Below are 227,881 nucleotides of genomic sequence, written 5' to 3'. Positions count from 1 at the left end.
GGTGCACCCCGGGTACGGCTTCCTCGCGGAGAACGCGACGTTCGCGCGTGCGTGCGCCGAGGCGGGGCTCGTGTTCATCGGGCCGCCTGCGGACGCGATCGCGCTCATGGGCGACAAGATCCGGGCCAAGGAGACGGTGCGGGCGGCCGGAGTGCCGGTCGTACCGGGGTCGAACGGCAGCGGGCTGACGGACGCGGAGCTGGCCGAGGCCGCCCGCGAGATCGGCATGCCGGTGCTGCTCAAGCCCAGCGCGGGCGGTGGCGGCAAGGGCATGCGGCTGGTGCGGGAGGCGTCGGCGCTGGCCGACGAGATCGCCGCCGCCCGCCGCGAGGCCCGCGCGGCCTTCGGCGACGACACGCTCCTGGTCGAACGGTGGATCGACCGCCCCCGCCATATCGAGATCCAGGTCCTGGCGGACGGCCACGGGAACGTGGTGCACCTGGGCGAGCGCGAGTGCTCCCTCCAGCGTCGCCATCAGAAGATCATCGAGGAGGCGCCGAGCGTGCTCATCGACGAGGCCACGCGCGCGGCGATGGGCGAGGCGGCGGTCCAGGCGGCCCGCTCCTGCGGCTACGAGGGCGCGGGCACGGTGGAGTTCATCGTGCCGGGCGGCGACCCGTCCTCGTACTTCTTCATGGAGATGAACACCCGCCTCCAGGTGGAGCACCCGGTGACCGAGCTGATCACCGGCCTGGACCTGGTCGAGTGCCAGCTACGGGTGGCGGCGGGCGAGCCTCTGTCCTTCAAGCAGGACGACATCACCCTCACGGGGCATGCGATCGAGGCCCGTATCTGCGCGGAGGACCCCGCCCGGGGCTTCCTCCCGTCGGGCGGCACGGTGCTGAGGCTGCACGAGCCGCAGGGCGACGGAATCCGCACCGACTCCGGCCTGTCCGAGGGCACGGAGGTCGGCAGCCTGTACGACCCGATGCTGTCGAAGGTCGTCGCCTACGGCCCGGACCGCGCGACCGCGCTGCGCAAGCTCCGCACGGCCCTCGCGCAGACGGTCACGCTGGGAGTGCAGACCAACGCCGGTTTCCTGCGCCGCCTGCTGGCCCATCCGGCGGTCGCGGCGGGTGAGCTGGACACGGGGCTGGTGGAGCGCGAGGTCGACTCCCTGATCCCGACAGAGGTGCCGGAGGAGGTCTACGAGGCCGCCGCCGCCGTACGTCTGGACGCGCTGACGCCGCGCGGGGAGGGCTGGATCGACCCGTTCTCCGTGCCGAGCGGCTGGCGGCTCGGGGGCGAACCGAAACCGGTCGCCTTCCCGCTGCGGGTGCACGAGCCGGTGCAGTACACGCCCCGGGGCACCCACACGGTCACCGAGGACCACGTGTCCGTCGTCCTGGACGGCGTACGCCACACCTTCCACCGCGCCCGCGACTGGCTGGGCCGCGACGGCGACGCCTGGCACGTGCGCGACCACGACCCGGTCGCCGCGTCCCTCACCGGCGCCGCCCGCTCCGGCACCGACTCGCTGACCGCGCCCATGCCCGGCACGGTGACGGTGGTCAAGGTGGCCGTCGGCGACGAGGTGACGGCCGGGCAGAGCCTGCTGGTGGTGGAGGCGATGAAGATGGAGCACGTCATCTCCGCCCCGCACGCCGGCACCGTCACCGAGCTGGACGTCTCCCCCGGCACCACGGTCGCCATGGACCAGGTGCTGGCCGTGATCGCGGCGCACGAGGAAGGCCCCGAGGACGACACGGAGGCGGAGCGATGACCGTTCGTGAACTGCCCATGGTCGTGCCGGTGCAGGACCTCCCCGCCCGGGTGAGGATCCACGAGGTCGGCCCGCGCGACGGCCTGCAGAACGAGAAGCGCACGGTACCGACGGAGGTGAAGGCGGACTTCATCCGCCGTCTCGCGGACGCGGGCCTGACGACGATCGAGGCGACGAGCTTCGTGCACCCGAAGTGGGTGCCCCAGCTCGCCGACGCGGAGGAACTGTTCCCGCTGGTCGGCGAACTGCCCGTCGAGCTCCCGGTCCTCGTCCCGAACGAACGCGGCCTGGAGCGCGCACTCGCGCTGGGCGCCCGCCGGATCGCCGTCTTCGCCAGCGCCACCGAGTCCTTCGCGAAGGCCAACCTCAACCGCACGGTGGACGAGGCGCTGGCGATGTTCGAACCGGTGGTCGCGCGCGCGAAAGCGCAGAAGGTGCACGTCCGCGGCTATCTGTCGATGTGCTTCGGGGACCCCTGGGAGGGTCCGGTCCCCATCCACCAGGTGGTCCGCGTCTGCAAGGCCCTCATGGACATGGGCTGCGACGAGCTCAGCCTGGGCGACACGATCGGGGTGGCGACCCCGGGCCATGTCCAGGCCCTCCTCTCCCAGCTGAACGAGGAGGGCGTGCCGACCAGCGCGATCGGCGTGCACTTCCACGACACCTACGGCCAGGCGCTCGCCAACACCCTGGCAGCGCTCCAGCACGGGGTGACGACCGTCGACGCCTCCGCGGGCGGCCTCGGCGGCTGCCCCTACGCCAAGTCCGCGACCGGCAACCTCGCCACCGAAGACCTCGTCTGGATGCTTCAGGGCCTCGGCGTCGACACCGGGGTCGACCTCGGCCGGCTCACCGCCACAAGCGTGTGGATGGCCGCACACCTGGACCGGCCGAGCCCCTCCCGCACCGTCCGAGCCCTCTCCCACAAGGAGTGACCCATGGACCACCACCTCTCCCCCGAGCTGGAGGAACTCCGGCGCACCGTCGAGGAGTTCGCGCACGACGTCGTGGCGCCCAAGATCGGCGACTTCTACGAGCGGCACGAGTTCCCGTACGAGATCGTCCGCGAGATGGGCCGGATGGGCCTGTTCGGGCTGCCGTTCCCGGAGGAGTACGGCGGCATGGGCGGCGACTACCTGGCGCTGGGCATCGCGCTGGAGGAACTGGCCCGAGTGGACTCCTCGGTCGCCATCACGCTGGAAGCCGGGGTCTCCCTCGGCGCGATGCCGATCTACCGCTTCGGCACGGAAGCCCAGAAGCAGAAGTGGCTCCCACGCCTGTGTTCGGGCGAGATCCTGGGCGCGTTCGGCCTGACGGAGCCGGACGCCGGCTCGGACGCGGGCGGGACCCGTACGACGGCCCGCCTGGACCCGGCGACGAACGAGTGGGTGATCAACGGCACCAAGTGCTTCATCACCAACTCGGGTACGGACATCACGGGCCTGGTCACCGTCACGGCGGTCACCGCCCGCACGGAGGACGGCCGCCCGAAGATCTCCTCGATCATCGTCCCGTCCGGCACGCCCGGGTTCACGGTCGCGGCCCCCTACTCGAAGGTCGGTTGGAACGCCTCCGACACCCGGGAGCTGTCCTTCGCGGACGTCCGTGTCCCCGCGGAGAACCTCCTGGGCGAGGAAGGCCGGGGCTACGCCCAGTTCCTGCGCATCCTGGACGAGGGCCGTGTCGCGATCGCGGCCCTGGCGACGGGCCTGGCGCAGGGCTGTGTGGACGAGTCGGTGAAGTACGCGAAGGAACGTCACGCCTTCGGCCGCCCGATCGGCGCCAACCAGGCGATCCAGTTCAAGATCGCCGACATGGAGATGAAGGCCCACACGGCCCGCCTGGCCTGGCGCGACGCCGCGTCCCGCCTGGTCTCCGGCGAACCCTTCAAGAAGGAGGCGGCCCTGGCGAAGCTCCACTCCTCCACGGTCGCGGTGGACAACGCCCGCGACGCCACCCAGATCCACGGCGGCTACGGCTTCATGAACGAGTACCCGGTGGCCCGTATGTGGCGCGACTCGAAGATCCTGGAGATCGGGGAGGGCACGAGCGAGGTGCAGCGGATGCTGATCGCCCGGGAGCTGGGACTGGCGGGCTGAGCTGCCCGGAGGGGGAGCATCAGTACGCTTGGAGCATGGAGTACGCGAAGATGCGCGCGATCGCCGAGGAGCTGACGGCGTACGCGGAGCACCTGGAGGGGGCCTGGAACGTCGAGATCGGCCCGTCCGGCCCCTTCCTGGCCATGATGAGCCCCTCGAAGCGGCACGAGGGGACGATCCGCCGCATCTGCAAGCAGCTGGACGAGCAGCTCCTCACCACCCACCCCGGCTACATCTGCGCGAACGGCCCCGAGATCGAGCACCCGGCGATCGGCCGTATGCGACGACCGGACGCCGTCGTCATCCCGGAGCACGTCCTCGACGAGGAAGGCCTCGCCGTGGACGCGACACAGGTACTGGCCGTCGTCGAGATCGTCTCGCCGTCCAACCCGGACAACGACTACGGCGAGAAACTCACCGAGTACCCGGCGATGGGCATCGCCCATTACATGATCGTCGATCCCCGGACGGGCACCATCGAGGTCCATTCGGAACCATGCAAGGACCGCTACACCCGCAAGGAGCCCTACATCTACGGAGACCCGGTACCGTTCGGCCCCTGGACCGTGGACACTTCAGCCTTCCGCCGATACGGCAAGGCCGGAAACGGCGAGAGCACCGCTGACGACGGGTCATCGACTGTTTGACGACCCTCCGAGGAGCACAACCCCGACGGACACCGTGATCAGCGGGCCGTCGGGGTCTTTTTGTCCCCGTACGCACGCGGCACCGTCTCCATGACGGTTGCCCGGGACCCGCCCGGCCCTCTGGACAGGACATGAGGTTAGGCTAACCTAACCATGATCCGGTCAGTCGCCCCGTACGCACGAAAGCAGACCACACCCATGTCCAAAGCCCCCGCCACCCGTCTCACCCGCCGCGGCATCCTCACCGCCGGCGGCGCCCTCGGTCTCGGAGCCGTGCTCGCGGCCTGCGGGGACGAGAAGGCGAAAAGCGGCGGCCCGGGCAGCGGCGCCGCGGCCGGCAAGTCCGGTCCCTGGTCGTTCAAGGACGACCGCGGGCAGACCGCCAAGGCCGACAAGGTGCCGTCGAGCATCGTCGCGTTCGTCGGTGTCGCCGCCGCGCTGCACGACTACGGCGTCGATGTGAAGGGCGTCTTCGGCCCGACCAGGACCAAGGACGGCAAGGCCGACGTCCAGGCCGGCGACCTCGACGTCGACAAGGTCACCGTCCTCGGCAACGAATGGGGCCAGTTCAACATCGAGAAGTACGCGGCCCTCGCCCCGGACCTCCTCGTCACCACCATGTTCGACGGCGCCGGGACGCTCTGGTACGTGCCCGAGGAGTCCAAGAAGAAGATCCTCGCCGTGGGCGCCCCGAGCGTCGGGATCTCCGTCTACGACCGCCAGATGCCCGAGCCCCTGCAGCGGATGCTGGAACTCGCCAAGTCGCTCGGCGCGGACACCGCCTCCGCGAAGACCGCCCAGGCGAAGAAGCGGTTCGAGGACGCCGCCGCCCGGCTGCGCGCCGCCGCCAAGGCCAAGCCCGGCATCAAGGTGCTGGCGGGCTCCGCGAGCCAGGACGTCTTCTACGTCTCCGGAACCAACCTCTCGATCGACCTGGAGTACTTCAAGGCCCTCGGCGTGAACTTCGTCGAGCCGCCCGCCTCCGCGCTGAAGGCGAGCGGAGGCTGGTTCGAGAACCTCAGCTGGGAGAACGTCGACAAGTACAAGGCCGACGTCATCATGATGGACAACCGCACCTCGGCCATCCAGCCCGCCGACATCACCGAGGCGACCTGGAAGAAGCTCCCCGCGGTCAAGGCGGGCCAGGTCATCGCCCGCAACCCCGAGCCCATCCTGTCGTACGACAAGTGCGCCCCGCTGCTCGAGGACCTCGCCAAGGCGATCGAGACGGCGAAGAAGGTCAGCTGAACCACCCCTCCCCCGCCCCTTCCCTGACGACGGCTCAGGAGTACTCATGACGACGGCCGTAGCCGCCCCGTTCCGTTTCTTCTCCCTTCAGGTCGTACGGACGAGGCGGCTCGGCCCGTCCCTGGTCCGGGTCACCTTCGCCGGAGACGACCTGAACGCCTTCCGCTCCGACGGACGCGACCAGAGCCTGTCCCTGTTCCTGCCGCACCCCGGTCAGCCGGAGCCCGTCATCCCCCTTCACCTCGGCGACGACTGGTGGCACGGCTGGCGCGAACTCCCGGACGACGTACGGGCGGTGATGCGCTCGTACACGCTGCGCGCCCTGCGCCGCGACCCCGACGAGATCGACATCGACTTCGTGCTGCACGGCATCGAGCCGGCCGCCACGGCACCCGCCGGCCCCGCCTCCCGCTGGGCCTCCCGGGCCGCCCCCGGTGACCGGGTCGTCCTCCTCGGTCCGGCCGTCGAGGACAACCGCGCGATCCGCTTCCGTCCGCCCGAGGACACCGACCTGGTGGTGGTCTGGGCCGACGAGACCGCCGTACCCGCCGCCTCCGCGATCCTCGAGTCGCTGCCCCCGGGCACGCGCGCCCAGGTCTGGCTGGAGGTCGGGCAGGCCGGTGACATCCAGGACCTGGTGACTCGGGCGGACGCCGAGATCACCTGGCTCGTACGCGACGGCGAGAGGTCCCCCATGACTCTCGCCGCACTGCGGGACGCCGAACTCCCGCCCGCGAGGGCCCCGTACGTGTGGATCGCGGGCGAGGCCGGCCGGGTGAGGGAGCTGCGCCGGCACTTCGTCGGTGAGCGCGGTGTCGACCGGCGGCGTGTCACCTTCGTCGGCTACTGGCGGCACGGGCTGAGCGAGGAGCAGGTGCGCGAGCAGCAGTGACGGCGGTCACGACGGGGCGGAGTTTCCCTAGATCGAACTTAGGTTAGGCTAACCTAAGTTCCGATGGCGGAGACGACTTCGCCCCTCTGCTGTCCCGCCCGGACTCCCCCACCGGAGGACCCACATGCGCTCGCACCTGCTCAATGACCTCACCGCGGAGCACTACCGCCGCTCCGTGACCGAAGGAGTGGAGCGGGTGGCCGACCGACTCGCCACCACCGACCGTCCGTTCACCGGCGTCACGGTCGACGCCCTCGCCCCCCGCATCGACGGGATCGACCTGGACCGCCCGCTGCACGACACCACCGCGGCCCTGGACGAGCTGGAGGAGCTCTACCTCCGCGACGCGGTCTACTTCCACCACCCCCGCTACCTCGCCCACCTCAACTGCCCGGTCGTCATCCCGGCCGTGCTCGGCGAGGCCGTCCTGTCCGCCGTCAACTCCTCCCTCGACACCTGGGACCAGTCGGCGGGCGGCACCCTGATCGAGCGCAGGCTCATCGACTGGACCGCCGAGCGGATCGGCCTCGGCCCGGCCGCCGACGGCGTGTTCACCTCCGGCGGCACCCAGTCCAACCTCCAGGCCCTGCTGCTGGCCCGCGAGGAGGCCAAGCCGGGGCGGGCAGGGTGGGGAGCACCGGACACGCTCGCCAGACTGCGCATCCTCACCTCCGAGGCCAGCCACTTCAGCGTCAGGAAGTCCGCGAAACTCCTCGGCCTCGGCCCCGAGTCCGTCGTCGCCGTCCCCGTCGGGCACGACCGGCGCATGCAGACCGTCGCCCTCGCCCACGAGCTGGAGCGCTGCACCCGGGACGGTCTGATCCCGATGGCCGTCGTCGCCACCGCCGGCACCACCGATTTCGGCTCCATCGACCCCCTGCCCGAGATCGCCGAGCTGTGCGGCCAGTACGGCACCTGGATGCACGTGGACGCGGCCTACGGCTGCGGACTGCTGGTCTCCCCCCGCCGCCGCGGCCTCCTCGACGGCATCGAACGCGCCGACTCGGTCACCGTCGACTACCACAAGTCCTTCTTCCAGCCGGTGAGTTCGTCGGCCGTCCTGGTCCGCGACGCCGCCACGCTGCGGCACGCCACCTACCACGCGGAGTACCTCAACCCGCACAGCGCGGTGCGGGAACGCATCCCCAACCAGGTCGACAAGTCGCTGCAGACCACCCGCCGCTTCGACGCCCTCAAGCTGTGGATGACGCTGCGCGTGATGGGCGCCGACGGCATCGGACAGCTCTTCGACGAGGTCTGCGACCTGGCGGCCGAGGGCTGGAAGCTGCTCGCCGCCGACCCGCGCTACGACGTCGTCGTCGAACCGCAGCTGTCCACGCTCGTCTTCCGCTACATCCCCTCCGCCGTCACGGACCCGGCCGACATCGACCGCGCCAACCTGCACGCCCGCAAGGCCCTGTTCGCCTCCGGTGACGCGGTCGTGGCGGGCACCAAGGTCGCCGGCCGCCACTACCTGAAGTTCACCCTGCTCAACCCCGAGACCACGGTGGACGACATCGCCACCGTCCTCGATCTGATCGCCGACCACGCCGAGCAGTACCTGGGAGAGTCCCTTGACCGCGCGTCCTGAAGCCACCGGGAAGACGTACGACTTCGTCGGAATCGGGCTCGGCCCCTTCAACCTCGGCCTCGCCTGCCTCACCGAGCCGATCGACGGCCTCGACGGCGTCTTCTTGGAGTCGAAGCCCACCTTCGAGTGGCACTCGGGGATGTTCCTTCAGGGCGCCCACCTCCAGACCCCGTTCCTGTCGGACCTGGTCACCCTGGCCGACCCCACCTCCCCGTACTCCTTCCTCAACTACCTGAAGGAGCGGGGCAGGCTGTACTCGTTCTACATCCGCGAGAACTTCTACCCCCTGCGCGTCGAGTACGACGACTACTGCCGCTGGGCCGCCGAGAAGCTCTCCGGCGTCCGCTTCAACACGACGGTGACCGAGGTGACGTACGCGGACCAGGACGAGGTGTACGTCGTACGGACACAGGACGGCGGCACCTACCGCGCCCGGCACCTGGTCCTCGGCACCGGCACCCCTCCCCACATCCCGGAGCCCTGCCGCGGTCTCGGCGGTGACGTCATCCACAACTCCCGCTACCTGGACCACAGGCACCGGCTCCAGGCCAAGGAGTCGATCACCCTGGTCGGCAGCGGCCAGTCCGCCGCGGAGATCTACCGCGACCTGCTCGGGGAGATCGACGTCCACGGCTACCGGCTCAACTGGGTGACCCGCTCCCCGCGCTTCTTCCCCCTGGAGTACACCAAGCTCACGCTGGAGATGACCTCCCCCGAGTACATCGACTACTTCCACGCGCTGCCCGAGCGGACCCGCTACCGCCTCACAGAACAGCAGAAGGGCCTGTTCAAGGGCATCGACAGCGACCTGATCAACGAGATCTTCGACCTGCTGTACCAGAAGAACCTCGACGGCCCGGTCCCGACCCGCCTGCTCACCAACTCGGCGCTGACGAGGGCCACGTACGAGGACGGCACCTACACCCTCACCTTCCGCCAGGAGGAGCAGGAGAAGGACTACGAGCTGCGCTCCCAGGCCCTGATCCTCGCCACCGGATACAAGTACATCGAACCCGAGTTCCTCAGGCCCGTCCGCGACCGTCTGCGCTACGACCGGCACGGCAACTTCGACGTGGCCCGCAACTACGCGATCGACGTCACCGGCCGGGGCGTGTTCCTGCAGAACGCCGGCGTCCACACCCACTCGATCACCTCACCCGACCTGGGCATGGGCGCCTACCGGAACGCGTACATCATCCGGGAGCTGCTCGGCACCGAGTACTACCCCGTCGAGAAGACCATCGCCTTCCAGGAGTTCGCGGTATGAGCACCGTCGACATCGGCACCTTCACCCTCCGCCCCGTCGACCCGGGCCGGGACGCCGAGCTGCTGCACGCCTGGGTCACGCACCCCAAGGCGGCCTTCTGGATGATGCAGGACGCCACGGTCGGCGACGTGGAGCGCGCCTACCGGGAGATCGCGGCCGACGAGCACCACCACGCGCTCCTCGGGCTGCACGACGGCGAACCCGCCTTCCTGATGGAGAGGTACGACCCGGCCCACCGGGAGCTGGCCGGGCTGTACGAGCCGGAGCCGGGCGACGTCGGCATGCACTTCCTGGTGGCCCCGACCGACACGCCCCTGCACGGGTTCACCCGGGCCGTCATCACCGCCGTGATGCGGCACCTGTTCGAGGACCCCGCCACACGGCGGGTCGTCGTCGAGCCCGATGTGCGCAACACGGCCGTGCACGCCCTGAACGAGGCGGTCGGGTTCGTGCCCGAACGCGAGATCGAGAAGCCCGAGAAGAAGGCCCTGTTGAGTTTCTGCACCCGTGAGCGGTTCGAGAAGGCGGTGGCGGCATGACCCTCGCCGACGCCGTGGCCCATCTGTCCCCCGAGCGCTGGGAGAAGGCGGGCCGTCTCCTGATCCGCAAGGCGCTCGCCGAGTTCGCCCATGAGCGGCTGATCACCCCCGAGCGGGAGGAGGACGGCCGGTACGCCGTCCGCAGCGACGACGGGCTCACCCACTACCGCTTCACGGCCACCCTGCGCGCCCTCGACCACTGGCAGGTGGATGCCGACTCGATCACTCGTCACCGCGACGGCACCGAGCTGCCGCTCGCCGCAGCGGACTTCTTCATCGAGCTCAGGCGGTCGCTGGGCCTGAGCGACGACATCCTGCCCGTCTATCTGGAGGAGATCTCCTCCACCGTCTCCGGCATCTGCTACAAGCTCGCCAAGCCGCAGGTCACGTCGGCGGAACTGGCCCGCTCCGGGTTCCAGGCGATCGAGACGGGGATGACGGAGGGCCACCCCTGCTTCGTCGCCAACAACGGGCGGCTCGGCTTCGGCATCCACGAGTACCTGTCGTACGCGCCCGAGACCGCGAGCCCGGTGCGGCTGGTGTGGCTGGCGGCGCACCGCTCACGGGCGGCGTTCACGGCGGGGGTCGGTCTCGAGTACGAGTCGTTCATCCGGCAGGAGCTGGGTGCCGAGACCGCCGAGCGGTTCCACGGCATCCTGCGCGACCAGGGCCTGGACCCGGCCGACTACCTCCTCATACCCGTCCACCCCTGGCAGTGGTGGAACAAGCTCACCGTCACCTTCGCCGCCGAGGTCGCCCGCCGGAACCTGGTGTGCCTCGGTGAGGGCGACGACGAGTACCTGGCGCAGCAGTCCATACGGACCTTCTTCAACACCTCGCACCCGGAGAAGCACTACGTCAAAACCGCCCTGTCCGTGCTCAACATGGGCTTCATGCGTGGGCTGTCGGCCGCGTACATGGAGGCCACCCCGGCGATCAACGACTGGCTGGCCCGGCTGATCGAGAACGACCCGGTGCTGAAGTCGACGGGCCTGACGATCACCCGGGAGCGCGCGGCCGTCGGTTACCGCCACCTGGAGTACGAGGCCGCCACCGACCGCTACTCCCCGTACCGGAAGATGCTCGCGGCCCTGTGGCGGGAGAGCCCGGTGCCCTCACTCCAGGACGGCGAGACCCTGGCCACCATGGCGTCCCTCGCCCATGTCGACCACGAGGGCGCGTCCTTCGCGGGGGCGCTGATCGAGCGCTCGGGGCTCCCGCCGAGGGAGTGGCTGCGGCACTATCTGCGGGCCTACCTCACCCCGCTGCTGCACAGCTTCTACGCCTACGACCTGGTGTTCATGCCGCACGGCGAGAACGTCATCCTCGTCCTGAAGGACGGCGTCGTACAGCGCGCGATCTTCAAGGACATAGCGGAGGAGATCGCGGTCATGGACCCGGAGGCGGTGCTGCCGCCGGAGGTGGCGCGGATCCGCGTGGAGGTCCCGGAGGACAAGAAGCTCCTGTCGGTCTTCACGGACGTCTTCGACTGCTTCTTCCGCTTCGTCGCGGCGCACCTCGCCACCGAGGGGATCCTCGAGGAGGAGGACTTCTGGCGCACGGTCGCGGAGGTCGCCCACGAGTACCAGGACGCGAACCCGCAGCTCGCCGAAAGGTTCCGCCAGTACGACCTGTTCGCCCCGGAGTTCGCCCTGTCCTGCCTCAACCGGCTGCAACTGCGGAACAACAAGCAGATGGTGGACTTGGCGGACCCGTCGGGGGCGCTGCAACTGGCCGGGACCCTGAAGAACCCGATCGCGGGCCTGTAGTCCGCGGTGGCAGACGGGCGGGCACCCCGGTGTACGGTCCACCGGGGTGCCCGTCGGCCTTTCGGCTCGGTTCGGTCAGTTTCGGCCGTTTCAGCCGGTTCGGCTCGGTTCGGCCGGTTCGCCTCGGTTCGGCCGGTTCGCCTCGGTTCAGCGCGTCGGCCAGGGGATCTGAGGCGAGCGGTAGTAGGCGATGCCGAGGGCGTCCCAGCGTGGTGCCTGGGCCGCGAGCCGCACCCGGTAGGTGTCCCAGTCGTGCTTGGCCGCCGGTGACCAGCCCAGTTCGGCGGCGCCCGGCAGCCTCGGGAAGGTCATCCAGTCGATGTCGTGGTCCGTGACGATCGTCTCGGTCCACAGCGGTGCCTCGACTCCGGCGATCGCGGAGGCGGGCGCGCCGGGGAGGTAGGCGCCCGGGTCCCAGTCGTAGGAGCGGCGCACCTCGACCAGCCCGGCCCAGTCCTGCCCGAGCGGTGTGTCGGCGGTGTACTTCATGTCGAGGTAGATCCGGTCGGCCGGGGACAGGATCAGCCGGGTGCCGTTGCGCGCGGCCTCGGCGACCTGGGCCTTCTCGGCGGCGCTGGTGCTGTCGAGCCCCCAGTACTGTGCGAGCGCGCCCTTGACCGGGTGCGCCCCGGTCAGCTGGTGCCAGCCGATCACCGTCTTGCCGTACCGCTCGGCGATCGGCTGCACGCGGTCCATGAACTTCACGTAGTCGTCGTGGCTGGTGGAGTGCGCCTCGTCACCGCCGATGTGGAGGTAGCGGCCCGGTGTGAGGGCGGCGAGTTCACGGATGACGTCGTCCACGAAGTCGTACGTCACCTGCTTGCGCACGCACAGCGAGCTGAAGCCGACGTCGGTGCCGGTGTACAGCGGGGGTGCCGTGCCGTCGCAGTTCAGGTCCGCGTAGGAGGCGAGGGCGGCGTTGGTGTGGCCGGGCATGTCGATCTCGGGGACGACCTCGACGTAGCGCGACGCGGCGTAGCGGACGATCTCCTGGTAGTCGGCCTTGGTGTAGTAGCCGCCCTGGCCGCCGCCGACCTCGGTCGAGCCTCCGTAGGTCGCCAGGCGGGGCCAGGAGTCGATGGCGATGCGCCAGCCCTGGTCGTCGCTCAGGTGCAGGTGCAGAGCGTTGCCCTTGTAGAGGGCCAGGGCGTCGACGAAGCGCTTGACCTGGGCGACGCTGAAGAAGTGCCGGGCGACGTCGAGCATCGCGCCGCGGTAGGCGTAGCGCGGGGTGTCCGTGACGGTGCCCCCCGCGACCGGCCAGGGGCCGTGCTGCACGGTCTTCTTCTCCACGGCCGCGGGCAGGAGCTGACGCAGCGTCTGCACGCCGTGGAAGAGGCCGGCGGGCTCGCGGGCGGTGAGGGTGACGCCTCGGGGGCCGCTGTCGAGGCGGTAGCCCTCGGCGCCGTACGGGCCGTCCTGGAGCCGGAGGCGGATGCCGCCGGTGCCGTGCGTGGTGACCGGCAGCCGGTAGCCGGTCGAGGGCCGCAGGACGTCGGCGAGGTAGCCGCCGATGCGGCGGACCGGGCCGGAGTCGTCCACGCGGATGCGGGTGGCGGGGGTGATCTGGTACGGAGCTCCGCCGGGGTGGACCGAGGCGGGCGCCGGGACCACCCGGTCGAGGGGGGTGGCGGTGCGGGCGGCCGGGGCGGGTGCCGCGGCGGTGACGGACAGCCCCGCCGCCGCGACGAGCAGCAGGGTGCCGAGGAGGCGGGGCGTTCTGTGGTGCTGTGTCACATGCGCTCCCTTCCACGAGGTGCCACGGGCCGGTCGGCTCCGGCCCCGATGGGTATAGACCACTCTCTCGCGAACGGGGTGGAACAATCCCCGGCATGGCGGAAATCATCCAGAAGGACGGTACGTGGAGTTTCGACGGTGACGCCTTACGGTTGACCCCGGGTCGTGACAAGAGCGTCGGGCTGTTCCGTCGCACGTTGGGTGAACTGACCGTTCCGCTCGAGGCGTTGGCGGGCATCTCGTTCGAGCAGGGGAAGAAGGCCGGACGGCTCAGGCTGCGGCTGCGCGACGGCGCCTGTCCCCTGCTGCAGGCGACCGGCCGCAGGCTGAAGGACTCCGACGACCCGTACCAGCTGACCGTCGAGTCCGACCGCTACGGCGTCGCCGAGTACGTGGCGGACGAGGTGCGGGACGCGCTGGCGCTGGCCCAGGTGCCCACCGAGCCGGTCGACCGCTATCTGCTGCCCGGCCCCTCCGTCCCGCTGTCCGTGTCGGCCGGGGACGGCACGGCGAGCTTCGACGGCGAGCAGGTACGCCTGGAGTGGAACTGGAAGACGGAGGACGCGAAGCAGGCCGCGGGCGCGCGCACACTGCCGGTCGCCGACATCACCGCCGTGGAGTGGCAGCCGGCGGTCGGTCTGGAGAACGGCTGCCTCCGCTTCACCGTGCGCGGAGCGGCGACCAAGGCTCCGCCGAAGTACGACCCCAACTCGGTGGAGCTGCGGGGCTTCAGGAAGGACCCGCTGATGGCGCTCGTCGCGGCGGCCGTCCAGGCCCGGCTGCCGCACCCGGCGGCGCCCTTGGACGCCGTACCACTGCTGAAGGAGCTGTCCGCGTCCGCGCGGGATGCCGCGGAGAACGAGCACGACGCCCTGTTGCGGCGGCTGCGGGAGCTGGGCGAGCTGCACCGCGAAGGGGTGCTCACCGACGAGGAGTTCGCGATGGCCAAACAGGCGGTCCTCAAGAGGATGTGAGGACCGCCTGCTCGTCGAGGTCTCGCTACTTAGCCCGGCGCGCCACCGTGAAGTGGTCGATGCGGTCACCGGTCTCGGCGATGCCCGAGACCTTCAGCTTGGCGTAGTGGCCGCTCGACGCGGGCTCGACGTCCACGCGCAGGAACGAGTAGTTGAGGTAGCGCACCCGGGACCAGGCGACGGTCTCGTTGACCTTGCCGTCCTTGGTGTTGATGAACGAGGCCACGGAGTCCCGCTCGTTCAGGTGCCCCTCGTAGGAGTCCGGCGCGGAGAACGCGTACAGGCTGCGGCCCGCCGCGCCCGCCGTCACGTAGACGACACCCTCGGTCTCGGGGTACGCCGTCTCGCCGATCGGCAGCTTCTTGGCGACCGTGTTGCCCTTGATGACGTCGGTGCGCTCGTACTGGTGGTTGTGGCCGTTGATGACCAGGTCCACGGTGTACTTCTCGAACAGCGGCACCCACTCCTGTCGCACGCCCCCCTCCGAGGCGTGCGCCGTGGAGGTGCAGTACGCGCAGTGGTGGAAGAACACGATGATGAAGTCGACGTCCTTCGAAGCGCGGTACTTCTTCAGCTGCGCCTCGAACCACGTGGTCTGGGTGCCGCCGGAGATGCCGAGGTTGGCCGGGATCTCGAAGGAGACGTCGTTCGGGTCCAGCGAGATGATCGCCGTGTTGCCGTAGACGAAGGAGTACACGCCCGGCAGGTTCTTCTTGTCCGGCCCATTGTCGGGGAGCGTGAAGCGGGCCTCCTCGCCGCCGTAGCCGTTGGGCGAGTACCAGGCCTCCATGTCGTGGTTGCCGTAGGAGACCATCCACGGCACGGACTTGGCGACCGACTCGGTCTGGGCGAGGAACTGGTCCCACACCCGCGAGACGAAGCCGGTGTCGGCGGTCTTGCCGGCGCCGGACGGGTCGGCGTAGGCGATGTCGCCGGCGTGCAGGTGGAAGACCGGGTCCTGGCCGAGGATCAGGCTGTCGTTGGCCAGGCCGTGGTAGCTGACGCCCTGGTCGCCGAAGGCCGTGAAGGTGAACGGCTCCTTGTGCGCGGGGGCGGTGGTGAAGGTGCCGAGGGTGCCGAGCAGGTGGCGCTCGGCCGGGTCGAAGCCCTCGTGGCCGACGCCGTAGTAGTACGTCCTGCCGGGGCGCAGGTGGGTGAGCTTGGCGTGCAGGTAGTACTGGGTGTGGTCGCCGCTCGCGCCGACGCCCGCCGGGGTGTGGAGGGTGCGGACCTCGGCGGGGATCTTGCGGGACAGGTCCCAGGGGTGGGCGCCGATCCGGATGAACGGGTTCTTCACGGCGACCGGGACCTGCCAGGAGACGGTGATCTCGGTGCGCGGGTCGTTGCCGAAGGCGAGGTGGCGCCCGAAGGGGGCGACGAGGGCGCCGTCGACGCTCTCGACGGCGGGGGCGGTGCTCTGGGTCGGGACGGCGGCCTGGGCGGTGGCACCCGGTACGAATGCGCCACCGGCGACGGCGCCCAGGGTGACGGCTCCGCCTCTGATCATCGTGCGCCGGGAGAATCTCGCGCGCAGGTACTCGTGCTGCTCCGCCATGCTCATGCGGGCCGCGAGCTTCTCCGGTACTCCCATACGAGGTATGTCCATGTGGCCAGAACTTCCTCCACACAATCAACGTGGCGCAGGACACAGGATGGACAGCCGTCGAACGGGACCCCATAAGAACTTCAACAGGCATCTGCCCGAAATCGGGCACGATTCTTGCGATTCCGGCGCTCTTACCTCAGGATCTACCGGGTGCACGACGAACTTGTTGATCACCTGACGCGAACCACGCCCCTGAACCGGGGCGAGGCGCTGCGCGTGGTCCAGGACGTGCTCGCCTACTTCGACGAGACGACCGAGGAGTTCGTCCGTCGCCGCCACCGCGAACTGCAGGGCCATGGGCTGGTGAACGCGTCGATCTTCGAACGGATCGAGGCGGACCTGAAGTATCGCGCGGTGGCACCGCCCGAGCTCACGCTCCGGCAACTGCGGCGCATCGTCTACGGCTGAGTCCACAGGGCCGAGCCACGGACGACCGCCCCATCCAGACGGGGTCAAAAGGGACTTAAGGAAACATATGTGCGGAATCGTCGGATACATCGGTAAGCGCGATGTGGCCCCGCTCCTGCTGGAGGGTCTGCAGCGGCTGGAGTACCGCGGCTACGACTCGGCGGGCATCGTCATCACCTCGCCGAAGTCGGCGGGCCTGAGGATGGTCAAGGCCAAGGGCCGGGTCCGCGACCTGGAGGCCAAGGTCCCCGCGCGCTTCAAGGGCACCACCGGCATCGCCCACACCCGCTGGGCCACCCACGGCGCCCCCTCCGACGTCAACGCGCACCCGCACCTGTCGGCCGACAACAAGGTCGCCGTCGTCCACAACGGCATCATCGACAACGCCTCCGAGCTGAGGAAGAAGCTGGAGGCGGACGGCGTCGAGTTCCTCTCCGAGACCGACACCGAGGTCCTCACCCACCTCATCGCCCGCTCCCAGGCCGAGACGCTGGAGGAGAAGGTCCGCCAGGCGCTGCGGCTGGTGGAGGGCACGTACGGCATCGCCGTGATGCACGCCGACTTCCCGGACCGGATCGTGGTGGCCCGCAACGGCTCCCCCGTCGTGCTCGGCATCGGCGAGAAGGAGATGTTCGTCGCCTCCGACGTCGCCGCCCTCGTCGCCCACACCCGCCAGATAGTGACGCTGGACGACGGCGAGATGGCGACGCTGAAGGCCGACGACTTCCGCACCTACACCACCGAGGGCACCCGTACGACGGCCGAGCCGACCACCGTGGAGTGGGAGGCCGAGTCGTACGACATGGGCGGCCACGACACCTACATGCACAAGGAGATCCACGAGCAGGCCGACGCCGTGGACCGGGTGCTGCGCGGCCGCATCGACGACCGGTTCTCCACCGTGCACCTGGGCGGCCTGAACCTGGACGCCCGCGAGGCGCGGCAGATCCGCCGTGTGAAGATCCTCGGCTGCGGCACCTCGTACCACGCGGGCATGATCGGCGCCCAGATGATCGAGGAGCTGGCCCGTATCCCGGCCGACGCCGAGCCCGCCTCGGAGTTCCGCTACCGCAACGCCGTCGTGGACCCCGACACGCTGTACGTGGCGGTGTCGCAGTCCGGTGAGACGTACGACGTGCTGGCGGCCGTGCAGGAGCTGAAGCGCAAGGGCGCGCGGGTGCTGGGCATCGTCAACGTGGTCGGCTCGGCGATCGCGCGTGAGGCGGACGGCGGCATGTACGTCCACGCGGGGCCCGAGGTGTGCGTGGTGTCCACCAAGTGCTTCACGAACACGACGGTGGCCTTCGCGCTGCTGGCACTGCACCTGGGCCGCACCCGCGACCTGTCCGTCCGCGACGGCAAGCGGATCATCGAGGGCCTGCGGAAGCTGCCGGAGCAGATCTCCGAGATCCTGAAGCAGGAGGAGGAGATCAAGAAGCTGGCGGAGCAGTTCGCGGACGCCCGTTCGATGCTGTTCATCGGGCGCGTGCGCGGCTACCCGGTGGCCCGTGAGGCCTCGCTGAAGCTGAAGGAGGTCTCCTACATCCACGCCGAGGCCTACCCGGCCTCCGAGCTGAAGCACGGTCCGCTGGCGCTGATCGAGCCGGCCCTGCCGACGGTCGCGATCGTGCCGGACGACGACCTGCTGGAGAAGAACCGCGCGGCCATGGAGGAGATCAAGGCCCGCAGCGGCAAGATCCTCGCGGTGGCGCACCAGGAGCAGGAGAAGGCGGACCACACGGTCGTGGTGCCGAAGAACGAGGACGAGCTGGACCCGATCCTGATGGGCATTCCGCTCCAACTCCTCGCCTACCACACGGCCTTGGCGCTGGGCCGGGACATCGACAAGCCGCGGAACCTGGCGAAGTCCGTGACGGTCGAGTAGTCGCGAACGACTCCCTGCCGACGTGCAGCCGGTCGACCGGCCTCCTGCCGACCGACTGCCTGCCGACCGGCTGCACGTCAGCCGACTGCCTGCGGCCCAACTGCCCGCCGACCGGCTGCCTGCGGCCCAACTGCCTCCCGGCAGGCCGGGCCTGAGCGTCAGCAACCCCCTGTGTGCCACCACCACAGGGGGTTGCTCCTTCAGGGGGCCGGGGCCGCCCATACCCCGGCCCGGTCGCTGCCTCAGCCGGCGGCCGTCACCCCCCGGCCGGCAGCGCGTCGCGGAAGGGTGGTGGGCCAGTGGGCGAGGGCCGCGGTCGCCGCGTACCAGGCCACCGCTCCCGCCGCCACGGCGAACCAGCCGCCGACCTTGCCGAGCGCGTCGTTGCCTGCGAGGCGGCCGATGGCGAGCAGCAGCAGCGAGACGAAGAACAGCCCGTAGGTGCCCTGGTCGAGCAGGCCGCCGGACGCTCCGAGCGCCAGGCTCAGGGTGACCAGGGCGAACAGCAGGAGGAAGAGTCCGGCGGCGTGGTCGGACATCTGGTTGCCGGCCGTGACGGCCCAGGTGAACCACAGGGCGCCGAGCGCCGAGAAGGCGGTGCCCGTGGCGGTGTCACGGTCGCGGAAGGCGAGCAGGCCGGCGACGAACAGGGCCACGCCGCCGACATAGTGGGCCAGTGACACGGCGTCGGCCGTCGTCACGCCGTCGATGACCTTGGTGGATCCGAGCCCGAAGGCCAGCAGCGTGACGCCGAGCGCCAGCCGGCCGACGATGGTGGTGGTGCCTCCCGCAGAGACGTCGTTGTCCACGGCGGGCTCCCTTCTTGTCCTGCGTGTACGGTGCGCGGTGACCGATATATGCCCTTCACAAGGGCACAAACACCTCTGCGAACGAAGAAGTTGAGGGGATCCGGAAAGGAGACCGGCGCTACCCACGGCGCATCTCACCTGGGCCAACGGGGAGTTGCGGAATCACAACGGCGGGAGTGCGCGCCGGGGGCGTGCGGTGGCTGTAAATCGCGCCCCGCAAGGGGCGCAGGGAACGGCGCGCGCAACCACGCACGCCCCGCAGTCGGCGTACGACCGCACGGGCACCCCGATGGTCGAACCAGGGGCCCGCGCGGAGCGACAGCTCAGGGAATGACGATCACCGGGCGCTGGGCGCGCTTGGCGAGGCGGCCGGCGACCGAGCCGAAGATGCGGCCGACGATGCCGTGCGTGGAGCCGACGACGATCGCGTCCGCCTCGTACTCCCGGCCCACCTCTTCGAGTTCGTGGCAGATGTCACCGCCGCGCTCGACCAGGATCCAGGGCACGTCGGCGAGATGATCCGCGCAGGCCAGCTCCAGACCCAGAACCTCCGTGCGGTGGTCCGGCACGTCCACGAAGACCGGCGGCTCGCAGCCCGCCCACACCGTGGTGGGCAGCCGGTTGGCGACATGGACGATGATCAGGCCCGACCCGGAGCGGTACGCCATGCCGATCGCATACGCGAGGGCGCGTTCGCTGGAGGTGGAGCCGTCGAAGCCGACGACAACGCCGTGCTTGAACGCGGGATCGCACGAAGGGCGTGGCTCTTCGGCCGCCAGGGGATCGGTCGCCGTCGGGTCGGCGACCGGCCGCTTGCGGTCCGCGGGTTCGGAGAATTCGTGACCGGCCATGGCTGTCTCGGCGATGTGATCCTTTGTCGGGGACGACGGTGTGCGGCGGAGCTGTGTCCGGGAATCGTCTTCCCGTCCCCATACCCCCAAGGGTACGGCGGCACGCCTCCTTAGCCCAGATCCCGCACAGGCTGCACGGGGTTCCAGGGAGCATGCACGAGGGAACGCCCGTAACGCAATGGTTGCTGCCCCGTACAGGCGGTTTGCACGGCGTTTCCTCTGGGGCGGTACGCGCTACGTGGCCGCCGCCCCGGGGCGCCGCAGTGACCGACGGGTCGGACCCGCGTTGAACAGGGCGACCCCCCGCCCCAGGGAGCGCCCCGTGCCCGCACCCCGCACCGCCGCCCAGAACCGCCCCGCGCCGGACACCGCGAGCGACGTGATCCGCTGGGCCGCCTTCTGCTGCGTCCTCGTCCCCACCGTCCTCGTCTGCTACGGCGTCTCCCTCGCCGCCGCCATCAGCACCGCCCTCGGCCTCACCGCCGTCACCGCGGCCTGCCGCGCGCTGCTCCGGCAGTCGGAGCGGGGTGCCGCGCGCCTGCGCGCCGAGGAGATCGCACCGCGCCGAGGACGCCACAGCCGGACCGGAGCGGGGGCGCGCAGAGGCGGACGTCACGGTGGTGGAAACACTCCGGTCGACTGACCGGTTTCCGCGCACGCGCCCGTATCTTTTCAGCCAACTTCTCAATCTCGTGCATCACACCGTGGAACGGCCCCCCACCCCCCGTTCGACCTGCGCCGAAAGGGTCCCGGACGGCGCGCGCACCCTACGGGGATTGGCCACCGGGACGAGGCGCACTTCCCTGCACGCTCCACGAGTGCAACCCTTCGTGATCGAATGCTTCACGCCAAGTTGCCATGTCGACAATGTGCCGGATGGTGAACTGGTCACGCCGGCACCGCGCGACACAGTAGATTCGATCATGACTGTCTACGGCGGGGGACTCGTGCAGGACCGAGGGGAAACGTGCAGGAGCGACACAACCGAGGAGCCGCGACCACCGAGGGGGGCTTAGCAGGATGAGCCATGACTCAACTGCCGCGCCGGACGCCGCGGCCCGGAAGCTGTCCGGGCGACGCCGCAAGGAGATCGTCGCGGTGCTGCTGTTCAGCGGCGGCCCCATCTTCGAGAGTTCCATTCCGCTTTCGGTGTTCGGGATTGACCGCCAGGACGCCGGAGTGCCGCGCTACCGCCTGCTGGTGGCGGCCGGCGAGGAAGGCCCGCTGCGGACCACAGGGGGCCTGGAACTGAGCGCGCCGTACGGGCTGGAGGCGATCTCGCGGGCGGGCACCGTCGTGGTGCCGGCCTGGCGGTCGATCACCTCTCCGCCACCGGAGGAGGCGCTCGAAGCGCTGCGCCGGGCGCACGAGGAGGGCGCCCGCATCGTGGGGCTGTGCACCGGCGCCTTCGTACTGGCCGCCGCCGGGCTGCTGGACGGACGGCCGGCCACCACACATTGGATGTACGCACCGACCCTGGCCAAGCGCTATCCGTCGGTGCACGTCGACCCGCGCGAGCTGTTCGTGGACGACGGGGACGTCCTGACGTCGGCCGGTACGGCGGCCGGCATCGACCTGTGCCTCCACATCGTGCGCACGGACCACGGCAACGAGGCGGCGGGCGCGCTCGCCCGGCGCCTGGTGGTCCCGCCGCGCCGCAGCGGAGGCCAGGAGCGCTATCTCGACCGGTCTTTACCCGAGGAGATCGGCGCCGACCCGCTCGCGGAGGTCGTCGCCTGGGCGCTGGAGCACCTCCACGAGCAGTTCGACGTGGAGACGCTGGCGGCGCGCGCGTACATGAGCCGGCGGACGTTCGACCGGCGCTTCCGCTCGCTCACCGGCAGCGCGCCGCTGCAGTGGCTGATCACCCAGCGGGTGCTGCAGGCACAGCGGCTGCTCGAGACCTCCGACTACTCGGTCGACGAGGTCGCCGGGCGCTGCGGCTTCCGTTCGCCGGTCGCGCTGCGCGGCCACTTCCGGCGCCAGCTCGGCTCGTCGCCCGCTGCCTATCGGGCCGCGTACCGGGCGCGCCGCCCGCAGAGCGACCGGCAGGCGGACGCCGAGAGCTCCGGCGGCCCGCCCCCGCCGCAGGCCGCGCCCGAGTCCGCCCAGGTCCCGATGCAGACCCGCCGGACGGCTGCGACGAACGGGATCGGTCCCTCGGCGCCCCTGTCCCCGGACCACCCGGGCAGGCACGTGCCCGAGCTGTACGCGGCGGGCCGCTCGAGCGTGCCCGGGCAGCGCAGCGCGCCGTAGCACCACCGCCGTGCCGGCGCACCGGCGTGCGCCGGCACGGCGGCGAGTACGGGCGGGACCGGGAGTCGTACGACCCCCGGTCCCGCCCGTCGCCGTGTCCGCCCGTGCACAGGTCACATGCACGGGCGGTCCGCATGCCACGCCCGGGCCATAAGGTGGGACACATGAACGATCGCATGGTGTGGATCGACTGCGAGATGACCGGACTCTCGCTGTCCGACGACGCGCTCATCGAGGTGGCAGCGCTGGTCACCGACTCCGAGCTGAACGTACTCGGCGAGGGGGTGGACATCGTGATCCGGCCGCCGGACGCGGCACTGGAGACGATGCCGGAGGTGGTGCGTCAGATGCACACCGCCTCGGGACTGCTCGACGAACTGGCGGCCGGCACGACGCTCGCCGACGCCGAGGAGCAGGTCCTGACCTACGTACGGGAGTGGGTCAAGGAACCGGGCAAGGCCCCCCTGTGCGGCAACTCCGTCGGCACGGACCGCGGCTTCCTGTCCCGCGACATGCCGACGCTGGAGGACTACCTGCACTACCGGATCGTGGACGTCAGCTCGATCAAGGAGCTGGCCCGGCGCTGGTACCCGCGGGCGTACTTCAACAGTCCGGAGAAGAACGGCAACCACCGGGCGCTGGCCGACATCCGCGAGTCGATCGCCGAGCTGCGCTACTACCGGGAGGCGATCTTCGTACCGCAGCCGGGCCCCGACTCCGACACGGCGCGCGCGATCGCCGCCAAGCACGTGCTGCCCGCTCGGTAGCGGCCTCGGCGGGGCCCGACGGGGCGCCACGCGCGACGCCGGGGAAACGCTGGCGCGAGCACCCCTTCGGACCCTGTACACTTTTTCTCGGCCGGTAGGGGAAACCACTGCGAAAACACCGGTCATGGTGGGTGTAGCTCAGCTGGTAGAGCACCTGGTTGTGGTCCAGGATGTCGCGGGTTCGAGTCCCGTCACTCACCCTTCGTAGTCAGCCGGTGGCCTGTGGGAGCAGGTCACCGGCTGAACTGCTTTCACGGCTCTTCTCCGAGGGCGTCCGTCGCCGCCCGAAGGACACGGTGCCGGCCGAGCAGGTCGGTGCTGTCCGCCCACTGGTCCACGCCTCCGACCAGGGGCAGACCACGAAGATCCGGGTCCGTGACCGTGCGGGCCAGGGCCTGTGCGAAGCGCTCGGCGCGCAGGACGAGGAACGGGCGCGCGTGGTAGGGGCGGGGCCTCGGGTCCACCGGGGTGGTCAGTCCGGAGGCGTTCTGCAGGGAAGCGACCGCTTCGTACGCGTCGCACAGGTGCCCTTCCCGGGCAGGGTGGTCCGTCGCCGCAAGCGCACCGCGCAGTGACGGAGTAAGCGACGCGGCCACCGGCAGCCGGCCGAACGCGCTGCCGAGCCATTTGCCGTAGGGGGCGTACCGGCGTTCCAGCAGCAGGCACAGCCGCATCAGGTCCCGTACGAGGCGGGCGGCCGTGACGGCGGAGCCGATGTCGTCGCCGACCTCCGCGCAGCGTCCCACGAACGCCTCTTCCCGCGAGATGCGCTGCCACTGGCACGCCAGCAGATACCGCCACACCTGCTCCGGGTACCAGGCCAGCCGGCGCCGCGCGGCGGTGAGGGTGCCGAGCCCGTCGTGGAACACCGCGCCGCCGGTGGTCTCGGCGAGCCGTTGCTGGGACATCGCCAGCCATGCGCGCACGCCCGGTTCCGGGCCGGCCGAGCGCAGCCCGAGCCGCTCTGCCAGCCAGCCCTCGACGTCGTGCACGTCGACACGGTGGTTGACCGGCCCGTCGGTCAGCCGCATGCGTCCGACCGGGTCCAGCGGGTCGTCGCTCTCCTGGAAGTGGGTGGGCCAGCCGCGCAGCTGCTTCGGCAGCCGTTCGGCCAGCAGGCGGCGGATGCCGTCGCCGTGCCGGGCGCGGTCCTCGGCCGTGAGGAAGAGCTCCAGCCGGGGTCCCCACTCGTGATCCGCCGAGCGGGGCGTGTCGAAGCCCAGCACCTCGGAACCGCTGCCGATCCGCGCCGCCGCGTACCGCAGTCCCGGGAAGGCCTCGCGGAGTACCGGCCCTACGGCCTCCTCGTACAGGATCGCGGACAGCTTCAGGCCGGGCATGAACCCGGCTTCGGAGGTCGCCATGGCCTCACTGTGCCGGGCCTGTTCCCGCCGGGGCCATCGGTTATCCGAGCGGGAGCCCCGCCGGAGGCTCCGCCGCAGGCCCGGTCAGACGCTCCGTCAGGCGTCCAGCTCCGTCTTGTCGCCCATCACCACGACCGGGTGCTGCTTCGGGTCGAGGGTGCGCAGCAGGTACCGCATCGCCGACTCGGACAGGCTCACGCACGCCGATGTGCCGCTGCCGTGGTCCATGTGCAGCCAGATGTCGCCGCCCTTCGACTGTCCCAGCGGCCGGGTCGGGTCATCGGGTGCAGTGCCCTTGACCCGGTTGTAGTCGATGGCGATGACGTAGTCGAAGTCGTGCCAGTAGGACTTGCTCCAGGTGTGGGGTGCCTGGAACGACGCGGACCTGGTGTACGGCAGCTTGGCTCCCGGGTCGTCGAGCACTCCGCCCGCGTCGCTCAGCGTGAACACGCCTACCGGGCTGCGCTGGTCGCCCTCGTGATGGTCGGTCGTCCAGCCCTTCCTCCCGTTGTGCGCCGCCCAGGAACGTTCCTGCTTCCAGGTGGAGCCCTGCTTGGTGAAGAGCGCGACAGTCGAGTCGGGCGAGTTCCGGCCCGCGCCGTAGACGGCGACCACCTGGCGGGAGTCGGTCGGCACGCGTTGCCACAGCCGGTCGCCGATGCCGGGTACGCGTGTCGTGTCCGTCTTCTGCCGCGAGGCGCGGTCCGCCTGGCCGCCGGCCGCGGAGGCGCGCCGGTGATCAGAACTCCCGCACGCCGCAAGGGACATCGTCAGCACGCCGCACGCCGCCACCACGACTGCCCGTATCGCACCGCCTTTTCGCATACGTCCCATGGTCGCAGTCCGCGCGGCACGTCTGTGCGCGGCCCCTGCGCACGGCTTCTCCGCACGGCCCAGCATGCGGCCTCTCCGCACAGCCCAGCATGCGGCCTCTCCGCACAGCCCAGCGTGCGGCTTCTCCGCGCAGCCCAGCGTGCGGCTTCTGCGCACGACCCCTGCGCGCGGGCACGGGCGCCGACTTCGGGCGCGTCAGGACGAGTCCCGCGCCACCAGCTCCGTCGGCAGCACCACCTGCCGCCGGTCCAGTGTCCGGGAGGCGACCGGACGGCGGTCCGCTATCTCGTCCAGGAGCAGGTCGATCATCGCCCGGCCCATCTCCTCGATCGGCTGGCGCACGCTCGTCAGCGGCGGGTCCATGTGGCGGGCGATCGCCGAGTCGTCGTACCCCACGAGTGCCACGTCGTCCGGGATGCGACGGCCCGCCTCCCGCAGCACCTGGCGCGCGCCCGCCGCCATCACGTCCGACTCCGCGAACACCGCGTCCAGGTCCGGGCGGCGGGCCAGCAGTTCCGTCATGGCACGCCGGCCGCCCTCCTCGGTGAAGTCACCGGGCAGGATCAGGGCCTCGTCCACCGCACGACCCGCGTCCCGCAGCGCGTCCCGGTAGCCGTCGATGCGCCGCTGGGCGCCGTACACGTCGAGCCGGCCGGTGATCGTCGCGATGTGGGCGCGGCCCCGGGCGATCAGGTGCTCGACCGCCGAGCGGCCGCCGCCGTAGTTGTCCGAGTCCACCGACGGCAGGGTCTCCGAGGCGGAGCGGGGGCCGCTGATCACCGCCGGGATCTCCAGCTGGGCGAGCAGGTCGGGCAGCGGGTCGTCCGCGTGGACGGAGACCAGCAGGACGCCGTCCACCCGGTGCGCCGCCAGGTACTGCGCCAGCCTGCGCCGCTCCCGGTCGCTGCCCGCGAAGATCAGCAGCAGCTGCATCTCGGTGTCCGACAGCGCGGCCCCGACACCCGTCACCATGTCCGAGAAGTACGGCTCCGCGAAGAACCGCGTCTCCGGCTCGGGGACGACGAGCGCGATCGCGTCCGTACGGTTCGCGGCCAGCGCCCGGGCCGCCGTGTTCGGCACGTACCCCAGCTCCGCGACCGCCGCCTCGACGGCCGCGCGCGTCGCGTCGCTCACCCGGGGTGAGCCGTTGATCACCCGGGAGACCGTGCCGCGGCCCACGCCGGCCCGTGCGGCGACCTCCTCAAGAGTCGGCCGCCGGCCACTCCGGCCCCGCGTTCCGTGGCCTGTCATGGTCGCCTCCCGTCGCACCGCGCGTCGCGCGCCTGGCCTGGAATGTAACAGTCCCGTCCGGCTCAGCGACCGCCGCTGGGGCCGACCGCCGGGCCACGCACCCCGGGGCGCCCCCCGCACGGCGGCCAGTTAACGTCCCGATAACTGAACGCGTCTGACGCCGTCCGCTCCCTTGACACCCCCGCCCGGACCTACGACTCTTCAACACATCACTTGTGGGAGCGCTCCCACAGTACCTGCCCCATACACATCCCGCACGTTCCCCGCCCGAGCCGCAGCGAGAAGACACGGGCCCAGCACAGAAGTTGGCCGGGGGGTCGGCACGTCAGAGCAACTGGAGGACGACATGCGAGCACGTACCCGATCCGGCCACAAGGCGATAGCCCTCACGGCCGTCGCCGTGCTGGGCGCCGGGCTGCTGGCCGGCTGTGCCGACGACGGCGGAGACAAGTCCGGTTCGCCGTCGGACGGGGGTGGCAGCGGCAAGACGACGATCAGCCTCGGTCTTTTCGGCACCTTCGGCTTCAAGGAGGCCGGCCTCTACACCGAGTACGAGAAGCTCCACCCCAACATCAAGATCACCGAGAACGTCACCGAGCGGAACGAGAACTACTACCCGGCGCTCGTCAACCACCTCACCACCGGCAGCGGTCTGCAGGACATCCAGGGCGTCGAGGTCGGCAACATCGCCGAGGTCGTCAGCACCCAGGCGGCCAAGCTCACGGACCTCTCCAAGGTTTCCGGCGTGAACAAGAGCGACTTCCTCGACTGGAAGTGGGCGCAGGCCACCACCAAGGACGGTCAGACGATCGGCCTCGGCACCGACGTCGGCCCGATGGCGGTCTGCTACCGCAAGGACCTCTTCCAGGCGGCCGGCCTGCCCACCGACCGCGCGGAGGTCGGCAAGCTGTGGTCCGGCGACTGGAGCAAGCTCGTCAGCGTCGGCGAGCGGTACCAGAAGAAGGCGCCGAAGGGCACCACCTTCTGGGACTCCCCCGGTGGTCTGCTGAACGCTGTTCTCAGCAGTGAGAAGGAGAAGTTCTACGACTCCTCCGGCAAGGTCATCTACAAGACGAACCCCGCCGTCAAGGCCGCCTTCGACCTGACCGCGGACGCGGCCAAGAAGGGGCTGATCGGCGCCCAGACGCAGTTCCAGCCGACCTGGGACCAGACGATCGCCAACGTGAAGTTCGCCGCGATGGCCTGCCCGCCGTGGATGCTCGGCTACATCAAGGGCAAGTCGAAGCCGGACGCCAAGGGCAAGTGGGACGTGGCCGTCGCGCCCAAGTCCGGCAACTGGGGCGGTTCCTTCCTGACCGTGCCGAAGAACGGCAAGCACGTGAAGGAGGCGCAGGAGCTGGCCGCCTGGCTGACCGCGCCCGCGCAGCAGGCCAAGCTGTTCAGCGTCCAGGGCAGCTTCCCGAGCGCGCAGGCCGCGTACAGCTCCCCCGAGGTCACCGGCGCCAAGAACGAGATGACCGGTGACGCCCCGATCGGCACGATCTTCGCCGAGGCCGCCAAGTCCAGCCCGGTCCAGGTCATCGGCCCGAAGGACCAGATCATCCAGCAGGGTCTGACCGACAACGGCGTCATCCTCGTGACGAAGGGCAAGTCGGCCGAGGAGGCCTGGAACACAGCCACGAAGACCATCGACAACAACCTGGAGAAGTGACCGGCATGGCCACCCGGCACGACACCGCCGCGCCCCCCACGAAGGAGGGGGGCGCGGCCCCGGGCCGCCCGCCCGCCGTACCCACGGAGGCGGAGCAGCGGCGCCGCGCCCGCCTCTCCCGGCGCTGGCAGCGGGACCTCCGCTGGAGCCCGTACGCGTTCGTCTCCCCGTTCTTCCTGCTCTTCGTCGCCTTCGGCCTGTTCCCGCTGGTCTACACGGCCTGGGCCTCGCTGCACACGGTGGAGCTGACGGCGCCCACCGACATGGAGTGGGCGGGGCTGCGCAACTACACCCGGATCTTCGACGACGACTTCTTCTGGAACGCGGCGAAGAACACCCTGACCATCGGGATCATCTCGACCGTCCCGCAGCTTCTGATGGCGATGGGCCTGGCCCACATCCTCAACTACAGGCTGCGCGCCTCGACCTTCTACCGGGTCGTGATGCTCGCGCCGTACGCGACCTCGATCGCGGCCGCCTCGCTGGTGTTCGTGCTGCTCTTCGGGCGCGACTACGGCATGATCAACTGGGCGCTGCACTTCGTCGGGATCGACGCCATCGACTGGCAGAACGAGAAGTGGCCCTCGCAGGTAGCCGTCTCGTCGATCGTCATCTGGCGCTGGACGGGCTACAACGCGCTGATCTACCTGGCGGCGATGCAGGCCATCCCCCAGGACCTGTACGAGTCTGCGGCCCTGGACGGGGCCAACCGCTGGCAGCAGTTCTTCCATGTCACGCTGCCCCAGTTGCGGCCGACGATCCTGTTCACGGTCGTCGTCTCGACGATCGGCGCCAGCCAGGTCTTCGGCGAGCCGCTGCTGTTCGACGCGAACAAGGGGGCGTCGGGCGGCGCCGAGCACCAGTTCCAGACGCTGGGTCTGTACCTGTACGAGCAGGGCTGGGTGAACCAGCACCTGGGCCGGGCCTCCGCCATCGCCTGGACGATGTTCCTGATCCTCATCGTGATCGGGATCGTCAACTACGTCATCTCGCGCCGGTTGCGCGCCAGCAGTTAGGAGAACCGGCCGTGACGACGACCCTGACGAAGCCCGAGGAGAAGACCCGGGAGCCCAAACGCGTACGCCGGCCCAAGGCCGCGCGCGCCGGCGGGCAGCTCCACGCCGGTCCCGTGGCATACGCCGTCCTGATCCTCTTCAGCATCGGCTCGCTGCTCCCGCTGGTGTGGACGGCGATCGCCGCCTCCCGCAACAACAACCGGCTCGCGCAGACGCCCCCGCCCTTCTGGTTCGGGTCGAACCTGTTCAACAACCTGGAGATCGCCTGGAACGACGCCAATCTGGGCAAGGCGTTCTTCAACACCACGTTCGTGGCGGGCGTTTCGGCGGCGACGATCGTCTTCCTGTCGACGATCGCCGGGTTCGCCTTCGCCAAACTGCGCTTCAAGGGCAAGGGCGCCCTGATGCTGATCGTCATCGGCACGATGATGGTCCCGCCGCAGCTGAGCGTGATCCCGCTGTACATGATGGTCGCCAAGCTGGACTGGACCGACCAGTTGCAGGCAGTGATCCTGCCGTCGCTGGTGAGCGCGTTCGGGGTGTTCTTCATGCGGCAGTACCTGATCCAGGCGCTGCCGGACGAGATCATCGAGGCCGCCCGCATGGACGGCGCGAGCAGCTGGCGCGTCGTGTGGCACGTCGTGTTCCCGGCGGCCCGCCCCGCGATGGCCGTCCTGGGCATGCTGATGTTCGTGCAGACGTGGAACGACTTCCTGTGGCCGTTCCTGGTCCTGACCCAGAACGGCAACCCGACCGTGCAGGTCGCGGTCGCGGGCCTGGGCCGCGGCTACACCCCCGACCAGTCACTGATCATGGCGGGTGCGCTGCTCGGCACCTTGCCGCTGCTGCTGGTCTTCGCGATCTTCGGCAAGCAGATCGTGGGCGGCATCATGCAGGGCGCGGTCAAGGGCTGACGCCCATCCGCCGTGGTCGCCCGTCCGCCGTGGACGCCCACCCGCCGACGGGGGCCGGATCACCGCCGCTCCGGCCCCTTCCCTCCCCCTCTCCCTCCTCCTCTTCCGCCAACTCATCGGTCTTCACGACCTCGTATGGGAGCGCTTCCATGTCTGAGTCCGCACAGTCGGCACCCCCGGTGACCTTTCCTCCCGCCTTCCTCTGGGGCGCCGCGACCTCCGCGTACCAGATCGAGGGGGCGGTGCGGGAGGACGGCCGCACCCCCTCCATCTGGGACACCTTCAGCCATACGCCGGGCAGGACGGCCGGCGGCGAGACCGGTGACATCGCTGTCGACCACTACCACCGCTACCGCGAGGACGTGGCGCTGATGGCCGAGCTCGGCCTGAACGCGTACCGCTTCTCGATCTCCTGGTCGCGCGTGCAGCCCACCGGCCGGGGCCCTGCGGTCCAGCGGGGCCTGGACTTCTACCGCCGCCTGGTGGACGAACTCCTCGCGCACGGCATCCGGCCGGCGATCACCCTCTACCACTGGGACCTCCCGCAGGAGCTGGAGGACGCGGGCGGCTGGCCGGAGCGGGACACGGCGTACCGGTTCGCCGAGTACGCGCGGATCGTGGGCGAGGCCCTCGGCGACCGCGTGGAGCAGTGGATCACCCTGAACGAGCCCTGGTGCAGCGCTTTCCTGGGCTACGGCTCCGGGGTGCACGCCCCGGGCCGTACGGACGCGGCGGCGTCGCTGCGCGCGGCCCACCACCTGAACCTGGCCCACGGCCTCGGCGCCTCCGCCCTGCGGTCCGTGATGCCGGCCCGCAACGCGGTGGCGGTCAGCCTCAACTCCTCCGTCGTGCGCACGGTCTCCCAGGACCCCGCGGACCTGGCGGCCGGTCAGAAGATCGACGATCTGGCCAACGGCGTCTTCCACGGCCCGATGCTGCACGGCGCGTACCCGGAGACCCTGCTGGCGGCCACGTCGTCGGTCACGGACTGGTCGTACGTCCACGACGGCGACCTGGAGACGATCCACCAGCCGCTGGACGCGCTGGGCCTGAACTACTACACGCCGACGCTGGTCTCGGCGGCCGAGGAGCAGGCGAGCGGCCCGCGTCCGGACGGTCACGGCGCCAGCGCCCACTCGCCCTGGCCGGGCGCGGACGACGTGGCCTTCCACCAGACCCCGGGCGAGCGCACCGAGATGGGCTGGACGATCGACCCGACCGGGCTGCACGAGCTGATCATGCGCTACACGCGGGAAGCGCCGGGCCTGCCGCTGTACGTGACGGAGAACGGCGCGGCCTACGACGACAAGCCGGACCCGGACGGCCGCGTCCACGACCCGGAGCGGATCGCCTACCTGCACGGGCACCTGTCGGCGGTGCGCCGGGCCATCACGGACGGCGCGGACGTGCGGGGCTACTTCCTGTGGTCCCTGATGGACAACTTCGAGTGGGCGTACGGCTACGGGAAGCGTTTCGGGGCGGTGTACGTGGACTACTCGACCCTGGAGCGGACCCCGAAGTCCAGCGCGCACTGGTACGGACGGGCGGCGCGGACCGGGGAGCTGCCGCCGCTGGAGGACTGACCGGCCGGGGGCCACGGGGCCGGGGCGCGGCACGGGAGGGGAGTGTCGCGCCCCGGTGGTCGTGTGCCGGCCGGTGGCTGTCGCAACGGGGCTGTGGTGCGGGACCGGTTGTCCCAGGGTGTGGTCGCGTGACCACCGAAGCCGCCGGCAGAGCGGCAACCGTCTACCCGTCCTGGCGCGCGCCCCGCGCACGGCCCGGGACGCCGGCAAGGCCAACCTGCGGTTCGGCTACAGCCCGGCGAGCATCTCGGCGACCACGCTCCCGGTGGACCTGGAGGAGGTGATGGCGGCCATGCGCCGCCACCACCCCGAGTTGAGATTCAGGCGGTAGCACGGTGGGGCATGCCCTGCGGGGCCCGCTCCGCGAGGCCCACGGGCACTACTTGTAGGTGCCGAACGCCTTCGAGAACGCGAACCTGTCCTGGCTGATCGAGCTGCACGTCGGGTCCGCCGTCGGCTTGGGGCCGCCGTCGCACTGCTTGTCGCGTGCGGCCGACCACATCGACAGCCAGCCGAGGCCCTTCGACTTGGCGAAGGTCACCAGTTGGGTGGCGTCGTCGACCTTGAAGATCTCGGAGGAGACGTCGTTGACGCCGATCATCGGGGTGACCGCGACCGTCTTCCAGGCCGCGCTGTCGGTCAGGCCCAGCACGCTCTTGATCTGCGCCTGCGTCGCGGTCGCCGCCTGCTCCGCGTAGGTGCCCATGTCTCCGCTGTACGCGGGGCCGTAGTCCATCGCCATGATGTTGACGGTGGAGATCTTCACGCCGTTGGACCTCGCGTCGGCGAGGAGGTTCACTCCGTCCTGGGTCAGACCCTCCGGCATGACCGGGAGCGTGAACGACACGTCCAGTCCCGGGTGTTGCTGCTGCAGCTTGGCGATGGCCCGGGCGCGGCGGGTGTTCGCGGCCGTGTTCGGCAGCGCGCCGCCCTCGACGTCGAAGTCGACCTTGGTGAGTTTGTACGCGTCCACGACCTTCCCGTACGCCGCAGCCAGCGTGTCCGCCGAGGAACAGGTCGTGGCCAGTTCCGAGCCGGAGGCGCCGCCGAAGGAGACCCGGACGTCGCCGCCCTTGGCGCGCAGGGCGCCGATCTGCGCGGCCACCGCGTCGTTGCCGAGGTCGGAGACGCCGCCCCACTTGGGAGTGCAGCCGCCGCCGTCGGTCACGAACGCCAGGTTGTAGTTCTTCACACCGGTCGCCTCGGCCGCGGCGACCAGGTCGAAGGCCGGGTAGAGGGACGTGTCGACGTACGGGGAGAAGCCGGCGTTCGTGGTGGATCCGGTGCCTGTGCCGGTGCCGCCTCCGGTGGTCTGCGTGGCGGTGGGCGACGGAGTGGCGGTCGAAGGCGGGGTCGGCGCCGGGGACGGGGACTGGGTCGGGGACTGGGTCGGGCGGCCGCTCGGCTGCGGGGGCGTGCCGTCGTCGGCGGAACACTTCGCGCCGTCGATGACACAGCCCGTCGGGTCCCCGGAGCCGCTCACGACGAAGCCGACGGTCACCGACTCGCCCGCCGCGAGGCCGTCCTTGTCCCAGGACGGCGGCTTCACGGTGACGTGCTGTCCGCTCACCGCCGACGTGCCGTCCCACAGCGAGCTGAGCTTCGCACCTGAGGGAAGGTCGAACTGGAGCGTCCAGTCGGACTTGGCCTGGCCGCTGTCGTTCGTGATCACGTACTGCGCGGTGTAGCCCGTCGACCAGGTGCTGGTCTTCGTGTACGCCGCGCCGACGCCGGCGGCGTGCGCGGTGCCGGTGACCACCAGGGCGCCACCGCCGACCACGACGGCGGCGACCGCGCCGCCGATCGCCTTGTTCCTGCCGCTGATCCCGCGCCGGTGCGCCTTGCTCATCGCGTGCCTGCCTTCGCTGGTACCGAGGGGTGGATGCGGCAGCACGCTAGCGAGCCGGTAGGGGGCAAACCGCCTGATCCGGGCGGGCGTTGAGGATCTTAGGGTGCGCTTAAGGAAGGGATCGGCGACGGTTAAAGGTAGAGACCAATATGCGGCGGCGTCTGCGGCGCACGCGGTGGCCCCGCCGTATCGGGGCGCGTCCGTCCAGCTGGAACCAGATCCGCACCTCCGTGCCGCCCAGCACCGAGGAGCCGATCCGTACGTCGCCACCGGTCGACTCGGCGAGCCGGCGCACGATGTCCAGGCCGAGGCCCGTCGAGCCGTCGCTGCCCGAGCCGCGGCCGCGGGCCATCGCCGCCTGCGGGTCGGGTATGCCGGGCCCGGCGTCGGACACCAGCACGATCACCGCGTCGTCGGCGTTGTGCACGTCGACCGCGAACGCCGTGCCCTCCGGGGTGTGCCGGAAGACGTTCCCGAGCAGGGCGTCCAGCGCTGCGGCGAGGTCGGACCGGGCGACGGGTATGCGGACCGGACGGTCGGCCCCGGCCACCCGCCACTTGCGGCCCTCGTCCTCGGCGAGCGCCGACCAGAACCCCATCCGCTCGCGCACCACCTCCGCCGCGTCGCACCCGGCGCCCGGTCCGGCCGCCGCGGTCTGCGGCTTGGCCTCGCGGGCCGTACGGATGATCGTGTCCACCTCGCGCTCCAGCTGCGCCACCGCCTGACGGGTCTGCTCGGCGGCAGGCCCGTCGCCGAGCGAGGCCGCGTTCAGCCGCAGGACGGTCAGCGGCGTCCGCAGGCGGTGGGACAGGTCCGCCGCCAGCTCCCGCTCGTTCGCGAGGAGTTGTACGACCTGGTCGGCCATCGAGTTGAACGCGACCGCCGCCGCGCGCAGTTCGGCCGGCCCGTCCTCGGGGACACGCGCCCCGAGCTGCCCCTCCCCCAGGTCGTGCGCGCCCTCGGCCAGGCGCCGCGCGGGCCGCACCATCCGTACGCCGAGCCGGTCGGCGACCGCCACCGAGCCGATGACCAGTGCGACGCCGACCGCGGCGAGCACCGCCCAGGCCGTGCCGACGCCGTGCGTCACCTCCGACTCGGGCACGTAGACCTCGATCACGGCGATCGCCCCGGAGCTGAGCGCGGTGGGCTGGAGCAGCGTGGAGCCGCCCGGGACCTCGGTGGTGGAGGCACGTCCGAGCCGGCGGGTGGCCGCGATGTCCTGGGCGGCGGCGCGCCGGCGGCCGATGTCGACCGCTTTCGTGCCGTCCCCCGCGGGGATGTGCACCGCTATCCCGTCGTCGGAGCCCGCCGAGGCGACGACCCGCTCCAACTGGTCCCGGTCGGTGGTGATGGACAGCGCGGGCGCGATCGCGGCGGCCTGCCGCTCGGCGCTGGAGAAGGCCCGGTCGCGTGCCATCTCCTTGACGACCAGCCCGAGCGGGACCGCGAAGGCGACCACCACCATCGCGGTCACCGCCAGACACACCTTGACCAGTGCCCACCTCATGGCAGTGACTCCGTCCGAGGCGGCTCCAGCTTCACGCCGACACCCCGCAGGGTGTGCAGATAGCGCGGCCTGGCGGCCGTCTCGCCCAACTTCCGCCTGAGCCAGGAGAGATGGACGTCGATGGTCTGGTCGTCGCCGTACGACTGTCGCCAGACCTCGGCGAGCAGTTCCCTGCGCGGTACGACGACGCCGGGCCGGCCGGCGAGGAAGGCGAGCAGGTCGAACTCACGGCGTGTCAGGTCCAGGGGCATGCCGTCCAGTTCCGCGTGGCGGCGCAACGGGTCGATGGCGAGGCCGCCGACCCGGATGACGGTCGGGGACCCGGCGTCGGCGGCGGCCGTGCGGACGCGGCGCAGCACCGCCGCGATCCGGGCCGAGAGGTGCTCGACCGAGAACGGCTTGGTCAGATAGTCGTCCGCGCCCGCGTTGAGCAGGCGGACGATCTCCGTCTCGTCGTCGCGTGCCGTGGCGATGATGACCGGGACGTCCGTGATGCCGCGCAGCATCTTCAGCGCCTCGGAGCCGTCCAGGTCGGGCAGCCCGAGGTCGAGGATGACGACGTCGAAGGGGACGTGCGCGACCTCGCGCAGCGCCTCCAGCGCGGTGCCGACGCTGCGCACGGTGTGTCCGGCCTCCGTCAGATGCCTGATGAGGGCCGAGCGTACGAACTGGTCGTCCTCGACCACGAGCACACTTGCCATGGGCGGCACCGTACGCCATGCGGGCCGGGCCGTTCGGGGGCTGTGGACAACTCCCCACGCCGCAACGGGAGAAACGGAACTGTGTGCGACCCGTGGGGCTGGTGAGGCAGTATGGCCGGGATGTTGAGAGGTCTCCTGCACGTACTGGCGTGGACGCTGGCCACCGGAGCGGCGGCCACGCTGTCGTGGTGGGGTGTCCACACGGTGCTGGCGGGCACCGCGTACGACCCGCCGCGCGCCCTGCCCGTCACCGCGGGCGGCGCGACGACGCAGGAGTCGAGGCCGCTCGCTCCCTCGACGCAGCGGCCGGCCCCGTCGAAGAACCCGTCGCCGACGCCGAGCACGACGAGCCCGCGGCCGACGCCCTCCAAGTCCCGGGCCACGAAGCCCAGCCCGTCCACCACCACCTCCGGCCAGGTCAAGAGCTACAACACCGCCGGCGGTCGCGTGGTCTTCGACCTCGGCACCACCTCGGCGACGCTCGTGTCGGCCACCCCCGGCACCGGCTGGTCGATGCAGGTCTGGAAGACGGAGACCTGGATCCGCGTGGAGTTCGCGTCCGGTGCCGACCGGGTGTCGGTGTTCTGCACCTGGCACGACGGTCCACCCCATGTGGAGATCGGGAACTACTAGGGCCTGGCTTTCGGAGGCGGCGGGCCCGGTCCGGTTCAGCGGAAGACCGACGGCGGGGGCGCCGGGGACGCCACCGCCGCCGCGTCCGTGACCGCCGCCGCGCCGCCCGTGAAGTCGGTCAGCGCCTTGCCGTGCTCCACTCGCGCGGGGTGCGGGTCCGAGGCGGCCCGGCGGGTCAGTTCGGCGACCGGGAGCGGGTGGCCGCAGGCGGCCAGGACCGCGTTGCCGAAGCGTTTGCCGCGCAGGACGGCCGGATCCGCGATCAGCGCGAGCTCGGGGAAGACGGCCGCCGCCGTCGAGATCTGGCCGCGCAGATGGGCGAGCGGAGGGCCGTCGGCGAGGTTGGCCGCGTACACACCGCCGTCCTTCAGCGCCCGGCGGACCTCGGTGAGGAACTCGACCGACGTCAGGTGCGCCGGGGTGCGCGCCCCGCTGAACACGTCAACTATGACCAGGTCCGCCCAGCCGTCCGGCACCTTGGCGAGCCCTTCCCGGGCGTCCGTGGAGCGCACCCGGATCCGGGCGTTCGGGTCCAATGGCAGGGCCCGGCGCACGAGTTGGACGAGCGCCGCGTCACGCTCCACGATCTGCTGGGTGGAGCGGGGGCGGGTCGCGGCGGTGTAGCGGGCGAGGGTGAACGCGCCGCCGCCGAGGTGCACGGCGTGCACGGGGCGGCCGGGCGGGGCGGCCAGGTCGATGACGTGGCCGAGCCGGCGCTGGTACTCGAAGGACAGGTACCGCGGGTCGTCGAGGTCGACATGCGACTGCGGGGCGCCGTCGATGAGGAGGGTCCAGGCGCGCGCCCGGTCCCGGTCGGGTATCAGCTGGGCGAGTCCGCCGTCGACCGCCTCGACGACGGCCTCGGTTCCCTGCCCGCGCCGCGCGTTCCGTGACCTGCCCATCCCGCCATTATCGGGGGCGGCGCGGAGGGCGGCTCACCGAGGACGGGGCCATGCTCGGCAACCCGGTCGGCCCACCGGCCCTAGCCCGGCCGGACGGGGTTCGCTTCGAGGTGGGGACGGAGGCTCACCGGCGGTCGCCGGGGCGGTCCGGCCCGGCGGGGTGCTCATCGACAGTTGTCGGCGGCCTCGATCATGCGGGCCGCCTCCCCGAGGGCCGCGCGCAGGACCGCCGGGTCCGTGGCCGGCTCCGCCTCGCCGGGCGGCAGGAGCCAGCCCGTGCCCTCGACCGGGGGCAGCGGGGCGACCAGGCTCATGCCGCGCCCGTCGGTCTTCGTGCACGTGCTGCCGGGCACGTCCCACGCGTCCGCGGTGCCGGGCGGTACCAGGAAGCCCAGGGTGTCGCAGTCGTCGTCGTGCAGGACGGGCCCGACGCAGTCGCCCGCGCCGCGGCGGAGGATGTCGACCGCCTCGAGCCCCTGCCGGGCGGGCACGGTCACGAGGTCGGGGGCCTTGTTCGGCGGTGCGGCGCACTCGGGGGCCGGCATGGTCTGGGCGGCCTGCGGCCGTGTACGGAACTCGGTGTTGTGCGGGGTCTGCGTCCCGGCATCCACAACGGAACCCTCCTCGACGGTGAGTTGGGTCGGGAGTTCGGGCGGCTCCCGGTCCGCAGGGTTCAACGCTCGGGGGCGTCAACGGCAACGGCGCAACACTGCCGCAAAGGATGGCAGTTCATGGCAGATCTCGCATGAGATATCCGGTTTGTAGCCAAACCTCGCATGACCACACCTGCGAGGAAGGTACGTTCTTGCACCGCCGGACGCAGGGAACCAACTGGCACCACGCGGACAAGCCACCCCAATCCGGCATGGTTCGACGGTTCGCACGAGAGGGCCCGGCCATGACCTCGTCCCAGACCCCCCGGCCACCACGGCCGAATGTCGCCTTCCGGCAGCTGCGCGGATCACGCTCGCCGGGCGAGTTCGCCGCGGCGGTACGGCGTGCCGCACGCGAGATCGGCGAGCGGGTCAGCTGTGACGCGCGGTACATCGGACGCGTCGAGGCGGGTGAGATCCGTTGCCCCAACTACGCCTACGAACGGGTGTTCCTGCACATGTTCCCCGGGCGCACGCTCGCGGACCTGGGGTTCGCGCCCCGCTCCGCGGTGCGCGGTCGAGGGGCGCGCAGTGCCGACGAGGCGCCCCCCGCACACACCAACCGCCGTCCGTATGCCTCCGATGAGCACCGGAAGGCATACGAGACGTATCACCCATCAGACACCTACGAGTCGCACGAGTCGTACGGCACGCACGCGTACGACGCACAGAACCACGAGGAGAGCGACGTGCAGCGTCGCGCATTCATGACCGGCGGCACCGTGACGGTGGCCGCCGCCTCCCTGGGCCCCTTCGGGCTCACCCTCGGCGGGCCCGCAGCGGCCGCCGAACGCCCCGTCCACCGTGCGGGCTCGTCCGAGGCGAGCGCGCTCGAGGAGGCCGTACGCAAGATCCGCCTGCTCGACGACCGGCACGGCGCGGACGGCCTGTACCGGCGCGCGGCGGCCCCGCTGCGCGCCGCGTACGCGCTGCTCGACGCGGGCACGACCCGGCAGACGGTCGCCGACCGGCTGTACTCGGGCGCGGGTGAACTGGCCATCTCGGTGGGATGGCTGGCGCACGACTCCGGGCGTTACGACGACGCCCGCTCGCACTACGCGGAGGCGCTGGCGACGGCCCGGATGTCCGGGGATCCGGGCCTGGAGGCACACGCGTTCTGCAACACGGCGTTCCTCGCGCGCGACGCGGGCCGGCCGCGGGAGGCCGTACGGGCGGCGCAGGCGGCCCAGCGTGTCGCGCGCCCGCTCGGCTCGCACCGGCTGATGTCGCTGCTCGCCCTCAGGGAGGCGGGCGGCTGGGCGGGACTCGCGGACCGGGCGGGCTGCGAACAGGCGCTCGCACGGGCGCAGGCACTCTTCGAACGGGGGCCGTCGGACTCGGACCCCGAGTGGATGACCTTCTACGGCGAGGCCGAACTGGAGGGCCTGGAGGCGCAGTGCTGGTCGACGCTGGGCGACTGGGCGCGGGCGGCCCGGCACGCACGGCGCGCGGCGCAGCTCCAGGATCCGCACTTCACCCGGAACACCGCCCTGTACACGGCCGAACTGGCCGACGACCTGGCCCGCGGGGGTCGTCCCGACGAGGCGGCGCAGGCCGGTCACCGCGTGCTGGACCTCCTGGACCAGGTCCAGTCCTCCCGTGTCCTGACGATGCTGGCGGGCACGGCGAGGGTACTGCTGCCGCACCGGCGGGCGTCGGGGGTGTCGGCGTTCCTGGACCGGCATGCGTCACTGCCGCGCACGGCATAGCAGGGCCGTCCGCCGCTGCGGGCAGTCGTGCCTGCCCCGGTGCCTCGACGGCCTGGGAGGCACCCCCGGGGGGGGCGGCACGGGTGGGCGCTGGGGCCCCCTGCTCGAAGAGCTTGGGGGAGGCACCTCGCACCGCCGAGCTGCGAACCCGGCCCCCGGCCGGCGACGGCACCGGGCGCTACCCGGCCAAGTGCCCCAAGTCGTTCCACGACTCGATCGCCGGCTCCCCGTAAGCCCACCCGAGCACCGAAAGCGACGTCGGATTCAGCCGTATCCGCGCCGCGAACTCCAGCGGCAGCCCCAGCCATCGCGCCCCGATGGACCGCAGGATGTGCCCGTGTGCGAACACCAGCACGTCCCGGTCCTCCGACCGCGCCCAGGCCACGACCTCGTCCGCGCGCGCGGAGACCTCCGCAAGGGTCTCCCCGCCGGGCACGCCGTCGCGCCAGATGAACCAGCCCGGCCGGATCTCCTGGATCTCGGCCGGCGTCATCCCCTCGTACGCCCCGTAGTCCCACTCCATGAGCGTGTCCCAGACGCTCGCCCGCTCACCGAACCCGGCGAGTTCGCAGGTCTCACGCGCGCGTGCCAGCGGACTGGTGCGCACCTCGACCCCGGGCAGCCCGTCGAACGGCGCCCGGTGCAGCCGGTCCCCGAGCAGCTTGGCGCCCCGCCGTCCCTCCTCCAGCAGCGGCACATCGGTCCTGCCGGTGTGCTTGCCGGACAGCGACCATTCCGTCTGTCCGTGCCGGGCCAGCAGGATGCGCGGTGCCATGGGAGACCTTTCCGGGAGAAGTGAGCAAGGACGTCACTCCATCATCGCCCACCCCTTCCCGGGGCAACCCGGGGGGCGATCTCTGCGTCTTTGAGGGCCGGGGCGCCCCACGAAGGCGGGCGCCCGCACCGTAAGGTGGCACGACCGGAACGCCGGGAGCCGCGACCAGGAGCAGAAGGGGGAGGGCGAATCGGATGCCGCAGGCCGAGACACCAGGCATCGGGGTGGGCCCGCTGACCCGGCTGCGCTGGTGGACCGAACTGCCCCTGATCCTGGTCGTGTACGCCTCCTACTCCGCGGGCCGGCTGCTCGCGCGGGGCGACGTCGCCGGCGCCGTCGACCACGGCCTGGCGATACTTCGTCTGGAGAAGCTGCTCCACATCAACGCCGAGCATCCGCTGAACCGTCTCTTCACCCGCGAGGCGTGGCTCGGCGTGCCCGCCGACTTCTGGTACGCGTCGCTGCACTACCTGGTCACCCCCGCGATCCTGGTGTGGATCTTCAGGCGCCGCGCGGAGCACTACCGGGCGGCCCGCACCTGGCTGATGACGTCCACGTTCATCGGTCTGATCGGCTTCTCCCTGCTGCCGACCTGTCCGCCGCGCCTGCTCTCCGCGGGCCACGGGTTCGTCGACACGATGGCGCAGTACAGCTCCTACGGCTGGTGGGGCGGCGAGGCGAGCGCGCCGCGGGGCCTGGGCGGCATGACGAACCAGTACGCGGCGATGCCGAGCCTGCACGTCGGCTGGGCCCTGTGGTGCGGGGTGCTGCTGTGGCGGCACGGCCGCTCGCGCTGGGCCAGGGTCGTGGCGGTCGTGTACCCGCTCGGGACCACGTTCGTCGTGATGGGCACCGCGAACCACTACCTCCTCGACGCGGTCGCGGGGGTCGCCGTCATGGGCGTCGGCTTCCTGCTGAGCCGGCCGGTGATGCGGGCGGCGGACGCGGTCAGGGCCTGGCTGCGGGCGCGGCTCGCGCCGGTCGCGGAGCCCTCGTCCGCCGCAGGTTCCCCAATTGTCAGTGCCGGATGCCAGACTTCGGCGGGTGAGCGAATTCCCCGACAGCCCCTCTCCCGCCCCGGGCCGGGAGCCGAGCCGGGTGCCGCTCCCGCGGACGCGGGGGACGGCGCTGCGGCAGCGGCTCGCTGAGCTGCGCGGGCCGTCCGTACCGCCCAGGGCGCTGGACGCGCGCGCCCTCGCCGCGCTCGCCGCGAACCCCGGGTGCCGGCGGCGCGCGCTGCTGGACGGCGCCGGGGTGGACAAGGCGGCGCTGGCGGGCGCGCTGGGCGCTCCCTCGGGGTTCGGCCAGTCGCAGTTCGCCTTCATACGGGGCAACGCGTTCGAGGCCCGGGTCAAGGCGGACGGCGGTGCGGAGCTGCTGCGTCTGGTGCGCGAGAAGCTGGACCCGACCGCCGACGCCCCTGAGGGGGCCCTCGTTCCGGACCTCGCCGCGGTCGGCCCGGAGGGGCGCGCGGCGCGTACGGCGCTGGCGTTGCGCGAGGCCACCGAGGCGCGCGGCTGGGCGCTGCTCGACCACCCCATGCTCGCCCTCGACGTGGCGGGATCGCCCGCGTTCCTGGAGCCGGACGCGGTGGTGGTGCACCCGGACGGCAGCTGGACGGTCGTGGAGATCAAGTCCTTCCCGCTGCTCGACGGTTCGGCGGACCCGGCGAAGGTGGGGGCGGCCGCGCGGCAGTCCGCGGTGTACGTGCTGGCGCTGGAAGAGGTCGCGGAGCGCCTCACCCCCGCACCCGTCGTGCGCCACCGGATCCTGCTGGTGTGCCCGAAGGACTTCTCGAACCTGCCCACCGCGTCGCCTGTCGACGTCCGCAAGCAGCGCGCGGTCACCCGCCGCCAGCTGGCCCGTCTCACCCGCATCGAGGAGATCGCCGACGCCCTGCCCGAGGGCACGTGCTTCGCGCCGGACCTTCCGCAGGAGGAGCTTCAGGCCGCGGTGGAGTCGGTCCCGGCGACGTACGCGCCGGAGTGCCTGGCCGCCTGCGAGCTGGCCTTCCACTGCCGTGACCGCGCCCGGGAGCAGGGCGCGGTGGCGGCCTTGGGCCGGTCGCTGCGGGCCGAGCTGGGCGGGCTGACCACGGTGGACGACATCCTGGCCGCCGCCCACGGCAGGGCCGGGGACCCGGACGACCCGGCGGTGGCGGCCCTGCGCCGGGCGGCGCGGCTGCGGGCGGAGGCCCTCGCCGGACGGGAGGGCGCCGTATGTCCCTGATCACCACCCTCGCCCGCCTGGAGGCCGTGCGGACCGGCCGCGCCCAGCCCGCCGCCACCGTCCGGCACCGTCACCTGTCCGAGCGGCCCCTCGTCTTCGTCCCGCTCATCACCGCGGGCGAGGCCGGGGCACCGCTCGGCGCGCTCGTCGGCACCGACCGGGACGACCCCCGGCTGCTCGTGGTGCCGCAGCCCCGCGACCGCGACCTGAGGTTCGCGTTCCTCGCCGAACTCGCCGACGTCGTCCTGCCCTACATCGATGCCCACGCCGACACCGTGGAGCCCGCCGAGCGCACCGAGACCGACCCGGAGACCGGCAAGCGCGTCAAGGTGGAGGTCGAGCTGTGCGCCGACGCCCCGCAGCTGATCGTGCCGAGCCGGGCGGGCATCGACTTCGTACGGCTGCTGGGCCGCTCCATGCGGTTCCGCCGCACCGCCGAGCAGGACCCGGAGACCCCGCACCCGGCGCCCCCGCGCGTGCCGCTCCTCGGCCGCTGGCTCACGCACTTCGGCGAGCGTGCCCGCGTCCCGGGCTCCTCCCTGCTGCTCGCGCTCACCGATCTGCTCGGGCGGCACTGGGCGACCGGGCAGTCGAACCTGGAGGACCAGCACCTGGGCGCGCTGCTCGCCTGGATCGACCCGCCCGAGGGCACCTCGGGCGCGGACGCCGCGCTCCGCGCCGAGCTGGCCCGGGACGCGGACGGCCAACTGCTGTGCCCGCCGGCCGGACCGGCCACCGACCCGGCGTTCGACAACAAACTGCTCGCCCCCGCGATCGAGCGCTACGACCGCGCACGTACCCGGCTCGCCGCCGCCGAGGACGGCGTGGAGGCGGACGACCGCTTCGGTGAACTCACCGCCGCCGAACGGGAGATCCGCGCTCTGGTGGAGAGCCGTACGCGGCCGACCTGGGACGCGGTGTGGCAGGGGCTGGACCTGCTGCGCGCGTTGCCGGAGGGCGCGCATGTCGAGGACCGCTGGACGCGCGACCGCTGGTCGTTCACCGGGCACCGGGACCGGGTGGCCGCCGGGGAGCCGCCGCAGCCGCGCCACGACGACGCGGTCACCGCGGCGAACAAACTCGCCACGCGCGAGCGCGAACAGGCCCGCCTGGACGCCCAGGAGGCACTCGACGACCCGCTCGTCATGGCCGGGCGGCGGCTCGCCGGGGAGGCGTTCGCGGGCGAGGTCACGGAGGTCGTGATGGCGTACAGCGAGGGCAAGCGCCCCAGCCCGCGCCCTCTGGTGACCGTACGGACCGAGGACCGGCCGCACCTCGGGGAGCGGACGAAGGTGTACCGGTCGCTGGGCGGGAAGCCGCAGGCGGCGGAGTTCGTGGGCCACGAGGGGGACGGCCTGCTGGTCCTGCGCATCGTCGACAAGATGGGCCGCGGCAAGGAACCGGAGGCCGGGTCGGTCCCCGAGAAGGGGGACCACGTGTGCTTCACGCTCTTCGAACACGAGCAGCGCGGCGGGGCCAAGCTGCCCGACCCGGAGGACACCCCGTGGACGCACGGCGGGCCGCCGGGTGAGGGCGAGGCCGTACCGCAGCCGGATCCGGTGACCGAGGAGGACGTGCTGTGACCGTGTTCGCCCCGCCGGGCAGGGACTTCGACCCGGGAGCCGCGGCCGCCCGGGCCACCGAGGCGATCCTGCGCGACACGCTGCACGGCGCGCACAAGGGGGTCGTCGTCGACTCGCCGCCGGGCGCCGGGAAGTCGACGCTGGTCGTCCGCGCCGCACTCGAACTCGCCTCGGCCGGGCGGCCGTTGATGGTGATCGCGCAGACCAATGCGCAGGTCGACGACCTGGTGCTGCGGCTGGCCGAGAAGGAACCGGGCCTCCCCGTCGGACGGTTGCACAGCAGCGACCCGGACCCGTACGACAAGGCGCTCGACGACCTGCCGAACGTTCGCAAGTCGGCCAAGGCGGGCGACCTGGCGGGCCTGGACGTGGTGATCTCGACCGCCGCCAAGTGGGCGCACGTCAAGGACGTCGAGCCGTGGCGGCACGCGATCGTGGACGAGGCGTACCAGATGCGCTCGGACGCGCTGCTGGCGGTGGCGGGCCTGTTCGAGCGCGCGCTGTTCGTCGGCGACCCGGGGCAGCTGGATCCGTTCGCGATCGTCGGCGCGGAGCAGTGGGCGGGGCTGTCGTACGACCCGTCGGCGTCCGCGGTGACGACGCTGCTGGCCCACAATCCGGAGCTGCCGCAGCACCGGCTGCCGGTGTCGTGGCGGCTGCCGGCGTCGGCGGCGCCCCTGGTGTCGCACGCGTTCTACCCGTACACGCCGTTCCGCAGCGGTACGGACCACGGGGACCGGCGGCTGACCTTCGCGGTCGCGTCGGACGGCTCGGGTCCTGACCGGGTGATCGACGAGGCGGCCGAGACCGGCTGGGGGCTGCTGGAGCTGCCCGCCCGGCACACGCCGCGGACGGACCCGGAGGCGGTGCGGGCGGTCGCCATGGTCGTACGGCGTCTCCTCGACCGGGGCGGTGCGGCGCTGTCGGAGCGGGCGGAGGAGCCGGTGCCGCTGACCGCGGACCGGATCGCCGTCGGCACCGCGCACCGGGACCAGGCGGCGGCGGTGCGCTCCGCGCTGGCGGACCTCGGGGCGCCGGACGTCACGGTGGACACGGCCAACCGGTTGCAGGGCCGGGAGTTCGATGTGACGGTGGTGCTGCATCCGCTGTCGGGCCGCCCGGACGCGACGGCGTTCCACCTGGAGACCGGCCGCCTGTGCGTGCTGGCGTCCCGGCACCGGCACGCGTGCATCGTGGTGTGCCGCGCGGGGGTGACGGAACTGCTGGACGACCATCCGTCGACGGAGCCGGTGCAGCTGGGGGTGACGGTGAAGTTTCCCGACGGGTGGGAGGCGAATCACGCGGTGCTGGCGCATCTGGCCGAGCACCGGGTGGCGTGGCGCCCGTGACCGGGCCCCGGCCGGGGTTGACCCCCGCTTCGGCCTGCGGCCTCGTCCTCCATCGCCGGTCGGGCTGAAATTCAGCCTCTCCGGTGTTTGAGGAGCAGGGGTTCCCGGGGGCGGCGCACCGCTCACATCCCGGCGCCCTTGCGTCGGCGCGCGACAATGGACGGTGGCCCACCCGAACCGGGCGCCATCCGAACCGTACGAGGAGGACAAGACATGGCGGAGCCCACGCCGCGTCGGAACGAGCCGCGGCTACGCCCCGCGCCCTTGCTCTTCGAGCCCGCGGAGGCGGCCTCCGACCCTGAACACTTCTTCGACCTGGAGTCGATCGACGACCCGCGGGCGCTGCTGGCGCGGGCCACGGAGCTGACGCAGGCGTTTCGCGCGGCCACGGACCGGGCGGTGGAGTACCAGGCGATCGCCGCGGCCCAGCTCGCCGACCCGCGCCGCTTCGACCGGCTGACCCCGGCGGCGATCGCCGAGCAGGCGGAGTGGACCGAGGACTACGCGAAGAAGATGGTGGAGTTCGGGCGGGACCTGCTCCGCGGGGTGGACTCGAACGGACCGGAAAGCCTGGGGTGACCAGCCCGGCGCCCCGCGGCGCCGACGACATCGAATGATCATGCGGCATATGCCCGGCCGCACCTTACCCCCTCTCACACCCTTCTGTCCCCGTTTTCCGCAACCCACGGAGACCGACCGCTCACGCCCGGTAGATCTGACTCCCATGAGCAGTCGAACGCCGTCCATCGAAGCCTGTCGCGACGTCTGCGGTGTCACCTCCGAGGGCGCCGCCTGGCTCGCCTCGGAGGGAACGAATCCGCGCAGCACCCTCGCCCTCTGGGCGGATCGCCCCACCGCCCCGGTGGTCCTGCCGTGCGGCACCGCGTTCGACGTCGTCAACACACCCGCGATCTTCGGGCGGCGGATGCTCGACCGGCTCTGGGACGAGGGTCCCGGCTCCGGACCCGTCGCCGTCCACAGGGGCCGCACCCTGCTGTTCACGGCGCCCGGCACGGCCCGGCGGCTGCCGGCGCTGCTCGACTGGGAGGAGTGGGGAGGCCGTACGCCCGAGATCCCGCCACTGTTGTGCCACGGGGTCGGCGACGCGGTGACGGTGCCCGCCGTTCACCCGGCCGACCCCGCCGCCACCAGGCTCGACTCGCGCTGGCTGGTCGCGCCCGACACCCGTCGGCCCTGGCTGCCCGGACCGGAGGTCGTCCTCTGGGCAGCCGTCCGAGCCGCCCGCGCGGCGGCCTCCGACCCCGTACGCATATCGATTTTTCCTCCCGCCGACCAGGGTGCTAAGGTCTACGACGTCAGCAGGCGCCGCTAGCTCAGTTGGTTAGAGCAGCTGACTCTTAATCAGCGGGTCCGGGGTTCGAGTCCCTGGCGGCGCACGATGGCGATGGCGAGGCGTGTTCGCGAAAAGCGCGAACCTCCTCGCCATCGTTGTTTCTGCGCGGCTTCGCCGCGCATTGTGGGGGCTTCGCCACCCACACCCCCCTTCAGGTCGGCTGACGTCGCCGCCTGGCGTGCACGGCACCCGACCGGCATACGTCCCGCCCCGGGGCTCGCCCCGTTGTGCGGCGAAGTGCAGCACATCTGGGTTTTCTGTCGCACTCCGGGAGACACAGGTCCCGCCGACCGCGACGACCTCCACGCCGCCCCCACCGGCCACACGCCGCTGCCCACCCTCCGACCGCACGCCGCTGAACCCACCCGGCGTGCAGGCGGGACGCGACCACGCCCCGAACCCCGGGCACAACGCAGCCCACCTGCAACCCCTCACCCCTTGATGACCCGCACAGTCCACCCCCCAGAAGCCGTCCTCCCCTCCACCTCCACCCGCACCCCCTCCCCCGGCACCGTGAAGGTCTCGCCCTCCCGGATCGGGGCGTCCGCCAGAGGCGGGTACACCGACGTGCCGGCGCAGGCCGAGCTGTGCGGGTGGGCGTCCAGGACCTCCACCGGCCCACCCCCGGACTCCGTCTCACCGCGCACCCGATAGACGAGGACCCCCTGGGTGCAGGCCGCGCTGTCGTTGCCCACCGCCCCGCGGGCCTCGATGGCCAGCACACTGTCCGGCCCCGTCCGCACCACCGCCAGCTTGGTGCCGTGCCCCGACCCGAACGCCTCCACCCCTCGCGCCAGCGCACCCGCCGCACCCGCGCTCACCGGTACCTGCGGCACCCCGGTCGGCCCCGCGGCCACCGGCTCCAGCGTCAGCCGTGTGCTGCCCGGAGCCCGTACGCACACCACCTGGCTCTCGTCCAGCCACCCCAGCTTCCACTTGTGCCAGGCGAAGAGATCCGGGGCCAGTCCGAACTGGCTGCCCATGAGGTCCCAGTCGCCGACGTAGGTGTCCCAGTCCCCCTTGCCGTCGGTCGGACGGTGGTACAGGTCGGGCAGGTCGAACACATGGCCTGTCTCATGGGCGAGGACGAGCTGGTCCGGCGGGTGCTTCTCGAAGACCGTGACCACCCGGCGGATGTCCCTGCCGTCGGCCCGCAGCGGGGTGTCCAGGTTCACCACCTTCGTGGCGTCCGAGTCGACGCCGGGCGCGTCCGGGTCGGCCACGAGGTACACGACGTCGTACCGGGAGAAGTCGACGTCCTTGTCCGCCGCGGCGAGCGCGTCGCGCAGATAGGTGGCCCGGCTCTCGATGCTCCAGTCGCGCCGTATGGCGTAGGAGGTGGACGGGTGCGGCATCCGGATCCAGTGGTCCACCGGATGGGGGCGCAGCGCGAACCGGCCATAGGACGCACGTTCGAAGAACCGGCTGGTGGCCGGGAAGTAGTCACCGGTCAGCTCGGTCGGCGTGGTCGCCGGTGTCGCGTCCGGGAAGGACAGGAAGACCAGGACCGCGTCCAGCGCGCGGGTGGGGCGCGTGTAGGCGGCGTTCCAGGTGTCGACACCCTCGGAGTGGTGCGCCCGGCTGCGGGCGATCTGGCAGGCCGCGGCCAGGGGTTCGGCCAGCGCGGGGCCCGTCACGAGCGAGGTCGCGACCAGCGCGGTCATCGACGTGGCGAGGGCCGCGCTGCTGCGCAGGACGGGCGACGCGCCCCAGGCGAGCCCCTTCAGGGTCTCGCGGGTGAGCCCCGTGAGGGGGAGCGGACGCGGCACGTCGACCTCCGGGTGCGGTTCTCGGAATCCACTCCCAGCCTGGTCTTACTTGTATGACTACGTCCTGTTTGTCTGCCCCGGAAGGGTGAGAGGCCATCAGCCAGGGGATGAGCCAGGAGGGGACCGCGACGGCCGCGGGAGGGGCAGTGCGGAGCGGGAGCGCACGACGGCGCACGAGCGCCAAGGGGGCGGCCGACGTGCGCCGACGCCCCCAATACTCACGGAACGTCACAGCCATGGGCGGCCTGATGGACCGGGCTCCGGCACGGGCAGAAACGATCTGTCAGAACACGTGCTCGTCGCGGGACACTGGACATCGGCTGGAAGGCCTTTGGGTCAGCCTCTATGATCGGCACACTTTCCTGCACGAACACGGCTTGTACGGCCGCCCACCTTGCGGCCGTCGACCCCGACGAGACCCAAGAGATCCGTACGAAGAACGAGTGCACTGCGGGAGCGAGCGGTGAGCGGAACGTCCGATGGGCCGGCGCCCGCGGCAGACCTCGTCGGCCCGGCCATCACAGAGAGTTACGACACCACGTCATCCGGTACGTCCCAGCCATCACCTTTTTCCGACGACCCACCCCTCACCTCCGAAGACCGACTCCTGACCCCGCCCGTCGACGCCCCCTCCCCCACCACGTCCGTCGACGCGCCATCCCTCACGCCGTCCGTCGACGCACCGCCCCTCACCCCTGCCGTCGACGCACCGCCCCTCACCCCTGCCGTCGACGCACCACTCTTCACGCCGTCCGCCGGGCCCCAACCGGTCTCGTTCGGCGCCGCGTTCACCGCCGCGCCGCTCGCCATGGCGGTCGTCGACCGGGAGGGCCTGGTCGTCACCGCCAACGAGACGATGGGTTCACTGCTCGGGACCGGCGCGGAAGCACTGGTCGGCAAGGTCGCCGCCGACCTGCTGGACCTGTCCTCGGACGCCCGCACCTGGCACGCCTACCGCGAGGTACTGCGCGGACGCCAGGCCAAGCTCCGCTGCACACGCCGCGTCAAACACCCCGACGGGCACTCGCTGTGGGTCCAGGTGACCGTGACGCCGCTGCCCGAGGCCGAGCAGGCGGTCCTCCTCTCCGTCGCCGACATCAGCGCCCGCCGTGAACTCCAGGCCCGGCTGCGGCACTTGCAGATGCATGACCCGGTGACCCGGCTGCCCAACCGGACGCTGTTCTTCGAACGCCTGTCGGCCGCGCTGGAGGCGGACTCGTACGAGGAGAGCGGCACCGGCCGGATCGGGCTGTGCTACCTGGACCTCGACGGCTTCAAGGCGGTCAACGACACCCTCGGCCACCGCGTCGGCGACCGGCTGCTCGCGGCCGTCGCGGAGCGCCTGACCCACTGCGCGGACGAGGCGGGACACGGGCGGCCCACCACCCCCCTGGTGGCGCGACTGGGCGGTGACGAGTTCGCGCTCCTGGTGGAGGACTCCACGGGCACCGAGCAACTGGCCGAACTGGCCGAGTCGGTGCTCAAGGCGATCCAGGAGCCGTTCGACCTCTCCGGACAGCGACTGTCGGTGTCGGCGTCCATCGGCGTCGTGGAGCGGCACGCGGCCGGCACGAGTGCGACCGGTCTGATGCAGGCGGCCGATACGACGCTGTACTGGGCGAAGGCCGACGGCAAGGCCCGCTGGACGCTGTTCGATCCGGAGCGCAACGCCCACCGGATGACCCGCCAGGCGCTGTCCTCGGGGCTGCGGCCGGCCATCGAACGGGGTGAATTCGCCCTGGAGTACCAGCCGTTGGTCGGCATGGAGGACGGACGGGTGCGCGGGGTGGAGGCGCTGGTGCGCTGGCATCACCCCCAGTTCGGCACCTTGACGCCGAATCGGTTCATCGGACTGGCGGAGGAGGACGGCTCGATCGTCCAGCTCGGGCGCTGGGCGCTGAAGACGGCCTGCCGCCAGGCGCGCCGCTGGCAGCTGGAACGCCCCGACGAGCCGCCGCTCTTCGTCAGCGTGAACGTGGCGGTGCGTCAGGTCTGGGACTCGGACCTGGTGGCGGACGTGGCGGAGACCCTGACGGAGACCGGACTCGCCCCGCATCTGCTCCAGTTGGAGCTGACCGAGTCCGCGGTCATGGGATCGGCCGGCCGTCCGCTCCAGGCGCTCCAGGCGCTCAGCGAGATGGGGGTGCGCATCGCGATCGACGACTTCGGCACCGGGTACTCCAACCTCGCCTACCTCAGCCGGCTGCCGGTGTCCGTGCTGAAGCTGGACGGGTCGTTCGTCCGGGGTTTCCAGTACGAGGGCACGGACGCGCATCCGAACCCGGCCGACGAGGTCATCGTGGAGGCCATGATCCAGCTCGCCCACCGGCTGGGCCTGACGGTCACCGCGGAGTGCGTGGAGACCTCGGCCCAGGCCACCCGCCTGCGCCGCATCGGCTGCGACACCGGGCAGGGGTGGCTGTACTCACGCCCGGTGCCGCCGGACCGGATCTCGGAACTGGTCGAAGGAGAAGGGTGCCGCAAGTGAGCCCGTCCGGCATTTGAGGACGAGGCCGTTCAGGCCGAAGGGAGGTCTGGGGGCGCAGCCCCCAGGGACGGCGCCCCCGGCACCGGGAACCTCAAGCCGCCGCGGGCAACCCGTACGCGTTCGCGATCAGTTCGTACGACCGCAGGCGTACGTCGCCGCTGTGGGCGTTGGACGTGAGCATCAACTCGTCGGCGCCGGTGCGCTTCTGGAGGTCGTCCAGGCCGGAGCGGACCTCGTCCGGAGTGCCGTGGACGACGTTGGAGTTCCAGGACCCGATGAACTCCTCCTCCATGGGGCTGAACTCGTGCGCCTCCGCCTCCTCCGGTGTGGGGACGAGGCCGGGGCGGCCCATGCGCAGCCGCAGCATGTTCAGGGCGGCGGCCCGGACCTGGCGGCGGGCCTCCTTCTCGTCGTCGGTGGCGAGCGCGGAGACGCCGATGAGGGCGTACGGCGCGTCGAGGACCTCGGACGGGCGGAAGGAGTCGCGGTACAGGTCGAGCGCCGGGATGGTGTTCTGCGCCGAGAAGTGGTGGGCGAAGGCGAACGGCAGGCCGAGCATGCCGGCCAGGCGGGCGCTGAACCCGGAAGAGCCGAGCAGCCAGACCGGCGGCCGGTGCGGGGACTGGACGCCGCCCGGCGAGGTGGCCTGGACGGGGCCCGGGACCGCGTGGATACGGGCGTAGGGGTGGCCGTCCGGGAAGTCGTCGTCGAGGAACCGGGTCAGCTCGGCGAGCTGCTCGGGGAAGTCGTCGGCGCCCTCGTTCAGCCGGTCGGTGCGGCGCAGCGCGGCGGCCGTGGCGCCGTCCGTGCCGGGGGCGCGGCCGAGGCCCAGGTCGATGCGGCCGGGAGCCATGGCCTCCAGCGTGCCGAACTGCTCGGCGATGACCAGCGGGGCGTGGTTGGGCAGCATGACGCCGCCCGAGCCGAGCCGGATGCGGTCGGTGTGGGCGGCGAGGTGGGCGAGGATCACCGCGGGCGAGGAGGATGCCACGCCCGGCATGGAGTGGTGCTCGGCGACCCAGTACCGGTGGAAGCCGCGGGCCTCCGCGAGCCGGGAGAGGGCGACGCTGGTGCGCAGGGCGTCGGTGGCGGTGGTGCCCGCGCCGACGGTGACCAGGTCCAGTACGGACAGGGGGACGGGGGCGGTGCCCTGTGCCGTGCCTCGGATCTCGTCCACTGCTGTGCCTCCTGCTTGAGCGTCGCGTCTCTCGCACGGCTAACAGGAGACGGTCTCCGGTTATTCCCGCCACGCCCCGGGGATCTCGGTGCCGGAGATCCCCACCCTGAAGCCCCCACCCGGGAGCTCCAGGCCCCCAAGACCCCGGTCCCGGAGGCCCTCACCCCCGAGCTACAGGCCCCCAAGAGCCCGGTCCCGGAGGCCCCACCCCAGAGAATCAGACTCCGAGACCCCGGGCCGGAGGCCCCCACTCCCGAGCCCCCGCGCCCGAGACCCGGGCTCGGAGCCCCCGCGCCCGAGACCCCGGCCCACGCAGACCCCGGCCCCGCGGATCCCCCGCTCCCGACAACCCCCTACACCTGCACCACCGGCTCCCTGGTGAACAGCGTCCCCAGGCTCGGCGCGTTCACCCGGCGGTCTACGAGGCGCAGTGCCTCCCACACCGTGACCTGGTTCGCCGTGAGGACCGGTTTGGCCAGGTCCTTCTCCAGGGCCGTCAGGTGCGCGGCCGTGTGGAGGGCGGTGTCCGGGATCAGGACCGCGTCCGCGTCGGCGTGGTCGCCCGCGCGGGCCAGCGCCAGGACCTCATCGGCGCCCCATGTGGCCACCTGTGCCGCCGCTCCGGCGTCCGCGCCGTGGACCGCGACCACCTCCGCGCCTGCCGCGCGCAGGAAGGAGGCGAACTCCTGCGCCACGTCGTCCGGGTACGTCGCCGCGACGGCCAGCCGCCGCGCCCCGATCTCCCGCACGGCGTGCACGAAGCCGAACGCGGTGGACGACGCCGGCATCCCGGCGGTGCGCGCGAGGGCGCGCACCTGCTCGTGGGCGCCCTCCCAGCCGTGCAGGAAGCTGGCGCTGGTGCACGCCCACACCACCGCCTCGGCGCCCGCGAGCCGCAGCTCCTGAGCGCTCGAGGCGAGCCGCTGCGGCGAGCCCATCTCCCGGAGCAGATCGGCGCGGTGCGCGTCCTCGCCGACATCGGTGTGCACGAGATCCACCCGGATGTCGCCGGCCAGCAACTGCTCGATGCGCGGATAGTCGTCCTCGGCGAAGTGGCCCGGGTAGAGGAATCCGAGTGCGGTCATGCCCAACCTTCCTGTTCGTCCGGCGGTACGGGTCCCGGTGTGCCGCCGCGTCGAGCAGAGCCTGCCGGTGACCCATGGCGCGGGTACCCAGGTGAGGCGGAGCCGTCCCCCTCATCACCTGGTCGGTCGTGTTGACGGCACCGTGCCGGGGTGCGACCGTGGTCGATCCGCGCACGTCGGACGCCCCGTCGGCCGCTGTCGGCCGCCGCCGAACTCGAGGAACGGTTCCGCATGACGGCTTCCACGCCCGGCCCGACCGTGCTGGTCCTGGACGGGGACCCGCTCCTTCGGCTCGGCCGGCTCACCGGCAGGGCGCAGATCGAGCACGTGGACGCCTCGAAGCTCGCCGCGCGGCTGCCGTCCGCGGACGTGCTGCTGGTGTGGGACGTCGCCTCACGGGCGGTGCGCGACGCCTGGCCGGGCGAGGGGCCGCGCCCGCGCTGGGTGCACGTCGCGAGTGCGGGAGTCGATCATGTGCTGTGTCCCGAACTCGCCGCGTCCGGTGCGGTGGTGACGAACGCGCGCGGCGTCTTCGAGCGGCCGGTCGCCGAGTACGTGGCCGCGCTCGTCCTCGCCCTGGCCAAGGACCTGCCGCGCACCTGGGCCCTGCAACGGGAGCGGGAGTGGCGGCACCGGGAGGCGCTGCGGGTGGCGGGCACGCGCGCGTGCGTGGTCGGTTCCGGACCGATCGGGCGAACGATCGCCCGTACGCTCAAGGCGCTCGAGGTGACCACGTCGATCGTGGGCCGGGTGCCGCGCACCGGCATCCACGGCGCGGCCGACCTGGACCGGCTGATGGCCCGCGCCGACTGGGTGATCGCGGCGGCGCCGCTGACCGAGCAGACGTACGGCATGTTCGACGCCCGCCGCTTCGGCGTCATGCAGCCGTCCGCCCGGTTCATCAACGTGGGGCGCGGGCAGCTCGTCGTGGAGGAGGCGCTGGCCGAGGCGCTGACGAAGCGGTGGATCGCGGGCGCGGCCCTCGATGTCTTCCGGCAGGAACCGCTCGGCCCGGACAGCCCCTTGTGGCAGGTGCCGGACCTGCTGGTGTCCCCGCACATGAGCGGTGACACGGTCGGCCGTCAGGAGGAGCTCGGCGCCCAGTTCCTGGCGCTGTACGAACGCTGGGCCGCGGGTAAACCGCTGCTGAACGTGGTGGACAAGAAACGGGGATACGTTCCCGGACACTGAGCCGCCGCCCCGTCGCCGTCGCCGTTGGTCAGCGCCCCGGCCAAGCGAAACGGCGGCCTCCGGTTAGGGCCGCCGAGCACGATCGGGGCCGGAACTGGCCTGAATACATCGCATGGTCCCGGGTAGCTGCGCGCCCATGGCTCCCCCACGGACGAATGCACGGACGTACGACCCGGGGCAACCCGGAACCACCCGCCGGTCGCTGCTCGCCGGTGTCGCCGCGTTCGGCGCACTGGGCGCGGCCGGCTGCAGCCGGGTCGCGGCGGCGTCGAGCACGCCCGGCGGCGACCTGCTCAGCCGGCTCAGGGCCCAGGGCGTCGTCCGCCTCGGCATCGCCGGCGAGATCCCCTTCGGCTACATCGACAAGAACGGCCGTCTCACCGGCGAGGCCCCCGAGCTGGCGAGGGTCGTCTTCAAACGGCTCGGCGTCGACCGGGTGCAGCCCGTGCCGACCGAGTTCGGCTCGCTGATCCCCGGTCTGAACTCCCAGCAGTTCGACGTGGTCTCCGCCGGGATGTACGTCACGCCGGAACGCTGCCGGCAGGTCATCTTCGCCGCCCCCGACTACCGGATGCTCGACGCGTTCATCGTGCGCAAGGGCAATCCGAAGGGCCTGCACGACTACAAGGACGTCGTCGCGAAGAAGGCGAAACTGGCCACCGGCACCGGGTACGCGGAGATCCAGTACGCCGTCGAGGCCGGCTACAAGCAGAGCGACATGCTGATCGTGACGGACCAGGTGGCCGGCCTGAACGCGGTGGAGGCCGGCCGCGTCGACGTGTTCGCCGGCACCGCGCTGACGGTCCGTGAGGTCGTCAGGAAGTCGAGCAAGGTGGAGGCGACCAGGCCCTTCGCACCCCTGGTGAAGGGCAAACCGCACGTCGACGGCGGCGCCTTCGCGTTCCGGCCCACCGAGACCCGGCTGCGGGACGCCTTCAACGCCGAGCTGAGGAAGATGAAGGCGAGCGGCGAACTCTTCCGGATCCTGCGCCCGTTCGGCTTCACCGAGGCCGAGATGACCGACATGACCGCGAAGGAGCTCTGCCGCGGATGACCTCGGGACTGTGGGAACTCGTACTGAAAGGCGTCTGGACCACGATCCAGCTCCTGGTGCTCGGCGCCCTGCTCGCGACGGCCGTCTCCTTCGCCGTCGGCGTGGCGCGCACCCATCACAGATGGATCGTCCGCTTCCTCGCCGGCTTCTACACCGAGGTGTTCCGCGGCACCTCCGCCCTGATCATGATCTTCTGGGTGTTCTTCGTGCTGCCGCTCGCCTTCGGCTGGCAGCTGGTGCCGATGTGGGCGGGCACCCTCGCGCTGGGTCTGACGTACGGGGCGTACGGTGCGGAGATCGTGCGCGGTGCCCTGAACTCCGTGGATCCCGCGCAGCGTGAGGGCGGGATCGCGCTGAGCTTCACCCCGTGGCAGCGGATGCGGAAGATCCTGCTGCCGCAGGCGGTGCCCGAGATGATCCCGCCGTTCTCGAACCTGCTGGTCGAACTGCTCAAGGGCACCGCACTGGTGTCGATCATGGGCATGGGCGACCTGGCGTTCAGCGGCAACCTGGTGCGGCTCGCACTGCAGGAGAGCGCGCAGATCTACACCTACGTCCTGCTCATCTACTTCCTGATCGCCTTCCTCCTCACCCGGCTGATGCGGGGCCTGGAGCGCCGCCTGAAGGCCGGCGTCGGCAAGGCACCGCGGCCCCGGCCCCGGGTCGCCGTGCGGCAGCCGGTCGGAGGTGGTGTCCGATGACCTGGGACTGGGGCGCCGTCCGCGCCTTCATGCCGCACTTCTTCGACGGCCTGCTCGTCACCCTGGAAGCGCTGGCCCTCGGCTCGCTGATCTCCTTCGCGGTCGGTCTGGTGTGGGCGCTGCTGATGCGCACACCGACCCGGTGGGTGCGCTGGCCGGTGGGCATCGTGACGGAGTTCATCCGCGACACCCCGCTACTGGTGCAGCTGTTCTTCCTCTTCTACGTGCTGCCCGAGTGGGGTCTGGCCTTCTCGGCGCTGACCACCGGTGTCGTGGCGATCGGCCTGCACTACTCCACGTACACCATGCAGGTCTACCGGGCCGGTATCGACGCCGTGCCCCCGGGCCAGTGGGAGGCGGCCACGGCACTGAGCCTGCCGACGCGGCGCACCTGGGCGGCGGTGATCCTGCCGCAGGCGATCCGCCGGGTCGTGCCGGCGCTCGGCAACTACGTGATCGCGATGCTGAAGGACACGCCGATGCTGATGGCGATCACCGTCCTCGACATGCTCGGCCAGGCGCGGCTCTTCTCCCAGCAGCACTTCCAGTTCACCGAGCCGCTCACCGTGATCGGTGTGGCCTTCGTCCTGATCTCCTACCCCGCCTCCCTCCTCCTGCGAGCACTGGAGCGACGCCTTGTCCGCTGACACGCCCCTGATGAAGCAACCCGACGCCCATGCCGACCCGCAGGCGGCCTCCGGCGAGCTGATCCGCCTGGAGAAGGTCACCAAGCGGTTCGGTGACCACACGGTCCTCGACCGGCTCGACTTCTCCGTCGACGCGGGCCGGCACGTGACGCTGATCGGCCCTTCCGGCTCCGGCAAGACCACGATCCTGCGGCTGCTGATGACCCTGACCAAGCCCGACGAGGGCACGATCACGGTCGGCGGACAGCGCCTGTACCCGGCGCCCGAGAAACAGGTCCGGGAGATCCGCAAGAACATAGGGATGGTCTTCCAGCAGTTCAATCTGTTCCCGAACATGAAGGTGCTGCGGAACATCACCGAGGCCCCGGTGACCGTGCTCGGCCTGTCGAAGGACGAGGCGGAGGAGCGGGCACGCGAGCTGCTCGACCTGGTCGGGCTGAGCGACCACCTCGACAAGTACCCGAGCCAGCTCTCCGGCGGCCAGCAGCAGCGCGTGGCGATCGCCCGCGCCCTCGCGATGCGCCCGCAGGTGCTGCTGCTGGACGAGGTGACGTCCGCGCTCGACCCGGAGCTGGTCGCCGGGGTCCTCGACGTGCTCCGCGACATCGCGCACAGCACGGACATCACGATGCTCTGTGTGACCCACGAGATGAGCTTCGCGCGGGACATCTCCGACCGGGTCCTGATGTTTGATTCCGGCCACGTCATCGAGGCCGCTCCCCCGGACAAGATCTTCAGCGAGCCCGAGCACACACGCACGCGGGAATTCCTCAGCGCAGTGCTGTGACTACAGGAAGTGAAAACGGCGGCCCTCTCCAGGTCGTGGCGCATGGGACATGACCTCGGCATATGCCAGAGTGGCGCGTTCCTGCTGAGCGGGCCGAAGCCGCCGCAAAGTTCCGCAACACCCGCTCCCCGATGCGCGTTTGAGCCGTATCGTGGAGGCAGCCCAGCTGTCCCGAGGATGGCCCAAAAAGCGCAGGGGGAGACCGTGGCGCTGACCCATGAGCCGACCGCCCCGTACCACTCGGCCCAGGACGCCCTGCGTGTCCTCGAGACCGTGGCGCGGCACTCCACCGGTGTCACTGACGCCGAGCTGGCCCGTCACACGGGTCTCGTCACCCAGCGGCTGACCTCGCTCCTGCGGATGCTGCGCCGGGAGGGGTACGTCGAGCAGACGATCGACGGCGCGTACGTCACCGGGGCCGCCCTCAGCCGGCTCGGCTCCGCCCAGGGACATGAGCAGGCGCTGCGCGAGCAGCTCCAGCGCACCCTGGACCGGCTGCGCGACTCGGTGGGTGCCGCCGTCTACATCAGCCGCTACATCGACGGCGAGGTACGGGTTACCCAGTGCGCCGCGAGCGCGCTGGCGCCCGCGGTGCACGAGTGGGTGGACTTCCGCTCCTCGGCGCACGCCAGCGCGGTCGGCAAGAGCCTTCTCGGCCAGCTCGACGTGAACGGCCGCCGGGACCACCTCGCCCGGTACAAGATGGCCCGGCTGACCTCGCGGACGATCACCAGCGAGAAGGTCCTGCTCTCCCGCCTGGACTCCCACCCGCCGACGGTGCCGGTGCTCGACCTGCAGGAATACGCGGTGGGCACGGTCTGCGCGGCCGTCCCGATCACCGCGGGCTCCTCGGTCGGCTGCCTGGCCCTGTCCCTGCCGGTCCAGCACGCCCACCGGCTGCGGCAGGCGGCGGAGCGGCTGAACAGGGGCGCGGCCCCCGTGGTCCTGTCCCTCACGATCTGAGCGATCCGGGATGGTCCACCGGGGTGGTCACGAGCACCCCCGTGGACCAGGTAGTATTTCTTTTGTCGCCGGGAGCGAAAGCCGAGAGCGACAGAGTCTGCGCCGCTAGCTCAGTTGGTTAGAGCAGCTGACTCTTAATCAGCGGGTCCGGGGTTCGAGTCCCTGGCGGCGCACAATGAGGGGCCTCTCGCGAAAGCGAGGGGCCCCTTTTGCGCTGGTCCGGCGCGGTGGAGGCCACCAGGGCCCGGAGGGTCCCGGGCGGCGGCGCCCACCGCCCGGGACCGACCGTCAGCTGTGGAGGTCCACGGCGACCGTGGCCATGAAGCCGACGCAGAACACGAAGATCCCGCAGAGGAATCCCAGGATGCCGGCGGCGGCCAGCGCCTGCCTGCCCCGCCTCGGGGGGCGCGCGGTCGCCACGACCCCCGTGCGGCCCTCGGCGTAGTGGACGGTGACGATGTCGCCCTCGACCGTCGTCCCCGGGCCGCCCTCCTCCTCGAACCGGATGCCGACGCCGTCCCGCGTCGTGAACTCGTAGACGTGGTGCAGCGTGGTGCGCACGGAGGTGTCGTTCCGGCCGCCGTGGACGGTCGTGTACGCCTTGAGGCAGCGCCCCTCGGCCGTCAGCCCGCTGTTCCACGCGCCTCTGATCTGCAGCCAGCGGTACACCACCCGGTACCCCAGGAAGCCGGCCGCGGCCATGATCAGTACGGGTACGACGTAGAGCATCGCGTCCATGGGTTCCCCCCGAGGTCACAGGTCTGGTTCCGCACACCGGCGCAACACCGCCGGTGTGCGGAACCTACCCGTGGGGGGTGGCGGATTGGCTCAAGAAAGCCTCAGAGCTCGGGAGGTGGGGATCCGGGCTCAGAACGTGACGTCCGCGCAGGAGTAGAACGCGTTGCCCGTGTCCGCGATCGTCCACACGCCGAGGATCACGTGGTGGCCGCTCAGCCCGGTCGGCAGGGTGCCGGTGTGGGTGAGCGTGGTCGGCGGGCGCTGACCGTTGTACGGGACGGTCAGGAAGGGGGTGAGGTTGAGGTCCGCGCGGGTCAGGGCGTGGTTCTGGTTCCAGCCCGGCTTGGTGACGTAGTAGCGGAAGTCGGTCGTGGCGTGCGAGGCGGTGAACTGCCAGCGGAAGGTGTAGCTCTGCCCGCCGGTCACCTTCGTCGTGGGCCAGGGCGCGCCCGAGGGCGTCCTCGGCTGGTCGAGCGCGCCGAAGTTGGTGTGGTTCGCCGAGCAGATCCGGCCGTCGCCGGGGCCGGCGGCCGGGAAGCCCTTGGGGCCCTCGACGCTCTGCGGTTCCCACTGGATGTCGCCGCAGCCGGCGACGATGCCGCCGTTCGCGGCGCACATCTTCTGCCTGCTGAGGGGCTGGTCGGTGTAGCCGTGGGCGCTGGCGCCGCCGGTGGAGAGCACGAAGGCTCCCGCGGTCGCGAGGCCCAGCACGGCGGCGTACAACCTGGTCCTGGTGCGCATGCTGCCGCTCCTTGTGAACGTGGGGGAGTTCAGTGAGCCGTGCAGGTCTAGACCAAGCCTCAGATTATTGCCGCATGTTGAACATGTCCATACCAATCGTCACACCGATCGCGGGGTCCTGTTCGCGCCGCCCGCGGCCGGCGCCCGCCATGGCCGGCAGGCGCCGCCTCCCCGGGGCGGCGCACACCTCAGCCCGCCACCCTCCTCAGCCCGTCACTCCCCAGCCCGCCACCCTCCTCAGCCCGTCACCGTCCTCAGCCCGCCACCCACCTCACCCCCCGTCGCCCGCCCGTCCCGTGCAGAACGCCACCGTCAGGTCCCGCACCAGCGCCTTGCGTTCGTAGTCGTCGAGGTCCGCCAGGCCACGCGCGGTCAGCCGGGTCACCGTCTCCTCCACCGAGTCCAGGACCGAGCCGATCACCGCGTCCCGGTGGTCCGCGTCGAACGCGTCGATACGGCGCCGCTGCATGCGGGCGGCGACCTCGGGGGCGTACTCGATACGGGTCGGCCGCGCCGAGAACACCTCCAGGCCGACCGACGCCACATCCGCCGCGACCAGCCGGGTCAGCGTGTCGCCGACCGCCTCGACATTGCGCAGGCTCACCACGTCCGCCACCGCCGGCAGGTCGGCCGGCACCTGCGGCAGCACCCGCGCGAGCGCCGACTCGACGCACTCCCGCAGATAGGTCTCGTGGTCGTCGATGCCGAACACGGCGCGCGCGGTGTCCCGGACCTGCCAGGTCACCAGCACCACCACGCGCAGCGCGACCCCGTTGGCGTCCACCGCGGGGATCGGCTCGCTGCGCCAGTGGCGCAGCCGTACGTCGACCCGGCGGCACAGCACCAGCGGATTGACCCACATCAGGCCGGTGCGGCGCACCGTGCCCCGGTAGCGCCCGAACAGCGACAGGGCCCAGGCGCGCCCGGTGTCCCCGCGGCTGAGCCCGCCGAAGCCGAAGAGGAGGAGCGCGCCCGCGACGGCGTACGCGGCCCACTGTGCGAGCCCGAGCCTCGTGCCCGAGACCGGCGGAAGGTCCAGCGCGCGCACCATGGCCGGCGGCAGGACGCCCGCCCACCACGAGGCGGCCACGCAACCGGCCGCACCAGCGATCCCGGCCAGCAGGCCCGCCGCCCAGGGCAGCACCCGCGCGGGGCGTTCGATCAGTTCGGGGTCCACCATCGGCACCTGCCGCCTGGCGGTGGCGGGCACCTGGACCCGCGGTTGCTCACCGGTGCCGAGCCGCCGTCGTACGACGGTCGGGGCGAGCGGCGCCGGCTCGGTGTCGGGTCCTTTCCGGAACAGCAGGTGCACCGGGATCTCGGTGGTCGACTCGCTGTGGATGATCCGGCCGGGCCGCGCGTCGGCGCCCTCCGGCTCCTCCTCCTGCTCCGGGGTCGGTGATGTCGTCGTAGTCATTCGTGCCTCCACACACGTCAGGAGAAGAGCCGTCGCCAGGTCTCCGGCCCCGGGAAGCCGTCGGCCTCGCGGCCGTTCCAGCCCTGGGCGCGCTGGAAGGCCTCCACGTTGCGCCGGTCGGCCTCGCCCCAGCGCGTGTCGGGACCGCCGGTGTAGTGCGTGCCGAACCCCTTTTCGACCAGCTTCCGGCCCAGCAGGGCGACGTGCGGGTTGGCCGCGCCCGGACGGAACATCTTCCGGCCCGGGTAGTCGGGCGCCTCCGGCGCGGAGGCGCTCCGCAGTGCGGGGGCGCCGGCGCCGACCCCGTCGAGGGACCGGCCGTGAGTCGTCACCACCGGGCGTTTCCCGTCTGCCCCCGGCACCGGGTGCGTGGAGCCGTCGGGCCCCGGCAGTCCGGGGACGCCGGGAACGCCGGGAACGCCGGGGTCACCGGGAACGCCGGGGACACCGGGGACACCGGGGACACCGGGGACACCGGGAACGCCTGAGACGCCGGGCACCCCGGGAACGCTGGGCGCGGGGACCGGCGCGTCCTTGCCCTGGGTGCTCTCCTTGGTCTCGGTGATGTTCTTGTAGCGGTAGGGCACATAGCGGCTGGAATTCGACCAGTACGCGTACGGGGTGACCTTCCGGCGAGCGCCCGGCGGGGTCTCCTCGTAGGCGATGTAGGCCGTGTGCTTGTAGTCCGACCAGCCGCCGAAGATGACGACGTGCGAGCCCTTCTCCGGATTGTCGGGATTGTGGAAGAGGAGGATGTCACCCGGCTGCAGCTGCTCCTTGGTGATGCGCACGCCGAACTTGTCGAGGCTGCCCGTCCATTCGTTCGAGCCGAGGTTCCAGGCCATCGAGACGAAGCCGGAGCAGTCCTGCCGGTAACCGTCGGACCAGTAGTCGTCCATGCTGTAGGGGACCCGGGCGTTGATCCACTTCTTGGCCCGGTTGATGATGTCGGCGCGGGTCGTCGCGGCCGCAGCGGTCAGGTTCAGACCGCCGGCCGGGCCGTGCAGCGGCGCGGCCTTCCCCTGCGGGGTGTCCGGAGGCTGGTCACTCGCGGGCACGGACGGCGCGGGCGGCACGGACGGCGCGGGCGGTGCCGGCGGTGCCGGCGAGGCGAGCGGCGCGTGGGTGGCCGCTACGACGGGCGTCGCCTGGACCATGCCCAGCGCCGTACCCGCGGCGGCGGCCAGCGCGAGGGCCGTCCGGGCCGTCGGGCGGCGGATCCCCGCTGCGGCGGAGGGAGGGGGGATGACGCGGCGCCGGCGTACACAGCCGGGGCAGTCGCAGTCAGTCGTGGGTTCGAATTCCTCGAATACCGGTGTCTCCATGCGACGTCCCTCACACTCCCTGTCCGCATTCGGGGGAATTTGCGCCGTTAGTCGTCTTAGTCCGCTTTTCTGCACATCCGTCAGTTACCCATGCGCGCCGGGAAAGCGCAGGGTGACGGGCCGAATGATGTAAGCGAAGTCATTCGCACGGGTACCGGTCCCTCCGGACGGAGGCCCCCTCGAGCCCGGGGCGGTCAGGAGCACCCCCCGGCGTCGGGTAGAGTTCTCCAGGTCAGCAGGCGCCGCTAGCTCAGTTGGTTAGAGCAGCTGACTCTTAATCAGCGGGTCCGGGGTTCGAGTCCCTGGCGGCGCACGATGGCGATGGCGAGGCGTGTTCGCGGAAAGCGCGAACCGTCTCGCCATCGCTGTTTCTGCGCGGCTTCACCGCGCGTCGCGGGCCTCGCCACCCACACCCCCTTCAGGTCCGCCGCAGGCGCCGCCTGGCATGTACAGCACCCTCTGCAGGTCGGTCCACCGCCGTCTGCGCCCTGTGTACGGCAGCCCCCTCCACACCCGCCGCAGTCGCACCCCCCCGGCGCACAGGACACCCCCGCCGAGGTTCCACCGTGCCGCACCGTCCGGCCAGGGCGGAGCCGGTGGGGCCGTAAGGGATCACTTCCTCAACATCCGTGCACGAGTGGTCGCAATCGCACCACAAGGCACCAAGAAACGACCCATCGAGTCGGTATGACCGGTAAACACCGCGTTTCGCATCTTGCGATCAAGCCGGACGCCGTAGAACCCTGGGCTCCAAGGGACTGCCGTTGCATGGCAGTTGGGGGTAGGGACCGGTTGCCAGGCGCGGGGGTGGGGGCCCCACAGAAACGGACGTCGAGGGGGACGTCATGCAACCGGAAGGTCGCTCTTCGTGTCGATATCGTGGAGATGACGCGGTGACGCCGACCTGTCACTGATTCGTCCGCCAAGGTCGAGGGGGACCAAAAGCGGGCGAAAGCCAGCAAAAACACACACGCACCTGTGCGTGCGGGGGGATGACTCATGACGTCGACGCCGACGGGCGCCCGGCAGGACTTCGACCCGTCAGAAACGACCCGGCTCAGGGTGGTGTCGCACCGAACGGGCCACACCGGCACCATCCACCGGATCAAACGGACACTGCCCAGATACGACTACGAGCACTACAGCCGGCTGGCGGGTCCACTCACCGAACCGGACCCGACCGAGCCGTACAAGGTCCAGTACCGCTCACTGCTCTCCCAGGAACCGCACCGCATCCGCGCCGCCCTCATGCTGGGCGCGGCGCCGCTGCTGTCGCTGATCCTGCTCGCCTGGCTGCTGCAGCCCGAACACTGGACCGAACGCGACTATCCCGCCCACGACTTCCTGCCGGCCCTCGACATCGTGATGCTCGTCTCGATCGGCCTGATCGAGTTCTTCCGGTGCATGAACGTGCTGTCGAACGCGCACGCCACCCTGGTCGCCCGCGACCCGGTCCCGGTGGTGCCCGAGACCGGCAGCAGAGTCGCGTTCATCACCACCTACGTGCCCGGCAAGGAACCGCTGCCGATGGTGACGAAGACCCTGGAGGCCGCCGTCCGGCTGCGCCACCGGGGCCTTCTGCATGTCTGGCTCCTCGACGAGGGCGACGACCCCGAGGTGAAGCGGGTCTGTGAGCGCCTGGGCGTGCACCACTTCACCCGCAAGGGTGTCGAGAAGTGGAACCGGCCCACGGGGCCGCACCGCGCGAAGACCAAGCACGGCAACTACAACGCCTGGCTGGAGGCGCACGGCGACGACTACGACTACTTCGCCTCCGTCGACACCGACCATGTGCCGCTGCCCAACTACCTCGAGCGGATGCTCGGTTACTTCCGCGACCCGGACGTCGGCTTCGTCATCGGCCCGCAGGTCTACGGCAACTACGACACCTTCGTCACCAAGGCCGCGGAGTCGCAGCAGTTCCTCTTCCACGCGCTGATCCAGCGCGCCGGCAACCGCTACGGCGCACCCATGTTCGTCGGCACGTCCAACGCCGTACGGATCAGCGCCCTGAAGCAGATCGGCGGTCTGTACGACTCGATCACCGAGGACATGGCGACCGGGTTCGAGATGCACCGCCACAGGAATCCGGGCACCGGCAGGAAGTGGAAGTCGGTCTACACCCCGGACGTGCTCGCGGTCGGCGAGGGCCCGGCCGCCTGGACGGACTTCTTCACCCAGCAGCTGCGCTGGTCGCGGGGCACGTACGAGACGATCCTCAAGCAGTACTGGAAGGGCTTCTTCTCACTGCCGCCCGGCAAGCTCTTCAACTACACCATGATGATCATCTTCTACCCGATGTCGGCCCTCAACTGGATCCTGGCGGCGCTGAGTTGCGCCCTGTTCCTGGGCCTGGGCGCATCGGGTGTGAACATCGACCCGACGGTCTGGCTGATGCTGTACGGCAACGCGTCGGCCCTCCAGATCGGCCTGTACATCTGGAACCGCCGGCACAACGTCTCCCCGCACGAGCCGGAGGGCTCCGGCGGTGTGGCGGGCATGGTGATGTCGGCGCTGTCCGCGCCGGTCTACGCCCGCTCGCTCATGGACGCGGTGCTGCGCCGCAAGAGCAGGTTCGTGGTGACCCCCAAGGGCGATTCGGCGAGCCCCGACACGTTGTTCGGGACGTTCCGGATCCACCTGTTCTTCATCCTGGTCTTCGGCGGCTCGATCGTCGCCGGTCTCCTCCTCGGCCACTCCCACCCCGCGATGATCACGTGGGCCTCGCTGGCCCTGCTGATCACGGCCTCACCGATCGTCGCCTGGCGCTGGACCCTGCGGCAGGCGAAGAAGGAGCCGGCCGCAGCGGACGAGCCGCAGGACACCGCGGTGATACCGCACCAGCCCACCGGGACGCACGCACCGGGGCAGCGGCCCGCCTTGGCCGGACATGACGAGCAGACCATGCAGATCGCTCTTGGGGGACGCAAGAAATGAATGACCAGGCCGGCCGCCGTCGCGCTCGTCGTCTAGCGCTCGGCACGGCGGTGGTCCTCGCGCTGGGAGCAATGAACGGCCCGTGGCTGTACCGCTTCGGGACGGCGCAGTACCACGACTACGTCATCAACAAGCCCGAGTACAAGGCGGAGAACGGGCACTGGCAGATCGTCGAGTTCCCCGAGGAGTACCGCCAGGACACCATTCACGCGGTGCTGCTGCACACCGGCAAGGTGCTGATGATCGCCGGGTCGGGCAACAACCAGGACAACTTCGACAGGAAGCAGTTCGACACCCGGATGTGGGACCCGGTCAAGGGGACCATCAAGAAGGTGCCCACGCCGAACGACCTGTTCTGCACGGGCCACACCCAGCTCGCGGACGGCAAGATCCTGATCGCGGGCGGCACCAAGCGGTACGAGAAGCTGAAGGGCGACGTCACCAAGGCCGGCGGCCTGATGATCGTCCACAACGAGAACCCGGACAAGCCGATCACCCTGCCCGCGGGCACCAGGTTCAAGGGCAGGGAGAACGGCAAGACCTTCGTGTCCAAGGACCCGGTGCTCGTACCGCGCGCGACGAAGGTGTTCGACAAGAAGACCGGGAAGTTCCTGCGCAACGACCCCGGTCTCGGCCGTATCTACGTCGAGGCGGTCAGGAGTGGGGCGAAGTACGAGACCGGCACCCAGGACAACTACCGCATCCAGGGCCTGACCGGCGCCGACGCGCGCAACACCTACGGCATCGCGCAGAAGCTGGCCCTGGACAAGAAGGACTTCCAGGGGATCCGGGACGCCTATGAGTTCGACCCGGTCGCGGAGAAGTACATCAAGGTCGACCCGATGAACGAGGCCCGCTGGTACCCGACGCTCACCACGCTGAGCGACGGGAAGATCCTCAGCGTCTCCGGGCTCGACGACATCGGGCAGCTCGTCCCCGGCAAGAACGAGGTCTTCGACCCGAAGACGAAGAAGTGGGCGTACACCCCGAAGATCCGCCAGTTCCCGACCTACCCCGCGCTGTTCCTGATGCAGAACGGCAAGATCTTCTACTCGGGTTCGAACGCGGGCTACGGACCGGACAACGTGGGCCGCGACCCCGGCATCTGGGACGTCGACACCAACACGTTCACCAAGCTGCCCGGGCTCAGCGACCCGACCATGATGGAGACGTCCGGCACGGTGCTGCTGCCGCCCGCGCAGAACGAGAAGTACCTGGTGATCGGCGGTGGCGGGGTCGGCGAGTCAAAGCTGTCCAGCAAGAGGACACGGCTGATCGACCTGAAGGACGACAACCCGGGATTCGTCGACGGCCCGTCCCTGGAGAAGGGCACGCGCTACCCGCAGTCCTCGGTCCTGCCCGACGACACGGTGCTCGTCTCGGGCGGCTCGGAGGACTACCGGGGCCGCAGCGACTCCAACATCCTCCAGGCGCGGATCTACCACCCGGACAGCAACACCTTCCAGCGGGTCGCCGACCCGCTGGTGGGCCGCAACTACCATTCGGGCTCGATCCTGCTGCCCGACGGACGGGTGATGTTCTTCGGTTCGGACTCGCTGTACGGCGACAAGGCGAACACCAAGCCGGGCAAGTTCGAGCAGCGGGTCGAGATCTACACGCCGCCGTACCTGTACCGGGACGGCAGGCCGTCGTTGTCGGGCGGGCCGCAGACCATCGCGCCGGGCGCCTCGGGGACGTTCACCTCGCAGCACGCGTCGGCGATCCGGAAGGTGCGGCTGATCCGGCCGAGTGCTTCGACGCACGTCACGGACGTGGACCAGCGGTCGATCGCCCTCGACTTCAAGACGTCCGGGGACAGGATCACGGTGACCGTTCCGAAGAACCGGAACCTTGTTCTTCCGGGCTGGTACATGCTGTTCGCCGACGACGACCAGGGGACGCCGTCGGTGGCGCAGTGGGTGAAGGTGCCCTAGCTCGTACGCACATGGGGGCGCCCTCCGCCATGGAGGGCGCCCCCACTGTCGTGGCGGGCACTTCTGGCCGGCGCTCCTGGCCGGCACTACGTGCCGGCGCCACCAGCCGGCGCTACTTGCTGGCCGCGGCGAGTTTCAGTGCGTAGTCGGCCCACCACTGCCCGGCCTTCGGGCCGCCCTTGCAGGTGCCGTCCGACTCTCCCGGGCGCTTGACCCACAGGTAGGCGTCCACCAGCGGATCCGCCGTCCTCGTCGTCGGGCGCTCGCCCAGGGCCCGGCCCGGCGGGTTGCACCAGCGCTGCTGCGGGTCGCCGTCCGTGTAGGGGCCGTTGCCGTTGCGGCTGGTGTCGACCACGAAGTGCTTGCCGCCGACCTTCGCCGACAACTGCTTGCCGTAGGCGATCGAGTCCTCGGTCGAGTAGAAGTTGGCGACGTTCACCGCGAAGCCGTCCGCCTGGTCGACGCCCGCCTGCTTCAGCGGCTGGAAGATCCCGTCCGGATGCTGCCAGCCCGCGTTGCCGGCGTCCAGGTACACCTTCGTGTTCCTCAGCGACTTCAGCTTGGTGATCGCGCCCTTGAGCAGGTCGTAGCGCTCCTCGTGGAACTGGTCCGGTGTGCACCCGTCCACCATGTGCAGGACGGCGTCCGGCTCGAGGACCACCGTCGTGTGCCGGTCCCCGATGCCCCGGGCCACGTCCTCGATCCACGCCCGGTAGGCGTTGCCGTCGGCCGCGCCGCCCTGCGAGAACTGGCCGCAGTCGCGGTGCGGGATGTCGTAGAGGACCAGGATCGCCGTACGGTCCGCCTTCTCGGCGGCCTCGGTGAAGCCCCGCGCCTCCGCCTCCGGCTTCTCCGGGCCGATCCACTCCCCCGTCGGCTGCTCGGCGATCTTCCTGATCTGCTCCGCCTCGGCCGACCTCCCGGCCTTCTCGTACGCGGTGACCTGCCGTGCCGCGTTCCCGTCCGGGTTGACCCAGAACGGGTCCGACGCCTTCGGCTGCTGGGTGATCCCGCCACCCGAGCCGCCCTTCTCGTCCTCGCTCCCGCCCCCCGAAGAGGAACACCCGGCCAGCAGTAACGCGGCTCCCACCGCGGCCGCCGTGGCGACGCGTGCCCCCGCACCCCTCGTCCCGTACATCCAACTCCCCCTTGGCTGTACCGCGTTCCGCACCAATCGTGACATACCCGCCGCGTCACGGTGAGCCACTCGTGAGGTACGCCGACACGATCACGTTGGCCGAGTACGTGTCGCTCGCCTTGTCGTAGGTGCCGCCGCAGGTGATCAGCCGCAGCTCGGCCCGCCCCGGTTCGCGCTGCCCGTACGCCTGCCGGGCGTCGAAGTGGTCACGGGAGAGCACCTCGACGCTCTCGACGGTGAACTCGGCGACTTTGCCGTCGTCGCGGACCACCCGCACCGTGGCGCCCGGCCGGAGGGTGCCGATCCGGTAGAAGACGGCGGGCTTGCTCCGGGTGTCGACGTGCCCGACGAACAGCGCCGTTCCGGCGGCCCCCGGGGTCACCCCGCCCTGGTACCACGCGACCACCCCGGGCTGGTCGAACGGCGGCGGTTCGACGCCACCGTGCGCGTCCAGGCCGCGCGCCACCACCGGTGCCTGCACGCCCAGGTCGGGGATGTCGACGCGCAGTGGCAGGGCCTGCTTCAACGGCGTCGCGGCCGACGGAAGTTGTGCCGTCGGGGGGCGCCCGACGGCGGCCATGTCGCCGGTCGTCGGCGCGGAGATCCCCGGTCGTACGTCGGTGACCTCACGGCCCCACATCCACAGCCCGAGCAGCAGGATCACCCAGGCGACGCCCATCAGCAGGCGCCCGGTACCACAGGAACGTTCATGCCCGGACATGGCTCACTCCGTGCCACGGCCCCGGCGGGCACCGCGCGCGACGACCACGACGCCGGCGACGCCCGCGAGGACCAGCCCGATCACCGCGTGCCGCAGACCGGGCACGGCGACCCGAGGGTCGTCGGAGGAGGCGCCCGCCGTACCGCCGCCACCCGCGTGCACCGGCGCGACCGGGGATGAGGGGAAGGACGGGGAGGAGGGGGACGAGGGGGAGGAGGGGGAGGAGGGGGACGACGGGCGGGAGAGCTCGGCGGGGGCGGACGGCGAGGTCGTGGGGGCGGGGGACGTCGTACCGGTGGCGGCGTACGGCGTGGGGGTGAAGGGGGCAGTGGGGGTGACGGGCGGAGTGGGAGACGTGGACGCCGTGAGGCCGTCCGGCGCGACGGCGGTGGAGGGCGTGGGGCTCTCCGGCGCGACGGCGGCGGAAGGCAGAGGGCTGTAGAGCTCGACGGCGGTGGACGGCGTCGCCTCGTCCGGCGCAGGCGCCGTCGGGGCGGCCACGGTGAGCGCGTCCCTGATCTCCCGGGCGTCGCAGCCGACCGTCACCTGGTACCGGCCCGGCGACAGCGCCGAGCGGATCCGGGTGTCGCCGGACAGTGTGCCGTCGCCCCCGACCAGTCGTGCCTGAGCCACGAACGCGTCCGACTCCGCGGTGCCGGTCGTGCCGGGGCAGCCCCGTACGGCCAGCCGGACATCGCTGCCGGGCGCGGGGAACGCGGGGGTCAGGACGACACCCTGCGCGTCCGCCGCGTACGCCGCGGGCGTGAGGGCGCCCGCGACGACGGCGCCCGCACAGAGGGTGAGCCGTAGTGAACCCATCGTGAACCTCCCGATACCAGGAGACTCCCCCGACGGGTACTCCGGCGCATCCGGACGGGACCCTCGACTACTCCGTACGAGGGGCCGGCCCTGCGCCGTACGGGCTGATGGGCGGCCCGGCGCCTCAGACCCGGTCGACGAGGTCCGCGATCGAGTTCACGACGTGGGACGGGCGGAACGGGTAGCGGTCGATGTCCTCGACCGTGGTCAGCCCGGTGAGCACCAGGAACGTCTGCATGCCGGCCTCGATGCCGGCCAGTACGTCGGTGTCCATCCGGTCGCCGATCATCGCGCTGGTCTCGGAGTGCGCCCCGATCGTGTTCAGACCCGTCCGCATCATCAGCGGGTTCGGCTTGCCCGCGAAGTACGGCTTCTTGCCGCTCGCCTTGGTGATCAGTGCGGCGACCGCCCCGGTGGCGGGCAGCGGGCCCTCGGCGGACGGGCCGGTCTCGTCGGGGTTGGTGCAGATGAACCGGGCGCCGTCCTTGATCAGCCGGACCGCCCTGGTCATCGCCTCGAAGGAGTAGGTGCGGGTCTCGCCGAGGACCACGTAGTCGGGCTCGTGGTCGGTCAGGATGTAGCCGATGTCGTGCAGCGCCGTGGTCAGGCCTGCCTCGCCGATGACGTACGCGGTCCCGCCGGGCCGCTGGTCGTCCAGGAACTTGGCGGTGGCCAGGGCGGAGGTCCAGATGTTGTCCACCGGCACGTCCAGCCCCATGCGGCGCAGCCGGGCGTGCAGGTCGCGCGGGGTGTAGATCGAGTTGTTGGTGAGCACGAGGAAGGGCTTGCCGGACTCGCGCAGCTTCTTCAGAAAGGCGTCGGCGCCGGGGATCGGAACACCTTCGTGGATGAGCACGCCGTCCATGTCGGTGAGCCATGACTCGATGGGCTTGCGCTCTGCCATGTGCGATCTCCTGCCGTACGCAAGGGGAACCGGGGACTCCGGGGACGCCGGAAGACGGTGCGCCCGGGGCCCCAGCGTAATCAGGGCCGGTCGGCCTCCTTCCCGCCGGGCACGGCGTACCGCGCGCGGGCCCGGCGGTGCCACCGGTACAGCAGCAGGGGCAGGCCCGCGGCGAGGAGGCCGCCCGCCGTCAAGAGCAGCCCGCCGGTGATGGTCCCGAGGCCGCGCGGCGCCTGGGGGCCGGTGTCGGCGAGCGCGTCGGCGGCCGGACTGCGGCGGGGGGCGGACGAGGAGGACGTGGGTTCCGGTTTCGTCCGGGCGCCGGCCTCGATCGTGAACCGGTAGTCGTCCGACTGGCCGACCCAGTCGCCGTTGTCGCCGTGCCGCCGCACGATCGCGGCGGTCGCGACGACCTCGTCCTGCGGGGTTCCGGAGGCGAACGCGAGCCGCACCTTCACGCTGAGGGTCCGGCCCGGGGCCACGGTGAAGCCGGGGAAGCCGTCGTCGAAGGGGCCGACCAGTTCCTGCTCGTCGGTGCGTTCGAAGGTGACGGGGTGGGGGTGGTCGCCCTCGAAGAACTCCAGTTCGGCCTGGGCGGCCGTCAGCGCGCGGCGGGTGTCGACGAGGACGAGCACCGGGTGGATGTTGCCGCAGGTCTGCGCGGAGGTGTTCTTCAGGTCGATGTACCAGGTGTGGGCGGCGCCACCGGCCGCGTAGGTCCGGGGCCCGCCGCGGATGCGGGCGGTGAGGGGGAAGGTGTGCTGGTCCCGCCCGGAGCAGGAGGGCCCCGGGTCGGCGGGGAGCGCGGCGGCGGGTGCCTGAAGGAGCAGCATGGCGGCGGCGAGGGCGCAGGGCAGGAGCACGGCCAGGGGGACCCGGAGGGCCAGTCGGGCCAGTCCGGCCCGCCAGGGCGAGCGGGGGCTGTGGGCCGAACGAGGCCTGTGGGCCAAGCGGGGCCCGTGGGCCCAGCGGGGCCGGTGGAGCTTGCGGGGCTTGTGGGGCGAGCAGCCCAAGTGCCGGTGGGGCCTATGGGTCAAGCGGGGCAGGTGGGGCAAGCGGGAGAGCGGGCGGGAGTGCTCTCCGGAGCGCCGGAGCGGTCGAGAGTGTCGCATGAAGATATGACCGGACAGGCGAGGTGACCCCAGGGCGCGCCACGCCCTCCGAGCCGGAGCAGGCGGCCCAAGTCCCCCCGATCAGCGCAGTCGCCGGGCCTGCGGGCGGGAGCCCGGGGTCGACCTCGACCTTCCACCCGCCCCAACACCCGGGGTCAGCCTTCCGGCTGCCCGAACGCCGGGGATCGCCCCTCCGCCCGTCCGCACACCCGGACTCACCGCTCCCGGCCACACCGGGACTCACCCCTCCGCCCGCCCGAACAGCCCGGACTCACCCCTCCGCCCACCCGAACACCCGGACTCACCCCTCCGCCCGCCCGAACACCCGGACTCACCCCTCCGCCCGCCCGAACAACGGCGCGAGCAGCAACTGGGCCGCGCCCTCCGCCACGCCGCGCGCCCCTCCGGGGGCGATGGTCACCGGTACGCCCGCGGTCGCGCCCTCGCGCAGGGCGCGTGCGTCGAGGACGGCGCCCACTCCCCGGACGAAGGACTCCGGGTGCGCGGCGACGGTACGGCCGCCGAGCAGGACCAGGTCGATGTCGAGCAGTCCGGCCAGGTTCGCGGCGCCCACACCGAGGACGCGTGCCGCCTCGGGCACGTCGCCGCGGGCGACGGCGGCGAGGCAGAGCGCCTCCAGGCAGCCCCGGTTCCCGCACCCGCACGGCGGCCCGTCGAGCTGGATGACCTGGTGCCCGAACTCCCCCGCACCGGTCCGCGCGCCCCGGTGCACGGCGCCGCCGATCACCAGCCCGGCGCCGAGCCCGGTCCCGAGGTGCAGATAGGCGAACGACGCGTCCGTCGTCTCGGCCGCCCCGCCGAGGGCGAGCCCGAGCGCGGCGGCGTTGGTGTCCTTGTCCACGACCACGGGCATCGCCAGCCGCCGGGCCAGCGCCTCCCGCAAGGGGAACCCGTCCCACTCGGGGAACCCGGTGACCCGGTGCAGCACACCGTGCCGGTGGTCGAGCGGGCCGGGCAGGGCGACCCCGAGGCCGAGCACGGCCACGTCCCCCACCAGCTCCTCGACCTCGTGGGCCGACTCCTCGACCACGGCCTCCGCCCCCGCGCCCAGGTCCAGCGGTACCTGCCGCTCCGCGACCACCGCTCCGGTGAGGTCGCACAGCACGGCCCGCAGCTCGTCCCGGTCCAGATGCAGCCCCACGGCGTGCCCGGCGCCCGGCACCAGCCGCAGCACCGTACGCGGCTTGCCGCCCGTCGAGGCACGCCGGCCCGCCTCCGCCACGAGCCCGTCCGCCCGCAGCCGGGCGATGATCTTGCTGACGGCCTGCGGGGTCAGCCCGGTCCGCTCCGCGAGCTCGAGCCGGCTGATCCCGGGCTCCCCGGCCGTCCGCAGCAGATCCAGCACCAAGGCCGTGTTGTGGCTGCGCAGGGCGAGCAGGTTCACCCCGCTCGCCACAGTCCCTCCGCCATGCCTGCCGTCTCCGCCCGGTCCCGCGTACGTCCTGTTCACACCCCCATTCTCCCCGCCGCTTGCACTTTGGCAACAGTGTTGCGAAAGTGGGGCGCATGACTGGCACAGCCCCTGGTACTGACACCCCCCTCCGCGTGGGCCTGGTCGGCTACGGCCTCGCGGGCTCCGTCTTCCACTCCCCGCTGATCGCCGCCACCGAGGGCCTGGTCCTCGACACGGTCGTCACCTCGAACCCGGAGCGGCAGCAGCAGGCCCGCGCCGAGTTCCCGGACGTGCGCGTCGCCGCCACCGCGGACGAGCTGTGGCCGCGCGCCGGCGAACTGGACCTGATCGTCGTCGCCTCGCCGAACAGGACGCACGTCCCGATCGCCACCGCCGCCCTCGAGGCGGGCCTGCCGATCGTGGTCGACAAGCCGGTCGCGGGCACGGCGGCCGAGGCGCGCGGGCTGGCGGCGCTGGCCGAGGAGCGGGGCCTGCTGCTCTCGGTCTTCCAGAACCGCCGCTGGGACAACGACTTCCTGACCCTGCGCAAGCTGCTGGCCGAGGGCGAGCTGGGCGACGTCTGGCGCTTCGAGTCCCGTTTCGAGCGCTGGCGCCCGAAGCCCAAGGGCGGCTGGCGGGAGTCCGGCGACCCCGCAGAGATCGGAGGTCTGCTGTACGACCTGGGCAGCCATGTCGTCGACCAGGCGCTGGTCCTCTTCGGCCCCGTAGCCGCGGTGTACGCCGAGTCGGACGTCCGCCGCCCGGGCGCGCAGGCGGACGACGACACGTTCATCGCGCTCACCCACACCAGCGGCGTCCGCTCCCACCTGTACGTCTCCGCGACGGCGGCCCAGCTCGGCCCCCGCTTCCGGGTCCTCGGCTCGCGGGCGGGATACGTCAAGTACGGCCTGGACCCGCAGGAGGCGGCCCTGCGCGAGGGCCTGCGCCCCGGCCCGGAGTGGGGCCGGGAGCCCGAGTCCCTGTGGGGCCGCGTCGGTTCCGGCGAGTCCCCGCTGACCGGGGGCGGCCGTCCCGAGCCGACCCTGCCCGGCGACTACCCGGCGTACTACGCGGCGATCGCGAAGGCCCTGCGCGAGGGCGGCCCGAACCCGGTGACGGCCCTGGAGGCGGCCGAGGCCCTGGACGTCCTGGAAGCCGCGCGCCGCTCGGCCCGCGAGGGCGTGGAGGTGAAGCTGTGACCGCCGTGACCCCCGAGATCCCGGAACTCGAGGAGCAGGAGCGCCGCCTGACACTCTCTCACTTCACGTACGACGACGCCTGGCGGCTGGGCACGCTGCTGGTGGAGCTGGCGCGGGCCCGCCGGGCCCCGGTGGCCGTCGACATCCGCCGCGGCGGCCAGCAGCTCTTCCACGCGGCACTGCCCGGCTCGACCCCGGACAACGACGCCTGGATCGACCGCAAGCGCCGCGTGGTCGAACGCTACGGCTGCTCGTCGCTGCTGGTCGGCTCACGCTTCCGCGCCAAGGGCACGACGTTCGAGGACTCCTCCCGCCTCGACCCGGACGTGTACGCGGCCCACGGCGGCTCCTTCCCGATCCGGGTGGAGGGAGCCGGCGTGATCGGCACGGTGACGGTGTCGGGATTGCCGCAGGTGGAGGACCACCGCATGGTGGTCGAAGCGTTGGAGAGGTTCACAAACCAGGGGTCGGGGGGCGCCCCCTGAAGGGGCGCGGGGCCCTGTCGATGCGCGGCTCCGCCGCGTGGGCGCGAGCAACCACATACGGCCTGCGAGCCGCCACACTCGCGCGGGTCCCCACCCATCAGGCGCCCATCAGGCCGCCTTCAGCTCCTGCCGCTGCCGCCCGAGCCCCTCGATCTCCAGCTCGACCACGTCCCCGGCCCGAAGGAACGGCTTCGGATCGGGCCGCCCCAGCGCCACCCCCGCCGGCGTACCGGTGTTGATGACATCACCGGGATACAGGGTCATGAACTGGCTGACGTACCGCACGACTTCGGCGACCGGGAAGATCTGCTCGGCCGTGGTCCCGTCCTGCTTCAGCTCCCCGTTGACCCAGAGCTTCAGGGAAAGGGTCTGCGGATCCGGCACCTCGTCCGCCGTCACGAGCCAGGGGCCGAGCGGATTGAACGTCTCGCAGTTCTTCCCCTTGTCCCACGTCCCCCCGCGCTCGATCTGGAACTCGCGCTCGGAGACGTCGTGCGCGACGGCGTACCCGGCGACATGCGCCAGCGCCTCCTCATGGGACTCCAGATAGCGGGCCGTACGCCCGATGACGACCGCGAGCTCGACCTCCCAGTCGGTCTTGGTGGACCCGCGCGGCACGAGCACCGTGTCGTTGGGTCCGACCACCGTGTCCGCCGCCTTGAAGAAGATCACCGGCTCGGCGGGCGGCTCGGCACCGGTCTCGCGGGCGTGGTCGTGGTAGTTCAGCCCGATGCAGACGATCTTGCCGATCCGGGCGAGCGGCGGCCCGACGCGCAGCCCGGTGGGGTCCAGCGCGGGCAGCTCACCCCTCCCGGCCGCGGCGCGGATCCGGCCGAGCGCCGCGTCGTCGGCGAGCAGCGGCCCGTCGATGTCCGGGACGAGACCGGACAGGTCCCGCAGGGTTCCCTCGGCGTCGAGCAGCGCGGGCCGCTCCGCCCCCGCCGTACCGACTCGCAGCAGCTTCATGGTCACAGTCTCCCTAGATCGCGGGCAGCCGCCGAAGGGTGCGGCCAGGTGCGGCCGGGGCGCAGCCATCGGAGGACTGGTCGATCCTCCAAGGTCGACGGTCAGTCCGCAATACCCCGTTCACGGACTGGACCGCCGACGACCGTCCGGCGCGCTCAGCGGTAGAGCGCCGCCCGCTCCACCGCGCTCCAGGTCGTACTGGTGACCACGTAGAGCGCGGCGGCCAGCGGCACCACCGCCACGGTGACGAGGGTGAAGAAGGACAGGAACGGCATGGCCTTGGTGACCGCGCCGAGCCCGGGCACCTGCTCCTCGCCGCTCGCCTGGACCGGGCTCTCGGCCATCGTCCGCTTCGTACGCCGGTAGTTGAAGGTGGCGACGGCCGCGACGAGTGCGAACAGCCCGAGGTAGACGAGCCCGGCCGGCCCGAGCAGCCCATCGTGGGCGAGGGCGTCGGCCCACCGGCCGCCGAGCGGGGCGGACAGCAGCGCGTGGGCGAGCAGGCCGCCCGCCTCGCCGCCGATCGTCGTGGTCGAGAACAGGTGGTAGAGCAGGAAGAAGGCGGGCAGTTGGAGCAGGCTCGGCAGCAGGCCGGACAGCGGGGAGACCTTCTCCTCCGCGTGCAGCGCGAGCACCGCCTTCTGCAACTTCTCGGGGTCCTTCGCGTGCTTCTTCTTCAGCTCGGCGATCCTCGGCTGCAACCGGGCGCGCGCCTGCTGTCCGCGCGCTGCGGCGCGGGAGAGGGGGTGGACGAGGAGTCGTACGAGCGCGGTGAACAGGACGATCGCGGCGGCCGCGGCGGAGCCGTGGAAGAGCGGCTGGAGCAGGTCGGCGAGATGCTCGACCAGGCGGGCGAAAACGGACATGAACGCGGACAAGGCTGAGCCCTCCGGGGGTCTCGTCGTGCCGGGGTGGGGATGGTGTCGGCATGACGACCCGCGCGGGGTCACGGACGTACGGCAGAGGCGTACGGGAAGGCCGTACGGGAGAGCCGTACGGAAGGGCCGTACGGGAGACGTACGGTTCGGCCGTACGGAAGACGTACGAGGAAGACGTGCCCTACGCGGCGGTCGCCGGGAGGGCGCGCCCCGGTGCCCGCGGTCGCGTACGGCCCGGGGCGTCGGGGTCCCGCTGCGGCAGGAACGCCGTACGGTTCTCCCGGTCCCGTATCGCCGTACGCACCCGGGTCGGCGGCACGGCGGGCACGCTGCGGGCGGCGATCAGCGCGCAGACGGCGAGGGCGGAACCGGCGGCGGCGGTCGCGGCGAAGGCGACGGCGGCGTAGAGGCTGCCGGTGTCGAGGAGCGCGACCTCGAGCAGCAGGAGCAGCAGCGCGGCGGCGGGGCGCAGCTGCGCCCTGGTCCGGATCATCCGCTCCCCTCCCCCAACTCGCTTGCGCCTCACTGCTTTTATACAGGCTCGCTGCCCTTATACAGGCTCGGTCTCGAGCGGCTGCAGCATCCTCTTCGGCTTCAGCAGCGCCCGGCTGACCGGATCGGCCGGGTCGGGATCGAGCCCCGGCCCCGGCAGCATCTCAACGTCCTCGGCGGGCACGATGGTTCCGCAGGCCGGGCATTCACCGTACGCCCCGAGCTCCTTGTCCGTGCCGCAGGTCGCGTGCCGGAAGATGCGCAGTTGCGTGCCGGAGTAGTGGTCGCGCCCCCACCGGCCGAGCGCGCGCAGGGTGGGCCACAGGGCGATGCCGCGGTCGGCGGGGACGTACTCGTCGCGCGGCGGGGAGTCCTGGTAGCGGCGCTTCTCGAGGATGCCCTCGGCGGTCAGGGTCTGGAGACGGGCCGCGAGGACGGCGCGCGGGATGCCGAGGTGGACGAGGAAGTCGTTGTAGCGCCGTACGCCGTAGAGCGCGTCGCGCACGACGAGCAGCGTCCAGCGCTCGCCGATGATCTCCAGCGCGCGGGCGATGGAGCACTCCTGCGTCGCGTAGTCCTTGCCGAGAGCCATGGGCTCACTGTAACGAGTTTCCGACGCATAAGTTCAGTCACCGAACCGACTTTCCGAAAAGTTGGTTCAATGAACGAACTGACCCTGCTAGCGTCGCCTTCCAAGCCAAGGTTCAGTGACCGAACCTTATGATCCGACCCCGCCCCGGAAGGGCAGGCCATGCCACAGCTGCAACGCACCGAACCGACCACGGCACCCCGCACCTCCCCCGCCGCCCACGAGACCCCGCGAGCGACCGCCACCCTCGCCCTGACCAGCGCGGCCACCGCCGTGGCGCTGATGACGTACACCGCGCCCGCGGTCACGCTCCCCGCCACCGTCGCCGCCCTGCACACCCCGCTGTCCGCGCAGGCCTGGCTGCTCAACGGCACCCCGCTCGGCCTCGCCGCGCTGCTCCTGGTGGCCGGCAGCCTCGCCGACGACTACGGCCGCCGGCGGATCTTCGTGGCCGGCACGGTCGCCCTCGGCATCACCACCGTGCTCGGCGCCTTCGCGACCTCGACGTGGCTGTTCACGCTGGCCCGGATCACGCAGGGAGCGGCGAGCGCGGCGCTCCTCGCCAGCAGCCTCGGCCTGATCGTGCACGCCTTCCCGTCCCCGCGCGGCCGGCTGCACGCGACCGGCGTGTGGGGCGCCTTCGTCAGCGGCGGCATCGCGGTGGGACCGCTGGTCGCGGGCGCGTTGCCCGGCTGGCGGCTCGCATACGGGGTGCTGGGCGCCGCGGCACTGATCGTCGCGGCCCTGTCCGCCCGGGTGCTGACGGAGTCCCGCGCGCCCCGGGGCGGCCGACCGGATCTGGCGGGCGCCCTGGTCTTCAGCCTGGCCCTCGTCTCCCTGGTGGCGGCGCTGACGCTGGGCCGGGACGGCTGGCTGCGCACACCGGTGGTGCTGCTGCTGGCGGCGGCCGTGATCCTGATCGCGGCCTTCGCCCTGATAGAACACCGCACCCGCACCCCGATGATCGACCTGTCCCTGCTGCGCCGCCCGCGCTTCCTCGGTTCCGCGGCGGGCGGTCTGTTCACCGGCCTGGCGGTGATCGGCCTGTTCACCTTCCTGCCGACGCTGCTCCAGCGGACGCTGGGCCTGAGCCCGATCGCCACGGCGTGGCTGTTCCTGCTGTGGTCCGGGCTGTCCTTCGTGGTCGCGCTCCAGGTGAAGCGGCTGCCGGGCCACTTCGCGCCCCGCCACCAGCTGGCCCTCGGTTTCGCGCTGCACGCCGTCGCCGTCCTGACGCTGCTCGGCGCGGTGGGCTCCGGCTCCTGGACCCGCGTGCTGCCGGGCCTGGTGATCGGAGGCGTCGGCAGCGGCCTGCTGAACGCCGCCCTCCCCCTGGTCGCCGTGGAGTCGGTCCCCGCCGAGCGCGCGGCGATGGGCTCGGGCGCCCAGCAGACTTTCCGCTACATCGGCTCCTGCGCCGGCGTGGCCCTCACCATCGCCCTGGCCACATCGGGCGGCCCCGGCTCACTGGCGCACGGTGCGAACGTCGCCGCGGTCGTCTCGGCGGGCCTGGCACTCGTGGGCGCGGTCGCCGTCCTGGTGCTGCGGGAGCGGGCGTGAGGACTTCCTGAATCACCGGGGCCGGAGCGGGCGTGAGGCCTTCCTGAATCACCCGGGCCGACGAGAGGACGTCCTGAACCACCAGGCCGACGTGAGGACTTCCCGGATCACCGGGGCCGCATGGACAGGAGCTTGCCCCACACCACCAGCCGGTAGCGGGAGGTGTACTCGGGGGTGCAGGTGGTGAGGGTCATGTAGTACCCGGGGTCGCCGTACCCGTAGGCCGGCTTGACGACCGAACGCGGCACGGGCCGTACGACGCCCGAGTCGCGGGCCGAGGTCTCCGGCAGGACCTGGTCGACGGCGTACGTGTACACGGCCGACCCGGTCTCCACCTGGACGACGTCCTCGACCCGCAGCCGGTTCAGGTACCGGAACGGCTCCCCGTGCGTGTTCCGGTGCCCCGCGACGGCGAAGTTCCCGGCCTGTCCCGGCTGCTGGGTGCCGGGATAGTGGCCGACGTACCCCTTGTTCAGCACCTCCGCCTTCCCCACGCCCTCGGCGACGGGGACGCGGAGGTGCAGACGCGGGACGACGAGGACGGCGTAGGCCTGGGAGCGGGCGGGACTCGGCTGCCGGAAGCCCTCGCCCTGCGGGCCGCCGCCCCGGCGTCCCGCACCGGAGGCGGCCGGCGCCCCGGAACCGCCCCCGGCCCCGCCGGGGTCCACGTCCGCGGTCGCCCCCGTCCCCGCGGTCGCTCCCGTCCCCGTAGTCGGCGCCGTACCGGTGGTCGGCGCCGTTCCCCACTCCCGCTCCAGGGCCTCCACTTTCCGCTCGGCCCCCTGCCGGGCCTCCCGGTTGGTCCACCACACCTCGTGCACGACGAGCAGCAGAAGCACGAGGCCGACGGTGACGAGGAGTTCCCCACCGGTCCACAGCGCACGCCGACGGAGGGCACGGCGCCGCCGGGTGCGGTGCACGACGACGGAAGCCCGCAGAACCCGCAGAGCCCGCATGCGTACGCCTCCTTCGCCGGGAGCCCCGCAGCGCGGCCGGGGCACGCGCCGACGGGGGCCGCCCGCACGATAGAAGAGACGCCTCCAAGTCACCAGGCCCGTACGCCCGGTACTCCCGTCCCCGTCCTCGCCCCCGCCCCCTTCCTCTCCCCTGTTGCGTCTCACGGACGCATGTCCTGGGGCACCTCGCCGACGTGGTGATTGACAGCTGATCTCACCCCGTGGCGGGCATGATCAGTCTCGCCAGGCCAGCGGATCCCTCAGCGCGGTCGTCAAGCGCGGGCGAGTCGACTCGTGCCGGTGGCAGGGCTCATCACTCGTCTTCGTCGTCGAAGTCGTCGGGCGCCATCGCATCGCCGTCCGACCGGCCTCCCGTTCGCCGCGGCGTCTCCTCGGGTGATCGCCTCGGTCCCAGTCGCTGCCGAGTTCCTGGCAGCCGCAACCTCGATCGCGCCGACGTGAAGCGGATGCCGCCGTCCGGACCGCTTGATGCGGTAGTCCCTGTTCGACGAGGTCAGGGGCCTGAGCCAGGAGGGCGGGTACGCGGCCTTCACTCGCGCGCTTCGCTGCTGTCCAAGGGTGGGCGCGGACAGGCTCAGGAAGGGCGGGGTGACCAGAAGGACTTCTATGTCATGAATCCGTCACCGTTCTGTCCCGACAGGGGCCCCTGGGAGCCGGTTTGTTTGACAGGTCTCGGATCAGCCGCGCATCATCATTTCACTAATCGAATAGCTAAAGGGTGTTGAGGTTCGTGGAGTTCCGCATCGACAGGCGGAGCGGGATGCCCGCCTACCAGCAGATCGTCCAGCAGACCAAACAGGCCCTGCGACTGGGCGTACTGATGCCGGGCGACCGGCTGCCCACCGCCAAGGAGGTCGCCGAGACCTGCGCGGTCAACCCCAACACCACGCTCAAGGCCTATCGGGAGCTGGAACGCGAAGGTCTGGCCGAACCACGGCCCGGCTTGGGCACCTTCATCCGCAGGTCACTGGCCCGCCCCCAGGCGGGTGCCGACTCCCCGTTGCGCGGGGAGCTGGAGGCGTGGATGTCGCGGGCACGCGAGGCGGGCCTGGAACGGGAGGACGTGGCCGCGCTGGTCACGTCGGTCCTGGAGGAGCGGTACGGCCCCACCGCGGCGGCCGCGGACATGACGGAAAGCCCGGAAAAGAGGAATATCAGTGAGTAACGCCACAGACGCCGCGGGTGTCCGGGGCCCAGCGCAGGAGACGGCGATAGAGGCCGTCCGGTTGGGTATGAAGTACCGCCGGGGCTGGGCCCTGCAGGACTGCTCGTTCCGGCTGCCGGCCGGCCGGATCTGCGGTCTGGTGGGCCCCAACGGCGCGGGTAAGACCACGCTGATGGCGATCGCCGCCAATCTGCTGCAGCCCACGGACGGCTCCCTCACGGTGTTCGGCGCGGCGCCGGAATCCGCGGAGGCCGGACGGCGTACCGCGTTCCTCGCTCAGGAGAAACCGCTGTTCCGCCGCTTCACCGTGGCCGAGACGCTGCGCATGGGCCGCGAACTCAACCCCGGCTGGGATCAGCGGGCCGCCGAGAACATCGTTCGCGCGGGCAATGTGCCCATGGAGGCGAGGATCGGCACCCTCTCCGGCGGGCAACGTACCCGGGTCGCCTTCGCCCTCGCCTTCGGCAAGCGCCCCGACCTGCTGCTGCTCGACGAGCCGATGTCCGACCTCGACCCGCTGGTACGCCACGAGCTCATGGGCACGTTGCTGGCGGAGGCCGCCGAACACGGCACCACCGTGCTGATGTCCTCGCACATGCTCAGTGAACTGGAGAGCGTCTGCGACTTCCTCCTCGTCATCTCTACGGGCGGACTGCGCATGGTCGGCGACGTGGACGAACTCCGCAGCGCCCACCTGTTGTTGCGCGGTGTCCGCAGCGATGAGAGCGCCGGCCAGCGGCAGGAGCACGCCCAGGGCGTCCCGGCAGCGCTCGCCGGCCACACCCTCGTCGAGTACCGCACCAGCGGACGCCAGGTCACGGCCCTCATCCGCCCCGACGGCCCGGTGGCCGGCCAGTGGCAGACAGACACCCCGAACCTGGAGGAACTCCTGCTCGCCTACCTGCGCTGCCCCGACGCGCCACCGCTGATCACTCCGCAAGCCCATGTCCCGGGCCAGGCCTACGGCTCTCACGATTCGCGGACGGTGACGGCATGAGCAACCTGGCCGGAACCCCCGCCGCCATGGCCACCGGGTCCAACACGCAGAACGGGGCCGCCGCGTCCCCCACAGCCAACCGCCGCCCCCGGCTCAGCGGCCTGAACTGGCTCGTCTGGCGCCAGCACCGAGCCGGCTTCTGGACCGTGCTCGCCCTCACCGCCGTCTGCGTGGCGTGGCTCGTTTATCAGCGCAGCGTCCTGATGGATCAGCTCCTCGCCCAAGGGTGGCCCCACTCGTCACCCGACACGTGGCTCAAGGGCGAACACCCCCAACGGTTCCAGCTCGTGGGCTTCGGCCTCGGCTTCATCCCCGTCGTGCTGGGCGTCTTCCTCGGCGCCCCACTGCTCGCCGGCGACCTGGAGAACGGCACCGCCAAACTCGTCGCCTCCCAGTCCGTCAGCCCCAGCCGGTGGCTGGCCACCAAGCTCGGAATCAGCGGCCTGGTGGTCGTGGTGTGCACGGGGGCGCTCTCCGTCGCGTTCGGCCGCTGGTGGGGGCCGGTCAAGTACACGTCCACCGCCCTGGACTGGAGCGACGGCGCCGCGTTCGACAACACCGGCCCCGTTCCCGTCGCGCTCGCGCTCTTCACGGTCGTCGGCGGCGTGGCGATCGGCATGCTCCTGCGCCGCACCCTGATGTCCATGGTCGTCACCTTCGCCTTCGCCGTCGCCGTCCAGGTGGTCTGGCACTTCCAGCGGCTGAACCTCGGCCACGTCCTCACGGTCACCACACGCCAGGGAATCAGTTCCGACGCGTTCCCCCGGACACCTCAGGCCGCCCTGGAGATCGACCACTGGTACATCTCGGGATCCGGCCGGACCTACGGCTGGGGCACCTGCGCACACGAAGTATCGGAGAAGGCCTGTGTTCAGAAGTTCGACCTCGTGGGCTGGAAGGTGGACTACCTGCCGATCTCGCAGATGAGCAGCATGCAGTGGTTCGGCGCCTCGATCCTCTTCGCCCTGACCGCGGCGGTCACGGTGTTCATCTTCGTCCGGGGCCGCAAGCGCATCGTCTGACGCCCATGAACCGGTCCCCGGGCGCTCGGGTCAGCTTCTCCGACGCGCACGGTAGACCGTGGCCGCCACGACGCCCCAGGCGGCTGCCTGGGGCGTCGTGGCGCCAGCGGCGGGCCAGGCATATTCCTCGACCTCGTCGCCATCACGGCGGCGCACTCTGACCACGACTTCCGCAGCAATGCCCACGGCATACCCCAACCCAGAGCATGGTCCGTACGCGAAATCCGAGACCCTGCCCCCTGCCCTCCCCTTCGTCTACTGGTTTTAGAAAGGGCCGTCACAACCCTCGACAACCCCATGGGCCACACCTGATCCTTCGTGTTGCATCCAGCGGAACCGGTCGACGCCGAGGGGACGACCCGGCGTTCGAGCGGCACGAAGAGGCGGAGAAGCCCATGATCCGACGCAGAACTCTGCTGGCCGCCGCGGGCGGCACGTTCCTCGGAAGCGCCCTGGCGACCGGCACCGCGCACGCGGACGCGACCATCGCGGTCAACCCGGGCACCACATACGGAAGCTGGGAGGGCTGGGGCACCTCCCTCGCCTGGTGGGCGAACGTCTTCGGCGCCCGGGACGACTTCGCCGACATCTTCTTCACCACCAAGTCGGTGTCGTACAACGGCAGGACGCTCCCCGGCCTCGGCCTGAACATCGCCCGCTACAACCTCGGCGCGTGCAGCTGGAACAGCGTGGGCAGCGCGTCGATGGTCGCCTCTCCCAACATCCCGTCCTTCAAGCAGATCGAGGGCTACTGGCAGGACTGGAACAACGAGGACCCGACCTCCTCGGCCTGGAAGTGGACGGCGGACGGCACCCAGCGCGCGATGCTGGTCAAGGCGACCCAACGCGGCGCGATCAGCGAGCTGTTCGCCAACTCCCCGATGTGGTGGATGTGTCTGAACCACAACCCGTCGGGCGCCTCCGACGGCGGCAACAACCTCCAGTCCTGGAACTACCGCCAGCACGCCTCCCACCTGGCCTCCGTGGCCCTCTACGCCAAGAACAACTGGGGCGTGAACTTCACGACGGTCGAGGCCTTCAACGAGCCGTCGTCGGGCTGGTGGAAGGCGGACGGCACCCAGGAGGGCTGCCACATGGACGCGACCGTGCAGTCGGCCGTCCTGCCGTACCTGCGCAGTGAGCTGGACAAGCGGGGCCTGACGGGCACGAAGATCTCGGCGTCGGACGAGACGAGCTACGACCTGGCGCGTACGACGTGGGGCTCCTTCAGTTCGACGACGAAGGGCTACGTCAACCGCGTCAACGTCCACGGCTACCAGGGCTCCGGCGGCCGCAGGGACCTCCTCTACACGGACGTGGTCAAGACGTCGGGCAAGGCCCTGTGGAACTCGGAGACGGGCGACGGCGACGCCACCGGCCTCACCCTGGCGAGCAATCTGCTCCTGGACTTCCGCTGGCTGCACCCGACGGCGTGGGTGTACTGGCAGGTGATGGACCCCACGGCGAGCTGGGCGATGATCGCCTACGACGCGAGCACGCTCCAGCCGGGCGCGGTGCAGACGAAGTACTACGTGATGGCGCAGTTCAGCCGCCACATCCGCCCCGGCATGACCATCCTCGACACGGGGGTCGACTACGCGGTCGCGGCCCTGGACAAAGCAGCGAAGCGCCTGGTGATCGTGGCGGCGAACAAGTCCACCTCCGCCCAGACCCTGACCTTCGACCTCTCCCGTTTCACGACGGTGACGGGCGGCACGGGCGGCGTGGTCCCACGCTGGAACACGGTCACGGGCGGTGGCGGCGACCTGTACACGTCCCACTCGGACACGTACCTGAGCGGAAAGACGCTGAGCGTGCCGTTCGCGGCGGGCGCGGTGCAGACGCTGCAGGTGGACGGGGTTGTGGCGTGACCCCCGTGAGGTGACCGCAGGAGGTCCCCCCAAGGGAGACCTGCGCCACCCCTGGCCTGCGAATCTCTCCTGTTTGTCAGCCGTCGGCAGTACGGTGTCCCCCATGCGCCCCGACACGCCTGCCGAGAACGTCGACCACAACGCCGAAGCAGCACGCCTGGAGCGGACTGTCGGCCTGTATCCGGAGGACGCGGAGCACCTGCTGTTGCAGGCCGCGGCCCACCGGGAACTGGCCGGCGACCGCCCCGGCGCGACCGCGCTGTACGACCGCCTGCTGTCCTCCGGTGAGCCGCTGGAGAACCCCCACCTGGTACGCGCCCTGAAGGCGTCCAACCTGTGGGAGTACGACCACGAGGCGGAAGCGCGGGCGATCATCGAGGGAATCCGCACGGCCGCCCCGCGGCACCCGGCCCCCTGGGTGATCATCGCGGAGTCCCTGGAGTCGCACGACGAGCTGGAGGCGGCCGAGAAGACCTTCACGGAGGGCCTACGGCTCCTGGTGGGCGACGGCACGGAGCCCCCGCAGTCCACGTACCCCCTCCTCTACGGCCGCCACCGGGTCCGCCGCATGCTGGGCGCGGCCCACGACGAGTGGGACGCCCTGGCGGACTCCGTCCACTCCTCCTCCATCACCCTGGACGAGCTGCACGACCCCAAGCGCATCTGGACCCTGGGCTCGAACAACCCGGCGGAGCTGAAGGCGGAGATCACCCGCCTGCGAGCGGAACTGGGCGCCTACCGGGAGGCCCTGTCCCGCCCGTTCCCGGTGGCGGTCCTGCACTGGCCGGCGGGCGAGCTGGCGGAGCTGGTGGCGATGTACCCGTCGCTGGCCGCCGAGTACCCGTCGCACGAGGAGCACCTGGCGACGATAGAGGGCTCACTGAGGGAACTGTCGGCCTCGGGGACGGGCAACCTGGGCATCGTGTCGGGCACGGTGCCGTCGTACGAGGCGTTCGCGGCCTCGGAGGGCGCGGCACCGGGGGACGCGGCACTGCTACCGCAGTACGCGACGATCCTGGCCGCACGGGGACGGGCTGTGGCTTGGCCGCCGGAGCGGGGGGATGGGTGCTGGTGTGGGTCGGGGCGGGTTTATGAGGGGTGCCACGGGGGCTGAGGGCGAACCCACGGCCTCACTGGCGGGGCACACCCGGAAGTCACGGGCTTCCACCGCGTCCGGGCGGGGCGTTCCTGCATCACCGCAGTTGGTGGGTTTGAGCCACTCGCGGCCTCGGCGGGGCCTGGTCGAAGCAGCGCGAGGTGGCCCAAACCCACCAACTGCTGCCCTCGGCGCTCCGAAAACGATCACCTTTCGGCACAGGACCTTCGATTGTCGGTGGTTCCTGTTAGAACAGAGCCACATTGACGTGCGCTCGAGGGGGTCATGGTGACGGGGACGGGGGGTCCGGCGCAGCCGGTGGCCGGGGTGTACGAGAAGCTGATCACCCAGAGCGTGCACGACGAGCTGGGGCAGCTCGAGGCCACGGGGTGGAAGGCCATCGACGCGGAGGTCAGCGCCGAGTCCTCACCTCATGTGCTGGCTCGTCACATCGGCGAGGTAGTCGCCCGCAGGCTCAACCAGCTCCCGCCCGACCAGCAGGTCCCCTTCGTCAACCGGATACTCGAGTCCCTGGGTACAGCTGGCCAGAGTGACGCCGAGCCCATCAGCACGGTCGTCGAGGGCCCGCGGCAGCTTCTCGCTCTCGCCAGGCAAGAGGCACCGGGCGCCTACGCGATCCGCCCGCTTACTCCGCTCTCCGAGACGTCGTTGCTTACGAACTCGCCGGAGGACGTCAGCCTGGGCTCGGAGCTGCGGGCCGAGCTGGCGACCGCGGACCGAATCGACCTCCTTTGCGCGTTCGTGAAGTGGTACGGCATACGGGTCCTGGAGGACGCTCTCCGCTCCGCCAAGGAGCGAGGCGTAGAAATCCGGGTCATCACGACCACCTACATGGGCGCCACCGACCGCCATGCGCTCGACCGTCTCGTCCGCGACTTCGGTGCCACGGTCAAGGTCAACTACGAGACCCGCTCCACGCGCCTGCACGCCAAGGCCTGGCTGTTCCGTCGCGAGACGGGCTTCGACACCGCCTACGTCGGCAGCTCCAACCTGTCCAAGGCCGCACTGCTCGACGGCCTGGAGTGGAACGTACGTCTGTCGTCCGTCGCAACGCCCGCAGTGCTGGACAAGTTCGAGGCGACGTTCGACGCGTACTGGAATGACATCGCCTTCGAGACGTACGACCCCGACCTCCATGGCGAGCGCCTCGATGGAGCACTGGCTCAGGCGAGCGGCAGCACCCCGTCCACCGACCTGAAGATCAACCTCTCCGGTCTCGAGGTGCGTCCCTTCCCGCACCAGCGAGACATGCTCGAGCGGCTCAGAGTCGAGCGGGAGATCCGCGGGCGGCACCGGAACCTGCTCGTCGCTGCCACTGGCACGGGGAAGACCGTGATGGCCGCGCTTGACTACCGCAGCCTGTGCGGGAAGTCGACCAACGGACGGCCCAGGCTGTTGTTCGTGGCCCACCGCAAGGAGATCCTCAACCAGTCCCTGCGCAAGTACCAGGAGGTGCTGGACGACGCCTCCTTCGGGGAGCTGCTGCACGCGGGGCAGGATCCACGCGAGTGGAACCACGTCTTCGCCAGCGTTCAGTCCCTCAACGTCCGGCGGCTGGAGCAGCTGTCGCCCGATCACTTCGACGTCATCGTCATCGACGAGTTCCACCACGCCACCGCCGCTACGTACCGCCGGGTCATCGCCCACTTCACGCCGAAGGAGTTGTTGGGCCTGACGGCGACTCCCGAGCGGATGGACGGGCTCAACGTCCAGGACGAGTTCTTCGAGGGGCGCATCGCTGCCGAGATGCGACTGTGGGAGGCGTTGGAGAACGACCTGCTGTGCCCCTTCCACTATTTCGGTGTCCCGGACGGAACAGATTTGAGGAACCTGGGCTGGCAGAAGGGCACGTACGCTGACCAGGAACTCGACAACCTCTACACGGGCAACGACGCCCGCGCCCGGATCGTGCTGAAGCAGATCCGGGACAAGGTCTCCAACCCCGGGGCGATGCGGGCGCTGGGCTTCTGCGTGAGCAAAGCGCACGCCCACTTCATGGCGGACTTCTTCCGCAAGGCCGGCTTCCAGGCCATGGCACTCGACAGCGACTCGCCCGCTGGCCAGCGCGCCCAGGCACTGAAGGACCTGGGCGATGGAAAACTCCAGGTGATCTTCTCCGTCGACCTGTTCAACGAGGGACTCGACATCCCCGACGTCGACACCCTGCTCCTCCTCCGCCCCACCAACAGCGCGACGATCTTTCTCCAGCAGTTGGGCCGGGGACTGAGGCGCACCGAGACGAAGCCAGTGCTCACGGTCCTCGACTTCATCGGACAGCACCGAGCGGAGTTCCGCTTCGAGGAGCAGTTCCGGGCTATGACGAACCTGTCGCGGAACCGGCTCGTCGACCACATCGAGCATGACTTCCCGCAGCTGCCGTCTGGCTGTCAGATCATCCTGGAGGGCAAGTCCAAGGACCTCGTTCTCGACAACATCCGGACGCAACTGGGTGCCACGGTCAAGACGTTGGTGAACGAGGTCAAGGCGTACAGCACCCCACGCCTCGCCGACTACCTCCGCGAGAGCCGCCGGGAGATCAAGGAGCTGTACAAGAGCGACAACTCCTGGACGACCGTCCTGCGCCGGGCCGGCCTGATCGCGGAAGCCGCACCTTCGGGAGAAGCAGCGCTGCTCAAGCGGGTCCACGCGTTTCTCCATGTAGACGACCCCGAGCGTGCGCAGGCCTACCTCCGCCTCCTCGAAGACGACGCCCCGCCATACGAGGAACTGGGGCCGACCGATCAGTCGTACGCCCGCATGCTGTTCTTCAACCTCTGGGATAACGCGGGCGGCTTCACCAGCTTTCAGGAGGGACTGGAGTCACTGCGCCCCCAGCGGGCGTTCCGGGACGAGTTGAGGCAGTTGCTTTTGCACGTCGTCGAGCGGGCCGACCACTTCCCCATCCCGCTGTCGGGCCGCCTCAGCCATGTCCCGCTGAAGGTGCACAGTGCGTACAACCGCTCGGAGATCCTCGCCGCTCTCGGAGTGGCGCGCTTCGGCGGCCAGATGCCCAGGTCCTTCGCGCAGGGCGTGCAGTGGGTCGAGGATCTCCAGACGGATGCTTTGCTCATCACACTGGAGAAGAACGAGAAGGACTTCTCACCAACCGTCCGGTACAAGGACTACGCGCTGAGTCCGACGCTCTTCCACTGGGAGTCCCAGAACTCGACGGCGGCCGACTCCCGCACCGGTAGGCGCTACCGGGAGCACGCACAGCGCGGGAGTCAGATCCTCTTGTTCATGCGCCGCTACAAGAACACGGACATAGGCAAGTCCCAGCCATGGATGCTCCTCGGCCCGGCGACGTACAAGACCCACACCGGCAGCAAGCCGATGGCGATCACGTGGCGCCTGAAGCACGAGCTTCCGGCCGACGTGTGGACGTACTCGGCCATCACAGCGAGCTGACCTGCGCCGGGGAGGGCCACCCCGCCGACACAGTGATTGCGCGCAATCGCCGCGCCCCGCTCTGGGCGCGCAATCTGCCGCAATGCTCGCGCGGGTCTCGCTCTCCGCGCGCACCCTGGTCATCCAACCAGCACTCGGAGGACGAGATGACGCTCAGGTTCCTCGGCACGACCAGCGACGACGGCGACTGCCCCACCCTGTACGAGATCGAAGGGACGGACGAAATCCTTGTGCAGGGCGAGCGGGAGACCGACCCGGAGCACCTCGTCGAACTGCGGGACGTCAAGCCGTCAGAGACGTTCGTCCGCGTCCCACGCAGCCTCCTGACCCGGTACGCCCCGAAGAGCGACGTGCCGCAGCTTCAGCCGTTCGCATCGATTGCCCACCTCTTCGAAGAGTTCCGGCATACCGCCTGGCGACTGGAGACCCGCCGCGGCTACGCCTCCGATCGCACCAGCCCGAAGTGGGCACGTTGGCTGGCGGGCGAGGACATCGCCAGCGGCCCGGCCAACGCCTGGCGCGAGAACGTCCGCGCTCAGACGGCGCAGGGCAAGCGGTTTGAGAGGGTCCGGATCGTCGACGAGCCACCTACCCAGGGGCAGCAATTCCTCATGGCCAGCGCGCCGACCAACACCGCCGCAGGAGAGGACATCCGCAATCTCACCCGCGCGGAAGCCGATCGGCTGCGCCTGCCGGACTTCGACTTCTGGCTGTTCGACTCGAAGATCCTTGCCCGGTTCGCGTTCGACGAGAAGGACACCACCCTCGGTGTGTACGTCACTGAGGACCCCGCGGAGGTCCTCGCCGCCTGCCAGGCCCGGGACGCGGGCTGGCACCACGCCGTCGGTACCGAAGAGTTCGCCAGGCGGGTACGTTCCACAGTGTGACCACAGACTTCCAGACGGCCCGGGAAGCCCTCGGCGCGCGGCTGCGCGAGCTGCGCGCCGAGGCCGGTCTGGAAGGCAAGGACATCGCCGCCAAGCTCGGCTGGCAGCCGTCCAAGGTCTCGCGGCTGCAGAACGGCAAGCAGACCCCGACCCGCGAGGACCTCACCGCGTGGGCACAGGCGACTGGCCGCGCCGATGCCGAGGCGGAGCTACACGGGCTGCTCGCCGGGCTGGACATGAAGCAGCGCCACCGGTCCTGGCGACGCCAGTTGGCCGGCGGGCACCGCGGACGGCAGGAGATCGCGGTACGGCAGACCCAGGCTACGAAGGTGATCCGCGGGCTCGAGGTGTCGCGCATCCCCGGGCTGTTCCAGACGCCGGAGTACGCTCGGGTCATCTTCGACAGCAACGCCGAGTTCCGCGGCATCCCGCCGACCACCGAGGCCGCAGCCGAGGCCCGCATGCGTCGCCAAGAATCCCTGTACGACCCGGAGAAGTCGTTCCGGTTCCTCGTGTGCGAGGCAGCGCTCTACCACCGCTCGTGCCCAGCGGATGTCATGGTCGAACAACTCGACCGCTTGTACAACCTCGTCGGCCAGCGCCGTATCGAGCTGGGCATCCTGCCCTTCGGCACACAGCTGCGCCGTACGGCCCCGCATGCATTCTGGATCTATGACCGAAGGCTGGTCATCGTGGAGACGATCAGCGAAGAGCTATGGCTCGCCGGGGACGAAGACATCCGGTTGTACGAACGCGCATGGGACTGGCTCGCGGAGTCTGCCGAATACGGAGCCCCGGCACGGCGTCTGATCGGCCGGGCGAGGGCTTCGCTGGAACTCGCGTAAGCAATCCACGCAAGCCGCCCGAGCCCTCGAGCAATCCCGCGCAACCGGCGCACGGACGCGCAATCACGCTGCCTAACGTGCTGGTCATGGCCCTACCGATGACACTCGCCGAGCTGTATGAGGCCGGGGACGCGTGGCTCGCCGACTGCTCCGCGCACCCGGACCGTGTACGCCAGGCATGGAACGCCGAGGCTCTCGCCCCCATCACCACCGGCGAGCACTGGCTCGTCGCCGAGTCTCGAGTGTCCACCGGCCTGCCGGCCGTCGCGCGGATCGATGAGGAGCAGCGGGGGCCCGTACTCGTCGACGCGTACGGAGAGACGGCCTGGTGGCTCGTATCGTCTCAAGCGGCCGAAGAGCTGGCCGACGTGCGGCAGCTGAGAGTGCAGACAGCGGGCTGGGTTCTGCACTGTCCGCCCCTCGGGGTGATGGTGGCAGGACACTTCTGGCTGTGGCGTCCGGATGGATCGGGCCACCTCAACGACCCTGCCGTACTCGCGGCCGCCTTCGCCCCCGGCGGACGCCGACTCCGCACGGAGGCACTCTGATGCCACCCATGATGAGCCGGCCCGTCGAGCTTGAGCTACCGGTCGAGTGGCCACAGCCGCATCCGGGTTGCCAGGTCTGCGCCGCGCTCGCCCGGCAGCGCACCGAGGCCCAGGCAGACGCGGACTACTCGAAGGTCTCAGACTGCAACGTCGAAATGCGCGAACACAAGGACGCCCACCCGAGGAGGAGGCGGCGGTGACTCCCCGAGTCGAACAGCGCCCGGTCGCCGCTTGTAGCGGTTGAGGACGCTGGCAGCGCATCGCCAGCAACCGGCTGTACATCCGGATGCAGACGGCGTACCGCGCGTACATGGGCCACGGGCGCGGCTGCGCAACCTGCGACGCCGACAGCACCCACTGTGCGACCGCGAAGCATCTGTGGGACGCCTACAAGGCCGCGGCCTCCTCGCCAGGTCGGTAACCCCTGCTCTCCACCCACAGCCCCGCCCGGCCCAGCATCCCCGAACAACAGGGACGGGCGGTCCAAGCCCTCGAACCCGAGGGCTCTCGTCCACGCCAGGAGGAAAGCGTGACCGCCACGTTAGAGCACCCCGTAGGCACCGCCGATCCGCTTAGCCTCGTCGAACCCGAGGTGACCGATCGTCTCGCCCGCCGCATCACCGCCGACCACCCGGACATCGACGAGGCGACGGCGCGGCGCATCGTCGGGCAGACCGCCGCGTTCCTCGCCGCTTCCGGGCGTAAGCCCGGAGCGTTTCTGGCACCGAGCAAGCTGGTGGACATCGGCTGGCACACGTTCATCCTGCATACCACCGACTACGCCGACTTTTGCCAACGCGTCGTCGGCCACTTCGTCCATCACGTCCCGACCGACGAGGGCGACGAGCCGCCCGGCGGTCACACCGACACCCGGAAGCGCACCTTGTCCGCCATCAGGACCGCCGGATTCACCATCGACCTGGAGCTGTGGCGCACCTCGGCCGACTGCTCGCAGTGTCACGCCGGATGCCACGACAGCCCCAAGAGCAGCTGACATTCGACACCATCCGTACGACACTCCAGCCGTCTGGTCATTCGGCCGGGCGGCTGGCTCTATGAGCGGAGGACCTGTGACAGACACCCGCGCCGCCTGGGACACCTACGCAGCGCAGCGCCCCGAGCGCAGGCCCGTCAACGCCCGCGGCGAGTCGACGTGGTTCAACTGGACGCAGTACGAGGACCACGGGCCTGGCGCCGAACTCCTCGAGCTGGCCCCCGGCAGCCGTGCGCTGGACCTCGGCTGCGGGAAGGGCGGCAACGCTGCCCACCTGGCTACGCTTGGGATGACCGCTGTCGGTATCGATGTCTCGCAAGCACAGCTGCGCGCGGCCGAGAAGCGTTGGGGCAGTCTGCCCGGGCTGGTACTGCACCAGGCAGACGCCGTCGCGTTCCTGCGCGAGACGGACGACGTGTACGAGGCGGTGTACTCGGTATACGGCGCCCTGTGGTTCACCGACCCGGCGTTGCTTCTGCCCGCCGTCCGGGAGCGGCTGCGGCCTGGCGGGGTGCTCGCCTTCTCGCAGCGACCGGCGGTGGAAGGCTGCTACGGCTGCCAGGCCTCTTACATCCCACGCGGCGCAGACGAGGACCCGCTTGTCGTGAAGCGTTGGGACTACGAGCCCCAGACATGGGAGCGTCTGCTGAAATGGCACGGCTTCACCGACGTGCGGGCCCATGTGCTGCCCGCACCTGCCGGACGCAGGACGGTCGGAACGTTGATCGTGCAGGCTCACCGCTCATCCCACACACGAATTCAAGGGCGCCCGCCAGTCGGGGCATGAACGCGAAGGCCGTGCGTTTCGCTCTCGACCTCGCGCCTTCACCGCGGAGGGCCTATGGCCAGGAGACCCGAAACATCGCCCCACGCCCCTAAACACTCCATGCGGCGCGTCGACGGTGACCACGGGGTATCGGCCGTCGGCCTCAGGGCGCCCAAGGCCGCCCGGCGGCAGCCCCTGACCGCTGACTCACCGTCTTCGGGCGCGTTCCTCCCAGTGGGCCAGCTCCTCGCGCGTGGTCACCGTTCGGGGATGGTCGGCGCCGAGTATGTGGATCTGTTGGTTCAGCAGGTGGGTGAAGGACGTGGCGGCTCCGGCGGCGTCTCTCGGTCGCGCCGGTGCGGCAGGTGGGTCACCACACGGGGACCGACCCGTCCGACGGCCACGCCTCCCCCGGACCCCTGCACTTACACGCCGTCGCGCGCCCGGGCCGGTGTCACTTCCCCTTCCTGCCGGAAGAACCGGCAGAGGCGGACGGTGTCTTCCCGGTGGCCCCGCTGCCCGCCGCGCTGTCGCCCCCGCCGTCGCGGCCACCGCCCGACGCCGGCAGATGGGCGCAGTAGTCCGCGACGGCCGCTTCGCTTCCCGCCGCCTCGACGAGGCGCCGGGGTGCGGCCGGCGGATGGCCGTGCGTCTGCCGGGCCGACCGGTAGGCGGTGCACAGGCTGCGCAGCGACTGGGCTGCCGCCGACGGGCCCGCCGCGTCGGAGGACGAGCGCGCGCCGGGCTTCCCGCTTCCCGGGGCCGCGCCGGTGGCGTCGGCGTCAGGGAGTTCGCCGGGTGCGGGCGTCGTGGAGGGCCGCGGCTGGGAGGAGGCGGAGACCTGCGCTTCGCCCGGAGTCCGTCCCGAGCCTCCCGGGAGGGGCAGGTGGAGGGCGTTGGTCTGGACGGCCACCGCCACCCCGCCGAACGTCAGCGCGGCCGCCACCGCGCCGATCCCGGCCTTGGCCCATCCCGGCGTCCTGCGGCGGCGGTATCGGGGCACGCCCGCCGACACGTCCGGGAGGGCTCCGGCCGACGCGGCCCGGAAGGCGGCCATCGCGGCCTCCTCGCCGTCCGCGGGCGCGACGTCCTCGGGGGTGGCGGCCGCCGCCCGCAGCACCGCCGACAGACTGCCGAACTCCTCACCGCCCGCAGCCGGTACGCGCTGCAGCAACCGCTCGGCCGTGCGGTCGTCCAGTCGGCTCCGCTGTCCTTTCCTCACGCGGTGTCCTCCAGTATCGCCGGTCGGCCCACGGCCGGTCGTGGCGGCTGACCGGTGTGCAGCATCTCGGCCAGTTTCCTCAAGCCCCGGTAGGCGCAGACGCGTACGGTGCCGGGACGCTTGCCCAGCACCCGTCCGGCCTGCTTGGCGTCCAGCCCCAGCACGACGCGCAGCAGGACCGCCTCCGCCTGGTCGCGGGGGAGACTCGCGATGAGTGCCAGGGCGCGGTCCGTGGACACCGATTCGAGCGCCTCGTCCGCGGTGTCGGACGCCGACGGCAGGTCCAGCAGGTCGTTCTCGTCGCCGCCGATCAACGGGCGTCGGCCGGAGCGCCGCAGATGGTCGAGCGCCCGGTTGCGGGCGACCTTGGCGGCCCAGCCGCGGAACCCGTCGCCGTCCCCGTGGAACGTGCCGAGGTCACGGGCGATGTGCAGCCACGCCTCGGACATCACGTCCTCCGCGTCGGCCGCGCCGACCAGCGTCCGCACATAGCGCAGCAGCATCGGGTGCACCATCCGGTAGACGCGGCGGAACCCGTCCTCGTCACCGTTCTGGGCGGCGTGCACGGCATCGGTGAGGGTGGCGTCATGCCTCTGCCGGTCCCGGGCCGCCGGGTCTCTCCTTGCCTCGCGCACGGTGGTCATCCTGCCGCACGCCGGGCCTCGACAGGCCACCGGCCCGGGTCGTCGCCGTTTGTCCGACTCGTCCCGCACCGCAGGGACGAGGTGTAACACTTCCGGCCGAGTCGGCTCTCTCATTGCGGTCGGCCGCGTCGGCAGGCCGGTCAGGACAGGGGGCACGACTCGTGCAGTGGACGGACGAAAGCGGCAGAGCGTACGGCGAGGACCCGTACGGCGGTGTCGGGTACCCGTATGCCCCCGGGTACGACTACGGCGGCAGCACCGTCACGGACACCTATGGCGGCAGCACCGTCACGGACACCGCCACCATGCCCTGGGACCCCACACAACTCGGACCGTGGACGCACCCGGGCGGCGACCACAATGCGACGGGACCGGACCCCTACGCCACCGGAACGCCGTCCTACGCGGCCGGCACGCAGCGTTACGCGACCGGACCGGCCCCCGCGCCCGCGCCCGCGGCGTGGGACTCCCCCCATGGTGACGTCCTCACCGTGCCGCCCCCGGAACCCGACACACCCGGCCACGTACCAGCCCCGGACGCAGCCGACAGCGAGTCGGTGCAGCCCGTCTTCGTCGACGCCTCGGGGCGACGCCAGCGCCGCGTGCTGCGCGCCGCCCGGCTGCTGCTGATCCCCGCCGGCGGCTACGTCGCCCTGCTGATCAGCGCCGCGCTGGGCGGCCCCACCCTCAACACCCCGTTCGTCCCCCAGCCGGACCCCGCGCACCACCCGGCCAAGCCCCGCGCGGCCGCGCCCGACTCCTCCCCCGAAGCCGGCCGGTCCGCAGGGAGTGCGAGCCCCACCACGGCGCAGCGGACCTCCCGACCCACCGCCCGGACGACAGCGTCCGCCACCCCCGCGGCCAAGTCCGCGCCCACCGCCGGCGCGTCCCAGGCTCCGGCCCCGGCCGCCACCCATGCCGCCGCCCCCAGCCCCACCCCCAAGGGCCGCGCGATCGGCTCGTCCCACAAGCCCGTGAAGTGACCAAGGCCCCCTGACGTGACCAACCGCCGTCGCCGCGACGCCGCTCCCCCGCGCCGCCACAGCCACCGCCAGATCACGCCCCGCACCCACTGGCTGCTGCTGAGCGTGCTCGCGGTGACCCTGTCGGCGGCCCTGCTGCTGCAGGGTTACACCCACCACATGTTCGGCATCGCGTCGGACGACGTGACCGGCGACCGTGGCAGCAACCGCACGGTGCCCGGTCAGGTGGTGCACGGCGGCCCGGTGATCGCGAACGCCGCCACCTCCCCGCACACCGCACACGCGAAGGCCCGCACCATCGCCCTGACCTTCGACGACGGCCCGGATCCCGTCTGGACGCCACGGATCCTGGACGTGCTGCGCCGCAACCACGTGCACGCGACCTTCTTCGTCGTGGGAACCCAGGTCGTCGCCCACCCGGAGCTGGTCCGCCGGATCATCGCCGACGGCAACCAGGTCGGCATCCACACCTTCACCCACCCCGACCTGGCCCGCCTCGCCCCGTGGCAGCGTTCCCTGGAGCTGCGGGAGACGCAACTGGCGGTGGCCGGCGCCGCGGGGGTCACCACCGCGCTGCTGAGGCCGCCGTACTCCTCGGAGAACGACGCGCTGAGCGACGCGGACTGGTCCGTCGTCAAGCAGGCCGGCGCGGCGGGCTATGTCACGGTGCTCGCCACCCAGGACGCCGAGGACTGGCAGCGGCCCGGTGTGGCCCGCATCCTCGCGCAGGCGACACCCCACGGGCGCGCCGGGCAGATCGTGCTGATGCACGACGCCGGCGGTGACCGGGCGCAGACCGTCGCCGCACTGGATGTCCTGGTGCCACGGCTGAAGGCCCAGGGTTTCCGGTTCGCGACGGTCGGCGACGCCGTCGGCATGACCGAACCCGTGCGGCCCGCCGGGCTCCGCGACCACCTGCAGGGGCTGGCCCTCATCTGGATGCTGCGGGTCGGCGACTGGATCGTGTGGCTGCTGGGCGTGCTGATGTACGCGGCGGGGGCGATCAGCGTGCTGCGCGCGGTGGTCGTGCTGATCGCCGCCCGACGGCACCGGCGGCTGCGGGCCGGGCGCCGGAGCCTGTCCTGGGGGCCGCCGGTGACCGAGCCCGTCAGCGTCATCGTCCCCGCCTACAACGAGAGCGCGGGGATCGAGGCGGCCGTGCGCTCGCTGCTCGCCTCCGACCATCCGGTGGAGATCATCGTGGTGGACGACGGTTCGACCGACGGCACCGCCGACCTGGTGGAGTCGCTGCGCCTGCCGGGGGTGCGGGTGATCCGGCAGCGGAACGCGGGCAAGCCCGCCGCCCTCAACACCGGACTCGCCGCCGCCACCTGCGACCTGGTGGTCATGGTCGACGGCGACACGGTCTTCGAGGCCGACACCGTCCGCACGCTCGTGCAGCCCTTCGCCGATCCCCGCGTGGGTGCCGTCTCGGGCAACGCCAAGGTCGTCAACCGGGGCGGCCTGCTGGGCCGTTGGCAGCACATCGAGTACGTGGTCGGGTTCAACCTGGACCGGCGCCTGTTCGACCTCGCCGAGTGCATGCCGACCGTTCCGGGCGCGGTGGGCGCGTTCCGCCGCCGGGCGCTGCTGGACCTCGGCGGCGTCAGCGACGTCACCCTCGCCGAGGACACCGACCTCACCATGGCGCTGTGCCGCGCCGGCTGGCGCGTGGTGTACGAGGAGGGCGCGAAGGCGTGGACCGAGGCGCCCGCGTCACTGAACGCCCTGTGGCGGCAGCGGTACCGCTGGTGCTACGGCACCCTGCAGGCCATGTGGAAGCACCGCGGCGCGCTGGTGCAGCGCGGTGCCGCCGGGAAGCTGGGCCGCCGGGGCCTGGTCTATCTGCTGCTCTTCCAGGTGCTGCTGCCCCTGCTCGCCCCCGTCGTGGACGTCTTCGCGGTGTACGGGCTGGTCTTCCTCGACCCGGTGCGGGTCATCGGGCTGTGGCTCGCCTTCCTGCTGCTGCAACTCGTCATGGGCCTGTACGCGTTCCGCCTGGACGGGGAGCGGCCGGGCCCGCTGTGGAGCCTGCCGCTGCAGCAGTTCGTCTACCGGCAGTTGATGTACCTGGTGGTGATCCAGTCCGTGTTCACCGCCGTGTCGGGCTCGCGGCTGCGCTGGCAGCGCATGGAGCGGTACGGCAGCCTGCAGGCCCCGGCCCCGGCCCCGATGGGCGCGGAGGCTCCCCCGAGCGACGTCACCCCGCAGGAGCCGCCCGGCTTTCCGCCACCCGCGCCGTACGACGGCTTTCCGCCACCGGCACCGTACGACCCCCTCGCGTACCCGGCCCCGTACGGCGCCCCTCCGCCACCGGCGCCGTACGCCCCCTTCGCGCACCCGGCGCCGTACGACGGCCCCCCACGGCCCGCACCTCACGACGGCTTCCGGCAGCCCACGCCGCACGAGACGACCCAGTGGTACTGAGAGGACAGTGACCCGAGCGCATGAGTGGACACCGGCGCCGACCGCCGCAACGCACCATCGCCGGCAGCCGTGCCGTGGGTGACCGCGCCCCGGGCCGCCGAGCCGCACCGCACCAGACACCCGGGCCCAAGCACCAGGCCCCCGGGCCGGGCATGTCACGGCGCGCCCGGAGAGCGGCGCCGCAGCGGAAACGGTGGATCGACTACCCGCGCGGGGGCAGGACGGGTCCGCGCCGCTGGCTGCCGTCGGTGCGTCAGCTGCTGGGGCTGTTCCTGTTCTGCTTCGGCGCCACGGTGGCGGCCGTCGGTTACGCCTACGCCACGGTCACCATCCCCGACCCCAACCCGTCGACGCTGCTGCAGAACAACGTCTACTACTGGTCCGACGGCACCGTCCTGGCGACCGACGGCAGCGTCAACCGGCAGAACGTCACCCTCACGCAGGTCCCCGCGGACGTGCAGTGGGACTTCATCGCCGCGGAGAACGCGTCCTTCTACACCGACCCGGGCATCGACCCGCAGGGCATCCTCCGCGCCGTCGTCCACATGGCCGAGGGCGGGTCCGTGCAGTCCGGATCGACGATCACGCAGCAGTTCGTCAAGAACACCTATCTCGATCAGTCGCAGACGCTCTCACGCAAGTTCAAGGAACTGCTGATCTCCGCCAAGATCGGCGCGACCATGAGCAAGCAGCAGATCCTCCAGGGGTATCTGAACACCTGCTTCTTCGGCCGTCAGGCCAACGGCGTCGAGGCCGCCGCCCGCATGTACTACGGCCTCCCGGTCGAGAAGCTCAACGTGAGCCAGGGAGCGTTCCTCGCGGCAGCGGTCAACGAGCCGAGCCTCTTCCAGTACGCCGACTCCGACCCCGCGGCCAGAGCGCAGGCGGAGGCCCGCTGGTCCTGGGTGCTCGACCGGATGGTGACGATCGGCAAGCTGACGCCGCAGCAGCGCGTCCGGTACTCGGCCGCCGGTTTCCCGGCGCCCAGGAAGTGGGCTCCCGGTTCGGGGTTCACGGGCCAGGTCGGCTACCTGGTCCAGCTGGCCAGGTCGTACGTCCAGGCGCACGACCCGAACATCACCGAGAGCAGCCTGAGCCGGGGCGGTTACCAGATCCGCACCACCTTCGACAGGAAGAAGACGGCGGAACTGTCCCGGGCCGTGGCGAAGGTACGCAAGGACCGCCTCGACCCCGCGCACCGGTCGGTCGACCGGGACGTGCAGGTCGGAGCCGCCTCGGTGGATCCCAGGACCGGAAGGATCCTGGCCGTCTACGGCGGTCCCGGCTTCGACCGGGCCCACTACGCGGACAACGCCGACACCTCCGGCGTCCCGGTGGGCTCGACCTTCAAACCGGTCGTCCTCGCCGCCGCGCTCCAGTACGGAGCCGTCCTGCAACCCGGCAAGTCCCCGCAGCCGATCACCCCGGCCAGCAAGTTCGACGGCGACGACGGCATCCAGATCAAGGACCAGCAGGGCAACTACGTCACCGACGACAAGGACCCCACCGGGCTCCTCCACCAGCACAACGACACCGACCAGCGCTGGGGTTACATCCCGCTGCGCGAGGCGATGGAGCAGTCGGTCAACACGCCGTACGTGCAGCTGGGAGAGTACGTCGGCTACGGGAACGTGGCGAGGACGGCGGAAGCCCTCGGGCTGCGCTCGAGCAGCCTCGCCGCCCCAAGTGCCGGCTTCTACATCGGCACCTCGACACCGAGCGCCATCCGGATGGCGGGTGTCTACGCGACCTTCGCCGCCGAGGGAATGCAGACCACCCCGTACTCGGTGACCAAGGTGATCCACAACGGCTCGCCGCTGACCGGCTTCACCGCACCCACCCCCGTACGGGCCCTGCCGGCGGCGGTCGCCGACAACGTGACCGACGTGCTCCGGGGGGTCATCGCCCGGGGCACCGGCACCAAGGCCCAGGCGCTCGGCAGGACCGCTGCCGGCAAGACCGGAACCACCGACGACTACCGGTCGGCCTGGTTCATCGGCTACACCCCGCAACTCGCCACGTCCGTCGTCCTCTTCCGGGAGGACCCGAAGCACCCGCAGTTGCAGTCACTGGCCGGCGTCGGCGGCCTGCAGAAGGTGTTCGGAGGCGACATCCCCACCGAGATCTGGACCCAGTACATGCGCGACGCCCTCGCCGGCCTGCCCGACGCCTCCTTCCCCGTGCCGGCCCCGCTCGGCCACGGCGCCGACGAGCTCGGCGCTCCGTCCCCCTCACCCTCCCGCGCCACGCCCCCTGTCAAGCGGGGCGGCAGCACCGGCAAGAAGACGACCACTCCCCGGACCGCCCCGACGGCCAGCCCCGTCTGCCGCCATCGCAGGTGCCGTTGACCCGTCCTCCCGCTCACCGGTGGGAGGCCGGGCGTCGGTTCGGCGCGCGCGGGGCGGTCCGTAGGTGTCGTACGACGTGGCCCCCAACCGCTACGGCGTGAGCCGGTTGGGGCCGCGGAACAGGAAGGTGGCCTCGCGGATCGAGTCCAGCCCGAGCATGACCATCAGCATCCGTCCGAGACCCATGCCCAGGCCGCCGTGCGGAGGGCACCCGTACCGGAACGCGTTCAGGTAGTCCTGCAGCGGCTCGGGGCTCATGCCCTTCTCGGCGGCCTGCTTCAGCAGTACGTCGTAGCGGTGCTCTCGCTGGGCTCCGGTGGTGATCTCCAGGCCTTTCCACAGCAGGTCGAAGCTCAGGGTCACGTTCGGGTCGTCGGCCGGCCGCATGTGGTAGAAGGGCCGGACGCCTACCGGGTAGTGCGTGACGAACACGAACTCATGGCCGGTGGCCTGCCGGATGTGGGCGCTGATGCTCCGCTCGCCCTCCGGGTCCAGGTCCTCCCTGGTCCCTGCCGGGTCCCAGCCGCCCCCGCGCAGGATCTCCTGTGCCTCGGCCATGGTGATGCGGGGGAAGGGCGTCGTCGGGACGGTGACCTGCACGCCGAACCGTTCCCGGACGGCCTCACCGTGGGCGCCCGCGACCTTGGCGATCGCGTGGGCGAGCATCCGCTCCTCGAACGCCATCACGTCCTCGACACCGTCGATCCAGGCCAGCTCGACGTCGACGCCGGTGAACTCGGTGGCGTGCCGGGAGGTGAACGACGGCTCCGCGCGGAAGACGGGGCCGATCTCGAAGACCTTCTCGATCCCGGCCGAGATCGCCATCTGCTTGTAGAACTGCGGCGACTGGGCCAGATAGGCGCTGCGACCGAAGTAGCCGAGCTCGAAGACCTCCGCGCCGGACTCGGAGGCGGTGCCCATGAGCTTGGGGGTGTGCATCTCGGTGGCGCCCTGCGCGTACGCGTACTCGCGCATCCCCTGTTCCAGGGTGGTCTGCACGGCGAACAACAGCTGGGCGGCGGGGCGGCGGCGCACATCCAGGAACCGCCAGTCCAGCCGGTGCTCGATCCCGGTGTTCTCGTCGATCGGCAGCGGTGTGGCGGCCGGGTTCAGGACCTCGACCGCCTCCGGGACAAGCTCCAGGCCGCCGAGCTTGACCTGGGCGGCGTCGGCGACGCGGCCGGTGATCTTGACGGCGGACTCCGGGGTGAGGGCTTCGAGCTGTGCCTCCAGCGGCCCGTCGTCACGCCGGTGGGTCACCTGCACCAGGCCGGTGTTGTCCCGGACGATGACGAACTGGACCTTGCTCATCAGGCGCAGACTGTTCACCCATCCGCAGACGGTGACGGTGCGGCCGATGTGTTCTCGCAGGTCGGAGACGTGTACGCGGCTGTGGATCATTTCGGTCCTCCAAAGGACGTCGTCATGATCCCTTGGGAGTGCGGGCGAGAAGGGCGACTCGCGGTACCACCGCACTTTCGCCGTCACAGAGTGGCGGCCTCGTTCGGGCCCGGTGACGGGGGCCGGCCGGCGGGGCATCGGGCCGAGAGGGGGGCCGTTCCTCCCCGCGCTCGGGAGGGTCTTCGCCCCGGGGCGCGAGACCGCCTTCCCAGCTCCCGGCGGCTCTCTTGGCTCGCGTGATCCCTGGCTACTCGTCTCCGTCAACGCGTTGCCTGAGAGGATACGGAGAGCGCGAGTGCGTCGGCAATCAAGAAAGGCCGCCACGTCGTCGGCGGACGCCACGCCCTGACGCCGAGCGGCGGCGCGCCTCCGGCCGGCAGTACCGGGCGCCCGGCCGTCCCGACGCTCTACGTGATCTGGCCGGCTGCCCACTCGGCCCAGTCGCGGCGCATGGCGTTGAACCGCAGGCCGTATTCCAGAACGATCCGGCCGTAGGCCGAGAGGTTGTCGTCGTCCCAGTCGATGGATTCGGCCAGGCTGCGCAGGCTCTCCTCCCCCTGGGCGGACATCTCCACCAGTTCCGTGAGGTAGGCCCGCGCCTGGCCGGGAGTCAGCACGCCGAGGAAGAACACCCGCAGCAGGATGTCGCTGCGGGTGTTCCGTTGCGGTGCGGTCTCGGTCAGCCAGTGCCGCAGCTCGGCCATCCCCTGCTCGGTGACGGCGTACTCCTTGCGGCCTCGCGGTCCCTCGGCGGCGACGGTGATCAGTCCGGCGTCCGCCAGCCTGGTCAGCTCGGTGTAGATCTGGCTCTGCGTCGCCGGCCAGACGGTGGCCAGCGAGGTGTCGAACAGCTTCAGCAGGTCATAGCCGCTGGCGGGCCGCTCGGACAGAAGCCCCAGCAAGGCGTGTCGAAGGCTCATGCCCCCACCTTACCTTCCAGCATTGACATGTCACTACAGGAACATCTAGCTTCGACATGTCAGAAACGGAATGTCAGTGGAATATCGAGACCATCGAAACGGGGACCCACCATGTCGTATCTGCGCACCTTCCTCCCGTGGATCATCTTCGCCGTGCTCCCGTCCGGCCAGTGGCAGTGGGCCGCGCTGGCCGCCCTGCTGGTCGCGGTCGCGGTGATCGTCCAGCAGCGCCGGGCCGGTGCCGGATTCGACGCCCTGATCATCGAGACGGGCTCGGCGGCCTTCTTCGCGGTCCTGGCCGTGATCGCCTTCGCCGACCCGCACTCGGCTGTGCACGACTACTCGGCGGCCGCGTCGTCCGGCACGCTGGCGGTCATCGCCGGGATCTCGCTGGCCATCGGCAAACCCTTCACTCTGGGCATCGCCAAGCGCACCACTCCCCGCGAGCTGTGGGGGCTGAGGCCCTTCATCCGGACCAACGTCGTCATCACCGCCGTGTGGACCGCCGCCTTCGCCCTGACCGCCATCGTGCTCGCCGTCGTCGCGCACGCCGGGAACGCCCACTCCACCACGGCCACCCTCATCCAGGTCGCCGGGTTCGTGATCCCGATGGTGTTCACGGTCCGCTACGTCGCCGCCGTCCAGGCCAAGGCCGGCGCCGCGTGAAACGGATCGGCCGGCCCTGCCCGGCCGGCCGGTCGCCCAGCCCTGCCCGGCTGGGCGACCCCGGAGGCTAGCTCGGCACCCAGAGGCAGAAGGGATGCCCCGCCGGGTCGTACAGGACGCGTACGTCGTCCTGGGGCTGGAAGTCCGCCACCGTGGCGCCCAGCGCGCGGGCGTGCTCGACGGCCGTCGGCAGGTCGGTCACCTCGATGTCCAGGTGCATCATCATCTGCTGTTCGGACGGGGTGGACGGCCACCGCGGGCGCCTGTAGGACGGCTCTGTCTGGAACGACAGGCCGGCGGTGCCGTCGGGTGGCGCGATCTCGACCCAGCCCGGCTCTTCCTTCCGCACCGGCCAGCCGAGCAGGTCCTGGTAGAACCGCGCGAGGTCGTGGGCGTCCGGTGCGTCGAGGGTGGTCGCGGACAGTGTGAAACGCGGTTGCGGCTTCATAGGGTCCTGGTTCCCCGGTTTCCCGGGGGGAGGCCGTCAACCACGGCGGGAGGGTTCGCTCGACGAGCGTGTCGACCAGGGCACGCACCGCGTCACGGCTAGGCGGCCAGCGCGTCCATGAGGGTGTCGATCCTCAGACGCAGGTCGGCGGAGTCGGCACCGGTGACGACGACGGACACGGCGTTCAGGTCGTCCTCGTCGTCCTCCTCGAAGGGGCGCGCCAGCGCGAGGTGGACGTGGGCGGTCTGCACCCGGCCGACGAGCGGATACGCGTACCAGGCGGCCACCTCCTCGGTGTCGTCGGTCGGTTCGAGGCCGAGGGCGATCGTGTCCCAGTCGGTGTCGTCGAAGTCGTAGGCGAGGTAGGAGGAGAGCAGCTCCAGGAAGAGCCGGACGTTCCCGCGCCCGATCCGGCCGTCGAGTTCGGGGCGGGTGGCGTGCGAGGCGGCGTCGGTGTCTTCGTGCGGCGGGGTGCGGCCGGGCAGGCCCTCGCTCACCGCATGCCGGTCGTTGATGGTGACGTGCAGACCCGCCCACAGGTCGAGCCTGCGGACGGCGCTCATGGGGTCGTACGCCGCCGTGGGGAGCTGCGGGATGAGCTTGCGGCCGGTCTCGTCCAGGCGGTAGGGGGCCTCGAACGCCTGGAGCCAGCGGGCGAGTTCGGGTGCGAAGCGCTCCTTGGTCTCCCCGGCCCCGGCCCCGAGGTACTCGGCGATCTGCGCCCAAGTGGCGCCCCGCTCGCGCTCGTACACCACCGCCCGCACCAAGGTCTCGTCCGCGACCTTGGTGAGCCGCAGGGCCTCGCTGACGCGGCCGCCGAGGCCGGTGTCCACGTCGTTGCGGGTCGCCACCAGCGCGCTCGCGCAGTTCGCCGCTCCCACCGCCTGCGAGCTGAGGGCGAGTCGGGCGAGGGCCTCTCGGGAGAAGGCAGCGCGGTCGGCGTCGTAGGGAGTGGTGGTGCGGAGCGTCACGCGGGCCAGGGTTCCACGGCTTCACCGCGCGCGTCGCCTTCTTTTCGCGTCCACCGGCTGGCGGTCAGGGGGCTGTTCACCGCCGCATGCCGCGGGACGTTCGGGCTGCTACGCCTGCGGCGGCACTGGAGGTGAGTGACGCCCCGGTCGTCGCCCGGCCGTACGGCGGAACAGGGCCGTCCAGAGGAAGGGTTCGCCGAAGTGCGGGGAGTCCGGTGCCTCGTCGTGCATGCGGCGCAGCTCGCGCCCACGCAGGTCGGGCGTTGGGGGGCCGGATGCCTTGGCCGGACTTGTGCGAGGTGCCGGTGAGGAGGGGAAGGGCAGATGCCGGCGGTCGGGGTGGAGCGCCGCGCGTGACCGGTTCAACGGCCGCCACGGGGGCGTTTTCAGCCCCGCCGAGCCGGGGCTTACACGGAGTTGGGAGGGCTGCCGAACACCGCTGCGAAGGGCTTGTGGAGTTACGCGTCCTCTTCGCCGTTGAGGCGCCGGAGCAGGCCGAGCAGCGCCTCCCGGTCCGCGTCCGACAGCGTGGCGAAGCACCCGGCCAGCACCTCGTCGGCGACCTTGCCTCCCCTCGTCAGGACCTGTTCGCCGACGGGTGTCAGGTGGTGTTCGATGCGGCGGCCGCGGCCCGGGCGGCGCTCGATCAGACCCTGGGTGGTCAGGCGGGTCGCGAGTGTGCCGAAGGCCTGTTCGGTCTGGAAGGTCGCCGCGGCCAGTTCGCGGGCCGACGCACCGGGAGAGCGGCCGATCGCCCGCAGGGCGTCCCACTGGGCGAGCGTCGTCCCGACGGCCGCGAGCGCGCTGTCGAGCGCCCGGTGCTGCCGGTACTGGGCCTGTTTGACCGCCCTGCCGAGGGCTTGCAGGTCACCGTGCGTGGAGTGCATGGAGGAAGTCTACGCGCTGACTAAGGTAGCTTAAATAAGGATGCTTAGTTACTGTGGTGGGTATGCAGACTGACACCACAGCGGTCGTCCACGACGACCTGCCCCTCACCTTGTCGGAAGCCGGCCGCGGCAGGCCGGTCCTGGTCCTGCACGGCGGCGGAGGCCCGGCCACGGTCGCGGGCCTCGCCGAGCGCCTCTCCCGGGTCGCGCACACCCTCACGCCCGTGCACCCCGGCTGGGAAGGCACCCACCGACCCGGGTGGCTCATCGGCGTCGACGACCTGGCCCACGCCTATCTGCACCTGCTGAGCGACCGGAAGCTGGACGACGTCCTCGTCGTCGGATCGTCGCTCGGCGGCTGGATCGCCGCGGAGATGGCCGTGCGCGACACCGCCGGGATCATCAGCGGCCTCGTCCTGATCGACGCCGTCGGCGTACACATCGAGAACGAGCCGATGACCGACTTCTTCACCCTCGACGCCCGCGGCGTCGCCGAGCACTCCTGGCACGACCCGGACCGCCACTACGTCGACCCGGCCGGCATCCCGTCCGACGAACTCGCCGTCCGGCAGGCCAACATGGCCACCCTGCGCACCCTGGCCGGCGACCCCTACATGCACGACCCGGAACTGCTACGCCACCTCGGCCGCGTCCGGGTTCCCGCCCTCCTGCTCTGGGGCGAGAGCGACCGCATCGTCACCCCCGCCTACGGCGCCGCGTACGCCGAGGCCTTCGGCGACGGCCGGCTCGAAATCATCCCGGAGGCGGGCCACCTGCCGCAGATCGAACAGCCGGACGCCACCTTCGCGCACATCGCCGCCCACATGGAGGGGCGGGCACCGCTCGTCGAGCACGAGTGCCGCAACAGGCACCAGTGACGCCCACCCCTCCGGGCCGTACATCCAGGCGTCAGCCGAACATGCCCGGCCGGTAGTCCCCCGCCGGCTGCCGGACGATGACGTTCAGGCGGTTGTAGGCGTTGATCAGGGCGATCAGGGACACGAGGGCCGCGAGCTGGTCCTCGTCGTAGTACTTGGCGGCGTTCGCCCACGCCTCGTCGCTGACGCCGCCGGCCGCGTCGGCGATGCGGGTGCCCTGCTCCGTCAGTTCCAGGGCGGCGCGCTCGGCGTCGGTGAAGACGGTGGCCTCGCGCCAGGCGGCGATCAGGTTGAGGCGGACGGAGGTCTCCCCGGTGTGGGCGGCGTCCTTGGTGTGCATGTCGGTGCAGAAGCCGCAGCCGTTGATCTGGCTGGCGCGGATCTTGACCAGTTCCTGGGTCGCGGCCGGGAGGGCCGAGTCCGACACGACCTTGCCCGCGGAGTTGATGTGCTTCAGGAACTTGCCCGCGATCGGGTTGCCGAAGAGATTGAGACGGGCGTCCATGGTGATCTCCCCATACCTTGCTGTGTCGATGGTTACGCAGCAAGGACAGGACGACCCGGTGCGGATGTGACATGCGGGCGGGCGGGATCGGCGTGATGTGCGTCACTCACCCGTCTTCAGGAAGGTGCTGATGGCCGCGTGCGGGCCCGCGTGCAGGCGTTGTCGTGACCTGCTTCCGGGCGGACCTCGTGGCCGGCGTCCGGGATCACCTGGAGGCTCGTCGCCTCGGGGCGGAGGGCGCACGTCGCGAGGGAGTGGTTCCCGCAGCGGGGCGAGGAGCCGGGCCGCTCGGGGGGCGCCGGTCCTCGCTCCGCGGTCAGCGAGTCGATCGCATGCGTGGCGGTGCCGGTGTCACACCGCAGGAGCCAGTTCCGCCTTTCCGAACAACAGCGCGTATCCGGAGGGGAGTTGGCGGAGCAGCCGAGTCGTCAGGTCGTCGCCCACCAGGGCGGGCAGCGTGCTGAGGACCGCGCTGACGTCCCAGCGTGCCGTCGCCGGTGTGGCGCCCTCGATGCGGGTCGCCACCGCGTCCACGAACTCGGGCGCCGTCAGCGGCCGTGTCACCGGGATCTGCGACGCGATCAGGCGCGCCGCTTCCTCGGGGAGGCGGCGGGCCAGTTCCACGCGCTCGTCGCCGATCACATGTCCGCCGAGGGCGGAGAGCACGATACGGGTGATGCGCTCGGCCTCCTTGGTGGTCGCGTACTGGCCGGATTCCTGCACCGCCTCGACCAGCCGGGACCACTCGGGCCGGGTCGTCGACTCCACCGCGCTCGGCGCGTCCACCATGATTGCCGTATCGATCGCGCCCATCGTCGCCGCTCCGGTCGCCGCCGCCGCTCTCGTCGTGGTCGTACTCATCGTGCGGGTACTCCTCCGTTTCGCTTCCCCACCCGGTCCCCTCCCGGGTACCCGGTTGTCGTCGCCCGTCCCGTGGACGTTTTCGGACACGGGACGGGCGCTTTTTGGCCGGCGGACGTCAGCTGCTGAGCTGCTTGCGCTTGTCGCCGCCCGTGATCTGGATGCGGCGCGGCTTGGCCTCCTCGGCGACGGGGATGCGGAGGGTGAGGACGCCGGCGTCGTACGAGGCGTCGATGCGCTCCGTGTCCAGGGTGTCGCCCAGGAACAGCTGGCGGGTGAAGGTCCCGGTGGGACGCTCGGTCACGACCATGTCGGCGCCTTCGGGGGCCGGGGAGCGGCGCTCGGCGCGGACGTTGAGGACGTGGCGTTCGACGTCCAGGTCGATCGACTCGGGGTCGACGCCGGGGAGGTCGAAGTGGACGACGAGCTCGTCACCGGAACGGTAGGCGTCCATCTGCATCGCCGCGGGGCGGGCGGTGCTGCCGAAGACCTGCTGCGTGAGCCGGTCGAGCTCGCGGAACGGGTCGGTACGCATGAGCATCACAGGTCACTCCCTTCATGAGGCGCTGCTGTGCGATGCCCTTTACGCCTTCTTATATAGCGCGGAGGCAGAAAGTTGACAAGCTCCGACTCAACTTGCCGGGAGGGTGGTGTTTGCGCAGGTGGAAGCGGGGGCGTGGGGTCGGGGCGTTATGGGGCGTGCGGGAAGACGGTGACGGCGCGCCGGGCGCGCACCCCGCGCCGGGGTGCGCCCGCGCGCGGGTTAGCCTCGATTCGATCACACACACGCACCATCAGGAGGCAGGCAGCGATGGCGAAGGTTCCCACAGCTCTGGTCGCCGCGAGCGGGCTCGTCGGCGGGTACGGGGTCGCCCGCTGGACCAGGAAGCGGCAGCTGGGCGGGGCCGTACTGGCCGTCGCGGGCGCCGCGGCGGCGCAGCAGTGGCGGCGGCAGGCCGGGGGTGTGGCGGCCGGGGCGCTGACCGCCGCGTACGTCGCCGCGTTCGCCGGGTCGCACCCGCTGGCCAAGAAGGTGGGGGCGTGGCCGTCGGTGTTCGGCGTCGCCGGGGCCGTCGCGCTGGCGTCCTGGGCCGTGGCCGACCGGCGCGGCTAGGAGAGGCCGGCAGGCCCGCTCGGGCCGCCCGAAAGGCACTGTTCCTCACAGCCTGTTCCTTACAGCCTGTTCCTCACAGCCGGCCTGATCCGAAAGACAGGCCCCGGCCAAGCCCCACCCCCTCACAGCGGATTCGTGAGCGTCAGCTCCTCCCCCTCCTTCGCCCACTCCCCCCGGAACGCCCGCGCCACCCCCGCCGCGACCAGTACCCCGGCCGCGATCAGCAGCGTGAAGAACCCCCAGGCAAGGGGCCACAGGGAGGCGTCCGGGCCCGGGTGGGCGCGCAGGGAGACGTGCATCAGCGTGGCCGGGGGTGCCGCCACCAGCAGCAGGGGCCAGCCGAGGTCGTCCCAGTGGCCGAAGTAGGCCGCGAGGAGCAGCAGGGTCAGCGCGAGGAAGAGGACGCCCACGACCGTCACGGGGGTCGTCTCCTCGGTGACCCCGGGGGCCGTGGGGCGGTTACGCAGGTCCCACGGCAGGCACAGGATGTACGCCCCGGCCGCGAGCGCGGCGCCGAGCAGGCGGATCAGCCAGCGCTCGGGCCAGGGGCGCGTTCGCATGGGGCGGAACAGCTTCTCGGTCATACGTACGAGGGTGGCCGCGGAGCGGCGGGGTGGGGAGAGTACGGATACTCAGATCCTCACCGCTGCGCGGCCACCGGGGCCGCCCCTACGGCGTCGCCTGTGCCCCTCGCGTCGTCGCCGCCGTCAGCGGCCGGGCGATGTCCTCCAGCGAGCGCCGTTCCGCCCGTACCGCGAGCAGGGCCGCGACCAGGCCCGCCGCGCACATCACGGCCGCGCCGATCTGGAAGGCGAGGACCGTGTCGGCGACCTTGCCGGTGCCGGTGAGGTCCGCGAACAGGATCGGGCCGCTGATACCGCCGGCCGCGGTGCCGATCGCGTAGAAGAAGGCGATGGACATGGCCCTGGTCTCCATCGGGAACACCTCGGAGACCGTCAGGTAGGCGCTGGAGGCGCCCGCCGAGGCGAAGAACAGCACCGCGCACCAGCAGGCCGTCAGCGTGCCCGCGCTCAGCGAGCCCTGGTCGAACAGCCAGGCCGTGCCGAACAGCAGCACGCCGGAGATCAGGTACGTCGAGGAGATCATCACCCGGCGGCCGACCGTGTCGAACAGCTTGCCGAGCAGCAGCGGGCCCATGAAGTTGCCGATCGCGATGACGGCGAAGTAGTAGCCGGTGTGGTCGGCCGGCACATCGAAGAACTTGGTCAGGATCGCGCCGAAGCCGAACGTGATCGCGTTGTAGAGGAACGCCTGGCCGACGAAGAGGGAGAAGCCCAGCACGGAACGCCTGCGGTAGTCGTGGAAGACCGTGCGGGCGATGGTGGCGAAGCCGATGCTCTCGCGCTGGTGGATGGTGATCGTGCCCTCGGGCTCCGGAAGCCGCTCCCCCCGCTCCTCCTCGATCCGCTGTTCGATGCCGGAGACCACCTGTTCCGCTTCCTGCTCCCGGCCGTGGATCAGCAGCCAGCGCGGGCTCTCGGGGACGTGCCGCCGTACCAGCAGGATGACCAGGCCGAGGACGACGCCGAGGGCGAAGGTCAGCCGCCAGCCCACGTCCTTGGGCAGGATGGCGGTGTTCAGGGCGACGATCGACAGCAGCGCGCCTCCGACCGCTCCCACCCAGAAGCTGCCGTTGATGATCAGGTCGACCCGGCCGCGGTACTGCGCCGGGATCAGTTCGTCGATCGCGGAGTTGATCGCCGCGTACTCACCGCCGATGCCGAAGCCGGTCAGGAAGCGGAAGAGGAAGAACCACCAGGAGTTGAAGGACACCGCGGTCAGGGCGGTGGCGCCGAGATAGACCGCGAGAGTGATCATGAAGAGCTTCTTGCGGCCGAACCGGTCGGTCAGACGGCCCCAGAACAGGGCTCCTGAGCAGGCACCCGCCACATACAGGGCGGCCGCGAGACCGGTGACCTGGCTCGAGCTGATCGCCAGGCCGCTGCCGGGCTCGGACAGGCGGCTGGCGATGTTGCCGACGACCGTGACCTCCAGGCCGTCGAGGATCCACACCGTGCCGAGGCCGATCACGATCGTCCAGTGCCAGCGTGACCAGGGCAGACGGTCGAGACGGGCGGGTATGGCGGTGGTGACCGTGCCAGGGCGTGGCGCGGTGATCGACATGGCTCCCTCCTCACGGGCGCCGGGGATGACGCCGCATGCGCCCCGGGTTCCCGCGCCGGCGTCGCTTACGCCCCCAGCGCCCGCGACACCGTGTAGATCAGCAACCCGGCCAGCGAGCCCACCACCGTGCCGTTGATCCGGATGAACTGCAGGTCGCGGCCGATGTTCGCCTCGATCTTGCGGGTGGTGTGGCCGGCGTCCCAGCTCGCGACCGTGTCGGTGATCAGGGAGGTGATCTCCCTGCGGTAGGTGGTCACGACGTGCACCGCGGCGCCCTCCACCCAGGAGTTCACCTTGCCCTGCGTCTTGGGCTCGGTGGCCATGCGGGCGCCCAGCGACAGCAGCGAGGCCCGCACCCGGAGCCGCAGTTCGCTGCGCTCGTCCTCCGCCGCCGAGACGATCATGGAGCGTACGGCCGTCCAGGCGGAGGCGATCAGGTCCTGCACCTCGCCGCGGCCCAGCACCTCGCCCTTGAGCCGCTCCACGCGCGCCCGGGTGTCGGTGTCGGACTGCAGGTCGGAGGCGAAGTCGGCGAGGAACCGGTCGAGGGCGCCGCGCGCCGGGTGGGTGGGCGCGTCCCGCATCTCGGTGACGAAGCGGAGCAGCTCCTTGTAGACCCGCTCGCCGACCTTCTTGTCCACGAAGCGGGGCGTCCAGCCGGGGGCGCCGCCCTGGACCGCGGCCATCACCTGGTCGTCGTGCAGGACGAGCCAGTCGTGGGCGCGGACGCAGATCAGGTCCACGATCCGCCTGTGGCCGCCGTCGGCGACGACGCGCTCCAGCAGCTTGCCGAGCCCGGGCGCGATCTCCTGGGCGTCGGCGCGGCGGGTGATGGCCTCACCGACCACCGCCTGGACGTCGGAGTCGCGCAGCACGGTCAGGGCCCCGCGCAGGGCCGTGGCCAGCTCCGCCGTCACTCGGTCGGCGTGCTCGGGATCGGCGAGCCAGGCACCCAGACGGCTCGCTATGCCGACGGCGCGCAGCCGCTGCCGTACGACCTCCTCGGACAGGAAGTTCTCACCGACGAACTCACCGAGGGAGACGCCGAGCTGGTCCTTCTTGTTCGGGATGATCGCCGTGTGCGGGATCGGCAGGCCGAGCGGGTGACGGAAGAGGGCCGTGACCGCGAACCAGTCGGCGAGCGCGCCGACCATGCCCGCCTCGGCGGCCGCCGCCACATAGCCCGCCCAGGGCCCCGCGCCCGTGTTCTGCGCCCATCTGGCCAGCGCGTACACGACCGCGACCAGCAGCAGCAGCCCGGTCGCCGTGCCCTTCATCCGGCGTACGCCCCGGCGCTTCTCCTCGTCGGCAGGGCTGAAGGACGTCATCGCCCGGCCGGCGGCGACGCCCGGGCCGGACGGCTGCCGCACCGTCACCTCGTCGTCCGTCTTCGTCCGTTCCATCCACTCCACCCGTCCACGTCCCCCGTACACATTGTCCCTTCCCGACCGACTCATGGAACGGAACAGGAGTTCCCGACGTCTTGTCCGGAGAGGGAAGATTCGGGGGCTTTCCATGGTTACGTCGGGGGTTTCCCCAGGGGGCCGGCCCAGGGCCGCGCCGGTTCCCTTCCGCCCCATGACGCATCATGGGAATGATCAATACGGAGCCCAGGGCTCCGCTCGCCCTAGGAGACAACGCACCGCATGACCAGGAAACACGGTTATGCCCTGCTGGCGGCTGTCCTGACGATCGTTCTGACCGTCTCGGCCGCCATATACGTAGGGGTCGCAGCCGGTGACGGCAGCCGCCGCAGCATTCCGGCCACCGGCCGGCCGACCCCGCCGAACGCCGCCGAACCCGCCTCCACCGGTATCTGGGTGGGCGCCTGGGCGGCCTCGCCGTCCGGCGCCGAGCCCGGCACCCGGGAGACCGGGATGGCGGGCAGGTCCGTCCGCAACGTCGTACACGTCGGCGTCGGCGGGACGAGTGCCCGCATCACGCTGTCCAATCTCTACGGCGCACAGCCGCTGAGCATCACGCACGCCTCGATCGCCCTCGCCGCCGCGGACGACACCGCCCGGGTGGCCGACGGCAGCATGCGCCGGCTCACCTTCGGCGGCCTCCCCTCGGCCGTCATCGCCCCCGGCGGGCAGGTGGTCAGCGACGCCGTACGGATCGTCGTCCCGCGGGACACGGACGTGCTGGTGACCACCTACTCCCCCACCCCGTCCGGCCCGGTCACCTACCACCGGCACGCCCAGCAGGTCTCCTACGCGGCCCTGGGCGACCGCACCGAGGACACCAGCGGCGCCCCCTTCACCGCCCCGACCCTCTCCTGGCGCTATCTGACCGCGCTCGACCTGCTCAGCAACGAGGCGACGGGCACCGTCGTCGCGCTCGGCGACTCGATCACCGACGGCATCACCTCCACCGTGGGCGCCGACCGCCGCTGGACGGACGTGCTGTCGAAGCGGCTGCGCCAGGCGGCCGGATCGGGTGACGTGCCCCGCTACAGCGTGGTCAACGAGGGCATCAGCGGCAACGAGGTCCTGGTGAGCGGTGGAGGCCGGCCGGCCGACAACCCGAGCGGTCTGAGCCGCTTCGGCCGCGACGTGCTGGAGCGTACGAACGTCAAGGCCGTCGTCATCGACCTCGGCGTCAACGACATCCTGCACAACCCCGGCCAGGCCGACCCGGACCGGATCACCGCGGGGCTGCGCACCCTCGTCCACGAGGCCCACGCACGCGGCCTGAAGGTCGTCGGCGCGACGCTGATGCCGTTCAAGGGCCACCGCGCCTACCGGACCGACCGCGAGCAGGTGCGCCAGGCAGTCAACGCGCGAATCCGCTCCGGGAGCGTGTTCGACGCGGTCGTCGACTTCGACCGGGCGCTGCGCGACCCCTACGACCCGCGCCGGCTGCGCGCCGACTACGACTCGGGCGACCACCTGCACCCCAGCGACGAGGGGTTCCGGAGGATGGCGGAGGTCTTCGACCTGACCTCCCTCAAGGGCGCGGCACCCGCCGAGCTGTGACCCGGCTCACCGAGCCGTGGTCCCGCTCACCAACCGCCGTGGCGGCGCCGGTCGCGTTCCTCGCGCCGCGCCTCACGGCGCTCGCGGTGCTCCTCCCGCCGCTCCTCGCGGCGTTCGCGCATCCAGTCGCGGTGCCCCTCGATCGCCTTGTGGACATCGAGCAGGCCCTCCAGGTCCTCACGGGGGGAGTTCTCCAGTTCCCCGCGACCGGCCCTGCGCTCCAGCTTGTCCTGGCGCCGCTGTTCCTTCATCCGCTGCCGCTCGGCCTTGGTCAGCTTGCGCTCGACACCGACCCCGCCCCAGAACGCGAACCCGGTGACGACCACGCGCGGCGCGCCCGGCTCCCCAGGGACGCCCTCCTCACGTTGGTCGAAGCCGCCCATGATGCCGATGCCGCGGACGACCACCTCGACGCCGGGCGGCACGACGACGTTCATCCCGCCCATGATCGCGACGCAGTTGATCTCGACCTCGCGGTCCGCGAAGTCCGCCTCCCTGAGATCGATCTCACCGCCGCCCCAGAAGGCGAAGCAGTTGAACCGCCTGGGCACCCGCCAGCGGCCCTTGCGCTGGAACCCGGACATCACGGCGACCGCCCACGTGGACGACCCCTCGCCACCGGTGATGCGCTCGGCCCAACGGCCGCTCTGCGCCGGTTCCTTGGTCAGGGACACGACCGGCGGCGTGGCACCCGCGACCGGCAGGTCCCGGGTGATCGGCGCCAGTTCGCGGTACGTCCGCGCCTTGTACGTCGCCTCCAGCCGCTCCTCGAACTCCTCCATGTCGAGACGGCCCTCCGCGAGGGCGTCCCTGAGGACCTCGGCGACTCGTTCGCGATCGGCGTCGGAGGCGCGCAGATCCGGTTCCGGGACCGGGGTGTGCGGCGCCGGCCGCTGCTCGTCGCTTCCCCCGTGAGACACAGCGTCGGTCATGGGCGTCAGCCTACGAGTTCGCGGCGTCCCGGACCACGCCGCGGCCCTCACCGGCCTCCTCCGCGTGCTTCTCCGCGAGCACCTCCGTGTGCTTCTCCGCGTACATCTTCGCGATCACCGCCTCGATGTCCGGCTCCCGCACCGACAGGTCCACCAGCGGATACTCCGCCGCGACCCGCGCCACCAGCGGCGCCGCCGACTGCGACGCCGGGAACGCGAGCCACTGCCGCGGCCCCTCCACCCGCACCACCCGCGCGGGCGGCGCCTGGATCGGCGGCAGCTCCCGCTCCAGGTCGACCACCAGGGTGCGTTCACTGTCGCCGACCTCGTGCAGCCCGGCGAGCGGGCCGTCGTACATCAGGCGGCCGTGGTCGATGACCATCACACGGGAGCACAGCTGCTCGATGTCCTGCAGGTCGTGCGTGGTCAGCAGCACCGTCGTACCGCGCTCGGCGTTCACCTCCCGCAGGAACTCCCGCACCTTCGCCTTGGAGATGACGTCCAGCCCGATCGTCGGCTCGTCCAGGTACAGCACCTCGGGGTCGTGCAGCAGCGCCGCCACGATGTCGCCGCGCATCCGCTGGCCCAGCGACAGCTGCCGCACCGGCACGTCCAACAGGGCGCCCAGCTCGAGCAGTTCGACCAGACGGTCGAGGTTCTCGCGGTAACGGGCGTCCGGGATGCGGTACATGCGGTGCATCAGGCGGTAGGAGTCGATCAGCGGCAGGTCCCACCACAGGGTCGTACGCTGCCCGAACACCACGCCGATGCGCTGCGCGAGCCGGGTCCGCTCCCGGGAGGGGTCGATGCCGGCGACCCGCAGCCGGCCGCCGCTCGGGGTCAGGATCCCGGTCAGCATCTTGATCGTGGTGGACTTCCCGGCGCCGTTCGGCCCGATGTAGCCGACCATCTCGCCGCGCGCCACGGTGAAGGAGATCGAGTCCACGGCCCGCACCTGCCGCCGCTCGCTCTTCAGGAAACCGGTCCTCTTGCGCACGTCGAAGACCTTCTCGACGCGGTCGAGTTCGATGAAGCCGCCGCTCATGATCCCCTCTCAGCTCCCCGTGCTCCGGTACGAACGCAGTCCCGCCCGCCACGCCAGCCCCGAGAGCGCACAGCAGCCCACCGCGACCAGCGGTGGCGTGAAGGCGACCCAGGACGGCAGGTCGAGCGGATAGGGCCGCCCCAGCACGTACAGCGCGGGCAGCCAGTTGACGAAGGCGAGCGGCAGCACGAACGTCACCCCGCGCACCAGTTCCTTCGCGAACACGGTGGGCGGGTACTGCAGCAGCGTGGTGCCGCCGTACGTGAACGCGTTCTGTGCCTCGGAGGCGTCCTGCGCGACGAACTGGAAGGCCCCGCCCGCCACGAACACCGCACAGAAGATCACGCCACCGCTCAGCAGCGTCAGCGGCACCATCAGCACCCTCAGCGGCGTCCACGAGACGTCCAGCACGGTGACGGCGTACCCGAGGACCAGCGCCCCCTGAGTGACCCGGCCGAGGCGACGCAGGGCGAAGCGGTCCGCCGCGACCTGTGCGAGCACCGGCGCCGGCCGCACCAGAAGCGTGTCCAGCGTGCCGTCGCGCACCCGCCGCCCCAGCCGGTCCATGGATCCGATCGCGAGGTCGGCGAGGCCGAAGGCGGTCGTGGACAGGCCGTACAGGAAGGCCACCTCGGACAGGCCGTAGCCGCCGAGGCGGTCGACCCGCGAGAACATCAGCATGATCGCGACGAAGTCGAGCGCCGTGCCGGCGAAGTTGCCGAACGTCGTCATCAGGAAGGAGGCGCGGTAGGCCACGGTGGAGCGGATCCACATGGCGGTGATCAGGAAGTAGGCACGCCCCCCCTCGCGCACCCGGCCGTAGGCCTCCGCGCGCGCCGGGCCGTACGGCTCCGTGCCCCCGGTGTCAGCCACCCTGGACCACCACCCGCCGGGTCGCCGCCGACTGCACCAGCCGCCCCGCGGCCAGCAGCACCACCGCCCACGCGCCCTGGAAGGCGTACGTGGACAGGGGATCCGCCGTGCCGAGCAGCACGTCCAGGGGGGCCTGGAGCAGCGCCGACCAGGGCAGTACGCGCACGACCTCGCCGAGCGCGCCGGGGAAGACGTTCAGCGGCAGCAGCATGCCCGAGCAGAAGACCGCCAGCAGCCAGGACAACTGGGCCACCCCCGCCCCGTCCAGCAGCCAGAACGCGCAGAGCGCCACGACGAACCGGATCGCGAAGCTCACCACCACCCCGAACCCGACCGCGACCAGGAAGGCCAGCCAGGTCAGCGGGCTCGTGGGCAGCGCGAGTGGGAACAGCAGCGCGCCCACCACCAGCGGCACCACGCCCCGGCCGAGCAGGTGGAACAGCGCCCGCCCCGCGTCCGCGGCCAGCCACCACAGCTGCAGGTCGGCGGGCCGGTACAGGTCGATCGCGATGTCACCGGTGCGGATGCGTTCGATCAGCTCGTCCTCGAAGCCGCCGCCCATCACCGAGACGGTCATCAGCAGCGCCTGCCCCGTCCACACGTACGTCAGCGCCTGGCCCTCGTCGTAACCCCCCAGGTGCGGCCGTTCGTGCCACAGGGCCAGATAGGTGTATGCCAAGATCAATCCGAAGACTGTGTTGGTGAACACCCCCGCCGCGGTCGCGGTCCGGTAGGTCGCGTACCTCCGGAAACCACCGGCGGCGACAGCGGCGTACAACCGCCCTGCCCCCACGGGAGTCCTCCCTTCGACGCGTTCCGGGCGAAGCGCAGGAGCCTAGCGCGCGGACGAAGTGGCGTACCACACGTTTTCCCGCACGGAACGTCCCTCGTGCCGGGAACTGGAACGCAAGGTGCGACAGTCTTCATCAGGGGACGCAGATGGCGTACGAGGACGTACGGGAACGTACGACGCGAAACGGGAGTCCGGCACCACGATGAGCGACGAGCCACAGCCGCATCAGAGCAGCCAGGTCGTGGTGTCCGGAGAACCGCGGACGGCACCTGTCGCCGCGATCCCCGGCGGCGCGAAGCGGCCGAAGCGCACGGGATGGCGCCGGCTGGTCCCCACCTGGAAGACGGTGCTCGGCACCCTCCTGGTGGGCCTGCTGCTCCTGGTCGGGCTGTTCGCCCTCGGCTACTACACGGTCAAGATCCCGGCGGCGAACGCGGCGGCCACCAAGCAGAGCAACGTCTACCTGTACGCCGACGGCAGCGAGTTGGCCCGCGACGGCACCGTCAACCGCGAGAACGTCAAGCTCGCCCAGATCTCCAAGGCCGCCCAGCACGCCGCGCTCGCCGCCGAGGACCGCGACTTCTACACCGAGTCCGCCGTCGACCCCAAGGCGATGGTCCGCGCGGCCTGGAACACGGCCACCGGCAAGGGCAAGCAGTCCGGCTCGACGATCACCCAGCAGTACGTGAAGAACTATTACCTGGAGCAGCAGCAGACCGTCACCCGCAAGGTGAAGGAGTTCTTCATCGCGATCAAGCTGGACCGCGAGAAGAGCAAGGACGACATCCTGGAGGGCTACCTCAACACCAGCTACTTCGGCCGCAACGCCTACGGCATCCAGGCCGCCGCCCAGGCCTACTACGGCGTGGACGCCAAGGACCTCACGGTCGGCCAGGCCGCCTACCTCGCCGCTCTGCTGAACGCGCCCAGCGAGTACGACGTGATCGCGCACCCCGAGAACAAGGGCGCGGCGCTGGCCCGCTGGAACTACGTCCTCGACGGCATGGTCAAGAAGAACTGGCTGAGCGCCGCCGAGCGCGGGAAGGTGACCTTCCCCACGCCCCGCGAGCAGGTCTACGCGTCCGGCATGTCCGGGCAGCGCGGCTACCTGGTCCAGGCGATCAAGGACTACCTGACCAGCAACAAGATCATCGACGAGGACACCCTGGCCCGCGGCGGCTACCGCATCACCACCACGCTGGAGAAGTCCAAGCAGAACGCGTTCGTCAAGGCCGTCAGCGACCAGGTGATGAGCAAGCTCGACAAGAAGAACAACAAGGTCGACCGGTACGTCCGCGCCGGCGGCGCCGCCATCGCCCCGGCCACCGGCAAGGTCCTCGCGATGTACGGCGGCATCGACTACACCAAGCAGTACGTCAACAACGCGACGCGCCGCGACTACCAGGTCGGCTCCACGTTCAAGCCGTTCGTGTTCACCTCGGCGGTGGAGAACGGCTCCCGCACCCAGGACGGCGTCACCATCACCCCGAACACGGTGTACGACGGCACCGACAAGCGACCCGTGCAGGGCTGGTCCGGCGGGGCGTACGCGCCGGAGAACGAGGACAACGTCTCCTACGGCCCGATCACCGTCCGCAAGGCGACGGACAAGTCCGTGAACGCCGTGTACGCGCAGATGGCGGTGGACGTCGGCCCGCCCAAGGTCAAACAGACCGCGATCGACCTGGGCGTGCCCGCGAACACGCCCGACCTTCAGCCGTACCCGTCGATCGCGCTCGGCACGGCCACCGCGAGCGTCCTCGACATGACGCAGGCGTACGCGACGCTCGCCAACCACGGCAAGCACGGCGCGTACACGCTGGTCGAGAAGGTCACCAACGGCACGCAGAACATCGCGCTGCCGCAGCAGTCCACGAAGCAGGTGGTCAGCCGGGAGGCGGCGGACACCACCACGTCGGTCCTGCAGAGCGTGGTCGACAACGGCACCGCGACCGCCGCGCAGGGCGCCGGGCGGCCCGCCGCCGGCAAGACCGGCACCGCGGAGGAGGACCAGGCGGCCTGGTTCGCGGGCTACACCCCGCAGCTGGCCACCGTGATCGCGGTGATGGGCCAGGACCCGGACACCGGCAAGCACGAGTCGCTCTACGGCGCGATGGGCCTGCCCCGTATCAACGGCGGCGGCGCGCCCGCGCAGATCTGGGCGCAGTTCACCAAGGACGCGCTGCAGGGGCAGCCGGTGAAGGACTTCGACCTGCAGCTCCAGGCGGGCGCGGACCAGACGCTGGAGCCCCCGAGCACCGGGCCGACGGACCAGCAGCCCGGCACCACGGGCGACCAGTCGAACGGCGGCACGACGGGCGGCCAGTCCACCACCCCGGGCCAGGACCAGGGTCAGACCCAGGGGCAGACGACGGGCGGCACCCCGGGCACGGGCGGTACGACGACGGGCGGCACACCCGGCACGGGCGGTACGACGACCGGCGGCGGCACGACGGGTACGGGCGGCACCACGAGCGACGGCGGCACGACCGGCACCGGAGGCACCACGGGCGACGGCGGCACGACCGGCACCGGAGGCACCACGGACACGGGCGGCACGACCGGCTCCGGGGGGACCACCGGGGACGGCGGCACCACGGGGAACGGCGGGACGACGACCGGGGCGGGGGCGCTGAGCGCGCGGGGCCGGTGGCCGTAGCGGCAGGGTCCTCGCCCTACGCCACGGCCCGCACCGATCGCACCGGTGCGGGCCGTTCGCCTGCGTGGGAGGCGGGACGGTCAGATGCCCAGATCCTTGATGATCTTCGCCACGTGGCCCGTCGCCTTCACGTTGTACAGGGCGCGCTCGACCTTGCCGTCCTCGTCCACGATCACCGTGGAGCGGATGACGCCGACGACCGTCTTGCCGTACAGCTTCTTCTCGCCGAAGGCGCCGTACGCCTCCAGCACCTCCTTGTCGGGGTCGGCGAGGAGGGTGACCTTCAGGGACTCCTTCTCGCGGAACTTCGCGAGCTTCTCCGGCTTGTCCGGGGAGATGCCGATGACGTCGTAGCCGGCGCCCGCCAGCAGCTGGAGGTTGTCCGTGAAGTCGCACGCCTGCTTGGTGCAGCCGGGGGTGAGCGCCGCCGGGTAGAAGTACACGATGACCTTGCGGCCCTTGTGGTCGGCCAGGGAGACCTCGTTGCCGTCGGCGTCCGGCAGGGTGAAGGCGGGGGCGGTGTCGCCGGGCTGGAGTCGCTCGCTCATCGGTACCTCACGGGGCAAGGGTCGGGTCACGCGGATCACGCGGGTCAGCGGTTTACCGGATGAGCCTAATCTCCTTCGGACCCTCCACGGGGGTGCCGATGGGTGCCTTCGGCACGAAGCTGACAGACTGTCCAGCACAGAATCAGGAAATTGCGCGGAACACGCCGCACACGACCACGGAGGAAGCGCGGTGACGGACACGTCGAGCACACCGGACACCAGGACTCCGGCCGAGATCGAGGCGGACATCAAGCGCCGCCGCGAGACGCTGGCCGAGACGCTCGACGAGATCGGCGTCCGGGTGCACCCGAAGACGATCGTCGGGGACGCCAAGGCCAAGGTCGTCTCCAACATCGACCACACGCTCGGGCGGGCCTACGTGGGCGTCAACCGGGTCGTCAGCGAGGTCAAGGGCCAGTTGGTCACCGAGGAGGGCGCGCCGCGGCTGGAGCGCATCGTGCCCGTGGCGCTGGTCGTGGTCGGCGTCGTGGGACTGTTCGCGCTGGGCTCCCGGCGGCACAGGGCCTGACCCGGCCGCGCGCGAAGCCGTCGAAGGCAGGTAGGTTCAGGGCGTGAGCGAGAAGACCCACCACGACAAGTTGCCCATCCGGATGCTGCACGACCGTGTGCTGGTGCGGCAGGAGACCGGCGAGGGCGAGCGCCGCTCCGGCGGCGGCATCCTCATCCCCGCGACCGCGGCCGTGGGCCGGCGCCTCGCCTGGGCCGAGGTCGTCGCGGTCGGGCAGAACGTACGGACCGTGGAACCGGGCGACCGGGTCCTGTTCGACCCGGAGGACCGGGCCGAGGTGGAGGTGCGCGGCATCGGGTACGTCCTGATGCGCGAACGCGACCTGCACGCCGTGGCGGCGGACCGCTTCGAGGGGGCGGAGGACTCGACGGGGCTGTACCTGTAGAGGGCGGCTGAGGGGGCCGGCGACACGCCCGTCGCCGGCCCCCTCGACGTCACCGCGCCCTGTCGACGCATCCCGTCCACCCGAACTGCCGTGCCCCGGCGGCGACATGACGGAGTGCGAAGGGTGGGGGGCCAGCGAGGCGTGCGGAGTCCCCCGTACACTGAACGGCACCGAGCGGCACGAGAAGGCGAAGTGTCCCGTTTTGGGGCGGTCGTGGCGAAATAGGCATACGCGCGGGTTTTAGGTGCCCGTGGGAGAAATCCCGTGTGGGTTCGAGTCCCACCGACCGCACATCGACATGGCATGACGAAGGCCCGGTCCGAGCTCAGGGACCGGGCCTTTCGCACAGCCCGCCTCAGCCCAGCAGTTCCCGGACCACCGGTACCAGCGCGCGGAACGCCTTGCCGCGGTGGCTGATCGCGTTCTTCTCCTCGGGGGTCAGTTCGGCGCAGGTTCGGGTTTCGCCCTCGGGCTGGAGGATCGGGTCGTAGCCGAAGCCGTTCGTGCCGGTGGGCTCGTGGCGGAGGGTGCCGCGGAGCTGGCCCTCGACCACCCGTTCCGTGCCGTCGGGGAGGGCCAGGGCCGCCGCGCAGGCGAAGTGGGCGCCGCGGTGGGTGTCGTCGATGTCCGCGAGCTGGGCCAGCAGCAGGTCCAGGTTCGCCTTGTCGTCGCCGTGCCGGCCCGCCCAGCGCGCGGAGAAGATGCCGGGCGCGCCGCCCAGGACGTCGACGCACAGGCCGGAGTCGTCCGCCACCGCGGGCATGCCCGTGGCCTTGGCCAGGGCGTGGGCCTTGAGGAGGGCGTTCTCGGCGAAGGTGACGCCCGTTTCCCTGACGTCGGGGATGTCGGGGTAGGCGTCCGCGCCGACCAGGTCGTGCGGGAGGCCCGCTTCGGCGAGGATCGCCCGGAGTTCGGTGATCTTTCCGGCGTTGCGTGTGGCGAGGATCAGGCGGGTCATGGGACCAGTATCCGGGCACGGGTGGCGCCCGCGGCGTCCGCCTGCCGCGCTAGGAGGACGTGCAGACCTTCGTCAGTTCGCCCGCCGCGTTCGTCACCGGGCTCACGTCGGGGGTCCTGTCGCCGTTCCTGATCGCGTCCCGGACGTTGGTGACCGCCGTACGCAGGCCGTCCACCGCCTTGTTGACGTCGACGTCGTCCGTCTTGTCGCCGATCTTGTCGAGGTCCTTCTCGATGGAGTCGAGGGCCTCGTCCGTCTGCGTCGGGTCGTTCGCCGCGTTCTCGACGGCCTGCTGGAGGCCGGTGACGCTGTCGGCTATGGCGTCGGCGGTCTGGACGCAGTCGATGGCCTTGTTCACGGCGTCGCAGCCCGCGCTCGCGCCGATGGCGGCGAGGACGGCGACGGCCGCGAGAGCGGCGGTGGCGGTGCGTCGGCGGTGGCGCGCGGCCATGGAGCGGTTCCCTCTCCGTGGGGGTGACGGTGGGGCGCGCGGTGTCGTCCGTGCGCCCCACCGGGGTCACTTCTGAAAACGCCGTACCGCGCTACGCGGTTGCCTCCAGCGCCGCCCGCTGGATCGCCGTGAGCTGTTCGCAGCCAGCCATCGCGAGGTCGAGGAGGGCGTTCAGTTCCCCGCGGTCGAAGGGTGCCGCCTCCGCCGTGCCCTGGACCTCGACGAAGCGGCCGTCGCCGGTGCAGACGACGTTCATGTCGGTCTCCGCGCGGACGTCCTCCTCGTAGCAGAGGTCGAGGAGCGGCACGCCGGCCACGATGCCCACGGAGACGGCCGAGACGGTGCCGGTCAGCGGCTGCCGGGTGGCCTTGATGAGCTTCCTGCGCTGCGCCCAGGCGACGGCGTCGGCGAGCGCCACGTACGCGCCGGTGATCGCGGCGGTGCGGGTGCCGCCGTCGGCCTGGAGGACGTCGCAGTCGAGGACGACGGTGTTCTCGCCGAGGGACTTGGTGTCGACGACGGCGCGCAGGGAGCGGCCGATGAGGCGGCTGATCTCGTGGGTACGGCCGCCGATCCTGCCCTTGACCGACTCGCGGTCGCCGCGGGTGTTGGTGGAGCGGGGCAGCATGGCGTACTCCGCGGTGACCCAGCCCTCTCCGCTGCCCTTGCGCCAGCGCGGCACGCCTTCGGTGAGGGAGGCGGTGCAGAGGACCTTCGTGTCGCCGAAGGAGACGAGGACGGAGCCCTCGGCGTGCTTGCTCCAGCCGCGCTCGATGGTGACCGGGCGGAGCTGTTCGGGGGTGCGGCCGTCGATTCGAGACATGGCGCCGAGCCTATCCGCAACTGCGTCAGGGGCTTCTCCCACGGTGGGAGAGGCCCCTGGCCGCCTGCGTCCGCGTACTGGTGTGTGAGCGGGCGGGCTCACATCATGTCTTCGATCTCCGCGGCGATCGGGTCGGCGTCGGTGCCGATGACGACCTGGATGGCGGTGCCCATCTTGACGACGCCGTGGGCGCCGGCGGCCTTCAGGGCGGCCTCGTCGACCAGCGAGGCGTCGTGGACCTCGGTGCGGAGCCGGGTGATGCAGCCCTCGATCTCGTCGATGTTGTCGATGCCGCCGAGCCCGGCAACGATCTTCTCAGCCTTGCTGGCCATGTCCTTACTCCCTGAGCCGAACCGCTGTGTCGAAAACTGGTCTACACCACCCCGGGAACGCCCGCAAAGTGCCGGGCCAGAACATCGCGCCCGTCTACGTGGCCTTTATCACGAGTGCGGCATTTGCTCCCTGTCTGTCCGAGGCCACAGAATTCATGGGTTCCTTATCCCGCCTTCACCGTGCTACAACAGGTCTACACCACCGGTGGTGTAGACCACACGGGGCTGTTCCACCCCGTTCCACTCCCCCCTTCCCGTCCCCCGGCAGCCCCGGCACATGGAGGAAGTATGAGCACCGCCACCGCGACAACGGCGGCCCCCGCGAAGAAGCGGGGTTCCGGTCTGTTCCAGGGCCTGCAGAAGGTCGGCCGCAGCCTGCAGCTCCCCATCGCCGTGCTGCCGGCGGCGGGCATCCTGCTCCGGCTGGGGCAGCCCGACGTGTTCGGTGACGACGGACTCGGCTGGCACAAGGTCGCGTCCGTCTTCGCGACCGCGGGCGGCGCCGTGTTCGACAACCTGCCCCTGCTCTTCTGCGTCGGCGTCGCGATCGGCTTCGCCAAGAAGTCGGACGGCTCCACCGCGCTCGCGGCCCTGGTCGGCTTCCTCGTCTACAGCAACGTCCTCAAGGCGTTCCCGCTGAGCGAGCAGCACATCGAGAACGGCAAGATAGTCGAGGCGACGTACAACAACCCGGGCGTCCTCGGCGGCATCCTCCTGGGTCTGCTGTCGGCCGTGCTGTGGCAGCGGTTCCACCGCACCAAGCTGGTGGACTGGCTCGGCTTCTTCAACGGCCGCCGGCTCGTCCCGATCATCATGGCGTTCGTCGGCACGCTCTTCGGCGTCTTCTTCGGGCTGGTCTGGAAGCCGATCGGTGAAGGCATCTCCGACGTCGGCACGTGGATCACCGGTCTCGGCGCCCTGGGCGCGGGTCTGTTCGGTCTGATCAACCGCGCGCTGATCCCGGTCGGCATGCACCAGTTCGTGAACGCCGTCTCCTGGTTCCAGATCGGCGACTACAAGAACTCCGCGGGCGTCATCGTGCACGGCGACCTGAACCGCTTCTTCGCCGGTGACCCGACCGCCGGACAGTTCATGTCGGGCTTCTTCCCGATCATGATGTTCGGTCTGCCGGCCGCCGCGCTCGCCATCGCGCACACCGCCCGCCCCGAGCGCCGCAAGGCCGTCATGGGTCTGATGCTCTCGGTCGCGCTGACCTCCTTCGTCACCGGTGTCACCGAGCCGATCGAGTTCTCGTTCATGTTCATCGCGCCGGTGCTGTACGGGATCCACGCGGTCCTCACCGCGCTCTCCATGGCGATCACCTGGGCGCTCGGCGTCCACGCGGGCTTCACGTTCTCGGCCGGTGCGATCGACTACCTCCTGAACTGGAACCTCGCCACCAAGCCCTGGCTGATCATCCCGATCGGCCTGGTGTTCGCGGCGATCTACTACTTCGTCTTCCGGTTCGCCATCATCAAGTTCAACCTCCCCACCCCGGGCCGCGAGCCCGAGGAGGAGATCGAGGACCTGACGAAGGCGTAGCAGCCCCGGACGTGAGAAGGCCCCGGAACCGTCCAGGTTCCGGGGCCTTCGTGCGTCTGCGTACGGGTGTACGGGCGGGCGGGCGTACGGGCGTACAGGTGCGGCTTCGCTGAGAGGGAGCCGAGAGAGCGCGGGAGGACACCGCCAGGAGACCGCGGGATGATGCCGAGAGGACGCCGAGCGGGCACGAAAAGACCGCCGCCTCCTGGGAAGCGGCGGTCACCGTCGGGTCGTTCGGAGCCTGTGGTGTGCCGTTCGGGCTGTTCGGACGGACGGGTCAGATCTCGTACGTCGCCCGTGGCGCCGCCAGTTCGACCGGCCCCGGGTAGACCGCGCGGGCGTCCGTCAGGTTGACCTGGGGGTCGGTCCACGGCGGAATGTGGGTGAGGACGAGGCGGCGGGCCCGGGCGCGGGTGGCGGTCTCGCCCGCCTCACGGCCGTTCAGGTGGAGGTTCGGAATATCCTCCTTGCCATGGGTGAACGCGGCCTCGCACAGGAACAGGTCGGCGTCGCGCGCCAGTTCGTCCAGCGCTTCGCTCACACCGGTGTCGCCCGAGTAGGTGAGCGACCTGCCGCCGTGCTCGATCCGGATGCCGTACGCCTCCACCGGGTGGCGTACGCGTTCCGTGTGCACGGTGAACGGGCCGATCTCGAACGTGCCCGGTTTGACCGTGTGGAAGTCGAAGACCTCGCTCATCGAGGAGGCCGAGGGCGTGTCGCCGTAGGCGGTGGTCAGGCGCTGTTCGGTGCCCTCCGGGCCGTAGACCGGGATGGGGGCGCAGCGGCCGCCGTCGTGGCGGTAGTAGCGCGCGACGAAGTACGCGAGCATGTCGATGCAGTGGTCGGCATGCAGGTGGCTCAGGAAGATGGCGTCGAGGTCGTAGAGACCGCAGTGGCGCTGCAACTCGCCCAGGGCGCCGTTGCCCATGTCGAGAAGCAGCCGGAAGCCGTCGGCCTCTACGAGGTAGCTCGAGCAGGCCGATTCCGCGGACGGAAACGACCCCGAGCAGCCGACGACGGTGAGCTTCATAGAGCTGGAACCTCCGTGGCGGGACGTGCGCAAGGCAGGGACGGGGAGCGGTGACGGGGGTCGTGCGGTCCGTCGAGCGTAAGGCGCAAAAGGGCCGGTCGCTCCTCCGCCAGGGGCCGTTGTGGGGGAACTCACCTGTGGTGTCACCGGTTCGGCTGGAACAAGGGCGCGCGTGGTGCGCGATACGGCGCACTTGAGTTGCGGAGGGCGCGCAGTGAGGCGAACACGCCGGTACCGTCATCCATATGGACACGTCGTGGTGGCTCGCGCTGGCGGCGGTGGTGCTGCTCGCGCTGGTCGCGACGCTGGTGGACGGATGGGGGCGCGGACGGCGTCACCGTGCCGCGAGCGCGCGTCCGCCGGGACGTGCCCGGGTGCATCCGCGGCCGGCCGAGATCTGGTGGGCGAGCGTGCCCCACGGGGACCGGCCGGGCGGCAAGGAGCGGCCGTGCCTGGTGCTGACGGTGCGCGGGGACAGCGCGACGGTCGCGCGTATCACCAGCCGGTACCACGACGAGCGGACGGGCGTGATCCCGCTCCCGCCGGGGTCGGTCGGCGACGCCCAGGGGCGGCCCAGCTTCCTGGAGACGGACGAGCTGCGGGACGTGCCGCTGTGGGACTTCCGGCGCCGGGTGGGGGTGGTGGACCCCGCGCTGTGGGACCAGGTGCGGTACCTGGCGGGATGAGCGTGTCCATGGCGGGCCTCATGGCTTGGTCACCGTGACCGTGACGGTCCACCGCTGGATGCCGAGGCACGACGTCTGGCCGGGGCGCTTGGCGCACAGCGGGCGGGTGGCGCTCAGCTGTGCGGTGCCGGGCGCGACGGCGTCGAAGGCGGCCACGGCGTCGCCCGGCTGGACGACGAAACCGGCGTTGGCGGCCTTCAGCGCCGCGCCGGTGGCGGTGACGGGGGTCCAGGGGCGGTCCTTGGTGCCGTCCAGGGTGAGGCGGATCTGTCCGCCGGTGCTCAGGCACACGGTGCGGCCGGTGTCGGCGGCGGTGAGCTGGACGTGAGGGGTGCAGCCGGTGGGAGTGGCCGTGGGGGCCGGTGCCCCGGAGGAGGGCGCCGAGGGGGAGGCCGAGCCGGATTCGGGCGCCGACGGGGACGCCGGCCCCGAGGCCGACCCGGACACCGACGGGGACGGCGACACCGCGCCGCTGCCGGCCGCTCCTGGCCCACTGTGCGTGCCGCAGCCCGCGAGGAGGAGCGCCGCTGCCGCGACGGCGATGACAGTGGTCCGCTGAGCGGTGGTACGGCGCATGAGGGCCGCCTCTCGTTACTCGTGCCCATGTGTGCCGGTGTGACGTTTCTCCAGCGCATCAGGATCCCCACGCGCGCGCAAACGGGCCCCGGCCCACACGCCCGGCCGGGGCCCCTTCGCGCACAGGTGCGTCAGCTCGTCGTCAGGGCGGTGTCGTCGATGACGAAGCTGGTCTGCAGCGAGGAGTCCTCCACGCCGCTGAACTTCAGGGTGACCGTGGACCCCGCGAACGAGGACAGGTCGAAGGACTTCTGGGTGTAACCGGAGGCCGCGTTGACGTTCGAGTACGTCGCCAGCGTGGTCGACCCGGCCGTCACCGTCAGCTTGTCGTACGCGGTGCTGCCGGTCTCCGCGGTGTCGATGTGCAGGTAGAAGGTCAGCGTGGCCTTGCAGCCGGACGGGATGGTCACCGACTGGGACAGCGTGTCGGTGTGCGAGGAGCCGTACCCGTCGAGCCAGGCGTAGTAGGAGCCGCTGTGCGCCGCCTCACCGCTGCCGTTGGTGATCACGCCGCTGGAGGCGCTCCAGGTGGTGTTGCCCGACTCGAAGCCCGGGTTGCCGAGCAACTGCGCCGAGGAGCAGGTGCCGCCGCCGGAGGAGCCCACCGTCCAGGTGAAGGAGGTGGAGCCGGAGGCGCCGGTTGCGTCCTTGGCGGTGACGGTCACGCTGTAGGTGCCCGCGGTAGAGGCGGTACCGGAGATCAGGCCGGTCGAGCTGTTGATCGACAGGCCGGTGGGCAGTCCGGTGGCGCTGTAGGTGAGGGCGGCGCCCGCGCTGTCCGTCGCCTTGATCTGCACGCTGACCGAGCTGCCGGTCGTGGTGGACTGGTTGCCCGGGTTGGTGACGGTCACCGTGTTGCCGGTGCTGCTGCCGGAGGAGAAGGCGGTCGTGCCGTTGGGGGTGCCCCAGCCGGTCGGGCCGTCGTAGCCGGTGCGCGCGGTGCAGAAGTACGAGGTCGAGCAGGAGCCGTTGCTGCCGCTGGTGACGTCGTACAGGTTGGTCGTGTGGGAGTAGGGGTACTTCGCCGGGTAGTCGCTGGAGCCCGGGGTGCCCGCGAGGGCGTAGACGCCGGCGATGATCGGGGCGGAGGCGCTGGTGCCGCCGTAGACGGCCCAGCCGGAGCCGCCGTAGGTGTCGTAGACCGCGACGCCGGTGGCCGGGTCGGCGACCGCGGAGACGTCGGCCTCCATGCGCTTGGAGCAGCCGGTGTCGGTCTGCCAGCTCGGCTTCGGGTCGTAGGCGGAGCAGCCCGAGCCGGTGCCCTCGGTGGAGCTGGTGTGCCAGACGCTCTCGCTCCAGCCGCGGGAGTTGGAGGCGGTGGTCAGCGCGGTGCCGCCGACGGCGGTGACGTACTGGGAGGTCGCCGGGTACTCGGCGCCGTAGGCGGAGTCGCCCGCGGAGACCGTGATCGCGACACCCGGGTGCTTGAAGTAGGAGGTGTCCTCGCTGGTCTGGGTGGAGGACTCGGAGCCGCCCCAGCTGTTGGAGACGAACTTGGCGCCCAGCGAGACGGCCTCGTTCTCGGCGATGCCGAGGTCGGTGTCGTTGGCGGAGTTGGCCTCGACGAGGATGATGTTGCAGTTGGGGCAGACGGCGCTGACCATGTCGATGTCGAGCGCCTCCTCACCGGCCCACCCGGTGTCGTTCGTGGGCAGCGAGGTGGTCGAACCGGTCTGGCTGACCTGCTTGAAGCAGCCGTTGGCCTTGGTGCACGCCGACAGGCCGTACGTCGAGCGGTAGGTGGCCAGGTCCGACTCGGCGTTGGGGTCGTTGTAGGCGTCGACCACGGCGACGGTCAGGCCGGAGCCGCCGGTCGAGGGCAGGTTGTAGGCGCTGTGCAGGTTGGCCGGGCTCAGGCCGGAGGGCGCGGCGGCCGCGAGCGCGGAGGCCAGGCGCTGCCTGATGTCGGTGCGGCGCTGGGCGAAGCAGGACGCCTGGCCGGGCTTCGCGGTGGCGCACAGGTGCTGGGTCGGGACCTTCTGCCCGGCCTTGCCGGTCGAGTGGACGGTCTGCCGCTGGGGGTCGGTGAGCGCCTTGGCGTTCTGGGACGTGCGGGTGGTGTGCGCGGTGGCGGCGGGCGCGGTCTGCGCGCCCGCGGACGGGGCCGCCAGGAACCCGGCGACGGTGAGGGTGAGGGCCGGGACGGCGGCGGTCAGGAGTCTTCGAAGACCCCGGCGCCGCTTGTTCGGGCGTGACGCACGCATGGGGGTGTTGCCTCCATCTGTCGAGGCCGGCACCGCGTGGGCCTGGGTGGGGCCGGACGCGGAACCACAGCCGGAAGTGGGGATTCACGAGCTGGGTGGCAGGCCGTGACGCGCGTAGCGGCGGTGGGACGCGCGCCATGGGCATGACACCTAGGACACCCTGCGATGCCGATGAGCGCGACATGACAGGACGGGCAGAACGTAACCCCCTCCGCCCCCGGAAGGCTCCCCCGAGGGAAGATCTTTGCCGCGCCGTAGGCAACGCTTAGCCCCCTCATAGGAGGGGGTTGGCGCTTCGATGGGAGGCGGGCCCGGCGAAGGGCTCAGGCCCAGAGCTGGCCCTGGAGCGTCTCGATGGCCTCTTCCGTGGTGGCGGCCGTGTAGACGCCGGTCGAGAGGTACTTCCAGCCGCCGTCGGCCACGACGAAGACGATGTCGGCGCTCTCGCCCGCCTTGACGGCCTTCTTGCCGACGCCGATCGCGGCGTGCAGCGCGGCCCCGGTGGAGATGCCCGCGAAGATGCCCTCCTGCTGGAGCAGTTCACGGGTCCGGGTCACCGCGTCCGCCGAGCCGACGGAGAAACGGCTGGTGAGGACGGAGGCGTCGTACAGCTCCGGCACGAAGCCCTCGTCGAGGTTCCGCAGGCCGTACACCAGGTCGTCGTAGCGCGGTTCGGCGGCGACGATCTGCACGTCCGGCTTGTTCTCGCGCAGGTAGCGGCCCACGCCCATGAGGGTGCCGGTGGTGCCGAGCCCGGCCACGAAGTGCGTGATGGACGGCAGGTCGGCGAGGATCTCGGGGGCGGTCGTCGCGTAGTGCGCGCCCGCGTTGTCCGGGTTGCCGTACTGGTAGAGCATCACCCAGTCCGGGTGCTCGGCCGCCAGTTCCTTGGCGACGCGCACGGCCGTGTTGGAGCCGCCCGCCGCCGGGCTGGAGATGATCTCGGCACCCCACATGGCGAGCAGTTCCCGGCGCTCCTGCGAGGTGTTCTCGGGCATGACGCACACCATGCGGTAGCCCTTGAGCTTGGCCGCCATGGCCAGGGAGATGCCGGTGTTGCCCGAGGTGGGCTCGAGGATCGTGCAGCCGGGGGTGAGGCGGCCGTCCTTCTCCGCCTGTTCGATCATGTGCAGCGCGGGGCGGTCCTTGACCGAGCCGGTCGGGTTGCGGTCCTCCAGTTTGGCCCAGATACGGACGTCGGGGGACGGCGACAGCCGCGGCAGGCGCACCAGGGGTGTGTTGCCCACCGCGGCCAGCGGGGAGTCGTAGCGCATCGGTGATCAGCGACCGTCGGAACTCAGGCCATGCCGCCGGCGACGGCCGGCAGGATCGTCACGTTGTCGCCGTCGGCGACCTTGGTGTTGATGCCGTCGAGGAAGCGGACGTCCTCGTCGTTCAGGTAGACGTTCACGAAGCGGCGCAGCTCGCCGCCGTCCACGATGCGGGCCTGGATGCCCGGGTGGCGGGTCTCGAGGTCGGCGAACAGGTCGGCGAGGGTCTCCCCGGTGCCTTCCACCGCCTTCTGGCCGTCGGTGTACTGGCGGAGGATGGTCGGGATGCGGACCTCGATGGCCATGGTTGCGGGCTCCTGTCGGAAGGAAGTCAGGGTGGGGGTCCACCCTGCTCGAGCGAAGTCGAGAGCTTGGGGAGGGCGCGCGGCTGCGCGAGGACGCGGTGGTACCGCGGGTCGGGCGCCGCGGCTCACGGCCGTACGGCGGCAGGGACAGCGTCAACAGATGGCGCTGGCGAGCCTGCACAGGTCGACGTGCAGCCGCGCCACGAGCAGTGCGCCCGGCGTCTTGTCGCTCACGTCGTTCAGAACCATGCGCTCATCGTAACGATTCCCGGGCCGCCCCCTGGAGTGTGATCTCGCTGTTCGGACAGATTTCATCCGAGGCGCGAGACGGAGGGTCGGCCACCGGGATCAGGGGCGGATGACCACCTGATCAGTACGACTCCACGATCTTGACCTCTTCCTCCGTGACCTCGCCCTCCACGATCCGGAAGGAGCGGAACTGGAAGGGGCCCGCGCCGTCGGTGTCGGCGGTGGAGACCAGGACGTAGTGGGCGCCGGGCTCGTTGGCGTAGGAGATGTCCGTGCGGGACGGGTAGGCCTCGGTCGCGGTGTGGGAGTGGTAGATGACCACCGGGTCCTCGTCGCGGTCGTCCAGCTCCCGGTAGAGCTTGAGCAGGTCGCCGGAGTCGAACTCGTAGAACGTGGGCGACATGGCCGCGTTCAGCATCGGGATGAAGCGCTCGGGGCGGTCGGAGCCGGCCGGGCCGGCGACGACGCCGCACGCCTCGTCGGGGTGGTCCTTGCGCGCGTGCGCGACGATCTGGTCGACGAGGGCCTGGGTGATGGTCAGCATGACGGTCAGCATAAGCAGAAGGGCCGCCCCGTACCGAGGGGTGGTACGGGGCGGCCCACATGGTGAGCTACGCGTGAGCCGGGAGACTCACCAGAGACTCAGCGGACCTTCTCCAGCTCCTGCTCGCGGCGCTGGGCGACCTGCGGGTTGCGGGCCTTCAGGACCGCCCAGCCGACGGCCAGGGCGGCCGCCCAGACCGCCATGACGTACAGGCAGACGCGGGAGTCGGCGTCGTAGGCGATCAGGCAGGTGACGAAGAGCAGGAACGTGATGGCGATCCAGCTGCACACCGCGCCGCCCGGCGCCGGGAAGGAGGAGGCGGGCAGCCGGCCCGCGTCCACCGCGCGGCGGTACAGGACGTGGCTGACCAGGATCATCAGCCAGGTCCAGATGCCGGCCGCGGTGGCCACCGAGGTGACGTAGCCGAAGGCCTTCTCCGGGACGACGTAGTTGAGGACCACGCCGATGCCCATGAAGGCGACCGAGACCGTGATGCCGAGGGCCGGGGTCTTCGAGGCGGACAGCTTGCTGAAGACGCGGGGGGCCTCGCCGTTGTCCGCGAGGGTGCGCAGCATGCGGCCCGTGGAGTACATGCCCGAGTTGCAGGACGACAGGGCCGCGGTGAGCACCACGAAGTTGACGATGCCCGCGCCGGCCGGGATGCCGATGACCGCGAACGCCTTCACGAAGGGGCTGACGCCCGCCGCGAACTCGGTCCACTTCACCACGCACAGGATCACGGTGAGGGCGCCGACGTAGAACAGGGCGATGCGCCAGGGCAGGGTGTTGATCGCCTTGGGGAGGGTCTTCTCCGGGTCCTCGGACTCGCCCGCGGTGACACCGACCAGCTCGACGGCGAGGTAGGCGAACATGACGCCCTGCAGGGTCATCAGGGACGAGCCGATGCCCTTGGGGAAGAAGCCGTCGAACTGCCAGAGGTTGGAGACCGTGGCGGTGTCACCGGCCGCGCTGAAGCCGAAGGTCAGCACGCCGAGACCGATGACGATCATGCCGATCAGCGCGGTGACCTTGACCATCGAGAACCAGAACTCGATCTCGCCGAACAGCTTCACCGAGATCAGGTTGGCCACGAAGAGGACCACCAGGAAGACCAGCGCCGTCACCCACTGCGGGATCGACGGGAACCAGTAGTGGACGTAGATCGCGGCGGCCGTCAGCTCGGCCATGCCGGTCACCACCCACATCAGCCAGTACGTCCAGCCGGTGAAGTAGCCGAAGAACGGGCCGAGGAACTCGCGGGAGTACTCCGCGAAGGATCCCGACACCGGGCGGTACAGGAGCAGCTCGCCGAGCGCCCGCATGATGAAGAAGATGATCACGCCGGCGAGGGCGTACATGAGGATCAGGCTGGGCCCGGCCTTGGCGATGTTCGCCCCCGCGCCCAGGAACAGGCCGACGCCGATGGCGCCGCCGATCGCGATCATCTGGACCTGACGGCTGCCGAGCCCGCGCTCGTACCCCTCCTCAGGGGTGTTCTCCTTCTCGACCTGCGCTGAGGTCATGTGTGGTGCGCCTTTCTCCATGCCGACCCGGGCCTCTCGTCGGCCGCGGATCGTCTCGATCCCCCCGGATTGATGGAGCGAGCGGGCACGGGCTCTCCCGGGTCCGCTCATGCCTGGCCGACGGTCGTCGGCTCGGTGGCGCACCCGGCGCGACATGGGTGGTGTTCGCCGGGCGGTCGTGAAGATTTATCACGACCGCAACACTGATCACCTGGAAGCGATGTGGCGCAGCACACAGCAAGAAGCGGACAAAGTACGCACGAACGGCCCATACATGGCCGCAATGGTGACGCGATCGTTATCCGGATTTGAGCGTCCGCTGAGCGAACACGAAATCCACACAGGTCAGGGCATAAGGGTGGTGACCAGCGTCTCCTGGAGACCGCCGAGCCACAGATACGCCATCACCATCGGCTTGCGCGGGTCCTCGTCCGGCAGCCGGTACAGCTCGTCGGTGTCGTCCTCGTCGGCGACCTCGAGCCGGGAGCCGATCGCGAGGCGCAGGTCGTTCAGGGCGCCGAGCCACCGCTCGCACTCCTCGCGCGACAGCTTGAGCACCCCGCCCTCCCGGCTCGCCGAGGTCAGCGCGTCCAGGGTGCGGATCACCGCGAGGGCGTTTTCGCGTTTGCGGGCGCGCAGGTCGTTCTCGGTGAAGCGGCGGAACTCGGCGGAGTGGGCGCGCAGCTCGTCGGCCTCACCGGACGAGACGGGCTCGCTGCCGGGGTCGCCGTACGCGTCCGGGAACAGCCGGCGCAGCACCGGGTCGGCGGGCGGTTCGCTCGGGCCCTCGGCGAACAGCTCGGCGAGCGGATCCTCGGGGGCGTTCTCGGCGGGGCCCGGCCCGATGAGTTCCAGCAACTGCACGGCCAGCGAGCGGATGATGGAGATCTCGACGTCGTCGAGGGCGACGGCCGCGCCGCCGCCGGGGAGCGGTTCGAAGTGTCCTGACATGAAGGGAGGTCGCTACTTCCGGTCCTGCTGGAGGGTGGCCCACAAGCCGTAGCCGTGCATCGCCTGCACGTCGCGTTCCATCTCCTCGCGCGTACCGCTGGAGACGACCGCCCGGCCCTTGTGGTGGACGTCGAGCATGAGCTTGGTGGCCTTGTCCTTGGAATAGCCGAAGTACGTCTGGAAGACGTACGTCACATAGCTCATGAGATTGACCGGGTCGTTGTGGACGATCGTGACCCAGGGGACGTCGGGCTCGGGTACGGCGAACTCTTCCTCCGCCGACTGTGTTCGTTCGATCTCTACTGGAGCGGGTGACGTCACAAGCCCCATGCTGCCACCCGAGGGGGGTGGTCGCACAAACGGGCACCTCCACCCGGCCCCCAAATCGTCAGACTGACGAGATGAGGAGTACGATCGGCCGTCGCAGGCACTTGTAGCACCGAAGGGTGCACCCGAAGAGTCGTGTGTGAGGAGAGCTTTGGTGGGCGTAGCGGACCTTGGGCTGCCGGTGGACGTTCCCTCGACGGCGCTCTTCACCGACCACTACGAGCTGACGATGCTGCAGGCCGCCCTCAGGGCGGGCACCGCCGAGCGGCGCTCGGTCTTCGAGGTCTTCACCCGGCGGCTGCCCGACGGCCGCCGCTACGGCGTGGTGGCCGGTACCGGGCGTGTCCTGGACGCGGTGGAGAACTTCCGCTTCGACGCGGGCGTCCTCGGCTTCCTGCGCGAGCGCCGGGTCGTGGACGACGAGACGCTGGACTGGCTCGCCGGCTATCGCTTCAGCGGCGACATCTGGGGCTACCCGGAGGGCGAGGTGTACTTCCCCGGCTCGCCGATCATGCGGGTCGAGGGCTCCTTCGCCGAGTGCGTGCTGCTGGAGACCGTCATCCTGTCGATCCTCAACCACGACTCGGCCGTCGCGGCCGCCGCCTCGCGCATGGCCTCCGCCGCCGGGGACCGGCCGCTGATCGAGATGGGCGCCCGGCGCACCCACGAACTGGCCGCCGTGGCCGCCTCCCGCGCCGCGTACGTCGGCGGCTTCACCACCACCTCGGACCTGGCGGCCGGCTTCCGGTACGGCATTCCCACGGTCGGGACGTCCGCGCACGCCTTCACGCTGCTGCACGACAGCGAGCGGGACGCCTTCCGGGCCCAGGTCGAGTCGCTCGGCCGGGGCACCACGCTGCTCGTGGACACCTACGACGTCACGGAGGCCGTCCGGCTGGCCGTCGAGGTGGCCGGGCCCGAGCTGGGCGCCGTGCGCATCGACTCGGGTGACCTGCTGCTGGTCGCGCACCGGGTGCGGCAGCAGCTGGACGCGCTGGGCGCCTCCCACACGAAGATCATCGTGACCTCGGACCTGGACGAGTACGCCATCGCCTCGCTGGCGGCGGCGCCCGTGGACGCGTACGGCGTGGGCACCCGGCTGGTGACGGGCTCCGGGCACCCGACCTGCTCGATGGTCTACAAGCTGGTCGCCCGCGCCGAGTCGGCGGACCCGAAGGCGCCGCTGGTGCCGGTGGCGAAGAAGTCGACCGGCGGAAAGACGTCCGTCGGCGGGCGCAAGTGGGCGGCACGGCGGCTGGACGGGCACGGGGTGGCCGAGGCCGAGGTGGTCGGCGTCGGGCCGGTGCCGGACGAGCTGGCGGACCGGCAGCTGCTGGTGCAGCTGGTCAAGGGGGGCGAGGTGATCTCCCGGGAGCCGCTGGACGTCGTCCGCGACCGGCACGCGGCCGCCCGCGCCAACCTGCCGCTGTCGGCGACGCAGCTGTCGCGCGGGGAGCCGGTGATCCCGACCGAGTACGTCTGACGCGTCGCTGTTGACGCGCCGGGAGGACCATGGAGGAGGGGGCGGACTGCGGCTTCGGCCGCTGCTCGCCCGAGGGCGCATGGACGGACGGCGGCCCGGAATGCAACGGCAACGCACCCCGCGCACCCGGCCGACCGCCCGACGCCCTCTCCCGCCCGGTCCCCGAAGTCTCTAGGCTCGGTAGGTCATGTAGTTCACGGACGGCCGGGCCCGCACCCTCCACACCCGAACCGCTGCCAAGCCGAAGGACACCGACCATGCGCCGCGCCTTGATCGTCGTAGACGTGCAGAACGACTTCTGTGAGGGTGGCAGCCTCGCGGTGGCCGGGGGTGCCGATGTGGCCGCCGCGATCACCGAGCTGATCGGGCAGGCCCCCGCCGGGTACCGCCACGTGGTGGCCACCCGGGACCACCACATCGCCCCGGGGGGTCACTTCGCCGACAATCCCGACTACGTCCACTCGTGGCCCGCGCACTGCGTGGCGGGCACGGAGGGCGTGGGCTTCCACCCGAACTTCGCCCCGGCGGTCGCCTCCGGCGCGGTCGACGCCGTGTTCGACAAGGGGGCGTACTCGGCGGCGTACAGCGGGTTCGAGGGCGTCGACGAGAACGGGGTCGGGCTCGGGGACTGGCTGCGGGAGCGGGAGATCGACGAGGTGGACGTGGTGGGGATCGCCACGGACCACTGCGTGCGCGCCACCGCGCTGGACGCGGTGCGCCAGGGCTTCCGTACGCAGGTCCTGCTGGACCTGACCGCCGGGGTGGCCGAGGAGACCACGGAGCGCGCGCTGGAGGAGCTCCGGGAGGCGGGCGTGGAGCTGTCCGGCAAGCCGGTGGTGTCCTGACCCTCGCCGCGCCCCCGCACCCGCCTCCCCGTGTCCCCCGTGCGTCTCAGCGGGTCACGGCTGGGCCGTCCGTCTCAGCAGGGACCTGATCGGGTGCCACAGCTCGACCGACAGGTCCTGTGCCGCGATGTCCGGGGCCGTGCGCCATATCAGGCCGTCGGGGTGGTGCAGGACCGCCGTGACCTCGTCCGGGGACGGCGGGGCCGCGTTGCCGCGCAGGTAGACCGCGCGCAGGCCCAGGTTGCGCAGCCGCGTCAGGGCGCGGGCGCGGTTCTGGGCGTGGACCAGGACGCGGACCGAACCGGCGCCCGAACCCGGGCTGGGCAGGTTCAGAGCCACCACCACACTGCCGTTCGGCAGCTTGCAGAAACCTCCTGCGGCCATACGCGTCACACCCCCGTGAGACCTGGTGTCAATAAGAGAGCCACAGCAGGCACCTAAGCACGATCGGCGGCCGCCCGCCAAGGGGCTGCCGCCGATACGCCTCTGACCTGCGGAAATGCCGACTACTTCACCGCGGGTCCGACTTCCAGCTCGATCGTCGAGCCGTTCACGCCCTGCTTGATGATCTTGATCTTGGTGTTGGTGTCAGTGATCTTGACCCCGGCCGCCGGGTTCGAGGCGTCGTAGTAGGTGCTGGTGTGGTCGTTGAAGACCGACACACCCTTCGACGACTTGATCTCCGTCGCGACGCCCTCCTTGTGCAGGGTGATGCCGTCGGTGCGCTCCAGGCTGAACGGTGAGTCGTAGGCCTGGATGCGGTTGCGCATCAGCGTGCCGTCGGACCACTTCAGCGGGGTGGGGTGCGAATCGATCGGCAGGATCAGGCCGGTGCCGGCGTGGTCCTTGGTGTTGTCGTCCGCCTGGGAGGTGTCCCACTTCCAGATCAGCAGGCCGTTCTGGTACGGGTAGTGCTCCACCCAGTCCGGACGGGCCGGCGCGAAGCCGAAGTTGTACGGGCCGGCCTTGAGGGTCTTGTCGTACGACACGTACTGGCGGTTCTCGGCGATGTAGTACTGCTTGTAGTCCTTGGTGAAGGACGCGCCGATACGGGAGAAGCCGTTCGCGGTCCAAGCGGCGTCCGCGCTCTCGGCGTTGTCGGAGAAGAGCGCCAAGCCGTCGGCGGTCAGCGTGATCTCGTCGGCCGCGAAGCCCTTCAGGGCCACACCGCCGTCCGTCTGGTAGCGGAAGCGGAGCTGGATCTTCTTGCCCGCGTAGGCGTCGAGGGGGTACGACAGCTTCTTGTAGCCGTCGACCGTGCCGGTCAGGGCCGGGGTGCCGCTGGCGTCACGCGGGACGGCCTGGCCGTCCACCGTGCCGTCCAGCGCGGTCCAGTTGGCGCCGCCGTCGGTCGACACCTCGGTGTAGAGGTGGTCGTAGCCCGCCTCGATGTCGTAGTAGCCCTCGAGGGACAGCGTCGCCGAGGACTTGCCGGTGAGGTCCACGGAACGGGTCAGCGTGTTCTTCAGGTCGTTGCCGCTGCCGCTCCACCACTGGGCCGAGCCCTGCGCGGGGGTCACGACCTGGGTGGTGACCGCCTTGTCGGGCAGGTTGACCACCAGCGCCTGCCGGTACTTGGTGTTGTACTCGGCGACGCCCAGCTTGTGCCAGGACTTGATGCCGGCCTTGGCGGTGTCGTAGTTGAGCCAGCCCAGCTGGAGCTTGTCCCAGGCGTTCATGTCGCCGGGGAGGTCGCCGATGGCCTCCTTGCCGGTGCCCAGCCAGGAGCCGGAGGACATCAGGGTCCAGAAGCCGGTGGAGTTCTCGCCGCCGTTGGTGTCGTACTCGTCCGGCAGGCCGAGGTCGTGGCCGTACTCGTGGGCGTAGACGCCCAGGCCGCCGTTCTCCGGCTGAATGGTGTAGTCGCCGACCCAGATGCCGCTGTCGCCGATCTGCGTGCCGCCCAGCTTGTTGCCCGCCGGGCCGGTGGCGCCGGCGTCGGTGCCGAAGGCGTACCAGCGGTGGGCCCAGATCGCGTCGGTGCCCTGGGCGCCGCCGCCCGCGGACTCGTCCTCGCCGGCGTGCACGATCTGGAAGTGGTCGATGTAGCCGTCGGGCTCGTTGAAGTTGCCGTCACCGTCGTAGTCGTAGCGGTCCCACTGGTCGAACCGCGCCAGGTCCGCCTTGATGTCCGCGTCGGACTTGCCGGCCGCCTTCTGCTGGGCGACCCAGGCGGTCACACCGTCGCTGACGACGTTCCACACGCTCGGGCAGTTGGTGGAACCACAGGCGTTGTTGCCGTAACGGGCCTCGTTGTAGGGGACCTTGACCCAGTCGGCGACCTCGCCGTCCACCGAGTAGCGGCCCGAGGACTGCTTCTCGTAGTACTTCTTCACCGACTCGACGTTGTCGCCGGTGCCGAAGTACAGGTCCTGGAAGTGCTTCTGGTCGTAGTCCTTCTGCCAGGCCGTCGAGTTGTCCTTCGTACGGTCCGGCGCGGCTATCCGGTTGTGCAGGGGGCCCGCCGTGCCGCCGAACTTGGGGTCGGTCTTGTCGCCGAACTCGACCAGGATGGTGAAGATCCTGTCGGTCTTCTCCCGGCTCAGCTCGACGTACTTGGGGTCGCCCTTCTTGCTCCTGAGCTCGACGACCTTCGAGCCGTTGCGCTCCTTGGCCTTGGCCTTGCCGGATATGACCTGGCTCAGGGCCTCCTGGCGCTGGGCCTCCTGCGTCTTGCTCAGCGGGCCGTCGAGGTCGTGCTCCTGCTGCTTCACCGGCGCCGGGTCGTGCCGGTTGACGGCAGCGGACTTGGCGGTGGTGTCCGCCTCCGCGACGGCGAAGGTGGAGAACGTGGCGGAGGCCGCCGCGAGCGCGACGCCTATCGCGGCCGCTCTGAACGTCCAGGGTCTGCTGGTCACTTGAGTTCCTCCCCCGCGCCCGGGCGCACGGAAGGGGGTCCTGGTCATGGAGGGCCCGTGCGCACCGATCAACGCGTGTAGTCAAGTGACGACATTTGACCGGAGGTTTACAAGAAAAGACAGATCTTGACTTGCACAGGTCAAGTGCATTAACGGGACGAGGTGTTCGCTATACGAACGAGCGCGGGCGGCATAATCGCCCGTCAACGGGCGCGCGCACGTGTCCAGTTGCTGGAACGCATGACTCCGTGCGCCCCTTGTGCTTCGGAACCGTGGGTTAGGTCACGCTTACCAGCCGTTCCGCTCGGGCATGGTGGCGAATAGAGTCGGCGGGTGGAGCGCCGGAATGGCGGCGGTTTGCCCTGTCGACACCGTTGTCATTTCCGTGATTCCGCGGTTGTACGTCCAAGTGCCCTGGTTCTGACCCCAGTTGTCCGCATCCTCCCCCATCACGAGAGGCACGGGGGGAGTCCCCACCCCGAGGAATGGCCATGCCTCGTCCGAACGCCGCACAGCTCGCCTACGGTTCCTGCACCGTGATCTTCTCCACCCTCGCCATGCTGCTGCTGTCACAGACGAGTTCGGGCCTGGGGATCGCCGTGATCGCCCTGTCGGCGCTCGCACTCGGGCTGCTCGTCGCCGTGACGGTACCGCTGCCGAAGTCCGCGCCGGCCGCCGCGGAGCGGCCCGCCGCGCGGCAGCACGCACCGGCGGGGCGCCCGACGGCGTCGGTCGGAGCCACCGCGGCCACCGAGCCCGTCCGGGAGACGGCGCAGCCCTGAACCGGGCGTACGCAGAACTTCACACCGAGTACTCGAACCGGCGGGCCCGTGATGCACGGGCCCGCCGGTTCGAGTACGCCACCGCCCTCTGTCAGACCGCCGTGCTGACCTCCACCGTCCTGGCCGCCTTGTCGTGCAGTCCCTGTTTGTAGGGCCGGTCGAAGAAGCTCCAGCCGCCGCAGATCGCGGTCCACACGCAGGCGCAGCAGAACGCGAACGGCAGCCACAGCACCAGGGCGCGGATCAGGGACGCCTGGAGGGAGGGGTTCGAGCCGTCGTCGAGGTTGGCCACGCGCATGTTCAGCAGCCTCTTGCCGAGCGTCTGCCCGGTTCTGCTGATCAGGATCGTGTCGTAGGCCGTGTAGAGCACGGCCGCGATCACGGACTGGCCGAGGGACTTGCCGGTGTCGACCTTGGTGGCCTCGACGTTGTACTCGACGGTGTGGAACGCCCAGGACAGCAGCCAGACGACCACGCCGACGAGGATCATGTCGATGATCCGCGCGAGGACGCGCTTGCCGCTGTCGGCGAGCGGGGGCATGCCGGCGAGGGGGTCGGTGCCGTCGTAGGGGCCCTGCGGGCCCCCGCCGCCGTACGGGCCCCCGCCCTCGGGGCCACCACCGCCGTACGGGCCGCCGCCCTCGGGGCCACCACCGCCGTACGGTCCGCCGGGGTGGGGTGGGGGTGTGCCGTACGGGGGGCTGCCGCCGGGTGGTTCACCGCCGGAAGGGGGCTGTCCGTGGGGCGGGGGGCCACCGGGCGGGGGCTCGCCGGCGGGCGGCGGACCGCTGGACGCGGCCCCGCGGCCGGGCGGTGGCCGGTCGGGGTCCGGGGCGTCGCCTCGGCCGGGGGGTGGCGGTTCGGTGCTCATGGCCCGAGTCGACCGCGAACCCTCCGGCTCCGCATCCCTACAGGTCCGTCCGGGTCAGCCCGCCACGAACGTGTGGGCGGCCTTGTCGTGCCAGCACTGGCGCCACGGACGGTCGAACACGCACCACAGGACGCCGACCACGCCCACGACGAGCACACCGGGGACGCTGTAGACCAGCCAGCGGCGCAGGGCCTGGCCGAAGGTCGGGGGCTCGTGGGCCTCGATGTCCCGTACCTCCAGACCGCAGACCTTCTTGCCCAGCGTGCGCCCCCACTTGGCGGTCGGAAGCGCCTCGTAGAGGACCCCGAAGCCCAGCAGCACGGCGAGCACGATCGCGAGGTAGACCGACGTCGTGCCGTCGAGCAGCCAGACCGTGACGGTCTGCCCGGACAGCTTCGCCGCGTCGATCTTCCCGTTGATGTGGTCGATCGCCTTCGTGCCCAGCGGTACCGCGGCCACGCCCGTGACCGCCGCCAGGACCAGGGTGTCGAGCAGCCGCGCCGCGAGCCGCTTGCCGAGTCCCGCGGGCCGGGCCGCCGCCTGTGCCCGGGCGGCCGCCTGGAACGGGTCCTCCACCGGCGGCTTCCAGGGCGCGACGGGCCGGTCGCCCTCAGGCCCCGGGCTCGCCAGCTGGTGCACCTGCTGCGCCCACGAGGGCTGGCCGCCGCCGGGACCGCTGGTCAGGGGCGTGGCGACCGGCGCGGCCGGCTGCTGCGGGGGCGGCCCCGCCACGGGCGCCGCGGGCGCCGGGACTGACGGCTGCTGCGGTGCCGGGACGGGGCTCGGGGCCTCCGGGTCCAGGCCCAGCGCCTGACGGGCCGCGGCCTGGGCGCTCTCCGGGCGCGCGGCGCCGGGCTGCGCCGCACCGGAGCCGGTGCCGGGGCCTGCCGGCGCCGTGCCTCCGACCTGCTCCCCCGTGCGCGGGGAGACCGCGCGGAACTTCATGGTGCCCTCGGAGGGGGCGGGTTCGTCGGTACCGGCGGTGCCCTCCGGGCGCGCCGGCCGGCGGAGCGACGTCGTGCCGGGCGAGCCCGGGGACGCCTCGGGCCCGGAGTCGGCAGCCGGCAGCCGCGGGTCCGCGGCCTGGGCGCCGCCCCAGGACACCCGGCGGTCCTGGTCGCCGCCGAAGCCGGACTGCTGGGAGCGGTCGGCGCCCCAGGCCGGGGCGGGCTCCGGGTGGCCGTCGGCCTGGCCGCCGCGATCGGGTTCGCCGACCGGGTCCTCGTCGAAGAAGTGCGGCCCGGTCTCCTCCACCGAGGGCTGCGCGGGGCGCGCGCCCGCCGGAGGGGAGAGCGGCTCGCCGTCGGTGGGAGCCGGCCGGCTGGTGCCCGGGACCCAGGAGACACCGTTCCAGTACCGGACATATCCGGGAATGGAGGGGTCCGGGTAATAGCCTTCGCGGGGCCTGTCGTCGCCGGGTGCCGGGGTTGGGGCGCTCATGTCCGTCGTCCCGTATCTGCTCGGGGGGTCTTGTGAGGCTCCACATCTATCAGAAGTGTGCAGGCGGCATTGGCGGTCCGCCGGTACCCACCCCTTTCCGGGCGACACCGTGCACGCCCTTCACACGCCCGGAACACACCCGGAAGAAGTTCTCCTAAACGCGCGTGAGGGTTCCGCGCCGCCTGCCCTGCGGCTGGTTCCACCGGGCCGGCGAGCCCGGGCGGCTCGGCCTCGACGGCCGCCCGGCCGCCCCGCTCGCCCCGGCCCCTGCCGGCGACGGGTGAGGCGGCGTGGGCCGAACGGGTCAGAACAGCTTGCCGGGGTTGAGGATGCCCAGCGGGTCGAAGACCTGTTTGACGGCCCGTTGCATCTCCACGCCCACCGGGCCGATCTCGCGCGCCAGCCACTCCTTCTTCAGGACGCCGACGCCGTGTTCGCCGGTGATCGTGCCGCCGAGTCGCAGGCCGAGGGCCATGATCTCGTCGAAGGACTCGCGGGCGCGCCGGGACTCGTCGGGGTCCTGCGCGTCGAAGCAGACGGTCGGGTGGGTGTTGCCGTCCCCGGCGTGGGCGCAGACGCCGATGGTGAGCTGGTACTTCTCGGCGATCCGCTCGACCCCGTCGAGCATCTCGCCGAGCTTGGAGCGGGGCACGCACACGTCGTCGATCATCGTGGTGCCCCTGACCGCTTCGAGCGCGGTGAGCGACAGCCGCCGCGCCTGCAGCAGCAGTTCGGACTCGGCCGCGTCGTCGGCCGGTACGACCTGGGTGGCGCCCGCGGCGTCGCACAGCGCGCCGACGGCGGCGAGGTCGGCGGCAGGGTCCGGGGTGTCGAAGGCGGCGAGGAGCAGCGCTTCGGTGCTCTCCGGGAGGCCCATGTGGGCGAGGGCGTTGACGGCCTTGACGGTCGTACGGTCCATGAGTTCGAGGAGCGACGGCACGTGCCCTCCCGCCATGATCCGGCACACGGCGTCGCAGGCGGCCGCCGCGGAGGCGAACTCGGCCGCCAGGACGAGCTGCTGGGGCGGCTGCGGCTTCAGCGCGAGGATCGCCCGTACGACGATGCCGAGGGAGCCCTCGGAGCCGACGAAGAGCCGGGTGAGGTCGTATCCGGCGACCCCCTTGGCCGTACGGCGGCCGGTGGACATCAGGCGTCCGTCGGCGAGGACGACGTCGAGGCCGAGGACGTACTCGGCCGTCACCCCGTACTTCACGCAGCACAGGCCGCCGGAGGCGGTGCCGATGTTGCCGCCGATGGTGCACATCTCCCAACTGGAGGGGTCCGGCGGGTAGTACAGGCCGTGTTCGCTCACCGCGCGGGAGAGCGTGGCGTTGACGACGCCGGGTTCGACGACGGCGATGCGGTCCACCGGGTCGATCTCCAGGATGCGGTTCATCCTGGTCAGCGAGAGCACGATGCAGCCGTCACAGGCGTTGGCCGCGCCCGACAGGCCGGTGCGGGCGCCCTGCGGGACGACGGGCACGCGCAGTTCGCTTGCGGTCCGCATGACGTGCTGGACCTGTTCGACGGTGCGGGGCAGCACGACCACGGCCGGGGTGCCGGCCGTGCAGAAGCTCGCCATGTCGTTCGCGTACGAGGCCGTGACGTCGGGGTCGGTCAGCACGGCCTCGGCCGGCAGGCCGGCCCTGAGGCGGTCGAGGAGGTTGCCGGTGACTTCGTCGCGCGGGGCTTCGATACGGCTCATGATCACAGCGTCGCACCGGGGGGCGGCGGTGGGAAGCCCGGAGCGCCCCTGGAGGGGCTGGAGGAGCGCCTGGGGCGGGCGCTCCTTCCAGGGGCGGCGGACAGGGCGGCCTACAGGTTGCCGCGCTTGGCCTGCTCGCGCTCGATCGCCTCGAACAGGGCCTTGAAGTTGCCCTTGCCGAAGCCCATGGAGCCGTGGCGCTCGATGATCTCGAAGAAGACCGTCGGGCGGTCCTGGACCGGCTTGGTGAAGATCTGCAGCAGATAGCCGTCCTCGTCGCGGTCGGCGAGGATCTTCAGCTCGCGCAGGGTCTCGACGGGGACCCGGGTGTCGCCGACCCACTCGCCGAGGGTGTCGTAGTACGAGTCCGGGGTGTCGAGGAACTCCACACCGGCCGCCCGCATGGTGCGGACCGTCCGCACGATGTCGTTGGTGTTGAGCGCGATGTGCTGGACGCCGGGGCCGCCGTAGAACTCCAGGTACTCGTCGATCTGGGACTTCTTCTTGGCGACGGCGGGCTCGTTGATCGGGAACTTGACCTTGAGCGTGCCGTCGGCGACCACCTTGGACATCAGGGCGCTGTACTCGGTGGCGATGTCGTCGCCCACGAACTCCTTCATGTTCGTGAAGCCCATGACCTTGTTGTAGAACTCCACCCATTCGTTCATGCGGCCGAGTTCCACGTTGCCGACACAGTGGTCGATGGCCTGGAAGGTGCGGTGGGCGGGCGGCTCGACGATCGGGTCGGCGGCGACGTAGCCGGGCAGGTAGGGGCCGTCGTAGCCGGAGCGCTCGACCAGGGTGTGGCGGGTCTCGCCGTAGGTGGCGATCGCGGCGAGGACGACGGTGCCGTGCTCGTCCTTCAGCTCGTACGGCTCGGCGACGGAGCGGGCGCCGTGCTCGAGGGCGTACGCGTACGCGGCGCGGGCGTCGGGGACCTCGATGGCGAGGTCGACCACGCCGTCGCCGTGCTCGGCCACGTGCTGGGCGAGGAAGTGGCCCCAGGTGGTGGCGGGCTTGACGACGGAGGTGAGGACGAAACGGGCGGAGCCGTTCTCCAGGACGTAGCTCGCGGTCTCGCGGCTGCCGTTCTCCGGTCCGGAGTACGCCACGAGCCGCATGCCGAAGGCGGTGGAGTAGTAGTGCGCGGCCTGCTTGGCGTTGCCGACGGCGAAGACGACCGCGTCCATTCCCTTGACCGGGAAGGGGTCGGCCTCGCGCGCGGTGTCAGGGGCGTGGTGTGTGGTCTGCGTCATAGCGGCAGCCTCGCCCGGCATCGCAAGGTGCGCAATAGTTTGCTTTCCGGCTGGGCAATCTGCCCAGTGAACAGCCCGTGTCGCCGGGCGTTCTGTACAGGATGACCATCGAGGAGCGCGGCATGGCGATCGATCATCTGGACGCCCGGCTCATCGTGCTGCTGGCCCGGGAGCCGCGCATCGGGGTGCTGGAGATGTCCCGGCGGCTCGGGGTGGCGCGCGGCACGGTCCAGGCGCGCCTGGACCGGTTGCAGGCGAACGGGGTGATCCGCGGCTTCGGCCCGGAGGTGGACCCGGCGGCGCTCGGCTACCCGGTCACGGCGTTCGCGACCCTGCAGATCCGCCAGGGCCAGGGCGCGGACGTACGGGCCCATCTGGCGACGGTCCCGGAGGTCCTGGAGCTGCACACGACGACGGGCAGCGGCGACATGCTGTGCCGTCTGGTGGCCCGCTCGAACGCGGACCTGCAACGGGTGATCGACCGGGTGGTCGGCTTCGAGGGCATCGTCCGCGCCTCCACGGCGATCGTGATGGAGAACCCGGTACCGCTGCGGGTGATCCCGTTGGTGGAGCAGGCGGCGCTGGACCGGGAGGGGACCTGAGCGTGGGGTCGAGCCCCGCGGTGCAGTGGAGGGATCAGGCCCCGTGCCCGGCCGGGTCCGCCGTGGCGCGGAGGACGGGGTCGTTGCGCAGTCGTACGAAGGTGACGAGCAGGGTCACCGCCTGCAGTACGGCGCACGCCCCGATGACGTCGGTCAGATACGGCGGTGGGGTGACGGCGAGCAGGACGCCCGCCACGGGGAAGGGCAGCAGCAGGAGCAGGATCGTCAGGGACAGCGTCGTGCCGAAGGCCGCGGGCGGGATGATCAGCGAGCGCAGCGTGCGCAGCACCACGGTGAGCCCTCCGTCGGCGGCCATGAAGAGGGCCACGAGGGCCGTGTAGCTGAGGTAGGAGGGGGCCTGCGGCACGGCGAGGCAGGCGGCGGACGCGACGGTGGCACTGATCACTCCGACCCCCCACAGGCCCAGCCGGTCGAGGGCGAACCGGCAGCAGGTGACCGCGACCAGCGTGGCGGCGGCGGCGACCGACCAGAGCGTGCCGACGGCGGCCGGGGACCGGCCGAAGTGGCCCTCCACGAGGACGGGGCCGGCCGACTGCAGCAGGCCGAGCGCCAGGTTCGAGCAGGCCAGGCCGACCACGAGCCGCCGCAGGGAGGGCAGGGAACGCAGCGTCCGCCACCCTTCCCGCATGCCTCCGCCGCGTCGCTGTCCGCCCTGGCGCGACGCACGCAGGGGTGTGGGCGGGGTCTGCAGGGCGAGGCCGGCGGACAGGAAGGACAGCACGCTCAGGCACGCGAGCATGCGGGTCGGCCCGGTCAGGAGCAGGACGCCGCCCAGGGCCGGGCCGACGAGGGTGGCCGTCTGGTCGATGCCGATCAGCACCGGCTGCACCTTGTGGGACCGTCCCTCGATGCGGCGGCCCACGATGGCGCCCACCGCCTCGTTGGCGATGAAGCTGAACTGGGTGAGGGCACCGGTCACGGCGGCCAGTGCCATGACCGTGGCGGTCTCGGCCGTCCCTCTCGGCAGTATCACCAGCACGACAGCGGCACCCGCCACCAGCAGGGCGCGGGTGAGCGAGGCGAGGAAGCACACGATCGCCGCGCCGCTGCGGTCCACCAGGTCACCGGCGAAGCTGAAGGCGGCCACCCGGGGGATCCACTCCAGCGCGAAGGCCAGGCCGGTCAGGGAGGCGGAGCCGGTGGTCGCCAGCACGACGAGCGGCATGGCGTAGGTCGCCATCGAGTAGGCGAGCGCGTCGCAGGCGCGCGGCGCGTAGACCCGTCGGAACAGGCTGCCCGTGGGCACCGCGGCGTGCCGGCCGGCCGGCTGGATCTCGTACAGGGAGACGGTCACGAAGTGAGGGGGCTTTCGGTGAGCGGGTGCACGGACGGACGGCCGGAGCGTTCTCCGCCGCTCACGCGGACGAGGGCGCTTCAGACATCTCGGCCATGGGCATGACACAACGCTGGGCCACGGGGAACTCCGCTCGGAAACGGGAGCCGAAGACAGGCAAAGACCGCGCCGGCAGGCCTTGTTGAGGCGTTAACTACGACGCGGTAACAAGATAGCGGAAGAGATCGCTCCCGCAGAGCCCCCCGGTTGCGCCGATTGGCTCCGGGGTTCCGTGTCCCGGTCACACCGGAGCCGTCGACCGGTTCCCCGGGGGGCGTAGAGCAGTCCCCCGGGGCCGTCGACCGGTCCCCGCGGTCCGTGGCCTAGCAGCTCGGGACCGAGCCGTTCGCCTTTTCGAGGGACTCCAGGGCGTCGATCGCGCTGTTGAGGGTGGTCACCGGGACCAGGCGCAGGCCCTTGGGCAGTTCCGCCTTCGCGTCGGCGCACTCCGCCCTCGGGACCAGGAAGACCGTCGCGCCATCGCGCTTGGCGGCCTGCGTCTTGAGGGCCACGCCACCCACCGGGCCGACCTGGCCCGAGGAGTCGATCGTGCCCGTACCGGCGATCGTGCGGCCGCCCGTGAGGTCGCCGCCCGTGCCGTTGCCGTTCAGCTTGTCGATGATGCCGAGGGTGAACAGCAGCCCCGCGCTGGGGCCGCCGACGTCCGCGAGCTTCAGCGTGACCTTCACGTTCTTGTCGCTGAGGTGCAGATACGACAGGGCCGCGCGGGTCGCCGCGTCCTGGGACTGCTTCATCTGCTCGGTGTTGTGCTGCTCGATCTCCTTGACGGTGTCGCCGCTCGGGTAGACGGCGTCGCGCGGCAGCACCGCGCGGTCCGTACGGAACCAGCCGTCGATCACGTCACCGAGTGAGACCTGCGCGTCGGGGCCCGTCGCCTCGATCGTCGTCATCCGCAGCTGGCCGGTCGTCGTGCGGGTGGGCGCCCCGTTGATCGTGATCACCGCGGTGCCCTTGTTCTCGCCCAGCACGTTCGCCGTCATGCCGGGCTGCGCCACGGCGAACGGCAGCGGCGCGAACACCGCCGTGGCGAGCAGAGCCACGACGGGCAGGGCGCAGACGGTGGCAGCCTTGGGGCGGGAGAGACGAGAGAGCACAGGATCAATCTAACGCGACGGCCACTTCTGGCCAGGTGCCGGTCAGGCCCCACGGTTCTCGCTCAGGCCGCCAGGATCTCGCTCAGGCCGCCAGGATCTCGTTCAGGCCGCGTAGAGGTCCGTCCTTCCCGTCGTGAAGCGCCGTAGTGCGTCCGGCAGCGGTTCCACACCGATCCCGGGTGCGGACGGGACCGGCAGATGGCCGTCCTCCAGGACGAACGGCTCGGTGATGTCCTCCGCGAAGTAGCGGGCCGACGCCGAGGTGTCGCCCGGGAGCGTGAAGCCGGGCAGGGCGGCCAGGGCGAGGTTCGGCGCGTGGCCGATGCCCGTCTCCAGCATGCCGCCGCACCACACCGGCACCCCGTGCGCGTGCGCCACGTCGTGCACGCGCCGGGCCTCCAGGTAGCCCCCGACCCTCGCGGGCTTGACGTTCACCACACGGCAGGCGTCCATGGCGATCGCGGAGGCGGTGTCGTGGGCGTTGTGCAGGGACTCGTCCAGACAGACGGGCGTGGTCAGGCGCTGCTGGAGCCGGGCGTGGGCGTACAGGTTGTTCTCGGCGAGAGGCTCCTCGATCAGCAGCAGCCCGAACTCGTCCAGCCGCCGCAGGTGCTCGGCGTCCGCGAGCGTGTACGCCGTGTTCGCGTCGACCTGGAGCGGCAGCGCGTCCCCGAACCGCTCGCGCACGGCCCGTACGGGCTCGAGGTCCCAGCCCGGCTCGATCTTCAGCTTGATGCGGACGTACCCCTCGGCCAGATAGCGCTCGACGTCGCCCAGCAGCTCGGGCACGGAGTCCTTGATGCCGACCGACACCCCGGCCGGCACCCGGTCCCGTACCGCCCCCAGGTAGGTCGCGAGCGGCATGCCGTGCGCGCGCAGCTCGGCGTCCAGGACCGCCGTCTCCAGCGCCGCCTTCGCCAGCTCGTGCCCTTTGACCCGCGCCAGGGCCGGGGCGAGCGCGGCCGTCGTCAGCCGCGGCAGGGCGGCGGCGCGCGGCAGCAGGAAGTCCCGCAGGACGATCTCGGCCCCGGCGACGAACTCGGAGCAGTAGCGCGGCTCCGGGTCGGCCGCGAACTCCGACCAGCCCTCGGCGGTGTCCGTGACGACGTGCAGCAGGAAGGTGTCCTTGGTGGTCATCGTCCCGAAGGAGGTGCGGAACGGGGTCACGAGCGGGATCGCCACATGGACGATCTCGACGCGTTCGAGCTTCATGCGGGGGATTCCTCCTCGCGGGTGAACGTGCGGCTGAGCGTGTACCAGCCGTCCCGGGACATGCCCGTCGCCGTGAACCCCTCGGCGAAGGCCCCGGTGAAGACGTCGCGGACGGCGTGGCGCCAGCGAAGGGCGAGAGCGGGGTCGGCGGCGCGCAGGGCGACGATGTCGTCCGGTACGCGGCACCACACCTGCCGGTCGTCGTGGGAGCGGCGGGCGAGCGGGGCGCCGTCGGGGGCGAGGTGGGTGACGGGTGCGGCGGCGCGGTCGCCGGTCTCGCGACCCTCGCCGGTCTCGCTTCCCTCGCCGGTCTCCCGGCCCTCGCCGGTCTCGCCGCCCTCGCGGTGCGCCGTCAGGTCCCAGGTCACCGTGAGCCGGTCGCTCTCGTCGCCCTCGTTCACGCCGTCGGCCATCCGGCCGTAGAAGTCGACGAGGTACTCGGTGCCCCTCGCGCCCAGCTTGACCAGGTTGAAGCGGGCGTTGCGGCCCACCAGCGGGTCGAACGTCCAGCGCAGGGTGCGCGCGCCGTGCTCCAGGAGCCAGCTGCGCTGCGCCTGCTTCACGGCGTATCCGACGCCCCGGTCGGCCGCCGCCAGCAGGGAGTACGCGTCCGCGGCCGCCGGCGGCCCGAAGACGGCGACGCAGGCCCCGGCGAGCCGGTCCCCGTCCAGGGTGTGGGCGGCGTGCACGGCGCCGCCCGCGTGCACCAGGCTGTGCATCACCTCGGCGGGCAGCGGCGGGGCCTGCCGGGGGGTACGCCAGACGTCGCTGAAGAAGTCGGCCACGGCGGCGATACCGGTCACGTCCTGCACGGTGCGCACGGTGACCCCGGCAGCGCGGGCGGCGTGGTCGGCGTCGACCGCGTGGGTGCGTACGGGTGGTCGGTCCGTCTCTGCAGTCATGACACGAGTGTCGAAGGAGTGGCGGGCGTCGGCGTTGTGGAGACGGACAACGTGCGCGTACGTTGCTGAGAGGATCGGCCAAACACCCGGGGACACTGCCATGGACGTCCGCACGCTCGGCGACTTGCTGGACGTCGTCGGCGAACCCTCTCTGCGCCTGCGCACGGCGCCCACCGGGCTGACCGCGCCCGTCACCGAGGCGCTGCTCCACGACGCCCACGCCCCGCTCCCCCGCACCCCGGGCGCCCTGCTGCTCGCGGTGGGGGTTCCGCCCCGGGCCGCCGGACCGCTGGTGCGGGCAGCGGCGGAGGCCGGGATGACCGGCGTCGTCGTACGGGGCGAGGACGGTCCGGTCACCGAGGCGGAGGCGGCCGGGGTCGCCCTGCTCTGCGTGGAGAAGGACGCGGCCTGGCACCAGGTGCACCTGCTGCTGGCGTCGGCGCTCGCCGCGCGCCCGGCGGCCGGGGGCGGCGGGGACACGCGCGGGGAGTTGTTCGCGCTGGCCGACGCGGTGGCGGCGGCCGTCGGCGGGGCCACCTCGATCGAGGACCCGGGGCAGCGGATCCTCGCCTACTCGACGGTTCCCGGGCAGGCCACGGACGAGGACCGCCGCCAGGGCATCCTCGGCCTGAAGGTGCCGGAGATCCCGGACAACGCCGAGCAGTACCGGACCGTCCTCTCGGCCCCCGGCCCGGTACGGCTGCCGGCTCTCCCGGGGGCGCTGCCACGGCTCGCCGTCGCCGTCCGCGCCGGCGGCGAGACCCTCGGATCCCTGTGGGTGGTGGACGACGGCCGGCTCGCACCCGACGCCGAGAAGGCGCTGGCGCGGGGAGCGTCCACGGCGGCCCTGCTCCTGCTGCGGGCGCGCGCCGCACGGGAACTGGCCCGGCACCAGGACGGCGCCCTGCTGCGCCGCGTCCTCGACGGCACCGCCGACCCGGCCGCCGCCGCCCACCGGCTGGGGCTCCAGGCCGTACGGGTCGCCGCGTTCGTCCTGGACTCCGACTCCACAATGTCCGCTCCGTCCGCCCCGTCCGCACCGGACGACGAACAGACCACGCTCCGGCTGCTGGACCTCGTACGGCTGCAGTGCGAGGCGCGGTACGGGCGCCACGCGTGCGTGCTGGTCGACGGGGTGGTGTACGCGCTGCTGCCCGCCTCCGGGGAGCGCGGTGGTGAGCGGCACCTGCGGTTGGCGGAGGACATCGTTCGGCGGGCGGGGCGGGCGCTGCGGGTGCCGGTGCGGGCGGGACTCGGGGAGGTGGTGCCCTCCCTCGCCGAGGCGGCCGCCTCGCGGCAGGACGCGGACCTGGTGCTGCGGGTGCTCGGGCCGGAGCAGCCGGCGGCGTCCGTGCGGCAGGTGCGGGCCCGGATCACGCTGCTGCGGCTCGCCGAAGTGATGCGGAGCAGGCGGGAGTTGGCCGCGGGCGCATGGGAGGAGGTCGTGGCGTACGACGTCGGGCACGGCACGGAGTACGCGGCGACACTGCTCGCGTGGCTGGAGGCGGGATGCGATGTGGGGGGTGCGGCGCAACGGCTCGCCGTGCACCCGAACACGTGCCGGTACCGGCTGCGTCAGGTGCGGCGGCAGCTCGGGGTGGACCTGGACGACGCGGATGAACGGCTGGCGCTGTGGGTGCAGTTGAGGGTTCTGAACAGTTGAGGGTTTCGAACAGCCGACGGTCCTGGACAGCCGACGGTCCTGAACAGCCGAGAGGCCTGGACAGCCGACGGTCCTGAACAGCCGAGGCCCCTGAACAGCCCGCGGTCAGCGCAGTGCCTCCGCCACCTCCCGCGCCGCGTCCACCACCCGGGGGCCCACCCGCTCCGGTACCGAGTCCGCCAGCATCACGACGCCCACGCTGCCCTCGACCCCGGTCACCCCTATCAGCGGTGCGGCGGCCCCGCACGCCCCTGCCTCCAGCTCGCCGTGCGTGAGCGTGTACCCGGGCTCGGCGACGGGCTGCCGGCGGGCCGCGAGGATCGCCCGGCCCGCGGCTCCCCGGTCGAGGGGGTGCCGGAACCCGGCGCGGTACGCCACGTGATAGTCGGTCCACGACGGCTCGACCACCGCGACGGCCAGCGCCTCCGCGCCGTCGACGAGCGTGAGGTGCGCGGTCGCCCCTATGTCCTCGGCCAGCGACCGCAGCGCGGGCAGCGCGGCCTCCCGCACCAGCGGATGCACCTGGCGGCCCAGGCGCAGTACGCCCAGCCCGACCCGGGCGCGGCCACCCAGGTCGCGGCGCACGAGGGAGTGCTGCTCCAGCGTGGCCAACAACCGGTACACCACGGTGCGGTTCACGCCCAGCTTGTGGGAGAGCTCGGTGACGGTCAGCCCGTGGTCGGTGTCGGCGAGCAGCTTGAGGACCCTGAGGCCCCGGTCGAGCGTCTGGGAAGTCTCCGCGGTCACGACGCCCACTCCTTAGTGGTGAGGTCGACGGCCCCCTTCGCGGTGGATGCGACACCGAGTCCCGTCGGCGACGCGCTCCCAGAGGCCGCCGATCGGCTGGCGGCCCGGGCGGCCCCCGGACTCTGTCGCTTCACGGCTGCGCTCCGCGGCGGCGCTGCCACGGGGCGTGTGCGTAGCGGGACAGTAGCGAGCCGGTTCGCTCAGCGGAAGGCTCCGTCCAGAATCCGGTCAGTGGCCGGTAGGGAGTGGTTCGGTTTGCGGAGATAAGTCCCCCCGTCAGCCGGTCCCCAGGTCCCTCTGCCGACGTTCGGCAGGCGTCGAGGTCACTTCATCCGCGTGGCCCACTCCTGGACCTTTGCGATCCGCTGCCGCAACTGCCCGGCCGTGCACTCCGCGCTCGGCGGGCCCCCGCACACCCGCCTCAGCTCGTTGTGGATCACGCCGTGCGGCTTCCCGCTCTGGTGGACGTACGCCCCGACCATCGTGTTCAGCTGCCGGCGCAGCTCCATCAGTTCCTTGTGCGTGACCACGGGCCGCCGTTCCGCGGGCAGCTCCAGCAGGTCGGCCTCCGTGTCCGGCTTCTTGCGGCTGTGCGCGATCTGCCGGGCCTGCCGCTTCTGCAGCAGCAACTGCACCTGTTCCGGCTCGAGAAGCCCCGGGATGCCGAGGTAGTCCTGCTCCTCCTCGCTGCCCGGGTGGGCCTGCATGCCGAACTCGGCCCCGTTGTACATGACCCGGTCGAAGACGGCGTCGGACTCCAGCGCCTCGAACGGCAGCATGTCCTGCTCACCGGTGTCCTCGTCCTGCTCCCGGTTGGCCTCCTCCATCTCCTTCTCGGACTCGGCGTACGGGTCTTCGGCCTCGCCGTCCTTCTTCGGCTTGTCGAGGACGTGGTCGCGTTCCCGCTCCATCTCATTGGCGAAGGAGAGCAGGTCCGGCACGGTCGGCAGGAACACGGACGCGGTCTCGCCGCGCCGCCGGGACCGTACGAAACGGCCGACGGCCTGGGCGAAGAACAGAGGTGTCGAGATCGTGGTCGCGTACACCCCGACCGCGAGCCGGGGCACGTCGACGCCCTCGGACACCATCCTGACCGCGACCATCCACCGGTCGTCGTTGTTGCTGAACTCGTCGATCCGGTCGGAGGCACCGGCGTCGTCGGACAGCACGAGGGTCGCCTTGTGCCCGGTGATCTCGCGGATCAGCTTGGCGTAGGCGCGGGCCGAGTCCTGGTCGGAGGCGATGACGAGGGCGCCCGCGTCCGGGATGGACTTGCGGACCTCGGTCAGCCGCTGGTCGGCGGCGCGCAGCACGCTCGGCATCCACTCGCCGCGCGGGTCGAGCGCGGTGCGCCAGGCCTGGCTTACGGCGTCCTTGGTCATGGGCTCGCCAAGCCGGGCGGCGATCTCGTCGCCCGCCTTGGTGCGCCAGCGCATGTTGCCGCTGTAGGAGAGGAAGATGACCGGCCGCACGACGCCGTCGGCGAGCGCGGACCCGTAGCCGTAGGTGTAGTCGGCGGCCGAGCGCCGGATCCCGTCCGCCCCCTCCTCGTACGTCACGAACGGGATGGGGTTGGTGTCGGACCGGAACGGCGTACCTGTCAGGGCGAGTCGGCGGGTCGCCGGCTCGAACGCCTCCAGGCACGCCTCGCCCCAGGACTTGGAGTCGCCCGCGTGGTGGATCTCGTCGAGGATGACGAGGGTCTTGCGCTGCTCGACGCGGTTGCGGTGCAGCATGGGCCGCACGCCGACGCCGGCGTAGGTGACGGCGACGCCGTGGTACTCCCGGCCGAGGGGGCCGGCGCTGTACTCGGGGTCGAGTCTGATCCCTATCCGCGCGGCGGCCTCCGCCCACTGCTTCTTCAGGTGCTCGGTCGGCGCGACCACGGTCACCTGCTGCACCACGTGATGGTGCAGCAACCAGGACGCGAGCGTCAGAGCGAACGTCGTCTTACCGGCGCCGGGGGTGGCGACGGCGAGGAAGTCACGCGGCTGCTCCTGGACGTACTTCTCCATCGCCCCGTGCTGCCAGGCACGCAGCTTGCTGGCGGTACCCCAGGGGGCACGGCCGGGGAAGGCGGGCGAGAGGTGGTGGGAAGGGGAGGAGCTGGAGCTGGCGGCGGTAGTACTCACGGTCTCCGTGGGGGTCGGGCGGCTCGGCTGCGTATGACAACCGGGCCACCCTACCGGCGCCCCGGCGGGGTCGACGCTCGGACAGCACCGGGTCGGCCGGGGATGGGATTCAGCTCACATCGCGCCCCGCGCACACCTCGGGTCAGCGCGCGAAGCGCGGCAACTGGGCGGCGATCTTCGGTACGTCCAAGGCGCCCTGGCACACGTCCAGCACGAATCGCTCGGCCTCGTCCACGTCGAAGTCCGCGTCCAGGGGGTGCCCGTTCACATGCAGGAACACCCAGGTCGCGTACCAGGCGATGCGCTTGTTGCCGTCGACGAGGGCGTGGTTGCGGGCAAGGGACTCCATCAGCGCGGCAGCTTTCTGCCACACGTCGGGATAGGCGTCCTGACCGAACACACTCGACTGAGGACGCGCGAGGGCCGAGTCCAGGAGCCCGTAATCGCGCACGTCGTCGACCCCGAGCCGCTTCGTCAGGTTCAGCAGCTCGGGAAGCGTGAGGTAGTGCATCAGGCGAGCCGCCGGTTCAGCTCCGCACTGACCTTCAGGACGTGTTCCGCCGCCTCGTTGAACAGACGCGAGTGCTCGTTTACGGCCGACATCACGGCGTCGTGCGCGAACGCCTGCATGCTGCGCCCTTCCGCCGCCGCACGCTCGCGCAGCGCCTCGAGCTCTTCGTCCGTAAACCGCAGGTTCAGTCCAGCCATGTTTAGACGGTACTACGTGGTACCACTCGGTGTCAGCGGGATTCCGACCGCGTCCGGGTCGCCACCCACGCCCCCACCAGCGCCACCGCCGCCATCGGCAGGAACACCGCGGCGAAGGCGGCCGGATGGGAGCCCTGGGCGGTCGCTCCGGTGGCGGCGTGGGCGACGGTCCCGCCGCCGAGCGCGGCGAACGCGGCACCGCCCGCGGACAGGAGCACCACGTTCGACAGGCCGTCGGAGATCTGCAGGGCGGCCGAGTTGGCGCCCGCCTCCTCGGGGGCGGACAGCTTCAGGAGCAGGACGCTGGTCGAGGAGATGACCAGGCCCATGCCGAAGCAGCCGAAACCCCAGGCGACCGCGACGATCCACGGGGGCACGGCGTGGATCAGCACGCTGGGCGCGGTGGCGATGGAGGCCGCGACGACCACCATGCCGAGCGTCATCAGCCGCTCCCGGTACGGCTCGAGGCGCGGCCTTGACTGGATGTACGAGCCCAGCGCCCAGGTCGCTCCGGCCGGGGCCAGCGAGAACCCGGCGAGGGTCGGCGACAGCCCGCGCTCGGTGACGAGCATGAGCGGGATGAAACTCTCCGCCGCGACGAAGGCGCCCGCCGACACACCGCGCAACAGCACCACGGACGGCAGGCCGCGCGCCGCCCGGTAGGTGCCGCGGGGCAGCAGCCCGAGCACGGCCGGGACGAGCAGGGCGGCACCCGCGACACCGGGGACGAGGGAGACCCAGTGCAGGTCCTGGGCGGCGTACTGGAGGAGTCCGGCGCCCAGGGAGATGCCGAACGCCAGGCGGATGCGGCGCGCGTCGAAGGGGGCGGCCGTCTCCGTGGCGGGACCGCCCGCCCGCCGCCGTATCTGCGGCAGGGCGAGCGCCAGCGGGAACACCACGAGCACGGGGATACCGATGAACACCCAGCGCCAGCCGAGCTGTTCGGTGACCGCGCCCGCCGCCAGCGGGCCGACCACCGAGGGGATCACCCAGCTCGCCGCGAACGCCGCCATGATCGCCGGGCGCAGCCGCTCCGGGTAGGCCCGGCCGACGAGGACGTACAGCGCGACGATCACCAGTCCGCCGCCGAGCCCCTGCACGGCCCGGCCCAGGATGAACAGCCACATCGCGCTCGCCGTCCCGGACACCAGCAGCCCGGCCGCGAAGGCGGCGATGCCGCAGGTCAGCGAGGAGAGAGGGCCGCTGCGATCGGACCACTGGCCTGCGAGCACCATGCCGAGCAGGCTGGTCGTGAAGTACCCCGAGAACGCGAAGGCGTACAGGGACAGCCCGTCCAGCTCCCGCGCGGCGACCGGCATCGCCGTACCGACGGCCGTGGCCTCGAAGGCGATGAGCAGCACGACGGAGACGATCCCGATGCTGAGGGCCCGATAGGGCCGGCTCAGCACGCCGCCGGTGGCGTGGGAAGGGGAGGGAGGGGCGGCGGCGACGTCAGTGTCGCGGGGATCCAGGGCGGTCATACAGGTCAGGGTAAGGGGCTCGATGGGGATTGGCTCCTGTCAGGAGCCGGGGATGGGCCGGGACCTTGGTCTTAGGACCGGGCCCGGTTTCATGAACGGCGTATGGCAGTCCCATTGCAGGGCCGCCGATCCTCTTGAGCCGGTGACCTGCCCACTCCTACGGTCAGTGCATCAGGACGGCACGAGCTAGCCGTACCGCACCTGATCCCGGCCGTGTGCCCGAGTGGTTCAGGGACTCGCCTGCGCTGCCTCCATGAGCGGGCTCCGCCCGCGGGGAGTTACGCGGGTTCGACTCCCACCACGGCCCGGGGCGAATGGCCGTGTGCCCGAGTGGTTCAGGGACTCGCCTGCAAAGCGAGTTACGCGGGTTCGATTCCCGCCACGGCCTCCAGTGCCTTGACCGGGCAAAACGAAAGGGCGGCACTCCTTCGGGGGAGCCGCCCTTTCGGGTCGTCCGTCTCAGTTCCCGTCTCAGTTCCCGTCTCAGTTGGCCTGTACGAGCGCGCCCCGCTCATGGGCCAGGTCGCCGACCTCGGACATACCCGTCCCTTCCTCACCGGGAAAACGAGGGGGCTCATGACGCACTGGCGCATGTGGGGTGTACGGTCCCGATGCCGCGTCCGAGATGAGGGGCGCTCGGCCTGTACAGGGGGGATCATGAGTCAGCAGCCCGTTCCGGCGCCGAAGAAGCCGCTGAGCAGGGGAAAGAAGATCGCTATCGGCATCGGGGTGCTGATCGCAGCTCCCCCTCTCATCGCGGGCATGGTCTCTGGAGTCAAGGACGCCGCCACACACGACACCTCGGCAGCAGCCGCGACGCCTGTAGCGAGCCACAGCAGTCCGGCAGCGAAGTCGTCAGCGAAGACGAACGGGACCCTGGCCACGCATGCGTCGACGCCTGGGCCGGCGCAGAAGCTGGCCGACCTCGATGGCAACGGTCGGCCCGCCAGCGAGTACCAGCAGGTTCTCGACGCATTGGCACCGCGCTGCACGGAGGACCGCCCGCGCCTGACGGCCGTCGTCAACGCCACACGGCAAGACCTGAAGAAGAACGGCGTCGAAGACGAGGACGACTTCAGCGTCCTGCAGCACCTGGAGCAGTCGGTGCCCGCCGGGAACCCGCGGGTCAACTGCGCGTCGGTGGCGGCGGCTTACGCCACCCTGCGCGAAGAAAACTAGAGCAACCGGATTTCCATCATGGCCGCAACAGCAGGGCGGCACCCTTCCGGGGGTGCCGCGAGTGGCCGGATGCCGGGCAACTGCGTCACCCGAGGTAGGTCACCTGCAAGCCGGTGATCGTCTTCGCCTGGTGGCCCACCAGCAGTACGGCGAACGCCTGCTCCGTAATGATCATCCGCATGATGCCGTCGTCCTCGCCGTAGGGCTGCGTCACGCCAAGCGGGTCGTGGCAGGCGTCGGCCGACGCGAGGGTGAGTGCCGTGTCTCACTAAACTCTCGCCACTCTCTTGTCGCGGTGGGCCAGCCACACCGTGAAGGCCAGGGTGGAGATGTCCGCGTCGAGCGGGCGCAGGGTCGCGTCCGGCTCGCTCCAGCACAGGACCGCTCCGGTGGCGCCGTCGAGGAGCAGGCTCGTGTCCTCCAGCAGGCAGCCGAGGCGTATCAGGCGGTCCGCCCAGTCAGGGAGGTCGTCCTCCGGGACGCCCTCGTCGTCCGCGTAGTGCTCGGCCAGCGTCGGCAGCGGCAGGTCCGTGTCGAGTTCGAACCAGTAGCCGGTCTCCGGCAGGCCCACCTCGCGCAGGAAACGGCGGGTCGGTTCGTGCGTGAGTGTGCGGGGGAAGTCGACGTCCTCGAAGCGCACGATCGCGGCGGAGCCGAACTCCTCGTCCAGCAGCCGCGGCGGCAGGTCCAGGGCGAGGCCCGTGCCGGGGCGGGCGATCCGGGCCAGCGGACGGATCAGGGCGTGCGAGGCGAACCCGCCCGGGGAGGCGGCCGGTTCGTCCGTCACCGCCGCGAGCCGCAGCAGTGCCTCCAGGGAGGGCGCGAGCGGCGAGAGGTCCATCGGGCCCGGGGGACGCGAGGAGACGTACGTCGCGGGTACCCGCCCCGTGGCGCCGCCCTGCAGGAGCGACTCCAGATCGCGGTCGACGGTGCGCAGCGCCCCGATGACCATCTGGTCGCGCAGTTCCTCGGCGAGTCTCTCCGCGTCGTCGACCAGTTCGGCCGCCCGCCGCAGCACCGACCGCCCGCACGGTGTCCCGAACCCCCGCGCGTACGGATCCGACCCGGTCGGCGTGATCACGCCACAGGCGTCAGTCGTGCCCATCGTCTTGCCCCCGTGTGTTCCGTGCCTGGCCCAGAGCGTCCACAGGGCAGGACAGACGGTCCTGCCGGGCAGCTCTCCCCCAACGCCTAGAACCTTACGCGGCACCACTGACAACGCCGCAGCAATAAGCGGTCCTTGCGCGCCTCACCCGATCCGTGCCCGCTCCCGCCCGGCCAGGATCGCCTCCACCGTCTCCTCCACGGTCAGGTCCGAGGTGTCCAGCCACAGACCGATCCGCGGCGTCTCGGTCCGCAGTGACCTGTCCAGGTCCTCCACCGTCCATGCCCCGTACCCGGTCTTCGGCCGCCCGGCCTCGCGTGCCGCGACCACCTCCGGTCGGGGTGCGAGGACCACGACGTGCAGTGGGCGCGTCCGGAACAGATCGACATACCGCGCCAGGTCCCCGCCCAGCACCACGTCCTGCACGACCGCCGTGGACCCCGCGCGCGTACGCGCCCGCAGTCGCCGTCGACAGCCCGTACCGCAGCCGGAGTTGGGCCAGGCCCTCGCCGTCCGAGCCGGGCTCGTAGTCCTCTCGGCCGGAGACGATCATCCGCCGGAAGACATCGCCTCGCACATGTGCCGCGCGGGGCAGTCTCTCCGCCAGTGCCTGGGCCAACGTCGACTTGCCCGCGGCCATCACGCCGGTGACGAGGACGACGCCCTCCACCGGCGACGAGCTCACTGCGTCGTCACCACCGCCGCCTGCGGCCGGATCGGCAGACGGTTGACCGGGCGGCCCGTCGCCGCGCGGACCGCCGATGCGATCGCCGCCGGGGACGTCACCACAGGTACCGCGCTGACCGCCTTCGCGCCGAAGGGGGCGACCACGTCCCGTTCCTCGACGAGTTTGACGATCTTGATGTCGGGGGCGTCCAGGGCCGTCGGCAGGGAGTAGCCCGTCAGGTCGGGGTGACGGATCACGCCGCGGGCCGTGCGCAGGTTCTCCGTGAGCGCGATGCCGACGCCCTGCGTGACCCCGGCCTCGAGGCGCGCGGCCAGCTGCGCCGGGTTCAGCACCCGGCCCACGTCCTGGGCCATCGCCAGCTCCACGACCCGTACCGAGCCGATCTCGATGTCCACGTCCACCACGGCGCGGATCGCGCAGAACGCGATCCCCACGAAGGCGTCGCCCTGGCCCGTCTCGTTCAGCGGTTCGGTCGGGTGCGGGCGGCACTGCGCGGTGGCCCACAGTTCCTTGCCGTCCAGCGCCTCCGTCACGGTCGTGGACAGGACCCCGTCGTACGACGTGATCTTGCCGTCCGTGATCTGGAGCAGTTCCGTGGACATGCCGAACTTGTGCGCCAGGGGCTGCAACAGCTGGGTGCGGACCATCTTCGCCGCCCGTTCGACCGCGCCGCCCGACACCCAGGTGTGGCGGCCCCGGCAGCCCGCGCCCGCCGGCGGCTGGTCGGTGTCGACCGGGGCCACGTGCACCTCGTCGATGCCGAGGGTCTCCTGGACGATCTGTCGGGCGAGGGTCGCGAAGCCCTGGCCGGTCTCCACCGCCGCGCACAGCACCGTCGCCACGCCGTCCTGGACCTTCACGGTCGCCGTGGAGACCTCGTCGGCACCCTCCGCGCCGAGCATGTGGACCATGCCGAGGCCGTAGCCCACCCCCCGCCGGACCGCGCCCGGTTCGCCCGCGCCCTCGGGGCCGCCGGGCAGCAGCCACTCCTCCTCGGGGGTGTCCTTGGGGAGCGGGGGCAGCGGGTGGTCCCGCACGGCCTCGAGCAGTTCGGCCACCGGCGCGGGGCACGTCACCGTCTGGCCGGTCGGCAGGACGTCGCCGGTCGCCATGACGTTGCGCATCCGCAGCTCCGCCGGGTCGAGGCCGAGCTTCTTGGCGAGCTTGTCCATCTGCGCCTCGTACGCGGCGCACACCTGCATCGCGCCCTCGCCGCGCACATGGCCCGACGGCGGGTTGTTGGTGCGGACGGCCCAGCCCTCGATGAAGGCGTTCGGGACGACGTACGGGCCGCAGGCGAAGGAGACCGCGGCGGCGAGCGCGTCGGAGGAGGTGTCCGCGTAGGCGCCCGCGTCCAGCAGGATCTGCGCCTCGACCTTCACCAGCCTGCCCTCGGCGTCCGCGTGGTGGCGGTAGCGCAGCAGTGTGGGATGGCGGTGGACGTGGCCGAGGAAGGACTCCTCGCGGTTGGCGGTCAGTTTCACCGGGCAGCCGGTCTTCAGCGCCAGCAGCCCGAGCGGCAGCTGGAAGCCCTGGTCCTCGCGGTCCGCGGTGGCGCCGGGCACTCCGGTGACGACGACCTTCACCCGGTCCGGTTCCAGGCCGTAGACGGCGGCGGCCCGGTCCCGGTCGGTGTGCGGGTCGGTGGAGGCGAGGTACAGCTCGACCCCGCCGTCGGGCCGGGGCACGGCGAGGCCGGCCTCCGCGCCGATGGGGGCGGGGTCCTGGCGGCCGATGCGGTACAGGCCCTCGACGACGACCTCGCCGACCGCGTCCGGGTCGCCGTGGCGCAGCGGGATGTGGCGGATCAGGTTGCCGTCCGGGTGCAGCGGCTCCGCCTCGAACGCCTGCTCGGGGTCGGTGACCGGGTCGAGCACCTCGTACTCGACGATGACGGCCGCGGCGGCCATGCGGGCGGTGTCGGGGTGGTCGGCGGCGACGGCCGCGATGGCCTCCCCGTGGTGGCGTACGACGTCGGAGGCGAAGACGGGCCGGTCGACGGTGCCGCGTCCGTGCAGCGCGCCCGCGGGCACGTCCTCATGGGTGAGGACGGCCCGCACGCCGGGCATCTCGCGCGCGTGGCTGGTGTCGATGGACAGGATGCGCGCGTGCGGGTGCGGCGAGCGCAGGACGGCCGCCCACAGCAGGCCCTCGGCCCACAGGTCGGCCGCGTACGGGAAGGTGCCCTCGGTCTTGGCACGGGCGTCGGCGGACGGCAGGGAGGCTCCGATGCCGTGCGGCAGCGGCTCGGGGGCGGGTACGGCCGCCGCGGTGGTCGCGGTGGCGGCTTCGTTGCTCACGCCTGGCCTCCGTCCTGGCCGTACGGGTGGTCGTTCGGGGTCACGTTGCCGAACGCGTCGAGGTGGACGCCGCCCTCTCCGGGGCCCGCCTGGTGCGGGATGCGCGGTTCGTCGCCGTCCGGTGCCGGATCGGCCTCGGCGCGGTGCGCCTCCCGCTCGGCGACGACCTCCTGGACGGCCTGCAGGACGCCCCGGTAGCCGGAGCAGCGGCACAGGTTGCCGCACAGCGCCTGGCGGGCCTCGAGGTCGGTCGGCGCCGGGTTGCCCTCCAGCAGGTCGTGCACGGTCATCGCCATACCGGGCACGCAGAAGCCGCACTGCACGGCGCCGCACCGGGCGAGCGCCCGCTGCACGTCGGAGGGCTGTCCCTCGACGGCGAGTCCCTCGACCGTACGGACCTCACTGCCCGCGGCGGTGACGGCGGGCACCAGGCAGGAGGCGACGAGCCGTCCGTCGACCTGCACGTTGCAGGCGCCGCACTCGCCCTGCGAGCAGCCGTCCTTGGCGCCGGCGAGTCCGAGCCGCTCGCGCAGCACGTACAGCAGCGACTCGCCGATCCAGGCGTCGGTGACGGGCCGGTCGGCGCCGTTCACCCGCAGGACGTACGAGGCCAGGGGGTGCTCGTCGTGCGGGGCCGCGGGCGCGGCGGCCCGATCCGGGGGCGGGTCCTGGGCGCCGGCGGGCCCGGGGGCCGCGTCGGGCTCGGGGTGCCGGGCCGCTTCGGGAGCCGGTGCCTCCTCGGCGCCGGAGGTGCCGTCCGAGGTGACGCCGGAGGTGCCGTCGGCCGCGTCGGAGGCATCGGCGGCCTCGGACGGCTCCTGGGCGGCCTCTGGCGCCTCGGAAGCACCATCCGCCCTCGGCTGCTCGTATCCCTCGTACGACCCGTCGGACGGCTCCCCAGGGGCCTCCTCGGGCGTCTGCGCGGCGGTCTCCTGCCCGTGCCACGACGGCACGGCCGCCTCCGTCGCCCAGGGCGCGGGCGCGCCGCCCGGCAGCGTCGCGGGCGGGGTGCCGCCCCACTGCTCGACGAGCGACGACGTGGTGAACTCCCCCGACTCGTCCGGGAGATCACCGCCCGCGACCGGGATCGACCACTGCCCGGTGACGTCGTGCCCGGGCGCGGGCTCCCGCGCGGCCTGGGCCTCCTCGAAGCTCCACTGCCCGGTCGAGCCGGGGTTGTACGCGAACCGGTCCCCCGTACCCTCCTGCGTGGCTCCCGGCCAGTGGGCGCCCTCGGCGGGCGCGCCCCAGTTCCCGCCGTGCTCCTCGGCGCCCGTGCCCTCCTGCGGGGTGAAGCTCGGCGGCACGTAGCCGTGGCCCGGCGCGGCCAGCGGGCTGTCGGAGGCGAGGAGGGCGTCGATCCCGCCCTCCGGGAGCTGGACGAAGGCGGTGGCGCCGTCGTCGTAGTCCCCTTGCGGCAGCCGCTCCCAGGAGCCGTTGGTGCCCTGCCGGCGGGCTTCCTCCGGGTGCTGGTCGTCCGTCACGACAGTGCCCTCCCCAGTGCTCGTCGGGCCAGCGCGGCGACGGTGCGCCGCAGGTGCAGTACGGCGGGCGGAAGCTGCTGCACGGTGCCGTCCTCCGCGGGCGCCGGATCGGGGATGCAGGCCGCGGCGACGTACTCCCCGAAGGCGTTCAGGGCCTCCGGGACGATCGCGCGGTTGTTGTCCCAGTCGATGAGCTGCGCGACCCACTGCTCGGCCTCCAGCGGGCGCAGCGGCATCGGCGCTATGGCACCGACGGCGCAGCGCACCCCGCGCCGGGCCGGGTCCAGCACCAGCGCCACCGACGCCATCGCCCGCCCGGGTCCGGTGCGGCCGGTCGCCTTCAGGAAGACCTGGGGGGCGTGCAGCAGCGGCACGCGCACGTAGCCGATGAGTTCTCCGGCGCGCAGCATCTCCACGCCGGCCAGCAGGTGCGAGACCGGGATCTCCCGGCGTGCCCCGCCCGGGCCGGCGATGATCAGCGTGGCCTCCAGGGCGGCGAGCACCGGAAGCGCGTCCCCGGTGGGGGCGGCCGACGCGATGTTGCCGCCGAGGGTGCCGGCGTTGCGGATGTGCGGCGGGCCGGCCGCGCGCGCCGCCGCCGCGAGGGCGGGGATGAGGGCCGCGAAGTCGGGGCGGCCCATGCGCGCGTGGGTGAGGCCGGCGCCGAGCAGCGCGTGGCCGTCCTGGTACTGCCAGCCGCGGATCTCGCTGATGCGGCCGAGGCCGACCAGTGCGGCGGGCCGCAGCTGCCCCGAGTTCACGGCGGCCATGAGGTCGGTGCCGCCCGCCACGGGGACGGCGGCCGGATGGGCGGCGAGGGCCGCCACGGCCTCGTCCAGCGAGGCGGGCAGCGTCACGGTCTGCGCCGCCTGCGGTGCGTGCGTGGTCAAAACCGGCTGCCCCTTCCCGCTGCCCCCTGGTCCCACCTGTGTTGCCGTACGGTACGTGCTGACAGGGCGGACGTGGCAACTCTGGCACATCTTTCACGGCCTCCGACGCGGGGGTCCGCTAGGAGGCATTCGCCCCTCCGACCAGGGGGATGGACCGTTTTGCCACGACATCCCCGATGGGGGTGCATTGCGGCTCTTCGGCGTTCCTTGCACTGCTTTTCCCATGCCGGGGTACGTTTCCAGCCGACCCGGCGCCTCGCCTGCCCTCCGTCCGCCACCTCACACGTTCGGGGGCGCACCCTCGATCGGGCGTCCGAGCACCCCGGGTCGCCGCTGCCACGGAAGCGGGCCCGTGGGCGGCCGGTAGGCGACTCCCAGGGCGTCCAGACGGCGGTAGTGGGCGGCCATGCGCCGCTCGAAGTCCGCGAAGTCGCGCTCGGCCGGGACGGGAAGCGCGCTCCAGGCGACCTCGGCGAACGCCGCGAGCCGGGGAAACGCCTGGTAGTCGACGCGCCCCTGATCCTCCGTCACCTCGGTCCAGAGGTTGGCCTGGGTGCCGAGAACGTGCCGCGCCTCCCGCGGCGTCAACTGCGGTGGAACCGGCTCGAATCGGTAGACGTCCTCCAGGGTGCGCACGTACCCGATGGGCACCGGCTCGTCGGCGCCGGCGTCCTGACGGTGGTCCAGATACACCTGCTGCTCGGGGCACATGACGACGTCGTGGCCGGCGCGCGCCGCCGTGATCCCGCCGGCGTACCCGCGCCATGAGGAGACGGTCGCACCGTCCGCGAGGCCCAATTTCGTCGTCCCACCTCCGGACGCTCGTGACCCCTGTCGACTCCCCCGGCCTTCGGCCGGGGGTGCACCCACCTCGTCGAGCGGTCGCTTCGCTCCCTCCGCCTCGTCGCCTTCCACAGGGGCGCGCCCTTCGACTGGAGTCCCGCCCTCGAGGATCTCGTCCCAGCCGACGAGCCGGCGTCCGCGTGCGGTGAGCCAGGTGTCGAAGTGGCGCACGAACCACGCCTGGAGCTCGTCCTCGTCCGCGAGCCCCAGCTCCTTGATGCGCGCCTGCGCGGCCGGCGAGCGCCGCCACTGGTCCTTGGGGCACTCGTCGCCGCCGATGTGGACGAAGGGTGACGGGAACAGTTCCAGGACCTCCTCGAACACCCCCTCGTAGAACCGCAGGGTGGTGTCGGTGGGGGCGAGTACGTTGGGGTTGATGCCCCAGTCGTCCCAGACCCTGAGGGAGGTCGTGTCGATCACGTCGGAGTTGCCCAGTTCCGGGTACGCGGCGATGGCCGCCTGGCTGTGCCCGGGGACGTCGACCTCGGGGACGACGGTGATGTGCCGCTCGGCCGCGTACGCGACGATCTCGCGGATGTCGTCCTGCGTGTAGAAACCGCCGTGCGGCTTCTCCTCCCACAGCGGCGAGGCCCGGTGGCCGAATCTGGTGCGCGCCCGCCAGGCACCGACCTCGGTGAGCCTCGGGTAGCGCTTGATCTCCAGCCGCCAGCCCTGGTCGTCGGTGAGGTGGAGGTGGAGGACGTTGAGCTTGTGGACGGCCATCAGGTCCAGGTAGCGCAGGACGCCGTCCTTGGGCATGAAGTGCCGGGCCACGTCGAGCAGGAGGCCGCGCCAGCGGAAGCGGGGGGCGTCCTGGATCGTCACCGCGGGCACCTCCCACTGACGTTTCCCGGTCACCGGGGCACGGCGGAAGGCCTCCGGCCCAAGCAGCTGGCGGAAGGTCTGGGCGCCCCAGAACAGGCCGGCCTCGCTCGCGCCGTCGATGACGACGTCGTGGCGGTCGGCGGTGAAGCGGTACGCCTCAGGGCTGCCCAGTTCCTCTTCGAGTCCGGGGACGATGCGCAGCAGAACCCGGTTCCCGTGGTCGCCGGCCGACGGCAGCAAAAGCCCGGTCGCGGCGCCGACGGCCGCCCGCAGCCACCGCGCGACGCGCTCGGCGCCGGGGCCCGTCGTCTCGATCCGGGTGTCCTCGTCGACGACGTGTCCCGTGCCGCCGCCGATCGAAGGGGACATCCGGGTGGGGGCGGGGACCAGGTGCGCGTCGAGCCCCGGGGGGAGGGAGTACGGAAACTCAGGCATGCCGCCAGTCTTCACGCCCGGCCCGGCCCCGAGGGCGGATTCACCGCAGTTCGAAGACGCACTCCCGATCCACCGGCAGCAGGCACAAAGGCTCCCGGGACGCTCCCCACACGCGTCCCGGGAACCCAGCGGTCGTCAGGCAGCCGAGCGGTCGCCTACTTGTCGCCGCCCTTGCCCTCGTCGCCGCCGCTGCCCATGGAGTCGTAGATCTCCTTGCACATCGGGCAGACGGGGTACTTCTTCGGGTCGCGTCCCGGGACCCACACCTTGCCGCACAGCGCCACGACGGGAGTGCCGTCCAGGGCGCTCGCCATGATCTTGTCCTTCTGGACGTAGTGGGCGAAGCGCTCGTGGTCGCCGTCGCCGTGCGACACCTGCGGCGTCGGCTCTACGAGGGTCCCCGTACCGGTACCGCGCTCTGGCTCAAGAGTGCTCATAGGGCCAAGCGTACTGAAGCCCGCACGTATCAGTTGAGCGTAGGGTCGTCCGGGTACGTCGCCACCATCGCCAGCTCGCTGCGCTGGCGTCGCAGCACGTCACGCCAGAGTTTCTCCGGGGCCGGGGACGACACGTCGCCGGGTTCCGACTCGACGACGTACCACGCCCCGTCCACCAGCTCGTCCTCCAGCTGGCCCGGCCCCCAGCCGGCGTACCCGGCGAAGATGCGCAGGGAGCCGAGCGCCTTGGCGAGCAGTTCCGGAGGGGCCTCGAGGTCGACCAGACCGATCGCGCCGTGCACCCGTCGCCAGCCGAGCGGGGCGTGGTCCGGGGACGCGCCGCCGGGGATCACCGCGACACCGAGCGCCGAGTCCAGCGACACGGGTCCGCCCTGGAAGACGACACCGGGCTCGCCCGCGAGGTCCGCCCAGCCCTCCAGGATGTCCCCCACGTCAACGGGCGTGGGGCGGTTGAGGACCACGCCGAGCGAGCCCTCCTCGTCGTGGTCGAGGAGCAGCACCACAGCGCGGTCGAAGTTCGGGTCCGCCAGGGCGGGGGTGGCCACGAGCAGCCGCCCTGTGAGCGAGGACACCTCGGTCATGGCAGACATGATCCCGCATCTTGCCTTCGGATGGGGAGGCAACGGGGGTAGGTGGGTGAATGCAGCTCAGGGCTCATGGGTGCGCCGCGGGCGCATGTACGCCCCGGTAACCCCTCGCGTCCGCCTCCGCACCGTTCGTGTTGTGGCAAAGCTATGACCTTCCTTGAAGCCACTTGGGCTTACTGAAGGGGGGTACGCGGCCATTACGCTTACGTCTTCGGCCCCTGCCCCACTCCACGGAACGCGAGATTCATGACCGTCAACGACGATGTCCTCCTTGTCCACGGCGGCACCCCGCTCGAGGGCGAGATCCGTGTCCGCGGTGCGAAGAACCTCGTACCGAAGGCCATGGTCGCCGCCCTTCTGGGCAGTGCCCCGAGCAGACTGCGCAACGTGCCCGACATCCGCGACGTGCGCGTCGTCCGGGGGCTGCTGCAGCTGCACGGTGTGACGGTCCGTCCGGGCGAGGAGCCGGGTGAGCTGGTGCTCGACCCGACGCACGTCGAGAGCGCGAACGTCGCGGACATCGATGCCCACGCGGGCTCGTCGCGCATCCCGATCCTGTTCTGCGGTCCGCTGCTGCACCGGCTGGGCCACGCGTTCATCCCGGGTCTCGGCGGCTGCGACATCGGCGGCCGGCCGATCGACTTCCACTTCGACGTGCTGCGGCAGTTCGGCGCGGTCATCGAGAAGCGGGCGGACGGCCAGTACCTGGAGGCGCCCAAGGGGCTGCGCGGCACGAAGATCCGGCTGCCGTACCCGTCCGTCGGCGCGACCGAGCAGGTGCTGCTGACGGCGGTGCTCGCCGAGGGTGTCACCGAGCTGTCCAACGCGGCGGTGGAGCCGGAGATCGAGGACCTGATCTGCGTGCTGCAGAAGATGGGCGCGATCATCGCGATGGACACCGACCGCACGATCCGCATCACCGGTGTGGAGAAGCTCGGCGGCTACACCCACCGCGCCCTCCCGGACCGGCTGGAGGCGGCGTCCTGGGCGTCGGCGGCGCTCGCGACCAACGGCAACATCTACGTCCGTGGCGCGCAGCAGCGGTCGATGATGACGTTCCTGAACACCTACCGCAAGGTGGGCGGCGCGTTCGAGATCGACGACGAGGGCATCCGGTTCTGGCACCCCGGCGGGCAGCTGAAGTCGATCGCGCTGGAGACGGACGTGCACCCCGGCTTCCAGACGGACTGGCAGCAGCCGCTGGTCGTGGCCCTGACCCAGGCGACGGGCCTGTCGATCATCCACGAGACGGTGTACGAGTCCCGGCTCGGCTTCACCTCCGCGCTGAACCAGATGGGCGCGCACATCCAGCTCTACCGTGAGTGCCTCGGCGGCTCCGACTGCCGCTTCGGCCAGCGCAACTTCCTGCATTCCGCGGTGGTTTCGGGCCCGACGAAGCTGCAGGGCGCGGACCTGGTCATCCCCGACCTGCGCGGCGGCTTCTCCTACCTGATCGCGGCCCTGGCGGCCGAGGGCACGTCCCGCGTCCACGGCATCGACCTGATCAACCGCGGCTACGAGAACTTCATGGAGAAGCTGATGGAGCTGGGCGCGAAGGTCGAACTGCCCGGCAACGCACTCGGCTGACCTCCCGCGGAGCGTCGCCCATGCGAAGGGGCGGTCACCCTGATCCGGGTGACCGCCCCTTTTGGCCTTGCTGGGCCCGTACGCCGTCGCGAGGAGCTTGCCGGGCTCGTCACTCGCCGTCCCGTGGCGGTACGGCCTCATCGCGCCGTCCCTGCGACGGGCGCGGCCTCGTCTCGCCGTCCTACGGCAGGTAGGGCCTCGTCACGCCGCCTGTGGCGGTCAGGCTTCGTCACACCGCCCTGTGGCGGTGCGGCGGCCTTGCTGCGCCGTCCTGTGGCGTCACGGCGTCGTGCGCCGTCCCGTGGCGCACGAACGGCAGGATCACTGGCCCTTGGCGGCTTCCTTGAGCTTGGAGCCCGCGGAGACCTTCACGCTGTAGCCGGCCGGGATCTGGATGGGGTCGCCGGTCTGCGGGTTGCGCGCGGTGCGAGCGGCACGGTGGGTGCGCTCGAAGGTGAGGAAGCCAGGGATGGTGACCTTCTCGTCGCCCTTGGCGACGACCTCGCCGACGGTCTCGGCGAACGCGGCCAGCACGGCGTCGGCGTCCTTGCGGGTCACCTCGGCGCGGTCGGCCAGCGCGGCCACCAGCTCACTGCGGTTCATGTTGTTACTCCCGTGTTCTTCTTGCCGTTGAGGCGTGCCACGCGGCGGAGCCGCATGTTGGGCACGGCGAAGCCGATGCTGCCAGGGTCCTCGGTGAGTCCCCGGACCCGGGTCCGTCGTCAGACCCTCGCGCCCGAAGACGCATCCTGCCCCCACCTGCGGCGGGAAAGCCAATCCGGCACCCGTAGGAGTCGTGAGAACACCCTTGGGAGTCACACGAAGGGCGCCACCGCCGTCCGGCGGTGACGTTCCGTCCGCTTTCCGCGACAGATCGCAGGTTCCGGGGGGTCCGAGCCCGGCCGCCACCATAGAGGTCGGCCGGGCACCCGGGGTTCCACGACGCGCCGGTCGGCCGCCACCGTGGCGATGGTCACAGCAGCGGCACAGAATCCCTACTCGTCCGCCGTCGCCGAAGCGCCCGCCGCCTTCGCGGCCTCCCGCACCGCTCCGGCGACCGCGCCCGCGACCTTGTCGTTGAAGACGCTCGGAATGATGTAGTTCGGGTTCAGCTCGCCCTCGGTCACCACATCCGCGAGGGCCTGCGCGGCCGCCAGCATCATCTCCGTGTTGACCGTGCGGGACTGCGCGTCCAGCAGACCGCGGAAGACGCCCGGGAACACCAGCACGTTGTTGATCTGGTTCGGGAAGTCGGAGCGCCCGGTGGCCACAACAGCCGCCGTCTGACGGGCGATTGCGGGGTCGACCTCGGGGTCCGGGTTCGCGAGCGCGAACACGATCGCGCCGTCCGCCATGGCCGCCACGTCGTTGCCGTCGAGCACGTTCGGCGCGGAGACACCGATGAAGACGTCGGCGCCGCGCACCGCCTCCCTCAGCGTGCCGGTCAGGCCCTCCTGGTTGGTGTTGTCGGCGATCCAGCGCAGCGCCGAGTCCGGCGCGGCGTCCACGAGGTCCTCGCGGCCGGCGTGCACGACACCGTGGATGTCGGCCACCACCGCGTTCTTCACGCCCGCCGCGAGCAGCAGTTTGAGGATCGCCGTACCGGCCGCGCCGGCGCCGGACATCACGACGCGGACGTTCTCGATGTCCTTGCCCACCACGCGAAGTGCGTTGGTGAGGGCGGCCAGCACCACGATCGCCGTGCCGTGCTGGTCGTCGTGGAAGACGGGGATGTCGAGCGCCTCGCGCAGCCGTGCCTCGATCTCGAAGCAGCGCGGCGCGGAGATGTCCTCGAGGTTGATGCCGGCGAACCCGGGGGCGATCGCCTTGACGATCTCGACGATCGCGTCGGTGTCCTGGGTGTCGAGGCAGATCGGCCAGGCGTCGATGCCGGCGAACCGCTTGAAGAGGGCCGCCTTGCCCTCCATGACGGGCAGCGCGGCCTTCGGGCCGATGTTGCCGAGGCCGAGCACGGCGGAGCCGTCCGTCACGACCGCAACGGAGTTGCGCTTGATGGTCAGGCGGCGGGCGTCCTCGGGGTTCTCGGCGATCGCCATGCACACGCGCGCCACACCCGGCGTGTAGACCATGGACAGGTCGTCACGGTTGCGGATGGGGTGCTTCGACGCCATCTCGATCTTGCCGCCGAGGTGCATGAGGAACGTACGGTCCGAGACCTTGCCCAGCGTGACGCCCTCGATGCCGCGCAGCTTCTCGACGATCTCCTGCGCGTGCGCGGTGGAGGTGGCGGCGATGGTGACGTCGATGCGGAGCTTCTCGTGGCCGGACGCGGTGACGTCGAGGCCGGTCACCGAGCCTCCGGAGGACTCCACGGCGGTGGTGAGCTGCGAGACGGCGGTTCCGCTCGCGGGCACCTCCAACCGGACCGTCATCGAGTAGGAGACGCTGGGCGCCGTTGCCATGGCCGACTTCCTCTGCTTTCACCGTGTCGCGGATGTGTCGCGGATGCCGTCCGATCGTCGCACCTACCGGAGAGTACGCGGTAGTCGCCCCGGATTTGCGAACGTTTTGTTCGTCGGCACGGGTTACGTTCGGAAAGCGGCTTCCACGATACGAAAGCCCACGGGGCGGTCGCAGAGGCACGCCGCACAACGAGAGAGGCCCGCGTCACACAAGGACGCGGACCTCTCCACAAGTCAGTGACACCGACCCGCCATGCTCGCCTCGCGGCAAGTGGTCGCTCGTAGCGACTAAGGTTGGGCCCGGGGGCTTGGATCGGGCCGGTGCCACATCCAGGCTAACAAACGGATCCCGTAAGGCCATTCCCGTACCCGGAGTTCATCTCGCGTACAGGGCGGCCCCCGCCCCGGGCCTCAGTCCCGCAGCAGGTCCGGCACCCCGGCAGCGTCCGGCTCGTCCCGCTGTCCCGAGACCACCGTCAGCTGCTGCGTCGCCCGGGTGAGCGCCACGTACAGCACGCGCAGCCCCGCGGGGCTCTCGTCGGCGATCTCCGCGGGCGAGACGACGACCGTCGCGTCGTACTCCAGGCCCTTGGCCTCCAGGCTGCCGAGGGCCACCACCCGGTCGCCGAGACCGTCCAGCCAGCGGGCCGCCTCCTCGCGCCGGTTCATGGCGACGACGACGCCGACCGTGCCGTCGACGAGGTCGAGGAGCCGGGCGGCCTCCTCCCGGACGGTCCGCCCCATCGAGTCCCGTATCACCGTGAAGCGCGGCTGGACGCCGGTCGAGCGGACGGCCGTGGGGGCGGTGGAGCCCGGCATGGCGAGCGCGAGGACCTTCGACGCCAGGTCGGCGATCTCGGCGGGGTTGCGGTAGTTGACCGTGAGCGTGAAGCGGCGGCGCGGACGGGTGCCCAGGGCCTCGTCGCGGGCCTCGGCCGCCTCGTCCGGGTCGGACCAGGACGACTGGGCCGGGTCGCCGACGACGGTCCAGGTCGCGTGCCGGCCGCGGCGCCCGATCATCCGCCACTGCATCGGCGTGAGGTCCTGCGCCTCGTCGACGATCACGTGCGCGTACTCGGTGCGCTCCTGCGCCAGCCGCTCGGCGCGCTCGCGCTGCGACTCCTCGCGGACGGGCATCAGCTCCTCGAGCCCGGTCAGCTGGTCGAGCGGGTCCAGCTCGCGCCGCTTCTTCGGGCGGGCCGGCAGGCCGAGGACGGCCTGGAGCTCGTCGAGCAGGGCGATGTCGTGCACGGAGTACCCGTCCCGCTTCAGCGAGCGCGCGACCCTGCGCACCTCGCCGGGGGTGAGGACCCGCCGCGCCCAGCGGCCGAGCCGCTTCTCGTCGGCCATCGCCGCAACGACCGACCGGGGGGTCAGCTCGGGCCACCAGGCGTCCAGGAACGCGATGAAGGTGTCCTCGGAGGTGATGTCCTCGTCGAAGGAGGACCGCAGCTCGGCGGCCAGCTCGGGGTCGGCGTGCCGGTTCCCCGCGCCGGACTGCGCCCACAGGGCGTCCAGGAGCAGCTTGCGGGCGCGCGGACGCAGCAGGTTGACGGGCGCCGTACCGGTGAGGGCGGTGCGCCGGATCCGCTCCAGCTGCTCCGCCTCCAGCTCCAGGCGGCGGCCGAAGGCGACGACCCGCAGCCGCTCCGGTGCGCCGCTCAGCTCCAGGGCGCCGCGGGCCGCCTTCCGCAGCACCTTGAGCATGCGGGAGGAGCCCTTGGCACGGGCCACGGACGGGGAGTCGTAGAGCGTGGCCTCGACGCCGTCGACGAGCGAGCCGATGGCGCGGATCGCGACCTGGCCCTCCTCGCCGAGCGACGGCAGGACGCCCTCGGTGTAGGCGACGAGCAGCGGGGTGGGCGAGACGATCAGGATGCCGCCCGCGTAGCGGCGCCGGTCCTGGTACAGCAGGTACGCGGCCCGGTGCAGGGCGACGGCGGTCTTGCCGGTGCCGGGGCCGCCCTCGACGTAGGTCACGGAGGCGGCGGGGGCGCGGATGACAAGATCCTGCTCCGCCTGGATGGAGGCCACGATGTCCCGCATGGTGTGGGTGCGGGCCTGGCCGAGGGCGGCCATCAGGGCGCCGTCGCCGATGACGGGCAACTCGTGGCCGTCGAGGAAGGCCGTCAGCTCGGGGCGCATCAGGTCGTCCTCGACGCCGAGCACCCTGCGCCCCTTGGAGCGGATGACCCGGCGGCGCACGACCCGCCCGGGGTCGACCGGGGTCGAGCGGTAGAAGGGGGCGGCGGCGGGTGCCCGCCAGTCGATGACCAGCGGCGCGTAGTCCTGGTCGAGGACGCCGATGCGGCCGATGTGCAGGGTCTCGGCGATGTCGGCGGTGTTGTCGGAGCGCACCGCGCCCTCGGCGGGCTCGACGGCCGTGTACGCGCCGTCGGGTCCCTTCTTGCCGTCCTTGCCGAGCAGCAGGTCGATCCGGCCGAAGAGGAAGTCCTCGAACTCGTTGTTGAGCCGGTTGAGGTGGATGCCGGCCCGGAACACCTGGGCGTCGCGCTCGGCGAGCGCGCCTGGCGTGCCGACCTGGCCGCGCCGGGCGGCGTCGTTCATCAGGAACTCCGCCTCGTGGATCTTCTCCTCGAGGCGCTGGTACACCCGGTCCAGGTGTTCCTGTTCGACGCTGATCTCCCGGTCACGGAGCGAGTCGTGCGCGGACTTGCCGACCGGGCCGAGCGCGGTTTCCTGTTGAACCTGAGCGGCCACCGGGCCCCCTTCTGACGTGCTGAGCAGCCGTCCACCGTACGCGAAGGGGGACCGGGGAGGCTACGGCCCGCCCCGAACCGCGCACACGTCGACCCGCGGCGTGACCCGGACGCACGCCGCGGGAAGCGCTCAGCCGGTGGGCGACGCCTACGCCTTCACCTCCACCAGCTTCTTCCCGTCGAACGTCATGAGCTCGAAGTGGTCGATCTGGTTCGGTGTGAAGGCGGCGGCGCCGCTCACGTAGAGCGGGTTCTTCGACTCCTCCGTCTTGCCGTCGGGGATGCCGTAGCCCCACTTCGGGACGGACCAGGAGGCCAGCGTCTCGCGCTCGCCGTTCTTGCCGACGGCGACCCACGAGCACTTGAGCGGGCCCTTGACGCCCTTCACCTCGATTGCGCCGCTGGTGCCCCAGTCCTTGGCCTGCATCGCGATCGTGGCGCTGACCCCGGTGGTCGGGTCGGTCGCCGAGACCTTGTCGGTCATGGACTGGAAGGCGGCCTTGGCGGGCGAGACCGCCGCCACCGTGTGTCCGGTGTTGCCGTCGTCGCCGCCGTTGACCGCCATCACGGCGACCGGGCCGCCGATGATCAGCGCGGCGGCGGCCGCGACGAGGTAGAAGCCGCGCCGCCGCTTCTGGGCGCGCCGCTCGGAGACCTCGTCGACCAGCCGTTCGACGAGCCGTGGGCTGGGTTTGGCGGACAGGGATTCGCCGATGGCCGGGGTGCCCTGGCTGCCCGGCATGTCGGCGAGCGCGGCCAGCATCGGTTCCATGCCGGCCAGGTCGTCGAGCTGCTGGGCACACCAGTCGCAGGTGGCGAGGTGCGCCTCGAAGGCGGTCGCCTCCGCGTCGTCCAGGATGCCGAGGGCGTAGGCGCCGACGGTTTCGTGGATGTCGCCCTGCCCCTGGGGACCGCCTCTCACGGCCCCGGGGCCACCATTGCCGAATCCCCCGTACAGGTTGCTCATGCCGTCACCCCCCGCTCCTCCAGTGCCAGCTTCATCGACCGCAGGGCGTAGAACACCCTGGAGCGCACCGTTCCGCTGGGGATGCCGAGCGTTTCGGCCGCCTCGTTGACCGTACGCCCTTTGAAGTACGTTTCGACCAGGACCTCCCTGTGGGCAGGGGTCAGGTCTTCCAGCGCGTCCGACAGTGTCATCAGCCACAACGCCTTGTCGATCTCGTCCTCCGCGGGGATGACCTCCAGCGGCGACGGGTCGACCTCCTGCGGCCGGGCCTGCCGGCTGCGGTGGCCGTCGATGACGATGCGCCGGGCGACCGTCACCAGCCAGGGGCGTACCGAACCGGTCGCTCGGTTGAGCTGGCCGGCGTTCTTCCAGGCACGGATGAGCGTCTCCTGCACGACGTCCTCGGCGCGCTGCCGGTCGCCCGCGACCAGGCGCAGCACGTAGGCGAGCAGGGGTCCCGCATGTTCTCGATACAGGGCACGCATCAGCTCCTCGTCCGGCTCGGTCGAGGACGCCGAGGACGAGGTCATGCGATGTCGGGCCCTGGGCCGCTTTCGTTCATCAGCCACGGCGGAATCCTTGCGCACGCCTACCTCCGGTGTCCGGGGGTTCCCCCAGTCGGTCGCTCACATCCGGGTACGCGCGAAGGGGCCGTTGTGTTCAAAGCGACATCAGAAATTTCTTGGAGAAGGTGTGGAAGCCCCTGTTCCCGGGCACCCATTTCTCCCCCAACGGGACATACGGCCGCCCGAGCGGAGAGACCCAGGTCACACCGGCAGCCGCTTCACTCCGGAAACCGTCAAGATCGCCGTGTGAAAATTTGGCTGGACTTCGGTGGAGGAATTGTCGAGATCAGGGTGCGCACTGCCCGATTTCAGTCAGATTTTTCGGTAACTCCTTTTTCTGCGAGCTATGCGGAAGGTCTCCCTTCCCGTCGTTTCCCCTGGCTTCCTTTCCTTTCAGAGCGTTCATGGCGTTCAGGGTCTTCAGGGCACTGCAGCGGCCGTCCTCCGCCCCACGCCTGCGGATCCGCGCCCTGATCGAGGCGCCGCCGGACGACCTCGACGTCGCGCCGGTCCTGACGGACCAGGCCTGCCCAGCCGTCGCCGCGTGCCGCCACCGCTCCCCCTCCGGCGCCGGTCCGGGCGGCACCCGGACCGCCCCCGTACGCACACACCCTGGCAGACGGGTCTGACAACGCCCGGTCGCCGCCTCACCGCGCCGCTTCCCACTCGGTGAGAGCAACGTTCCCTTCCGGTCACCCGGTGCCACAGGGCGGAAACGCGTCCTCCCTACCTTCGGGACTCATCACCGCGTACCGACACCGGGCACCGCAGAACCGTGGAGGCGTCATGACAGCCCCGAGCACAGCCCCCGCCACCGGCAGGGGAGGCCGCTGGATCCAGCAGTGGGATCCCGAGGACGAGACGTTCTGGAACGAGACCGGGGAGAAGATCGCCCGGCGCAACCTGCTGTTCTCCGTCTTCTCCGAGCACATCGGGTTCTCGATCTGGACCATGTGGTCCGTGCTCGTGCTCTTCATGGGCCCGCAGTACGGGCTGACCCCCGCCGACAAGTTCATGCTGACGTCCATGGTCACGCTCGTCGGCGCCGTCGTCCGCGTGCCCTACACCTTCGCGGTCGCCGTCTTCGGCGGGCGCAACTGGACGATCATCTCCGCGAGCCTGCTGCTCATCCCGACGATCGCCGCCTTCGTCGTGATGAAGCCGGGGACCTCCTTCTCCACCTTCCTGATCGTCGGGCTGCTCGCCGGCATCGGCGGTGGCAACTTCGCGTCCTCGATGACCAACATCAACGCCTTCTTCCCGCTGCGGAAGAAGGGGTGGGCCCTCGGCCTCAACGCGGGCGGCGGCAACATCGGCGTGCCGGTGATCCAGCTCGTCGCCCTGGCGATCATCGGCGCGAGCGGCGGGCCGCGCGTGCTGCTCGGGATCTACATCCCGCTGATCGTCGTCGCCGCCGTGCTCGCCGCCCTCTTCATGGACAACCTCGCCTCCGTGAAGAACGACACCGGCGCCGCCCGGGACGCCGCGAAGGACGCCCACACCTGGATCATGTCCTTCCTCTACATCGGCACCTTCGGCTCGTTCATCGGCTACAGCTTCGCCTTCGGGCAGGTGTTGCAGAACCAGTTCGGGCGCACCCCGCTGCAGGCGGCGTACGTCACCTTCATCGGCCCGCTGCTCGGTTCGCTGATCCGGCCCGTGGGCGGCTGGCTCGCCGACCGCTACGGCGGCTCGAAGATCACCCTGTGGAACTTCGTCGCCATGGGCGCGGCCACGGCCGTCCTGGTCTTCGCGAGCATGCAGAAGTCGCTGCCGCTGTTCACCGCCGCGTTCGTCCTGCTCTTCGTGCTCAGCGGGCTCGGCAACGGGTCGACGTACAAGATGATCCCCGGCATCTTCCAGGCCAAGGCCGTCGCGAAGGGGCTCGAGGGTGAGGAGGCCGCCGCGTACGGCCGGCGGCTGTCCGGCGCCTCCATGGGTCTCATCGGCGCCGTGGGCGCGCTCGGCGGCGTCGGCATCAACCTCGCCTTCCGGCAGTCCTTCCTCTCCTACGGCTCCGGCACCGGCGCCTTCGTCGCCTTCCTCGCCTTCTACGCCGTGGCCTTCGTGGTCACCTGGGCCGTATACCTTCGCCGCCCGGCCGCCCAACCTCAGGCCAACGCTTCCACCTCGGAGGCGAAGCAGCAGCTCAGCTACGCCGAGGTGTGACGTAACACCAGCGACATGAAGCCGAACCGAGCCTGTCACGAGCCGTTGACAGGCTCGGTCGGCATGTAGGTAGGACGCGTACGACCGGTGTTCACGACCGCGTGAGCACCGGTATGCCGACTCGAGTGCGGGACGAGAGCCATGTACGACAACCAGCAGCGACCAGAACACGGGCCTCTCGAGGGGTTCACCGTGGGCGTGACGGCCGCGCGACGGGCCGACGAGCTGGGGGCCCTGCTCCAGCGGCGCGGCGCGTCCGTGCTGCACGCGCCGGCCCTGCGTATCGTGCCGCTCGCCGACGACGGGGAACTGCTCGCCGCCACCAAGGAGTTGATCGACCGGGCGCCGGACATCGCGGTCGCCACCACCGCGATCGGCTTCCGCGGCTGGGTGGAGGCCGCCGACGGCTGGGGGCTCGGCGAGGATCTGCTCGCCCGGCTGCGCGGGGTGCGGCTGCTCGCGCGCGGCCCGAAGGTCAAGGGCGCCATACGGGCGGCCGGGCTGACCGAGGAGTGGTCGCCGAGCTCGGAGTCCATGGCCGAGGTGCTCGACCGGCTGCTCGAGGAAGGCGTCGACGGCCTCCGTATCGCCGTCCAGCTGCACGGCGAGCCGCTGCCGGGCTTCGTGGAGGCACTGCGCGAGGGGGGCGCCGAGGTGGTGGGGGTGCCGGTGTACCGGTGGATGCCGCCGGAGGACATCGGGCCGATGGACCGGCTCCTCGACGCGACCGTCAGCCGGGGCCTGGACGCGCTCACCTTCACCAGTGCGCCCGCCGCCGCGTCCCTGCTCTCCCGGGCCGAGGAGCGCGGGCTGTTGCCGGAACTGCTCGCCGCCCTGAACCACGACGTACTGCCCGCCTGCGTCGGCCCCGTCACCGCGCTGCCGCTCCAGGCCCACGGCATCGACACGGTCCAGCCCGAACGCTTCCGGCTCGGCCCGCTCGTCCAGCTCCTGTGCCAGGAACTGCCCGCCCGCGCCCGTACGCTGCCCATCGCCGGCCACCGGGTGGAGATCCGCGGGCACGCGGTGATGGTGGACGGCGCCCTGCGGCCCGTACCGCCGGCGGGGATGTCCCTGCTGCGCGCCCTGTCCCGGCGGCCGGGCTGGGTGGTCGCCCGCTCCGACCTGCTGCGCGCGCTCCCGGGCGCCGGGCGCGACGAGCACGCCGTGGAGACGGCGATGGCCCGGCTGCGGACGGCCCTGGGGGCGCCCAAGCTGATCCAGACGGTGGTCAAGCGTGGCTACCGGCTCGCGCTCGACCCGGCGGCGGACTCCAAGTACGCGGACGTGTGAGCCGCCGCCCTCCCTTGAGCAGTGCCCGGGCGAGGCAGCGCTCCCTGGAGAGCATCCGGACGAGGCAGCCCTCCCCGGAGAGCGTCCGGGCGAGGCAGCGCTCCCCGGAGAGCATCCGGACGAGGCAGCCCTCCCCGGAGCAGCGCCCGGGCGAGGCAGCCCTCCCCGGAGCAGCGCCCGGGCGAGGCAGCCCTCCCCGGAGCAGCGCCCGGGCGAGGCAGGCCGGGGTGAGGGACGGCAGCGGGCCCGTACGACCGGCCGGGGCGCGCGAGTGACGTCGCCGGGACGCGCGGGCGCATGAGCAGGCGTCCACCGTGGAGTTCGGGGCGTACGGGGCCTTCCCGGGGGCGTGTGCGGACGGGCACTGTAGAGGGGGGCGACCGCGGCGACTCCAAGGCGGTGACAGGCACATGGCATCCGGCACGGCCACGGCCACGGTCTCGTACGCGTTGCGGTTCGACTCCGGGCGGATCTGCCTGGACCTGCTGACGACGACGCATCCCGAGGAACGCCTCGACTCGGTGGACCGGTTGCGGGCGTGGATCACCGGGTCCGGGCTGGTGCCGCCGGGTACCCCGCTGACCGGGGTGGACGCGGGCTGGTTGCGGGCGTTCCGTGAACTGCGCGAGCAGATCGGCCAGTTGGTGGGCGGCGAACTGGACGGCCGCCCGGCGGACGGGGCGCTGGCCCGGATCAACGCGGCGGCCCGGGGCGCACCGCCCGCGCCGTGCGCGGTCCGTACGGAGGACGGCGCGCTGGTACGACGACTGCGCGCACTGCCCGGCTGCGAGGACCTGCTGGCGGCGGTGGCCCGCGAGACCATCGAGCTGCTGACCGATCCCAAGGCCAGGGCGAGCCTGCGCCGCTGCGAGGGGGACAACTGCCCGATCGTCTACCTGGACACGTCCCGGGGCCGACGCCGCCGCTGGTGCTCGAGCGAGGTGTGCGGCAACCGGGAGCGGGTGGCCCGCCACCGCCGACGGGCGGCGCTGGCGCGGGCGTAGGTCCACCGAAACCTCGTGCGGCTGCCCGGTGCGGGCCAGAGGGCGCGGATCAGCCGTTGCGGATCAGCCCGTGCGGATCAGACGGAGTCCTCCCGCTCGCCCTGGGGCACGGGCGGCGCGGTGGTCGCGCGAGGGATCAGATGGGTGGGCAGGACGACGTGGCGCGTGCGGTCGGCCTCGGGGTCGTCGATCAGCTTCAGGGCGAGTTCCCCGGCCATCCGGCCCATGTCCGTGGGTGACTGGGCGACCGTGGACAGATCGAACCACTCGGCGACCTGGTGGTCGTCGAAGCCGATGACGGACATCCGCTCGGGCACCTGGATCCGCGCCGCGCGCAGGGTGTGGATGACGGCGACGGCCAGCTCGTCCTGCTCGGCGAAGACCGCGGTGGGCGGCTCCCGCATGCTCAGCAGCGCGCCTATCCCCGCGGCGAGGCCGCGCTTGTCCTCGACCGACATGGTGACCACCAGCTCGTCGTCCAGGGGGATGCCGGCCTCGGTGAGCGCCTGCCGGTAGCCGAGCAGCCGTTCGCGCGAGCTGAAGGTGAAGCCGGTGGCGCCCACCGTCGGCACGAAGGCGATCCTGCGGTGCCCGAGGTTGAGCAGGTGCCGGGTGGCCTTGCAGCCTCCGGCCACGTCGTCGACGTAGACGCTGGGGCGGCCCTTGGCGTGCTGGCTGACGTAGATGACCGGCATCCCGAGGTCGTCCAGCCGCGCCGTCTCCTCGTCGGTGAGGTCGAAGCCGAAGACGAGGAGCGCGTCGGCGTTCCGCCGGGCCGGGAGGTGCTCGAAGAACGAGGTGCGCTCGGCCATGTCCGGGATGACGTAGACGTTCAGCTCCATGCCGGCCGCGCGCAGCAGCGGGCCCAGGCTGGACAGCGCCGACCCCATGAACCACGAGTTGAGCGTGGGCACGAGCACCGCGACGACACCGGTCTTCCCCGTCACCAGGCTCGCCGCCTGCCGCGAGACCGCGAAGTTCAGCTCGCGGGCGGCCTGTTCGACGCGTGCGCGGACATCCGCCGAGACGGACGTCAGTCCGCGCAGGGTGCGGGAGACCGTGGACGCGGAGACGCCGGCCCGTTCGGCGACGTCGGCCATCGTGGGGTGCCGTTGAGCTGGTGACATGAGCCGGAAGTTAGCACAGAAGCGGGCGTTTGACAGCTGGCCTGTGAAAGCGCTGCCACAGCCTCCACGGTGGGGCTATATGCCCGTTTTGCGGGAGAAAAAGCTGCGGTACTCACCTAAAACTAGCGGAATTATCGGCGACTTACGGATTGACTTCCCCTAACTGCGCTCCTAGCGTGCAAGCGTTGTCACGGCGGCGTGCAAGATGCTTGCACGTAGTCGGCCTTGAGGGCCTCTACCTGCGCTTTTGAAGGAACACCGCGCCGTGACAGCACTGTCAGCCGCGCCTTCGGTACCGCACGACCAGGAGAGACAGTGATGACCAGGACCACCAGAGCCCTTCAGTGTTCGGCGACGCTCGTCGCCGCCGGGCTGCTCCTCACCGCCTGCGGCTCGTCCGGGGGCAGCGGTGGCAGCAGCGGGCAGGACGCCCAGAGCATGTCGTTCAAGGGCCGGGGCCCCATCACGTACGTGGCCGGCAAGGACACCACCGGCACCGTCCAGACGATCATCGACCGCTGGAACAAGCTGCACCCGAAGGAAAAGGTCACCTTCATCCAGCTGCCGACGGACGCGGACTCGCAGCGGCAGCAGATGATCCAGAACGCGGAGACGAAGTCCGACGCCTACACGGTGCTCTCCCTCGACGTCGTGTGGACGTCGGAGTTCGCCGCCCACCAGTGGATCGACCGCCTGCCCGACACCCAGTTCCCGCTGCAGAACATGCTGAAGCCGGTGGTGGAGACCGCGAAGTACCGCGGAGGTCTGTACGCGGTCCCGGGCAGCTCCGACGGCGGCCTGCTGTACTACCGCAGCGACCTGCTGAAGAAGGCCGGCATCACCAGCCCTCCGGCCACCTGGTCCGAGATGACGGCCGACTGCGCCAAGGTGAAGAAGCTGCCCGAGGCCAAGGACATGTCCTGCTACGCCGGGCAGTTCCAGAAGTACGAGGGCCTGACGGTGAACTTCTCCGAGGCCGTGAACTCCGCGGGCGGCGTGGTCACCGACGCGAACGGCAAGCCGGACGTCGACACCCCGCAGGCGAAGAAGGGCCTGGACTTCCTCGTCGACTCCTTCAAGGACGGGACCATCCCCAAGGAGGCCATCACCTACCAGGAGGAGGACGGCCGTCAGGCGTTCCAGTCCGGCAAGCTGGTGTTCCTGCGCAACTGGCCGTATGTCTACGCGCTGGCCCAGAAGAGCCCGATCGGGGGGAAGTTCGCGGTCGCGCCGCTGCCCGGCCTGAACGGGACCGGCTCCTCCAGCCTGGGCGGTCACAACCTGGCCCTGTCGTCCTTCGCCAAGAACAAGGCGACGGCAGTGGACTTCATGAAGTTCTTCAGCAGTGAGGAGAGCGCGAGCTACTTCCTGAAGAACGCCTCCCTCGCCCCGCCGTACACGAACCTGTACGACGACGCGTCGCTGGACAAGCAGTATCCGTACCTGCCCGTCCTGAAGCAGTCCATCCTGCACGCCGTGCCGCGCCCGCGGGTCGTGCAGTACGGGGACGTGACGTCGGCGATCGAGAAGGAGGCCTACGCCGCCCTGTCCGGCAGCAAGAGCAGCGCGCAGGCTCTGAAGGACCTGCAGGCGGACCTGCAGAAGCTGACGGCGCAGTGAGGACACGGGTCATGGCCGACACCAAGATCCCGTCCGGCACGGCCGGGCGGGAGCCCGGGGCGGTCGACCGCCCCGGGCGGCCCTCCGCGCTGCTGAACCTCCGGCGCACACGGGCCCGCGCGACCACGGGTACGGGCCGGCTGGCGGCGCTGCTGGTCTCGCCCACGCTCCTGGTGCTGACGATCGTCGTGATCTATCCGACGCTCATGGCGCTCAACGAGTCGCTGTACGGGGCGAAGGGACTGGACCCCAAGACCGGCTTCATCACCAACACCGAGCCGTTCGTGGGCCTGAAGAACTACACCGACATCTTCACCCAGGCCGGTGACCGGTTCTGGAACGCCTTCTGGAACACCACGCTCTTCACCGTCGTCACGGTCCTGCTGGAGACGGTGATCGGTGTGGCCATGGCGCTGATCATGCACAAGGCGTTCCGGGGCCGGGGCCTGGTGCGGGCCAGCATCCTCGTGCCCTGGGCGATTCCCACGGCCATCTCCGGCCTGCTGTGGCGGTGGATCTTCAACGCGGACGGCATCGCCAACGTCCTCGTCGGGCACCAGGTCCTGTGGACCGCCGACGGCTTCTCGGCCAAGATCGCGGTGATCATCGCCGACGTGTGGAAGACCGCCCCCTTCATCGGGCTGCTGGTCCTGGCCGGCCTGCAGGTGATCCCGAAGGAGGTCTACGAGGCGGCCCGGATCGACGGGGCTGCCGCCTGGGGCCGGTTCTGGCACATCACCCTGCCGCTGGTGAAGCCCGCGCTGCTGGTGGCGGTGCTGTTCCGGTGTCTGGACGCGCTGCGGATGTTCGACCTGCCCTACATCCTCATCGGCGCGCAGAAGAACTCGGTGGAAACCCTGTCGATGCTCGCGCAGAACGAGGCGTCCAACGTCCGCTTCGGACCGGCCTCCGCCTACGCGGTGCTCCTCTTCCTCTACGTCTTCCTCATCGCGCTCGCCTTCGTCCGGCTGCTGGGCGCCGACCTCGTCGGCGACGGCGGCGTCAGTACCAGGCGCGAGCGCCGGTCCGGGCGCCGGGGCGCCGTGGCGCTGCGCCGTGCGGAGGTGACGGCATGACCCTCACAACCACCTGGCGTCAGCGGCTGCCCTACGTGGGTGTCGCCGCGGTGGTCGCCTACTGCCTGGCCCCGTTCTACTGGATGGTGGTCTCCAGCCTGCGGCGCGACGACGACATCTTCAGCACCTCGCTGTTTCCCACACGCCTGTCGTTCGAGAACTACCGGGCGGTGTTCAACCCTTCCCAGGGGTTCTCGCGCGCGCTGCTCAACAGCCTGATCGTCGCCGGCATCACCACGGCACTGGCGCTGCTGCTGGCCACGTTCACCGCGTACGCGATGGCCCGGCTGGACTTCCGTTTCAAGCGGCTGATCCTCACGCTGATCATCGCCACCTCCATGTTCCCGGTGGTGTCGATCGTGGTTCCGCTGCTGAAGCTGTTCACGGACATCGGCTGGATCAACACCTACCAGGCCATGATCGTGCCGAGCATGTCCTTCGCGCTGCCACTGGCGGTGTGGAACCTGACCACGTTCTTCCGCCAGATGCCGGACGAGCTGGAGCACGCCGCGATGGTCGACGGCTGCACCCGCGGCCAGGCGTTCCGCAAAATCATCATCCCGCTCGCCGCGCCCGGCATCTTCACCACCGCGATCATCACCTTCATCGCCGCCTGGAACGAGTTCCTCATCGCCCTGTCGATGACCAACAAGCCCGGCATGCAGACCGCGACGGTCGCCATCTCGAAGTTCTCCGGAGCCACGACCTACCAGACGCCGTTCGGCAGCCAGATGGCGGCGGGCGTCATCGTCACGATCCCGCTGGTGATCATGGTGCTGCTCTTCCAGCGCCGAATCGTCGCCGGACTCACCGCAGGCGCGGCCAAGTAGGCACCGGCGCCGCGCCGCCCCTTCCCGACGTCCAAGGAGTAACGCACTCGCATGTCCGGTACCGCACCGTGGTGGCGCAGCGCCGTCATCTACCAGATCTACATCCGCAGCTTCGCCGACGGAAACGGTGACGGCGTCGGCGACATCGCCGGCATCCGCTCCCGTCTGCCGTATCTGAAGTCGCTCGGGGTCGACGCCATCTGGATCAACCCGTGGTACAAGTCGCCGATGGCGGACCACGGTTACGACGTGGCGGACTTCCGTGAGATCGACCCGCTCTTCGGCACGGTGGCCGAGGCGGAGGAGCTCATCGAGGAGGCGCACCGGCACGGGATCCGCGTCATCCCCGACATCGTGCCCAACCACACCTCCGACCGGCACGCCTGGTTCCAGGCGGCCCTGACGGCGGGGCCGGGCAGCCCCGAGCGGGAGCGCTACGTCTTCCGGCCCGGCCGCGGACCCGACGGCGCCGAGCCGCCCAACGACTGGGTCTCCTGCTTCGGCGGCCCCGCCTGGACACGGCTGCCCGACGGGGAGTGGTACCTGCACCTGTTCGCCCCCGAGCAGCCCGACCTCAACTGGGAACACCCGGAGGTGAGGGCCGAGTTCGAGTCGATCCTGCGGTTCTGGTTCAGCCGGGGCGTGGACGGATTCCGTATCGATGTGGCCCACGGACTGATCAAGCACCCCGAGCTGCCCGACCTGCCGCCCCGCACCGATCCTGCGGTGCTCGGACCGCTCTCCCGCCGCGACGACGCGGAGGAGCGGATTCGGCAGCACGTCGACCATCCGCACTGGGACCGCGACGAGGTCCACGAGATCTACCGCGCCTGGCGCAAGGTGGCCGACGAGTTCCCCGGCGACCGGTCGTTCGTCGCCGAGGCCTGGGCGGACACCCCCGAGCGGCTCGCCGCCTACGTCCGCCCAGACGGCCTGCACACCGCGTTCAACTTCGACTTCCTGATGGCGAGCTGGGACGCGAAGGACCTGCGCGCGGTCATCGACGACTCGCTCGCCATGCTCGGCGCGGTCGGCGCACCGGCCACCTGGGTGCTGTCCAACCACGACGTCATGCGCCACGTCAGCCGCTACGGCCGCAGGACCGTCAAGCGGTGGCTGGCCAACGAACGCTACGAGCCCGAAGGCCCCCTGGACCTCGAACTGGGCATCAGGCGCGCCCGGGCGGCCGCCCTGCTGATGCTCGCCCTGCCCGGTGGCGCCTACGTCTACCAGGGCGAGGAGCTCGGCCTGCCGGAGGTCGAGGACCTGCCCGAGTCCGTCCTGCAGGACCCGATCTGGGAGCGCTCCGGGCACACGGACCGCGGCCGTGACGGCTGCCGGGTGCCGATCCCCTGGTCCGGGCAGACAGCGCCGTTCGGCTTCAGCCCCGCGGGGGCCTCGGCCGCGCCCTGGCTGCCGCAGCCCGCCGACTGGGGCGAGCGAAGCGTGGAGGCGCAGACCGGCGACGAGACGTCGATGCTGGAGCTCTACCGCCGTGCCCTGCGCGTGCGCCGCGAACACCCGGCGCTCGGCGACGGCACTCTGGCCTGGCTGGACGCTCCCGCCGGAGTCCTCGCCCTGCGCCGCGAACCCGGCTTCGTCTGCGTGGTCAACCTCTCGTCCGAGGCGTACCGGCTGCCCGACCACACCTCGGTCCTGCTGGCGAGCGGCCCCGTCGAGGACGGCCTGCTGGCACCGGACCAGGCGGCCTGGCTGGCGGTGTAGCCGTCCATGAGAGACCAGGGCCGTCCGGTGCATCCCCGCTCACCGGACGGCCCTGGTTCTGCCCGGGTCTCACACGGCCCCGGCCCGCCTGCGTCCCGCCGCCCCGTCCCGTCCCGCCCCGTTCGGCCACAGCCTCGGGCTTCGCTTGGCGGCCCTGTCCTCGATCCAGCCGAACGCCACGATCGCCAGGCCGATCAGCGGCCAGACCAGGACGAACGTCCAGAGCGTGTACGTCGCGTCCAGCGCCGCCACCGCGACGTCGCCCTGCAGGAAGGGCAGCTTGTAGAGCTGGTCCAGGATCGGGACGGCGGCCATGATCAGCATGTTGTGCCACAGGTAGATCGTGACCGCGCGGTTGTTGGACAGGGTCACCAGCTTGTCCCAGCGGCGCAGCCGGCCCGGGAGTTCCTGCCAGGACGGGGAGTACTGGAGGAGGAGGACCACGAACCCGAAGGACCAGGTCGCCTGCGCCAGCGGGATGTCGTTCAGGTCCCAGCCGTCGGGGCCCTGGTGTCCCGACGCCCACCACAGGCCGAACGTCATCACCAGGGCCGAGCAGGAGACGGCGACATAGCGGGGGACACGGGCCAGGAGGCCCTCGTGGTGGGCGAAGCCCAGGACCCAGCAACCGCCGTAGACCGCGAAGTCCGTCACCGCGTTGCCCGTCTCGCCGGGGATCGGGACCAGGCCCGTGCCGACGACCGCCGTCAGAGCCAGCGGTGCCAGCAGCGTCGGCCAGGGCGCCCGCCGGAACGCCCACAGGAGCAGCGGCGAGGCCACCACGAACCACAGGTAGGCGCGCAGGTACCACAGCGGCTCCGCCGCCTGCACCGCCCAGGTGTCCTCCAACAGGCCGGACTCGGCGCCCAGGTGCGAGGGGAAGGGCGGGGCGCCGACCGGGATCACATAGTCGACCAGGCCGAGCAGACCCCAGATGCCGCCCTGGTCCCGGTCCTTCAGCGGGTTCCAGCCGCCCGCGAACATCAGCGTCAGGACCACCGCGCTGAACGCCCACAGGGGCGGCAGCAGCCTGCGCACCCGGCTCCTGATCACGCTCAGCGCCGGGCGGCTCAGGGAGCGGGCCATGAGGGAGCCCGCCAGGGCGAACATCACGCCCATCGACGGGAAGAGCACGGTCAGCCAGGCCCAGCCGAAGAAGTGGTAGACCACGACCCGGACCAGGGCCAGGGAGCGCAGGAGGTCCAGGTAGCGGTCGCGGCCCGGTGTGCGGGCTCCGGGGCTCTTCTTCTCCGCCTCCCGCTGCCGCGGGATCCCGTACGCCGACGTCGGCTCCGGACCCGCGCCGGTGGTGTAGCCGTGGGTCATGCCACGGGCCTCCTGTCACTGTGCGGCCGCGGGTGCGGCACGGGGCCGCCCGGCGCCTCCACGACACCGGTGCGCCGCAGCTTCTGCCAGCGCAGCCGGCCGCCGGTGAGCGCCGTGATCCAGGACTGGAGCAGCACGACGTACATGAGCTGGCGGTAGAGGATCTGCTGCAGGGGCAGCGAGAGCAGGTGGGTCATGCGTTCGCGGTCGAGGCGGAAGGAGTACGCCGCGCAGGCGGCCTGGATCGCCAGGACGCCCAGCCACGCCACGACCGTCTTCTGCGTCGGGCCGAACACCACTCCGTACAGCAGGAAGACGTCGATGAGCGGGGCCAGCAGCGGGGCCACCACCATGAACAGGGAGACCAGGGGAAGGCCCACCCGGCCGAAGCGCCCGGACGGGCCGCGCTCCAGCAGCGCCCCCCGGTGCTTCCAGATCGCCTGCATGGTGCCGTACGACCAGCGGTAGCGCTGGGACCACAGCTGCTGGACCGTCTCCGGGGCCTCCGTCCAGGCGCGGGCGTTCTCGGCGTACACCACCCGCCAGCCGTCGCGGTGCAGCGCCATGGTGATGTCGGTGTCCTCGGCGAGCGTGTCGTCGCTCATGCCGCCCACCCGTTCCAGCGCGGACCTGCGGAACGCCCCGACCGCGCCGGGGATCGTCGGCATGCAGCGCAGGATGTCGTACATGCGGCGGTCGAGGTTGAAGCCCATCACGTACTCGATGTGCTGCCAGGCGCCGATGAGGGAGTTCCTGTTGCCCACCTTCGCGTTGCCCGCCACCGCGCCGACGCGCGGGTCGGCGAAGGGCTGCACCAGTTCCCGGACGGTGGCCGGTTCGAAGACGGTGTCGCCGTCCATCATCACGACCAGGTCGTAACGGGCGTTCGCCACACCGCGGTTGAGGGCGGCCGGCTTGCCCGCGTTGAGCTGCCGTACGACACGCACGTTGGGCAGGCCCATCGCCTCCACGATCCGGGCCGTGCCGTCCGTCGAGCCGTCGTCGACGACGACCACCTCGATGGGGTGCTCGCTCGCCATCAGCGAACGGACGGTGTTCTCGATGCACTTGGCCTCGTTGTACGCCGGCACCAGCACCGACACCGGTTCGGTGACCGGCGGGCCCCAGCGGAACCCGCGGCGGCGCACCCGGCGCGCGTGGACGCCGGAGAGCAGGAGCATCAGCGCGAAGCGGCCGATGACGAGGCTGCCGACGACCGCGAGGCAGACCACCAGGACGTCGGTGACCTTCTCGGAGGCCTGGACCAGGAAGATCCACGCCTTGCCCTTCCACGCGTCGACGCCGGTGACCGGGGTGAGCGCGCTGGGGGCGCCGAGCGCCTCGGTGAGGTTCTGGAACCGGTAGCCCTCGGCCTGGAGTCCGGGCAGGAACCGGTCCAGCGCCTGCACCGTCTGGTGGCGGTCACCGCCGGAGTCGTGCATCAGGACGATCGCGCCCTTGCCGCCGTGCGGGGTGGCACGGCGGATGATCTCGGCGACCCCGGGCTTTCGCCAGTCCTCGCTGTCGGTGTCGTTGACAACGGTGATGTAGCCGCGGCTGCCGATGTACTCGGTCACCGGCCAGGACTTGTCGTCCATGGCGTCGGCGAAGGAGGAGTACGGCGGCCTGAAGAGGGAGGTGCGCACACCGGCCGCGCCGCTGATCGCGAGCTGGTTCGTGGACAGCTCCCAGTCGATGCGGCGCTCGGACTGGTAGGACAGGTCGGGGTGGTTGAAGGTGTGCAGGCCGACCTCGTGGCCCTCGGCCACCATGCGGGCGACTAGGTCCGGGTAGCGCGAGGCCATGGTGCCGGTGACGAAGAAGACCGCGTGCGCGTGGTGCCTCTTCAGCACGTCGAGGACCTTGGGCGTCCAGGTGGGGTCGGGGCCGTCGTCGAAGGTGAGGACCAGGCGGTGGTCCGGCAGACGCATCGTGCTGGTGCGGCCGCTGCGGGTGTCGATGACCGGGCCGCCGTCCAGGATCTTCTCCGGGACGTGGCCGGTGGCCGCCTCGGGCCGGATGCGGTGGTCGGCGAGGATCTCGCTGTGCACGAAGCCGCGCAGCATCAGCATCGTCACCAGGGCGACGAGCAGGAGCGTGGGCAGCAGCAGGCGCATGGGCACACGGCGGCGCCGGGCGCCGTCGCGCACGCCGGTCGCGGCGCCGGGACGGCGGGTGCGGGATGCCATCAGAGGGCGTACTCCGGGGAACGGTAGGGCGAGGAGGAGGACCCGGCGGCGTCTTCGGCGACGGGCGTGGCTGTGCGCGGACCCTCGGCCACCGGCCTCGGCGTGCTCGGGCCGTCGGCGACGCTGCCCATGCCCGGGCCCGTGCTGCCGCCGTCCGGGCTCGGCGACGGCTCGGGCGAGGGCTTGCCGCCCGCCGAGGGGCTCGCGGCCGGCGGGGTGGAGACGGGCACCGACGGGCGCAGGCTCGGTCGGGTCACGCCGGACCCCGGGTTCCCGGTGGCGCTCGTCGCGGACGGCCCGGGATCGGCGGAGGTGCCCGGACGTCCCGGGCTCGCGGAGGCACCGGGCGCGCCGGCGCTGCGGCCCGGCGACGGTGTCGTGGCATCGCTCGCCGACGCGGTCACGCCCGGGGCGGGGCTGCCCGACACGGACGGCTGCGCGGACTGTGAGGGCAGCGGCGAGCTGTCGACCTTGCTCGCCGGCACGTCCTCCCGCTCCCTCGGCACCGGCAGCCAGGGCGCGGCGGAGTTGCCCGACAGCAGGGTGGCGACGATGACGGCAGCGTAGGCGGAGCAGGCGACACCGATGGCGATGCCGATACGGCGCAGCCGGCGCCCGCGCCGTCCGGACTCGTCCACGAAGACCGGGCCCTCGGAGCCGTCCCGGCCGCCGGGCTCCCCGCGCTCGGCCTGCCCGGGCCCGGCCCCGAGCCGCCAACCGGTGCTGTCGAGCTGGACGGTCACCTCGTGCGGGTCGTGGGCGTGCTCGATGTCGGCCGAGCCGTGCCAGGGGTCCCGGCGAGCGGCACCGCCGCGCTGTGTGGGAATGCCCTGGGTCCCGGCCGGGTCCGGCAGGCCCGCGCGACCGGCGGCCCTGGGAGGGAACCCGGACTCGCCCCGGTCCGGAAGACGCGCGCCGGCACCGGCCTCGAGAACGGCCTCGGCTCCGGTGACGCCCGGGAGCCCCGCGCGCCTCGGGGCCCTGGGAAGGACCTCGGTCTCGGTGACCTCCGGCAGGCCGGTGCGCCGCGCGGCCCTCGGAAGGAGCTCCGTCCCGGTGAGGTCCGGCAGGCCCGCACCCGCACCGGCTCGCGGCAGGCCCGCACCCGCGCCCGCACCGGCTCGCGGCAGGACCTCGGTCGCGTCCATACCGGTCAGGCCCGCGCCCGCGCGCAGCGTCTCCGTTCCACCGAACTCCGCCAAGGAACGGATGTCATGCCCGCCGACAGGGACTTCTCGGGTCGCCGATGGGGCATCGGGCCATTCCGGTTGGGCGTCTTCCCGCCACTTTTCCACGCGCGCACATCCCCCCACGGGACAGTTCCGGGCGCGCCTACGGCCCCGGGCACCCGTCCACCGGACCAGGCCCCCACCTGGCCCGAGCGCCCCCCTTTACCAAGTCCTTGCCCGGGCCATGAATGTAGCGCATGTGGAGGATGTCTGGTTCCGATGCGCTAATTCCGGGGGTTCATGACCTCCGCGTCATTGGCCGGAATCCATCCATCGACGGGCCGCCGCAGCCATCCCTCCGCGGCGGCGACCTCCGTCGCGGCCCGTCGAAGCGCATCGAGTCCCGGATGCGTCAGCCCTTGTCGCCACACCAGCGAGACAGGCGAGAGCGGTACGGGATCGACGAGCGGACGCCGCACCGTCCCGGGCAGCGCGGGGAAGTCCACCACGGCGAGAATCGGATGGCCCGTCCTCGCCATGATCCGCTGGAACTCCTCGTCCCCGACGGCCAGCGGGACCGGTGGCGCGACCCGGATGTCCCGCCCGTCGAACAGACGGTGCGCGAGGTCGGTCCACTCCGGCGTGCGCGGGTTCCCGGCGCCCGCGTACACCGTCTCCCCGGCGAGCGCGGACAGCGGCACCGCCTCCAGCGACGCCAGACGGTGGTCCTCGGGCAGGACGACCGCCATCGGCTCGTACCGCACGGGCTGCTGGTCGAGCCCGGCCCGCAGCGCCGCAGGAAGGCCCGCGAACCGGCCGAACGACGCGTCCAGCCGGCCCGCGAGCACTTCGGCCGCGGCATGCGTGAGACCGCTCTCGTAGCGGGCCATCAACTCCAGATCGGGGGCCAGCGCGCGGGCCCAGTGCAGCACCCGGCGCCCGGTGACCAGCCCCGGGGAGTTCAGGTCCACCAGCAGCGGCCGGGCCTGCCCGAAGGCGGCGAGGAGTTCGTCCTGCGCGTCCAGCACCCGGCGCGCGTACGGCAGCAGGCGCTCACCCTCGGGTGTCAGCGTGACCTGCCGTGTCGTACGGACGAACAGCTCGGCGCCCAACTCCCGCTCCAGCCTGCGGATGTCCCGGCTCAGCGCCTGCTGGGCCACGTAGAGGCGGGTCGCGGCGCGGGTGAAGTGCAGTTCCTCCGCGACGGCGAGGAACGCGCGGAGCAGACGGGGATCGACGGTGGCGGCGGGCATCCGGTGAACTTACAACGCAGGTGCGTGAATCACCACGGAGCAGGTGTTGGACCCCAGGTCACGGGCCGGGCGACGCTTCCCTGCATGCCGCAGCCCTCCTCCCGCAGACCGCCCCTGCTCACCGTCACCCAGGACACCCTCGTCGCCGCCGACTTCACCCCGCGCACCACCGGCAGGGCGCCCGCCCCGCGCAACCCCTACCGCCGGCTGTTCACCCACCCCGGCACCCGCGCCTTCACGATCGGGAACCTCATCGCCCGGCTCCCCATCGGCATGTTCAGCGTCAGCGCGGTCATCATGATCGCCGGTTCCCGGGGCTCGTACGCCCTCGCCGGTGCGGTCACCGCCACCGGTCTCGTGGCCACGGCCGCGGTCGCGCCCTGGGTGGCGCGGCTCGTCGACCGTCACGGCCAGGCCCGGGTCGCCCTGCCCGCCACGCTGTTCGCGCTGCTCGGGAGCGTCGCACTGGTCCTGTGCGTGCACTACGACGCCCCCGGCTGGACCCTGTTCGCCGCCCAGGCGGCCACCGCCACCACCCCCAACATCGGCGGCCTGTCCCGCGCCCGCTGGGCCCATCTGTTCCTGGACGCCCCGGACGCCCTGCACACGGCGAACTCCTTCGAGCAGGCCGCCGACGAGCTGTGCTACCTGCTCGGCCCGGTGCTCGCCGCCTTCCTCTGCACCCGGCTCTTCCCCGAGGCCGGCACCCTGGCAGGCGCCTTCCTGCTGCTCACAGGCATGCTGATCTTCACCAGCCGGCGCGCCACGGAACCGCCGCCGAGCCGCCGCCCGGGTACCCGGCCCCCACTGCGCGCCCCCGGCATGCCCCCGCTCCTGCTCGGCCTGCTGGCCACCGGCGCGGTCTTCGGCGCGATGGAGGTCGTCACCGTGGCGTTCGCTGACGCACAGGGGCACAAGGCGGCCGCCGGCCCGGTCCTCGCCCTGCAGGCCGCCGGATCGTGCGCCGCCGGACTGCTCTACGGCGCGCTGCGGCCCTCCGGTCCCGCCGAGCGCCGCTACGTGTGGTGCCTCGCGGCGATGACGGCCCTCATGACCCTGCCCATGCTCGCGGCACGTACCACCGGTTCCCTCGTCGCCCTCGCGCCCGCCCTGCTGCTCGCGGGCATGGCCACCGCCCCGACGATGGTCACGGCGATGCTGCTGGTCCAGCGGCGCACCCCCGAGGGCCGTTCGAACGAGGGCATGACCCTCGCCGTGACGGCTCTGCTCGGGGGCGTGGCCTGCGGTTCCGCCATCGGCGGCTGGGCGGTGGAGCACCTGTCCCCGACCGCCGGTTTCGCCCTCCCCGCGACCGCCGCGGGCCTCGCCCTGGCGATCGCCCTCGGGCACGGGGCGGTCGAAGGAATCCGCACCGATTCGTGCGCCCCCCATTGACGCGATCACAACGTCCACATACCTTCCCCCGTCGAAGCGCTTCGACATCATGCGTCGAAACGATTCGATGAACCCTGCGTGATGGCTCCGATACCCATCCGACTCCCCCGGAGGCACTGGATGTTGACAGCACGACGGCGTGTGGTGGCGACGGCTGCGGTGGTCCTTTCCGGATCCCTGCTCCTGGCCTCCTGCGGTGGCTCGGACAGCGGCTCTTCCGACGGCAAGACGCTGAAGCTGTGGCACTACGAGGGCCCGGACAGCGCGATGGGCGCCGCCTGGAACGAGGCCATCAAGGAGTTCGAGGCGAAGCACCCGGGCGTGAAGGTGAAGTTCGAGGAGAAGGGCTTCGAACAGATCCAGAAGACCGCGCCCATGGTGCTCAACTCCTCCGACGCGCCCGACATCATGGAGTACAACAAGGGCAACGCGACGGCGGGCCTGCTGTCCAAGCAGGGACTTCTCACCGATCTGACCGATGAGGTCACCAAGCGCGGCTGGGACAAGAAGCTCAGCGCGGGTGTGAAGACCACGAGCCAGTATGACGCGGGCGGCGTCATGGGCTCCGGCAAGTGGTACGGAGTGCCCAATTACGCCGAATACACCATGGTCTTCTACAACAAGGACCTGTTCAAGAAGTACGGGATCGCCGAGCCGAAGACGTTCGACGACCTGACCGCCGCGATGGACAAGTTCGTCGCCAAGGGCATCACCCCGCTCGCCAACTCGGGCGCCGAGTACATGGCCCAGCAGTACCTGTACCAGCTCGCACTGTCGAAGGCCGACCGCTCCTGGGTCGACAAGTACGAGCTGTACAAGGGCAAGACCGACTTCCACGACGCGGCCTGGACGTACGGCGCGACCACCTTCGCCGACTGGGTGAAGAAGGGCTACATCAGCAAGACGTCCAGCGGCACCAAGGCCGAGGACGCGGGCGTGGCCTTCATCCAGGGCAAGAACCCGATCCTGTTCAGCGGAAGCTGGTGGTACGGGCGCTTCAAGACGGAGAACAAGTTCGACTGGGGCACCATGCTCTGGCCCGGCTCCAACCTCACCCTCGGGTCCGGCGGCAACCTCTGGGTCGTGCCCAAGGGCGCCAAGAACAAGGACCTCGCCTACGACTTCATCGACATCACCATGTCGCCGAAGATCCAGAACCTGCTGGGCAACAAGGGCGGCGTCCCGGTCGCGGCCGACCCGAACGCCATCACCGACCCGCAGTCCAAGACCCTCATCGCGAACTTCAACACGCTCTCCCAGCGCGACGGCCTCGCCTTCTACCCCGACTGGCCCGTCCCCGGCTTCTACGACACCCTCGTCTCCGAGACGCAGAAGCTGATCACGGGCAGCGAGCAGCCGGACGCCTATCTCAGCGCGCTGCAGAAGGCGTACGACCAGGGCGCGCCCAAGCAATGACGATCACCGTCGAACGGGGCGCGCGGGCCGTCGGCAAGCGCCCGCACACCGGCCCGCGCCGCCCCCGCTCCCAGACCTCGTACGCGCTCTTCCTGCTCCCCGGCGTGCTCGCGTTCCTCCTCGTGATCATCGTCCCGTTCCTGATGAACACGGGCGTCAGCTTCACCGAGTGGAGCGGCATCGGCTCGCCGAAGTGGACGGGGCTCGACAACTACCGCCGGCTGCTGGACGACAGCGAGTTCTGGGCGTCGTTCCGGCACAGCCTGTTCATGGTCGTCGCCATGGCGGTCGTGCCGACGATGATCGGACTCGTCCTCGCGGCCGCGCTGTTCGACTACATCGGCAAGCACTTCGGCAGCAAGGTGGCCGCCGTGCTGCGCGCCTGCTTCTACCTGCCGCAGGTGCTGCCGATCGCGGTGGCGGGCATCGTCTGGAGCTGGATCCTCGCCCCCGACAACGGCTCGCTGAACGCGCTGCTGAAGGCGGTCGGTCTCGGCTCCTGGCAGCAGGACTGGCTCGGCGACCCGGACATCGCCCTCTACAGCGTCATGGGGGTGATGGTGTGGGTGCAGCTCGGCTTCCCGCTGGTCGTCTTCATGGCGGGGCTACAGCGCGTCGACCCGCAGCTGTACGAGGCGGCGGAACTGGACGGCGCCGGCTGGTGGCGCCGCTTCTGGCACATCACGCTGCCGCAGATCAGGCCGGAGATCTATGTGGTGCTGACCTGGTGCACGGTCGCGGCGCTGAAGGTGTTCGGGGCGGTCTACGTGCTGACGAAGGGCGGCCCCGGCGGGGCGACCGACGTCCCGTCCTACTTCTCCTTCACCACCTTCTTCGAGAAGACGCAGGCCGGGTACGGCGCCGCGATCTCCACCGTCCTCACCGTGATCATCCTGCTCCTCGCGATGGTGGGCCTGAAGCTCCAGACCCGCGCCGAGGACGCCGAGGAAGGGGCTCGCGCATGACCGCCGTACGCACCGAGATCCGCACGCGGCCCCGCACGGTCCTCGGCCGCTACCCCGTTCTCGTCGCCCTGTGCATCGCGGCCCTGTTCATGGTGCTGCCGTTCCTGATCGTCGCCGTCAACGCCGTGAAGTCCCCCGCCGAGTACTCCCAGCACGGGCCGCTGAGCCTGCCCAGGGGCCTGTACCTGGACGGTCTGAAGGACTTCTGGCAGCGCGTCGACTACGGCCGGAAGCTCCTCAACTCCGTTCTCATCAGCGGGTCGGTGGCCGTCCTGGCGGCGGTGCTGTCCGTGCTGAACGCCTACGCGATCGGCATCGGCCGCATCAAGGGACGCACCTGGGTGCTGGCCTTCTTCGTGCTCGCCAACGTGCTGCCGCAGGAGGCGCTGGTCTACCCGCTGTACTACCTGAGCAAGCAGGCCGGCCTCTACGACACCCGGCTGAGCGTGATCATCGTCTTCACGGTGATCCAGGCCGCCTTCGGCACCTATCTGCTCGCCTCGGTCCTCGGGCAGTTCCCGCGGGAGATCATCGAGGCCGCCCGGATCGACGGGGCGAACAAGTGGCAGGTGCTGTGGCGGATCGTGGTCCCGGTCAGCCGGCCCACGATCGGGGTACTGCTCGTCTTCTTCTTCATCTGGACGTGGAACGAGTTCCTGCTGCCCCTGGTCATGCTGATCTCCAACGACAACCAGACGGTGTCGGTGGCGCTCGGCGTCCTGCAGGGCCAGCGCCTGATGGACGCCACGATGACCAACGCCGCCGCCCTGCTGGGCGTGTTGCCCGCCATCGTCTTCTTCCTCGTCTTCCAGCGGACTCTCACCCGCGGCATCGCCGTGGGTGCCGTCAAGTAGGGGGCACGCTTGAAGTTCACCGACGGCTACTGGCTGCTGCGCGAAGGCGTCACCGCGGCCCACCCGGTGCAGGTCCTGGACGTGACCACGCCCCCGGGAGCCCTGGAGATCCATGCGCCGACCCAGCCCATCCGCCACCGCGGCGACCTGCTGAAGGGACCGGTCGTGACGATCAGCGCGCACGCGCCGATGCCGGACGTCATCGGCCTCACCTTCACGCACTTCGAGGGCGAGCAGCCCCGGGGGCCGAGGTTCGAGATCCAGCGGGACGACGCCTTCTCCCCGCACGCCGAGTACGACGAGGAGACGGCCACTCTCACCGCGGGCGCCCTGGCCGTCCGGGTCGCCCGCACCGGCCCCTGGCACGTCGAGTTCCTCGCCCACGGCCGCACCCTCACCACCAGCGGCCCCAAGAGCATGGGCATCATGCGTGACGCCACCGGCGCCCACTACCTGCGCGAGCAGCTGGGCCTCGGGGTCGGCACGTCGGTCTACGGCCTCGGTGAACGCTTCGGGCCGCTGGTGAAGAACGGCCAGGTCGTCGACATCTGGAACGCGGACGGCGGCACCGCCACCGAACAGGCCTACAAGAACGTCCCGTTCTTCCTGACGGACGCGGGCTACGGCGTCTTCGTCGACCACCCGGGCAAGGTGTCCTTCGAGGTCGGCTCGGAGGCGGTCTCGCGGGTCCAGTTCAGCGTGGAGAGTCAGCAGTTGACGTACTACGTCATCTACGGGCCCACCCCGAAGGACATCCTGCGCAAGTACACCGCCCTCACCGGCCGCCCGGCCCTGCCGCCCGCCTGGTCGTTCGGCCTGTGGCTGTCGACCTCCTTCACCACCTCCTACGACGAGGCCACCGTCACCTCCTTCATCGACGGCATGAAGGAACGCGAACTGCCGCTGTCGGTCTTCCACTTCGACTGCTTCTGGATGCGCGAGTTCAACTGGTGCGACTTCCAGTGGGACCCGCGGGTCTTCCCCGACCCGGAGGGCATGCTGAGCCGGCTGAAGGAGCGCGGGCTGCGGGTGTGCGTGTGGATCAACCCCTACATCGCGCAGCGCTCCCCCCTCTTCGCGGAGGGCAAGGCCCTCGGCCATCTGCTGAAGAAGCCGGACGGCAGCGTGTGGCAGTGGGACCTGTGGCAGCCGGGCATGGCCCTGGTCGACTTCACCAGCCCGGACGCCCGCGACTGGTACGCCGCCAAGCTGGAGGCGCTGCTCGCCCAGGGCGTCGACTGCTTCAAGACCGACTTCGGGGAGCGCATCCCGGTCGACGTGGCCTACGCGGACGGCTCGGACCCGGAGCGGATGCACAACTACTACACGTACCTGTACAACCGCACCGTCTTCGAGGTGCTGCGCAAGCACCGCGGTGAGCAGGAGGCCGTGGTCTTCGCCCGCTCGGCGACCGCGGGCAGCCAGAAGTTCCCCGTGCACTGGGGCGGCGACTGCGAGGCCACCTACGAGTCGATGGCCGAGTCGCTGCGCGGCGGGCTCAGCCTCGGTCTGTCGGGCTTCGGGTTCTGGAGCCATGACATCGGCGGCTTCGAGGGCACGCCGACCCCGGCGCTGTTCAAGCGGTGGCTGGCCTTCGGGCTGCTGTCCTCGCACAGCCGGCTGCACGGCAGCTCCTCCTACCGGGTGCCGTGGCTGTTCGACGAGGAGTCCGTGGACGTGCTGCGGCACTTCACCCGGCTCAAGCTGCGCCTGATGCCGTATCTGTACGAGGCCGCGCGCACCGCGCAGGCCGAGGGCGTGCCGGTGATGCGGGCGATGGTGCTGGAGTTCCCGGACGACCCCGGCTGCGCGCACCTGGAGCGGCAGTACATGCTCGGCCCGGACCTGCTGGTCGCGCCGGTCTTCAGCGACGAGGGGGACGTCTCCTACTACGTGCCCGAGGGCACGTGGACCGACTACCTGACCGGGCGGACGGTGACCGGGCCGCGCTGGGTGCGGGAGCGGCACGGGTTCTCCAGCGTTCCGCTGCTGGTCAGGCCGGGTGCGGTGATACCGGTCGGCGCGGTGGACGACCGCCCCGACTATCCGTACGCCGACGGGGTCACCCTGCGCGCGTTCAGGCTGGAGCAGGGCGCGCAGGTGACGGTGCCGGTCGGGGACGTGACCTTCACCGTCGTCCGGGAGGGGAAGACGCTGCGGGCCTCCTGCGGTGATCCCCGGGCGCCCTGGGCCCTGGCGAGCGGGGAGCGGACCGCCCGCGCGGCGGCGGGCACCGGGTTCCTGTCGCTGGAGCTGGAGTCGGCGTCGGAGTCGGAGTCGGAGTGATGGTTCCTCCCCCCACAGGAGCTGGACTGACATGGTGAAGATCACGGACGTGGCCCGGCACGCGGGGGTCTCCCCCAGCACCGTCTCCTACGCCCTCAGCGGCAAGCGCCCCATCTCCGAGGAGACCCGGCTGCGCATCGAGGAGGCCATCCGCGAGCTGGGCTACCGCCCGCACGCCGGCGCCCGCGCGCTGGCCAGCAGCCGGTCCAACGTGCTGGCGCTGGTGATGCCGCTGCGCTCCGGGATCAACGTCCCGGTGGTCATGCAGTTCGCGGTGTCCGTCGTCACCGCCGCGCGCCGGCACGACCACGACGTGCTGCTGCTCACCCAGGAGGAGGGCGAGGACGGGCTGCGGCGCGTGGCGGACACGGCGTTGGTGGACGCGCTGATCGTGATGGACGTCCAGTTGCACGATCCTCGGCTCCCGCTGCTGCGGGCCCTGGACCGGCCGTCCGTGCTGATCGGTTTCCCTGCCTCCGCGCAGGGGCTCACCTGCATCGACCTCGACTTCATGGCGGCGGGCGAACTGTGCGTGGAGCACCTGGCGGGGCTCGGGCACCGGGTGGTCGCGCTGGTCGGGTCGCCGCCGGAGGTGTACGTGCGGGGCACCGGGTTCGCGCAGCGGGTGGTGCAGGGGTTCACTGCGGCGGCCGACCGGCACCGGCTGGTGTCGCCGGTGCACCCCTGCGAGGCCGCGCCTGCCGCCGCGCGCGGGGTCGCCGAGCGGCTGCTGCGCGAACAGCCCGCGCTGACCGGGGTGGTCGTGCACAACGAGGCGGTGCTCGAGCCGCTGATCGACGCCTTCGAGTCGCTCGGCCTGCGCGTACCCGGCGATCTGTCCGTGACCGCGATCTGCCCGGAGGAGCAGGCCGCCGACGCCCGGGTGCCGGTCACGTCCGTCGCCGTCCCGTCCGCCGAGGTGGGTGAGCGGGCGGTGGAGCTGCTGATGCAGAAGCTGGGCGGCTCGGCCGTTCCGGAGGCCACCCTGCTCGTCCCGCACCTCACGCTCCGCGCGAGCACCGCACCGCGCTCAGCACCCTGAAGCCCGGAAGGCGCGAAGCCGCAGAACCCAGGCATTCGACCCGTTTCGTCACTTGCAAGGCCCTGACCGAAGGAGCCGTGGCATGAATGGCACGCGAGGAAGACGCAGAACCACCCTGGCCGTGGCGCTCGCCCTGATCGCGGGGCTCGGCGCCACCGTCCCCGCCCAGGCCGACGACCCCGCCTACCCCTTCCGCAACCCGAACCTCCCCGTCGAGAAGCGCGTGGACGACCTCCTCTCCCGCCTCACCCTCGACGAGAGGATCTCCCTCCTCCACCAGTACGAACCCGCGATCCCCCGCCTCGGCATCCAGTCCTTCCGCACCGGCGCCGAAGCCCTGCACGGCGTGGCCTGGCTCGGCAGGACGACGGTCTTCCCCCAGGCGATCGGACTCGCCTCCACCTGGGACCCTTCGCTGATCCGCCAGGTCGGCTCGGCGGTCGGCGACGAGGCCCGCGGCTTCCAGCAGCAACGCCCTGCCGGCTGGGGCCTCAACCTGTGGGCGCCCGTGGCCAACCTGCTGCGGGACCCGCGCTGGGGCCGCAACGAGGAGGGCTACTCCGAGGACCCGTACCTCACCGGCTCGATCTCCACGGCCTACGGCACGGGCCTGACGGGCGGCGACCCGAACCACCTCAAGACAGCACCCACGATCAAGCACTTCCTCGCCAACAACAACGAGGAGCACCGCGACACCACGTCCTCCGAACTGCGCCCGCGCGTAATGAAGGAGTACGACGAGCAGGCGTTCAAGCCCGCGATCGAGGCGGACGCGGCGACGGGCGTCATGTCCTCGTACAACCTCGTCAACGGCCGCCCCAACACGGTGAACCCGGCCCTGAACGACACCGTGCGCACCTGGACCTCGCAGGACCTGCTGAACGTCACGGACGCCTACGCGCCCGGCAACCTGGTCGGCAGCCAGAAGTACTACGGCACCCAGACCGAGGCGGACGCGGCGGCGCTGAAGGCGGGCATCGACAGCTTCACCGACAACGACACGGACTCCGGGCCGACGACAACGGCGATCAAGTCGGCGCTGTCCTCGGGACTGTTGAAGGAGTCGGACGTCGACACCGCCGCACGGCATGTGCTGAGCATCCGGGTCCGGCTCGGCGAGTTCGACCCGGGCGGCGGCAGGTACGGCTCCATCGACGCGTCCGTCATCGACAGCCCGGCGCACCGAGCGCTGGCCCGCAAGGCGGCGACCGAGGCGGCGGTGCTGCTGAAGAACGACGGCGCGCTGCCGCTGAGGAAGTCGGGGAGCGCGGCAGTGGTCGGCCCGCTCGCCGACACCCTCTACACCGACTGGTACTCGGGCAGCCTGCCGTACGCGGTGACGCCGAAGGACGGCATCGAGGCCAAGCTCGGCACGTCCGTGGCGAGCAGCGAGGGCGTGGACCGGATCGCGCTGAAGGACACGGCGACCGGCAAATACGTGACGGCCGGGGCGGGGGACGCGGGAGCGCCGCTGAAGGAGACGACGGAGAACGGCGCCGGCGCACAGTTCGACGTGTTCGACTGGGGCTCGGGAGTCGTCACCCTCCGCTCGGCCGCGAACGGGAAGTACGTCGGCTACAACTGGTCGAACTTCGTCAACGACCAGACGCAGCCCAACGGCTGGTTCGTGCAGCAGCAGTTCAAGCTGGAGCGGCAGGACGACGGGACGTACCTGCTCCGGTACGCGGGTTACGAGACCGGCGAGTCCTGGTGGTCGAACCCGGTGTACCTGGGCCCGGTGGACGCCGACGGCACACTCGGCCTGGTGGCCAGGGACAAGGCCGCGCACTACGCGAAGGACGTGGTCCGCAGCGGCGTCGACGAGGCGGTCGACGCGGTCAAGGGCAGGGACACGGCCGTGGTGGTGGTCGGCTCGATGCCGGCGATCAACGGGCGCGAGGCCCACGACCGCACGGACATGGGCCTGGCCCCGTCGCAGGAGGCGCTGGTCAAGGCGGTCCGCAAGGCCAACCCGAAGACGGTGGTCGTGGTCGAGAACAGCTACCCCACCACGCTGGGCGCGCTGCAGAAGGAGGTCCCGGCCCTGCTGTGGACGACGCACGCGGGCCAGGAGACGGGCAACGCGCTGGCCGACCTGCTGTACGGCGACGCGAACCCGGCCGGCCGCCTGACACAGACCTGGTACCGCTCACAGTCGGACCTGCCGTCGATCCTGGACTACGACATCATCAAGTCGAACCGGACGTACCTCTACTACAAGGGGCAGCCGCTCTACCCCTTCGGCTACGGACTGTCGTACACGACGTTCCGTTACGGCGGGCTGAAGCGGGTCTCCGACGGCTACGAGGTGAAGGTCACCAACACGGGCCGCCGGGCCGGTGACGAGGTGGTCCAGCTGTACGTCCACCAGCGGGAATCCCGCGACAAGCAGCCGCTGAAGCAGCTGAAGGCGTACGAACGGGTGTCGCTGAAGCCGGGCGAGACGAAGACGGTCCGTCTGAAGCTTCGGGATGCGGACCTTGCGCACTGGGACGTCACGCGCTCGAAGTGGGTCGTGGAAACGGGCACGTACGACGTGATGGCCGGCGCGTCGTCGACGGACATCCGCGCCCGGACGTCGCTGAGGGCACGGGGCGAGACGATCCCGCCTCGGGACCTGTCGGCGGTGACGCGGGCCGAGAACTTCGACGACTACAGGGCGATCAGCCTGGTCGACGAGTCGAAGGCGAGCGGGACGGCGGTGTCGGCCACGGCCGACGGAGCGTGGCTGAAGTTCGCGGACACGCGGCTGGGGTCGCGGGCTTCGACGCTGACGGCGCGACTGGCGGGCGCGGCCGGAACGCTGGAGGTACGGCTGGGCTCACCGACGGGCCCGCTGGTGGGCACGGCGCACTTCGACGGAACGTCGTCGCCGTACACGTACGACACGGTGACGGCTCCGCTGACGGGAGCGAAGGGGCGCACGGACGTGTACCTGGTCCTGAGCAAGGGACTGCGGCTGTCGACGTTCACGCTTGGCTGACGCACCGAACCGCGTACCGGATCACCCGAGCCGGTACGCGGCGCACGCGTTTCACCTGACGTCCGGCTCCTGGAGAAAACGAAGCAGCACGGCGGCCTCCGCTCTCAACTGCGAGGCTCGGTCGGCATGCCGGGGAGTGGTCAACTGGTCCGCGGCCTCCAGCCGCTCGGTGACCTCTGCCCGCACGATGTCCGCCACGGCTCGCTCGCTCAGCTCACGACGCTGTGCCTCGGCGACGCCGACACCGACCGGCGACTCCTCAAGGGCTGTGCCGCGCAGCTCGGCTTCGCCCACCGGTGCCGCCTCGGCGTTGTCCAACGCGGCGAGCGTGGCGCGCAGGGCGCTCACCGCGACCTTGTCGCGGGCGCGCATCGCTTCCGGGAGGGCTTGTCGCATGCGGACACGTAAGGTCATGCCGCTGACTGTATGGTCTGGCCCCTGGGCCGACAACGCGCCGATTTGGCGACTGCTTCACATCCGCTGGGGTGTGCGGATCGAGTCGCGCACCTGAGCGACCCGGGCGCGCACCGCCGCGGGCTGCGTTCGGGTCGGGCCCGGAGGCGTGCCGCCGCCTCCGCCACGACAGGCTCGGCAGAGACCGCCGGGCAAGACCTCCGGACGGCCCGGGACCCCGCAGTCGATGAGTCTGCGCTGTACGAACGCCCGCGGCGAGTAGACCTGATCGGGCAGGCCGGCCAGGAGGACTTGCGTGAGGTACTCCGGAGTCGTGCCGCGAGCCAGCCAGTCCTCGGCCAGCTGCTCCAGGTCGGAGCAGTCGCTGGAGGAAAGGGCGAGGCGGTGGTCCAGCAGGCCGAGTCGGGCGAGGGCGGCGTGAGCGGCGGAGGGGTGACCCGACGTATGGAAGTGCGACACTTCCGGCTGGACTGTTGCAGTGGGGGTGACCCTGGGTTCGGAGGGGCTCGCGGACGCCGTGTCACCGTCGAGGAACCGGGCCCACCAATCGTCGTCACGTGGGGTGCGCGGCCAGTAGGTGTGGAAGACCCAGCGTGTGCCGGCGGTGGCGGTACCCGCTTCGCCGCCGAGCTCGACACGACGACGCACCCGACGCAGGTGCCCGGCCTTGCTGAGCTCGTTGAGCGCGGATCGGACGGCCTGTCGCCCGTAGAGAGGCTGGAACTTGGCGATGGTCTTGGCGTCCATGGCCGCGTTCTCGGGGAGACGGTCGAGCAGGCACCGCCGGGCCGCGAGATCCGGGCCCGCTGCGTCCTGAAGGCGAACCGCCTCCACGTCTCGGTGACGGACGCGAACGACACCCTGCCCACACCCCGCGACGCGTCACCGGACGACGAGTCCGGCCGGGGCCTGACCCTCGTGGCGGCGCTGGCGGACGACTGGGGCGCGGAACCGCGCCCGGGCGGCATCGGCAAGACGGTCTGGTTCGAACTCCCCGTTCGCCCTTTCCCATCCGCCCTTTCCATGGATCGGCAGGGTTGATCGCCAGAAGGCTGCCGCACTACGGACAAGCGCCGCAGCCCGGACGCAAGCCGGTCCGCCTCGCGGCGGCCCCCGCAGACCTGAGCCGCATCATCCGCGAGCTGGACCGGCAGGGCCTCGTCCGCGCACCGGCTCAGCCGAGCCCCCAGGCCCGTCCGAGCCGGTAGGCGGCGCACAGGTTCACGTCGAGGAAGTAGGAGCCGGCCGCCCCGCACTGCTCGCTCCCCGTCCCGGGGTCGACGGGCTGGCCGTGCCCCATGCCGGTGATGCTGTACGTCTCCACGACGGCGTTCCCGGCCGGGTCCCGGAAGACCTGGTGGGGATACCCGGCGACGGTGTCGCTCACGTCGGCGACCTGATCCGCCCCGTGGACATCGGTCCACTGCTTCATCAGATCGGTCATGTTGACGGGCTTGACGGTGTAGTCGGCCGTCCCCTGGAAGACCGTGAGCGTCGGCCAGGGCCCGCCGTACCCCGGGCGGGCGGCCCGCACCCGGTCGCCCCACTGCTTGGGGGTCTGGGCGGCGCCGACGTACATGCACACGTACGGCGACCCGGCGGCCTGCGCGCACCCGTACGCCAGCCCGGCGACGACCCCGCCCCCCGCGAACTTCTCCGGGTAGGTCGCCATCATCACGGCGGTCATGCCGCCCCCAGCCGACAGCCCGGTGACGTACACACGCGCCGGGTCACCGGAGACGTCGGCGAGCTGCCGATCGACCATCTGCGCGATCGACGCGGCCTCACCCTGGCCGCGCTCGATGTCCCCGCTCTGGAACCAGTCGAAGCAGTTCGAGGGGTTGTTGCTGCTTTGCTGCTGCGGCAGGACCACGGAGAACCCCCACCGGTCGGCGAGCTGCATCCACCCGCTGCCGGTGCCGTACCCGGCGGCGTCCTGGGTGCACCCGTGCAACGCGACGACGACGGGCCGCCCGGCGGGGAGCCCACTGGGGACATACCGGAACATGCGCAGCGCACCGGGATTGCTCCCGAATCCGGTGACTTCCTGGAGGGAGGCCGCCGTGGCTGTGCCCGGCGTCAGGAAGGCGGCGAGGAGAGCGACCAGGAGACTCGCCAGGACGAAGTAGCGACGTGCGGCTCTGGTGTGCGTCATGCCGGGGACCGTAGGAACAGACGCCCTCCACCGATATAGGACGGGACACCACAACAAGCGCACTGCCTGTGTGCGTCCGTGGTCGTCGATACGGGTGCTGCCCTGGCGGTCGCCGCTGTTACTCCCCCTCCGCTGTGCCGAAGGACATTGAGTGGCGCCTACCCCTGAGTGGCGCCTACCCCGTCACACCGGCAGCGTGAGCCGGGCCCGCTGAGTCCTGAAGGCGGACCGCCTCCGCATCTCGGTGACGGACGCGAACGGCACGCTGCCCACACCCCGCGACGCATCACCGAACGACGAGTGCGGCAGAGGCCTGGCCTGCTGGCGGACGACTGGGGAGCGGAAACCCGCCTCGGCGGCATCGGCAAGACAATGTGACGCCGAGAATGGTTCCCGTGCTGTTGTCCGCCCCCGCCAGTACCGTAGGCGGCAGAGAGCACCCGACGAAGGAGCCTCACGTGACCACCCAGCCTGATCACGGGCAAGAGCTGATCCCTCGACCGGAACGAACCCCCGAGGCCGTCCGTGTCGCGCTGGCCCGCGTCGCTCCGCACCGGATCAGTGACATGGAGCGACACAAGGAACAGGCCCTCACCGCCGCCATCGCGGACGGAAAGATCGGCCACCTCAGGCACTGGCTCGCTTATTGGCAGGCACAGGTCGAGATCGAACGACGCCCTGACCTATCCGCCCGCTACCGCGCCGCACTCACCGCAGTGCACGGCACGAGCAGCAACGACGACCCCGCATTCCGATCCGCCATGAACGAGCTGGCCGCCGTCGAAGCTGAGGCCCAGCAGGCGGTGTCCGCGTGACCTGGCAGTGGGAGTACGACCCGAACGAGCAGCATGTTGCGGGCGGCGCCCCTCCCGCGTTCGTCGCCGAGGTCGAGAAGAAGGCAGACGAACTGGTCCGCGCCGCAGCAGCGTTCTACCTCGACGGCACCACATACCAGGGAGAAGGGCCGAAGGGAGGTTTCGCCCACGTGCCCGGGGGCTTCTTCAACTACCTGATCGTCCCTCGCCACGAACGGCTCTACATCATGCAGGTGACCTTCCTCTGATCGCCGGGGCCGACCGACGTCGTCCTACTCGGCCGCGGTGAGTCCGACGATGCCGAAGATCTCACCACTGTGCGGGCGGTCCACAGCGGCAGGGCTCCCGGCGCCATCCGAAGTTGGCCGGAACGCGCCTCTCCTGTCTTGCGCACGGCAAAGGCCCCGCCGCTCGAAAGCGACGGGGCCTCGCCCACATGGGGTTCAGGAGGCCGGGGCCTCCCGATCGTGGAGATGGCGGGAATCGAACCCGCGTCCAACGGTGAAGAATCAGGGCTTCTCCGTGTGCAGTCCGCTGTGCTTTTCTCGGCCCCGGAGATCACGCGGACAAGTCTCCGACGGGCCCAGTCACTGTGTGGTTTCCCTCTTCACCCCGTGACCGGGATCAAGGTTTAGTTCCCTAGCTGATGCCAGGATCCGGGTCGGGAACACCCCCGGGCTGACACTCCCTTTAGTAGGGCAGCTGCTGCTCGCTACCTAGATCAGGCAGCGAGGGCCAGCTGGCCCTGGGAGAGATCGCGCTTGGAATTGGCGATTATTTTTTTCGGCCTGTGGTTTACGAGATCATGGCCGCTTCCTCGACACGCTTCCCCTGCTTCGACAGCCGCTGTCGAAACCGATCATCCCCATGTTGATTTTTCAATCGGCGCCCCTCTCGAGGAGGGACTCGCACCGGCTACGCGGTGCGGACGCCATCGTACGGGATCAACGCATCCCGTCGCCAGCGTATTCCCGGCGGTCACTCCGCCGTGGTACCCGGTTCAACACCAACGGGTGCCCGGTTCTTCCCGGCTCACGCCGGTGTTCCCGCTCGACGTCGCTGTCCCCGCTCGACGCCGCTGTTCCCGCTCACGCCCGCTGCCGGCGGCGCACCGCCGACATCGCCCGCTCCGCCTCGCGGCGGTCCTGCTTCTCGCGGAGCGTCTGCCGCTTGTCGTACTCCTTCTTGCCCTTCGCCAGCGCGATCTCGACCTTGGCGCGGCCGTCCTTGAAGTACAGGGACAGGGGCACGATGGTGTGGCCCGTCTCCTGCGCCTTGGACTCCAGCTTGTCGATCTCGTCGCGGTGCAGCAGCAGCTTCCGCTTGCGGCGGGCGCTGTGGTTGGTCCAGGTGCCCTGGCTGTACTCCGGCACGTGCACGTTGTACAGCCACGCCTCGTGCCCGTCGAGCTGCACGAAGCCGTCGACCAGCGACGCCCGCCCCTGGCGCAGCGACTTCACCTCGGTGCCCATGAGGACGAGACCGGCCTCGTAGGTGTCGAGGATGTGGTAGTCGTGCCGCGCCTTCTTGTTCTGCGCGATCAGCTTGCGCCCTTTTTCCTTAGCCATAGTGCCGACCATTTTCGCACTACAGGGGGGTGTGCGGGGAAGTCGATTACGTGGCGTCGCGGCGCGTCGCTAGGAGGCGTCGCCCAGGCCGCCGAGCACCGTCTCGGCCCGCTGGAGTGCCCCGTCGTCGGCCTCCAGGTCGGGGGTGATGCCACGGCCGTCGACGCTGCGGCCCGCGGGGGTGCGGTAGTGGCCGACGGTCAGCTCGGCGACGGAGCCGTCCGGGAGGCGGCTCGGCATCTGGATGGAGCCCTTGCCGAAGGTGCGGGTGCCCACCACCACCGCCCGGCCGCGGTCCTGGAGGGCACCGGTGAGCAGTTCGGCCGCGCTCATGGTGCCGCCGTCGACGAGCGCGACCAGGGGTCTGCTGGTGTCGCCGCCGGGCTCGGCGTGCAGGACGCGCTGGTCACCGTCGACGTCGTAGGTCCCCACCAGCCCGCCGTCGAGGAAGGCGGACGCGGCGGTGACGGCCTCGGCGACGAATCCCCCGGAGTTGCCGCGCAGGTCGAGCACGATCCCGCCGCCCTTGGGCGCCCGGTCGACGGCGTCCCGTACGCGGTCCCCCGAGCCCTTGGTGAACGCGGTGACCTTGATCAGGGTGACGCCCCGGGCGAGGCGGCGCACGGTCACCGAGTCCGTGGACAGCCGGGCCCGGCGCAGCACCTCGCTCCAGGTGTGCGTGCCGCGCTGCAGTCCGAGCCGTACCCGGGAGCCGGCCCCCGCGTCGTCGGCGTCGCCGCGCAGCAGGGAGACGACCTCGGTGACGGGCCTGCCGGTGACGTCCTCGCCGTCGACGCCGCGCAGCAGGTCGCCCTTGCGGATCCCGGCGCGGGCCGCGGGCGAGCCGGGCTGCACCCGGGTCACCTCGATCCGCCCGTCGCTCTCCCGCCGGGCCGACAGCCCCACGCCGGTGTACTGGCCGTCGAGGGCCTCCTCCAACTCCTCGTACTCGCCCTGGGAGTAGACGGCGCTCCACCGGTCGCCGCTGCGGCTGACCGCGCGCTCGGCGGCCTCCATCGGGGACTTGCCGTCGGCCATCGCCCGCTCGGCGGCCTCGGTGACGTCGTCGTGGCCGGCCGGCACCACCGACTCCGTGGAGGGCTGTTTCGCGTCGCTCCCGCCGAACGAGCCGGTCGCGGCGCCGGCGACGAGGGCGCTCGCGAACACCAACGTCAGGGCCGCCCCGTGGCGGATGCGACGGGGCTGACAGAACAGGTCACGGCCTGACATGCCGGTGAGTCTAGGACAACGCAAGGGGGCGTACGGGCGGTTGCCCGTACGCCCCCATTGGCATGTGTCACACCTTCAGGTACTTGCGCAACGCGAAGAACGCGGCCAGCGCGGGCATCAGCAGGCTCGTGGCGAGTATCAGCGGCAGCTTGGTCAGGACGGCGTCCCAGCCGATGAAGTTGATCAGGTTGAGCTTGTGGGACAGGTCGAGGCCGTGGTCGATGATGAAGTACCGCGCGATCAGCAGGAATCCACAGGCGACCGTGCCACCGATGAGCCCGGCGACCGCGGCCTCCATGATGAACGGCGCCTGGATGTAGAAGCCGGAGGCGCCGACCAGACGCATGATGCCGGTCTCACGACGACGGCTGAAGGCGGAGACCCGCACCGTGTTGACGATCAGCATCAGCGCGACGACCAGCATCATCGCCATGACCGCGCGCGCGGCCCAGTTCATGCCGTTGAGCAGGCCGAAAAGGTTGTCCAGGATGCCCTTCTGGTCCTGCACCGACTGCACGCCGTCGCGGCCGTTGAAGGCGGACGCGATGACCTGGTACTGCTCCGGGTTCTTCAGCTTGATGCGGTACGACTCCTGCATCTGGTCCGGGGTGAGCGAACTGGCCAGCGGAGAGTCGCCGAACTGCTCCTTGTAGTGCTTGTAGGCCTCGTCCTGGGACTCGTAGGTGACCTTCTCGACGACCGACATCTTCTTCAGGTCAGAGAGGATCTGGTCCTTCTGCTCCTGGGTGACCGCGCCCTTGGAGCAGTTGGGGTCGGACTCCGCGTCGCTCTTGTTGCAGAGGAAGATCGAGACGTTGACCTTGTCGTACCAGTAGCCCTTCATCTGGTTGACCTGGTCGCTCATCAGCAGCGACCCGCCGAACAGGGCCAAGGAGAGTGCCACCGAGACGATCACCGCGAAGGTCATCGTCAGATTGCGGCGGAGACCGACACCGATCTCCGACAGAACGAACTGCGCGCGCATGGCGTCTGCTCAAGCCTTTCCGTGGAACTCAGTGCTGGTAGCCGTAGACGCCGCGCGCCTGGTCGCGGACGAGGCGGCCCTTCTCCAGCTCGATGACGCGCTTGCGCATCTGGTCCACGATGTTCTGGTCGTGGGTCGCCATCACCACGGTCGTGCCCGTCCGGTTGATCCGGTCGAGCAGCTTCATGATGCCGACGGAGGTCTGCGGGTCGAGGTTGCCGGTGGGCTCGTCGGCGATCAGCAGCTTGGGCCGGTTGACGAAGGCCCGCGCGATGGCCACGCGCTGCTGCTCACCGCCGGAGAGCTCGCCGGGCATTCGGTCCTCCTTGCCGCCGAGCCCGACGAGGTCGAGCACCTGGGGCACGGACTTGCGGATCTCGCCGCGCGACTTGCCGATGACCTCCTGCGCGAAGGCCACGTTCTCGGCGACCGTCTTGTTGGGCAGGAGCCGGAAGTCCTGGAAGACCGTCCCCAGCTGGCGGCGCATCTGCGGCACCTTCCAGTTGGAGAGGCGGGCGAGGTCCTTGCCCAGGACGTGCACCTGCCCGGTGCTGCACCGCTCCTCGCGGAGGATCAGCCGCAGGAAGGTGGACTTTCCGGAGCCGGAGGACCCCACGAGGAAGACGAACTCGCCCTTCTCCACCTCCAGGGAGACATCCCTGAGTGCGGGGCGGGTCTGCTTGGGGTAGACCTTGGAGACGTTGTCGAATCGGATCACGGATGCACCACGGGCCGTTGGGGGTATGTGAGCGTGACCATACGCGAACCGGGTGCAGGAGCGCAGTCGCCGGTCGTGGTTACGGGAGAGTTGCACGTTTTGTCATAGCCCCACGGGGTACGAAGGCGCGCTGTGACGCCCTCCACGGCCACAGGACCGGCGGAGCCCGCGCAGCGGCTCGCGGAACCTGGCACAGTGGAGTGGGAACTGTTGCGTTCCCGGAAACGTTGTGTACGTGTAAGCGGCACGAGGAGGGCGAGGCGCATGACGTACGACCGATTGGTGTGCGCGAACTGCGCGGCGCCCGTGAGCGAGGGCCGCTGTCCCGTGTGCCGCGCCAGCCGGGAGCGCCTTCAGCAGGAGAACCCCTGGTCGGGGCTGACGCCCGCGGCGCTGATCGCCCTGGTGGCGGTGCTGATCGCGGCGGTGGCGCTGCTGGCGCACCAGACGGCGTAGCGGAGCGGGGAAAAGACGGGTGTACGGGAAGGGCCCGGGGCGATGCCGCCCCGGGCCCTTCTCATGCAGTTCTCACACCTGCGGGTGAGGCTGTGCGCCCCTCGCTCAGGCGGCGGCTCCGCCGCGGCCGTTGATCAGGCGCGGCATCACACGGAAGCCGATACCGCCGGCGATCATCGTGGCGGCGCCGACCAGCAGGAACGCGGTCTGGCCGGCACCCGTCTCGGCCAGCTGCTTGCCGCTGCCCTGGGCGGAGGCGTCGGTGCCGCTGTCGGAGCCCGTGTCGGTCAGGACCGAGGAGCCCTTGCCCTGCTCGACGGGGCTGTTGCCGCCGCCGTCGGGGTTGGTGTTGTTGCCGCCACCGTTGTTGCCGTGGCCGTTCCCGTTCCCGTTCCCGTTCCCGTTCCCGTTGCCGCCGCCGTGGCCGTTGCCGCTGGAGGGAGGTGCCTCCGTCGGCTCGGTCGGGTTCCCGGTGGGCTGCTGCGGGTCGGTCGGCTCGCCCGGGGTGGTGGGCGGGGTCACGGGCGGAGTGACCGGCGGAGTGACCGGCGGCGTCTCCGGGATGCCGGTGCTGGTGGGCGGAGGCGGAGTGGTCGGGTCGTCGGCGCCGGTGTTGACGCCGACGCCGACACCGACACCGTTCTCTCCGGCGCTCGCGCCGATGGTGATGTCGAGCGCCGAGGCGGCACCCGCGGCGGTCAGCGACGCACCGGCGGCGATCACCGCACCGGCTGCTATCCGCGCCACCCGGATCCGCGTCTTCTTGGTCATCAGGCTGCTACCCCCAGTAGCTGATCGTCATTGGAGCAGCGTCCGGGGCGACGGCACCTCGGGGACGGCTGTGCTTTTGAGCGAGCCCCCCGGTTCACATGCGCCCCAGAGATACGCATGCCGCGCTTTACCCTTCCGAGTTTTCACAGCAACGTCAAGGTCGTTGCGGGCGCCATGTCCGATAACGCGTCTTTTACGGGAGAAGCGGGACTGTGAGTGTGATGTAAAACCCAGACATCGGGAGACAGACAAGGCAACTGCCCCTGGACGAGGTGCAGTTGCCTTGTCGACAAAACGCTGTTTTCGCGGCCGGTTTTTCCGGCGGCGTCGGGCCGAGCGCGGCCGGTTTACTTCTCCTGCTGCTTGCGCCAGCGAATTCCGGCTTCGATGAAGCCGTCGATCTCGCCGTTGAAGACGGCCTCGGGGTTGCCGACCTCGTACTCGGTGCGCAGGTCCTTGACCATCTGGTACGGGTGCAGGACGTACGAACGCATCTGGTTGCCCCAGGAGTTGCCGCCGTCGCCCTTGAGGGCGTCCATCTTGGCCTGCTCCTCCTGGCGGCGCCGCTCGAGGAGCTTGGCCTGCAGGACGTTCATGGCGGTGGCCCGGTTCTGGATCTGGGACCGCTCGTTCTGGCAGGTGACGACGATGCCGGTGGGCAGGTGCGTGATGCGGACCGCGGAGTCCGTCGTGTTCACGCCCTGGCCGCCGGGCCCGGAGGAACGGAAGACGTCGACCCGGATCTCGGACTCGTCGATCTCGACGTGGTCGGACTGCTCCACGACGGGGAGGACCTCGACGCCGGCGAAGGAGGTCTGGCGACGCCCCTGGTTGTCGTAGGGCGAGATGCGGACGAGCCGGTGGGTGCCCTGCTCGACGGAGAGGGTGCCGTAGGCGTACGGCGCCTGGACGGCGAGGGTCGTGGACTTGATGCCCGCCTCTTCGGCGTACGACGTCTCGTAGACCTCCGTCTTGTAGCCGTGCCGCTCGGCCCAGCGCAGGTACATCCGCTGGAGCTTCTCGGCGAAGTCGGCCGCGTCGACGCCGCCGGCCTCGGCCCGGATGTTGACGAGCGCCTCGCGGGAGTCGTACTCGCCGCTGAGGAGCGTCCGCACCTCCATCTCGTCCAGCGCCTTCTTGACCGCGGCGAGCTCCGCCTCGGCCTCGACGCGGGTGTCCGGGTCGTCCTCGGCCTCGGCGAGCTCGAAGAGCACACCGAGGTCGTCGATCCGGCCGCGCAGGGCCTCGGCCTTCCGCACCTCGGCCTGAAGGTGCGAGAGCCTGCTGGTGATTTTCTGCGCCTCGTCCGGGTTGTCCCAGAGGGACGGCGCGGCCGCCTGCTCCTCGAGCACGGCGATGTCTGCCCTCATCTTGTCGAGGTCCAGAACGGCCTCGATCGACTCCATGGTCGAGGAGAGGGACTTGAGCTCTTCGGATACATCGACGACTGCCACGCATCCAGCGTAACGGCTCCGCCAAGCGCGCCATGCCGGGTGACCGCACGGTTACAGAGGCACCGTGAGCCGGGGCCCGCCCCTGGGGGCTGCGCCCCCAGACCCCCGCTGTCGGCCTGACGGCCTCGTCCTCGAACTCCCCCAAGCTCTTCGAGCAGGGGGACCCCCGGACGGGCTGAGCCGTGCCGACCCGGCGCTGACACATCAGCCCCTCCGGCGGAAATTCAGCCCCTCCGGCTCCCCCGGCCTAAGGCGACGCCGGAGCCGAGGTTCCCGAGGTCGGGGGCGGAGCCCCGGTGTCGTCCCCCGAGGTCGCCCACCACGCGCCCACACCGATCGCCGCCGCCAGTACCGCCGCCGCCACGCCCAGCGTGATCCGGCGGCGCCGGGCCGCCGCGCGATGGCGGGCCGAGCCGGGGCGGGGGGCGCCCGGGGTGCGGGGCGCGCGGGCCGTGCCGCGGGCGCCGCCCGCCAGTTCGTCCGGGCCCGGCACCCGCATCGAGGTGTGCGTGTCCCGGTTCGAGTCCGGTTTCGCCCCCGGCACCAGCGGCACCGCTCCTCGCCGCGCCCGTGTCACCACCGGCTCCCCGGGGGCCTCGTACGGCTCCTCCACCGGCTCCGCGTCCGGTTCGTCCACGTCCAGCGGCGGCATCCCCGCCAGCAGCGGCAGCTGCTCCCGCAGCCGCGCCGCCAGCTCCGAGGCCCGCAGCCGTGACGCCGGCGCCTTCGCCAGGCACTGCACCATCAGCTGCCACAGCTCGTCCGGGATGCCGGGCAGGGGGACGACCGTCTCCGTGACATGGCGGCGCAGGACCGCGCCGGGATGGCCGCCGCCGAACGGCGTGAAGCCCGCGAGGAGCTCGTACAGCACCGTGGCCAGCGCGTAGATGTCCACCGCCGCCCTCGGCGGCAGACCCTCCACTATCTCCGGCGCCAGATAGTCCGGGGTGCCGATGATCTTCGTGGCCTTGCTCCGCCGCGGCGAGTCGATCAGCTTCGCCACACCGAAGTCCGTCAGCAGCGCCGGGTGCGCCCCGCCGGGGCCCAGCGGCCCCCGCATGTCGAGCAGGATGTTCTCCGGCTTCACGTCCCGGTGCACGATGCCGGCCGCGTGCGCCGCCGCCAGCCCCTCCGCCACGTCGGCCACGATCGCGACCGCCGCCTCGGGCGCGAGGCGCCGCTCCCGGTCCAGACGGGTGCGCAGATCCGTGCCGCGGACCAGGTCCATGACGAGGGCCAGGTCGTTGCCGTCGACCACCAGGTCCCGTACGGACACGACGTGTGGATGGTCCAGCCCCAGCAGCGCCGTGCGCTCCTGGACGAAGCGGCCCACGAGCTCCTGGTCGGACGCGAGGTCCTCCCGCAGCAGCTTGATGGCGACGGGCCCGTCCGGTCCCTCGCCCAGCCACACCGTGCCGGCGCTTCCCCGCCCCAGGATCTGGTTGGCGGTGTACCGGCTGCCGATCTTCCGTGCCAAGTCTGCTCCTACTGGGGACGCGTGTTGCCGACCCTGCGCCGGACCCCGATCGACAAAACTACGCGTCCGAAGCGGCAACCTTCACCGCCGAACGGGAAATCACCCGTCGGATGTCGACAAATCCCCAAGCTCGCCGCGCACGAAGGCCCTCCGGAGCCCGCTACTTGTTGCCCAGCTGCCCGATCCAGTCGGCCGCGGTGGAGAACCAGTCGCTCAACTGCTGCCAGTACGACTTGGTCGTCCCGATCCACTCCTGCAGCGGGCTGAACTCCCACACCAGCCACCCGGCGACGAACAGGATGACGATCGTGAACAGGCACCCCTTGAGACAGCCCAGCCCCGGGATCTTCATCGGGTTCGCGCTGCGCTGCTGCGGCGGCCGGGGTTCGCGCGCAGGACGGGGCGCGGGCTGCTGGGGCGCGGGCGCGTACCGCTGGGGCTGCTGCTGCGGAGCGGGCGCGTACTGCTGCCGCTGGGGCGCGTACTGCTGGGGCTGCCCCTGCGGATAGCCGTACCCCGGCGCGGGCTGCTGCCGCTGCGGCGGGCCTTGCTGCGGACGCTGCTGGGGCCGCGCCACCTGCCGCTGCGGGCGTCGGCGCAGCGGGTCCTCGCTGGGGTCGAGATACGCCTGGACCTGCGTCTGCTCGTTGCGGTCGCGGGCCGCGCGCAGCTGGCTCTGCCAGGGGTGCGGCTCCTCCTGTCGGGGCTGTCCGCCGGGGCCGTGCGGCGGCACGGGCGGCATCACGGCCGTCGGGTCGGCGGCCCCGTTGGTGGGCAGGACGGCGGTGGGGTCGGCGGAGCCGGGCGGGGTGTGGGGCAGAACGCTGGTCGCCGCGTTCGGGTCGTACGAGGACGCCGGGCCCTGCGGCAGTACCTGCGTGGGGTCGGCGGAGCCGGGGACGGTCGCCGGGGCCGGGTCCGGGCCGAGCAGGGCGGCCACGCCCTCCGCGGCGGCGATCTGCGCGGAGTTCGCGTGCACGCCGACGCCCTCGGCGACCACCCGCAGCGCCCGCGCCAGGTTCTCGGCGCTCGGCCGGCCCTCCGGGTTCTTGCGCAGGCAGCGCTCTATCACCGTCCACAGCGGGTCGGGCACCGTGGACGGGCGGCGCGGTTCGGCGCTCAGGTGCTGGTGGAGCACCTCGAGGGCCGAGCCGCCGGAGAACGGCGGACGCCCGGTGACCAGCTCGTACAGCAGGATGCCGGCGCCGTAGATGTCCACGGCGGAGGTCTGCGGGCGGCCCTCGGCCGACTCCGGGGCGACGTACGCGGGCGTGCCCACGAACTCGCTCGTGCGCGTGAGGCCGGGCGAGTCGGCGAGCCGGGCGATGCCGAAGTCGGTCAGCATCGGGTGCATCTGCCCGTCGTACTGCGCGAGCAGGACGTTCGCGGGCTTCAGATCGCGGTGGACGACGCCGTCGGCGTGGCTCGCGGCCAGCGCGTCGGCGATCTGCGCGGTGAGCAGGGCGGCGGCGACGGGGGTGAAGGGGCCGTTCTCCCGCAGGTAGCGGTGCAGGTCGGGGCCGTCGACGAGGTCCATGACCAGGGCCAGCAGATCGCCCTCGACCACCAGGTCGCGGACCCGCACGATGTTCGGGTGGGTCAGCCGGAGCAGGACGGACCGCTCCCGCAGGAACCGCATGACGACATCGGGGTCGCTCGCCAGCTCCTCCTTGAGGACCTTGATCGCCACGGTCTCGCCGGGCCGGCCCGCGACGGCCGCCTCGGCGCCCGCGGTCTCCCGCTGGCGGGCTCGCCAGACGGTGCCCGTGGCGCCGCGTCCCAGCGGCTCCTCAAGGAGGTACTTGCTCCCTACCGGCCGCACGTCATGCGCTCCCTGTTGCTTGCTCTTCCGGTCGTCCACCGCGCTACCGGTGTTCCGCCCACTGTAGGGGGTGTCCGACAATTCCCGCCGGGCGCGCGACGCTCCCCCAGCCTGGCGGCTGGGCGGTGCCCCCAGGCACGGCACCTCGCCGCGTTGTCGGGTCTCCCGCTCACGCCCAGTACGCGGGAGACCCTCCGCCTTGCGATGCTTCCCCACTGCCTCGAGCTGTCGACGGCCTGTGGGGCACGTGCCCCGCATGGACGAGGTACGTGTCCGGCTCCCGCACCTGTTCGATGACAAGACGCTCGCTTAGGTTCAGTTGGTTGCCTGATCCGGGCGTGACCGATCTCAAGCGGGCACCTGCCGGGCACTGGTCAGGCACTTTTACGGGCAGAGCCGACCAATCAAGATCATTTGACGGTGGAGGGCGGGCGCACTGTCAGTGGCAGGTGCGAGGATGCATCCCGTACTGGCCGATGTGCTCGTGTGCGGTGGGGGAGTCCGCGGTGGGGGGACCGCGGCACGGCTCCTTCCCCGTCCTCGGGCGCCCGCACGCGCGGGAGCCGAAGGGGCGCGTCGGTGTCGAGGGGGCGAGCGCGCGGGGCCCGGAGGACCGGGCGCGATCGCGGTCCCGGCACCGGCTCGTGCGCCTCGTGGGCGACCGCGGACGCAGACAGAAGGGACCGCTGACGGCGATGCAGATCCGGCTGACCGTCGTAGCCCCACCGGCCCCGCCCACGGAGTCACGGGCCCGCGCCGCGGACTGTGACGTACTGGTCACCGCGCCCCCCGGGACGGCGCTGGCCGCGGTGGCATCGGGCCTGGCCTCAGCGGTCGGCGGGGAGGGGGGTCCCTCCCAGCCCGAGCGAAGCCGGGAGCCCGGGACAGGCTCGGTGGTGCTGTACGCGGGCACGGAGCGGCTCGACCCGCAGCGCTGCACGCTGGGCGAGCCGCCGCTGCTGGACGGCGCGGTGCTGACCCTCGGCGCGCCCGCGGAGCCGGGCCCCGAGCCGGACGAGGGCGCGGCCCAGCTCCACGTGGTCGCGGGCCCGGACGCGGGCGGCGTCCATCTGCTGCACGGCGGGGTGATCCGGATCGGCCGTTCCGCCGACGCCGACGTCCCGCTGGACGACCCGGACGTGTCCCGGCTGCACTGCGCGGTCACGGTTACCCTGGACGGCCAGGTCTCGGTCGCCGACCTCGGCTCCACGAACGGCACGGTGCTGGACGGCCACCGGGTGACCGACCGCCCTGTTCGCTTCACCCCGGGCGCGCTGCTGCGGCTCGGCGAATCGGCCCTGCGGCTGGTCCCGCCCGGGGAGGCGCGGTCCGTGGGCACGGCGCCGGACGGGGAGGGGCACGTCCGGGTGCGGCGGGCGGAGGGCCCGGGCGAGCCCACGGATCCGGCGCGGCAGACAGACGGCCCGGGCGAGCCCACGGATCCGGCGCGGCAGACAGACGGCCCGGGAGAGCTCACGGATCCGGCGCGGGCGGCGGCCGTGGGGCACGCGCGCGCCGAGAGCGTCGCCGCCGGGGACGGCCGCACCGGCGGCACCTCTGCGGAGGGACACGGCTCGGGTTCCGCTTCCCGGGACGGGCGCCCGTCCCCCGACAGCGACACGCACCACGGCTTCGGCGTCACCGGGTGGGGCGCGTCCGGCGGGGTGATCCCCGGAGCGCAGGAGCACGGTTCCGCCGAGCCGACCCTTCCGGCGCACGCCGTACCGGGGCAGGGCGCGCCGGACGAGAGCACGCGCAAGGGCACCCCGCTGCGCGGCACGGACGTTCCGCCCGGGTTGCGCAGGCGCGGCGGGCTCACGGCATGGGCACGCCGGCTGACCGGGGGCCGCGGCGAGCAGGGCGGCACCGGACACGGCGCGCACGAGGAGGGCGGGGACGCCTCCGCGCCGCCGGTGGCCCGGGCGCCCGAGAAGTGGCCGGACCCGGCGGCGCTGCTGCTGACCGCGCTCGGCCCGGGTCCGCGGCTGTGGGAGCGCGGCCCGGGGCACCCGGAGGCGCTCACCGTGCGGCTGGGCACGGCGGACCGGGCGGCGCCGGACGGTGCGGGACTGCTGCCGGCGGTGCCGGTGACCGCGGGGTTGCGCGAGGTGGGCGCGCTGGGGCTCGCGGGGCCGCGCGCCCGGCTGGCCGGGCTGACGCGCGCGGTGGTGGCGCAGCTGGCCGCGCTGCACTCCCCCGACCTCCTGGAGCTGGTCCTGATCAGCGCCGACCGCACGCGCCCGCTGCAGGAGCGCACCGCCGACTGGTCCTGGCTCGGCTGGCTCCCCCATCTCCGCCCTGCCCACGGCCAGCACTGCCGCCTGCTGCTGGCCTACGACCGCGAACAGGCGACGGCACGCACCCAGGAGCTGCTGCGCCGCCTGGAGGACCAGCTGACGGACCAGGACGGCCCGCTGCCAGCCCCACCGGAGGACCCTTCGCCACGCGGGGCCACCCACCGCCCCTCCTGGGCGCGGGACGACGCCCACGCGGGGCCGTACTGCGTGGTGGTCGTGGACGGTGACCCCGGTGGCGCCGATGTGCGGGCGGCCGTGGCCCGGCTGGCCAGGGAGGGGGCGCGGGCCGGGATCCATGTCGTCTGTCTGGCCGAGGCGCCGGCCGCCTCGCCCGCGTCGCCGGTGGCAAAGACGTACGAGGCGGCCTGCGCGGCCTCGCCGGTGTTCCGGGAGTGCGGGGCCGTCGCGCTGTTGAGCGGCGATGTGGCCACGGCGCTGCGGCTGCTGCGGGTCGCTCCGGGGCAGGGCGCGGACGCCGCGCGCGCACCCGTGGGGCACGGCACGGTCGCCGCCGTGGACGCGGTGTCGGCGGCGTGGGCGGAGCGGTTCGCCCGGGCGCTCGCCCCGCTGCGGACGGACGGCGGCGGTGAGCGGCACGCGTGGGTGTCGGCCCCGTTGCCCCAGTCGGCGCGGCTGCTCGACGAGTTGGGGCTGGCCCGGGCCACCCCGGCGTCGCTGATGGCCCGTTGGGCGGACGCGGCGGACGACACCGCGTCACCGGGCGGGCGCGCCTGGGCGGTGCTCGGTGCCGGGCCACGCGGTCCGGTGAGCGTGGACCTCGCCGCCGAGGGACCGCATCTGCTGGTCGAGGGGCCGCCCGGCAGCGGTCGCACGGAACTGCTGCGCACCCTCGCCGCCTCGCTGGCGTCGGCGGAGCGCCCGGACCGGCTGAGCATCGCACTCGTCGACGGCCGCGACCGCGCGGCGCACGGCAGCGCGGGCGGGGACGGCCTGCGGGTCTGCACGGATCTGCCGCATGTGACGACGTATCTGGCGGCCAACGACCCGGTGCGCATGCGGGAGTTCGCGCAGTCGCTGAGCGCCGAGCTGAAGCGGCGGGCGGAACTGCTCGGGCGGCTCGGTTTCGCCGAGTGGCACACACGGCAGGAGGTGTCGAGGCGGATCGGGCCGCAGCGGTCGGGAAGCACGGAGTCGGGGGACCTCGACAGCCCGCCGAGTGTCACGCTGCGGCTGCGGCCGGCGGCGGCACGGCAGCAGGCGGAGGCGGGTCCGCCGTTGCCGCGGCTGGTGGTGCTGGTCGACGACCTGGACGCGCTGCTGTCCCCGGCGCTCGGCTCCCCGGGCCGCCCGGCGGCCGGGTCGGTCGTACGGGCGCTGGAGGCGGTGGCCCGGGACGGGGAACGGCTGGGTGTGCACCTGGTGGCCGCGTCAGGACCCGGTGGGCGGACGGCTCAGTGGGAGCCGGCCCGGGCGGCGTCGCTGCGGATCGGCCTGGAGGCGGTGACCGCGGGCGCGGACGAACCGGGGCCGGGGCGTGGGCGGTTGACGCGGGCGGACGGCAGGGGGACGCCGTTCCAGGGCGGGCGGATCACGGGGCGGATTCCCCGGACGGCGACCGTGCGGCCGACGGTCGTACCGCTGCAGTGGCACCGCATGGGTGACCCGCCTGCACGGCGTCCCGTGCGGGAACTGGGCAACGGGCCGACGGACCTGGCGTTGCTGGCGAGCGCGCTGGAGCGGGCGGCGCGGTCGGTGTCGGCGGTGGAGGTGCCTTCGCTTCTGTGACGCCGTCTCCTCCGGCCCCGCCGACCGCCGAGCAGCACCGGCCCCTCACCTGACCGTACGTCACAACGCGATCACAATCGGCCACTTGACAGTGCAGGCGCTCTTGCCGCCCCGTACCTCCCCGCGTAGACCAGAGCGCACGGACAGCAGCTCGAACGTTCGACGAGGGACGGAGAACGGGGCAGTGATGCGCAGCACGAGCAGCACCATCCGGACACTCAGGGCCACTAGGACCGCGGCCGCGGTCATCGCGGGAGCATTGGCGCTCACGCTCACCGCGTGCGGCGGAAGCGACGACGACAAGGGCAGCAGCGACAAGAGCAGCGGAAGCACGCAGACCGGTGGCGCGACCGTCACCCTCCCCAAGCTGGACGGGCAGCATCTGGAGGTCGCCGCCGTCTGGACCGGTGGCGAGCAGAAGAACTTCAAGACGGTGCTCGCCGAGTTCGAGAAGCGCACCGGCGCCAAGGTCACCTTCGTGCCCGCCCAGGACCCGATCATCAACTTCCTCGGTTCGAAGATCGCCGGTGGTCAGCCGCCGGACGTCGCGCTGCTCCCCCAGCCCGGCGCCATCAAGCAGGCCGTCGACAGGAAGTGGGCCAAGCCGCTCGGCGCCGAGGCGCAGGCGGAGCTCGCCAAGAACTACTCGCAGGGCTGGCAGGACATCGGCAAGGTCGACGGCAAGCAGTACGGCGTCTACTACAAGGCCGCCAACAAGTCCCTGATCTGGTACAACGCGAAGGTCTTCGAGGGGGCGAACGGCAAGGAGCCCAAGACCTGGCAGGAGCTGCTCACGGCGGCGCAGAACATCTACGACTCCGGTGTCACCCCGTTCTCCATCGGCGGAGCGGACGGCTGGACCCTCACCGACTGGTTCGAGAACGTCTATCTCTCACAGGCGGGCCCGGAGAAGTACGACCAGCTCGCCCAGCACAAGATCAAGTGGACGGACCCGTCCGTCAAGCAGGCCCTGACCACGCTCGCCCAGATCTGGGGCAAGAAGGACTACATCGCGGGCGGCCCGAACGGCGCCCTGCAGACCGAGTTCCCGGCCTCGGTCACCCAGACCTTCACCGGCGGCGACCAGCCGAAGGCCGGCATGGTCTTCGAGGGCGACTTCGCGCAGGTCAACATCGGCGAGACCAAGGCGAAGATCGGCACGGACGCGAAGGTGTTCCCGTTCCCGGCCGTGGGCGCCCAGGCGCCCGTGGTCACCGGCGGTGACGCGGCCGTCGTCCTCAAGGACTCCAAGGCGGCCCAGGCGCTGGTCACCTTCCTGGCCTCGCCGGACGCGGCGGCCATCCAGGCGAGGCTCGGCGGCTACCTCTCGCCGAACAAGAACGTCCCGGACTCCGCGTACCCGAACGCGGTGCAGCAGAAGATGGCCAAGGCGCTGCTCGCGGCCGGCGACAGCTTCCGCTTCGACATGTCGGACCAGGCCCCGCAGGCGTTCGGCGGCACGCCCGGCAAGGGCGAGTGGAAGGACCTCCAGGACTTCCTGAAGAACCCGACGGACGTCGCGGGGGCGCAGGCGAAGCTGGAGAAGGACGCGGCGGCGGCGTACGGCAGCGGGAGCTGATCCGGCGATGACGTCGGCCACGGCGGCAGGGGCCCCGTCGGCCCCTGCCGCACCCAAGAGTCGCAAGAGCGTGACCGGCACCCGCAGGACCGTGGCAGCGCTGTTCCTGCTGCCCGCGCTGGTGCTGCTCGGCGCGCTCGTGGTCTACCCGATCGGGTACTCGGTCATCCGCAGCTTCCTCGACCGCTCCGGTGACTCCTTCGCGGGATTCGACAACTACAAAGCCCTCTTCACGGATGACGGCATCCGCACCGCGCTGAAGAACAACATCATCTGGGTGGTGTTCGCGCCGACGGTGTCGACCGCGCTGGGGCTCGTCTTCGCGGTGCTCACCGAACGGGTGCGCTGGGGGACGGCGTTCAAGCTGGTCGTCTTCATGCCGATGGCGATCTCGATGCTCGCGGCCGGGATCATCTTCCGGCTGGTGTACGACCAGGACCCGGACAAGGGCGTCGCGAACGCGGTGTGGGTGGGCGTCCACGACACGTTCGCCCCGTCGTCCGCGTTCCCGAAGGCGCACCCCGGCCGCGAGTCGCCCCTGAAGCCGGACCAGGGCGGCTTCATCACGAAGGCGACCGTGCACACGGGCGAGTCCGTCGCGCTCCCGTTGGTCGGTGTCGCGCCCGACCAGATGCCGAAGAGCGCGAAGCGGGCGGTGCGGGCCGAGGCCGAGCCGGGGAGGATCACCGGCACGGCCTGGCAGGACTTCACGCGCGGCAGGGGCGTGGGGAAGCTCGGCGCGGTGGACCCC

At 71.2% G+C, this 227,881-nt stretch carries 200 protein-coding genes, 7 tRNA genes, 1 other RNA gene and 1 pseudogene (2 of these 209 only partly in view); 100 read left to right on the top strand and 109 right to left on the bottom strand.

All coding sequences use genetic code 11. From position 1 onward, the window contains the following. The 10 genes from ACIRC0_RS23225 to ACIRC0_RS23180 all read left to right on the top strand — a co-directional run. Nucleotides 1-1,723 carry the 3' portion of an acetyl-CoA carboxylase biotin carboxylase subunit gene (locus ACIRC0_RS23225; protein ID WP_403618543.1) on the top strand. Its footprint begins 230 nt before the window's first position, so 1,723 of the gene's 1,953 nt are visible here — the last part of the coding sequence; the start codon falls outside the window, past its left edge; the stop codon is at nt 1,721-1,723. Continuing rightward, the gene (locus ACIRC0_RS23220) at nt 1,720-2,658 is read left to right on the top strand and encodes a hydroxymethylglutaryl-CoA lyase (RefSeq protein WP_403618540.1); all 939 of its coding nucleotides are present in this window, start codon (nt 1,720-1,722) and stop codon (nt 2,656-2,658) included. The genes ACIRC0_RS23225 and ACIRC0_RS23220 overlap by 4 nt, the downstream gene beginning before the upstream one ends. 3 nt (nt 2,659-2,661) lie before the next feature. Beyond that, nucleotides 2,662-3,822 carry an acyl-CoA dehydrogenase family protein gene (locus ACIRC0_RS23215; RefSeq protein WP_403618537.1) on the top strand — a complete coding sequence of 387 codons (1,161 nt, stop codon included), beginning with the start codon at nt 2,662-2,664 and terminating at the stop codon, nt 3,820-3,822. A 35-nt stretch (nt 3,823-3,857) separates the two neighbouring features. After that, a complete protein-coding gene (locus ACIRC0_RS23210; RefSeq protein ID WP_403618534.1) occupies nt 3,858-4,469 on the top strand; it encodes a Uma2 family endonuclease in 612 nt (203 codons plus the stop codon). Between the two features lie 198 nt (nt 4,470-4,667). Continuing rightward, entirely contained in the window at nt 4,668-5,717 is a 1,050-nt protein-coding gene (locus ACIRC0_RS23205) for an ABC transporter substrate-binding protein (protein ID WP_403618531.1), read from the top strand. A gap of 46 nt (nt 5,718-5,763) precedes the next feature. Then, on the top strand, nt 5,764-6,609 hold the full coding sequence (locus ACIRC0_RS23200; protein WP_403618528.1) for a siderophore-interacting protein: 846 nt from the start codon (nt 5,764-5,766) through the stop codon (nt 6,607-6,609). A 124-nt stretch (nt 6,610-6,733) separates the two neighbouring features. Then, nucleotides 6,734-8,200 (top strand): lysine decarboxylase DesA, encoded by a 1,467-nt coding sequence (gene desA, locus ACIRC0_RS23195; RefSeq protein ID WP_403618525.1) that lies wholly within the window; start codon nt 6,734-6,736, stop codon nt 8,198-8,200. Further along, nucleotides 8,184-9,467, top strand: coding sequence for a lysine N(6)-hydroxylase/L-ornithine N(5)-oxygenase family protein (locus ACIRC0_RS23190; RefSeq protein WP_403618522.1), 1,284 nt, complete (start codon nt 8,184-8,186; stop codon nt 9,465-9,467). Before desA ends, ACIRC0_RS23190 begins: the two co-directional genes overlap by 17 nt. Beyond that, entirely contained in the window at nt 9,464-10,006 is a 543-nt protein-coding gene (locus ACIRC0_RS23185; protein ID WP_403618519.1) for a GNAT family N-acetyltransferase, read from the top strand. The genes ACIRC0_RS23190 and ACIRC0_RS23185 overlap by 4 nt, the downstream gene beginning before the upstream one ends. Continuing rightward, nucleotides 10,003-11,775 (top strand): IucA/IucC family protein, encoded by a 1,773-nt coding sequence (locus ACIRC0_RS23180; RefSeq protein WP_403618516.1) that lies wholly within the window; start codon nt 10,003-10,005, stop codon nt 11,773-11,775. The genes ACIRC0_RS23185 and ACIRC0_RS23180 overlap by 4 nt, the downstream gene beginning before the upstream one ends. Nucleotides 11,776-11,922: 147 nt before the next feature. Here ACIRC0_RS23180 and ACIRC0_RS23175 read toward each other — a convergent pair whose 3' ends face one another. Continuing rightward, nucleotides 11,923-13,512: a beta-N-acetylhexosaminidase gene (locus ACIRC0_RS23175; RefSeq protein ID WP_403618514.1), complete on the bottom strand. Its 1,590-nt coding sequence runs from the start codon at nt 13,510-13,512 to the stop codon at nt 11,923-11,925. Between the two features lie 95 nt (nt 13,513-13,607). Between ACIRC0_RS23175 and ACIRC0_RS23170 the strand changes: the two genes are divergently transcribed. Beyond that, nucleotides 13,608-14,486 (top strand): DUF4429 domain-containing protein, encoded by an 879-nt coding sequence (locus tag ACIRC0_RS23170; protein WP_403618511.1) that lies wholly within the window; start codon nt 13,608-13,610, stop codon nt 14,484-14,486. A gap of 25 nt (nt 14,487-14,511) precedes the next feature. Here the strand turns inward: ACIRC0_RS23170 and ACIRC0_RS23165 are convergent, their stop codons facing one another. Then, a complete protein-coding gene (locus ACIRC0_RS23165) occupies nt 14,512-16,077 on the bottom strand; it encodes a fibronectin type III domain-containing protein (RefSeq protein WP_403619077.1) in 1,566 nt (521 codons plus the stop codon). Nucleotides 16,078-16,242: 165 nt separating this feature from the next. On the opposite strand from ACIRC0_RS23165, the gene ACIRC0_RS23160 reads away from it, so the two are divergent. Beyond that, nucleotides 16,243-16,500 carry a hypothetical protein gene (locus ACIRC0_RS23160; RefSeq protein WP_403618509.1) on the top strand — a complete coding sequence of 86 codons (258 nt, stop codon included), beginning with the start codon at nt 16,243-16,245 and terminating at the stop codon, nt 16,498-16,500. Between the two features lie 67 nt (nt 16,501-16,567). Further along, entirely contained in the window at nt 16,568-18,385 is a 1,818-nt protein-coding gene (gene glmS, locus ACIRC0_RS23155) for a glutamine--fructose-6-phosphate transaminase (isomerizing) (RefSeq protein WP_403618506.1), read from the top strand. A 242-nt stretch (nt 18,386-18,627) separates the two neighbouring features. Here the strand turns inward: glmS and ACIRC0_RS23150 are convergent, their stop codons facing one another. Continuing rightward, nucleotides 18,628-19,194 (bottom strand): GPR1/FUN34/YaaH family transporter, encoded by a 567-nt coding sequence (locus ACIRC0_RS23150; protein WP_366024694.1) that lies wholly within the window; start codon nt 19,192-19,194, stop codon nt 18,628-18,630. A 323-nt stretch (nt 19,195-19,517) separates the two neighbouring features. Continuing rightward, nucleotides 19,518-20,045, bottom strand: a complete 528-nt coding sequence (locus ACIRC0_RS23145; protein WP_103838671.1) for a universal stress protein — start codon at nt 20,043-20,045, stop codon at nt 19,518-19,520. A gap of 322 nt (nt 20,046-20,367) precedes the next feature. Between ACIRC0_RS23145 and ACIRC0_RS23140 the strand changes: the two genes are divergently transcribed. From ACIRC0_RS23140 to ACIRC0_RS23125, 4 genes are all read left to right on the top strand, one after another. Then, complete coding sequence (locus ACIRC0_RS23140) at nt 20,368-20,688, top strand: hypothetical protein (RefSeq protein ID WP_403618503.1); 321 nt, start codon at nt 20,368-20,370, stop codon at nt 20,686-20,688. A 377-nt stretch (nt 20,689-21,065) separates the two neighbouring features. After that, a complete protein-coding gene (locus tag ACIRC0_RS23135) occupies nt 21,066-22,301 on the top strand; it encodes a helix-turn-helix domain-containing protein (RefSeq protein ID WP_403618500.1) in 1,236 nt (411 codons plus the stop codon). Between the two features lie 164 nt (nt 22,302-22,465). Next, nucleotides 22,466-23,068 (top strand): oligoribonuclease, encoded by a 603-nt coding sequence (gene orn, locus ACIRC0_RS23130; protein WP_103838668.1) that lies wholly within the window; start codon nt 22,466-22,468, stop codon nt 23,066-23,068. 127 nt (nt 23,069-23,195) lie between these two features. Then, nucleotides 23,196-23,268 (top strand) — tRNA-His (locus tag ACIRC0_RS23125). 51 nt (nt 23,269-23,319) lie between these two features. Here ACIRC0_RS23125 and ACIRC0_RS23120 read toward each other — a convergent pair. The 3 genes from ACIRC0_RS23120 to ACIRC0_RS23110 form a co-directional block, all read right to left on the bottom strand. Further along, nucleotides 23,320-24,432: a DUF4037 domain-containing protein gene (locus ACIRC0_RS23120; protein WP_403618497.1), complete on the bottom strand. Its 1,113-nt coding sequence runs from the start codon at nt 24,430-24,432 to the stop codon at nt 23,320-23,322. Nucleotides 24,433-24,528: 96 nt separating this feature from the next. Next, complete coding sequence (locus ACIRC0_RS23115; protein ID WP_403618494.1) at nt 24,529-25,257, bottom strand: L,D-transpeptidase family protein; 729 nt, start codon at nt 25,255-25,257, stop codon at nt 24,529-24,531. A 204-nt stretch (nt 25,258-25,461) separates the two neighbouring features. Then, nucleotides 25,462-26,517: a LacI family DNA-binding transcriptional regulator gene (locus tag ACIRC0_RS23110; RefSeq protein ID WP_403618491.1), complete on the bottom strand. Its 1,056-nt coding sequence runs from the start codon at nt 26,515-26,517 to the stop codon at nt 25,462-25,464. A gap of 346 nt (nt 26,518-26,863) precedes the next feature. Here ACIRC0_RS23110 and ACIRC0_RS23105 point away from each other — a divergent pair, with 346 nt between their 5' ends. The 5 genes from ACIRC0_RS23105 (at nt 26,864) to ACIRC0_RS23085 (ending at nt 32,033) form a co-directional block, all read left to right on the top strand. Beyond that, nucleotides 26,864-28,189, top strand: a complete 1,326-nt coding sequence (locus tag ACIRC0_RS23105) for an extracellular solute-binding protein (protein ID WP_403618488.1) — start codon at nt 26,864-26,866, stop codon at nt 28,187-28,189. A 5-nt stretch (nt 28,190-28,194) separates the two neighbouring features. Next, a complete protein-coding gene (locus ACIRC0_RS23100) occupies nt 28,195-29,205 on the top strand; it encodes a carbohydrate ABC transporter permease (RefSeq protein WP_403618485.1) in 1,011 nt (336 codons plus the stop codon). Between the two features lie 11 nt (nt 29,206-29,216). Next, on the top strand, nt 29,217-30,119 hold the full coding sequence (locus ACIRC0_RS23095) for a carbohydrate ABC transporter permease (protein ID WP_403618482.1): 903 nt from the start codon (nt 29,217-29,219) through the stop codon (nt 30,117-30,119). A gap of 149 nt (nt 30,120-30,268) precedes the next feature. Next, complete coding sequence (locus ACIRC0_RS23090; RefSeq protein ID WP_403618479.1) at nt 30,269-31,702, top strand: GH1 family beta-glucosidase; 1,434 nt, start codon at nt 30,269-30,271, stop codon at nt 31,700-31,702. Nucleotides 31,703-31,820: 118 nt separating this feature from the next. Then, nucleotides 31,821-32,033, top strand: coding sequence for a hypothetical protein (locus tag ACIRC0_RS23085; protein ID WP_403618477.1), 213 nt, complete (start codon nt 31,821-31,823; stop codon nt 32,031-32,033). Between the two features lie 48 nt (nt 32,034-32,081). Here the strand turns inward: ACIRC0_RS23085 and ACIRC0_RS23080 are convergent, their stop codons facing one another. From ACIRC0_RS23080 to ACIRC0_RS23070, 3 genes are all read right to left on the bottom strand, one after another. Continuing rightward, nucleotides 32,082-33,551, bottom strand: a complete 1,470-nt coding sequence (locus ACIRC0_RS23080) for a cellulose binding domain-containing protein (protein WP_403618474.1) — start codon at nt 33,549-33,551, stop codon at nt 32,082-32,084. Between the two features lie 109 nt (nt 33,552-33,660). Next, nucleotides 33,661-35,058 carry a sensor histidine kinase gene (locus tag ACIRC0_RS23075; RefSeq protein ID WP_403618471.1) on the bottom strand — a complete coding sequence of 466 codons (1,398 nt, stop codon included), beginning with the start codon at nt 35,056-35,058 and terminating at the stop codon, nt 33,661-33,663. Continuing rightward, nucleotides 35,055-35,759 carry a response regulator transcription factor gene (locus ACIRC0_RS23070; protein WP_403618468.1) on the bottom strand — a complete coding sequence of 235 codons (705 nt, stop codon included), beginning with the start codon at nt 35,757-35,759 and terminating at the stop codon, nt 35,055-35,057. Before ACIRC0_RS23070 ends, ACIRC0_RS23075 begins: the two co-directional genes overlap by 4 nt. Nucleotides 35,760-35,879: 120 nt before the next feature. Here ACIRC0_RS23070 and ACIRC0_RS23065 point away from each other — a divergent pair, with 120 nt between their 5' ends. Further along, nucleotides 35,880-36,392: a hypothetical protein gene (locus tag ACIRC0_RS23065; RefSeq protein WP_403618465.1), complete on the top strand. Its 513-nt coding sequence runs from the start codon at nt 35,880-35,882 to the stop codon at nt 36,390-36,392. 35 nt (nt 36,393-36,427) lie between these two features. On the opposite strand, the gene ACIRC0_RS23060 is transcribed toward ACIRC0_RS23065, so the two are convergent. Continuing rightward, nucleotides 36,428-37,294, bottom strand: a complete 867-nt coding sequence (locus ACIRC0_RS23060) for a spermidine synthase (protein ID WP_403618462.1) — start codon at nt 37,292-37,294, stop codon at nt 36,428-36,430. Nucleotides 37,295-37,458: 164 nt separating this feature from the next. Next, a complete protein-coding gene (locus tag ACIRC0_RS23055; protein WP_403619074.1) occupies nt 37,459-37,839 on the bottom strand; it encodes a hypothetical protein in 381 nt (126 codons plus the stop codon). A gap of 353 nt (nt 37,840-38,192) precedes the next feature. On the opposite strand from ACIRC0_RS23055, the gene ACIRC0_RS23050 reads away from it, so the two are divergent. Continuing rightward, nucleotides 38,193-39,656, top strand: coding sequence for a hypothetical protein (locus tag ACIRC0_RS23050; protein ID WP_403618459.1), 1,464 nt, complete (start codon nt 38,193-38,195; stop codon nt 39,654-39,656). A 178-nt stretch (nt 39,657-39,834) separates the two neighbouring features. On the opposite strand, the gene ACIRC0_RS23045 is transcribed toward ACIRC0_RS23050, so the two are convergent. Continuing rightward, nucleotides 39,835-40,431 carry a histidine phosphatase family protein gene (locus tag ACIRC0_RS23045; RefSeq protein ID WP_403618456.1) on the bottom strand — a complete coding sequence of 199 codons (597 nt, stop codon included), beginning with the start codon at nt 40,429-40,431 and terminating at the stop codon, nt 39,835-39,837. Nucleotides 40,432-40,625: 194 nt separating this feature from the next. Between ACIRC0_RS23045 and ACIRC0_RS23040 the strand changes: the two genes are divergently transcribed. The 7 genes from ACIRC0_RS23040 (at nt 40,626) to ACIRC0_RS23010 (ending at nt 46,989) form a co-directional block, all read left to right on the top strand. Next, nucleotides 40,626-41,579, top strand: a complete 954-nt coding sequence (locus ACIRC0_RS23040; protein ID WP_403618453.1) for a phosphatase PAP2 family protein — start codon at nt 40,626-40,628, stop codon at nt 41,577-41,579. Beyond that, nucleotides 41,530-42,660, top strand: coding sequence for a hypothetical protein (locus tag ACIRC0_RS23035; RefSeq protein ID WP_403619072.1), 1,131 nt, complete (start codon nt 41,530-41,532; stop codon nt 42,658-42,660). The genes ACIRC0_RS23040 and ACIRC0_RS23035 overlap by 50 nt, the downstream gene beginning before the upstream one ends. Next, on the top strand, nt 42,651-44,243 hold the full coding sequence (locus ACIRC0_RS23030; protein WP_403618450.1) for a hypothetical protein: 1,593 nt from the start codon (nt 42,651-42,653) through the stop codon (nt 44,241-44,243). Before ACIRC0_RS23035 ends, ACIRC0_RS23030 begins: the two co-directional genes overlap by 10 nt. A gap of 2 nt (nt 44,244-44,245) precedes the next feature. Then, on the top strand, nt 44,246-45,592 hold the full coding sequence (locus tag ACIRC0_RS23025; protein ID WP_403619069.1) for an AAA domain-containing protein: 1,347 nt from the start codon (nt 44,246-44,248) through the stop codon (nt 45,590-45,592). Between the two features lie 213 nt (nt 45,593-45,805). Then, nucleotides 45,806-46,171: a hypothetical protein gene (locus tag ACIRC0_RS23020; RefSeq protein ID WP_366024722.1), complete on the top strand. Its 366-nt coding sequence runs from the start codon at nt 45,806-45,808 to the stop codon at nt 46,169-46,171. Between the two features lie 145 nt (nt 46,172-46,316). After that, the gene (locus tag ACIRC0_RS23015) at nt 46,317-46,925 is read left to right on the top strand and encodes a bifunctional DNA primase/polymerase (RefSeq protein ID WP_403618447.1); all 609 of its coding nucleotides are present in this window, start codon (nt 46,317-46,319) and stop codon (nt 46,923-46,925) included. Beyond that, a tRNA-Lys gene (locus tag ACIRC0_RS23010) sits at nt 46,916-46,989 on the top strand. Before ACIRC0_RS23015 ends, ACIRC0_RS23010 begins: the two co-directional genes overlap by 10 nt. 388 nt (nt 46,990-47,377) lie before the next feature. Here the strand turns inward: ACIRC0_RS23010 and ACIRC0_RS23005 are convergent. Continuing rightward, on the bottom strand, nt 47,378-48,715 hold the full coding sequence (locus ACIRC0_RS23005) for a M6 family metalloprotease domain-containing protein (protein WP_403618444.1): 1,338 nt from the start codon (nt 48,713-48,715) through the stop codon (nt 47,378-47,380). A gap of 463 nt (nt 48,716-49,178) precedes the next feature. On the opposite strand from ACIRC0_RS23005, the gene ACIRC0_RS23000 reads away from it, so the two are divergent. Next, nucleotides 49,179-51,203, top strand: coding sequence for an EAL domain-containing protein (locus ACIRC0_RS23000; protein WP_403618441.1), 2,025 nt, complete (start codon nt 49,179-49,181; stop codon nt 51,201-51,203). A 91-nt stretch (nt 51,204-51,294) separates the two neighbouring features. Here the strand turns inward: ACIRC0_RS23000 and ACIRC0_RS22995 are convergent, their stop codons facing one another. Both ACIRC0_RS22995 and ACIRC0_RS22990 read right to left on the bottom strand, forming a co-directional pair. Then, a complete protein-coding gene (locus tag ACIRC0_RS22995) occupies nt 51,295-52,380 on the bottom strand; it encodes an LLM class flavin-dependent oxidoreductase (protein ID WP_403618438.1) in 1,086 nt (361 codons plus the stop codon). 353 nt (nt 52,381-52,733) lie between these two features. After that, nucleotides 52,734-53,465, bottom strand: coding sequence for a decarboxylase (locus ACIRC0_RS22990; protein ID WP_403618435.1), 732 nt, complete (start codon nt 53,463-53,465; stop codon nt 52,734-52,736). Nucleotides 53,466-53,696: 231 nt separating this feature from the next. Between ACIRC0_RS22990 and ACIRC0_RS22985 the strand changes: the two genes are divergently transcribed. From ACIRC0_RS22985 to ACIRC0_RS22955, 7 genes are all read left to right on the top strand, one after another. After that, entirely contained in the window at nt 53,697-54,656 is a 960-nt protein-coding gene (locus ACIRC0_RS22985) for a D-2-hydroxyacid dehydrogenase (RefSeq protein ID WP_403618432.1), read from the top strand. Between the two features lie 136 nt (nt 54,657-54,792). Next, complete coding sequence (ehuB, locus tag ACIRC0_RS22980) at nt 54,793-55,710, top strand: ectoine/hydroxyectoine ABC transporter substrate-binding protein EhuB (RefSeq protein ID WP_403618429.1); 918 nt, start codon at nt 54,793-54,795, stop codon at nt 55,708-55,710. Continuing rightward, nucleotides 55,707-56,411 (top strand): ectoine/hydroxyectoine ABC transporter permease subunit EhuC, encoded by a 705-nt coding sequence (gene ehuC / locus ACIRC0_RS22975; protein WP_403618427.1) that lies wholly within the window; start codon nt 55,707-55,709, stop codon nt 56,409-56,411. Before ehuB ends, ehuC begins: the two co-directional genes overlap by 4 nt. Beyond that, nucleotides 56,408-57,058: an ectoine/hydroxyectoine ABC transporter permease subunit EhuD gene (gene ehuD, locus ACIRC0_RS22970; protein ID WP_403618424.1), complete on the top strand. Its 651-nt coding sequence runs from the start codon at nt 56,408-56,410 to the stop codon at nt 57,056-57,058. The genes ehuC and ehuD overlap by 4 nt, the downstream gene beginning before the upstream one ends. A gap of 10 nt (nt 57,059-57,068) precedes the next feature. After that, the gene (gene ehuA / locus ACIRC0_RS22965; RefSeq protein WP_403618421.1) at nt 57,069-57,845 is read left to right on the top strand and encodes an ectoine/hydroxyectoine ABC transporter ATP-binding protein EhuA; all 777 of its coding nucleotides are present in this window, start codon (nt 57,069-57,071) and stop codon (nt 57,843-57,845) included. A 204-nt stretch (nt 57,846-58,049) separates the two neighbouring features. Continuing rightward, the gene (locus ACIRC0_RS22960) at nt 58,050-58,808 is read left to right on the top strand and encodes an IclR family transcriptional regulator (RefSeq protein ID WP_403618418.1); all 759 of its coding nucleotides are present in this window, start codon (nt 58,050-58,052) and stop codon (nt 58,806-58,808) included. 99 nt (nt 58,809-58,907) lie between these two features. Next, nucleotides 58,908-58,981 (top strand) — tRNA-Lys (locus ACIRC0_RS22955). A 115-nt stretch (nt 58,982-59,096) separates the two neighbouring features. On the opposite strand, the gene ACIRC0_RS22950 is transcribed toward ACIRC0_RS22955, so the two are convergent. The 4 genes from ACIRC0_RS22950 to ACIRC0_RS22935 form a co-directional block, all read right to left on the bottom strand. Further along, nucleotides 59,097-59,546 (bottom strand): hypothetical protein, encoded by a 450-nt coding sequence (locus tag ACIRC0_RS22950; RefSeq protein WP_403618416.1) that lies wholly within the window; start codon nt 59,544-59,546, stop codon nt 59,097-59,099. 129 nt (nt 59,547-59,675) lie between these two features. Next, nucleotides 59,676-60,287 (bottom strand): lytic polysaccharide monooxygenase, encoded by a 612-nt coding sequence (locus tag ACIRC0_RS22945; RefSeq protein ID WP_403618413.1) that lies wholly within the window; start codon nt 60,285-60,287, stop codon nt 59,676-59,678. Nucleotides 60,288-60,558: 271 nt separating this feature from the next. Further along, entirely contained in the window at nt 60,559-61,704 is a 1,146-nt protein-coding gene (locus ACIRC0_RS22940) for an SPFH domain-containing protein (protein WP_403618410.1), read from the bottom strand. Nucleotides 61,705-61,721: 17 nt separating this feature from the next. Beyond that, nucleotides 61,722-63,029, bottom strand: coding sequence for a peptidoglycan-binding protein (locus tag ACIRC0_RS22935; protein WP_403618407.1), 1,308 nt, complete (start codon nt 63,027-63,029; stop codon nt 61,722-61,724). A gap of 239 nt (nt 63,030-63,268) precedes the next feature. Between ACIRC0_RS22935 and ACIRC0_RS22930 the strand changes: the two genes are divergently transcribed. The 3 genes from ACIRC0_RS22930 (at nt 63,269) to ACIRC0_RS22920 (ending at nt 67,900) form a co-directional block, all read left to right on the top strand. Then, a tRNA-Lys gene (locus tag ACIRC0_RS22930) sits at nt 63,269-63,342 on the top strand. Between the two features lie 686 nt (nt 63,343-64,028). Continuing rightward, on the top strand, nt 64,029-65,966 hold the full coding sequence (locus tag ACIRC0_RS22925) for a glycosyltransferase family 2 protein (RefSeq protein WP_403618405.1): 1,938 nt from the start codon (nt 64,029-64,031) through the stop codon (nt 65,964-65,966). Then, a complete protein-coding gene (locus ACIRC0_RS22920; protein ID WP_403618402.1) occupies nt 65,963-67,900 on the top strand; it encodes a galactose oxidase-like domain-containing protein in 1,938 nt (645 codons plus the stop codon). Before ACIRC0_RS22925 ends, ACIRC0_RS22920 begins: the two co-directional genes overlap by 4 nt. A 112-nt stretch (nt 67,901-68,012) precedes the next feature. Here ACIRC0_RS22920 and ACIRC0_RS22915 read toward each other — a convergent pair whose 3' ends face one another. The 6 genes from ACIRC0_RS22915 to ACIRC0_RS22890 all read right to left on the bottom strand — a co-directional run bounded on the left by ACIRC0_RS22915 (nt 68,013) and on the right by ACIRC0_RS22890 (nt 74,065). Then, entirely contained in the window at nt 68,013-69,038 is a 1,026-nt protein-coding gene (locus ACIRC0_RS22915) for a glycoside hydrolase family 6 protein (protein ID WP_403618399.1), read from the bottom strand. Nucleotides 69,039-69,093: 55 nt separating this feature from the next. Next, on the bottom strand, nt 69,094-69,759 hold the full coding sequence (locus ACIRC0_RS22910) for a class F sortase (protein WP_403618397.1): 666 nt from the start codon (nt 69,757-69,759) through the stop codon (nt 69,094-69,096). Nucleotides 69,760-69,762: 3 nt separating this feature from the next. Continuing rightward, the gene (locus ACIRC0_RS22905; RefSeq protein WP_403618394.1) at nt 69,763-70,578 is read right to left on the bottom strand and encodes a hypothetical protein; all 816 of its coding nucleotides are present in this window, start codon (nt 70,576-70,578) and stop codon (nt 69,763-69,765) included. 124 nt (nt 70,579-70,702) lie between these two features. Continuing rightward, nucleotides 70,703-71,482, bottom strand: a complete 780-nt coding sequence (locus ACIRC0_RS22900; RefSeq protein WP_403618391.1) for an HAD-IIA family hydrolase — start codon at nt 71,480-71,482, stop codon at nt 70,703-70,705. A gap of 80 nt (nt 71,483-71,562) precedes the next feature. Continuing rightward, nucleotides 71,563-72,432 (bottom strand): hypothetical protein, encoded by an 870-nt coding sequence (locus ACIRC0_RS22895; RefSeq protein ID WP_403618388.1) that lies wholly within the window; start codon nt 72,430-72,432, stop codon nt 71,563-71,565. Between the two features lie 493 nt (nt 72,433-72,925). Next, nucleotides 72,926-74,065, bottom strand: coding sequence for an ROK family protein (locus tag ACIRC0_RS22890; RefSeq protein ID WP_403618385.1), 1,140 nt, complete (start codon nt 74,063-74,065; stop codon nt 72,926-72,928). A 56-nt stretch (nt 74,066-74,121) separates the two neighbouring features. Here ACIRC0_RS22890 and ACIRC0_RS22885 point away from each other — a divergent pair, with 56 nt between their 5' ends. Both ACIRC0_RS22885 and ACIRC0_RS22880 read left to right on the top strand, forming a co-directional pair. Beyond that, nucleotides 74,122-75,207: a Gfo/Idh/MocA family oxidoreductase gene (locus ACIRC0_RS22885; protein ID WP_403618382.1), complete on the top strand. Its 1,086-nt coding sequence runs from the start codon at nt 74,122-74,124 to the stop codon at nt 75,205-75,207. After that, the gene (locus tag ACIRC0_RS22880) at nt 75,204-75,692 is read left to right on the top strand and encodes a heme-degrading domain-containing protein (RefSeq protein ID WP_403618379.1); all 489 of its coding nucleotides are present in this window, start codon (nt 75,204-75,206) and stop codon (nt 75,690-75,692) included. The genes ACIRC0_RS22885 and ACIRC0_RS22880 overlap by 4 nt, the downstream gene beginning before the upstream one ends. Before the next feature lie 108 nt (nt 75,693-75,800). Here ACIRC0_RS22880 and ACIRC0_RS22875 read toward each other — a convergent pair whose 3' ends face one another. The 4 genes from ACIRC0_RS22875 to ACIRC0_RS22860 all read right to left on the bottom strand — a co-directional run bounded on the left by ACIRC0_RS22875 (nt 75,801) and on the right by ACIRC0_RS22860 (nt 78,620). After that, a complete protein-coding gene (locus tag ACIRC0_RS22875; RefSeq protein WP_403618376.1) occupies nt 75,801-76,658 on the bottom strand; it encodes a fumarylacetoacetate hydrolase family protein in 858 nt (285 codons plus the stop codon). Between the two features lie 155 nt (nt 76,659-76,813). Beyond that, entirely contained in the window at nt 76,814-77,524 is a 711-nt protein-coding gene (gene yidC, locus ACIRC0_RS22870; RefSeq protein ID WP_403618373.1) for a membrane protein insertase YidC, read from the bottom strand. A 193-nt stretch (nt 77,525-77,717) separates the two neighbouring features. Continuing rightward, nucleotides 77,718-78,029 carry a DUF6412 domain-containing protein gene (locus ACIRC0_RS22865; protein WP_403618371.1) on the bottom strand — a complete coding sequence of 104 codons (312 nt, stop codon included), beginning with the start codon at nt 78,027-78,029 and terminating at the stop codon, nt 77,718-77,720. Between the two features lie 57 nt (nt 78,030-78,086). Continuing rightward, nucleotides 78,087-78,620: a winged helix-turn-helix transcriptional regulator gene (locus ACIRC0_RS22860; RefSeq protein WP_403618368.1), complete on the bottom strand. Its 534-nt coding sequence runs from the start codon at nt 78,618-78,620 to the stop codon at nt 78,087-78,089. Between the two features lie 159 nt (nt 78,621-78,779). Here ACIRC0_RS22860 and ACIRC0_RS22855 point away from each other — a divergent pair, with 159 nt between their 5' ends. Continuing rightward, nucleotides 78,780-80,177, top strand: coding sequence for an MFS transporter (locus ACIRC0_RS22855; protein ID WP_403618365.1), 1,398 nt, complete (start codon nt 78,780-78,782; stop codon nt 80,175-80,177). Nucleotides 80,178-80,284: 107 nt separating this feature from the next. Here ACIRC0_RS22855 and ACIRC0_RS22850 read toward each other — a convergent pair whose 3' ends face one another. Continuing rightward, nucleotides 80,285-81,133 carry a class E sortase gene (locus ACIRC0_RS22850; protein WP_403618362.1) on the bottom strand — a complete coding sequence of 283 codons (849 nt, stop codon included), beginning with the start codon at nt 81,131-81,133 and terminating at the stop codon, nt 80,285-80,287. 781 nt (nt 81,134-81,914) lie between these two features. Between ACIRC0_RS22850 and ACIRC0_RS22845 the strand changes: the two genes are divergently transcribed. From ACIRC0_RS22845 to ACIRC0_RS22795, 11 genes are all read left to right on the top strand, one after another. After that, nucleotides 81,915-82,319 carry a GntR family transcriptional regulator gene (locus ACIRC0_RS22845; protein WP_403619066.1) on the top strand — a complete coding sequence of 135 codons (405 nt, stop codon included), beginning with the start codon at nt 81,915-81,917 and terminating at the stop codon, nt 82,317-82,319. Beyond that, entirely contained in the window at nt 82,312-83,316 is a 1,005-nt protein-coding gene (locus ACIRC0_RS22840; protein WP_403618359.1) for an ABC transporter ATP-binding protein, read from the top strand. The genes ACIRC0_RS22845 and ACIRC0_RS22840 overlap by 8 nt, the downstream gene beginning before the upstream one ends. Continuing rightward, nucleotides 83,313-84,338 (top strand): ABC transporter, encoded by a 1,026-nt coding sequence (locus ACIRC0_RS22835; RefSeq protein ID WP_403618356.1) that lies wholly within the window; start codon nt 83,313-83,315, stop codon nt 84,336-84,338. Before ACIRC0_RS22840 ends, ACIRC0_RS22835 begins: the two co-directional genes overlap by 4 nt. Before the next feature lie 395 nt (nt 84,339-84,733). Beyond that, nucleotides 84,734-86,209 carry a beta-1,6-galactanase gene (locus ACIRC0_RS22830; RefSeq protein ID WP_403618354.1) on the top strand — a complete coding sequence of 492 codons (1,476 nt, stop codon included), beginning with the start codon at nt 84,734-84,736 and terminating at the stop codon, nt 86,207-86,209. A gap of 103 nt (nt 86,210-86,312) precedes the next feature. Continuing rightward, nucleotides 86,313-87,323 (top strand): hypothetical protein, encoded by a 1,011-nt coding sequence (locus tag ACIRC0_RS22825; protein WP_403618351.1) that lies wholly within the window; start codon nt 86,313-86,315, stop codon nt 87,321-87,323. 267 nt (nt 87,324-87,590) lie between these two features. Next, the gene (locus ACIRC0_RS22820) at nt 87,591-90,734 is read left to right on the top strand and encodes a DUF3427 domain-containing protein (protein ID WP_403618348.1); all 3,144 of its coding nucleotides are present in this window, start codon (nt 87,591-87,593) and stop codon (nt 90,732-90,734) included. Between the two features lie 146 nt (nt 90,735-90,880). Beyond that, nucleotides 90,881-91,621: a DUF6879 family protein gene (locus ACIRC0_RS22815; protein ID WP_403619063.1), complete on the top strand. Its 741-nt coding sequence runs from the start codon at nt 90,881-90,883 to the stop codon at nt 91,619-91,621. Then, nucleotides 91,618-92,466 (top strand): helix-turn-helix domain-containing protein, encoded by an 849-nt coding sequence (locus ACIRC0_RS22810; protein ID WP_403618345.1) that lies wholly within the window; start codon nt 91,618-91,620, stop codon nt 92,464-92,466. The genes ACIRC0_RS22815 and ACIRC0_RS22810 overlap by 4 nt, the downstream gene beginning before the upstream one ends. Before the next feature lie 86 nt (nt 92,467-92,552). Beyond that, complete coding sequence (locus ACIRC0_RS22805) at nt 92,553-93,014, top strand: hypothetical protein (RefSeq protein ID WP_403618342.1); 462 nt, start codon at nt 92,553-92,555, stop codon at nt 93,012-93,014. A gap of 529 nt (nt 93,015-93,543) precedes the next feature. Beyond that, nucleotides 93,544-94,008 carry a glycine-rich domain-containing protein gene (locus ACIRC0_RS22800; RefSeq protein WP_403618339.1) on the top strand — a complete coding sequence of 155 codons (465 nt, stop codon included), beginning with the start codon at nt 93,544-93,546 and terminating at the stop codon, nt 94,006-94,008. A gap of 76 nt (nt 94,009-94,084) precedes the next feature. Next, nucleotides 94,085-94,795, top strand: coding sequence for a class I SAM-dependent methyltransferase (locus ACIRC0_RS22795; RefSeq protein ID WP_403618336.1), 711 nt, complete (start codon nt 94,085-94,087; stop codon nt 94,793-94,795). A gap of 433 nt (nt 94,796-95,228) precedes the next feature. Here the strand turns inward: ACIRC0_RS22795 and ACIRC0_RS22790 are convergent, their stop codons facing one another. Then, nucleotides 95,229-95,996: a hypothetical protein gene (locus ACIRC0_RS22790; RefSeq protein WP_403618333.1), complete on the bottom strand. Its 768-nt coding sequence runs from the start codon at nt 95,994-95,996 to the stop codon at nt 95,229-95,231. Next, nucleotides 95,993-96,640 carry an RNA polymerase sigma factor gene (locus ACIRC0_RS22785; RefSeq protein WP_403618330.1) on the bottom strand — a complete coding sequence of 216 codons (648 nt, stop codon included), beginning with the start codon at nt 96,638-96,640 and terminating at the stop codon, nt 95,993-95,995. Before ACIRC0_RS22785 ends, ACIRC0_RS22790 begins: the two co-directional genes overlap by 4 nt. A 161-nt stretch (nt 96,641-96,801) precedes the next feature. On the opposite strand from ACIRC0_RS22785, the gene ACIRC0_RS22780 reads away from it, so the two are divergent. From ACIRC0_RS22780 to ACIRC0_RS22770, 3 genes are all read left to right on the top strand, one after another. Then, entirely contained in the window at nt 96,802-97,623 is an 822-nt protein-coding gene (locus ACIRC0_RS22780) for a hypothetical protein (RefSeq protein ID WP_403618328.1), read from the top strand. Nucleotides 97,624-97,638: 15 nt separating this feature from the next. After that, nucleotides 97,639-100,050: a bifunctional polysaccharide deacetylase/glycosyltransferase family 2 protein gene (locus tag ACIRC0_RS22775; protein ID WP_403618325.1), complete on the top strand. Its 2,412-nt coding sequence runs from the start codon at nt 97,639-97,641 to the stop codon at nt 100,048-100,050. A 248-nt stretch (nt 100,051-100,298) separates the two neighbouring features. Next, entirely contained in the window at nt 100,299-102,398 is a 2,100-nt protein-coding gene (locus ACIRC0_RS22770; protein ID WP_403618322.1) for a transglycosylase domain-containing protein, read from the top strand. Nucleotides 102,399-102,488: 90 nt separating this feature from the next. On the opposite strand, the gene aspS is transcribed toward ACIRC0_RS22770, so the two are convergent. Continuing rightward, nucleotides 102,489-103,799, bottom strand: a complete 1,311-nt coding sequence (aspS, locus tag ACIRC0_RS22765; RefSeq protein ID WP_403618319.1) for an aspartate--tRNA(Asn) ligase — start codon at nt 103,797-103,799, stop codon at nt 102,489-102,491. Nucleotides 103,800-104,206: 407 nt separating this feature from the next. Continuing rightward, complete coding sequence (locus tag ACIRC0_RS22760) at nt 104,207-104,719, bottom strand: PadR family transcriptional regulator (RefSeq protein ID WP_403618316.1); 513 nt, start codon at nt 104,717-104,719, stop codon at nt 104,207-104,209. Nucleotides 104,720-104,830: 111 nt separating this feature from the next. On the opposite strand from ACIRC0_RS22760, the gene ACIRC0_RS22755 reads away from it, so the two are divergent. Beyond that, entirely contained in the window at nt 104,831-105,385 is a 555-nt protein-coding gene (locus tag ACIRC0_RS22755; RefSeq protein ID WP_403618313.1) for a hypothetical protein, read from the top strand. Between the two features lie 67 nt (nt 105,386-105,452). On the opposite strand, the gene ACIRC0_RS22750 is transcribed toward ACIRC0_RS22755, so the two are convergent. The 3 genes from ACIRC0_RS22750 to ACIRC0_RS22740 form a co-directional block, all read right to left on the bottom strand. Then, the gene (locus ACIRC0_RS22750) at nt 105,453-105,833 is read right to left on the bottom strand and encodes a VOC family protein (RefSeq protein ID WP_403618310.1); all 381 of its coding nucleotides are present in this window, start codon (nt 105,831-105,833) and stop codon (nt 105,453-105,455) included. A 98-nt stretch (nt 105,834-105,931) separates the two neighbouring features. Beyond that, nucleotides 105,932-106,804: a hypothetical protein gene (locus ACIRC0_RS22745; RefSeq protein WP_403618308.1), complete on the bottom strand. Its 873-nt coding sequence runs from the start codon at nt 106,802-106,804 to the stop codon at nt 105,932-105,934. A gap of 458 nt (nt 106,805-107,262) precedes the next feature. Then, nucleotides 107,263-107,691: a MarR family winged helix-turn-helix transcriptional regulator gene (locus ACIRC0_RS22740; protein WP_403618305.1), complete on the bottom strand. Its 429-nt coding sequence runs from the start codon at nt 107,689-107,691 to the stop codon at nt 107,263-107,265. A 62-nt stretch (nt 107,692-107,753) separates the two neighbouring features. Here ACIRC0_RS22740 and ACIRC0_RS22735 point away from each other — a divergent pair, with 62 nt between their 5' ends. Then, a complete protein-coding gene (locus ACIRC0_RS22735) occupies nt 107,754-108,569 on the top strand; it encodes an alpha/beta fold hydrolase (protein WP_403618302.1) in 816 nt (271 codons plus the stop codon). A gap of 31 nt (nt 108,570-108,600) precedes the next feature. Here the strand turns inward: ACIRC0_RS22735 and ACIRC0_RS22730 are convergent, their stop codons facing one another. The 3 genes from ACIRC0_RS22730 to ACIRC0_RS22720 form a co-directional block, all read right to left on the bottom strand. Further along, on the bottom strand, nt 108,601-109,074 hold the full coding sequence (locus ACIRC0_RS22730; RefSeq protein WP_403618299.1) for a carboxymuconolactone decarboxylase family protein: 474 nt from the start codon (nt 109,072-109,074) through the stop codon (nt 108,601-108,603). A 351-nt stretch (nt 109,075-109,425) separates the two neighbouring features. After that, a complete protein-coding gene (locus tag ACIRC0_RS22725; protein WP_403619060.1) occupies nt 109,426-109,863 on the bottom strand; it encodes a DUF2267 domain-containing protein in 438 nt (145 codons plus the stop codon). 190 nt (nt 109,864-110,053) lie between these two features. Then, the gene (locus ACIRC0_RS22720) at nt 110,054-110,476 is read right to left on the bottom strand and encodes an Hsp20/alpha crystallin family protein (RefSeq protein WP_263230152.1); all 423 of its coding nucleotides are present in this window, start codon (nt 110,474-110,476) and stop codon (nt 110,054-110,056) included. A 270-nt stretch (nt 110,477-110,746) separates the two neighbouring features. Here ACIRC0_RS22720 and ACIRC0_RS22715 point away from each other — a divergent pair, with 270 nt between their 5' ends. Then, nucleotides 110,747-111,049: a hypothetical protein gene (locus ACIRC0_RS22715; RefSeq protein WP_103844300.1), complete on the top strand. Its 303-nt coding sequence runs from the start codon at nt 110,747-110,749 to the stop codon at nt 111,047-111,049. Between the two features lie 122 nt (nt 111,050-111,171). Here ACIRC0_RS22715 and ACIRC0_RS22710 read toward each other — a convergent pair whose 3' ends face one another. From ACIRC0_RS22710 to ACIRC0_RS22700, 3 genes are all read right to left on the bottom strand, one after another. Beyond that, the gene (locus ACIRC0_RS22710; protein WP_403618295.1) at nt 111,172-111,633 is read right to left on the bottom strand and encodes a hypothetical protein; all 462 of its coding nucleotides are present in this window, start codon (nt 111,631-111,633) and stop codon (nt 111,172-111,174) included. Between the two features lie 85 nt (nt 111,634-111,718). Beyond that, nucleotides 111,719-113,194, bottom strand: coding sequence for an MFS transporter (locus ACIRC0_RS22705; protein WP_403618292.1), 1,476 nt, complete (start codon nt 113,192-113,194; stop codon nt 111,719-111,721). A gap of 65 nt (nt 113,195-113,259) precedes the next feature. After that, nucleotides 113,260-114,597, bottom strand: coding sequence for a DUF445 domain-containing protein (locus tag ACIRC0_RS22700; protein ID WP_403618289.1), 1,338 nt, complete (start codon nt 114,595-114,597; stop codon nt 113,260-113,262). A 243-nt stretch (nt 114,598-114,840) separates the two neighbouring features. Between ACIRC0_RS22700 and ACIRC0_RS22695 the strand changes: the two genes are divergently transcribed. Beyond that, nucleotides 114,841-116,172 carry an SGNH/GDSL hydrolase family protein gene (locus ACIRC0_RS22695; RefSeq protein WP_403618286.1) on the top strand — a complete coding sequence of 444 codons (1,332 nt, stop codon included), beginning with the start codon at nt 114,841-114,843 and terminating at the stop codon, nt 116,170-116,172. 26 nt (nt 116,173-116,198) lie between these two features. Here the strand turns inward: ACIRC0_RS22695 and ACIRC0_RS22690 are convergent, their stop codons facing one another. The 4 genes from ACIRC0_RS22690 to ACIRC0_RS22675 all read right to left on the bottom strand — a co-directional run bounded on the left by ACIRC0_RS22690 (nt 116,199) and on the right by ACIRC0_RS22675 (nt 119,815). Next, complete coding sequence (locus tag ACIRC0_RS22690; protein WP_403618284.1) at nt 116,199-117,104, bottom strand: DUF1707 domain-containing protein; 906 nt, start codon at nt 117,102-117,104, stop codon at nt 116,199-116,201. A 10-nt stretch (nt 117,105-117,114) separates the two neighbouring features. Beyond that, a complete protein-coding gene (locus ACIRC0_RS22685; RefSeq protein WP_403618281.1) occupies nt 117,115-118,149 on the bottom strand; it encodes an ATP-binding cassette domain-containing protein in 1,035 nt (344 codons plus the stop codon). A 9-nt stretch (nt 118,150-118,158) separates the two neighbouring features. Further along, a complete protein-coding gene (locus ACIRC0_RS22680) occupies nt 118,159-118,923 on the bottom strand; it encodes an ABC transporter permease (RefSeq protein WP_403619057.1) in 765 nt (254 codons plus the stop codon). A 91-nt stretch (nt 118,924-119,014) separates the two neighbouring features. Next, complete coding sequence (locus ACIRC0_RS22675; protein ID WP_403618278.1) at nt 119,015-119,815, bottom strand: ABC transporter permease; 801 nt, start codon at nt 119,813-119,815, stop codon at nt 119,015-119,017. 202 nt (nt 119,816-120,017) lie between these two features. On the opposite strand from ACIRC0_RS22675, the gene ACIRC0_RS22670 reads away from it, so the two are divergent. Beyond that, nucleotides 120,018-122,474, top strand: coding sequence for a transglycosylase domain-containing protein (locus ACIRC0_RS22670; protein WP_403618275.1), 2,457 nt, complete (start codon nt 120,018-120,020; stop codon nt 122,472-122,474). An 80-nt stretch (nt 122,475-122,554) separates the two neighbouring features. Here the strand turns inward: ACIRC0_RS22670 and bcp are convergent, their stop codons facing one another. Next, the gene (gene bcp / locus ACIRC0_RS22665) at nt 122,555-123,022 is read right to left on the bottom strand and encodes a thioredoxin-dependent thiol peroxidase (protein WP_403618272.1); all 468 of its coding nucleotides are present in this window, start codon (nt 123,020-123,022) and stop codon (nt 122,555-122,557) included. A 190-nt stretch (nt 123,023-123,212) separates the two neighbouring features. Between bcp and ACIRC0_RS22660 the strand changes: the two genes are divergently transcribed. The 3 genes from ACIRC0_RS22660 to ACIRC0_RS22650 all read left to right on the top strand — a co-directional run bounded on the left by ACIRC0_RS22660 (nt 123,213) and on the right by ACIRC0_RS22650 (nt 124,227). Next, nucleotides 123,213-123,551 (top strand): DUF3618 domain-containing protein, encoded by a 339-nt coding sequence (locus tag ACIRC0_RS22660; RefSeq protein WP_403618270.1) that lies wholly within the window; start codon nt 123,213-123,215, stop codon nt 123,549-123,551. Between the two features lie 43 nt (nt 123,552-123,594). Further along, the gene (locus tag ACIRC0_RS22655) at nt 123,595-123,936 is read left to right on the top strand and encodes a GroES family chaperonin (RefSeq protein ID WP_403618268.1); all 342 of its coding nucleotides are present in this window, start codon (nt 123,595-123,597) and stop codon (nt 123,934-123,936) included. A 207-nt stretch (nt 123,937-124,143) separates the two neighbouring features. After that, nucleotides 124,144-124,227: transfer RNA gene (locus tag ACIRC0_RS22650), tRNA-Leu, on the top strand. Between the two features lie 64 nt (nt 124,228-124,291). Here ACIRC0_RS22650 and rdgB read toward each other — a convergent pair. From rdgB to ACIRC0_RS22630, 4 genes are all read right to left on the bottom strand, one after another. Further along, nucleotides 124,292-124,894: an RdgB/HAM1 family non-canonical purine NTP pyrophosphatase gene (gene rdgB, locus ACIRC0_RS22645; RefSeq protein WP_403618265.1), complete on the bottom strand. Its 603-nt coding sequence runs from the start codon at nt 124,892-124,894 to the stop codon at nt 124,292-124,294. Nucleotides 124,895-124,943: 49 nt separating this feature from the next. Further along, nucleotides 124,944-125,345 (bottom strand): hypothetical protein, encoded by a 402-nt coding sequence (locus ACIRC0_RS22640; RefSeq protein ID WP_403618262.1) that lies wholly within the window; start codon nt 125,343-125,345, stop codon nt 124,944-124,946. Between the two features lie 91 nt (nt 125,346-125,436). Continuing rightward, nucleotides 125,437-126,168, bottom strand: a complete 732-nt coding sequence (rph, locus tag ACIRC0_RS22635) for a ribonuclease PH (protein ID WP_403618259.1) — start codon at nt 126,166-126,168, stop codon at nt 125,437-125,439. Nucleotides 126,169-126,266: 98 nt separating this feature from the next. Then, the gene (locus ACIRC0_RS22630) at nt 126,267-126,500 is read right to left on the bottom strand and encodes a glucose PTS transporter subunit EIIB (protein WP_043440579.1); all 234 of its coding nucleotides are present in this window, start codon (nt 126,498-126,500) and stop codon (nt 126,267-126,269) included. Between the two features lie 288 nt (nt 126,501-126,788). Here ACIRC0_RS22630 and ACIRC0_RS22625 point away from each other — a divergent pair, with 288 nt between their 5' ends. Next, nucleotides 126,789-128,042, top strand: coding sequence for a PTS transporter subunit EIIC (locus tag ACIRC0_RS22625; protein WP_403618255.1), 1,254 nt, complete (start codon nt 126,789-126,791; stop codon nt 128,040-128,042). A gap of 277 nt (nt 128,043-128,319) precedes the next feature. On the opposite strand, the gene ACIRC0_RS22620 is transcribed toward ACIRC0_RS22625, so the two are convergent. Continuing rightward, nucleotides 128,320-129,072, bottom strand: a complete 753-nt coding sequence (locus ACIRC0_RS22620; RefSeq protein WP_403618252.1) for an MBL fold metallo-hydrolase — start codon at nt 129,070-129,072, stop codon at nt 128,320-128,322. Nucleotides 129,073-129,317: 245 nt separating this feature from the next. Between ACIRC0_RS22620 and ACIRC0_RS22615 the strand changes: the two genes are divergently transcribed. Next, nucleotides 129,318-129,758, top strand: coding sequence for a type II toxin-antitoxin system PemK/MazF family toxin (locus ACIRC0_RS22615; protein WP_403618249.1), 441 nt, complete (start codon nt 129,318-129,320; stop codon nt 129,756-129,758). Nucleotides 129,759-129,776: 18 nt separating this feature from the next. On the opposite strand, the gene ACIRC0_RS22610 is transcribed toward ACIRC0_RS22615, so the two are convergent. From ACIRC0_RS22610 to clpS, 9 genes are all read right to left on the bottom strand, one after another. Further along, nucleotides 129,777-130,334: a hypothetical protein gene (locus ACIRC0_RS22610; RefSeq protein ID WP_403618246.1), complete on the bottom strand. Its 558-nt coding sequence runs from the start codon at nt 130,332-130,334 to the stop codon at nt 129,777-129,779. Between the two features lie 131 nt (nt 130,335-130,465). Then, nucleotides 130,466-132,538: a putative Ig domain-containing protein gene (locus ACIRC0_RS22605; protein WP_403618243.1), complete on the bottom strand. Its 2,073-nt coding sequence runs from the start codon at nt 132,536-132,538 to the stop codon at nt 130,466-130,468. Between the two features lie 323 nt (nt 132,539-132,861). Next, nucleotides 132,862-133,812 carry a PLP-dependent cysteine synthase family protein gene (locus ACIRC0_RS22600; RefSeq protein ID WP_403618241.1) on the bottom strand — a complete coding sequence of 317 codons (951 nt, stop codon included), beginning with the start codon at nt 133,810-133,812 and terminating at the stop codon, nt 132,862-132,864. A 23-nt stretch (nt 133,813-133,835) separates the two neighbouring features. Further along, a complete protein-coding gene (locus tag ACIRC0_RS22595) occupies nt 133,836-134,114 on the bottom strand; it encodes a MoaD/ThiS family protein (RefSeq protein ID WP_103845066.1) in 279 nt (92 codons plus the stop codon). A gap of 153 nt (nt 134,115-134,267) precedes the next feature. Next, nucleotides 134,268-134,363: a winged helix-turn-helix domain-containing protein gene (locus ACIRC0_RS22590; RefSeq protein WP_216825713.1), complete on the bottom strand. Its 96-nt coding sequence runs from the start codon at nt 134,361-134,363 to the stop codon at nt 134,268-134,270. Nucleotides 134,364-134,484: 121 nt separating this feature from the next. After that, complete coding sequence (locus ACIRC0_RS22585) at nt 134,485-134,907, bottom strand: Mov34/MPN/PAD-1 family protein (RefSeq protein ID WP_403618238.1); 423 nt, start codon at nt 134,905-134,907, stop codon at nt 134,485-134,487. A gap of 98 nt (nt 134,908-135,005) precedes the next feature. Then, nucleotides 135,006-136,430: an amino acid permease gene (locus ACIRC0_RS22580; protein ID WP_403618235.1), complete on the bottom strand. Its 1,425-nt coding sequence runs from the start codon at nt 136,428-136,430 to the stop codon at nt 135,006-135,008. Nucleotides 136,431-136,775: 345 nt separating this feature from the next. Further along, the gene (locus ACIRC0_RS22575; RefSeq protein ID WP_403618232.1) at nt 136,776-137,381 is read right to left on the bottom strand and encodes a DUF2017 domain-containing protein; all 606 of its coding nucleotides are present in this window, start codon (nt 137,379-137,381) and stop codon (nt 136,776-136,778) included. 12 nt (nt 137,382-137,393) lie between these two features. Further along, nucleotides 137,394-137,711: an ATP-dependent Clp protease adapter ClpS gene (gene clpS, locus ACIRC0_RS22570; protein WP_200417652.1), complete on the bottom strand. Its 318-nt coding sequence runs from the start codon at nt 137,709-137,711 to the stop codon at nt 137,394-137,396. Between the two features lie 151 nt (nt 137,712-137,862). On the opposite strand from clpS, the gene ACIRC0_RS22565 reads away from it, so the two are divergent. Both ACIRC0_RS22565 and ACIRC0_RS22560 read left to right on the top strand, forming a co-directional pair. Beyond that, nucleotides 137,863-139,191, top strand: a complete 1,329-nt coding sequence (locus ACIRC0_RS22565; protein WP_403618229.1) for a nicotinate phosphoribosyltransferase — start codon at nt 137,863-137,865, stop codon at nt 139,189-139,191. Nucleotides 139,192-139,448: 257 nt separating this feature from the next. Next, a complete protein-coding gene (locus tag ACIRC0_RS22560) occupies nt 139,449-140,036 on the top strand; it encodes a nicotinamidase (RefSeq protein ID WP_403618226.1) in 588 nt (195 codons plus the stop codon). A 54-nt stretch (nt 140,037-140,090) separates the two neighbouring features. Here the strand turns inward: ACIRC0_RS22560 and ACIRC0_RS22555 are convergent, their stop codons facing one another. Together ACIRC0_RS22555 and ACIRC0_RS22550 are read right to left on the bottom strand one after the other, a co-directional pair. Continuing rightward, the gene (locus tag ACIRC0_RS22555) at nt 140,091-140,420 is read right to left on the bottom strand and encodes a hypothetical protein (protein ID WP_403618223.1); all 330 of its coding nucleotides are present in this window, start codon (nt 140,418-140,420) and stop codon (nt 140,091-140,093) included. 122 nt (nt 140,421-140,542) lie between these two features. Beyond that, on the bottom strand, nt 140,543-142,894 hold the full coding sequence (locus ACIRC0_RS22550; protein ID WP_403618220.1) for an immune inhibitor A domain-containing protein: 2,352 nt from the start codon (nt 142,892-142,894) through the stop codon (nt 140,543-140,545). 491 nt (nt 142,895-143,385) lie between these two features. Between ACIRC0_RS22550 and ACIRC0_RS22545 the strand changes: the two genes are divergently transcribed. Further along, nucleotides 143,386-143,676, top strand: a complete 291-nt coding sequence (locus ACIRC0_RS22545) for a hypothetical protein (protein ID WP_403618218.1) — start codon at nt 143,386-143,388, stop codon at nt 143,674-143,676. 91 nt (nt 143,677-143,767) lie between these two features. Here the strand turns inward: ACIRC0_RS22545 and ACIRC0_RS22540 are convergent, their stop codons facing one another. The 4 genes from ACIRC0_RS22540 to hppD form a co-directional block, all read right to left on the bottom strand. Further along, on the bottom strand, nt 143,768-144,547 hold the full coding sequence (locus ACIRC0_RS22540; RefSeq protein ID WP_403618215.1) for an RDD family protein: 780 nt from the start codon (nt 144,545-144,547) through the stop codon (nt 143,768-143,770). Between the two features lie 54 nt (nt 144,548-144,601). After that, nucleotides 144,602-145,987, bottom strand: a complete 1,386-nt coding sequence (locus ACIRC0_RS22535) for an RDD family protein (protein ID WP_403618212.1) — start codon at nt 145,985-145,987, stop codon at nt 144,602-144,604. A 304-nt stretch (nt 145,988-146,291) separates the two neighbouring features. Further along, the gene (locus ACIRC0_RS22530; protein WP_403618209.1) at nt 146,292-147,698 is read right to left on the bottom strand and encodes an FAD-binding oxidoreductase; all 1,407 of its coding nucleotides are present in this window, start codon (nt 147,696-147,698) and stop codon (nt 146,292-146,294) included. Nucleotides 147,699-147,802: 104 nt separating this feature from the next. Further along, the gene (gene hppD, locus ACIRC0_RS22525) at nt 147,803-148,948 is read right to left on the bottom strand and encodes a 4-hydroxyphenylpyruvate dioxygenase (RefSeq protein WP_403618206.1); all 1,146 of its coding nucleotides are present in this window, start codon (nt 148,946-148,948) and stop codon (nt 147,803-147,805) included. 122 nt (nt 148,949-149,070) lie between these two features. On the opposite strand from hppD, the gene ACIRC0_RS22520 reads away from it, so the two are divergent. Then, nucleotides 149,071-149,550, top strand: coding sequence for an Lrp/AsnC family transcriptional regulator (locus ACIRC0_RS22520; protein WP_366024794.1), 480 nt, complete (start codon nt 149,071-149,073; stop codon nt 149,548-149,550). 34 nt (nt 149,551-149,584) lie between these two features. Here the strand turns inward: ACIRC0_RS22520 and ACIRC0_RS22515 are convergent, their stop codons facing one another. The 4 genes from ACIRC0_RS22515 to ACIRC0_RS22500 all read right to left on the bottom strand — a co-directional run bounded on the left by ACIRC0_RS22515 (nt 149,585) and on the right by ACIRC0_RS22500 (nt 154,133). Continuing rightward, the gene (locus tag ACIRC0_RS22515; RefSeq protein WP_403618202.1) at nt 149,585-150,865 is read right to left on the bottom strand and encodes an MFS transporter; all 1,281 of its coding nucleotides are present in this window, start codon (nt 150,863-150,865) and stop codon (nt 149,585-149,587) included. A gap of 362 nt (nt 150,866-151,227) precedes the next feature. Then, the gene (locus tag ACIRC0_RS22510) at nt 151,228-152,019 is read right to left on the bottom strand and encodes a PDZ domain-containing protein (RefSeq protein ID WP_403618199.1); all 792 of its coding nucleotides are present in this window, start codon (nt 152,017-152,019) and stop codon (nt 151,228-151,230) included. A gap of 102 nt (nt 152,020-152,121) precedes the next feature. Further along, the gene (menC, locus tag ACIRC0_RS22505) at nt 152,122-153,231 is read right to left on the bottom strand and encodes an o-succinylbenzoate synthase (protein WP_403618197.1); all 1,110 of its coding nucleotides are present in this window, start codon (nt 153,229-153,231) and stop codon (nt 152,122-152,124) included. After that, nucleotides 153,228-154,133: a chorismate synthase gene (locus ACIRC0_RS22500; protein ID WP_403618194.1), complete on the bottom strand. Its 906-nt coding sequence runs from the start codon at nt 154,131-154,133 to the stop codon at nt 153,228-153,230. The genes menC and ACIRC0_RS22500 overlap by 4 nt, the downstream gene beginning before the upstream one ends. Nucleotides 154,134-154,233: 100 nt before the next feature. Here ACIRC0_RS22500 and ACIRC0_RS22495 point away from each other — a divergent pair, with 100 nt between their 5' ends. Beyond that, a complete protein-coding gene (locus ACIRC0_RS22495) occupies nt 154,234-155,796 on the top strand; it encodes a PucR family transcriptional regulator (protein WP_403618191.1) in 1,563 nt (520 codons plus the stop codon). Nucleotides 155,797-155,901: 105 nt separating this feature from the next. On the opposite strand, the gene ACIRC0_RS22490 is transcribed toward ACIRC0_RS22495, so the two are convergent. The 5 genes from ACIRC0_RS22490 to ACIRC0_RS22470 all read right to left on the bottom strand — a co-directional run bounded on the left by ACIRC0_RS22490 (nt 155,902) and on the right by ACIRC0_RS22470 (nt 160,864). Continuing rightward, on the bottom strand, nt 155,902-156,543 hold the full coding sequence (locus ACIRC0_RS22490) for an IclR family transcriptional regulator (RefSeq protein WP_403618190.1): 642 nt from the start codon (nt 156,541-156,543) through the stop codon (nt 155,902-155,904). A 323-nt stretch (nt 156,544-156,866) separates the two neighbouring features. Beyond that, nucleotides 156,867-158,675, bottom strand: a complete 1,809-nt coding sequence (locus tag ACIRC0_RS22485) for a DEAD/DEAH box helicase (protein ID WP_403618186.1) — start codon at nt 158,673-158,675, stop codon at nt 156,867-156,869. Nucleotides 158,676-158,817: 142 nt separating this feature from the next. Beyond that, nucleotides 158,818-159,186 (bottom strand): Fic family protein, encoded by a 369-nt coding sequence (locus tag ACIRC0_RS22480; RefSeq protein ID WP_366024802.1) that lies wholly within the window; start codon nt 159,184-159,186, stop codon nt 158,818-158,820. Then, on the bottom strand, nt 159,186-159,383 hold the full coding sequence (locus tag ACIRC0_RS22475; protein ID WP_403618183.1) for a hypothetical protein: 198 nt from the start codon (nt 159,381-159,383) through the stop codon (nt 159,186-159,188). The genes ACIRC0_RS22480 and ACIRC0_RS22475 overlap by 1 nt, the downstream gene beginning before the upstream one ends. 32 nt (nt 159,384-159,415) lie before the next feature. Then, the gene (locus ACIRC0_RS22470) at nt 159,416-160,864 is read right to left on the bottom strand and encodes an MFS transporter (RefSeq protein WP_403618180.1); all 1,449 of its coding nucleotides are present in this window, start codon (nt 160,862-160,864) and stop codon (nt 159,416-159,418) included. Between the two features lie 209 nt (nt 160,865-161,073). Between ACIRC0_RS22470 and ACIRC0_RS22465 the strand changes: the two genes are divergently transcribed. The 3 genes from ACIRC0_RS22465 to ACIRC0_RS22455 all read left to right on the top strand — a co-directional run bounded on the left by ACIRC0_RS22465 (nt 161,074) and on the right by ACIRC0_RS22455 (nt 162,043). Continuing rightward, nucleotides 161,074-161,171: transfer RNA gene (locus ACIRC0_RS22465), tRNA-OTHER, on the top strand. A 9-nt stretch (nt 161,172-161,180) separates the two neighbouring features. Continuing rightward, nucleotides 161,181-161,255: transfer RNA gene (locus ACIRC0_RS22460), tRNA-Cys, on the top strand. Between the two features lie 266 nt (nt 161,256-161,521). Beyond that, on the top strand, nt 161,522-162,043 hold the full coding sequence (locus ACIRC0_RS22455) for a hypothetical protein (protein WP_403618177.1): 522 nt from the start codon (nt 161,522-161,524) through the stop codon (nt 162,041-162,043). Between the two features lie 85 nt (nt 162,044-162,128). On the opposite strand, the gene ACIRC0_RS22450 is transcribed toward ACIRC0_RS22455, so the two are convergent. The 9 genes and pseudogenes from ACIRC0_RS22450 to ACIRC0_RS22410 all read right to left on the bottom strand — a co-directional run bounded on the left by ACIRC0_RS22450 (nt 162,129) and on the right by ACIRC0_RS22410 (nt 171,652). Next, a complete protein-coding gene (locus ACIRC0_RS22450) occupies nt 162,129-162,257 on the bottom strand; it encodes a hypothetical protein (RefSeq protein WP_403618175.1) in 129 nt (42 codons plus the stop codon). Between the two features lie 54 nt (nt 162,258-162,311). Further along, a complete protein-coding gene (locus tag ACIRC0_RS22445) occupies nt 162,312-163,148 on the bottom strand; it encodes an SUKH-4 family immunity protein (RefSeq protein WP_403618172.1) in 837 nt (278 codons plus the stop codon). Nucleotides 163,149-163,292: 144 nt separating this feature from the next. After that, nucleotides 163,293-163,788, bottom strand: a pseudogene (locus ACIRC0_RS22440) (AAA family ATPase). 41 nt (nt 163,789-163,829) lie between these two features. Beyond that, complete coding sequence (locus tag ACIRC0_RS22435; RefSeq protein ID WP_403618169.1) at nt 163,830-166,136, bottom strand: xanthine dehydrogenase family protein molybdopterin-binding subunit; 2,307 nt, start codon at nt 166,134-166,136, stop codon at nt 163,830-163,832. Beyond that, on the bottom strand, nt 166,133-167,620 hold the full coding sequence (locus ACIRC0_RS22430) for a 2Fe-2S iron-sulfur cluster-binding protein (RefSeq protein WP_403618166.1): 1,488 nt from the start codon (nt 167,618-167,620) through the stop codon (nt 166,133-166,135). The genes ACIRC0_RS22435 and ACIRC0_RS22430 overlap by 4 nt, the downstream gene beginning before the upstream one ends. Then, nucleotides 167,617-168,510 carry an FAD binding domain-containing protein gene (locus ACIRC0_RS22425; RefSeq protein WP_403618163.1) on the bottom strand — a complete coding sequence of 298 codons (894 nt, stop codon included), beginning with the start codon at nt 168,508-168,510 and terminating at the stop codon, nt 167,617-167,619. The genes ACIRC0_RS22430 and ACIRC0_RS22425 overlap by 4 nt, the downstream gene beginning before the upstream one ends. Before the next feature lie 279 nt (nt 168,511-168,789). Beyond that, on the bottom strand, nt 168,790-170,613 hold the full coding sequence (locus ACIRC0_RS22420; RefSeq protein WP_403618160.1) for a beta-N-acetylhexosaminidase: 1,824 nt from the start codon (nt 170,611-170,613) through the stop codon (nt 168,790-168,792). 155 nt (nt 170,614-170,768) lie between these two features. Further along, the gene (locus tag ACIRC0_RS22415; protein ID WP_103841003.1) at nt 170,769-171,050 is read right to left on the bottom strand and encodes a DUF3039 domain-containing protein; all 282 of its coding nucleotides are present in this window, start codon (nt 171,048-171,050) and stop codon (nt 170,769-170,771) included. Between the two features lie 29 nt (nt 171,051-171,079). Continuing rightward, nucleotides 171,080-171,652, bottom strand: coding sequence for a YqgE/AlgH family protein (locus ACIRC0_RS22410; protein ID WP_181139086.1), 573 nt, complete (start codon nt 171,650-171,652; stop codon nt 171,080-171,082). A gap of 252 nt (nt 171,653-171,904) precedes the next feature. On the opposite strand from ACIRC0_RS22410, the gene murA reads away from it, so the two are divergent. Continuing rightward, complete coding sequence (murA, locus tag ACIRC0_RS22405) at nt 171,905-173,245, top strand: UDP-N-acetylglucosamine 1-carboxyvinyltransferase (protein WP_200417675.1); 1,341 nt, start codon at nt 171,905-171,907, stop codon at nt 173,243-173,245. A 321-nt stretch (nt 173,246-173,566) separates the two neighbouring features. Here murA and ACIRC0_RS22400 read toward each other — a convergent pair whose 3' ends face one another. The 5 genes from ACIRC0_RS22400 to ACIRC0_RS22380 all read right to left on the bottom strand — a co-directional run bounded on the left by ACIRC0_RS22400 (nt 173,567) and on the right by ACIRC0_RS22380 (nt 179,942). Further along, a complete protein-coding gene (locus ACIRC0_RS22400) occupies nt 173,567-173,848 on the bottom strand; it encodes an HU family DNA-binding protein (protein ID WP_124441836.1) in 282 nt (93 codons plus the stop codon). A 392-nt stretch (nt 173,849-174,240) separates the two neighbouring features. Next, entirely contained in the window at nt 174,241-175,668 is a 1,428-nt protein-coding gene (locus tag ACIRC0_RS22395; RefSeq protein ID WP_403618156.1) for an NAD-dependent malic enzyme, read from the bottom strand. 411 nt (nt 175,669-176,079) lie between these two features. Next, nucleotides 176,080-178,389: a HelD family protein gene (locus tag ACIRC0_RS22390; protein ID WP_403618153.1), complete on the bottom strand. Its 2,310-nt coding sequence runs from the start codon at nt 178,387-178,389 to the stop codon at nt 176,080-176,082. Between the two features lie 147 nt (nt 178,390-178,536). Next, the gene (locus ACIRC0_RS22385; protein ID WP_403618150.1) at nt 178,537-179,355 is read right to left on the bottom strand and encodes an anti-sigma factor family protein; all 819 of its coding nucleotides are present in this window, start codon (nt 179,353-179,355) and stop codon (nt 178,537-178,539) included. After that, a complete protein-coding gene (locus ACIRC0_RS22380; protein ID WP_103841015.1) occupies nt 179,352-179,942 on the bottom strand; it encodes a sigma-70 family RNA polymerase sigma factor in 591 nt (196 codons plus the stop codon). Before ACIRC0_RS22380 ends, ACIRC0_RS22385 begins: the two co-directional genes overlap by 4 nt. A 383-nt stretch (nt 179,943-180,325) precedes the next feature. Between ACIRC0_RS22380 and ACIRC0_RS22375 the strand changes: the two genes are divergently transcribed. The 4 genes from ACIRC0_RS22375 (at nt 180,326) to ACIRC0_RS22360 (ending at nt 184,387) form a co-directional block, all read left to right on the top strand. Then, nucleotides 180,326-180,550, top strand: coding sequence for a hypothetical protein (locus ACIRC0_RS22375; RefSeq protein ID WP_403618147.1), 225 nt, complete (start codon nt 180,326-180,328; stop codon nt 180,548-180,550). Nucleotides 180,551-180,707: 157 nt separating this feature from the next. Next, nucleotides 180,708-182,090: a nitrate/nitrite transporter gene (locus tag ACIRC0_RS22370; protein WP_403618144.1), complete on the top strand. Its 1,383-nt coding sequence runs from the start codon at nt 180,708-180,710 to the stop codon at nt 182,088-182,090. A 141-nt stretch (nt 182,091-182,231) separates the two neighbouring features. Next, the gene (locus ACIRC0_RS22365; RefSeq protein ID WP_403618141.1) at nt 182,232-183,383 is read left to right on the top strand and encodes a uroporphyrinogen-III synthase; all 1,152 of its coding nucleotides are present in this window, start codon (nt 182,232-182,234) and stop codon (nt 183,381-183,383) included. A 410-nt stretch (nt 183,384-183,793) separates the two neighbouring features. Then, complete coding sequence (locus tag ACIRC0_RS22360; protein WP_403618138.1) at nt 183,794-184,387, top strand: CGNR zinc finger domain-containing protein; 594 nt, start codon at nt 183,794-183,796, stop codon at nt 184,385-184,387. Nucleotides 184,388-184,464: 77 nt separating this feature from the next. Here ACIRC0_RS22360 and ACIRC0_RS22355 read toward each other — a convergent pair whose 3' ends face one another. Continuing rightward, nucleotides 184,465-185,514 carry a LacI family DNA-binding transcriptional regulator gene (locus tag ACIRC0_RS22355; protein WP_403618136.1) on the bottom strand — a complete coding sequence of 350 codons (1,050 nt, stop codon included), beginning with the start codon at nt 185,512-185,514 and terminating at the stop codon, nt 184,465-184,467. A 318-nt stretch (nt 185,515-185,832) separates the two neighbouring features. Between ACIRC0_RS22355 and ACIRC0_RS22350 the strand changes: the two genes are divergently transcribed. The 4 genes from ACIRC0_RS22350 to ACIRC0_RS22335 are packed head-to-tail and all read left to right on the top strand — an operon-like array spanning nt 185,833 to nt 190,765. After that, on the top strand, nt 185,833-187,134 hold the full coding sequence (locus tag ACIRC0_RS22350; protein ID WP_403618133.1) for an ABC transporter substrate-binding protein: 1,302 nt from the start codon (nt 185,833-185,835) through the stop codon (nt 187,132-187,134). 11 nt (nt 187,135-187,145) lie between these two features. Further along, nucleotides 187,146-188,210 carry a carbohydrate ABC transporter permease gene (locus ACIRC0_RS22345; RefSeq protein WP_403618131.1) on the top strand — a complete coding sequence of 355 codons (1,065 nt, stop codon included), beginning with the start codon at nt 187,146-187,148 and terminating at the stop codon, nt 188,208-188,210. After that, nucleotides 188,207-189,040, top strand: coding sequence for a carbohydrate ABC transporter permease (locus tag ACIRC0_RS22340; protein WP_403618128.1), 834 nt, complete (start codon nt 188,207-188,209; stop codon nt 189,038-189,040). Before ACIRC0_RS22345 ends, ACIRC0_RS22340 begins: the two co-directional genes overlap by 4 nt. 51 nt (nt 189,041-189,091) lie before the next feature. Next, complete coding sequence (locus ACIRC0_RS22335; RefSeq protein WP_403618125.1) at nt 189,092-190,765, top strand: glycoside hydrolase family 13 protein; 1,674 nt, start codon at nt 189,092-189,094, stop codon at nt 190,763-190,765. 69 nt (nt 190,766-190,834) lie between these two features. On the opposite strand, the gene ACIRC0_RS22330 is transcribed toward ACIRC0_RS22335, so the two are convergent. From ACIRC0_RS22330 to ACIRC0_RS22315, 4 genes are all read right to left on the bottom strand, one after another. Beyond that, nucleotides 190,835-192,091 (bottom strand): acyltransferase, encoded by a 1,257-nt coding sequence (locus ACIRC0_RS22330; RefSeq protein WP_403618122.1) that lies wholly within the window; start codon nt 192,089-192,091, stop codon nt 190,835-190,837. Continuing rightward, nucleotides 192,088-194,280 carry a glycosyltransferase gene (locus ACIRC0_RS22325; RefSeq protein WP_403618119.1) on the bottom strand — a complete coding sequence of 731 codons (2,193 nt, stop codon included), beginning with the start codon at nt 194,278-194,280 and terminating at the stop codon, nt 192,088-192,090. Before ACIRC0_RS22325 ends, ACIRC0_RS22330 begins: the two co-directional genes overlap by 4 nt. Beyond that, nucleotides 194,280-195,482, bottom strand: a complete 1,203-nt coding sequence (locus ACIRC0_RS22320; protein ID WP_403618117.1) for a hypothetical protein — start codon at nt 195,480-195,482, stop codon at nt 194,280-194,282. The genes ACIRC0_RS22325 and ACIRC0_RS22320 overlap by 1 nt, the downstream gene beginning before the upstream one ends. Nucleotides 195,483-195,733: 251 nt before the next feature. Then, on the bottom strand, nt 195,734-196,702 hold the full coding sequence (locus tag ACIRC0_RS22315) for a LysR family transcriptional regulator (protein WP_403618114.1): 969 nt from the start codon (nt 196,700-196,702) through the stop codon (nt 195,734-195,736). An 84-nt stretch (nt 196,703-196,786) separates the two neighbouring features. Between ACIRC0_RS22315 and ACIRC0_RS22310 the strand changes: the two genes are divergently transcribed. The 7 genes from ACIRC0_RS22310 to ACIRC0_RS22280 all read left to right on the top strand — a co-directional run bounded on the left by ACIRC0_RS22310 (nt 196,787) and on the right by ACIRC0_RS22280 (nt 207,643). Next, a complete protein-coding gene (locus ACIRC0_RS22310) occupies nt 196,787-198,097 on the top strand; it encodes an MFS transporter (protein WP_403618111.1) in 1,311 nt (436 codons plus the stop codon). 120 nt (nt 198,098-198,217) lie between these two features. Next, a complete protein-coding gene (locus ACIRC0_RS22305) occupies nt 198,218-199,513 on the top strand; it encodes an ABC transporter substrate-binding protein (protein WP_403618108.1) in 1,296 nt (431 codons plus the stop codon). After that, nucleotides 199,510-200,478, top strand: a complete 969-nt coding sequence (locus ACIRC0_RS22300; protein WP_403618105.1) for a carbohydrate ABC transporter permease — start codon at nt 199,510-199,512, stop codon at nt 200,476-200,478. Before ACIRC0_RS22305 ends, ACIRC0_RS22300 begins: the two co-directional genes overlap by 4 nt. Beyond that, nucleotides 200,475-201,332 (top strand): carbohydrate ABC transporter permease, encoded by an 858-nt coding sequence (locus ACIRC0_RS22295; protein ID WP_403618102.1) that lies wholly within the window; start codon nt 200,475-200,477, stop codon nt 201,330-201,332. The genes ACIRC0_RS22300 and ACIRC0_RS22295 overlap by 4 nt, the downstream gene beginning before the upstream one ends. 9 nt (nt 201,333-201,341) lie before the next feature. Continuing rightward, on the top strand, nt 201,342-203,618 hold the full coding sequence (gene yicI, locus ACIRC0_RS22290) for an alpha-xylosidase (protein ID WP_403618099.1): 2,277 nt from the start codon (nt 201,342-201,344) through the stop codon (nt 203,616-203,618). 31 nt (nt 203,619-203,649) lie between these two features. Beyond that, a complete protein-coding gene (locus ACIRC0_RS22285; RefSeq protein ID WP_403618097.1) occupies nt 203,650-204,660 on the top strand; it encodes a LacI family DNA-binding transcriptional regulator in 1,011 nt (336 codons plus the stop codon). Nucleotides 204,661-204,742: 82 nt separating this feature from the next. Beyond that, entirely contained in the window at nt 204,743-207,643 is a 2,901-nt protein-coding gene (locus tag ACIRC0_RS22280; protein ID WP_403618094.1) for a glycoside hydrolase family 3 C-terminal domain-containing protein, read from the top strand. Between the two features lie 51 nt (nt 207,644-207,694). On the opposite strand, the gene ACIRC0_RS22275 is transcribed toward ACIRC0_RS22280, so the two are convergent. Next, nucleotides 207,695-208,015, bottom strand: a complete 321-nt coding sequence (locus ACIRC0_RS22275) for a hypothetical protein (protein ID WP_403619054.1) — start codon at nt 208,013-208,015, stop codon at nt 207,695-207,697. Between the two features lie 99 nt (nt 208,016-208,114). Then, complete coding sequence (locus ACIRC0_RS22270) at nt 208,115-208,804, bottom strand: hypothetical protein (RefSeq protein WP_403618091.1); 690 nt, start codon at nt 208,802-208,804, stop codon at nt 208,115-208,117. Between the two features lie 93 nt (nt 208,805-208,897). On the opposite strand from ACIRC0_RS22270, the gene ACIRC0_RS22265 reads away from it, so the two are divergent. Beyond that, nucleotides 208,898-209,098 carry an ATP-binding protein gene (locus tag ACIRC0_RS22265; RefSeq protein WP_403618075.1) on the top strand — a complete coding sequence of 67 codons (201 nt, stop codon included), beginning with the start codon at nt 208,898-208,900 and terminating at the stop codon, nt 209,096-209,098. A gap of 133 nt (nt 209,099-209,231) precedes the next feature. On the opposite strand, the gene ACIRC0_RS22260 is transcribed toward ACIRC0_RS22265, so the two are convergent. After that, complete coding sequence (locus ACIRC0_RS22260) at nt 209,232-210,212, bottom strand: alpha/beta hydrolase family esterase (RefSeq protein WP_403618073.1); 981 nt, start codon at nt 210,210-210,212, stop codon at nt 209,232-209,234. 458 nt (nt 210,213-210,670) lie between these two features. On the opposite strand from ACIRC0_RS22260, the gene ACIRC0_RS22255 reads away from it, so the two are divergent. Together ACIRC0_RS22255 and ACIRC0_RS22250 are read left to right on the top strand one after the other, a co-directional pair. Further along, nucleotides 210,671-211,027 carry a hypothetical protein gene (locus tag ACIRC0_RS22255; RefSeq protein ID WP_403618070.1) on the top strand — a complete coding sequence of 119 codons (357 nt, stop codon included), beginning with the start codon at nt 210,671-210,673 and terminating at the stop codon, nt 211,025-211,027. Beyond that, complete coding sequence (locus ACIRC0_RS22250) at nt 211,024-211,275, top strand: hypothetical protein (RefSeq protein WP_403618068.1); 252 nt, start codon at nt 211,024-211,026, stop codon at nt 211,273-211,275. Before ACIRC0_RS22255 ends, ACIRC0_RS22250 begins: the two co-directional genes overlap by 4 nt. A 217-nt stretch (nt 211,276-211,492) precedes the next feature. On the opposite strand, the gene ssrA is transcribed toward ACIRC0_RS22250, so the two are convergent. From ssrA to ftsE, 5 genes are all read right to left on the bottom strand, one after another. Then, nucleotides 211,493-211,894, bottom strand: a transfer-messenger RNA (tmRNA) gene (gene ssrA, locus ACIRC0_RS22245). Nucleotides 211,895-212,115: 221 nt separating this feature from the next. Next, the gene (smpB, locus tag ACIRC0_RS22240) at nt 212,116-212,595 is read right to left on the bottom strand and encodes an SsrA-binding protein SmpB (protein ID WP_403618065.1); all 480 of its coding nucleotides are present in this window, start codon (nt 212,593-212,595) and stop codon (nt 212,116-212,118) included. A 69-nt stretch (nt 212,596-212,664) separates the two neighbouring features. Continuing rightward, a complete protein-coding gene (locus tag ACIRC0_RS22235) occupies nt 212,665-213,825 on the bottom strand; it encodes a S41 family peptidase (protein WP_403618062.1) in 1,161 nt (386 codons plus the stop codon). A 67-nt stretch (nt 213,826-213,892) separates the two neighbouring features. Beyond that, nucleotides 213,893-214,810, bottom strand: a complete 918-nt coding sequence (gene ftsX, locus ACIRC0_RS22230) for a permease-like cell division protein FtsX (RefSeq protein WP_200417704.1) — start codon at nt 214,808-214,810, stop codon at nt 213,893-213,895. A gap of 28 nt (nt 214,811-214,838) precedes the next feature. Further along, nucleotides 214,839-215,528, bottom strand: a complete 690-nt coding sequence (gene ftsE, locus ACIRC0_RS22225) for a cell division ATP-binding protein FtsE (RefSeq protein ID WP_103841080.1) — start codon at nt 215,526-215,528, stop codon at nt 214,839-214,841. A gap of 264 nt (nt 215,529-215,792) precedes the next feature. On the opposite strand from ftsE, the gene ACIRC0_RS22220 reads away from it, so the two are divergent. Continuing rightward, a complete protein-coding gene (locus ACIRC0_RS22220; protein WP_200417705.1) occupies nt 215,793-215,984 on the top strand; it encodes a hypothetical protein in 192 nt (63 codons plus the stop codon). A gap of 105 nt (nt 215,985-216,089) precedes the next feature. Here the strand turns inward: ACIRC0_RS22220 and ACIRC0_RS22215 are convergent, their stop codons facing one another. From ACIRC0_RS22215 to ACIRC0_RS22200, 4 genes are all read right to left on the bottom strand, one after another. Beyond that, the gene (locus ACIRC0_RS22215) at nt 216,090-216,755 is read right to left on the bottom strand and encodes a hypothetical protein (protein WP_403618057.1); all 666 of its coding nucleotides are present in this window, start codon (nt 216,753-216,755) and stop codon (nt 216,090-216,092) included. Between the two features lie 347 nt (nt 216,756-217,102). Continuing rightward, on the bottom strand, nt 217,103-218,209 hold the full coding sequence (prfB, locus tag ACIRC0_RS22210) for a peptide chain release factor 2 (RefSeq protein WP_403618055.1): 1,107 nt from the start codon (nt 218,207-218,209) through the stop codon (nt 217,103-217,105). A gap of 247 nt (nt 218,210-218,456) precedes the next feature. Next, nucleotides 218,457-219,686 (bottom strand): serine/threonine-protein kinase, encoded by a 1,230-nt coding sequence (locus tag ACIRC0_RS22205; protein WP_403618052.1) that lies wholly within the window; start codon nt 219,684-219,686, stop codon nt 218,457-218,459. A gap of 160 nt (nt 219,687-219,846) precedes the next feature. Then, nucleotides 219,847-221,508, bottom strand: a complete 1,662-nt coding sequence (locus ACIRC0_RS22200; RefSeq protein ID WP_403618049.1) for a serine/threonine-protein kinase — start codon at nt 221,506-221,508, stop codon at nt 219,847-219,849. 695 nt (nt 221,509-222,203) lie between these two features. Here ACIRC0_RS22200 and ACIRC0_RS22195 point away from each other — a divergent pair. The 3 genes from ACIRC0_RS22195 to ACIRC0_RS22185 form a co-directional block, all read left to right on the top strand. Next, nucleotides 222,204-225,551 (top strand): FtsK/SpoIIIE domain-containing protein, encoded by a 3,348-nt coding sequence (locus ACIRC0_RS22195; protein ID WP_403619051.1) that lies wholly within the window; start codon nt 222,204-222,206, stop codon nt 225,549-225,551. A gap of 187 nt (nt 225,552-225,738) precedes the next feature. After that, nucleotides 225,739-227,130 carry an ABC transporter substrate-binding protein gene (locus tag ACIRC0_RS22190; protein ID WP_403618046.1) on the top strand — a complete coding sequence of 464 codons (1,392 nt, stop codon included), beginning with the start codon at nt 225,739-225,741 and terminating at the stop codon, nt 227,128-227,130. A 7-nt stretch (nt 227,131-227,137) separates the two neighbouring features. Beyond that, nucleotides 227,138-227,881: the 5' portion of a carbohydrate ABC transporter permease gene (locus ACIRC0_RS22185; protein WP_403618043.1), read on the top strand. The gene runs 600 nt beyond the window's last position; the window shows 744 of its 1,344 coding nt (coding positions 1-744); its start codon is at nt 227,138-227,140; the stop codon falls past the right edge of the window.

It is taken from the genome of Streptomyces sp. NPDC093984 (assembly GCF_044764595.1).
Classification (GTDB): domain Bacteria; phylum Actinomycetota; class Actinomycetes; order Streptomycetales; family Streptomycetaceae; genus Streptomyces; species Streptomyces cynarae.
Note: the sequence above shows the minus strand (reverse complement) of the source record. Positions and strands in the feature narration are given on the sequence as shown.

Coding starts and splice junctions, on each gene's coding strand:
- ACIRC0_RS22260 (WP_403618073.1), bottom strand. CDS start 210,212: ATGACGCACACCAGAGCCGCACGTCGCTACTTCGTCCTGGCGAGTCTC.
- ACIRC0_RS22680 (WP_403619057.1), bottom strand. CDS start 118,923: ATGTGGATCCGCTCCACCGTGGCCTACCGCGCCTCCTTCCTGATGACG.
- ACIRC0_RS22845 (WP_403619066.1), top strand. CDS start 81,915: ATGCCCGCCTACCAGCAGATCGTCCAGCAGACCAAACAGGCCCTGCGA.
- ehuB (WP_403618429.1), top strand. CDS start 54,793: ATGGCTCCCCCACGGACGAATGCACGGACGTACGACCCGGGGCAACCC.
- ACIRC0_RS22280 (WP_403618094.1), top strand. CDS start 204,743: ATGAATGGCACGCGAGGAAGACGCAGAACCACCCTGGCCGTGGCGCTC.
- clpS (WP_200417652.1), bottom strand. CDS start 137,711: ATGGGGCTTGTGACGTCACCCGCTCCAGTAGAGATCGAACGAACACAG.
- ACIRC0_RS22825 (WP_403618351.1), top strand. CDS start 86,313: ATGCGCCCCGACACGCCTGCCGAGAACGTCGACCACAACGCCGAAGCA.
- aspS (WP_403618319.1), bottom strand. CDS start 103,799: ATGATCCACAGCCGCGTACACGTCTCCGACCTGCGAGAACACATCGGC.
- ACIRC0_RS22710 (WP_403618295.1), bottom strand. CDS start 111,633: ATGACCGAGAAGCTGTTCCGCCCCATGCGAACGCGCCCCTGGCCCGAG.
- ACIRC0_RS22605 (WP_403618243.1), bottom strand. CDS start 132,538: ATGCGTGCGTCACGCCCGAACAAGCGGCGCCGGGGTCTTCGAAGACTC.
- ACIRC0_RS22585 (WP_403618238.1), bottom strand. CDS start 134,907: ATGCTGACCATCACCCAGGCCCTCGTCGACCAGATCGTCGCGCACGCG.
- ACIRC0_RS23090 (WP_403618479.1), top strand. CDS start 30,269: ATGTCTGAGTCCGCACAGTCGGCACCCCCGGTGACCTTTCCTCCCGCC.
- ACIRC0_RS23110 (WP_403618491.1), bottom strand. CDS start 26,517: ATGACAGGCCACGGAACGCGGGGCCGGAGTGGCCGGCGGCCGACTCTT.
- ACIRC0_RS22900 (WP_403618391.1), bottom strand. CDS start 71,482: ATGGCAGAGCGCAAGCCCATCGAGTCATGGCTCACCGACATGGACGGC.
- ACIRC0_RS22760 (WP_403618316.1), bottom strand. CDS start 104,719: ATGAGCCTTCGACACGCCTTGCTGGGGCTTCTGTCCGAGCGGCCCGCC.
- ACIRC0_RS22445 (WP_403618172.1), bottom strand. CDS start 163,148: ATGGGCACGACTGACGCCTGTGGCGTGATCACGCCGACCGGGTCGGAT.
- ACIRC0_RS22945 (WP_403618413.1), bottom strand. CDS start 60,287: ATGCGCACCAGGACCAGGTTGTACGCCGCCGTGCTGGGCCTCGCGACC.
- ACIRC0_RS22325 (WP_403618119.1), bottom strand. CDS start 194,280: ATGGCATCCCGCACCCGCCGTCCCGGCGCCGCGACCGGCGTGCGCGAC.
- ACIRC0_RS22805 (WP_403618342.1), top strand. CDS start 92,553: ATGGCCCTACCGATGACACTCGCCGAGCTGTATGAGGCCGGGGACGCG.
- yidC (WP_403618373.1), bottom strand. CDS start 77,524: ATGTCCGTTTTCGCCCGCCTGGTCGAGCATCTCGCCGACCTGCTCCAG.
- ACIRC0_RS22330 (WP_403618122.1), bottom strand. CDS start 192,091: ATGACCCACGGCTACACCACCGGCGCGGGTCCGGAGCCGACGTCGGCG.
- ACIRC0_RS22355 (WP_403618136.1), bottom strand. CDS start 185,514: ATGTCACCAGCTCAACGGCACCCCACGATGGCCGACGTCGCCGAACGG.
- ACIRC0_RS22345 (WP_403618131.1), top strand. CDS start 187,146: ATGGCCGACACCAAGATCCCGTCCGGCACGGCCGGGCGGGAGCCCGGG.
- ehuA (WP_403618421.1), top strand. CDS start 57,069: ATGAAGCAACCCGACGCCCATGCCGACCCGCAGGCGGCCTCCGGCGAG.
- ACIRC0_RS23170 (WP_403618511.1), top strand. CDS start 13,608: ATGGCGGAAATCATCCAGAAGGACGGTACGTGGAGTTTCGACGGTGAC.
- ACIRC0_RS23215 (WP_403618537.1), top strand. CDS start 2,662: ATGGACCACCACCTCTCCCCCGAGCTGGAGGAACTCCGGCGCACCGTC.
- ACIRC0_RS22985 (WP_403618432.1), top strand. CDS start 53,697: ATGACGGCTTCCACGCCCGGCCCGACCGTGCTGGTCCTGGACGGGGAC.
- ACIRC0_RS23020 (WP_366024722.1), top strand. CDS start 45,806: ATGGCGGAGCCCACGCCGCGTCGGAACGAGCCGCGGCTACGCCCCGCG.
- ACIRC0_RS23165 (WP_403619077.1), bottom strand. CDS start 16,077: ATGGGAGTACCGGAGAAGCTCGCGGCCCGCATGAGCATGGCGGAGCAG.
- ACIRC0_RS22215 (WP_403618057.1), bottom strand. CDS start 216,755: ATGACCAAGAAGACGCGGATCCGGGTGGCGCGGATAGCAGCCGGTGCG.
- ACIRC0_RS22270 (WP_403618091.1), bottom strand. CDS start 208,804: ATGGACGCCAAGACCATCGCCAAGTTCCAGCCTCTCTACGGGCGACAG.
- ACIRC0_RS22575 (WP_403618232.1), bottom strand. CDS start 137,381: ATGTCAGGACACTTCGAACCGCTCCCCGGCGGCGGCGCGGCCGTCGCC.
- ACIRC0_RS22785 (WP_403618330.1), bottom strand. CDS start 96,640: ATGACCACCGTGCGCGAGGCAAGGAGAGACCCGGCGGCCCGGGACCGG.
- ACIRC0_RS23030 (WP_403618450.1), top strand. CDS start 42,651: ATGTCCCTGATCACCACCCTCGCCCGCCTGGAGGCCGTGCGGACCGGC.
- rph (WP_403618259.1), bottom strand. CDS start 126,168: ATGTCTCGAATCGACGGCCGCACCCCCGAACAGCTCCGCCCGGTCACC.
- ACIRC0_RS22920 (WP_403618402.1), top strand. CDS start 65,963: ATGAATGACCAGGCCGGCCGCCGTCGCGCTCGTCGTCTAGCGCTCGGC.
- ACIRC0_RS22275 (WP_403619054.1), bottom strand. CDS start 208,015: ATGCGCGCCCGCGACAAGGTCGCGGTGAGCGCCCTGCGCGCCACGCTC.
- glmS (WP_403618506.1), top strand. CDS start 16,568: ATGTGCGGAATCGTCGGATACATCGGTAAGCGCGATGTGGCCCCGCTC.
- bcp (WP_403618272.1), bottom strand. CDS start 123,022: ATGAGCGAGCGACTCCAGCCCGGCGACACCGCCCCCGCCTTCACCCTG.
- ACIRC0_RS23105 (WP_403618488.1), top strand. CDS start 26,864: ATGCGAGCACGTACCCGATCCGGCCACAAGGCGATAGCCCTCACGGCC.
- ACIRC0_RS23115 (WP_403618494.1), bottom strand. CDS start 25,257: ATGCGAAAAGGCGGTGCGATACGGGCAGTCGTGGTGGCGGCGTGCGGC.
- ACIRC0_RS22905 (WP_403618394.1), bottom strand. CDS start 70,578: ATGGGTTCACTACGGCTCACCCTCTGTGCGGGCGCCGTCGTCGCGGGC.
- ACIRC0_RS23045 (WP_403618456.1), bottom strand. CDS start 40,431: ATGGCACCGCGCATCCTGCTGGCCCGGCACGGACAGACGGAATGGTCG.
- ACIRC0_RS22235 (WP_403618062.1), bottom strand. CDS start 213,825: ATGTCAGGCCGTGACCTGTTCTGTCAGCCCCGTCGCATCCGCCACGGG.
- ACIRC0_RS22370 (WP_403618144.1), top strand. CDS start 180,708: ATGACAGCCCCGAGCACAGCCCCCGCCACCGGCAGGGGAGGCCGCTGG.
- menC (WP_403618197.1), bottom strand. CDS start 153,231: ATGAAGCTCGAACGCGTCGAGATCGTCCATGTGGCGATCCCGCTCGTG.
- ACIRC0_RS22670 (WP_403618275.1), top strand. CDS start 120,018: ATGAGCGACGAGCCACAGCCGCATCAGAGCAGCCAGGTCGTGGTGTCC.
- ACIRC0_RS22340 (WP_403618128.1), top strand. CDS start 188,207: ATGACCCTCACAACCACCTGGCGTCAGCGGCTGCCCTACGTGGGTGTC.
- ACIRC0_RS22560 (WP_403618226.1), top strand. CDS start 139,449: ATGCGCCGCGCCTTGATCGTCGTAGACGTGCAGAACGACTTCTGTGAG.
- ACIRC0_RS22620 (WP_403618252.1), bottom strand. CDS start 129,072: ATGAAGCTCACCGTCGTCGGCTGCTCGGGGTCGTTTCCGTCCGCGGAA.
- ftsX (WP_200417704.1), bottom strand. CDS start 214,810: ATGCGCGCGCAGTTCGTTCTGTCGGAGATCGGTGTCGGTCTCCGCCGC.
- ACIRC0_RS22640 (WP_403618262.1), bottom strand. CDS start 125,345: ATGGCCGCGCGCCACCGCCGACGCACCGCCACCGCCGCTCTCGCGGCC.
- ACIRC0_RS22190 (WP_403618046.1), top strand. CDS start 225,739: ATGCGCAGCACGAGCAGCACCATCCGGACACTCAGGGCCACTAGGACC.
- ACIRC0_RS22730 (WP_403618299.1), bottom strand. CDS start 109,074: ATGGACGCCCGTCTCAATCTCTTCGGCAACCCGATCGCGGGCAAGTTC.
- ehuD (WP_403618424.1), top strand. CDS start 56,408: ATGACCTGGGACTGGGGCGCCGTCCGCGCCTTCATGCCGCACTTCTTC.
- ACIRC0_RS22740 (WP_403618305.1), bottom strand. CDS start 107,691: ATGCACTCCACGCACGGTGACCTGCAAGCCCTCGGCAGGGCGGTCAAA.
- ACIRC0_RS22315 (WP_403618114.1), bottom strand. CDS start 196,702: ATGCCCGCCGCCACCGTCGATCCCCGTCTGCTCCGCGCGTTCCTCGCC.
- ACIRC0_RS22940 (WP_403618410.1), bottom strand. CDS start 61,704: ATGACTACGACGACATCACCGACCCCGGAGCAGGAGGAGGAGCCGGAG.
- ACIRC0_RS22935 (WP_403618407.1), bottom strand. CDS start 63,029: ATGGAGACACCGGTATTCGAGGAATTCGAACCCACGACTGACTGCGAC.
- ACIRC0_RS22950 (WP_403618416.1), bottom strand. CDS start 59,546: ATGGACGCGATGCTCTACGTCGTACCCGTACTGATCATGGCCGCGGCC.
- rdgB (WP_403618265.1), bottom strand. CDS start 124,894: ATGACCCGCCTGATCCTCGCCACACGCAACGCCGGAAAGATCACCGAA.
- ACIRC0_RS23200 (WP_403618528.1), top strand. CDS start 5,764: ATGACGACGGCCGTAGCCGCCCCGTTCCGTTTCTTCTCCCTTCAGGTC.
- ACIRC0_RS22910 (WP_403618397.1), bottom strand. CDS start 69,759: ATGTCCGGGCATGAACGTTCCTGTGGTACCGGGCGCCTGCTGATGGGC.
- ACIRC0_RS22350 (WP_403618133.1), top strand. CDS start 185,833: ATGACCAGGACCACCAGAGCCCTTCAGTGTTCGGCGACGCTCGTCGCC.
- ACIRC0_RS22500 (WP_403618194.1), bottom strand. CDS start 154,133: ATGACTGCAGAGACGGACCGACCACCCGTACGCACCCACGCGGTCGAC.
- desA (WP_403618525.1), top strand. CDS start 6,734: ATGCGCTCGCACCTGCTCAATGACCTCACCGCGGAGCACTACCGCCGC.
- ACIRC0_RS22815 (WP_403619063.1), top strand. CDS start 90,881: ATGACGCTCAGGTTCCTCGGCACGACCAGCGACGACGGCGACTGCCCC.
- ACIRC0_RS22470 (WP_403618180.1), bottom strand. CDS start 160,864: ATGACCGCCCTGGATCCCCGCGACACTGACGTCGCCGCCGCCCCTCCC.
- ACIRC0_RS22990 (WP_403618435.1), bottom strand. CDS start 53,465: ATGACCGCACTCGGATTCCTCTACCCGGGCCACTTCGCCGAGGACGAC.
- ACIRC0_RS22925 (WP_403618405.1), top strand. CDS start 64,029: ATGACGTCGACGCCGACGGGCGCCCGGCAGGACTTCGACCCGTCAGAA.
- ACIRC0_RS22295 (WP_403618102.1), top strand. CDS start 200,475: ATGACCGCCGTACGCACCGAGATCCGCACGCGGCCCCGCACGGTCCTC.
- ACIRC0_RS22540 (WP_403618215.1), bottom strand. CDS start 144,547: ATGAGCACCGAACCGCCACCCCCCGGCCGAGGCGACGCCCCGGACCCC.
- ACIRC0_RS22750 (WP_403618310.1), bottom strand. CDS start 105,833: ATGAAGCCGCAACCGCGTTTCACACTGTCCGCGACCACCCTCGACGCA.
- ACIRC0_RS23185 (WP_403618519.1), top strand. CDS start 9,464: ATGAGCACCGTCGACATCGGCACCTTCACCCTCCGCCCCGTCGACCCG.
- ACIRC0_RS22595 (WP_103845066.1), bottom strand. CDS start 134,114: ATGGCCATCGAGGTCCGCATCCCGACCATCCTCCGCCAGTACACCGAC.
- orn (WP_103838668.1), top strand. CDS start 22,466: ATGAACGATCGCATGGTGTGGATCGACTGCGAGATGACCGGACTCTCG.
- ACIRC0_RS23050 (WP_403618459.1), top strand. CDS start 38,193: ATGACCTCGTCCCAGACCCCCCGGCCACCACGGCCGAATGTCGCCTTC.
- ACIRC0_RS22455 (WP_403618177.1), top strand. CDS start 161,522: ATGAGTCAGCAGCCCGTTCCGGCGCCGAAGAAGCCGCTGAGCAGGGGA.
- ACIRC0_RS22480 (WP_366024802.1), bottom strand. CDS start 159,186: ATGCACTACCTCACGCTTCCCGAGCTGCTGAACCTGACGAAGCGGCTC.
- ACIRC0_RS22725 (WP_403619060.1), bottom strand. CDS start 109,863: ATGGTGGACGCGCCGAGCGCGGTGGAGTCGACGACCCGGCCCGAGTGG.
- ACIRC0_RS22755 (WP_403618313.1), top strand. CDS start 104,831: ATGTCGTATCTGCGCACCTTCCTCCCGTGGATCATCTTCGCCGTGCTC.
- ACIRC0_RS22820 (WP_403618348.1), top strand. CDS start 87,591: ATGGTGACGGGGACGGGGGGTCCGGCGCAGCCGGTGGCCGGGGTGTAC.
- ACIRC0_RS23205 (WP_403618531.1), top strand. CDS start 4,668: ATGTCCAAAGCCCCCGCCACCCGTCTCACCCGCCGCGGCATCCTCACC.
- ACIRC0_RS22690 (WP_403618284.1), bottom strand. CDS start 117,104: ATGACCGACGCTGTGTCTCACGGGGGAAGCGACGAGCAGCGGCCGGCG.
- ACIRC0_RS22410 (WP_181139086.1), bottom strand. CDS start 171,652: ATGACCGAGGTGTCCTCGCTCACAGGGCGGCTGCTCGTGGCCACCCCC.
- ACIRC0_RS22700 (WP_403618289.1), bottom strand. CDS start 114,597: ATGGAACGGACGAAGACGGACGACGAGGTGACGGTGCGGCAGCCGTCC.
- ACIRC0_RS23040 (WP_403618453.1), top strand. CDS start 40,626: ATGCCGCAGGCCGAGACACCAGGCATCGGGGTGGGCCCGCTGACCCGG.
- ACIRC0_RS23220 (WP_403618540.1), top strand. CDS start 1,720: ATGACCGTTCGTGAACTGCCCATGGTCGTGCCGGTGCAGGACCTCCCC.
- ACIRC0_RS22625 (WP_403618255.1), top strand. CDS start 126,789: ATGAGCACCGCCACCGCGACAACGGCGGCCCCCGCGAAGAAGCGGGGT.
- ACIRC0_RS23080 (WP_403618474.1), bottom strand. CDS start 33,551: ATGAGCAAGGCGCACCGGCGCGGGATCAGCGGCAGGAACAAGGCGATC.
- ACIRC0_RS22860 (WP_403618368.1), bottom strand. CDS start 78,620: ATGGCTCTCGGCAAGGACTACGCGACGCAGGAGTGCTCCATCGCCCGC.
- ACIRC0_RS22630 (WP_043440579.1), bottom strand. CDS start 126,500: ATGGCCAGCAAGGCTGAGAAGATCGTTGCCGGGCTCGGCGGCATCGAC.
- ACIRC0_RS22475 (WP_403618183.1), bottom strand. CDS start 159,383: ATGGCTGGACTGAACCTGCGGTTTACGGACGAAGAGCTCGAGGCGCTG.
- ACIRC0_RS22615 (WP_403618249.1), top strand. CDS start 129,318: ATGGACACGTCGTGGTGGCTCGCGCTGGCGGCGGTGGTGCTGCTCGCG.
- ACIRC0_RS22685 (WP_403618281.1), bottom strand. CDS start 118,149: ATGAGCGGCGGCTTCATCGAACTCGACCGCGTCGAGAAGGTCTTCGAC.
- ACIRC0_RS23180 (WP_403618516.1), top strand. CDS start 10,003: ATGACCCTCGCCGACGCCGTGGCCCATCTGTCCCCCGAGCGCTGGGAG.
- ACIRC0_RS22335 (WP_403618125.1), top strand. CDS start 189,092: ATGTCCGGTACCGCACCGTGGTGGCGCAGCGCCGTCATCTACCAGATC.
- ACIRC0_RS22580 (WP_403618235.1), bottom strand. CDS start 136,430: ATGACCTCAGCGCAGGTCGAGAAGGAGAACACCCCTGAGGAGGGGTAC.
- ACIRC0_RS22600 (WP_403618241.1), bottom strand. CDS start 133,812: ATGCGCTACGACTCCCCGCTGGCCGCGGTGGGCAACACACCCCTGGTG.
- ACIRC0_RS22555 (WP_403618223.1), bottom strand. CDS start 140,420: ATGGCCGCAGGAGGTTTCTGCAAGCTGCCGAACGGCAGTGTGGTGGTG.
- ACIRC0_RS22300 (WP_403618105.1), top strand. CDS start 199,510: ATGACGATCACCGTCGAACGGGGCGCGCGGGCCGTCGGCAAGCGCCCG.
- murA (WP_200417675.1), top strand. CDS start 171,905: ATGACCGTCAACGACGATGTCCTCCTTGTCCACGGCGGCACCCCGCTC.
- ACIRC0_RS22835 (WP_403618356.1), top strand. CDS start 83,313: ATGAGCAACCTGGCCGGAACCCCCGCCGCCATGGCCACCGGGTCCAAC.
- ACIRC0_RS22720 (WP_263230152.1), bottom strand. CDS start 110,476: ATGCTCATGCGTACCGACCCGTTCCGCGAGCTCGACCGGCTCACGCAG.
- ACIRC0_RS22400 (WP_124441836.1), bottom strand. CDS start 173,848: ATGAACCGCAGTGAGCTGGTGGCCGCGCTGGCCGACCGCGCCGAGGTG.
- ACIRC0_RS23145 (WP_103838671.1), bottom strand. CDS start 20,045: ATGGCCGGTCACGAATTCTCCGAACCCGCGGACCGCAAGCGGCCGGTC.
- ACIRC0_RS22305 (WP_403618108.1), top strand. CDS start 198,218: ATGTTGACAGCACGACGGCGTGTGGTGGCGACGGCTGCGGTGGTCCTT.
- ACIRC0_RS22545 (WP_403618218.1), top strand. CDS start 143,386: ATGCCTCGTCCGAACGCCGCACAGCTCGCCTACGGTTCCTGCACCGTG.
- ACIRC0_RS22705 (WP_403618292.1), bottom strand. CDS start 113,194: ATGTCGATCACCGCGCCACGCCCTGGCACGGTCACCACCGCCATACCC.
- ehuC (WP_403618427.1), top strand. CDS start 55,707: ATGACCTCGGGACTGTGGGAACTCGTACTGAAAGGCGTCTGGACCACG.
- ACIRC0_RS22415 (WP_103841003.1), bottom strand. CDS start 171,050: ATGAGCACTCTTGAGCCAGAGCGCGGTACCGGTACGGGGACCCTCGTA.
- ACIRC0_RS22850 (WP_403618362.1), bottom strand. CDS start 81,133: ATGCGGGCTCTGCGGGTTCTGCGGGCTTCCGTCGTCGTGCACCGCACC.
- ACIRC0_RS22695 (WP_403618286.1), top strand. CDS start 114,841: ATGACCAGGAAACACGGTTATGCCCTGCTGGCGGCTGTCCTGACGATC.
- ACIRC0_RS22385 (WP_403618150.1), bottom strand. CDS start 179,355: ATGAGCAACCTGTACGGGGGATTCGGCAATGGTGGCCCCGGGGCCGTG.
- ACIRC0_RS22520 (WP_366024794.1), top strand. CDS start 149,071: ATGGCGATCGATCATCTGGACGCCCGGCTCATCGTGCTGCTGGCCCGG.
- ACIRC0_RS22375 (WP_403618147.1), top strand. CDS start 180,326: ATGGCGTTCAGGGTCTTCAGGGCACTGCAGCGGCCGTCCTCCGCCCCA.
- ACIRC0_RS23055 (WP_403619074.1), bottom strand. CDS start 37,839: ATGCCGGCCCCCGAGTGCGCCGCACCGCCGAACAAGGCCCCCGACCTC.
- hppD (WP_403618206.1), bottom strand. CDS start 148,948: ATGACGCAGACCACACACCACGCCCCTGACACCGCGCGCGAGGCCGAC.
- ACIRC0_RS23135 (WP_403618500.1), top strand. CDS start 21,066: ATGAGCCATGACTCAACTGCCGCGCCGGACGCCGCGGCCCGGAAGCTG.
- ACIRC0_RS22830 (WP_403618354.1), top strand. CDS start 84,734: ATGATCCGACGCAGAACTCTGCTGGCCGCCGCGGGCGGCACGTTCCTC.
- ACIRC0_RS22310 (WP_403618111.1), top strand. CDS start 196,787: ATGCCGCAGCCCTCCTCCCGCAGACCGCCCCTGCTCACCGTCACCCAG.
- ACIRC0_RS23060 (WP_403618462.1), bottom strand. CDS start 37,294: ATGGGCAGGTCACGGAACGCGCGGCGCGGGCAGGGAACCGAGGCCGTC.
- ACIRC0_RS22855 (WP_403618365.1), top strand. CDS start 78,780: ATGCCACAGCTGCAACGCACCGAACCGACCACGGCACCCCGCACCTCC.
- ACIRC0_RS22915 (WP_403618399.1), bottom strand. CDS start 69,038: ATGTACGGGACGAGGGGTGCGGGGGCACGCGTCGCCACGGCGGCCGCG.
- ACIRC0_RS22360 (WP_403618138.1), top strand. CDS start 183,794: ATGGCATCCGGCACGGCCACGGCCACGGTCTCGTACGCGTTGCGGTTC.
- ACIRC0_RS22735 (WP_403618302.1), top strand. CDS start 107,754: ATGCAGACTGACACCACAGCGGTCGTCCACGACGACCTGCCCCTCACC.
- ACIRC0_RS22495 (WP_403618191.1), top strand. CDS start 154,234: ATGGACGTCCGCACGCTCGGCGACTTGCTGGACGTCGTCGGCGAACCC.
- ACIRC0_RS23070 (WP_403618468.1), bottom strand. CDS start 35,759: ATGGCAAGTGTGCTCGTGGTCGAGGACGACCAGTTCGTACGCTCGGCC.
- ACIRC0_RS22535 (WP_403618212.1), bottom strand. CDS start 145,987: ATGAGCGCCCCAACCCCGGCACCCGGCGACGACAGGCCCCGCGAAGGC.
- ACIRC0_RS23015 (WP_403618447.1), top strand. CDS start 46,317: ATGAGCAGTCGAACGCCGTCCATCGAAGCCTGTCGCGACGTCTGCGGT.
- ACIRC0_RS22395 (WP_403618156.1), bottom strand. CDS start 175,668: ATGGCAACGGCGCCCAGCGTCTCCTACTCGATGACGGTCCGGTTGGAG.
- ACIRC0_RS22220 (WP_200417705.1), top strand. CDS start 215,793: ATGACGTACGACCGATTGGTGTGCGCGAACTGCGCGGCGCCCGTGAGC.
- ACIRC0_RS22590 (WP_216825713.1), bottom strand. CDS start 134,363: ATGGTTCTGAACGACGTGAGCGACAAGACGCCGGGCGCACTGCTCGTG.
- ACIRC0_RS23075 (WP_403618471.1), bottom strand. CDS start 35,058: ATGAGGTGGGCACTGGTCAAGGTGTGTCTGGCGGTGACCGCGATGGTG.
- ACIRC0_RS22285 (WP_403618097.1), top strand. CDS start 203,650: ATGGTGAAGATCACGGACGTGGCCCGGCACGCGGGGGTCTCCCCCAGC.
- ACIRC0_RS23100 (WP_403618485.1), top strand. CDS start 28,195: ATGGCCACCCGGCACGACACCGCCGCGCCCCCCACGAAGGAGGGGGGC.
- ACIRC0_RS22365 (WP_403618141.1), top strand. CDS start 182,232: ATGTACGACAACCAGCAGCGACCAGAACACGGGCCTCTCGAGGGGTTC.
- smpB (WP_403618065.1), bottom strand. CDS start 212,595: ATGGCTAAGGAAAAAGGGCGCAAGCTGATCGCGCAGAACAAGAAGGCG.
- ACIRC0_RS23120 (WP_403618497.1), bottom strand. CDS start 24,432: ATGGCGACCTCCGAAGCCGGGTTCATGCCCGGCCTGAAGCTGTCCGCG.
- ACIRC0_RS22195 (WP_403619051.1), top strand. CDS start 222,204: ATGCAGATCCGGCTGACCGTCGTAGCCCCACCGGCCCCGCCCACGGAG.
- ACIRC0_RS22420 (WP_403618160.1), bottom strand. CDS start 170,613: ATGCCTGAGTTTCCGTACTCCCTCCCCCCGGGGCTCGACGCGCACCTG.
- ACIRC0_RS22610 (WP_403618246.1), bottom strand. CDS start 130,334: ATGCGCCGTACCACCGCTCAGCGGACCACTGTCATCGCCGTCGCGGCA.
- ACIRC0_RS23210 (WP_403618534.1), top strand. CDS start 3,858: ATGGAGTACGCGAAGATGCGCGCGATCGCCGAGGAGCTGACGGCGTAC.
- ACIRC0_RS22865 (WP_403618371.1), bottom strand. CDS start 78,029: ATGATCCGGACCAGGGCGCAGCTGCGCCCCGCCGCCGCGCTGCTGCTC.
- ACIRC0_RS22875 (WP_403618376.1), bottom strand. CDS start 76,658: ATGAAGCTGCTGCGAGTCGGTACGGCGGGGGCGGAGCGGCCCGCGCTG.
- ACIRC0_RS22715 (WP_103844300.1), top strand. CDS start 110,747: ATGGCGAAGGTTCCCACAGCTCTGGTCGCCGCGAGCGGGCTCGTCGGC.
- ACIRC0_RS22885 (WP_403618382.1), top strand. CDS start 74,122: ATGACTGGCACAGCCCCTGGTACTGACACCCCCCTCCGCGTGGGCCTG.
- ACIRC0_RS23065 (WP_403618465.1), top strand. CDS start 35,880: ATGTTGAGAGGTCTCCTGCACGTACTGGCGTGGACGCTGGCCACCGGA.